General features: G+C 53.3%; 174 protein-coding genes, 2 other RNA genes, 2 CRISPR repeat arrays and 1 riboswitch. Of the genes, 62 read left to right on the forward strand and 114 right to left on the reverse strand.

Annotated elements, in window-relative coordinates:
• From HMPREF1153_RS01975 to HMPREF1153_RS01985, 3 genes are all read right to left on the reverse strand, one after another.
• On the reverse strand, positions 1–624 hold a 624-nt coding region (locus HMPREF1153_RS01975), incomplete at its 3' end, for an Rpn family recombination-promoting nuclease/putative transposase (RefSeq protein WP_009645263.1).
• 112 nt (positions 625–736) lie between these two features.
• Positions 737–2,068 (reverse strand): S-layer homology domain-containing protein, encoded by a 1,332-nt coding sequence (locus tag HMPREF1153_RS01980; protein ID WP_009645270.1) that lies wholly within the window; start codon positions 2,066–2,068, stop codon positions 737–739.
• Positions 2,069–2,456: 388 nt separating this feature from the next.
• The gene (locus HMPREF1153_RS01985) at positions 2,457–3,050 is read right to left on the reverse strand and encodes an N-acetylmuramoyl-L-alanine amidase family protein (protein ID WP_009645356.1); all 594 of its coding nucleotides are present in this window, start codon (positions 3,048–3,050) and stop codon (positions 2,457–2,459) included.
• 350 nt (positions 3,051–3,400) lie between these two features.
• Here HMPREF1153_RS01985 and HMPREF1153_RS01995 point away from each other — a divergent pair, with 350 nt between their 5' ends.
• Positions 3,401–4,795 (forward strand): methyl-accepting chemotaxis protein, encoded by a 1,395-nt coding sequence (locus HMPREF1153_RS01995; protein ID WP_009645335.1) that lies wholly within the window; start codon positions 3,401–3,403, stop codon positions 4,793–4,795.
• 71 nt (positions 4,796–4,866) lie between these two features.
• On the opposite strand, the gene HMPREF1153_RS02000 is transcribed toward HMPREF1153_RS01995, so the two are convergent.
• The 3 genes from HMPREF1153_RS02000 to HMPREF1153_RS02010 form a co-directional block, all read right to left on the reverse strand.
• Positions 4,867–6,219 (reverse strand): MFS transporter, encoded by a 1,353-nt coding sequence (locus tag HMPREF1153_RS02000; protein ID WP_009645264.1) that lies wholly within the window; start codon positions 6,217–6,219, stop codon positions 4,867–4,869.
• 227 nt (positions 6,220–6,446) lie between these two features.
• Positions 6,447–7,316 carry a zinc metalloprotease HtpX gene (gene htpX / locus HMPREF1153_RS02005; RefSeq protein ID WP_009645355.1) on the reverse strand — a complete coding sequence of 290 codons (870 nt, stop codon included), beginning with the start codon at positions 7,314–7,316 and terminating at the stop codon, positions 6,447–6,449.
• Between the two features lie 258 nt (positions 7,317–7,574).
• Positions 7,575–9,257: a carbon starvation CstA family protein gene (locus HMPREF1153_RS02010; RefSeq protein ID WP_009645274.1), complete on the reverse strand. Its 1,683-nt coding sequence runs from the start codon at positions 9,255–9,257 to the stop codon at positions 7,575–7,577.
• A 236-nt stretch (positions 9,258–9,493) separates the two neighbouring features.
• Between HMPREF1153_RS02010 and HMPREF1153_RS02015 the strand changes: the two genes are divergently transcribed.
• Positions 9,494–11,689, forward strand: a complete 2,196-nt coding sequence (locus HMPREF1153_RS02015; protein WP_009645351.1) for a PTS transporter subunit IIABC — start codon at positions 9,494–9,496, stop codon at positions 11,687–11,689.
• A gap of 174 nt (positions 11,690–11,863) precedes the next feature.
• On the opposite strand, the gene HMPREF1153_RS02020 is transcribed toward HMPREF1153_RS02015, so the two are convergent.
• The 9 genes from HMPREF1153_RS02020 to pyk all read right to left on the reverse strand — a co-directional run bounded on the left by HMPREF1153_RS02020 (position 11,864) and on the right by pyk (position 19,375).
• Entirely contained in the window at positions 11,864–12,292 is a 429-nt protein-coding gene (locus tag HMPREF1153_RS02020) for a MarR family winged helix-turn-helix transcriptional regulator (RefSeq protein ID WP_009645411.1), read from the reverse strand.
• Positions 12,293–12,622: 330 nt separating this feature from the next.
• Entirely contained in the window at positions 12,623–12,970 is a 348-nt protein-coding gene (locus tag HMPREF1153_RS02025) for a DUF2442 domain-containing protein (RefSeq protein ID WP_009645326.1), read from the reverse strand.
• 2 nt (positions 12,971–12,972) lie between these two features.
• Positions 12,973–13,239 carry a DUF4160 domain-containing protein gene (locus tag HMPREF1153_RS02030; protein ID WP_006193329.1) on the reverse strand — a complete coding sequence of 89 codons (267 nt, stop codon included), beginning with the start codon at positions 13,237–13,239 and terminating at the stop codon, positions 12,973–12,975.
• A 49-nt stretch (positions 13,240–13,288) separates the two neighbouring features.
• Positions 13,289–14,422: an L-threonylcarbamoyladenylate synthase gene (locus tag HMPREF1153_RS02035; protein ID WP_037369511.1), complete on the reverse strand. Its 1,134-nt coding sequence runs from the start codon at positions 14,420–14,422 to the stop codon at positions 13,289–13,291.
• A gap of 94 nt (positions 14,423–14,516) precedes the next feature.
• Positions 14,517–15,392, reverse strand: a complete 876-nt coding sequence (gene prmC, locus HMPREF1153_RS02040) for a peptide chain release factor N(5)-glutamine methyltransferase (protein ID WP_009645342.1) — start codon at positions 15,390–15,392, stop codon at positions 14,517–14,519.
• Entirely contained in the window at positions 15,392–16,459 is a 1,068-nt protein-coding gene (gene prfA, locus HMPREF1153_RS02045) for a peptide chain release factor 1 (protein ID WP_009645265.1), read from the reverse strand. The genes prmC and prfA overlap by 1 nt, the downstream gene beginning before the upstream one ends.
• Positions 16,460–16,471: 12 nt before the next feature.
• Positions 16,472–17,416 carry a DUF1385 domain-containing protein gene (locus HMPREF1153_RS02050; protein WP_198003312.1) on the reverse strand — a complete coding sequence of 315 codons (945 nt, stop codon included), beginning with the start codon at positions 17,414–17,416 and terminating at the stop codon, positions 16,472–16,474.
• A 129-nt stretch (positions 17,417–17,545) separates the two neighbouring features.
• Positions 17,546–17,746 (reverse strand): 50S ribosomal protein L31, encoded by a 201-nt coding sequence (gene rpmE, locus HMPREF1153_RS02055; protein WP_006193323.1) that lies wholly within the window; start codon positions 17,744–17,746, stop codon positions 17,546–17,548.
• Positions 17,747–17,956: 210 nt separating this feature from the next.
• Entirely contained in the window at positions 17,957–19,375 is a 1,419-nt protein-coding gene (pyk, locus tag HMPREF1153_RS02060; RefSeq protein ID WP_009645298.1) for a pyruvate kinase, read from the reverse strand.
• Between the two features lie 376 nt (positions 19,376–19,751).
• On the opposite strand from pyk, the gene HMPREF1153_RS02065 reads away from it, so the two are divergent.
• Together HMPREF1153_RS02065 and HMPREF1153_RS02070 are read left to right on the forward strand one after the other, a co-directional pair.
• Positions 19,752–20,288 (forward strand): nitroreductase, encoded by a 537-nt coding sequence (locus HMPREF1153_RS02065; RefSeq protein WP_009645395.1) that lies wholly within the window; start codon positions 19,752–19,754, stop codon positions 20,286–20,288.
• A gap of 90 nt (positions 20,289–20,378) precedes the next feature.
• The gene (locus HMPREF1153_RS02070; RefSeq protein WP_009645301.1) at positions 20,379–21,860 is read left to right on the forward strand and encodes an ArnT family glycosyltransferase; all 1,482 of its coding nucleotides are present in this window, start codon (positions 20,379–20,381) and stop codon (positions 21,858–21,860) included.
• A gap of 132 nt (positions 21,861–21,992) precedes the next feature.
• On the opposite strand, the gene deoC is transcribed toward HMPREF1153_RS02070, so the two are convergent.
• From deoC to pflB, 6 genes are all read right to left on the reverse strand, one after another.
• Positions 21,993–22,637 (reverse strand): deoxyribose-phosphate aldolase, encoded by a 645-nt coding sequence (gene deoC, locus HMPREF1153_RS02075; RefSeq protein ID WP_009645383.1) that lies wholly within the window; start codon positions 22,635–22,637, stop codon positions 21,993–21,995.
• Positions 22,638–22,854: 217 nt separating this feature from the next.
• A complete protein-coding gene (locus HMPREF1153_RS02080) occupies positions 22,855–23,406 on the reverse strand; it encodes a hypothetical protein (RefSeq protein ID WP_009645286.1) in 552 nt (183 codons plus the stop codon).
• 46 nt (positions 23,407–23,452) lie between these two features.
• A complete protein-coding gene (locus HMPREF1153_RS02085; RefSeq protein ID WP_009645377.1) occupies positions 23,453–24,334 on the reverse strand; it encodes a hypothetical protein in 882 nt (293 codons plus the stop codon).
• Between the two features lie 19 nt (positions 24,335–24,353).
• Positions 24,354–25,421, reverse strand: a complete 1,068-nt coding sequence (locus tag HMPREF1153_RS02090; protein ID WP_006192544.1) for a hypothetical protein — start codon at positions 25,419–25,421, stop codon at positions 24,354–24,356.
• 342 nt (positions 25,422–25,763) lie between these two features.
• Positions 25,764–26,525, reverse strand: a complete 762-nt coding sequence (gene pflA, locus HMPREF1153_RS02095) for a pyruvate formate-lyase-activating protein (RefSeq protein ID WP_037369514.1) — start codon at positions 26,523–26,525, stop codon at positions 25,764–25,766.
• On the reverse strand, positions 26,512–28,764 hold the full coding sequence (gene pflB, locus HMPREF1153_RS02100) for a formate C-acetyltransferase (RefSeq protein WP_009645281.1): 2,253 nt from the start codon (positions 28,762–28,764) through the stop codon (positions 26,512–26,514). Before pflB ends, pflA begins: the two co-directional genes overlap by 14 nt.
• Before the next feature lie 304 nt (positions 28,765–29,068).
• Here pflB and HMPREF1153_RS02105 point away from each other — a divergent pair, with 304 nt between their 5' ends.
• From HMPREF1153_RS02105 to HMPREF1153_RS02135, 7 genes are all read left to right on the forward strand, one after another.
• Positions 29,069–29,452 (forward strand): VOC family protein, encoded by a 384-nt coding sequence (locus HMPREF1153_RS02105; protein WP_009645312.1) that lies wholly within the window; start codon positions 29,069–29,071, stop codon positions 29,450–29,452.
• Between the two features lie 163 nt (positions 29,453–29,615).
• Positions 29,616–30,074, forward strand: a complete 459-nt coding sequence (locus tag HMPREF1153_RS02110) for an Hsp20/alpha crystallin family protein (protein WP_009645361.1) — start codon at positions 29,616–29,618, stop codon at positions 30,072–30,074.
• 194 nt (positions 30,075–30,268) lie between these two features.
• Positions 30,269–30,586: direct repeats of the CRISPR family, unit length 26 nt; unit sequence GTTTCAATACCGCAAGCGGTATGGAT.
• Between the two features lie 476 nt (positions 30,587–31,062).
• The gene (locus HMPREF1153_RS02115) at positions 31,063–32,868 is read left to right on the forward strand and encodes a TM1812 family CRISPR-associated protein (protein ID WP_009645372.1); all 1,806 of its coding nucleotides are present in this window, start codon (positions 31,063–31,065) and stop codon (positions 32,866–32,868) included.
• Positions 32,869–32,879: 11 nt separating this feature from the next.
• Positions 32,880–33,242, forward strand: a complete 363-nt coding sequence (locus HMPREF1153_RS02120; RefSeq protein WP_009645317.1) for a hypothetical protein — start codon at positions 32,880–32,882, stop codon at positions 33,240–33,242.
• A gap of 237 nt (positions 33,243–33,479) precedes the next feature.
• Positions 33,480–33,799: a CRISPR direct-repeat array (repeat unit 36 nt; unit sequence GTTTCAATACCGCAAGCGGTATGGATTGCATGCAAT).
• A 366-nt stretch (positions 33,800–34,165) separates the two neighbouring features.
• Positions 34,166–35,053, forward strand: coding sequence for an Rpn family recombination-promoting nuclease/putative transposase (locus tag HMPREF1153_RS02125; RefSeq protein WP_009645338.1), 888 nt, complete (start codon positions 34,166–34,168; stop codon positions 35,051–35,053).
• Between the two features lie 176 nt (positions 35,054–35,229).
• A complete protein-coding gene (locus HMPREF1153_RS02130) occupies positions 35,230–36,189 on the forward strand; it encodes an AAA family ATPase (RefSeq protein ID WP_037369517.1) in 960 nt (319 codons plus the stop codon).
• A 5-nt stretch (positions 36,190–36,194) separates the two neighbouring features.
• The gene (locus HMPREF1153_RS02135) at positions 36,195–38,693 is read left to right on the forward strand and encodes a S8 family peptidase (RefSeq protein WP_009645261.1); all 2,499 of its coding nucleotides are present in this window, start codon (positions 36,195–36,197) and stop codon (positions 38,691–38,693) included.
• Positions 38,694–39,013: 320 nt separating this feature from the next.
• Here the strand turns inward: HMPREF1153_RS02135 and HMPREF1153_RS02140 are convergent, their stop codons facing one another.
• The 20 genes from HMPREF1153_RS02140 to HMPREF1153_RS02220 all read right to left on the reverse strand — a co-directional run bounded on the left by HMPREF1153_RS02140 (position 39,014) and on the right by HMPREF1153_RS02220 (position 59,989).
• Positions 39,014–39,736, reverse strand: coding sequence for a pentapeptide repeat-containing protein (locus HMPREF1153_RS02140; protein WP_009645266.1), 723 nt, complete (start codon positions 39,734–39,736; stop codon positions 39,014–39,016).
• Positions 39,737–40,078: 342 nt separating this feature from the next.
• A complete protein-coding gene (locus HMPREF1153_RS13210) occupies positions 40,079–40,258 on the reverse strand; it encodes a P-loop NTPase fold protein (protein ID WP_083847458.1) in 180 nt (59 codons plus the stop codon).
• A 16-nt stretch (positions 40,259–40,274) separates the two neighbouring features.
• Positions 40,275–43,022, reverse strand: coding sequence for a phospholipase D-like domain-containing anti-phage protein (locus tag HMPREF1153_RS02145; protein ID WP_009645251.1), 2,748 nt, complete (start codon positions 43,020–43,022; stop codon positions 40,275–40,277).
• Between the two features lie 10 nt (positions 43,023–43,032).
• The gene (locus tag HMPREF1153_RS12060; RefSeq protein ID WP_009645339.1) at positions 43,033–43,908 is read right to left on the reverse strand and encodes a hypothetical protein; all 876 of its coding nucleotides are present in this window, start codon (positions 43,906–43,908) and stop codon (positions 43,033–43,035) included.
• Between the two features lie 39 nt (positions 43,909–43,947).
• On the reverse strand, positions 43,948–44,610 hold the full coding sequence (locus HMPREF1153_RS12065; protein WP_009645407.1) for a hypothetical protein: 663 nt from the start codon (positions 44,608–44,610) through the stop codon (positions 43,948–43,950).
• Positions 44,589–45,398: a hypothetical protein gene (locus HMPREF1153_RS12070; protein ID WP_156810530.1), complete on the reverse strand. Its 810-nt coding sequence runs from the start codon at positions 45,396–45,398 to the stop codon at positions 44,589–44,591. The genes HMPREF1153_RS12065 and HMPREF1153_RS12070 overlap by 22 nt, the downstream gene beginning before the upstream one ends.
• Positions 45,364–48,240: a DUF499 domain-containing protein gene (locus HMPREF1153_RS02155; protein WP_198003306.1), complete on the reverse strand. Its 2,877-nt coding sequence runs from the start codon at positions 48,238–48,240 to the stop codon at positions 45,364–45,366. The genes HMPREF1153_RS12070 and HMPREF1153_RS02155 overlap by 35 nt, the downstream gene beginning before the upstream one ends.
• A gap of 286 nt (positions 48,241–48,526) precedes the next feature.
• The gene (locus tag HMPREF1153_RS02160; RefSeq protein ID WP_009645330.1) at positions 48,527–49,948 is read right to left on the reverse strand and encodes an NADH-quinone oxidoreductase subunit N; all 1,422 of its coding nucleotides are present in this window, start codon (positions 49,946–49,948) and stop codon (positions 48,527–48,529) included.
• A 2-nt stretch (positions 49,949–49,950) separates the two neighbouring features.
• The gene (locus HMPREF1153_RS02165; RefSeq protein ID WP_009645360.1) at positions 49,951–51,477 is read right to left on the reverse strand and encodes a complex I subunit 4 family protein; all 1,527 of its coding nucleotides are present in this window, start codon (positions 51,475–51,477) and stop codon (positions 49,951–49,953) included.
• Positions 51,477–53,378, reverse strand: coding sequence for an NADH-quinone oxidoreductase subunit L (gene nuoL / locus HMPREF1153_RS02170; protein WP_037369520.1), 1,902 nt, complete (start codon positions 53,376–53,378; stop codon positions 51,477–51,479). The genes HMPREF1153_RS02165 and nuoL overlap by 1 nt, the downstream gene beginning before the upstream one ends.
• A gap of 11 nt (positions 53,379–53,389) precedes the next feature.
• The gene (gene nuoK / locus HMPREF1153_RS02175) at positions 53,390–53,701 is read right to left on the reverse strand and encodes an NADH-quinone oxidoreductase subunit NuoK (RefSeq protein ID WP_009645291.1); all 312 of its coding nucleotides are present in this window, start codon (positions 53,699–53,701) and stop codon (positions 53,390–53,392) included.
• Positions 53,698–54,201 carry an NADH-quinone oxidoreductase subunit J family protein gene (locus HMPREF1153_RS02180; RefSeq protein WP_009645280.1) on the reverse strand — a complete coding sequence of 168 codons (504 nt, stop codon included), beginning with the start codon at positions 54,199–54,201 and terminating at the stop codon, positions 53,698–53,700. Before HMPREF1153_RS02180 ends, nuoK begins: the two co-directional genes overlap by 4 nt.
• On the reverse strand, positions 54,194–54,613 hold the full coding sequence (locus tag HMPREF1153_RS02185; RefSeq protein ID WP_009645311.1) for a 4Fe-4S dicluster domain-containing protein: 420 nt from the start codon (positions 54,611–54,613) through the stop codon (positions 54,194–54,196). Before HMPREF1153_RS02185 ends, HMPREF1153_RS02180 begins: the two co-directional genes overlap by 8 nt.
• A 30-nt stretch (positions 54,614–54,643) precedes the next feature.
• Complete coding sequence (nuoH, locus tag HMPREF1153_RS02190; RefSeq protein ID WP_009645390.1) at positions 54,644–55,681, reverse strand: NADH-quinone oxidoreductase subunit NuoH; 1,038 nt, start codon at positions 55,679–55,681, stop codon at positions 54,644–54,646.
• 11 nt (positions 55,682–55,692) lie between these two features.
• Positions 55,693–56,790, reverse strand: coding sequence for an NADH-quinone oxidoreductase subunit D (locus HMPREF1153_RS02195; protein WP_009645320.1), 1,098 nt, complete (start codon positions 56,788–56,790; stop codon positions 55,693–55,695).
• The gene (locus HMPREF1153_RS02200; RefSeq protein WP_009645414.1) at positions 56,763–57,260 is read right to left on the reverse strand and encodes an NADH-quinone oxidoreductase subunit C; all 498 of its coding nucleotides are present in this window, start codon (positions 57,258–57,260) and stop codon (positions 56,763–56,765) included. Before HMPREF1153_RS02200 ends, HMPREF1153_RS02195 begins: the two co-directional genes overlap by 28 nt.
• The gene (locus HMPREF1153_RS02205; RefSeq protein ID WP_009645382.1) at positions 57,257–57,766 is read right to left on the reverse strand and encodes an NADH-quinone oxidoreductase subunit B; all 510 of its coding nucleotides are present in this window, start codon (positions 57,764–57,766) and stop codon (positions 57,257–57,259) included. Before HMPREF1153_RS02205 ends, HMPREF1153_RS02200 begins: the two co-directional genes overlap by 4 nt.
• A complete protein-coding gene (locus tag HMPREF1153_RS02210; RefSeq protein ID WP_009645273.1) occupies positions 57,757–58,110 on the reverse strand; it encodes an NADH-quinone oxidoreductase subunit A in 354 nt (117 codons plus the stop codon). The genes HMPREF1153_RS02205 and HMPREF1153_RS02210 overlap by 10 nt, the downstream gene beginning before the upstream one ends.
• 418 nt (positions 58,111–58,528) lie before the next feature.
• A complete protein-coding gene (locus HMPREF1153_RS02215) occupies positions 58,529–58,852 on the reverse strand; it encodes a hypothetical protein (protein ID WP_156810531.1) in 324 nt (107 codons plus the stop codon).
• A 57-nt stretch (positions 58,853–58,909) separates the two neighbouring features.
• Positions 58,910–59,989: a glycosyltransferase family 9 protein gene (locus tag HMPREF1153_RS02220; RefSeq protein WP_009645260.1), complete on the reverse strand. Its 1,080-nt coding sequence runs from the start codon at positions 59,987–59,989 to the stop codon at positions 58,910–58,912.
• Positions 59,990–60,367: 378 nt separating this feature from the next.
• On the opposite strand from HMPREF1153_RS02220, the gene HMPREF1153_RS02225 reads away from it, so the two are divergent.
• Together HMPREF1153_RS02225 and HMPREF1153_RS02230 are read left to right on the forward strand one after the other, a co-directional pair.
• A complete protein-coding gene (locus HMPREF1153_RS02225) occupies positions 60,368–63,643 on the forward strand; it encodes a DEAD/DEAH box helicase (protein ID WP_009645283.1) in 3,276 nt (1,091 codons plus the stop codon).
• Positions 63,644–63,714: 71 nt separating this feature from the next.
• Positions 63,715–64,875 carry a DNA polymerase IV gene (locus HMPREF1153_RS02230; protein ID WP_009645248.1) on the forward strand — a complete coding sequence of 387 codons (1,161 nt, stop codon included), beginning with the start codon at positions 63,715–63,717 and terminating at the stop codon, positions 64,873–64,875.
• A 223-nt stretch (positions 64,876–65,098) separates the two neighbouring features.
• Here the strand turns inward: HMPREF1153_RS02230 and ssrS are convergent.
• Together ssrS and HMPREF1153_RS02235 are read right to left on the reverse strand one after the other, a co-directional pair.
• A non-coding RNA gene (gene ssrS, locus HMPREF1153_RS12215) (6S RNA) lies at positions 65,099–65,277 on the reverse strand.
• 74 nt (positions 65,278–65,351) lie between these two features.
• Positions 65,352–65,705 carry a PTS glucitol/sorbitol transporter subunit IIA gene (locus HMPREF1153_RS02235; RefSeq protein ID WP_009645371.1) on the reverse strand — a complete coding sequence of 118 codons (354 nt, stop codon included), beginning with the start codon at positions 65,703–65,705 and terminating at the stop codon, positions 65,352–65,354.
• A gap of 218 nt (positions 65,706–65,923) precedes the next feature.
• On the opposite strand from HMPREF1153_RS02235, the gene HMPREF1153_RS02240 reads away from it, so the two are divergent.
• Positions 65,924–66,865, forward strand: a complete 942-nt coding sequence (locus HMPREF1153_RS02240) for an Rpn family recombination-promoting nuclease/putative transposase (RefSeq protein WP_009645292.1) — start codon at positions 65,924–65,926, stop codon at positions 66,863–66,865.
• A gap of 52 nt (positions 66,866–66,917) precedes the next feature.
• Here HMPREF1153_RS02240 and HMPREF1153_RS02245 read toward each other — a convergent pair whose 3' ends face one another.
• Positions 66,918–68,846 (reverse strand): aconitate hydratase, encoded by a 1,929-nt coding sequence (locus tag HMPREF1153_RS02245; RefSeq protein WP_037369525.1) that lies wholly within the window; start codon positions 68,844–68,846, stop codon positions 66,918–66,920.
• Positions 68,847–69,168: 322 nt separating this feature from the next.
• On the opposite strand from HMPREF1153_RS02245, the gene HMPREF1153_RS02250 reads away from it, so the two are divergent.
• Positions 69,169–70,509: a citrate synthase gene (locus HMPREF1153_RS02250; protein ID WP_009645299.1), complete on the forward strand. Its 1,341-nt coding sequence runs from the start codon at positions 69,169–69,171 to the stop codon at positions 70,507–70,509.
• Positions 70,510–71,511: an isocitrate/isopropylmalate dehydrogenase family protein gene (locus HMPREF1153_RS02255; protein WP_009645387.1), complete on the forward strand. Its 1,002-nt coding sequence runs from the start codon at positions 70,510–70,512 to the stop codon at positions 71,509–71,511. It begins immediately after the preceding gene.
• A gap of 118 nt (positions 71,512–71,629) precedes the next feature.
• On the opposite strand, the gene HMPREF1153_RS02260 is transcribed toward HMPREF1153_RS02255, so the two are convergent.
• The 4 genes from HMPREF1153_RS02260 to HMPREF1153_RS02275 form a co-directional block, all read right to left on the reverse strand.
• Positions 71,630–72,055 carry a Fur family transcriptional regulator gene (locus HMPREF1153_RS02260; RefSeq protein WP_009645384.1) on the reverse strand — a complete coding sequence of 142 codons (426 nt, stop codon included), beginning with the start codon at positions 72,053–72,055 and terminating at the stop codon, positions 71,630–71,632.
• Positions 72,056–72,328: 273 nt separating this feature from the next.
• Complete coding sequence (locus HMPREF1153_RS02265; protein ID WP_009645297.1) at positions 72,329–72,745, reverse strand: hypothetical protein; 417 nt, start codon at positions 72,743–72,745, stop codon at positions 72,329–72,331.
• Between the two features lie 113 nt (positions 72,746–72,858).
• Entirely contained in the window at positions 72,859–73,617 is a 759-nt protein-coding gene (locus HMPREF1153_RS02270) for a sulfite exporter TauE/SafE family protein (protein WP_009645304.1), read from the reverse strand.
• On the reverse strand, positions 73,614–75,443 hold the full coding sequence (locus tag HMPREF1153_RS02275) for a phosphoethanolamine transferase (RefSeq protein ID WP_009645393.1): 1,830 nt from the start codon (positions 75,441–75,443) through the stop codon (positions 73,614–73,616). Before HMPREF1153_RS02275 ends, HMPREF1153_RS02270 begins: the two co-directional genes overlap by 4 nt.
• Before the next feature lie 204 nt (positions 75,444–75,647).
• Between HMPREF1153_RS02275 and HMPREF1153_RS02280 the strand changes: the two genes are divergently transcribed.
• The 4 genes from HMPREF1153_RS02280 to HMPREF1153_RS02295 all read left to right on the forward strand — a co-directional run bounded on the left by HMPREF1153_RS02280 (position 75,648) and on the right by HMPREF1153_RS02295 (position 77,016).
• Complete coding sequence (locus tag HMPREF1153_RS02280; protein ID WP_083847459.1) at positions 75,648–76,073, forward strand: DUF4258 domain-containing protein; 426 nt, start codon at positions 75,648–75,650, stop codon at positions 76,071–76,073.
• A 1-nt stretch (position 76,074) separates the two neighbouring features.
• On the forward strand, positions 76,075–76,305 hold the full coding sequence (locus HMPREF1153_RS02285) for a type II toxin-antitoxin system MqsA family antitoxin (protein WP_009645255.1): 231 nt from the start codon (positions 76,075–76,077) through the stop codon (positions 76,303–76,305).
• A gap of 161 nt (positions 76,306–76,466) precedes the next feature.
• The gene (locus tag HMPREF1153_RS02290; RefSeq protein WP_009645354.1) at positions 76,467–76,736 is read left to right on the forward strand and encodes a type II toxin-antitoxin system RelB/DinJ family antitoxin; all 270 of its coding nucleotides are present in this window, start codon (positions 76,467–76,469) and stop codon (positions 76,734–76,736) included.
• 1 nt (position 76,737) lies between these two features.
• Complete coding sequence (locus HMPREF1153_RS02295; protein WP_009645333.1) at positions 76,738–77,016, forward strand: type II toxin-antitoxin system YafQ family toxin; 279 nt, start codon at positions 76,738–76,740, stop codon at positions 77,014–77,016.
• Positions 77,017–77,059: 43 nt separating this feature from the next.
• Here HMPREF1153_RS02295 and HMPREF1153_RS02300 read toward each other — a convergent pair whose 3' ends face one another.
• Positions 77,060–78,361 carry a purple acid phosphatase family protein gene (locus tag HMPREF1153_RS02300; protein WP_009645256.1) on the reverse strand — a complete coding sequence of 434 codons (1,302 nt, stop codon included), beginning with the start codon at positions 78,359–78,361 and terminating at the stop codon, positions 77,060–77,062.
• 260 nt (positions 78,362–78,621) lie between these two features.
• Here HMPREF1153_RS02300 and HMPREF1153_RS12220 point away from each other — a divergent pair, with 260 nt between their 5' ends.
• Positions 78,622–79,764, forward strand: a complete 1,143-nt coding sequence (locus HMPREF1153_RS12220; protein WP_009645404.1) for a DNA cytosine methyltransferase — start codon at positions 78,622–78,624, stop codon at positions 79,762–79,764.
• Here HMPREF1153_RS12220 and HMPREF1153_RS12625 read toward each other — a convergent pair.
• The 14 genes from HMPREF1153_RS12625 to HMPREF1153_RS02370 all read right to left on the reverse strand — a co-directional run bounded on the left by HMPREF1153_RS12625 (position 79,746) and on the right by HMPREF1153_RS02370 (position 106,529).
• Positions 79,746–80,726 carry an O-methyltransferase gene (locus HMPREF1153_RS12625; protein WP_009645259.1) on the reverse strand — a complete coding sequence of 327 codons (981 nt, stop codon included), beginning with the start codon at positions 80,724–80,726 and terminating at the stop codon, positions 79,746–79,748. The two genes, HMPREF1153_RS12220 and HMPREF1153_RS12625, sit on opposite strands and share 19 nt — an antisense overlap.
• Before the next feature lies 1 nt (position 80,727).
• Positions 80,728–82,158, reverse strand: coding sequence for an ATP-binding protein (locus HMPREF1153_RS02310; protein WP_009645409.1), 1,431 nt, complete (start codon positions 82,156–82,158; stop codon positions 80,728–80,730).
• Positions 82,159–82,435: 277 nt separating this feature from the next.
• The gene (locus tag HMPREF1153_RS02315; protein ID WP_009645306.1) at positions 82,436–83,584 is read right to left on the reverse strand and encodes a cysteine desulfurase family protein; all 1,149 of its coding nucleotides are present in this window, start codon (positions 83,582–83,584) and stop codon (positions 82,436–82,438) included.
• Complete coding sequence (dndE, locus tag HMPREF1153_RS02320; protein WP_009645245.1) at positions 83,581–83,964, reverse strand: DNA sulfur modification protein DndE; 384 nt, start codon at positions 83,962–83,964, stop codon at positions 83,581–83,583. The genes HMPREF1153_RS02315 and dndE overlap by 4 nt, the downstream gene beginning before the upstream one ends.
• Positions 83,954–85,903, reverse strand: coding sequence for a DNA sulfur modification protein DndD (gene dndD, locus HMPREF1153_RS02325; protein ID WP_009645334.1), 1,950 nt, complete (start codon positions 85,901–85,903; stop codon positions 83,954–83,956). The genes dndE and dndD overlap by 11 nt, the downstream gene beginning before the upstream one ends.
• Positions 85,900–87,414 (reverse strand): DNA phosphorothioation system sulfurtransferase DndC, encoded by a 1,515-nt coding sequence (dndC, locus tag HMPREF1153_RS02330; RefSeq protein WP_037369529.1) that lies wholly within the window; start codon positions 87,412–87,414, stop codon positions 85,900–85,902. Before dndC ends, dndD begins: the two co-directional genes overlap by 4 nt.
• Before the next feature lie 88 nt (positions 87,415–87,502).
• Entirely contained in the window at positions 87,503–88,159 is a 657-nt protein-coding gene (locus HMPREF1153_RS02335) for a hypothetical protein (protein ID WP_009645398.1), read from the reverse strand.
• On the reverse strand, positions 88,156–91,296 hold the full coding sequence (locus HMPREF1153_RS02340; RefSeq protein WP_009645323.1) for a hypothetical protein: 3,141 nt from the start codon (positions 91,294–91,296) through the stop codon (positions 88,156–88,158). The genes HMPREF1153_RS02335 and HMPREF1153_RS02340 overlap by 4 nt, the downstream gene beginning before the upstream one ends.
• Positions 91,297–91,306: 10 nt before the next feature.
• Entirely contained in the window at positions 91,307–92,086 is a 780-nt protein-coding gene (locus HMPREF1153_RS02345; protein WP_009645258.1) for a hypothetical protein, read from the reverse strand.
• An 8-nt stretch (positions 92,087–92,094) separates the two neighbouring features.
• Positions 92,095–94,560: a DEAD/DEAH box helicase gene (locus tag HMPREF1153_RS02350; protein ID WP_009645247.1), complete on the reverse strand. Its 2,466-nt coding sequence runs from the start codon at positions 94,558–94,560 to the stop codon at positions 92,095–92,097.
• Entirely contained in the window at positions 94,541–97,924 is a 3,384-nt protein-coding gene (locus tag HMPREF1153_RS02355) for an SNF2-related protein (protein WP_009645331.1), read from the reverse strand. Before HMPREF1153_RS02355 ends, HMPREF1153_RS02350 begins: the two co-directional genes overlap by 20 nt.
• Positions 97,875–100,598, reverse strand: a complete 2,724-nt coding sequence (locus HMPREF1153_RS02360) for a hypothetical protein (protein WP_009645309.1) — start codon at positions 100,596–100,598, stop codon at positions 97,875–97,877. Before HMPREF1153_RS02360 ends, HMPREF1153_RS02355 begins: the two co-directional genes overlap by 50 nt.
• Before the next feature lies 1 nt (position 100,599).
• Complete coding sequence (locus HMPREF1153_RS02365) at positions 100,600–103,713, reverse strand: UvrD-helicase domain-containing protein (protein WP_009645401.1); 3,114 nt, start codon at positions 103,711–103,713, stop codon at positions 100,600–100,602.
• A gap of 803 nt (positions 103,714–104,516) precedes the next feature.
• Complete coding sequence (locus tag HMPREF1153_RS02370) at positions 104,517–106,529, reverse strand: AIPR family protein (protein WP_009645275.1); 2,013 nt, start codon at positions 106,527–106,529, stop codon at positions 104,517–104,519.
• A gap of 375 nt (positions 106,530–106,904) precedes the next feature.
• Here HMPREF1153_RS02370 and HMPREF1153_RS12630 point away from each other — a divergent pair, with 375 nt between their 5' ends.
• Both HMPREF1153_RS12630 and HMPREF1153_RS12635 read left to right on the forward strand, forming a co-directional pair.
• Complete coding sequence (locus tag HMPREF1153_RS12630; protein ID WP_009645268.1) at positions 106,905–107,156, forward strand: hypothetical protein; 252 nt, start codon at positions 106,905–106,907, stop codon at positions 107,154–107,156.
• Positions 107,157–107,192: 36 nt separating this feature from the next.
• On the forward strand, positions 107,193–107,585 hold the full coding sequence (locus HMPREF1153_RS12635) for a transposase (RefSeq protein WP_071530749.1): 393 nt from the start codon (positions 107,193–107,195) through the stop codon (positions 107,583–107,585).
• 174 nt (positions 107,586–107,759) lie between these two features.
• Here HMPREF1153_RS12635 and HMPREF1153_RS02380 read toward each other — a convergent pair whose 3' ends face one another.
• The 28 genes from HMPREF1153_RS02380 to HMPREF1153_RS02515 form a co-directional block, all read right to left on the reverse strand.
• Complete coding sequence (locus tag HMPREF1153_RS02380; RefSeq protein WP_009645329.1) at positions 107,760–109,073, reverse strand: sugar phosphate nucleotidyltransferase; 1,314 nt, start codon at positions 109,071–109,073, stop codon at positions 107,760–107,762.
• A gap of 76 nt (positions 109,074–109,149) precedes the next feature.
• A complete protein-coding gene (locus HMPREF1153_RS02385; RefSeq protein ID WP_009645375.1) occupies positions 109,150–110,598 on the reverse strand; it encodes an oligosaccharide flippase family protein in 1,449 nt (482 codons plus the stop codon).
• The gene (locus HMPREF1153_RS12095) at positions 110,599–111,120 is read right to left on the reverse strand and encodes a hypothetical protein (RefSeq protein ID WP_050992501.1); all 522 of its coding nucleotides are present in this window, start codon (positions 111,118–111,120) and stop codon (positions 110,599–110,601) included. It lies immediately after the preceding gene.
• Positions 111,114–112,181, reverse strand: coding sequence for a glycosyltransferase family 10 domain-containing protein (locus HMPREF1153_RS12100; RefSeq protein ID WP_009645362.1), 1,068 nt, complete (start codon positions 112,179–112,181; stop codon positions 111,114–111,116). The genes HMPREF1153_RS12095 and HMPREF1153_RS12100 overlap by 7 nt, the downstream gene beginning before the upstream one ends.
• 29 nt (positions 112,182–112,210) lie before the next feature.
• Positions 112,211–113,659 carry an MBOAT family O-acyltransferase gene (locus HMPREF1153_RS02400; protein ID WP_009645349.1) on the reverse strand — a complete coding sequence of 483 codons (1,449 nt, stop codon included), beginning with the start codon at positions 113,657–113,659 and terminating at the stop codon, positions 112,211–112,213.
• Positions 113,660–113,662: 3 nt separating this feature from the next.
• On the reverse strand, positions 113,663–113,911 hold the full coding sequence (locus HMPREF1153_RS02405; RefSeq protein WP_009645400.1) for an acyl carrier protein: 249 nt from the start codon (positions 113,909–113,911) through the stop codon (positions 113,663–113,665).
• 31 nt (positions 113,912–113,942) lie between these two features.
• Positions 113,943–114,677, reverse strand: a complete 735-nt coding sequence (locus HMPREF1153_RS02410) for an SDR family NAD(P)-dependent oxidoreductase (protein WP_037369532.1) — start codon at positions 114,675–114,677, stop codon at positions 113,943–113,945.
• A complete protein-coding gene (locus HMPREF1153_RS02415; RefSeq protein WP_009645406.1) occupies positions 114,677–115,090 on the reverse strand; it encodes a MaoC family dehydratase in 414 nt (137 codons plus the stop codon). The genes HMPREF1153_RS02410 and HMPREF1153_RS02415 overlap by 1 nt, the downstream gene beginning before the upstream one ends.
• Positions 115,087–116,898, reverse strand: a complete 1,812-nt coding sequence (locus HMPREF1153_RS02420; protein WP_009645295.1) for an HAD-IIIC family phosphatase — start codon at positions 116,896–116,898, stop codon at positions 115,087–115,089. Before HMPREF1153_RS02420 ends, HMPREF1153_RS02415 begins: the two co-directional genes overlap by 4 nt.
• A 60-nt stretch (positions 116,899–116,958) precedes the next feature.
• Positions 116,959–117,948, reverse strand: a complete 990-nt coding sequence (locus HMPREF1153_RS02425) for a hypothetical protein (RefSeq protein WP_009645391.1) — start codon at positions 117,946–117,948, stop codon at positions 116,959–116,961.
• A 101-nt stretch (positions 117,949–118,049) separates the two neighbouring features.
• On the reverse strand, positions 118,050–119,135 hold the full coding sequence (locus tag HMPREF1153_RS02430) for a DegT/DnrJ/EryC1/StrS family aminotransferase (protein ID WP_009645303.1): 1,086 nt from the start codon (positions 119,133–119,135) through the stop codon (positions 118,050–118,052).
• Positions 119,136–119,241: 106 nt separating this feature from the next.
• Positions 119,242–119,802, reverse strand: coding sequence for an acyltransferase (locus tag HMPREF1153_RS02435; protein ID WP_009645373.1), 561 nt, complete (start codon positions 119,800–119,802; stop codon positions 119,242–119,244).
• 17 nt (positions 119,803–119,819) lie between these two features.
• Positions 119,820–120,227: a hypothetical protein gene (locus HMPREF1153_RS02440; RefSeq protein ID WP_009645412.1), complete on the reverse strand. Its 408-nt coding sequence runs from the start codon at positions 120,225–120,227 to the stop codon at positions 119,820–119,822.
• Positions 120,228–120,272: 45 nt separating this feature from the next.
• Complete coding sequence (locus tag HMPREF1153_RS02445; RefSeq protein WP_037369535.1) at positions 120,273–121,184, reverse strand: NAD-dependent epimerase/dehydratase family protein; 912 nt, start codon at positions 121,182–121,184, stop codon at positions 120,273–120,275.
• On the reverse strand, positions 121,181–122,209 hold the full coding sequence (gene gmd / locus HMPREF1153_RS02450) for a GDP-mannose 4,6-dehydratase (RefSeq protein WP_009645348.1): 1,029 nt from the start codon (positions 122,207–122,209) through the stop codon (positions 121,181–121,183). Before gmd ends, HMPREF1153_RS02445 begins: the two co-directional genes overlap by 4 nt.
• A gap of 25 nt (positions 122,210–122,234) precedes the next feature.
• Complete coding sequence (locus HMPREF1153_RS02455) at positions 122,235–123,149, reverse strand: alpha-1,2-fucosyltransferase (RefSeq protein ID WP_198003308.1); 915 nt, start codon at positions 123,147–123,149, stop codon at positions 122,235–122,237.
• Positions 123,150–123,196: 47 nt separating this feature from the next.
• Complete coding sequence (locus HMPREF1153_RS12105) at positions 123,197–124,171, reverse strand: glycosyltransferase (RefSeq protein ID WP_071530750.1); 975 nt, start codon at positions 124,169–124,171, stop codon at positions 123,197–123,199.
• A 75-nt stretch (positions 124,172–124,246) separates the two neighbouring features.
• Positions 124,247–125,314, reverse strand: a complete 1,068-nt coding sequence (locus tag HMPREF1153_RS02465; RefSeq protein ID WP_156810535.1) for a glycosyltransferase family 4 protein — start codon at positions 125,312–125,314, stop codon at positions 124,247–124,249.
• 44 nt (positions 125,315–125,358) lie between these two features.
• Positions 125,359–125,958 carry a hypothetical protein gene (locus HMPREF1153_RS12110; protein WP_050992503.1) on the reverse strand — a complete coding sequence of 200 codons (600 nt, stop codon included), beginning with the start codon at positions 125,956–125,958 and terminating at the stop codon, positions 125,359–125,361.
• Positions 125,948–127,270: an AAA family ATPase gene (locus tag HMPREF1153_RS02475; protein ID WP_009645394.1), complete on the reverse strand. Its 1,323-nt coding sequence runs from the start codon at positions 127,268–127,270 to the stop codon at positions 125,948–125,950. The genes HMPREF1153_RS12110 and HMPREF1153_RS02475 overlap by 11 nt, the downstream gene beginning before the upstream one ends.
• Before the next feature lie 41 nt (positions 127,271–127,311).
• Positions 127,312–128,259 (reverse strand): hypothetical protein, encoded by a 948-nt coding sequence (locus HMPREF1153_RS12115; protein ID WP_009645252.1) that lies wholly within the window; start codon positions 128,257–128,259, stop codon positions 127,312–127,314.
• Positions 128,260–128,295: 36 nt separating this feature from the next.
• A complete protein-coding gene (locus HMPREF1153_RS02485) occupies positions 128,296–129,660 on the reverse strand; it encodes an O-antigen ligase family protein (protein ID WP_198003310.1) in 1,365 nt (454 codons plus the stop codon).
• Between the two features lie 51 nt (positions 129,661–129,711).
• Positions 129,712–130,755, reverse strand: a complete 1,044-nt coding sequence (locus tag HMPREF1153_RS02490) for a glycosyltransferase family 2 protein (protein ID WP_009645296.1) — start codon at positions 130,753–130,755, stop codon at positions 129,712–129,714.
• Between the two features lie 4 nt (positions 130,756–130,759).
• The gene (locus HMPREF1153_RS02495) at positions 130,760–131,878 is read right to left on the reverse strand and encodes a glycosyltransferase family 4 protein (protein WP_009645276.1); all 1,119 of its coding nucleotides are present in this window, start codon (positions 131,876–131,878) and stop codon (positions 130,760–130,762) included.
• Positions 131,878–133,311 (reverse strand): undecaprenyl-phosphate galactose phosphotransferase WbaP, encoded by a 1,434-nt coding sequence (gene wbaP / locus HMPREF1153_RS02500; RefSeq protein WP_009645293.1) that lies wholly within the window; start codon positions 133,309–133,311, stop codon positions 131,878–131,880. The genes HMPREF1153_RS02495 and wbaP overlap by 1 nt, the downstream gene beginning before the upstream one ends.
• A gap of 59 nt (positions 133,312–133,370) precedes the next feature.
• Positions 133,371–134,717 (reverse strand): GumC family protein, encoded by a 1,347-nt coding sequence (locus HMPREF1153_RS02505; RefSeq protein ID WP_009645402.1) that lies wholly within the window; start codon positions 134,715–134,717, stop codon positions 133,371–133,373.
• Positions 134,718–134,743: 26 nt separating this feature from the next.
• Positions 134,744–135,577, reverse strand: coding sequence for a polysaccharide biosynthesis/export family protein (locus HMPREF1153_RS02510; protein ID WP_037369540.1), 834 nt, complete (start codon positions 135,575–135,577; stop codon positions 134,744–134,746).
• 145 nt (positions 135,578–135,722) lie between these two features.
• On the reverse strand, positions 135,723–136,829 hold the full coding sequence (locus HMPREF1153_RS02515) for a 4Fe-4S dicluster domain-containing protein (protein ID WP_232208167.1): 1,107 nt from the start codon (positions 136,827–136,829) through the stop codon (positions 135,723–135,725).
• Positions 136,830–136,927: 98 nt separating this feature from the next.
• Between HMPREF1153_RS02515 and HMPREF1153_RS02520 the strand changes: the two genes are divergently transcribed.
• On the forward strand, positions 136,928–137,458 hold the full coding sequence (locus HMPREF1153_RS02520) for a hypothetical protein (protein ID WP_037369543.1): 531 nt from the start codon (positions 136,928–136,930) through the stop codon (positions 137,456–137,458).
• A 158-nt stretch (positions 137,459–137,616) separates the two neighbouring features.
• Here HMPREF1153_RS02520 and HMPREF1153_RS12230 read toward each other — a convergent pair whose 3' ends face one another.
• Complete coding sequence (locus tag HMPREF1153_RS12230; protein WP_009645389.1) at positions 137,617–138,114, reverse strand: helix-turn-helix domain-containing protein; 498 nt, start codon at positions 138,112–138,114, stop codon at positions 137,617–137,619.
• 338 nt (positions 138,115–138,452) lie between these two features.
• Between HMPREF1153_RS12230 and HMPREF1153_RS02530 the strand changes: the two genes are divergently transcribed.
• From HMPREF1153_RS02530 to cobT, 6 genes are all read left to right on the forward strand, one after another.
• Complete coding sequence (locus HMPREF1153_RS02530; RefSeq protein WP_009645346.1) at positions 138,453–139,403, forward strand: hypothetical protein; 951 nt, start codon at positions 138,453–138,455, stop codon at positions 139,401–139,403.
• Between the two features lie 15 nt (positions 139,404–139,418).
• Positions 139,419–139,616, forward strand: coding sequence for a hypothetical protein (locus HMPREF1153_RS02535; RefSeq protein WP_006193304.1), 198 nt, complete (start codon positions 139,419–139,421; stop codon positions 139,614–139,616).
• A complete protein-coding gene (locus tag HMPREF1153_RS02540; RefSeq protein ID WP_006193303.1) occupies positions 139,609–139,842 on the forward strand; it encodes a DUF6290 family protein in 234 nt (77 codons plus the stop codon). The genes HMPREF1153_RS02535 and HMPREF1153_RS02540 overlap by 8 nt, the downstream gene beginning before the upstream one ends.
• Positions 139,835–140,098, forward strand: a complete 264-nt coding sequence (locus HMPREF1153_RS02545; protein WP_009645246.1) for a type II toxin-antitoxin system RelE family toxin — start codon at positions 139,835–139,837, stop codon at positions 140,096–140,098. Before HMPREF1153_RS02540 ends, HMPREF1153_RS02545 begins: the two co-directional genes overlap by 8 nt.
• 162 nt (positions 140,099–140,260) lie before the next feature.
• On the forward strand, positions 140,261–142,444 hold the full coding sequence (locus HMPREF1153_RS02550; protein WP_037369550.1) for a Tex family protein: 2,184 nt from the start codon (positions 140,261–140,263) through the stop codon (positions 142,442–142,444).
• A complete protein-coding gene (gene cobT / locus HMPREF1153_RS02555; RefSeq protein ID WP_009645358.1) occupies positions 142,441–144,480 on the forward strand; it encodes a nicotinate-nucleotide--dimethylbenzimidazole phosphoribosyltransferase in 2,040 nt (679 codons plus the stop codon). Before HMPREF1153_RS02550 ends, cobT begins: the two co-directional genes overlap by 4 nt.
• Before the next feature lie 371 nt (positions 144,481–144,851).
• Here cobT and HMPREF1153_RS02560 read toward each other — a convergent pair whose 3' ends face one another.
• Positions 144,852–145,124, reverse strand: a complete 273-nt coding sequence (locus HMPREF1153_RS02560) for a hypothetical protein (protein ID WP_009645262.1) — start codon at positions 145,122–145,124, stop codon at positions 144,852–144,854.
• A gap of 420 nt (positions 145,125–145,544) precedes the next feature.
• Here HMPREF1153_RS02560 and HMPREF1153_RS02565 point away from each other — a divergent pair, with 420 nt between their 5' ends.
• The 3 genes from HMPREF1153_RS02565 to HMPREF1153_RS02575 all read left to right on the forward strand — a co-directional run bounded on the left by HMPREF1153_RS02565 (position 145,545) and on the right by HMPREF1153_RS02575 (position 149,913).
• Positions 145,545–146,873, forward strand: coding sequence for an ATP-binding protein (locus tag HMPREF1153_RS02565; protein ID WP_009645269.1), 1,329 nt, complete (start codon positions 145,545–145,547; stop codon positions 146,871–146,873).
• 316 nt (positions 146,874–147,189) lie between these two features.
• On the forward strand, positions 147,190–148,575 hold the full coding sequence (locus tag HMPREF1153_RS02570; protein WP_009645332.1) for an FAD-binding oxidoreductase: 1,386 nt from the start codon (positions 147,190–147,192) through the stop codon (positions 148,573–148,575).
• Between the two features lie 3 nt (positions 148,576–148,578).
• Positions 148,579–149,913 (forward strand): (Fe-S)-binding protein, encoded by a 1,335-nt coding sequence (locus HMPREF1153_RS02575; protein ID WP_009645254.1) that lies wholly within the window; start codon positions 148,579–148,581, stop codon positions 149,911–149,913.
• A gap of 177 nt (positions 149,914–150,090) precedes the next feature.
• Here HMPREF1153_RS02575 and clpX read toward each other — a convergent pair whose 3' ends face one another.
• Entirely contained in the window at positions 150,091–151,383 is a 1,293-nt protein-coding gene (gene clpX / locus HMPREF1153_RS02580) for an ATP-dependent Clp protease ATP-binding subunit ClpX (protein ID WP_009645325.1), read from the reverse strand.
• Positions 151,384–151,608: 225 nt separating this feature from the next.
• On the opposite strand from clpX, the gene HMPREF1153_RS02585 reads away from it, so the two are divergent.
• The 4 genes from HMPREF1153_RS02585 to HMPREF1153_RS02600 all read left to right on the forward strand — a co-directional run bounded on the left by HMPREF1153_RS02585 (position 151,609) and on the right by HMPREF1153_RS02600 (position 153,483).
• A complete protein-coding gene (locus HMPREF1153_RS02585; RefSeq protein WP_009645308.1) occupies positions 151,609–151,833 on the forward strand; it encodes a hypothetical protein in 225 nt (74 codons plus the stop codon).
• A 60-nt stretch (positions 151,834–151,893) separates the two neighbouring features.
• Complete coding sequence (locus HMPREF1153_RS12990) at positions 151,894–152,037, forward strand: hypothetical protein (protein WP_009645336.1); 144 nt, start codon at positions 151,894–151,896, stop codon at positions 152,035–152,037.
• Positions 152,038–152,107: 70 nt separating this feature from the next.
• Entirely contained in the window at positions 152,108–153,031 is a 924-nt protein-coding gene (locus tag HMPREF1153_RS02595) for a HipA domain-containing protein (RefSeq protein WP_009645328.1), read from the forward strand.
• Positions 153,032–153,063: 32 nt separating this feature from the next.
• Positions 153,064–153,483: a hypothetical protein gene (locus HMPREF1153_RS02600; protein ID WP_009645341.1), complete on the forward strand. Its 420-nt coding sequence runs from the start codon at positions 153,064–153,066 to the stop codon at positions 153,481–153,483.
• Between the two features lie 329 nt (positions 153,484–153,812).
• Here the strand turns inward: HMPREF1153_RS02600 and HMPREF1153_RS02605 are convergent, their stop codons facing one another.
• The 3 genes from HMPREF1153_RS02605 to HMPREF1153_RS02615 all read right to left on the reverse strand — a co-directional run bounded on the left by HMPREF1153_RS02605 (position 153,813) and on the right by HMPREF1153_RS02615 (position 158,381).
• Positions 153,813–154,931 carry a 5-methyltetrahydropteroyltriglutamate--homocysteine S-methyltransferase gene (locus tag HMPREF1153_RS02605; RefSeq protein WP_009645284.1) on the reverse strand — a complete coding sequence of 373 codons (1,119 nt, stop codon included), beginning with the start codon at positions 154,929–154,931 and terminating at the stop codon, positions 153,813–153,815.
• Between the two features lie 135 nt (positions 154,932–155,066).
• Complete coding sequence (locus tag HMPREF1153_RS02610; protein WP_009645363.1) at positions 155,067–156,479, reverse strand: amino acid permease; 1,413 nt, start codon at positions 156,477–156,479, stop codon at positions 155,067–155,069.
• Positions 156,480–156,662: 183 nt separating this feature from the next.
• Positions 156,663–158,381 (reverse strand): sensor domain-containing diguanylate cyclase, encoded by a 1,719-nt coding sequence (locus HMPREF1153_RS02615; protein ID WP_232208168.1) that lies wholly within the window; start codon positions 158,379–158,381, stop codon positions 156,663–156,665.
• Positions 158,382–158,678: 297 nt separating this feature from the next.
• On the opposite strand from HMPREF1153_RS02615, the gene HMPREF1153_RS02620 reads away from it, so the two are divergent.
• From HMPREF1153_RS02620 to HMPREF1153_RS02630, 3 genes are all read left to right on the forward strand, one after another.
• Positions 158,679–159,392 (forward strand): hypothetical protein, encoded by a 714-nt coding sequence (locus tag HMPREF1153_RS02620; protein WP_009645344.1) that lies wholly within the window; start codon positions 158,679–158,681, stop codon positions 159,390–159,392.
• 86 nt (positions 159,393–159,478) lie between these two features.
• The gene (gene thiD / locus HMPREF1153_RS02625) at positions 159,479–160,270 is read left to right on the forward strand and encodes a bifunctional hydroxymethylpyrimidine kinase/phosphomethylpyrimidine kinase (protein ID WP_037369555.1); all 792 of its coding nucleotides are present in this window, start codon (positions 159,479–159,481) and stop codon (positions 160,268–160,270) included.
• Positions 160,271–160,311: 41 nt separating this feature from the next.
• Positions 160,312–161,151, forward strand: a complete 840-nt coding sequence (locus tag HMPREF1153_RS02630; protein ID WP_009645386.1) for a menaquinone biosynthesis protein — start codon at positions 160,312–160,314, stop codon at positions 161,149–161,151.
• Positions 161,152–161,305: 154 nt separating this feature from the next.
• Here HMPREF1153_RS02630 and HMPREF1153_RS02635 read toward each other — a convergent pair whose 3' ends face one another.
• From HMPREF1153_RS02635 to ffs, 7 genes are all read right to left on the reverse strand, one after another.
• Positions 161,306–162,622, reverse strand: coding sequence for a hypothetical protein (locus tag HMPREF1153_RS02635; RefSeq protein WP_009645366.1), 1,317 nt, complete (start codon positions 162,620–162,622; stop codon positions 161,306–161,308).
• Between the two features lie 65 nt (positions 162,623–162,687).
• Positions 162,688–163,860, reverse strand: coding sequence for an MFS transporter (locus HMPREF1153_RS02640; protein ID WP_009645352.1), 1,173 nt, complete (start codon positions 163,858–163,860; stop codon positions 162,688–162,690).
• Between the two features lie 81 nt (positions 163,861–163,941).
• On the reverse strand, positions 163,942–164,184 hold the full coding sequence (locus HMPREF1153_RS02645) for a pro-sigmaK processing inhibitor BofA family protein (protein ID WP_006192648.1): 243 nt from the start codon (positions 164,182–164,184) through the stop codon (positions 163,942–163,944).
• Between the two features lies 1 nt (position 164,185).
• A complete protein-coding gene (gene recR / locus HMPREF1153_RS02650) occupies positions 164,186–164,791 on the reverse strand; it encodes a recombination mediator RecR (protein ID WP_006192647.1) in 606 nt (201 codons plus the stop codon).
• Between the two features lies 1 nt (position 164,792).
• A complete protein-coding gene (locus HMPREF1153_RS02655) occupies positions 164,793–165,128 on the reverse strand; it encodes a YbaB/EbfC family nucleoid-associated protein (protein ID WP_006192646.1) in 336 nt (111 codons plus the stop codon).
• 74 nt (positions 165,129–165,202) lie between these two features.
• A complete protein-coding gene (gene dnaX, locus HMPREF1153_RS02660) occupies positions 165,203–167,161 on the reverse strand; it encodes a DNA polymerase III subunit gamma/tau (protein WP_037369557.1) in 1,959 nt (652 codons plus the stop codon).
• Between the two features lie 85 nt (positions 167,162–167,246).
• Positions 167,247–167,451, reverse strand: an RNA gene (gene ffs / locus HMPREF1153_RS12235) — signal recognition particle sRNA large type.
• Positions 167,452–167,593: 142 nt separating this feature from the next.
• Between ffs and HMPREF1153_RS12875 the strand changes: the two genes are divergently transcribed.
• The 8 genes from HMPREF1153_RS12875 (at position 167,594) to dhaM (ending at position 172,698) form a co-directional block, all read left to right on the forward strand.
• Positions 167,594–167,743, forward strand: coding sequence for a hypothetical protein (locus HMPREF1153_RS12875; protein ID WP_009645340.1), 150 nt, complete (start codon positions 167,594–167,596; stop codon positions 167,741–167,743).
• Entirely contained in the window at positions 167,740–167,898 is a 159-nt protein-coding gene (locus HMPREF1153_RS02665; RefSeq protein WP_009645410.1) for a hypothetical protein, read from the forward strand. Before HMPREF1153_RS12875 ends, HMPREF1153_RS02665 begins: the two co-directional genes overlap by 4 nt.
• A gap of 90 nt (positions 167,899–167,988) precedes the next feature.
• Positions 167,989–168,312, forward strand: coding sequence for a hypothetical protein (locus HMPREF1153_RS02670; RefSeq protein ID WP_009645289.1), 324 nt, complete (start codon positions 167,989–167,991; stop codon positions 168,310–168,312).
• Positions 168,313–168,327: 15 nt separating this feature from the next.
• Positions 168,328–168,987, forward strand: coding sequence for a D-sedoheptulose-7-phosphate isomerase (locus HMPREF1153_RS02675; protein WP_009645310.1), 660 nt, complete (start codon positions 168,328–168,330; stop codon positions 168,985–168,987).
• 81 nt (positions 168,988–169,068) lie between these two features.
• Entirely contained in the window at positions 169,069–170,580 is a 1,512-nt protein-coding gene (locus tag HMPREF1153_RS02680) for a phosphoglucomutase (protein ID WP_009645272.1), read from the forward strand.
• Between the two features lie 60 nt (positions 170,581–170,640).
• Positions 170,641–171,630 carry a dihydroxyacetone kinase subunit DhaK gene (gene dhaK / locus HMPREF1153_RS02685; protein WP_009645376.1) on the forward strand — a complete coding sequence of 330 codons (990 nt, stop codon included), beginning with the start codon at positions 170,641–170,643 and terminating at the stop codon, positions 171,628–171,630.
• Positions 171,631–171,677: 47 nt separating this feature from the next.
• Positions 171,678–172,298: a dihydroxyacetone kinase subunit DhaL gene (dhaL, locus tag HMPREF1153_RS02690; protein ID WP_009645315.1), complete on the forward strand. Its 621-nt coding sequence runs from the start codon at positions 171,678–171,680 to the stop codon at positions 172,296–172,298.
• A 13-nt stretch (positions 172,299–172,311) separates the two neighbouring features.
• Positions 172,312–172,698 (forward strand): dihydroxyacetone kinase phosphoryl donor subunit DhaM, encoded by a 387-nt coding sequence (gene dhaM, locus HMPREF1153_RS02695; protein WP_009645381.1) that lies wholly within the window; start codon positions 172,312–172,314, stop codon positions 172,696–172,698.
• A gap of 62 nt (positions 172,699–172,760) precedes the next feature.
• Here the strand turns inward: dhaM and HMPREF1153_RS02700 are convergent, their stop codons facing one another.
• From HMPREF1153_RS02700 to dnaA, 7 genes are all read right to left on the reverse strand, one after another.
• Positions 172,761–173,975, reverse strand: coding sequence for an ATP-binding protein (locus HMPREF1153_RS02700; RefSeq protein ID WP_009645305.1), 1,215 nt, complete (start codon positions 173,973–173,975; stop codon positions 172,761–172,763).
• Positions 173,976–174,073: 98 nt separating this feature from the next.
• Positions 174,074–176,146 (reverse strand): DNA topoisomerase (ATP-hydrolyzing) subunit B, encoded by a 2,073-nt coding sequence (gyrB, locus tag HMPREF1153_RS02705; RefSeq protein WP_009645347.1) that lies wholly within the window; start codon positions 176,144–176,146, stop codon positions 174,074–174,076.
• 34 nt (positions 176,147–176,180) lie between these two features.
• Positions 176,181–176,447, reverse strand: coding sequence for an extracellular matrix regulator RemB (gene remB, locus HMPREF1153_RS02710; RefSeq protein ID WP_009645271.1), 267 nt, complete (start codon positions 176,445–176,447; stop codon positions 176,181–176,183).
• Positions 176,425–177,420 (reverse strand): DUF721 domain-containing protein, encoded by a 996-nt coding sequence (locus tag HMPREF1153_RS02715; protein WP_009645369.1) that lies wholly within the window; start codon positions 177,418–177,420, stop codon positions 176,425–176,427. The genes remB and HMPREF1153_RS02715 overlap by 23 nt, the downstream gene beginning before the upstream one ends.
• Before the next feature lie 64 nt (positions 177,421–177,484).
• Entirely contained in the window at positions 177,485–178,594 is a 1,110-nt protein-coding gene (recF, locus tag HMPREF1153_RS02720) for a DNA replication/repair protein RecF (protein WP_009645413.1), read from the reverse strand.
• A gap of 6 nt (positions 178,595–178,600) precedes the next feature.
• Positions 178,601–179,713 (reverse strand): DNA polymerase III subunit beta, encoded by a 1,113-nt coding sequence (dnaN, locus tag HMPREF1153_RS02725; RefSeq protein ID WP_009645285.1) that lies wholly within the window; start codon positions 179,711–179,713, stop codon positions 178,601–178,603.
• A 290-nt stretch (positions 179,714–180,003) separates the two neighbouring features.
• Positions 180,004–181,470: a chromosomal replication initiator protein DnaA gene (gene dnaA / locus HMPREF1153_RS02730; protein WP_009645288.1), complete on the reverse strand. Its 1,467-nt coding sequence runs from the start codon at positions 181,468–181,470 to the stop codon at positions 180,004–180,006.
• Positions 181,471–182,003: 533 nt separating this feature from the next.
• Between dnaA and rpmH the strand changes: the two genes are divergently transcribed.
• The 9 genes from rpmH (at position 182,004) to HMPREF1153_RS02780 (ending at position 189,593) form a co-directional block, all read left to right on the forward strand.
• Positions 182,004–182,138 (forward strand): 50S ribosomal protein L34, encoded by a 135-nt coding sequence (gene rpmH, locus HMPREF1153_RS02740; RefSeq protein ID WP_006192627.1) that lies wholly within the window; start codon positions 182,004–182,006, stop codon positions 182,136–182,138.
• 77 nt (positions 182,139–182,215) lie between these two features.
• On the forward strand, positions 182,216–182,602 hold the full coding sequence (rnpA, locus tag HMPREF1153_RS02745) for a ribonuclease P protein component (RefSeq protein ID WP_009645415.1): 387 nt from the start codon (positions 182,216–182,218) through the stop codon (positions 182,600–182,602).
• Positions 182,599–182,808: a membrane protein insertion efficiency factor YidD gene (gene yidD / locus HMPREF1153_RS02750; RefSeq protein WP_009645307.1), complete on the forward strand. Its 210-nt coding sequence runs from the start codon at positions 182,599–182,601 to the stop codon at positions 182,806–182,808. Before rnpA ends, yidD begins: the two co-directional genes overlap by 4 nt.
• 20 nt (positions 182,809–182,828) lie before the next feature.
• Positions 182,829–183,497 (forward strand): YidC/Oxa1 family membrane protein insertase, encoded by a 669-nt coding sequence (locus HMPREF1153_RS02755; protein ID WP_009645370.1) that lies wholly within the window; start codon positions 182,829–182,831, stop codon positions 183,495–183,497.
• A gap of 1 nt (position 183,498) precedes the next feature.
• The gene (jag, locus tag HMPREF1153_RS02760) at positions 183,499–184,530 is read left to right on the forward strand and encodes an RNA-binding cell elongation regulator Jag/EloR (RefSeq protein ID WP_009645278.1); all 1,032 of its coding nucleotides are present in this window, start codon (positions 183,499–183,501) and stop codon (positions 184,528–184,530) included.
• 65 nt (positions 184,531–184,595) lie between these two features.
• Positions 184,596–185,975, forward strand: coding sequence for a tRNA uridine-5-carboxymethylaminomethyl(34) synthesis GTPase MnmE (mnmE, locus tag HMPREF1153_RS02765; protein ID WP_009645405.1), 1,380 nt, complete (start codon positions 184,596–184,598; stop codon positions 185,973–185,975).
• 11 nt (positions 185,976–185,986) lie between these two features.
• A complete protein-coding gene (gene mnmG, locus HMPREF1153_RS02770; protein ID WP_009645302.1) occupies positions 185,987–187,873 on the forward strand; it encodes a tRNA uridine-5-carboxymethylaminomethyl(34) synthesis enzyme MnmG in 1,887 nt (628 codons plus the stop codon).
• Positions 187,866–188,582 (forward strand): 16S rRNA (guanine(527)-N(7))-methyltransferase RsmG, encoded by a 717-nt coding sequence (gene rsmG, locus HMPREF1153_RS02775; protein WP_009645321.1) that lies wholly within the window; start codon positions 187,866–187,868, stop codon positions 188,580–188,582. The genes mnmG and rsmG overlap by 8 nt, the downstream gene beginning before the upstream one ends.
• 105 nt (positions 188,583–188,687) lie before the next feature.
• Complete coding sequence (locus HMPREF1153_RS02780; RefSeq protein WP_232208169.1) at positions 188,688–189,593, forward strand: head-tail adaptor protein; 906 nt, start codon at positions 188,688–188,690, stop codon at positions 189,591–189,593.
• Positions 189,594–189,753: 160 nt separating this feature from the next.
• Here the strand turns inward: HMPREF1153_RS02780 and HMPREF1153_RS02785 are convergent, their stop codons facing one another.
• Positions 189,754–190,926 carry a phosphoribosylaminoimidazolecarboxamide formyltransferase gene (locus tag HMPREF1153_RS02785; RefSeq protein WP_009645287.1) on the reverse strand — a complete coding sequence of 391 codons (1,173 nt, stop codon included), beginning with the start codon at positions 190,924–190,926 and terminating at the stop codon, positions 189,754–189,756.
• Between the two features lie 63 nt (positions 190,927–190,989).
• Positions 190,990–191,066, reverse strand: a riboswitch (ZMP/ZTP riboswitch).
• 134 nt (positions 191,067–191,200) lie between these two features.
• Between HMPREF1153_RS02785 and pfkA the strand changes: the two genes are divergently transcribed.
• Positions 191,201–192,163, forward strand: coding sequence for a 6-phosphofructokinase (gene pfkA / locus HMPREF1153_RS02790; protein WP_009645374.1), 963 nt, complete (start codon positions 191,201–191,203; stop codon positions 192,161–192,163).
• 144 nt (positions 192,164–192,307) lie between these two features.
• On the opposite strand, the gene HMPREF1153_RS02795 is transcribed toward pfkA, so the two are convergent.
• Together HMPREF1153_RS02795 and HMPREF1153_RS02800 are read right to left on the reverse strand one after the other, a co-directional pair.
• The gene (locus HMPREF1153_RS02795; RefSeq protein ID WP_009645314.1) at positions 192,308–194,680 is read right to left on the reverse strand and encodes a homocysteine S-methyltransferase family protein; all 2,373 of its coding nucleotides are present in this window, start codon (positions 194,678–194,680) and stop codon (positions 192,308–192,310) included.
• An 83-nt stretch (positions 194,681–194,763) separates the two neighbouring features.
• On the reverse strand, positions 194,764–195,456 hold the full coding sequence (locus HMPREF1153_RS02800) for a 5-methyltetrahydrofolate--homocysteine methyltransferase (protein WP_009645403.1): 693 nt from the start codon (positions 195,454–195,456) through the stop codon (positions 194,764–194,766).
• 109 nt (positions 195,457–195,565) lie between these two features.
• Between HMPREF1153_RS02800 and HMPREF1153_RS02805 the strand changes: the two genes are divergently transcribed.
• From HMPREF1153_RS02805 to HMPREF1153_RS02820, 4 genes are all read left to right on the forward strand, one after another.
• Positions 195,566–196,342 (forward strand): ParA family protein, encoded by a 777-nt coding sequence (locus HMPREF1153_RS02805; protein ID WP_009645327.1) that lies wholly within the window; start codon positions 195,566–195,568, stop codon positions 196,340–196,342.
• Positions 196,332–197,465 (forward strand): ParB/RepB/Spo0J family partition protein, encoded by a 1,134-nt coding sequence (locus tag HMPREF1153_RS02810; RefSeq protein WP_037369564.1) that lies wholly within the window; start codon positions 196,332–196,334, stop codon positions 197,463–197,465. Before HMPREF1153_RS02805 ends, HMPREF1153_RS02810 begins: the two co-directional genes overlap by 11 nt.
• A 107-nt stretch (positions 197,466–197,572) precedes the next feature.
• Positions 197,573–198,085: a DUF4446 family protein gene (locus tag HMPREF1153_RS02815; RefSeq protein ID WP_009645337.1), complete on the forward strand. Its 513-nt coding sequence runs from the start codon at positions 197,573–197,575 to the stop codon at positions 198,083–198,085.
• A 265-nt stretch (positions 198,086–198,350) separates the two neighbouring features.
• The gene (locus HMPREF1153_RS02820) at positions 198,351–199,385 is read left to right on the forward strand and encodes a M23 family metallopeptidase (RefSeq protein ID WP_009645282.1); all 1,035 of its coding nucleotides are present in this window, start codon (positions 198,351–198,353) and stop codon (positions 199,383–199,385) included.
• Positions 199,386–199,468 lie beyond the last annotated feature (83 nt).

Below are 199,468 nucleotides of genomic sequence, written 5' to 3' on the forward strand. Positions count from 1 at the left end.
GTAGCTCACCCTCTCTTCGTTCTCTTCCTTGATCCTCCGAATCTCCTCGTCGATGGCCCGCACGAGGGGATCGTTGCATACGATACCGTTCACATAGTCGAGAAATGCCTTGATGCTTTCATCCACATCGTTCAGCGTACCCTTGGCGTTCAAGAATATCTTCGCTGCGTCGTCGGATAACTCAAGTGTCTTGTCCTCCGCACAGAAGTTGCGGAAAGTGTAGATGTGCCGCCCTTTGCCGAAAGGGTCGAACGGGCAGATGAAAATGATGATGGTCTTGTTCAGGTCGTCATAATCAGCGCCCGTCTCCAGAAGGTCGGCATCGATCATCGACTGATAGTAGCGCGTGCGCTTGAAGAGGCTCTTGCCTTCCGGCATACGAACCTGCATTTCGATATTATAGACCGTATTCGCGTCGTCACGCACGTAAACGTCCATGCGGATGCCCTTGCCCTGATAGCGTGCATCCACGGATTTTTCTGTTTCTAAATAATGGATGTCCGCAATCTCCATGTGCAGGATGTTCTGCAGCAGGCTCAGGCATATACGCTTGACGCCCATGATGAGCTTGAACATGTAGTCGTCCTGAATCGTCAGCTCTTCCCACGGCTTGATACGATACATCGGCTTCATCTCCCGATCCATTCTCTATATTTTATATTATACCATGAGACTCGCATACAAAAAAGAGCCGCCGCACAGAATCCTGTGCAGCGGCTCCGCTGTTTGTTCCAGCTTAGAAGAAGTATTCGAGGCGGGCGAAACCTTTCTTCTCCCTGGTCTTGCCCTCAGGCTCTGCCGAGAAGATCTGATCGCCGTCAAAGTAGATGAGCGTGCCGACGATGTTCTTGGCGAAGGTGTATTCTGCACCGAGTTCCCAGCCCTTCGTGTTCCACATTGCACCGTCGAAGGTCGGCTTGATTACTGCAGCGCCGCCGAGGTAGCGGTATGCGAGGTGGAGTCCGAACGTACGCGGGTTCTCCGGCTCTGCCCCCTTGTATGCAAGCTCGATATTGTAGGCTTTCAGATGCTCGTCCTTGATTCCGGCAGATTCATCGCTCGTGTTCTTCCAATAGCCGCCCGAAAGAGCGACCGTGCTCTCGGGACGCCACTTCATGCCGAGACCCCAGAAGTTGCACGTCGCGTCCAGTCCAGCCATGTTATGGACGAAATCCTTGTTCCTCATGCGCACGTAGTCAGCGCCGACGTGAAACTTCTCCGACGGATTCCAGTTGAGGTTCACCATCTGCACGTTCGCCCAGCTCTTGCCGGTAAAGCCCTTCTCCCGTGCCTCTTTCACCTCGTCACCCCAAGCGGAATGTGCGAGGTCGTAGCGTCCCGCAAAAATCGTGCCCGAGAACGGCTGCTCCGCGCCGAAGGTCACGGCAGCGCCGGACAAATCGTCGTCGATGAGGACGCCCTGCTCCGTGAAGACGGGCATCTTGCCGGCATCGATGACCGTCGTACCATAAGTACCTTCGGCGTAGGCGCGCTCAAGCGACACATGGCTGTCATGGTCGTCATCCGACGAATCCGTACTGGGATTCCACATAGCGTCAAGGCGAGCCTTGACCTTCCAATGATCGTTGACCGTGGCCTCCGGCTCCAAGCGGAAGAGAATTTCATTGTTCGTCTTCGCGCCGCCCTCATACTTACCGATGAATTCCCCACCAGTTTTCTCGTAAGTGTACTGCAGTTCGCCCGTCCACTTGACGTTGTCGACGCGGTCTTCGAGGTTCGCGACGCGCACGCCGAGGTTGTTCAGCTCTTCGCTGAATTCAGCGGCGAGGCGGTCGATCATCGCCTTCTGCTGGGCGTTGACCTGGTCTTCCTTCGTCATAGCCTTGGCGACCATCTGCGCCATCTCATAGCGCGTGATCTCGTTCTGTCCGCGATACGTGCCGTCGCCGTAGCCCTCGATGACGCCGTCATCGGCGAGCTGTGCGACTGCGTCGTACGCCCAATGATCGGCAGGGACGTCGCTGAACGGGTTCGCCGCCGCAAAGGTCGTCGAGGCCGCGCCGACGACGAGTGCCGTCGTCAAGGCGGCTGTCAGAGACTTCTTCATGAAAAACTCCTCCTTTGAAATAGGGGAATCACTGATACATTCAGCTACCCATCTTCACACATCTGGGCAACCTCATTTTATCAGCGCTTCCTAGATGGAAATGAACTGTGGTCAGACCATCCAAGGGGGAGCTTCCGAGTATCCACGTTCCCTCAAGAATATCCCCGCTTGCAGTCTGCTCGTTGATAATGATAACATATCTTGCTGGGGAGGCAAGCAAAACATGAAAAAGATTCATATTCTATCCTGAAGTCCCAAACTATGTTGAAGATGCGACCGATGGAGCAGATTTTGGCAAGATGTGTGGCTGAGTACCCTTCCAATAAAATAATAGCAGCCCCCGACGCTGCTTTTTCAACGTCGGGGGCTGCTGCCGTGTGCCCTGTCCTCACTCGGAAATCGCGGACGCCCCGCTCTCCCCTGCCTGCATTTCCGTCTCGTAGTCCGTGACGCCCCGCGCGATGGCGCGTGCGAAAACGTCGGCCTTTTCCGTGAGCAGCTGCGCCTCGGGCAGATAGTCGATGAACGCCATCTCTACGAGGACGGCGGGCATCGCCGTCGCGTGCAGTACGATGAGTTCGGGGCGCTCCTTGACGCCGCGATCGGTCGTGCCGAGCGACGTCGTGATCTGCCAGCCGATGGCGCGCGCGAGTCTTTCCGCCCTCGTGCCGCGCTCATAGATGAGCGTCTCCGTGCCGTGCGCCTCGCCGTCCGCCGCGTTGCAGTGCAGGCTGATGAAGATATCGGCGCACCACTTGTTCGCCTCGTCCGTCACGGCGGCATTCCAGCGCTCAAGATGGCGGCTCTCCCAAGCGAGATTGTCGCTCTGCATGAGGAAGACCTCGATGCCGACAAGTTCCAAATAGAGCTTCACGTGCTCGCCGATGTCGGCGGCGACGTCGCACTCTCGGAGACCAAGTTCCGCATTGACGGCACCGCTGTCGTACAGAAGGTCGTGCCCCGGATTCAAAAATACACGCATCGTTCCCACTCCTTTTCTCATGTCATCTTTCGGCGCTTTTATCCGACGAAAGTATCTTCTTGCGTTTCGCGGTCATACATGCAGCAGAGAAGAAGGATATATCTCCCTCCTGCGCAAAAAGTTTCTTAGGTCTTTTCTTCGTATATAAGATGTAGAATCGTCCTACATATTCTTCCCTAAAGAACCTTTTCCAGAAATTGTTTTTTAACGATAGAGCAAGAAAGGAGAAGAATTGTGGCACGAGTCTTTGCTTATGGAAGCGCTGGCAGCACCAAGGCGATGGCTTGCATCCATCAGTGCTTCCCGAAGAAACCCGTCCGAGAAAATCGGAAGAGAAAGGTTGGTGCATCATGGGCTTCTTCCAGAAAGAGAAAGCCGCAGCCATGCCCGCCGCTGCACAATCCCAGGGAGCGGCGGACGACATTCGGAGATTGGAGCAATATCTGAAGACGCTTGCCTCGGGCAAGCTCGAAACCCCGCCGCCCCAGGTGAGGGACCCCTCCCTGCAGCCCTTGGCGGCAGCTCTGCAGGCTTTCGCCGCACAGCAGGAACAGCAGGCGCACGACATCACGCTGATGCTGAACAACAGCCTCGCAAGCCAGATCCATGCCTCCATCATGCTCAACAAGCTGTTCTTCAATTTGACGGACATCGCGAGCGGCGTGCAGGAAGTCATGAGCGTCATACGCACTCTGGCGGAGTCGATCAACGACATCGCCTCCATGTCGACCGAGATCGCCGATCAGACGAATTCGGGACAGACTACGATGAATGCAGCAGGCGAGACGATCATGGAAATGTCTGCCGGCAACAAGGTCGTCGGCGAGAGCATCAGCCTCATGGTGCAGCGCATGGAGAAGCTGACGAGTTCGACGGCGAACATCAACACGCTCGTGGCGACGGTCAACGGCATTTCCGAGCAGACGAACCTGCTCGCCCTCAACGCCTCCATCGAGGCGGCGCGCGCAGGCGAGCACGGGCGCGGCTTCGCCGTCGTCGCTGAAGAAGTCCGAAAGCTCGCCGTGCAGTCGAAGGAGTCAGTCGAGGAGATTCGCGCCCAGCTCACGTCGATCCAAAGCGAGGTCAAGAACCTCGGCGGGCAATTCGACTCGATGGACGAAACCTTCACGAAGAATTCGGAGAACATAGAGGCGACGGAGCAGCAGGCAGGCGCAATCCGCGACACCTTCACGGACATCAGTACGGCGATGGAAAAGCTCGCGCCGTTCGCAGAGCAGCAGTCGGCGTCTTTCGAGGAGATGACGGCGTCGCTGAATCAGGCGGTAGACAACATGCACACGGCGAAGAACGAGTCAAAAGAATGCAACACAGGGCTCTTCCATGTGCTCATGGAATCGAGCACCGTGCGCACGAACTTCCTCAAGAACGGCCTCTCGCTCACCTCGAATGAGCTCCTAGACCTCGCCAGGACCGACCATCTGATCTGGTTCGCGCGCATCAACCAGATGCTCCTCGGCAACCTGCAGCTCAACTCCGCCGACGTCATCAGCCATGAGACCTGCCGCCTCGGTCAATGGTATTCGGGCGAAGGGCGCACAAAGTACGGCGGCACGCCCGTATTTGAAAATCTCGACGCGTCGCATGCTCGTTTCCACAAGCTCTGCGCTGAGGCCATCGACGCCTACAACAGCCACAACGAATACAAGGTGCGAAGCCTCCTGCCGGAAATCGAAAGCGTTTCCGAAGAAGTCCTAGGCGCCTTGGATCAACTGAAGGCCATGTGACCGTATACAGAAAGAGCCGCCCTCTGAAAGCATTCTCGCTTCCAGAGGGCGGTTCTTCTATTTCCCGTAATTTACGCTTCGTCCTGCGGCTTCGCGTTCCAGACGAGGAGTGCGAGCAGCGTCGAGAGGAGCGCTGCGCCAACCCAGAATTCGGTGGCATAGCCGAAGTCGTAAATCTTCTCGCCGCCGACGGTCGTGATCGTCATGAGCTTGCCCGTGACGAACTCCTGGATCGCGGCGCCCGCGTAAGACAGGAGACCGATCATGCCCATCGCTGCACCCGTGACGCGCTTCGGCACGATGTCGACTGCCATGAGTCCGCCCATGTAGCAGACGAGCGCGCCCATCGTGAAGCCGTAGAAGGTCATGCAGAAGAGGTCGGTGTAGAACGACTGCGGCGCCCAGACGAAGCCCGCGATCGAGGCCGTGTAAAGAAGACCGTAGATGAGCGCTGGCATGTTGCGCTTCGAGTGGAAGAAGCGGTCGGAGATCCAGCCGCAGAGAAGTGCGCCGAAGATACCCGCGACCTGCATGTACGCCATGACGCCCGCCGCGCCCATGATGTCGTAGCCCTTGGCACTCGTCAGATAGACGACGCCCCAGCTCTCGACCGCGTAACGTGCGATGTAAACGCAGAGAGATGAGAGACCGAGAATCCAGACGGCGGGGTTCTTGACGACGGCGTTCCACTGCATCGAGCCGACGGAGCGCGTCTTTTCCTCATCGACCTGCGCCTGCGTCTTTTCACCGTAGAGAACGGCGCCATTCGGCAGGCCGCGCGTCTCGGGGCGGTCGCTCATGCCGAGGTAGATGAAGACGGTGCCGATGAGCGAGATGAGGCCGGCCGCGATGAAGCCCATCGACCAGCTATAGGCACTGACGATGGCCGCGATCGCGAAGTAGGCGAACGACGAGCCGAGGTTGTGGCTCGTGAACCAGACGCCGTAAAGCGTGCCGCGCATACGGTTGCTGAACCATTGGTTGAGCGAAACGATCGACGGCCCTGCGCCGTAGGACTGGAACCAGCCGTTGATGCCCCAGAGCACGGCGAGCGGCACGAACGAGTTCACGAGCCCCATCGCCGCCATTGTCACGGACGACATGAAGAGACCGAAGGCGAAGAACCGCTTGTTGTTCATGCGGTCAGCGAGGAAGCTGTTCGTGAACTTGCCAAGACCGTACGTTACGAAGAAGATCGAACCGATGATGCCGACCTGCGTGGGATCGACCGCGCCCGACGCCAGAAGAGGCTTCTTGATGACGGAATAGCTCTGACGGATGATGTAGTAGAAGGCGTAGCCGATCGTGATGGAAGCGAAGACGCGCCAACGCAGGCTGTAGAAGATGCTCTTCGCCTTCTCCGCATCCTGCATGGGCGGCGCATCCGGCGCCGTGAGGAAAAGTTTGTTGAGAAAAGCAAGCATGAATGAATCTCCTTTCTTGGAATCGAAATGTTCTTGCTCAGTATTATTTCATATAGAGAACGGGAAAAGTAGCGGAAAAAATCTGATTTTCTTGTAGGAATTCTGCTGACACAACAAAAAGCCCCCAAGGCTGCCGCCTTGAGGACTCTTCTTGTATCTGACATGGTATCGTTACAACTTTTCCGCTGCTTACAGCACAGCACATCCGGCTGACGGTAGGCAATCCGTCACCGCCCCAGAAGCCGCGCCTGCTCTTCGAGTCGGGCGACGCGCTCGGCGGTCGCGGGATGCGTGGAGAAGAGGTTCACGAAGGCCTGGCGCGAGCCGGCGAGCGGGTTGACGATGAAGAGATTGCTCGTCGCAGGCTGCGCCTCGGCCTCGCGCATCGGCGGCATGGACTGTACCGTGCCGGAGATCTTTTCGAGCGCCCGCGCGAGATAGCGCGGATTGCCGCAGATCTCGCCGCCCGACTTGTCGGCGTCGTACTCTCTAGAGCGCGAGATCGCGAGCTGAATGAGCGTCGCCGCGAGCGGTGCGACGAGGACGGCGAGAAGCGTGCCGACGATGCCGCCTGCGCCCTCGTCGTCGTCCGAGCGGCCGAAGATCGCGCTCCACTGCGCCATGTAGGCGAGCATGGAAATCGCGCTGCCCATGGCGGCGGCAATCGTCGAGATCAGGGTGTCGCGGTGCTTGATATGCGAAAGCTCATGCGCGAGCACGCCCGAAAGCTCTTCGCGGCTTAACATGCCGACGATGCCGCGTGTGACGGCGACGGCGGCGTGTGAAGGGCTGCGCCCCGTCGCAAAGGCGTTCGGCGTCATAGATTCGACCAGACAGACCTTCGGCATGGGCAGACCCGCGCGCGCGGCAAGATCTGCCACAAGATGATAAAGCTCGGGCGCTTCCCTCTCCGTCAGCGGGCGCGCGCCGTACATGCGGAGCACGATGCTGTCGCTGAACCAATAGGAGAAGAAATTCATCGCCAAAGAGATGACGAACATCATCATCGCGCCGCCCTTGCCGCCGATCACGCCGCCCAAGACGACGAGAAGGGTCATCATGAGCGCCATCAAGATCGTTGTTTTTATCGTATTCATAGAGAAGACTCTCCTTTCCCTATACGAAAAAGACCCCACCCCGGATACGGGACAAGGTCTCGCTTGCATATATATGCCGCGCACCGTGCGTCCGGCGGACGCCGCAGAATCGCGGCTGCTCCTCTGGAAAATATAGGAGGTGCTGATAAAATGAGGTCACCCAGATGTGTGAAGATAGGTGGCTGAATTTATCAGGGGTTCCCATAGGACTATTATAGCAGAGGAGCAGGATTCTGACAAGCTGTTTTCGTCAATCCGTCACATATCGGTACGCGCCTCATGCTCGGCTTTGCCCGTGACGAGTTCAGCGGCACAGTGCTTGACGACCAGAAGCGCGAGCGTCATGAGTGCGAGCGCGAGGAGGAGCTGCAGCCCGTCGACCAGGAAGACGAAACCGCCGTTCATAAGCTTGCCGATGATGCCATAGACGCTCATGACGAGCGCCGACATCGTGACGAGGAACATGAAGGTCATGGGGACGTAGAGCATCCAGCCCTTGCGTTCCGTCGTGCGAAGAAAGACGGCGATGGAGATGAGGACGAGGGACGCGAGCAGCTGGTTCGCCGCGCCGAAGAGCGGCCAGATGCTCATGTAGCCCGCGAGGCACAGCAGATAGCCGAGCGCGAGCGTGATTGCCGTCGCGACGTACTTGTTGCGCAGGATCTTCGCGGCGGCGCCTTCCGACTCACCCTCCGACGGTGCGAGAAGCTCCTGGAAGGACATGCGTCCGATGCGTGCGACGGAATCGATCGTCGTCATGGCGAGCGCCGAGACGCACATCGTCATGATGCAGGCGGCGACATGCTTCGGCAGGCCGAACTCCACGAAGAATCCCGAGACAGCGCCCGCGAAAATCTGGAACGGCGTGCCGTCCGGCAGATGCCCGCCCGTCGCCGCCGAGCAGACGATGACGAGGGCGACGACGCCGAGAAGCGATTCAACGAGCATTGCGCCGTAGCCGACGGGCAACATGTCGCGCTCGTTCTCGATGGATTTCGAGCTTGTGCCCGAAGAAACGAGGCTGTGGAAGCCCGAGACAGCGCCGCAGGCGATCGTGATGAAAAGGATTGGGAAGAGCGACTGTCCCTTGACCTCGAAGGCGACGAAGGCGGGCATCTCGATGACAGGATTGGCGATGAGCACGCCGAGGACAGCGCCCGCGACCATGCCGAGGAGCAGGAAGACGCTCAGGTAGTCACGCGGCTGCATCAAGAACCACATGGGCAGGACGGCGGCGATGAAGCAGTAGGCAAAGACGACGTAGCGCCAAACCGTCGCATCGAAATAGAGCGGATAAGAAATGCCGACGGCGAGCATGGCGACGATGAGCGCGATGGCGACAAAAAACTTCACTGCGCCCGATGGCTTCATGCGGCGGATGAAGAGTCCGAAGCCCATCGCCACGAAGATGTAGAGCATCGAGATCGAGGCCGCCGCTGCATTCGGTACGGCGAGGCTGCCGTCCTTGCCGAAGCCGTTGAACGTGTTCGCGACGATGTCGGCGAAGGCGGCGATGACGAGCAGCGTGAAGAGCCAGCAAAACAGCAGGAAGAGACGGCGCCCCGTCTTGCCGATGTACTGTTCGATGAGCATGCCCATCGAGCGCCCTTCGTTGCGCACCGACGCATAGAGCGCACTGAAATCCTGCACCGCGCCGAAGAAGACGCCGCCGACGAGCAGCCAGAGGAACGCCGGAAGCCAGCCGAACATGGCGGCGATGATGGGGCCCGTGACGGGGCCTGCGCCCGTGATGGAGGAAAATTGATGCGCAAAGACGGTGAAGCGCGAGGCAGGCGCGTAGTCCTGCCCATCCTCGAATCTCTGCGCCGGCGTCGCGGCGGTTTCGTCGATGCCCCACGTTTTCACGAGCCACCGTCCGTAGATAGTGTAGGCGGCGAGAAAGACAACGATGGCGCACCCGACAAGCATCAGTGCATTCATGATGAATCCTTCTTTCCTTAAAGATGAATGAATATGTATGAAGGATAATATAGCACGCTTTGCTCCATGTGTCAACTTGTAAACTTTCCCAGTAGATATCGAAATCAACGATTCTTCTTAACATTCCCACCTTTACAATCTTCTTCCCTTTGCGGTATAATCAAAACGTAATATTTCTTCTGTTGGGGAGGTATGGATGAATCCAGCAATTCCCCGGAAAGGAGGTTTTCGCTGTCATGAAAGACGAAATTTTCGGTGTGCTCCAACGCGTCGGACGCAGCTTCATGCTGCCCGTCGCCATCCTGCCGATCGCTGGCATACTCTTGGGGCTCGGCGCGTCGTTCACGAACGCCACGACCATCGAGACGTACGGACTTACCGCCGTACTCGGTGCAGGAACGCCGCTTCACGCGCTTCTCTCCATCATGGCGAGCGCGGGCAGCACGATCTTCGGCAATCTGCCGATCATCTTCGCCGTCGGCGTCGCCATCGGCATGGCGAAGGCGGAGAAGGAGGTCGCGGCGCTTTCTGCCATGATTGCCTTCTTCGTCATGCACACAGCGTGCAACGCCATGCTGAAAATCGGCGGCCAGATCCTTGCGGACGGAACGATCGCGCCCTCGGTGCTCGAAGGCACGATCGCGCCGAGCTGCGGTATCCTCTCGTTTCAGATGGGCGTCTTCGGCGGCATCATCGTCGGCATCGGCGTCGCGTGGCTGCACAACAAGTACCACAAGATCGTGCTGCCGAACGCGCTGTCGTTCTTCGGCGGCTCACGCTTCGTGCCCATCATCTCGACGATCGTCTTCCTCTTCGTCGGCATCGCCATGTACTTCGTCTGGCCGCTCGCCCAGCAGGGCATCTTCGCGCTCGGCGGCCTCGTGACGGGCACGGGCTACATCGGCACGCTGATCTTCGGCATCATCAAGCGCGCTCTGATCCCCTTTGGCCTGCACCACGTCTTCTATCTGCCGTTCTGGCAGACGGGCGTCGGCGGCTCGATGATGATCGACGGCCAGCTCGTCCAGGGCGGTCAGAACATCTTCTTCGCCCAGCTCGCTTCGCCCGATGTCACGCATTTCAGCTCGGATGCGACGCGCTACTTCTCGGGCGAGTTCATCTTCATGATCTTCGGCCTGCCGGGCGCGGCGCTCGCTATGTACCGCTGTGCGCGTCCCGAGAAGAAGAAGGTCGCGGGCGGCCTCTTGCTCTCGGCGGCTCTGACCTCGATGCTCACGGGCATCACCGAGCCGATCGAGTTCTCCTTCCTCTTCGTCGCACCCGCGCTCTTCGCCGTGCAGGTCGCGCTCGCAGGCGCCGCCTACATGATCGCGCACATCCTCAACATCGCCGTCGGCCTGACATTCTCGGGCGGTCTCCTCGACCTCTTCATCTTCGGCATCCTGCAGGGAGAGGCGAAGACGGGCTGGATGTACATCATCCCGGTCGGTGTCGTTTACTTCTTCCTCTACTACTTCATCTTCTCGTGGATGATCCGTCACTTCGACTTCAAGACGCCGGGCCGCGAGGACGACGACGAGGAGACGAAGCTCTACTCGAAGGCTGACTACCAGGCGCAGCAAGGCGCGGCGGGAGCAGCGTCCGGCGCGGGCGCATCCGATGCCAAGAGCGCGGCAATCGCGCGCGGCCTTGGCAGCAAGAGGAACATCACTTCCGTCGACTGCTGCGCGACGCGCCTTCGCTGCTCGGTCGCGGATTCCTCACTCGTCAACGAGAAGCTCTTAAAGGCGACGGGCGCCGTCGGCGTCATCGTCAAGGGCACGGGCGTGCAGGTCATCTATGGCCCGCAGGTCGCCGTCATCAAGTCGAATCTTGAGACGTACCTCGAAACAGCCCCCGACGTCGAGCCGGAAGCGATGGCCGCTGCAGAGCCGACGGAAAAAGCTTCTGCGACAAACGTGCCTGAGAAAAACACCTCGGCACAAGAGTCGGGCGCGCAGGAAGCGTCTGCCGGTGAAACTGCCGCACACACGCTCTTCACGCCTGTCGCAGGCACGGTGCATCCGATCGAGGAAGCGCCCGACGAGGCATTTGCGGGCAAGATGATGGGCGACGGCTACTTCGTCTACCCGACGGAAGAGACAGTCTACGCGCCCGAGGACGGCGAAGTCGTCTTCGTCTTCGACACGAAGCACGCGATCGGCATGAAGGCCGCTGACGGCACGGAATACCTGCTGCACATCGGCGTCGATACCGTCGCACTCGGCGGGCAGGGCTTCGAGGTCTTCGTCGAAGGCGGACAGAAGGTAAAGAAAGGCGACCGCCTCATGACCTTCGACGACGCCTACATCAAGGAACATGCAAAGTCCGACGCCTGCCTCGTCATCTTCACAGGACTCGGCGAAGGAAGAGCCGTAAGCCTCACGAAGACAGGCGCGGTCAAGGCGCTCGACGAGGTCGGCAGCTGCTGAGCCAAATCAAAGATTCACTGAAAGACAAATGGACGCCGAGCGCGCCCTTCCACGGGCGCGCTTGACATCCATGCACGAAAATCTATAATGGCAAAAGAAAGGTTGGAATCATACGCAAAATACACGAAAAGCCTCGAGGAATCGCATGCGATTCTTCGGGGCTTTTCAATGACATCAAACTTCCTGCGCTGCGGCGTTCTCTACGGTCTGCTTCAGCAATCTGTCGAATTGGCGGCACTCCTCCGGGGAGAAATCCTGCACTAAGATCTTGTACCAGTCGTCCATCGTCTTCTTCAGCGCCTTCTTCACGGTCTGCGCCTTCTCCGTCGTGCGCAGTACATAGGCGCGGCGATCCTTGTCGCTGACCGTGCGGCTCACATAGCCGGCATGGACGAGTCTCGCCACGGCGCGCGCCGCTGTCGTCTTGTCAATCTTCACCATGTGCGCCAAGGTTTCCTGATTGATCCCCTCATGGTCGAGAAGGTGCAGCAAGAACACATACTGCCCGTTTCCCAGACCATACTTCTTCAACTTCTCGTTAAAGTAACTCTGGCTGTACCGATAGATCAAAGCAATGATCGTTCCCATATCGCTTGGCTGCAAAACAGACCCTCCCCTGCAGTAGGATATAATGCCCATTTCTAAAATTCCACTTTTTCCACATCAGCGAAAAAGCGCTATTCCTAAGTAGTATTATACTACGGTTTTCCAAGAAAATCCACCTTGTCCCGCAAAATTTTACCATGAAGCCCCAAGAGGTCAAGCCGAAGGTGCAGACCGATTGGCTAGGCTTCTGTAAGGGCGGCGCACAATGTCCACAAAGTGGACGTTTGTGCGTGTAGTTTACGCTCCTCTAAAATTAGCGTGAAAGTCCAAGAAATCAAACCAAAGACACAGACAGATGGGGCAACTTTGCCTTTACTCCCTATAATTTCAGGTGTTTTCAGCATCCGTTTTCATCGCACAAGCATGATCTCCCGGGGTATGCGCGCGTTCCAACGGGTCGGGTACGACAGGAGACTCATAGAGGACGAACGGATCTATATCAATGCACTGCGCCGCATCGCGCGTCCCCGTGACATCCCATGCCGCCGTGCCGTTCATGACCGTCAGGGCGGTGGTGAAGAATGCGCGCTCTTTGAGGCGCGCGAAGACGCCGCCCTTCTGCACGAGCTTCGCCGCATCGTAGCGGCGCACGGTGCCGTCGTTGAAATACGCATAGATGACATATCCGTCGCCCGGCACGGCCTGCAGCACCTCGGGCATGAATCGGCTGTCCATGATTATCCCCTCCTCATCGGCGGTATGCGCTCCGGAGTTCTGCCGCTCTTTGCCAGTTCCCAATTCTGCATCAGTTCATCCTGATACATGACGCACCATGCGAGGACAAGTTTCAACTGCCTTCCGGGCAGGTAGCCGCGCAGGATATGGGCATTTTGAATGTCGATGGTCGCTTCATTTCCCGCATATTCTGCATGGATATGCGGTGGATTGTGATCTTCGTAATACATCGTGATGCGTATGCCAAAAAACAAGCTGATCTCGGGCACGATGTCCTACACCTCCTCATTCACTTGTCCCCATTATACCACACACCGTTCAAAAGCGGCGAATCCGATACCCTGCGGCCTTCTTGAGGCGGTTCATGATGGCGAGTCCCAAGCCGCTTTCGTCGAGCGCTTCGCCGAGGATGAAGTCAACCTTTTTTTCGTCGAAGGCGCGAAGGGCTTCGTAAAGATGCGCGGCGATGGCACGCACGTCTTTTCTCGCACCGAGACGCACGACAAAGTCTTCTTCCGCCTCGCCTGCAAGCGCCGCCGCTGTCTCATCCGTCACGATGAGGCCGACCGACTTGCCCGCCGCTTCGGCGAGCGCCGCGCGAAAGGCGGCGGGCAAGTCAGCGGGCGGGGCGGCGAGCAAGGTCAGCGGCGCTCGCGGCGCATAGTGCGTGTACTTCATGCCGGGCGCTCGCGGTGCGGCGGCGACCGTATGCACGTCAGCCGTCTCCCCTGCTTCCGCGCCGTTCGCCGCCGCAGGGCACACCGCGCTGACGCTCATCTGCGCCGCACGCTCCTGCGCGGCGAGTCCCGGGTCGAGCCGTACGTCGGCGACGACCTCTTCGAGCATTTCGCGCGTGATGGCGCCGGGACGCAGGATGACGGCAGCCTCGCCCGTCACATCGACGATCGTCGATTCGACGCCGAAGCGACACGGGCCGCCGTCGAGAATCAGCGGGATGCGCCCTGCGAGGTCTTCGAGCACCGCCTCCGCCGTCGTCGGACTCGGCCTGCCCGACGTGTTGGCGCTCGGCGCGGCCAGAGGAAAGCCCGTTGCACGAATCAGGGCGAGCGCGGCGTCATTCTCCGGCATGCGCACGCCGACCGTCGCGAGGCCGCCCGTGATGCGATCGGGCACAGCGGCGCGGCGGCGCAGCACCAAGGTCAGAGGCCCGGGCGCAAATGCCGCCAGAAGATGCTCCGCCATCTCGGGCACGTCGAGCGCCACTTCGTCGAGCATGGCGCGGTGCGCGATGTGCAGGATCAGCGGATTGTCCGAAGGCCGCCCCTTCGCCTCGTAGATCTTCGTGCAGGCGGCGGCGTCGAAGCCGTTCGCGCCGAGTCCGTAGACCGTCTCCGTCGGAAAGGCTACGACCTCGCCCGCACGAAGAAGATGCGCCGCCTCCTCGATGGCGGCTGCTGTCGGCGGCAGAACCTTTGTTGAAAACACAGACATTTCCTCCCCTGTCCGGCGAACCGCACACGCCCTCGCACCTTCCGGAAGCGGTGCGAAAATCACATGCAAAAAGCGCCGCTTGCGCGGCGCAGCCTCATTTTCTCCACAGCACGACGACGCGCTCGATGCCCGCGAGATCCGGCAAGATCTCGACATCGCCCCAAGGCTCTTTCGCCAAGGCGCGAATCTTCTGCGCCTGACCGATGCCCGCCTCCACGGCGAGGAAGCCACCCGCCAGCAAATGCTGCGGCGCCGCCTCGACAAGACGCGCGTAGAAGTCCATACCGTCCGCACCGCCCTTGAGCGCGGTCATCGGCTCATAGCTGCGCACTTCGGGCGCAAGGCGCTCGATGTCGGCGTCGGGGATGTAGGGCGGGTTCGAGAGGATCGCATCGTATGCCGCATGGGAAAGCGGCGCGAGAAGATCACCCTCATAAAAATGCACGCGCGCAGAGAGTCCCAGCCGCTCGGCGTTCTCTCTTGCGACGGCGAGCGCCGCGCCCGAGATGTCGACGGCATCCGCCGCGACGTCTTCCGAAGCGTACTTGAGCACCGAGAGCGCGATCGCGCCCGTCCCCGTGCCGATGTCAGCGAAACGCAGGGGCTTTCTCCCATTCTCTGCCAGCCGTCCCAATCTCTCGATGGCCGCTTCCACAAGGATCTCCGTATCGGGACGCGGAATCAGCGTCGCCCTCGACACGGCGAAATCCAGCCCCATGAACTCGCGCCTGCCCGTGATGTAGGCCGTCGGCACGCGCCGCGCACGCTCAGCGACCGCCTTGCGGAACGCCGCAAGCTCTTCCTTTTCCAGCGGCTCGTCAAAATGGACGTAGAGGTATATGCGCTCCTTTTTGAGCACATGCGAGAGAAGCACTTCGGCATCGAGGCGCGGCGTCTCGATGCCCTTTTCCGTGAAGTAGCCCTGTGTCCACGAGAGGATCGAGCCGATCGTCCAGACTTCGTGCGCCATCACTGGGCCTGCCTGAGCTTTTCCGCTTGATCCGCCGTGATCAGCGCGGCCAGAAGCTCATCCAAGTCCCCGTCGAGCACGGCCGCGAGCTTGTGCAGCGTCAGACCGATGCGGTGATCGGTCACGCGCCCCTGCGGGAAGTTGTAGGTGCGTATGCGCTCGCTGCGGTCGCCCGAGCCGACCTGACTCTTGCGGTCGGCGGCGACCGTCGCCGCCTGCTCCTCGCGCGCCGCCTCCAAGATGCGCGCACGCAGGACGCGCATGGCCTTTTCCTTGTTCTTGAGCTGCGACTTTTCGTCCTGGCACTGCACGACGATGCCCGTCGGCAGATGGGTGATGCGGATCGCCGTCTCCGTGCGGTTGACGTACTGGCCGCCCGCGCCCGAAGCGCAGTACGTATCGATGCGAAGGTCGGCGGGCGCGATCTCGACCTCAACTTCCTCGGCCTCAGGCAAAACCGCGACCGTCACGGCGGACGTGTGGATGCGCCCGCTCGACTCCGTGACGGGCACGCGCTGCACGCGGTGCGTGCCGCTCTCGTACTTCAAAAAGCTGTACGCGCCCGCGCCGTCGACGGAAAAGGAAATCTCCTTGAATCCGCCGATCTCCGTCGCGTTCTTGTCGATGACGTCGACGCGCCAGCCGCGCCGCTCGGCGTAGCGTGCGTACATGCGGAAGAGGTCGCCCGCGAAGAGCGCCGCTTCCTCGCCGCCTACGCCGCCCCGGATCTCGACGATGACGTTCTTCGCATCGTTCGGATCCTTGGGCAAAAGGAGGATCGGCAGCTCATGCTCCAGCGCCTCCAAGCGCGGGCGCAGTTCGGCGATCTCGTCCTCGGCGAGGCGGCGCATGTCCGCGTCGGGATTGTCGTCGAAGATCGCTTTCGCCTCAAGAAGCCCCTCGCGCACCTTCTTGTACTCGCGGTACTTCTCCACGACGGGAGCGAGCTGTGCGTGCTCGCGGCTCAGCTTTTGCCACTTCGGCATGTCGGCAAGCACCGCCGGATCGCTGATCAGCGACTCAAGCTCGCGATATTTTTCCTCTACGGCATGGAGCTTGTCCAGCACGTCGCATCTTCCTCACTTTCCCTCGCCCGCAGCAAAAGCAGCCGCAGGCGTTTCGTACACAGCCGTTTCCGAATCCGCCGTCTTGCGATAATCGGCGCTTCCCGCAGGAATCTTATCCTCGGGCAGCGCCGCCTTCAGCGACTCGATCGCAACTTCGAGCATCGAAGCGTCCGGCTCGCGCGTCGTCAGCCGCTGCAGCCAAAGTCCGGGCAGAGAGAGCGCGTGCACAAAAGTGTTCTTACTTCTGCCTGCCAGGCGGATCGCCTCGTAGGAGATCCCCGCGACGACGGGCAGCAGCACGATGCGGCTCACGATGCGCAGCCAGAGATCGGGCCAGCCAAGGAAGGCGAAAACGAAGATGGAGACGAGCATGACGATCAGGAGGAACGACGTGCCGCAGCGCGGATGGAAGCGCTCGAACTTCTGCGCGTTCTCCGCCGTCAGCGGAAGCCCCGCCTCGAAGCAGAAAATCGTCTTATGCTCCGCGCCGTGGTACTGGAATACGCGCTGAATGTCCTTCATGCGCGAGATGCCCCATATATAGGCGAGAAAGATGAAGAGGCGCAAGAAGCCCTCGGCGAGGTTCAAAAAGACGGGATCGTCCGACCACGCATGAAAGAGCTTCGCCGCTCCCGTCGGCAATGCGATGAAGAGCACGGCGGCGAGCACGAAGGCGACGGCAATCGTGCCCGCCAGCTCCTTGTCGGAGAGCTGCTCTTCCTCCTCGCCCGCCATCTTCGCCGACCACGAAAGTGAGCGGATGCCGATGACGAGGGACTCGACGAGCGCGACCGTGCCGCGCAGGAATGGCTTCTTAAAGACGGGGAAGCGGTCGGAGAAGGAGCGCACCTCCTTCGACTCGACGGAGATCCTGCCGTCGGGCGTGCGCACTGCCGTCGCCGAACGAGCGGGTCCGCGCATCATCACGCCCTCGATGACCGCCTGCCCGCCGACCATGAGTTTTTCGTCCAAAGAATTTCCTCCTCATATCCTGTTTCGCAGGCGAAACAGCAGCGGCTCGCCTGCGAAAAACTCTTTTGTATCACATAAAGAAGAGGCAGGGCATTTCTGCCCTGCCCCAGCACCTTACTGCTTGCCGTAGCGCTTGTTGAACTTCTCGATGCGTCCGCCGGCAGCGACATCGCGCTGACGACCCGTGAAGAACGGGTGGCACTTCGAGCAGACATCCACGCGCAGTTCCTTCTTCGTCGACCCGGTCTTGAACGTGTTGCCGCAGCCGCACGTCACCGTCGCCTCGAAGAATTCCGGATGAAGCCCTTCCTTCATTCCTATACACCTCACTTTTTCCCAGACGGGTAATGCATTCAAGCGAACTATGCGCTCGCTTGGTCCGACCTTCCCCCATCGCTGGGTCAAAGCCTTTTGCGGGCATACGCCCGCCGTTCCATCATTATAGCACAGCCTATCGTACGCCGCAAGCGAAAATCGCGAGAAACTTTCTCACGCGCAGGAGCGAAAGGCCGCTGTGGAACGCGGTTAAATCGTGTAGACGCGGATCGCGTTCGTATTGCCCTCTTCGGACTTGATGCCCGACGTGATGATCGTCAGATCGCCGCGCTCGACGCAGCCCTTTTCGACCGCCGCCGCCGTCGCGTTCGCGATCATCTCGCCCTCGTCAGGCCAGATGCCCGCCGCCTTGATGGGGTAGACGCCCCAGCGCAGATTGAGCTGGCGCATCGCCTTTGCATCGGGCGTGTAGGCGACGATGAGGGATTTCGGGCGGTAGTGCGAGATGATGCGCGCCGTATAGCCGCTGACCGTCGGCGTGATGATCGCGTCGGCGTCCAGCTCCATCGCCATCTGCACCGTCGCATGGGCGACCGCACGCGTGCGCGACTTGAGGTCTTCGAGACCCGTGCCCTGATACATCTTCTTATAATGCAGCGAGGACTCCGTGCGAAGCGCGATCGTCGCCATCGTCTGAACCGCTTCCGCCGGATAATCGCCGCTCGCCGTCTCGCCCGACAGCATGATGGCGTCCGTGCCGTCGAGGATCGCGTTCGCGACGTCCGAAGCCTCGGCGCGCGTCGGACGCGGATTCGTCGTCATCGATTCGAGCATCTGCGTCGCGACGATGACAGGCTTGCCCGCCTTGTTGCACTTCGCGATGATCTCCTTCTGAATCAGAGGCACATCCTCGGCCGGAATCTCGACACCGAGATCACCGCGCGCGACCATGATGCCGTCCGAGACCTCCAGGATCGAGTCGAAGTTCTTCACGCCCTCAAGGTTCTCGATCTTCGGGTAGATCTCCATCCTGCCGTTGTGCTCTTCGAGCAGCTTGCGGATCTCCTTCACGTCATCAGCGCGCTGGATGAACGACGCTGCGATGAAATCCATGTCCTGCTCGATGCCGAAGAGGATGTCATTCTTGTCCTGCTCCGAGATCGGCGGCAGCCCGAGGGGAACTCCCGGCGCCGCGACGCGCTTCCTCGTGCTCATCTTGCCCGAGTTCAAGATCGTCGTCACGATGTCCTTGCTCTGGATCTTCTCGACCTTCAGCTCGACGAGTCCGTCGGAAAGGAGCAGCTTGTCGCCGGGCTTGACCTCCGTGTAGAGCTTCTTGTGATTGACCGAGCACTTCGTCTCATCGCCCGGTGCGTCGTCGTACGTCAGCACGAACGGCTTTCCCGCTTCGAGCATGACCGAGCCGTCCTTGAATTCGCCGAGGCGCATCTCCGGCCCCTTCGTGTCGAGCAGCAGAGAGACGACGCGCCCCATCTTCTTCGCCGCCTCACGCACGCGGTTGATGCGCTTCAAATGCTCGTCATGCGTACCATGCGAAAAGTTGAAGCGCGCGACATTCATGCCGTTCTCAATGAGCTTCTCCACCATGCCCGGCGCATCCGTAGACGGCCCCTGCGTGCAAACGATCTTCGTCTTCTTGTTAAGCATACTTCATCCTCCATCCATGCATACAAGATATTTTCATGCTTTTATTGTACTACGAAATCTTACGTCCGACAAGCCCGATAGGGCGCAGGCGGATGTTAGATTTCGTTGTCCAGCTCTGCTGGGCTACGAATCCTTTTTCCCACGTCCGGCAAGCCCAAAGGGCGCAGGCGAATCTTAGAAATCGTTGTCCAGCTCTGCTGGGCTACGAATCCTTTTTCCCACGTCCGACAAGCCCTTTCCCTTAAAACTTCCCAAGAATTCCCTTTTCCACCCCCAATAGTCGCATAACATCGAAAACTATGTTATAATGACGCAAGAAAATCAAGACAATCATCCCAAAGAAGAATTATCATCCTGCAAGAAAAGAGGCACAACGATGAACGAAGTCATGGAAACGATCAAGAAGCGGCGCAGCGTGCGCGCTTTCCTGCCGACAATGCCACCCGCCGACATCGTGCGCGACATCGTCGAGGCGGGGCTGTATGCGCCGCGCAGCATGGGCAGCGAATCCGTGCGCACGATCGTCATCACGGACAAGGTCATGCGTGAAAAACTCGTTGAACTGAACTGTCAGATCGGCCATTGGAAGAAGGGCTTCGACCCCTTCTACGGTGCGCCTGTCATCCTGCTCGTCATCGCGGACAAAGACGATGTGAACTATTTGTGCAACGGCAGCATAGCCATCGCCACGATGATGCTCGCCGCCGAATCACTCGACATCCATACATGCTGGATTCACCGCGCCAAGGAAGAACTCGAACAGCCTCTCGGGCAGGAGATTCTCTCGCGCGCCGGCATATTCTTCCGCCCCGGCCAATACGTCGGCATCGGCCATCTCGCGCTCGGCTACGCCGCAGGCGACGTGTCCGATCCCGAGCCGCGCAACGAGAGCCGCATATCCTACATCAGTTAGGAATCGCAAACTAGACGGCCATCCCGGCACGATCCCCCAGCCTGCCGCAGGGAAAACATCCAAGACTCGCTGAATGGAGGAAATACGATCATGGTCAAACGTGAGAAGCAGGAATTCTTGCTCCTGCTCATCTTCGGGGCAATCATCTTGCTGGCAGCAAACGGCAGTCTCGCCGTCACCGATCCCGTCGAATCGAACTACGCGCTGACAGCGAAGGAGATGGTCGCCTCCGGCGACTACCTCTCACCGCGTATCTTCGGCAACTATTGGTACGACAAGCCCGCCTTCTTCTATTGGGAGATGATCGCCTCATGTCTCATCTTCGGCGTCAATGAGTTCGCGCTGCGCTTCCCGAGCGCCGTCATGGGGCTTTTGAGCCTCACGCTTCTCTACTTCTTTGCGCGCCGCCTCTACGGACATCGGACGGCCCTTCTTGCGGGCGGACTCTTCGCCAGCTCCGTCGGCTTCTGGTATGTCGGCAAGGCGATCATCACGGACATGACGCTCTTCTTCTTCATGAGTGCTACGCTCGTCTCGTTCTACCTCGGCTACGAATCAGGAAAACGTGTGCGCTACTACGCCGCCTTCTTCTTCGCAGGACTCGCTGTCCTCACGAAGGGGCCGATCGGCTTTTTGCTGCCGGGACTCCTGCTTGCCGTCTACCTCGTGCTCCGAAAGGATGCGAAGGAGCTTCTTCACCTTCACTGGGGCGGCGGCATGATTCTCTTCCTGCTCGTTGGAGGCAGTTGGTACTATGCCATGTACAGCCTGCACGGCGCAGTCTTCCTTGAGACGTTCTTCGGCACGCATAACTTCCTGCGCGCGACCGTCTCCGAACATCCTGGACAGAATGTTTGGTACTACTACATCCTCATCTTCCTCGCGAGTTTCTTCCCATGGTCCTTGCCGCTCGTCTGGTGTACGGCAAAAAAAATCTGGCAAGAGCGAGAAGCCGCCCTTCGCCGCGCCTTCGCGGAAAAGGACACACTCTTCCTGCTCGTCTGGGCGCTCGGCACGATTCTCGTCTATCAATGCATGGCAACGAAATATCCGACCTACACCTTCCCTTCGGTCTTCCCCATCGCCATCCTAGCGGCGCGCCTCCTCGGCGGTTTCGACAGGAAGCGCATGAGCATCTTCATCGTCGCCTTCGGGGTCTTCTATCTGACCCTCTTCGTCCTCGTCGCCGTTCCCATGTGCCGAGAGAGAGGCGGCGCCCCCGCCGCTGCTCTCGTGCACGATCTTCCCGCGCACATACCCGTCATGAGCTACCGCGAGCACACATACAGCGTCGGCTGCACGTTCTATTCGGACAAGACCATATATCTGTTGAAGACACGTGAAGATGTCGAGCGAAACGCACCAAAGCCAGGCACGTGGACGGCGACGAACATCATGCCCTTTTACGCCATCGAGGATCTTTCAGCACTCAGCGAATTCTACGTCCTGTGCCCGAGAGAAACACCTGTGAAAGAGGAGTTTGCCGCTTACGCTGACATCGACGAACGTAAGTTCACACTATGCGGCAGCAACGAGAAGGACGAGCTTTGGCATATATCGAACGTGAAATAGGCGCAGCTCTATAGCGCTTCCTACGGAAAAAAACAGCCCTGCGGCTCGCACCGCAGGGCTGTTTTTTACTCTAGCGAAAGGCGGCAATGCATGCCTGCCTGACAACGGCAGACCTCTGCCTCGTCTCTTTTCTTATCCCTCGACGATCTTCACGCCGCTCGACGTGCCGAGGCGCGTCGCTCCGGCGGCGAGCATCGCTTCGGCGTCTGCACGGCTTCGGATGCCCCCCGCCGCCTTGACGCCCATCGCCTCGCCCACGCTCTCGCGCATGAGTCTCACGTCAGCTGCCGTCGCGCCGCCTGCGGCAAATCCCGTCGACGTCTTGACGAAGTCCGCTCCCGCCTCCTTCGCGAGAAGGCACGCGCGGCGCTTCTCCTCGTCGGTCAGTAGGCACGTCTCGATGATGACCTTCGTCAGCGCCTTCCCTCTAGCCGCCCGGACGACGGCCTCGATGTCCGCCTTCACATAGGCGTCGTCGCCATCCTTGAGCCTGCCGACTGCGATGACCATGTCCACCTCGTCCGCGCCGTCCGCGACCGCCTGCTTCGTCTCGAACGCCTTGACTGCGGACGGCGTCGCCCCCTGCGGAAAGCCGATGACCGTGCACGTTTTTACACCTGTATCCCGAAGCGCCTCGGACACGTACGATACCCAGATCGGACTCACACAGACCGAAGCGAAATGATACGCCTTCGCCTCCTCGATGAGCTTCGTCACATCCGCCCTTTGCGCATCCGTCTTAAGCAGTGTATGGTCAATATACTTTGCCAACTCCATAAGCTTTCCTCTCTATACAAAATCTCCCACATCTAGAGTGTACCATGAAACCCCAAGAGGTCAAGCCAAAAGGCGCAGACCGATTGGCTAGGTTTCTGTAAGGGCGGCGCACAATGTCCACAAAGTGGACGTTTGTGCGTGTAGCTTACCATGAAACCCCAAGAGGTCAAGCCAAAAGGCGCAGACCGATTGGTTTTGCATAAAGGAATACCCTATCTCATGTCCACTTCTCGTGCAGCCAGATCGAACGGATGCCGGGGCTGTACTCCCGGCAGATGTAGAAGGCGAGCACGGCGTCTGCGCTGTCGTAGAAATAGCCGCAGACGGGCGGTGCGGTATGCCCGCATTCGGGCTTGGGGATATAGCCGTAGACAGCTTCCAAGTCCTCAATCGTGCTGTCCAGATGGATGCCGCTCGGCGTCTCGATCATCTTAGCCTCATCGGACGGCCTTTGGCTGTACTTGTTCACGTCGTTCACGCCGAGATGCACGCTGATGACGCGGCAGGCGTCACCTTCATCGCGGTACTGCACGACGAGGGAATCGCCGTAGTCACAAGCGAAGATGTGGACGGTCGTGCCGCCCCACTCCGTCACGCCGTCCGCGATATGATCGCCTTCGCCGTAGACGGCCTCGACCTCCTCTCTCGTATCGCCGAGACGGATGCCGCCGAGCTCCATCTCCTCATACGAGAGTCCGGCTGCACCGCCTACGGCGGGAATAAGGAGGAATGCGAGGAGCAGCGTGAAAAAGAATGCTCTGATTTTCATAGGGAAGCTCCTTTCTTATTGCCGCAGATCGGCTCGATGGCGCTGCCTACTTCGCCGCGTCCTTGACGTATGCGGGCGAGATCGAATCCTCTGCGGTAAATCCAGAAGCCGTTGTCAGCTGCCATGCGGAGAAGGCGAAGACGGCGAGCGCGAGGACGGCGAAGACGGTGGCGAGGATCAGCTTCTTGCCGCGCTCTCCCGCATCACTCTTCTGCCTGAGGATGAAGAAGAGGACGGCGAGCGCGAGGGAGACGATGGCGACTGCAGCGGTCAGCATGATGTGCGGCTTGTTCCACAGACGGAATTCCGCTTGGATGTGCTTGTCGCCGCCTGCAGTGAGCGTCGGAGCGAGATCCCAGCGCAGCGTCTTTCCGCCGTCTTCCGTGCGGTCCGCATTGTGCTTTTCGGGTGCTCCAGGAAGCGTCAGGCAGAACTCGTAATGGATCTGATCGAGGAAGCCCTTCATCATGGCGGCAGCCGCAGGATCGTCGCCATCGGCATCATTTCCTGTTTCACTAGGGCCTGCGTAGAGATCGAGTGCGTAGGCGTCGTAGAACCACGTCTTCTTTTGCTGGATGCCCGCCGCCTTGCCGTCACGGCGCGTGAAGAGGTCGCCGCCCTTTTCGGCGAGCGTCTTCATGTCGGGGTATTCCGAAGTGCTCTCGAAACCCGTCTTGTCGCCTTCGCTGATTTCTTTGACGACAGCGGCAGAGTCTTTCTTCTTCATCTCATTCGTCGCTTCGATGATCGCCTCCTTGAGGAAATCCGTGCCGAGAAGCCGCGTCTTCAAGGCGGCGGAGCCGTCGGCGCGGATCGTGAGGTTCGCCTCGCCCTTGAAGCATCCTGTCATGAAGACTGTAATGAGCAGGAGGCAGAGGACGGACACGAGCGTCCGCGCTCTTTCCCAAGCGAATTTTTTTGCTGACACGGAAGCGCCCCCTTCGTTATCAGAGGTCGATGCGGTAGATGTTCGCGTCCGTCTCGTGATCAATGAAGTAGATGTGGTTCTCATCATCGACTGCGGCACCAGCGGGCTCAATGTTTTTGCCGTCGATCTTCAGCTCGACGTCGCCGACATACTTGCCGTCCTTCTTGTTGAATACGCGCAGGAAGCCTCTATCGTAGAACACGACGTAGTCCTTCGTCGCGATGGATTGACGCTCGGAAATCTTGCGCTTTTCCGCCGAGTCGGGGATCCCTTCGTTGCACTCGAAGGTGCGGATCTTCTTGCCGTCCGGTCCGTACATGTGCAGAGGCTTGGTCCACTTTCCGCTGTCCCCGCCATGCGTGGCGAGCGTCGTGATGTAGAAGCCGTCTTTATCTGCGCAGGCGAGGAACGAATTTTTTTCTGCACTTGCATCCTTGGCATCTTGGAGTTTGGCAAACTCATCTTTCGGGAGCACGGACTTCATGTCTTTCGTGCCGTCCTTGGAGATCGTGCCGGCCATGATGCCGCTGTTTGATACAAAAGTGCCGCTCGTATAGGCGGTCTTCTCGCCGAAAATGGCGCGTATGACGGCCGCGTCCTTATTGCTAAAGTTCGATACGGCGTTGCCGTCATAGACGCCGATGTTGTCGTCCTTCTTGGTTATGAAATAGATGTTTGTGCCATCTGAAGTGATCGGCTCATTTTCTACATTGCCGAGATCTTCCACCGAGGTGATGGCGCCATTCTCGAGGTTCATTTTCTGCAGATGGAATTCCTTGCTTGCGGCGACGAAACTGATGCCGTATATGGCGTTCTTCGTCACGGCGAGGTTGGAATGGAAGCCTTGAAGCTTCTCGGGGAGCGCCGCACCCTTGTACTCGTAGAGCGGCACGTCCTTGTCGCCAAGCTTGAGCTGGGCGACGACTTCCTTCGGCGCGTCAGGGCCGAGGCTCTTGCTGCCGAGCATGCCGCCGCCCGAGCCGTCGGAGCCGCCTGAGCCCCCTGAACCACCGCAGCCCGTGAGGAGCGCGCCGCAAAGGAGCGCCGTGCTTACGACCGTGAGGAGTTTCTTCCAAGATGTCTTCATGCTCTTCTTCCCCTTTCTTTGTTAAACCTTGACGAATCCTAGTTTTTTTATATCTTTTCTACAAAGATAGCATAAAATCCTTTCGTACAATCTGCAGAAAATTTAAAAAAACAGGTAAAATATAGATAAGAATACGAAAAGAGAACTATATAAACTACACGCACAAACGTCCACTTTGTGGACAAAAGTGCGCCGCCCTTACATGAAAGAGCCAATCAGTCTGCGCCTACGGCTTGACTTCTTGGACGTTCATGGTAAATTATTAAAAATGCCAAAACGGGGGATTCGCTGCAAGCAAAACTCCCTGCCGCAGCAGCGAAAAGCTGCGGCGGCAGGGAGCGCCTACTTCTTTCGCCAGCCCTGATAGTCGGCGACGCCGAGGAATTCTTCGGCGCGTCGGATGTCATCGGTACGCGGCTCGCGCGTCTCGGGCAGCGGATAGGGGATATGGAGTTTTTCATACTTCGCTCGCGCCATGGCATGATAGGGCAGAACCTCGAAGCGCTCGATATTGCCGAGGCTTCGGGCGAAGCGTGCGAGGCGGTTGAGCGAAAGCGCGTCGTCCGTAAGGCCGGGCACGAGGACGTGGCGCAGCCATACAGGCTTCTTTTCTTTGGCCAGATAGCGTGCGAAGTCTAGGATATTCTCGTTTCGCCTGCCCGTGAGCGCTTCGTGCTTCTCGGGATCGATGTGCTTGATGTCGAGCAGCACGAGGTCGCTTGCGGCGACGGCGCGAAGGACGGCGTCGTCCGTGCGTGAGAAGGGTTCGCCCGCCGTGTCAAGGCAGGTGGAGACGCCCGCCTCTTTTGCGAGGCGGAAAAGTCCCGCGACGAAGTCCGCCTGCACGAGCGGCTCGCCGCCCGAGACGGTGATGCCGCCGCCGCCCTTCCAATAGGGGCGAAAGCGCAGCGCGGCGGCGAGCACGGCTTCGGCGCTCTTCTCCTCCGCCCCCGCAGCGCCCCATGTCTCGGGGTTGTGGCAGTAGAGGCAGCGCAGGCGGCAGCCCGCGAGAAAGACGATGTAGCGAAGGCCGGGGCCGTCGACCGAGCCAAAGCTCTCGACGGAGCAGATGCGGCCGAGCGGCACGCCGTCACATGGCCTCATGGAAGGTGCGTGCGATGACGTCCATCTGCTGCTCGCGCGTGAGGCTGATGAACTTCACGGCGTAGCCCGAGACGCGGATCGTGAAGTTCTGATATTCTTCCTTCTCGGGGTGGTCGACGGCGTCGAGCAGTTTCGCGCGGCCGAAGACGTTGACGTTGAGATGGTGCGCTCCCTGCGTGAAGTAGCCGTCGAGCACGCGCACGAGCTGATCGATGCGCTCCTCTTCCGTGTGTCCGAGCGATTCGGGCGTCATGCTCTGCGTGTTGGAGATGCCGTCGAGCGCCCATTCGTAGGGCAGCTTCGTGACGGAGTTCAAGGAGGCGAGCAGCCCCGACTTTTCCGCACCGTAGCTCGGATTTGCGCCGGGCGCGAGCGGCGTCCATGCCTTCCTTCCGTCGGGCATGGCGCCCGTGTACTTGCCGTAGACGACGTTCGAGGTGATCGTGAGGATCGAGGTCGTCGGCTCGGAATTGCGGTAGGTGTGGCGGGCGCGAACCTTCTCGATGAAGGTTTTGAGGAGCCAGCGCGCGATGTCGTCGGCGCGATCGTCGTCGTTGCCGTAGCGCGGGAAGTCGCCCTCGACCTCGTAGTCGACGACGTAGCCGCGCTCGCTGTAGACGGGACGCACGCGCGCATACTTGATGGCGGAGAGCGAGTCGACGACGTGCGAGAAGCCCGCGATGCCCGTCGCGAAGGTGCGGCGTACATCGGTGTCGATGAGCGCCATTTCCGCCGCTTCGTAATAATATTTGTCGTGCATGTACTGGATGAGGTTCAGCGCGTTCACATAGACGGAAGCGAGCCATTCCATCATGCGGCTGAACTTCGCCAGCACATCGTCGTAGTCAAGCACGTCCGCGCGCACGGGCGCGAAAGCCGGCGCGATCTGCTCGCCCGTCTTCTCGTCGATGCCGCCGTTGATGGCGTAGAGCAGGCACTTCGCGAGGTTGGCGCGCGCGCCGAAGAACTGCATTTCCTTGCCCGTCTGCGTGGCGGAGACGCAGCAGCAGATCGAATAGTCGTCACCCCACGCGGGCTTCATCACGTCGTCGTTCTCGTACTGGATGGAACTCGTGTCGATGGAGATCTTCGCCGCATAGCGCTTGAATGATTCAGGCAGAGCCTCGGAGTAGAGCACCGTGAGGTTCGGCTCGGGCGCAGGACCCATATTTTCAAGCGTGTGCAGGAAGCGGAAATCGTTCTTCGTGACCATGGAGCGCCCGTCCATGCCGATGCCCGCGACTTCGAGGGTCGCCCAGACGGGATCGCCCGAGAACAGCTCGTTGTAGCTCGTGATGCGCGCGAACTTCACCATGCGGAACTTCATGACGAGGTGGTCGATCAGCTCCTGCGCTTCAGCTTCCGTGAGCCTGCCTTCCTTCATGTCGCGCTCGATGTAGATGTCGAGGAAGGTCGAGATGCGCCCGACGCTCATCGCCGCGCCGTTCTGCGTCTTGATGGCGGCGAGGTAGCCGAAGTAGAGCCACTGTACGGCCTCCTGTGCCGTCCGCGCAGGACGCGAGATGTCAAAGCCGTAGATCGCCGCCATCTCCTTCATGCCGCCGAGCGCACGGATCTGCTCAGCCACTTCCTCGCGCAGGCGGATGACGTCGTCGGACATGACGCCGTCCGAACCGATTTCCGCATGGTCGGCCTTCTTCGCCCCGATGAGGCGGTCGATGCCGTAGAGCGCGACGCGGCGATAGTCGCCGACGATGCGCCCGCGGCCATAGGTGTCGGGCAGTCCCGTGATGATGTGGCTGTGGCGCGCGCGGCGAATCTCCGGCGTGTAGGCGTCGAAGACTGCCTGGTTGTGCGTCTTGTGGTACTTCGTGAAGATTTCGTGCAGACGCTCGCTCGGCTCGTATCCGTAGTTCCTGCACGACTCTTCCGCCATCTTGATGCCGCCGTAGGGCATGAAGGCACGCTTCAAGGGCTTGTCCGTCTGCAGGCCGACGATTCGTTCCAGATCTTTGAGCGATTCGTCGATATATCCCGCACCGTGCGAGGTCAGTCCCGAAACGATGTCCGTATCCATGTCGAGCACGCCGCCCTTCCGGCGCTCGGCACGCTGCAGCTCCTGCAGCTTCTGCCAGAGGCGGTTTGTCGCCTCCGTCGGCGCGGCGAGGAAATCTTCTGCGCCGTCATAGGGCGTGTAGTTCCTCTGCACGAAGTCGCGAACATTGATCTCCTCCTGCCAAAGTCCACCGTTGAATCCCTGCCACTCTGCCTTGGTCATTGGAAAACCTCCCGTCTGCGCTGCCCGCTTTCCTGCGGCAGCCGCATGTCCGTGTTACATCCTACATTTTAAGCATACTATAACGGGAATTTTCTCGCAAATACATTTTATACACAGTTGCATAAATTATGCTTATGCCTCTGGATACAAAAGAGCTTCATGGGACTCTCGGAGATACAGGATATTAGTGGACTTTCCAAGACTGAATCATTATGGCAAATGCAGGATGATAGATATTCCATTTGTCAGAAACCTATGGTAGAATAAATATGAATAATCTATCTGCTCGAAAGGAGAGTCTCGAATGACCATCAAGCACATCGACCACATCGTCATCACGACGCAGGATCTCGCACAATGCCTTGCCTTCTACGAAGGCGTGCTCGGCATGGAACATCGCGAAAGGGACGGCCGCCATGCGCTGCATTTCGGCAATGCGAAGTTCAACATCCATGTGCAAAAGGGCGAGTTTCAACCTGCCGCAAAGCATCCGACCTGCGGCAGTCTTGACCTCTGTCTGATTGCTGACGGCTCGATCGAGGACATCCAGCGCGAGTTTGAGGCGAAGGGCGCCCCCATCGAACTCGGCATCGTCGAGCGCACGGGAGCGCGGGGGCGCATCGACAGCATCTATCTGCGCGACCCCGACGGCAATCTCGTGGAAGTCAGCGTGTATCCACAAGGATGAGCGGCAAAAAAATTAAACTTTTTCTTTTTGACCTATTGACTTTTTGACTTTTATGTATATAATAAGAATCAGAAGGTGAGCAAAGAACACCTTCGGTAATGCAAACAATGAACGACGGCATAGAGAGCCGTGCCGCCGCATGAATTTCAAGGAGTTGATTGTTATGTTTGGACTGGTACCTTTTGCCGGACGTCATGATCTCGCGGAGCGCAGCAGCGCGAATCCGTTCGCACTCTTCGACGCGATGCGCGATTCTTTCTTCCGCGACGGCTTTCCCACCGCGAATTGGGGCGCTGCCGCCTTCAAGGTGGACGTCAAGGAGATGGACGATCATTACGAACTGACTGCCGATCTGCCGGGCATGAAGAAGGAAGACGTCGCTCTGCACTATGAAAACGGCTATCTGACCGTTGCCGCCTCGCACGACGAGTCGAAGGACGAGAAGGATGAGGCGGGCAATTACATCCGCCGTGAGCGTCACACGGGCGAGGTCAGCCGCTCGTTCTACATCGACGGCATCGACGAAGCGAATATCCACGCGGAGTTCAAGGACGGTGTACTGCAGGTGAAGCTGCCAAAAACAGCGGGCGAGCCTCAACGCAAGCAGATTGAGATCCACTGACGCGGAGATCTGATTCGGTTAGTGGCTGAACGTATGTCCTGAAGGTTTAGCGTAAGGGGCTGTTGCATGAGTCGAATTCGACTTATGCAATAGCCCCTCTTTTTTTACACCCGCCTCCGCCCTTTTGCTAGGGCGGAGGCTTTTTTATGCATGAAAAAAGCTGCCGCACATGATTTATGTGCGACAGCCCCTTTGTTTTAACACCGCAAGCGGTATGGATTGCATGCAATAGTACGATGCACACTACAACGTCACAACGGTCGAGTTTCAATACCGCAAGCGGTATGGATTGCATGCAATGGTGAAGGGAATTAAGTCGGACACGACCCAATACAGTTTCAATACCGCAAGCGGTATGGATCGCATGCAATTACGAAGTCCCGTTGTAAGGAACGTGATATTCCAGTTTCAATACCGCAAGCGGTATGGATCGCATGCAATTCGTACAAGTCGGGCCTATCGGTAGTCGCAATGACGTTTCAATACCGCAAGCGGTATGGATCGCATGCAATACCGTCCCTCACAGCCCTTGGGACAGCTGAACCCAGAAGCGGGTTTTCTAAACGGAGCGCCCTTTTGAACAGATCGCCGCAACCTCGCGGGATTTTTTTGTCGCCAAAATCGGCTGAAAACGTCCGCAAACCCTGTAATATCAAGGAAACTTTTGTCCACGGGAAAAATCTAAAACTCATGGCATTTTCCCCGAAATCCTTCCCTTCACTGTAACAAAGTATAGCATAGAAATATGTCCGCTGTCAACCGTGTACATGAGGGCGGTGAGAGTGCTTCGATGCGCAGGATGATGCAGCCGAAGCCACCAGCACTCCTTGTCCGGATGGCACGGCTTATAGTATAATATGACAAAGTGAGCCGTTCTATGAAGAAACCGCAGCATGCATACGGGGACTCTCTTTTGCGCGACATCTTCAACAACGCAGACAGACTGCTGGAAATACATTTGCGAGTGGCTTTTTGGGGGAAGGATTCGATGACGAAACAGGTTCATGTGATGGTGGCTTTCGTGAGTCAGTTGGCGAATAATCCGACGAACGTCGAATATCGGAGCGTCGATGGGAACGAGATATTTTCGTGCATGCAGACGAACGAGGCCGCCGTTTGTCAGCTGCAGTCTCTGCTGCGGGCAGAGGGCGGCTTGGCGAAGATCATTCTGATCGAGACAGATCAAGCGCGCGAGAAGGTGACGCGGAATTCGGCAGATTGGCTGGCACTGATGGAGAAATACGGTTCTGAGTCAATGTCTGCCGTGGAGCTTTTGAAGGCGCAGAGCGCGAGGAAGTACCCGGAGCTCGCGCAGGTGTTCGAGGACAGCGAATATTCGAAAATGGGCATCGAGGATTCGATGCGCAGCATTGCGGGCATCGCGGAGCGTGTTCGCACCTTTGCCGAGCGCGTGCACGAAGAAGAGCCTGAGGCAGAGCTCGTCCTTCATGCCGATATGACGGGCGGCTTTCGCTATGCGGCGATGATGCTGCTCGTCGTCATGCAGTTGTCGAAGTACATGGGCATCCGCATGGGGCATGTCGTATATTCGGATCTTGTTCGGGGCGGGGAGAGCCGCGTTCATCTGACGGATGGTATTCGCCGCATGTTCGACCTCGTCGCGGGTGCGGACGAGTTCCAGAAGTACGGCAGTGTACAGGCTCTGGAGGAGTATTTCAGCCGCAGTCCGCGTCACAGCGAGGATTTTTCCACGCTCTTTGCCGCCATGCGGCGCTTTTCCGACGCCATACGCATCTGCCGCACGAGCGTCATCGAAGACGAGATGACCGATCTCGCCGAGAAGATTCGCGCCTTTCGCCAGTCGAAACCCGCTTCCATCGAAGAGGAGATGTTCTCGCACATCCTCGGCGTCATCGAGGGAGAATACGGCTCTGTCATCAAGAATGCGTCGGGCGAGAAATCAGATCGTCGCCTCGACATCATCGCGTGGTGCGTGCAGAAGAAGTTCCTGCAGCAAGCAATGACACTTTGCACGGAGTGGATTCCGGCGATCTTGGTGGAGAAGAAAATCTGCTATACGGAGGATCTTCTAGTCATCCGTCACTGCCGCAGGAAGGGGGCATCCGCTTTCCAAGGGTGGCAGCAGCATTTCATCAATATCTACGGATCAGAGAAAAAAAAGGGAACGAAGAACGTGCCGGGCGTCTTTCCTCTGGGTGATCTGTTGCAGATGGTGCACTATATCCTAGAGCAAAAGGACAAGAGGCGGATCAATGATCTGCCGGAGGAGATGCAGCCCAAGCTAATCGCCTTTTTCACGGAGTATGAGAAGGATTACGAGAAGCGGCGCACGTTTGATCTGCGGCAAAACATACGATTGTGCATTCGCGATTTCGATGGAAAATATCCGATGCTGAAAAAGGCTCTCCGCATTTTGCCGAAGTCAGGGAAAGCGCCGCTTCCTTATGAAGCTCTTCCGCTGCGATTGAAAAGCCTATCAGAGGATGTGTTATTTGACCTTTTCTCCATTTCCCTGGAAGAAGCGGAAAAGTATGACGCGCAGTTCTTTACACAAAGCGACTTTGCAGCGTCGCGGCAGAAGAAGTGGAAAAAGCGAGAGAAGCAGTATCGCGAGATGCTTGCGGGCAAGCACGGTGCAGAGGTGATGCATACGACGAAGCCTGTGGATGAAGCGATAGAATTCTTGCGCGGATATTTCCAAATACGCGACGAGCGCAATTATTCCAATCATGCCGTCAAAGATGCTGCACAGGGAAATGAATCGCTGGAAAATTTCATCGCCGCCTACATCGAAAGGCTTAGAAACGCATAGGAGGAAGCTGCATGTTCATCAACCATACGAACCATGCCTCGGAGAAGTGGCCGACGGCGCAGAAAGAGGCGGCGCACGCCTGGGGCGAGATCGAGGATCTGCCGTTTCCCGACATCGGGGCGGATTGGGACGAGGAGCGCGTCGCGAAGATCGCTGTGGAGAATGCCGCGAAGATCTTGGCGGAGAAGCCTTGCGCCGTATTGTGTCAGGGCGAATTCACCTACGTCTACCATCTCGTGAACCTCCTGCGTGCGGCGGGCGTAACTGTCCTTGCGGCAACGAGCCGCAGGGAGGCGATCGAGGAGCAGGCGGAAGACGGTTCGGCACGCAAGATCAGCCGCTTCGTCTTCACGCGGTTTCGCGAGTATCGGTGAGCGTCCGGACGAGTCTTTGCCGCGAGGCCGGCCATGAGGAACGTCATGGAGGAAGAAGGATACAGCAAGCCCGGCGGGGCACAAGATCTGAGGCCGCCTTTCGAGGAAGCGCTGCTGCTGCTCGAAAGACATATACACTGCTAGGAAAACTGCATACATATACCGACAAAAGAAGCCCTGCGGCTCTGCCGCAGGGCTTCTTTTCATCCTCTTAGGGATTCTGCACGAATCTGTCCTTTTTCAATACCGCAAGCGGTATGGATTGCATGCAATGGAATTTATCAACAAACATACGGGGGACGGTATGACAGTTTCAATACCGCAAGCGGTATGGATTGCATGCAATAATCCTTCAGGATCACCCAGATTACTGGGTTGATTTGTTTCAATACCGCAAGCGGTATGGATTGCATGCAATTTAACGGGCAAGAGTTTTGTAACCAACTTGATTGTTTCAATACCGCAAGCGGTATGGATTGCATGCAATTTCGCAATGGGGAGCATATCAAATTATTTGTTTGGTTTCAATACCGCAAGCGGTATGGATTGCATGCAATACCGTCCCTCACAGCCCTTGGGACAGCTGAACCCAGAAGCGGGTTTTCTAAACGGAGCGCTCTTTTTGGCAAATCGCCGCAACCCCGCGGGATTTTTTTGTCGCCAAAATCGGCTGAAAACGTCCGCAAACCCTGTAATATCAAGGAAACTTTTGTCCACGGGAAAAATCTAAAACTCATGGCATTTTCCCCGAGAATCTCTTCCTTCACTGTAACAAAGTATAGCATGGAAATATGTCCGCTGTCAACCGTATGCATGAGGGCGGTGAGAGCGCTTCGATGCGCAGGATGATGCAACCGAAACCACCAGCACTCCTTGTCCGGATGGCGCGGCTTATAGTATAATATGATAAAGGGGGCAGTTCGATGAGGAAACCGCAGCGCGCATACAGGGATTCTCTTTTTCGCGACATCTTCAACAACGCAGACAGACTGCCGGAAATCTATGAGGCGCTTCTTGGCATTAAAACGACAGCCAGCGATATAACGCTCGCCACGATCAATGAAACGCTTTTTTCAGGCATCAAGAATGACGTAGGTTTCATCGTCGGCAGTCAACATGTTCTCCTGACCGAGCATCAAAGCACGATCAATGCGAACATGCCATTGAGAATGCTCATGTATCTGGCAGAAATCTATCGTCGCTATGTGGATGCCGATGCGGTCTATCGGAAAAGATTGATCCCCTTGCCTGCACCGAAGTTTTATGTATTCTATAATGGTGAGGCGGAAATGCCAGATATGTGGGTGTTGCGCTTGTCGGATGCTTTTGAAGGGTGCCAGGGAGATATAGAGCTTGCAGTCAAGGTTCTCAATATCAATGATAAGCGGAATCGTCCGATACTAGAAAAAAGCCATGCGCTCAGAAGCTACAGCGTTTTCGTCGCCAAGGTGCGAGAAAGTGTCAAGAGCGGAAATGCGCTCGAAGTCGCAATAAGCGAAGCCACGCGATACTGTATCGCGCATAATTATCTGGAAGATTATTTCCGTCAGAAGCAGGAGGAGGAGGTTTTCGATATGCTGAATTTTGCTTGGAATCAGGAACGCGCCTTAGAGATTCGCGCTGAAGAGGCGAGAGCAGAAGGCTTGTCGCAAGGTTTATCGCAAGGCCTGTCGCAAGGTGTGCTTGAAACGACGATTACAGCCATCCGCAACGTGATGCAAAGCATGGACTTCTCCGTGGAAAAAGCAATGGACGTGCTGCAGATTCCTGACGATGAGCGCGCCAAATATGCGATGCTGATCAAGGGATGAAGTGAAGGATGTCGTATGAGCAAGGGGCGTGACCTTATGCCCCGATCAAGGCATGAGAAAAAGGTTGTGCTGCGTCAAAGACGCAGGCACAGCCTCTTTCAAACAATGATTGATTTGATTGGAAAAACTAGTATGATATACAATAAATCATGCTGGTTTAAAGGGTGGTGATTTCCATGGCAACTGCCGATCAGGTAAAAAATCTTGTAAAAGCATATATAGCTCGCAATGACGATAGATTTAAAACGATTGTATTACAAATTGCAGCTCATGAAGCGAGATTGGGACACGATGGCGTTGCACGTGACTTAAAGTCACAAATCGACAAGCTCGGCAAGAGTGTCGCAAGCGTTGTTCAGCTCACGCCGCAGAATCCCATGCTGTTGTTATCGCTCCCAAAACATGATATATCCGAGCTGATCGTTTCCGATGAGATCACCGAAAAAATCCAGCGCATCCTGAACGAGTACCGCAACCGTTACAAACTTCACTCCTACGGATTGACGAACCGACGCAAAATCTTAATCGAAGGACAACCTGGTACAGGCAAGACCTTTACAGCAGCTGTCATTGCATCGAAGTTGTCTCTTCCTCTCTATACTGTGCAAATGGATAAGCTCGTCACAAAGTTTATGGGAGAAACCAGTGTAAAGCTGCGTCACATCTTCGATAGTATCAATTCACTGACCGGCGTATATTTTTTTGATGAATTTGACGCCATCGGAGCAGACAGAAGCCTTGATAATGAAGTTGGTGAAATGCGTCGAATCCTCAACTCGTTCCTTCAGTTCATTGATCAGGATGTTTCCGAAAGCATCATCATTGCCGCAACGAACAATCAACGGCTATTAGATCAGGCACTGTTCCGCCGCTTTGACGATGTACTCCATTACACCCTGCCGACAGAAAACGAAATCCGTCGTCTCTTGGAATACAAACTTATCAGTTACGACAAGCATTTCAAAATAACAAAGCCACTCTTAAAAGCTGCTGATGGTCTCAACCATGCGGAGATTGTCAAAATCTGTGACGATGCCATAAAAACCTCCATTCTAACGGATCAGCCTTTTACTGCAAAACAAATTGGTCATCTATTGCAGGAAAGAAAAACTGTCTATTCCTATAGGGAGGCGTGAGACAAATGGCTGTAGACAAAAAGAATATTTTTCTCTCCAATACTGCAGTACCATACCCCTATGCTTCCATATCCCGCCCGATAGGAAAAAACTACCCGCAAAGAGATCCGACTGCTCACGCAGCCTACATTCAACGAAAACTATCCGCATGCTATGCCGCTCACGCGCTTACACAGCGTCAAGCGGCAGCAATTCGATATAAGAACGGTCTTTATCTTGAGGTATCCGGCGCTGCCGGATGCGACTTGGCTTCGGAGGCATTGGAAAACCACAAACAGGGAATACGCCTCGTAAATATAAGCACGGATATGCAGACACAAACGGAAAAGGCAATCGTCTACATTCCGGAGGGAAAAGAATCCTATCTCGTCAAAAAAATTGAAAAATATGCTAACGAAAAAACAGCTAAAAACCATCCCAGGTATAATGATCTGGTCAGCAGTATCGAAGACATCAAATTAGCCCTGTTTGAATCCTTTTGGCTGGATGCCCCTGCTATGCGCCCAGATGAAGAACCGATCTGGTGCGAACTTTGGCTACGATTTGACGAACAAGATGATTCCATAAAAACGTGGCACAAGGTCGAAGAAGCCATCGTCTCAGTATGTCAGGATCTTAACATCCCAATCGACGAAAAGCACATCATATTCCCGGAACGAATCGTAAAACTCATATATGCAAACGCTTCCTCCTTAAAGGCACTCATTGACAACTGTTCTTTCGTCGCCGAGATACACCGAGCGCCCGAGCCCACATCCTTTTTTGATGAGCTACCAAATGCCGATCAAAAAGACTGGGCGGATGACCTGTTATCCCGTACAACATTTGAAAAGGGGAACGTTTCTGTATGCCTCTTAGATACCGGTTTGACGTGGGCACATCCATTATTAGAGCAGTCTACAAACATAAAACATATCCAAGCCGTTGACGCCGCTTGGGGAATCCACGATCATCGAGGACATGGTACAGAAATGGCCGGCGTTGCATTATACCATGATCTAAAGCGGGCATTGCTTTCAAGCGCTAAGCTTAAAGTATCTCATGAAATCGAATCTGTAAAAATACTGCCGCCTGCAGGCGAAAACAATCCCGAATTATATGGTGCTATAACGGCACAGGCAGCAGCTCTTGCCGAAATCGCCAACCCAAAAGCAAAACGCGTCATTTGTATGGCAGTGACAGCTCCTGCCTATAATACATTGGATGGCAGCCCTACCTCTTGGTCTGCTGCAATCGACAGCATTACATCCGGCGCCGAGGAAAATGGCGAGAAACGCCTCTTCGTAATCAGCGCAGGAAATGTAGACCCAAATGAATTCCGCTCGATTCCATATCCGGATGCAAACATATTGCACAACGTCGAGAGTCCAGGACAATCATGGAATGCAATCACTGTTGGGGCTTATTCCGACGACAGCAAAATCAGCGATCCTATAGATCCTATTTTTCGTGGATTCGCTCCGCTTGCAAACGGAGGTGCGCTGTCACCATATAGCGCAACATCTCCTGGCTGGAACAAAAAATGGCCCATAAAACCGGAGGTGCTATTTCATGGTGGAAATGTCGCTTCCAATGGCAGCGACTACAGCAACTATCCTGATCTTTCCTTGCTGACAACGAATTACCGTCCTCAAACAAAGCTGTTTTCAACAATTTGGGCAACAAGTGCCGCCACAGCCCAGGCCGCACATTTCTGCGCCAAGCTGCTCAACGAATACCCGGATATATGGCCGGAAACAGTGCGCGCTCTAATGATCCACTCTGCCGGTTGGACAGACGAAATGAAGAAGCAGTTTTGTTCTGAGGACACCAAAACAAAAGGCAGACGAAATCTTTTGCGTTGCTGCGGATATGGCATCCCAAATCTCCAAAAAGCAATCCAGTGCATGAGCAACAGCGTCAACATGGTCATTCAGGGAGAATTGCAGCCATTCGAAAAAACAGATCACCGTGTGAAGATGAAAGACATGCACCTGCACACACTGCCTTGGCCAAAAGAGGTCTTGCAGGCATTGGGTGAAGCGCCTGTTACATTAAAGCTGACACTGTCCTACTTTATCGAGCCGGGGCCCGGAGAAATCGGCTGGAAGGACAAATATCGCTATCCATCCTGCGGACTTCGTTTTGACGTGATCAATTCCAACGAAACAGAAGAAGACTTCAAGAAACGAATTAGCACAAAAATGCGTGGCAAAGATATAAATGACAGCGGCGATGGAACAAGCGGAAGTGAGCGCTGGTACTTGGGCACAAACAATCGAGATGTTGGTTCCGTTCACTCCGACTTTTGCGAATTGAGCGCCGCAGAGTTATCTGACTGCAACCTCATCGCAGTATATCCTGTGGTGGGATGGTGGAGAGAACGCGCTTACTTAAAACGTTACGATAAGAGTATCCGATATGCCCTTGTCGTTTCCCTATCAACGCCAAGAACCGATGTAGATTTATACACGCCCATTATCACACAGATTACTCCTGCCATCGAAACTCAAATTTCGACATGAGATCCTTCCATCTTTCAGATGCCATGGCAGTTTTCACTATTGAATGCCTAAACAACATGATGTGTTATATAACGCTCTACTGTGCCGATGATATCCCCCTTCCCTATTTAAAACCGCTCAAGGAAAAATATATGCTCGCTTAAAAAGCCTCACTACAGTTTTTTTAGAACCGTAGCGAGGCTTATTTTCGATTGAACACACCTTCCGACCTGAGGAATAACTGGGAAAAGCTTAATCATGCACAAGACAGAAAAAGACAAAACCGTTAAAACGTCTGATACCATAGGCAACACCTCCGCAAGTTTCAGTACAATCAACCCTCAATCAGTCCGTAGACCCATGTACTCTTGCTCGGGATTCCTCAGAAAAGGTGTGTAGGGCATCTTTATTTTATATGATTTTTCTATTTTTTTCAATACCATTTTAAGATAGCTCACTGTATAAAACTGAGTAGTAACATACTGCGGAAGTAGTGGTAAGTATCTAATCAATTCTTCTTCCGTATACTCTTTTTTTAAAACCATTACAGTCAAGGTGTTTATTCTCCCTTTTTTCATATGTAAGGTGTTTGAACGGAGAATGATATCATTTTTTCTTAATCGTTCAATCACTTCTCTTAATTCATACATAACGCACTCCTGTGCAGGTATAGATCCTAAGATTACGATACCGTCATTATCCACTGGAAAATTCTTTGCATTTTTCACTCCCACTCCAAGAAAATAGCAATTCTCGAACGATGCATTTTTGAAATTTGCCCGATCCAATACTGTGGCTACGAAAATACAGTCCTTAAAGCTCGCATCCTTAAAGACACTTCCTCGCAGATTAGTTCCTACAAAATCAACCCAATGAAACGTACATCCTGTGAAATTACAATACTTCATATGTGCGGCTCTTAGTGAAGTTCCAATGAATTTTGCATTCAGAAATGATGAGTGGTAAGACTTTGTTTTTTCAAAATCCTTATACATGAAATTACTATCATTCTTGTTTTTATTATTGTAACTAAAAATCGCTCTATTCTTTCCAACAAGCGACATCTAAAACTCTCCTTTCATCGGTCACTCGATATCAGAAGTTATCCTTTTTTCTTCTAAAATTGATGCTTTTTACAAGCCAAAGAACAGGCCTCCTCCCCGTCACTCCTCAAAACCTGCATCCCGTGCCCCCAGCGTGCGGGCCTTTTCAGAGACAGTGCGGATGGTCTCTGGGGAGAAGCCATCCGAGGTTTCGTCATGGACTTCGAGGGAGATGGTGACGCGCGCACCGTCCTCGCTGGTCAGGGGACTGATAATCTCTGATTTTGCATTGTCATAGCCTTGATAAATCCATGCATTGAATTCCAGAAAGATATACTCCGGCGCGTCAGAAGTGTTCTTCTTTTAAAGTTCATCCCCTAGCCTCTTGACCATAGAGGATTTTCCAGAGCCCCAGTTTCCCGATACGCGGATTGAGATAGGATTCTCGGCAGATTCAACAATCGATTCTGCAACCGTATGGGAAAGAACCAAAAAGTTCCGATAATCGCTCGTTGTCTCTATATCGTTCCACATCGGAATCATCCTCGTCTCAAAAACTTCACCAACCGCGCAGCAGCTGCGCCATTTTTTCCTTCTTATCCAGTACTTCGGCGCAGGTGTCCCAGTTCGCTGTCACGGGAGGAGTCGTCTCGTACTTGATTGCAAACGGATTCTGCTGCGGCAGCGCATTGATACGCTCCATCGCTCGCTCGACATGATCGGTCGCAATATCGATCCACACATCTTCCAATGTATCGGGGATCTGTCCGAACATATCATAAATATCATTCAGACGGCGCGACAACACCCGATGCACCTTATCCTCCACAGAGTCTTTGTAGCGCAAATTATAAATACATACGGAGTCACTGATCTGACCGATTCTTTGTATACGTCCTTTCCGCTGTTCCAATCGCGTCGGATTCCAAGGCAGGTCAAGATTGATCAGCGTCGAGAGCGTCTGCAGATTCAGCCCCTCGCTGGCAGCATCCGTACCAACCAAGACCTTGAGTTTACGCGTCTGAACCAGTGCCTTGATCTCATCCTTCGCCAACCTATGAAAGATCCCATCCGTATAATAGCCGGACTGATCGCCACCGGCATAAAGTCCGATCATCATTCCCGGCAGATCCTTGGAAAGATTTTCCGCCAGATAGCTTGCACTGTCAAAATACTGTGAAAAGATGATACACCCACGGTCTTTCCATGGCGTACGATCCTCATGAACCCCCTCAGTCAATATTGCATGCACCCGTTGATATTTTGGGTCTTGATCCCGGTTCATTGCCAGCATTTGCACAAGTTCACGTAAGATTTCCGTCTCCTCTGCCGTCAGCTGCTTCACCTCACCAGCGTTATCTTCCTCCTCATCGTTCTCAAAGACGGTATCAAATTCCTCCGCCAGAATCTGCTTGCCCGCCTCTGTCCATGCCAGCATTTTTTTCGCCGTGTTCTCCCCTGCAAGCATGGTGCTGCCAATACGCTTCAGCAGCAGCGTAGACATAAAGCCCCCGCCTTTTACCCGCCGTGACAGCAGCATACAAAACTCCTGTGCCTTTTCATATGCCTGCCGCAGATACCCCTCGAGCGGCAGGGCATCCTGATTGCTTTCTCCATATAGAATCACAGCGATCTTTTTCAGATACGGTTCTCCGGTTTTCTCGTTGATCGTAGATTCCAGATACGCCCTTGTCCTACGCACAATATGTCGAATATACGGATTGTAGTTGCGGATAAAGTCATCCGTTACATACAGATCCCATATCTTGCGCTGCGTAGCGAGCCGTGCTTGCGTATATACCTCCGGAGAGAGGACAAAGGCCTCATCGTCGATATCCAGGTCATTCCGCAGACGGGTGATCCTGCCGGACGAAGCCCTCGGCGGGAACGGATTTCGCATGATGTCCCACATGGCGGTTTCGCTGTCCGGAGGCTCTATTTTAGCACAGACCATATCCAGCATCCGCTGCGGATGCTTATGCCATTCACTGTGCCTGTTCCCCATAACTTTCTCATTGGGAAGACTCAGAGCATTAATCAGATCGAATGCCTCAATCGTATTCACCTGCACCGGAGTCGCCGTTGCAAGCAGGAGACTTCTGGTTCTACTGCTGATTTCATTGATGAATTTCAGCAGGAAGTTCGGATCGGCTCGGTGCTGATCTGCATCTTTGTTCGGATTGCGTCTCCGCGCCCTGTGCGCTTCATCGAGAATGACACAGTCAAAACGCCCCTGCAAAAGGAGTTCTGCGCTCTCTGTGCCGCGCGCTACAAGCCCCTGTGAAATAATCCCGACTCTGCGCGGACATTTCAAAATCGAACGGCTTTCGCTTGCCGGATAGAAATAACCGGTCTCATCCTGCCAGCCTTTTCCCGTCCATACAGCACTTGGCATATCCAGCAGGGACTTCATCTCATCCTGCCATTGGAAAAGCAATGTTTTCGGAACAATGATCAAGACGGGATCGTCGCCACACAACGCCATCAGTTTGGCGGACATCGCCAGTTGAATGGTCTTGCCGAGCCCCACCTGATCTGCCAAAAGGAAGCGGGCGCCGCTGCTACTCTGATGTTCTCGAAAAGCCAGCTCCACAAAATACTTCTGATGCTCCCAGAGACCAAACTCCTTGCGAAATACCGGCTCCTCCACTGCTGCTGCAGGAAGCCGATCCCCCGCATGCTCACGCCAATGATGAAGGGGAACAATGCGTCTCCTGGAAATGCGTTCGATATCCGCAAGAACGAAGTCGCAGAGATTAACCGCATAGGGATTCTGCCAGAAGAAGTCAAACTCAGACTGCACCCAGTCAACCGCCTCGGCAGAGTCGTCCTCCCAAATCATCTCATAGTTCAAGCAAAAAGCGCTCTTCGTCTCGTTGATGCTCCCAATAAAGCTGGTTTTGCTTCCGTTACCATAGGTAATGACGCCCGCCTTGCCGTGTACGAGTCCATAGATTTCATCCGGAATCACACGGATCTGCATCTTGCCGTCGGAAAGCAGACGATGCAGCCGCACAAGCCGCGAAATTCCTGCTTCCGAGGAATATTTTTCCTCCGGCTCACAGGAACACCACTCCTGCTTCATCTTCTGTGCATGACAGGCTGCCTCCACATCTTCTTTTGACAGCCCTGCATTACAGATGACGCGCACAGTTCCGCTGACCGCTTCCATCGCCTCCCCGGCGACCTCCAAAATGGATGAGCAGAAATAGCCCGCAATCCTGTCATAGCTCTTCGCGTGGAGCAGTCTTTTATTCAAGAATGCCTCATCCAACTTTTCATGTCTGGAAGAATACCGCTTTATCATAGCGCCTCCCTTATACGCCGTCATGCGTAACTGCGGACAGGAGCAGCTCTGCCATCTCGGCACTCTCCGTCCAATGGGGATGCATATTTCCGCGATCTCTGACATCCACAAAGAACGCGAGGATCTTACGGATCATCTCCCGCCGCCCCCAGTAATCGGGCAGTTCATTTTTCATAAACCCGAGCGCTTTCTGCGGACTCATCTCCTCTTTGATACCTACATAGATTCCATGAAAAATTGTTCGCATCACGGAGTTTTCAAAATCCGGTACATCCCTGATCGTGCGTCCCGCCATTTCAAAGGGGGTCTTCAGCCTTGCGGCATTCGCGCGCTCGCTCGCCATCATCCGGCTGTATCCGCTGATCGAGAATCCCCGGGCGAATTCCTGATAGGCGCTGAGCTGGTACTCCCCGCGTTTCTCGCTTTCAAGCCCCTTGATATAGAACTTCTCCGCGTTCGTCATCTCTCTCCACAGAACGGCAGGGAACGCAGACGGAATCACGCAGTCAAACGCTATCTTCTTTGCATGCTCGATCATACGTACAATTTTGCTGGCACGCGGATTGGATATCGCCTGATTCAGCTCATACTCCAAGTCCAGATCCTCAATGGAGGCATACGCGGTCAGCACCTTCAGCGAGGCGGCGTAGGCAGCAAGCACATAGTCGGGATCGGCAAAGTTCGGCTCCTCCTTATCGTCCAGCACCTGCATACCGGCAATCTGACGCCTGACCTCCGCTTGGATATCCGCATTGATCTCATCGAGAAATGCGATATCGTCTCCGGTCTGCTTGCGCAGCACCAGAAGAACGGTTCCCTTGATATAGTTACCATTCTTCAGTCCACTCGCATCCGTCTCCGTCGCGATATTCCAGGCGGCTGTCACCTTAAGCCCCGCCTTCCACATGATAACGGCAAGCTGCGCCTAGACCGCAGGATCGGAGTGAGTGAACATCACAACCTGCATCCCGTTCTCGCTCATATGCACAGTCATGTTCTCATAAATCTCGATCATCGTCCGGCTGAAGTGTGCATCGCCACGCACCGCAAGAACACGCTTGCTGTCGGCATACCAATCCGGAAAAGACTGCATGAGGGGCTTCCGATCCCACGCAAGGAAGAATTCTGACAGTTCATGATAGTTGACGGCATCGGCATACGGTGGATCCGTGATCCAGATATCGCACATCCTCTTAACGACACGTGCATCGCAGGGCGCAATCTGATATGTGCTCTCCTTGCAGTACGGTATGCCCTCGAAATTCAGGAAATATATCCCTTTCAGCAGAGTAAGCCCTTGTGCGCCGTGATTCCACATCGTATTGAATGCCTGGTTGTAAAAGGTCTGCGCCATGGACTCCCTGGCCTGTCCGACGCCCCAACTGCACAGCGCACTGTTCCAGTTGCAGCAGCGGTTCAGCCCCAATACCGAGGCAGCAAGCTCCATATCATCGCCCGCAAGCTCAAACGCCGCCTTTTGGAGCAATCCGTGCAGCAGCAGCTGTCTCGGGTTGAACAGCTGCTGCCAGTATTTCCAACCACGCTCACGTAAAAGTCTTGCAGTCTCTAAGCCTTCCTCAATCTCCATAGAAGGGATAAAGCCTTGTGCCTGCCATGCGGCAATGTGTTTTCCAGAAATGACGCAATCTTATCTTCGTTTCTGCGCTCGCGTTCGCCGGGCGACTGATAGTAGCGTTTTCCATCTTCCTTGACATAGCGCACAGCATACAGACGCTCCTGAAACGTATCCTTTTCCCGTGCCGTGAACTCCGATTTATCCCATATACGCAGGCCACTTTGCGCGTTGCCCTCATTGTCCACAGTATCATGCCGAATTGCTGATATCGGGGTTCTCCTTCCGCAGTGCGGGCAGAGTAAATTGTTATCAGCAATCGTTGCAGCCTCCTTTGCCGCTTTCATCTCTGCCGCAGAAACATTCATTGAGACATGGAAATGATAAGAAGCATTTGCCTTATCATCTGCCAGAGAAACGACGCTTTTGGAGCCGCCTCCCAAAATCCAGCCGGGAGCCATAGGGATGCGGTATCCACACTCTGGGCATACCGTCTCCATGCAGTACAGATATGCGTCGGCACGATCTCCTGCGTCATTATGTTCAACGCCGAGTGCAGCAATCTGCTGATCTGCCTGCTTATAAACGTCTGCCTGAAAAAGCTTTATGCGTTCCCGCTTCTGCTGATCCGTTCCCAAAAGATCCAGAGACATCTTTGAAAGTAGGGCTGCCACGAGGTTCAGATCACTCCCATAGGCGTCACATCCGATGCGGGCAGCTTCAAAGGGAATCGAGCCGCCGCCACAGAAACAATCCCCTACGACAACTTTATGCCCATATTTCTGCAAGGAGAGCTGCTTCACCAGCTCCTGCAGCGAACGGGCAGATGTACCTAGATGATGGTTGATACGCACGTTCCGTATCTTCGAACTTTCTCATCTTATGCCAGCGCAGGGTCAGCGGCTTAGTCTCATCAAGCTTCTGCTGCGTTCCTGCATCGGTTGAGGTATCCATGGAGATATCCTTTGTATCGATCAGCTGATCGTCATAAAAGGTTGCTGCGCGAACAAATTTACAGTCATCTGGCAGGATGATCTCACCGTTATAAATACCGCCGCTTGTTTTTGGATCGCTGCCGTCGGTGGAATAACGCACCTCATATGCGCTATGTGCAGCAAGCTCCATCACACGTCCATTGGGAGTCATGCGTTGCCCATATCTGATTGGAACGCGCCCTAGGAACTCTGTCACAGCGCCGGTCTTACGCTCCCCCGTCGGATCGATGCAGATAAATCGCAGGCTGACTTCCTTCGTAGTAAATACGTCCGCATCCACTTCGGTTGATGCCTCCGTGGGGTCGGCACCAATGTCATAGTAAACACGCCCGCCAACGCCATGGACGCGCAGCGTAAATTCCTGCCGGCCTTCATCATACCTTGTCTGAGATACGGTAACGCTGGTCGGGTCTTTCTCAAAAGGACCACGAACCAAATATCCACCGATTTCTCTCCATTTGTCTTTTTTTAGGCAATCGTCACGTAGGCTCCCCAGTTGATCCGGATGATACCACTGCCAGGATGTTTCGCTTGCTGCCCGACTGACAATCTGACTGTACGCCATTTCCTTCGTTGTGAAAAGACGAGACTCGCATTTCTTGCGCAGGGTCTCCATAAAGGAATCATCCTTCGAGAACGGCTCGTACTTCATGCCCTCTTTCAGGACTGCGATGATCTGTTCTTCTCCATCGAATTTATTGCCCTTGAACTCCAGCCTAAAATCCGAAGAAACAATACCGTTCTTTGTCGGATAATGCAGTGTAATAAAGGTCTCACGGATCGCGGAAAGAAGTGCCTGCAAAGTCTTGTCGCACTGTGTCTCCGCTTCCTTGTATTGCTGATCGGCCGCTGAAACGCCCTCGCTCTTCAGCGTGTCCAAGATGGACTGAATGGCTTTCAACTTCTTGCAGTTCAAATAGAGCTTATCCATAAAGCTTCGGTCGCCGGAGAGGAACATCACCCTGTTTTTATACGAGGATTCTCTGTAAAACTCCTCCAAATCCGGATGCAGTTTGTTCCCGATATACGGCTCAAAAACAACGAGAGAAATTTTGTTCTCGTCCAGTTCGATTTCATCAATCGCCGGCAGAACAAAGAGCTGCTCATAGCAAATTTTCATCCGAGGGGTAAAGTTTTCTGTCAGCAGTCGTTTCAATTCTTTGCGCGCATTCTCATTGGTATACGCATCCACAAGCGTATTCATTTCCGCTACCATGTTCTTAGTGTTTTGGAAATAGAGCCGCCCGCGGTTATCTGTTTTCATATACCAGCAGAGCGTTTTTAGCTCTTCCAGAGCTGTTTTCATGCTGCTGATATCAATATCGGGTGCGCTGATATAGCCCAATGCGTCCGCCTCTGTCAGCCCCAGTATACTGTGCGTCGCCGTAGAAAGGGATGAAACCAGCAGCATCTTGGCCATCTGCTGCGCATAGTCCGCCCCATCGCTGCGCTCCGCGTCAATGTTTTCGGCAACAGAAAGATGGTTCTGTGCGATGTCATGGCTGATGGCATCTTCCAGAGACGGCTTGATCTGGCGGAACATCGCCATCAGATTGGACTTGTTCAGATTTACGTCGTATACGTTAATGAGATAGGTATGATCCGCTTTTCCGCTTTCGTAAATCTCACGAACAATCTGCCGCATCAGCTTGATCAGCCCGCGGGTTTGCTGGAAGTTCTGATTCTCCTTAAATCGCGCATAGAGTTCCTTGATGGACGGATGAAATAGATAAGCATCCACAATTCCCTGATACACAGCTTCTCCGGTGTATGCGGTAAAGCCTAATTTCTTTGCAGTCGCAACAGCATCCTTATACGCCATTGCAATCCTATTTTTTTCGTAGTCAAAATCGGCCTTATCAGTGATCGCCTCAAACAAACGTTTACGAAGAATGGCGTAGATCTCATCGCTGTTCAAGGCGACCGGTGCAATCTCGATTGCAATGCGTTTTGCTTCCTGCTCGAGTTCTCTGAAGCTGGACTGCAAAAGCTCGCTGCCGGACTCGTACGCAGCCTTCAGATCGGAAAAGACAAGGCAGACGTCGTTCAGCTGCTCTTTGCCCAAGGCGCTGAACAAATTTGCCAACGCCGTCATCGTAACCTTGCTCAGATCGGAATTTCCAACCGTTATCGACTTCGCATTTTCCAGATAGGGTGGAAGCTCGTCGAGCAAGATCAAGGTCTTTTCGCCCTTTAGCAAATTAATCCATGCACTCTCACCCGGCGCCCGCAGAGGCGTATAGTATCCACTGAACACGTCCTTTTTCCCAAGCTGTTCGGCAATGCTGCCCCAGATACCGAAATCGGCATTTTCTCTGCCGGAAAAACTGACGACCTTAATGTTGCCAATTCCCGCATACGCATCTCCCAAGACCTTAACGCGCAGAGCTTCATCTCTCACCAGCAAAGCAAGTGCCAACATACTGTGCGTCTTTCCGCCCCCCATCGCCTGCGTTAGTTTGACGACGCCGGTATCCGATTCCCCTCGAAAGCGTTTGAAGGCAGCATCAAAGAGCATAGTCATTCCCTGCGTTTTAAAATTCTCCGCAAAGAATTTGTCTTGATCAATACGACCTTCCGCAAAATCGGAAAGGTTCAAAACATCATCCCGAACGCTGTCCGAAAAGACCGATGCGCGCGGTTTCAGCATATCCCGTATATTTTTCATTTCGTTCTTCCCCATCTCTTACAATATAGACGGCAGGATCGTATGGGACTCATCACCAGCGACGATATCCTTTGCTTACTATAACACAACAATGAGAATTATTGACGAGCTCCATTATGCACGGCAGAAAGTACCCCTCAAAAATACTTTAGCAGAGAATTAGACTCTAAAAGTCGCAACCTTTCTTGTAAATCAAAAGAAAGGAGTCCTCTGCCAGCAAAAAGAATCGTCGTCGACAGACCGAACGAAGAATATTTCCCGTCGTCTTTCAAAAGAACGTCGCCGCCACAAAATTCGTGAGGTTTGCCAGCGGCTCGGGATAGACGCCGAGGGCAAGCGTCAGGGCGACGCTCACGAGGACGCAGGCGCGAAGTGCGCCGGAAACCTTCACGGGGGCTTTCGGGCCTTCGCCGAGGTACATCGCCTTGACGACGAGCAGGTAGTAGTAGACAGAGATCATCGACATGATGAAGCCGACGAAGGCGAGCCACAGGCCGCCCTGATCGGCGACCGCCGTGAAGAGGTAGAGCTTCCCGGCGAAGCCCGCCGTCGGCGGGATGCCCGCCATCGAGAGCAGCGAGATCGTCATGACGGCGGCGAGGACGGGCGCAGTTCTCGCGAGTCCCGCGACGTTCGCCATGTCGGGCTTGCCGCGCTGCGCCTCGACGGCGGTCAGCACGGCGAAAGCGCCGATGTTCGCAAAGGCGTAGAGCGCGAGGTAGAAGAGCAGCGCCTTCATGCCCGCCGCATCCGCCGCGACGACGCCGACGAGCATGTAGCCGACCTGCGCGATAGAAGAATATGCGAGCATGCGCTTCACGTCGTCCTGCACGATCGCCATGACGTTGCCGCCGACCATCGAGACGGCGGCGAGAATGGCCAAAAGCGAGAGCCACATGCCGCCCAACGGAGGAAATACCGCCAAGACAAGGCGCAGGAGAACGGCGAAAGCCGCCGCCTTCGACCCCATGGCGAGGAGCGCGGCGACAGGCGCGGGCGCTCCCTCGTAGACGTCGGGCGCCCACATGTGGAACGGTATCATCGACAGCTTGAAGAAGATGCCGGCAAAGACGAGCGCCATGCCGACGATGCCGAGCGGCGTGAAGAGCTGCGGGCTGCTCACGACCGCCGCAAAGCGCAGGCTGCCCGCCGCGCCGTAGATGAAGCTGACGCCGAAGAAGAGGATCGCGGACGCTGCCGCGCCCAAGACGAGGTACTTGATCGCCGCCTCGCTCGAAAGCGCATCGCGCTGGCGGAGTCCGACGAACACATAGAAGGAGATCGTCATAAGCTCCAGCCCGATGTAAAGCGTGAGGAAGTCGTTCGCCGAAGCCATGACGCACATGCCGAGCACGGCGAAGACGAGGATCGCGTAGAACTCCGCACGAGAGCGCAGAAGCCTTTCGACATAGTCGCTCGAAAAGAGCACGACGAGCGCTGCGCTCAAAATGAAGAGCTGCTTGAAGAAGACGGCGTAATTGTCCACGACGTAAAGCCCCGCGTAGAAGGACGCCGCCTCGCCGCCCCGATAAAAGGAAAAGCCGTAGGCGAAGAGCGCGAGAAGGGCGACGACCGAGATCGCCGCGAGACTCGTGCGCGATTCCTTCTTCGGCAGCAGCACGCCCATCGCCAGGAAGAGCAGGGCGAGCGCAAGAAGACCAAGCTCCATGCCGATTGCTGAAAAATCCATGCTCAGTCCCCCCCTAAAAAGAAGCCGATCCGGCTCAACTGGTCAAGCATTGGCTGCAAAGGCTCCGTCCCCGTCGAAATCAGCCCCAGGAGGAGATGCGGGAACACGCCGAAGCCCACGAGAGCGACGCCCAAGAGCACGAGCGGCACAAGCTCCGCGCCGCGCATGTCGCGGTACGCGTCGAACTTCTTGTCCGCCGGGCCGAAGAGCACCTTGGCGAGAAGCCGCAGCACATAGAGCGCCGTGAAGATGATGCCGGCGATGGCGAGCACCGCGAGAATCGGGAACTCGGCGAATACGCCGACGAAGATCGTGAACTCCGGCACGAAGCCGATGAGTCCCGGCAGTCCCAGGGACGCCATGCCCGCGAGCATGAAACCCGTCGCAAGGCGCGGCATCTGGTAGGCAAGCCCCTTGAGATCATCAACCGTGCGAAGATGCGTCTTTTCATAGATGAAGCCGATCATCGCGAAGAAGAGCGCGCTCATCACGCCGTGCGCCACCATGTTGGCAACCGCGCCCGAGACGCTGACGACATTCAGTGCCGCGAAGCCCAAGAGCACATAGCCCATGTGCGACACCGACGAGTAGCCGACGACGTACTTCAAATCCTTCTGCACGAGTGCGATGTAAGCGGCGTAGAGCACGTTGCACATAGCGAGGAACGCGATCAAGGGCGCCCAGAACTTCGCGCCCAAAGGCAGCACGAGAAGCCCGATGCGGATGAGGCCGTAGCCGCCGATCTTCTTCAGAACGCCCGCATGGATCATCGACACCGCCGTCGGTGCGCCCGCGTAGCCGTCGGGCGACCAGCTGTGGAACGGGAACATGGAAAGCAGCGAGCCGAAGCCGATGAGGAGCAGGAGGAACGCGCCGATCTGGAAGCCCGGGCTGAAGTGTCCTCCTTGCGCCGCGAGCGCGAGCATCTGCATGTCGAACGTGCGGCTTCCTGCGGGGAACGCCGTGAGGTAGAGCCAGACGACGCCGACGAGCAAAAATGCCGAGCCGAGCAGCAGGTAGATCGTGAGCTTCATGCCCGCGTATTCCTTCGTCACGCGCTTCGTCGAGCCGAAGAGAATGACGAGAATGTAGATCGGGATGACGACGACCTCGTAGCACAAGAGGAAGATGAAGAGATCGTTGGCGACGAAGGTGCCCGTGACGCCTGCGATCAAGATGAGCAGCAGGATGAAGAACTCCTTCGAGCGCTCCTCGACATGCCACGAGGAAAAGACCGCCGACACGCCGATCAGCTCCGTCAAGAGGAGCAGCGGCAAGGAGATGCCGTCGACGCCGAGCGCGTAGGAAACGCCGAGATCGGTGATCCACGGCACGCGCTCCGTATACTGCATGCCGCCCGCCGCGAGGTCATAGCCGAAGTACGCCCAAACGGAAAGAGCGAACGAGAACGCCATGGCGGCAGCCGCCACGATGCGGATGGCGGAGCGCGACTCGCGGTTCAAGAAGCAAAGGAGAAGCGCCGCCGCCAAAGGCGTGAGCAGGATGACCGACAAAACGGGAAAGTCCATCAGAAGCCACCTCCCACGAAAGCTGTGCCGCCCGCACAGTAAACACCCAGAAGCGCGAGCAGGACAGCGCCGACGATGACGACCGTCGCATAGAACTGCGTCTGCCCCGTCTCAAAGAAGGAGAGGACGCCGCTCAAGAGGCGTACAAAAAGCGCGAGAAGGTTCACGATGCCGTCGACGATGTAGATGTCGATCCAGTAGAAGACCCTGCCGCAGCCGTCGACGAAGACCTTGCGAAGCCCCGCATAAATCTCGTCGATGTAGTATTTGTGATAGCTGAGCGTGTAGAAAATGCCGAGCCGTTCTGCGATTGCATCGGCAGAAACGGCCTTCTTCACATAGACGAGGTAGGCGATGGCGAGCGCGAGGAGCGTCAAAATGGTCGATACGCCGGCGACCGTCGGATCGATCGCGCCCTCGTGCGCGTACCCGAAGTAGACCCACGAGCCGAAGCCCCACGCATGCCCCAGAAAGCCGCTGACGACGGCGAGCGCCGCGAGGATGAGGAGCGGCAAGCGCATCCACCAGCCAGCTTCGTGCGCGTGGTACGCCGTGCCCGTGCGGCAGTCGCCGAGGAAGGCGACGAAGAGCAGCCGCGCCATGTAGAGCGCCGTCATGAAAGCTGTGACGGTCGCGAGGACGTAGAGCGGCGTCGAGACTTCCGCCGCCGCAAAGAGGATCTCATCCTTCGAGAAGAAGCCCGCGAAAGGCGGCAGTCCTGCGATCGCAAGAACGCCGATCGTCATCACGGCGAACGTCCACGGCATCTTCTTCCAAAGCCCGCCCATGCGGAAGATGTCCGCCTCGTCGGCGAGCGCGTGCATGACAGCGCCCGCCGAGAGGAACAGGAGCGCCTTGAAGAAGGCGTGCGTCATGAGATGGAACATCGAGGCCGTCAGTGAGCCGACGCCGAGCGCGAGCATCATGTAGCCGAGCTGGCTGACCGTCGAATAGGCGAGGATGCGCTTGATCTCGCGCTGCGTCAAGGCGATGCTCGCGGCGAAGATCGCCGTGAAACCGCCGACCCAGGCGATCAAATCCATGAGGAAGGGCGACGCCGCGAAGATGAAATAGGAACGCGCGACGAGGTAGACGCCCGCGACGACCATCGTCGCCGCATGAATGAGCGCGGAGACGGGCGTCGGGCCTTCCATCGCGTCGGGCAGCCAGACGTGCAGCGGGAATTGGCCCGATTTTCCAATCGGCCCGATGAAGATAAGGAAGCCCGCGACGGTCAAGAATACCGTGCCGAGCGTCAAGACCTCAAGCGGCACGAGCATGCGCAGGTTCAAAAAGTCGAGCGTGCCGAAGTGAATCTGCAAGAGCAGGATGCCGAGGAGCAGACCGAAGTCGCCGACGCGCGTCGTGATGAACGCCTTCTTCGCGGCCTCCCGCGCCGATACGCGCTGATAGTAGAAACCGATCAGAAGGTACGAACAGAGTCCGACGCCCTCCCAGAAGACGTAGAGCTGCAGGAAGTTCGACGCGAGCACGAGCCCGAGCATCGACGCGACAAAGAGCGAGATGAACGAGAAGAAGCGCCCCATGCCGGGATCGTCCTTCATGTAGCCGACGGAATAGATGGCGACGCAAAGCGATACCGTCGTGACGACGAAGAGCATCATCGCCGTGATGGGATCGACGAGGACGCCCATCTCCAGGACGAGGCTGCCGACCGTCATCCAAGCGGTCTTCGCGACATACGGCGCTTCTACCGTGATCGGCGTGGAGAGAACCTCGGCGATCACGCCGCCTGAGAGCGCGAAGCTCGCGGCGATTGCGGCCACGACGAGCGCCGCCGCAAGGCGCCCCAGGGCGCGCAGAAAGCCCGCGAGGACGAAGGCAATTCCCGGCAGGAGCGGTATGAGCCACGCATGGTGCAGGGCGAAAGAGGAAAACATCATGCCACCCCCTAGCCTTTCATGCGCTGCAGCGCATCGAGTGAAATCGTATGACTGTCATGGTAGATGCGGAACGCGAGCGCAAGCCCCACGGCGATTTCCGCCGCACCGACCATCAGAGAGAAGATGGCCAGAAGCTGCCCTTCGAGCGCATCGACCGGCAGGAAGCGATTGAAGGCGACGAGATTGAGATTCGCCGCGTTCAGCATCAGCTCGATGCTCATGAGCACGACGATGAGGTTTCTCTTTTGGATGAGGCCAAAGAGGCCGATGGAAAAGAGGATTGCCGCCAGTATGAGATAATGCAGGAGTCCTACGCTCATTGTCCTTCCTCCTTTGCCAAAACAATCGCGCCGACGAGAGCCGCCAGAAGGAGCGTCGCCGCCAGCTCGAACGTTATCGCATACTCGCCGAGCATGAGGTCGGCAAGCTTTTCAATCGAGTTGCCGACAGGCGCTTCCATGACCTCCGCGAACGGCGTCACATAGATGGCAGAGAATACAACGGCGAAGAAGAGAGCGGCGGCGACGGGCGCGGCGAACCATCGCGCATTGTCGGGACTCGTCTCCTCGCCCGGCGCATGGCGCGTGAGCATGACGCCCAAGACGATGAGCACGGCGACGCCGCCCGCGTAGATCATGAGCTGTGCCGCACCGAGGAAGTCCGCGCCGAGTTGGAAGTAGAGGCACGCGACGCCGATAAACGTGACGGTCAGGAGGAGCGCTGCATGGACGAGCTTCTTCGCGAGCACCACGCCGAGCGCGCCCGCGAGCGTGACGGCCGCCAAGAGATAAAAGGCGCCTGCATTCAGGAAATCACTCATGCGGCTCGCCCCCCTCCTTCTTTTTCTCCCTTTCTTCCGCCACCGCATCGTACTTCAAATCCTCCTTGAAGTACGTCGCAATCGCAAAATTCTTGTTCCAAGTAATCGCCTGCGTCGGGCAAACCTCGACGCATATCCCGCAATAGATGCAGCGTCCGATGTCATGCCAGTACTCCGCCATGTGGCGCTTCTTCGCCTCGTCCGTCACGATATGAAGGTCGAGCGCCTTGTTCGGACAGCTCGTCGCACATAGGCGGCACGAGATGCACTTTTCCGTCTCCATCGCCAGATGTCCGCCGCGAAAGCGCTCGGTCATCGGAATCTTTTCCTCGGGATAGGAAACGGTCTCTTTCTTGCCCCAGAAGTGACCCCATGTCACGTCGAGGCCCTTGATCAATCCTTTGCCCCACAAAGTTCCTCACTCCTTTCGCCGAAACGCTTCCTAAAACATCTGCCAGAGCATCATGCCGACGCCCGTCAAGAGGACGTTGAGCATCGCCGCAGGCAGGAGAAGCTTCCAGCCGAAGGCGATCTGATGGTCGATGCGAAAGCGCGGGAACGTCCAGCCGACCCATTGGAAGATGACGACCATGAGAACCGCCTTGAGGAAGAACCAGAAGATGCCCGGCAGAAAAGCCGGCCCCTGCCAGCCGCCCAAGAAGAGCGTCGTCACGAGAATCGCGATGGAAAGGAGATTCGCGAACTCCGCGAGGAAAAACAGCGCCCAGCGCATGCCGCTGTACTCCGTGAATGGGCCGGCGATGATCTCCGACTCGCCCTCAAGGATGTTGAACGGCGGACGATTGCTCTCAGCGATCATGCAGATGAAGACGATGAGGAACGCGAGCGGCTGTTTGAAGATGTACCAGCAGTCCGCCTGCGCCTCGACGATGCGGCTCATATCGAGAGAGCCCGTGAGCATGACGACGCCCATGAGCGCGAAGCCGAGCGGCAGTTCGTACGTCAGAAGCTGCGCGACGGCACGCATCGAGCCGATGAGGCCATACTTGCTGTTCGACGCGAAGCCGCCCATGAAGAACGGCAGAACCGCCTGCGCCGAGATGGCGAGCAGGAGGAACAGCCCGATGTTCACATCGGCGAAGACGACGCCCGCATCGAACGGATAGAAGGCGTAAATCAAGGCCGCCGGCACGAAGACGAGGATCGGCGACAGACTCCAGACGATGCGGTCGGCGCCGTCCGGCATGATGTCCTCCTTGCTGAGGAGCTTCATGGCGTCCGCCACGGGCTGCAGGAGTCCTCCCGGCCCCACGCGGTTCGGCCCAAAGCGCACCTGGATGAAGGCACAGACCTTGCGCTCGCCGAAGGTGAATACGAGAGCCGCCGTCATGACGATTGCAAGAAGGACGGCGATGCCGAGAAGCGTCATGACGACCTCGGCGAGGAAAGCGTCGCCGAGCGCCCCCGTCAGGAAGAGCCGCAGTTCGTTGATATAGGAATAGACGATGCCCGTTTCCATCTTTGCACCCCCTAGCAGTCGACCTCGCCCATCAGCGGGTCGAGCGTCGAATAGACGACAACGGAGTCGGCGATCAGCGTGCCGCGGCACAGGGAATCGAGCGCCTGCAAGTTCACGAAGGACGGCCGGCGGATATGTACGCGGTAAGGCTTCGCCGTGCCGTCGCTCACGATGTAGAAGCCCAGCTCGCCGCGCGTGTTCTCGACGCGGTGGTAGACCGATCCTTTCGGCGGGCGAAGATTCGGCGATACTTTCTTCTTGAACTCCCCTGCAGGCATATCCTTCAGCGCTTGGCGGATGATCTTCGCGCTCTCGCCCATCTCCTTGAGACGCACCTCATAGCGATCCCAGTCGTCGCCGATCGTGCCGACGGGCACCTCGAAGTCGAGATGGTCATAGACACAGTACGGTTCGACGCGGCGGATGTCGTAGGCGACGCCCGTCGCACGCAGGTTCGCACCCGACAGCGACAAGGACTTCGCCTCCTCCGCCGTCATGGGCGAGACGCCCTTCATGCGCGCATAGAAGATTTCGTTGCCCGTGATGAGATTGTCGTATTCTTCGAGCATTTCGGGCACATAGTCGAGAAATTCCAACGTCTTCTTGATGAATTCGTCCGTCGCATCATAGGAGACGCCGCCCAAGCGGATGTAGCTCGTCGACATGCGTGCACCGCAGAGGAGATCGAAGAGGTCGAGCACCTTCTCGCGGTCACGGAACGCATAGATGAAGGCCGTCGCCGCGCCGAGATCATTGAGAAGCGTGCCGATGAAGACGAGATGACTCGCGATGCGGTTCAATTCCGCCGCGATGACGCGCAGATACTCGGCGCGAAGCGGCACGCGGATGCCCGCGAGCTTCTCCACCGCCGTACACCATGCGAGGTTGTTGTTCATCGCCGAAACGTAGTCGAGCTTGTCCGTATAGGGCAGGCTCTGCGCATATGTGCGTGACTCCATGAGCTTTTCAATGCCGCGATGGATGTAGCCGACAATCGGCTTCGCGCGCTCGATGCGCTCGCCTGAAAGCTCGAGTTCGACCTGCAGCACGCCATGCGTGCTCGGGTGCTGCGGCCCCATGTTCAGGATGTAGGTGCTTTTTCCAGCCATACGAGCTTTCCTCCCTCCAATTTCGGCACAGGCGCGACGAAATCCTTGCGCAGAGGATGCGCGGGATAGTTGTCGGGCATGAGAATTCTTCGAAGATCGGGATGACCCAAGAACTCCACGCCCATGAGGTCGTAGACCTCGCGCTCCTCGAACTCTGCCCCCGGATACAGCAATGTCGCCGACTCGATGACGGGCGCGGCGCTGTCGAGCGCGACTTTCATCTCGAGTTTTACATTCTCTTCCATATTGTAGAGATGATAGACCATCTCGATATGATCTTTCCAGTCGACCGCCGTGAGATTGCCGAGGCGGTCGAAGCCCTCCCTCTCCTTGAGAGCGCGCAGTACGGTGGGAAAGTCCGCCGCCGTGACGATGAGCGCAGGCTCTTGCGCTTCCGCGTCGAACGTCGCTTTGGGGAAGATCTCGACAATCTTTGTCAGTCGCTCCTTGGAAAAATACCGCGTCCTCATCGCGCTTCACCTCCCGCTCGCTTCGCAAGATCGGGATGCTGAATCTTGTCGCGCAGCTTCATCATCGCGTCGATCAGCGCCTCAGGACGCGGCGGGCAGCCCGGCAGATAGATGTCTACAGGAAGCACTTCATCGAGGCACTTGACCGTCGAGTAGGTATCTGTGAAAGGCCCGCCATTAAGGTTGCAGTTGCCCATCGCGATGACGTACTTCGGCTCGGGCATCTCCTCGTAGAGACGGATGAGAGCCGGCGCCATCTTCCACGACAGCGTGCCCGCGACGATCAGGAGGTCGGCCTGGCGTGGACAGGCGCGGAAGACCTCGTAGCCAAAGCGCGCGAGGTCGAAGCGCGCCGCCGCCGTCGCCATCATCTCGATGCCGCAGCACGCAAGCCCCGAGGCCAGCGGCCAGATCGAGCGCGAGCGCGCCCACTTGAACACCGCATCGACCGAAGTCACGATCACATTCTCCCGGAGCGCGGCAGGAACGACGTCCACTACTTCCATGCGAGATCCCCCTTCCTCCATGCATACCAAAGACCAAGTGCCAAGATTCCAAGAAAGACAAACATTTCCAAAAATGCGAAAAGTCCGAGCCGATTGAACGACACCGCCCACGGATAGAGAAACACCGCCTCGACGTCGAAGAGGAGGAACGCGAGCGCGTAGCGGAAGTAGCCGACGTGGTACTGCACATCGCTCGATCCGACCGTATCGACGCCGCACTCATACGGCTTCTGCTTCTCCGGCGTCGGCTGGCGCGGCTGCAGGATGCGCGCGGGCGCGAGAACCAGGAAAGGAAAAATAAGCACCACGACGAAAAAGAGCCCGAGTCCGCCAAATTCTCCCATAGAAACTCCCCCTTTTTATTGATAAATATTGGTTATATCATAATGGCTCGTGATAACTATTAGTATAGGATTTATGAGGAATATTGTCAAGAGAAGCATTACGGCGATTCTTCCTTCGCCGTCTCTTTATCCTCTCCCTCCTGGCTGGCATAGCCAATTACATAAGAAAACGGCTCGATGGGAGGAACGACAGCAACGAGCCTGGGCACTAGCCCCTGTCTTATGAGAAAAGCCCCCGACTCCAACTCGGGGGCTTTTCATGTACCGATGGTGACACGACTTACATTTGCTACGTATAGACAGCATATTCACACCGCTATGCGCAAGATGCCTCACACGGCATGCAGATCTATTCTCTTTGCTTATCGTTTGACTTCCGCCCGCTTGAATACCCGCAACCATGCAGTACCCCATATATTCAAGCAGGGCTTTTGGCATGTTCCCTCATCTCCTTGCGCCAGTCATCCCATATAATGGATTCATTGTCCTGAAGAAATTTCTCTATGACGAGCAAATCATCTTCCGAAAAGCCAAAGGATTTCTCACAGGCGACATCGGGAAGCCGCCACTCGGAAAAAGCGTTGTCATCGTCCCCCCGCTCAACACGAATCGCAAGATTGTCCCCCCCGTCACGATCATCATATTGTTTCGTTATATAAAACGACCATGGCACTTCATTTTTATAGAGTCGGCTGTACAACATGAGGATTCTCCTTTCCGCATCACGCCAAATCTCTTCCAAAATTATATAAAAAATCTCTCTCGCATGCAAGGGAACGGCAATCAACGCCTTGCGCCTTCACACCTTATCCCGCCGCATCATCTCCAACACCTCGCCGAGCCTTTTCGCCACATCCTGCGCTTCGATCGCCTTCATGCAGGCGTTCGTGCCCGAGGGACAACGCGTCTTGCAGCACGGGGCGCACGGGTACGGCGACTCGATGAAGAAGTTGCGTCCGTGCAGAGGGCCGTAGATCGTCGGACGCGTCGGCCCCCAGAGGCTCAGCGTCGGCAGGCCGACGGCGGCGGCGATGTGCAGGGGACCAGTGTCGGGGCACAGGAGGAGCGTCGCTTCTTTCATCAGCGCCGCCGTCTCAAGGAGGCTCGTCTCACCTGCGACGGAGACAGCTTTGCCGCGCCATGATGCTTCAAGCGTCTTCCTCGCTTCCTCTATGACGGGGCGATCGGCGCCGCTTCCTAAAAAGACGATCTGCACATCTTCCGGAAGAGCAGCGAGCGCGGCGCAGAAGCGCTCGGGCGGCCACTCCTTGCTCTGCCACGTCGTGCAAAGGCTCACGAGCAAGATCGGGCGATCGGGCGCGATGGCGCGTGCGGCGAAAAAGGGCGCGGCGAATCCCGCGAGCGCAGCAGGAAGCTGAAGCGCGATGCGCGTTTCCTCATGCGCGAGGCCGAGCGGTGCAAGGGAAGCGAGGTAGCGGCGCACCTTGTGCGGCTCCGCCATCTTCGGCGCCTTCTCCGTCATGAGGAAGCCCGCGCCCTCGTGACGCTCGCGCACGCCAATGCGGCGCGGCGCACCCGAAAGACGCGCGAGAATGCCCGTCAAGAGGAGATCCTGCACGTCGAGCGCGATGTCAAAGCGGCGCGGCACGAGAAGCGCGCGAGCCTCACGGAGCAGGCGAAAAGCCTCCAGAAAGCGCCCGTGCGCCACGGCGCGGTCGAAGGGCCTTCTATCCCAGACGAGCAGCTCGTCGATCTCAGGGCATGCGGCGAGAAGTTCGTCGGCGGGAGGACTCGCGAGCCACGCGATATGCGCCGCAGGCAGCGCACGGCGAAGCGCACGCGCAACGGGCGTCGCATGAAGCACGTCGCCGATGGCGCTCAAGCGTATGATGAGGATGCGTGCGCGGGATAGATCCATGATGTTCCTCCTGCCTCGCTGAACATACGTTCAAAGAAGTCTGCGGCAAAGTTTACGGCGGCGATTGCGTCTGCTATAATGAAAAGATATGATAGGCCGCCCCAGCGGATGTACGGCGGCTTCCTTCCATTCTTCAATAAACCATTCTCGTTTTCTATATTACCATGAAACCCCAAGAGGTCAAGCCCAAAGGGCGCAGACCGATTGGCCAGGTTTCTGTAAGGGCGGCGCACTTTTGTCCACAAAGTGGACGTTTGTGCGTGTAGCTTACCATGAGGCCCCAAGAGGTCGAGCCGAAGGCGCAGACCGATTGGCCAGGCTTCTGTAAGGGCATGTAGCTTACCGTAGACGTGCGCCGTGCGCAAAGGAGAGATCGTCTTGCTCAAAGACTCTGCCATACATGAGCTGTCCAACGATATGTCATACCGCAAAGGCTGCCGCTACTTCAAGGACGGGCGCGTGGCGAAGCTCCTGCGCCGCCCCGGCACCTCCATCTACGTCGCGACCGTCGAAGGCTCGGAGGACTACGAGGTGCGCGTGCGCCTCGACAAGACGGGCGAGAAAATCGAGGCCTACGACTGCACATGCCCCGCTGCCGCCCTCTACGACGGCGCCTGCAAGCATGTCGTCGCACTCTTGAAGGTCATACAGGCAGGCCAGCTCGAAGAAGAAGGCGAGAGCGCCGCCACATCCGGGCCGTACCGAAAACCCACGGGACGCCTCTTCGACTGCTTCGCACGCGCCAAGAAGCACGCGCATCTGAACGCACCGAAGAAACTTCTGCCCGCCGCCCTTCGCGAGGCGCCCATCTTCCTTGAGCCGCACTTCTTCTTCGAGCGCCACTACGGCCGCTCCAACTGCTGGCTGGAGTTTCGCATCGGACGAGAGCGGCTCTACGTCATGCGCAGCATGCAGGAATTCATGCGCTCCTTCCTCGCTGGAACACCCATCGAATTCGGCAAGAAACTGACTGTCGATCCGCAGACAGCGGCTTTCGCGCCCGGCATCTCGACGATGCTCTGGCGCTTCCTGCTCGACCTCTGGAAGGATGAAGTGAGCAGCCTCTACTACGGCGGCGCATACGGCGCGCGCCTGAGCGGAACCATCTTCGAAGGCAAGGCGGTCAAGCTCACGCCGAGCGCACTCGTGCGCTTCCTCTCGCTCATGCAGGAAGCCAATGCCCCCTTTCAAGCAAGGACGGACATACACGAGGAGCGTACCGTCGAGATCGTCGAGGGAACACCCGCCCTCGAATTGGGACTTGCCGAGAGGTCGGGCAGCGGCCGCCTCATGATGATGACGGACGAGGTCTGCTATCTGGACGACGACGCGCACTTCCTGCTCGTCGAAGATACGATCTACCATGTACCGCCCTCCTTCTCCGCCGCCCTGCACCCGCTGCTCGAAGCCTTCGGCTCCTCGCGCTCGCTCTCCATCTCCGCGCAGGACATCCCCGCCTTCTTCAGCACAATCCTGCCCGAGATCGAGAAGGTCGCCGAAGTCGAGATCGCGCCCGCCTTCGCCGAACGCTACGAGATCATGCCGCTTTCCGCCGCCGTCTACCTCGACTACTACGGGGACGGCATCGCCGCGCGTCTCGAATTTCACTACGATGAAATGAAGTTCAACCCGCTCGCGGGCAAAGCGCCACAGGAAGCGCCTAGCGGCCGCCGCCTCATCCGCGATGCGGCGGGCGAGGCGGCGATCTTCGCCTTCTTCGACACCTATGACTTCCTGCCCAAGGATGGCCGCTTCGTGCAGAGTGACGAGGCGCAGAGCTTCCTCTTCCTCGACGAAGCCTTGCCCGAGCTTTCCAAGATCACCGACGTCTACTACGCCGACGCCTTCCACGAAAAGCCCGTGCGCCGCATGCCCTCCGTGACGATCGGCGTCTCGGTCAACGACGAAAACCTCCTCGATGTGACCTTTGACGCGGCGCATATCGACTTTGCCGAGCTCATCGGCGTGCTGCGCTCGTACCGCGAGAAGAGGGTCTACCACAGGCTCAAGGACGGCACCTTCGTGACGCTCGGCGACCAGCAGCTCGCAGGTCTCGCCGACTTCATCGAGAGCACCGGCATCAAGAAGGCGATCGACGTGCAGAACATCCGCCTGCCGCTTCGCCAAGCGCTCTACCTAGACGCGCTCGCCAAGGAGGACAAGAGCATCCGCCTCGCGCGAAGCAAGCGTTTCAAGAGCATCGTGCGCGACATCAAGAACCCCGTCGATGCCGACATCGAGCCGCCCGAAACGCTCAAGGGCGTGCTGCGCGACTACCAGCAGACGGGCTTCTCGTGGCTCTCGACGCTCGCCGCCTATCGCTTGGGCGGCATCCTCGCCGACGACATGGGACTCGGCAAGACCCTGCAGGTCATCGCCTTTTTGCTCGCGCACCGCGAGGAAGGGAGGCCGCCCGCCCTCGTCGTCGCGCCGACGTCTTTGATGTACAACTGGCTCGAAGAGATCGAAAAGTTCGCGCCCGAGCTCAAGGCTTCCATCGTCGCCGGCACAAAGGCGGAACGCGAGGCGGCTCTTTCGCCCGCTCTGAAGGACGCCGACGTCATCATCACGACGTACCACATGCTGCGCCGTGACATCGACCTCTACGAGAAGGAGCATTTCAGCCATATCTTCCTCGACGAGGCGCAGCAGATCAAGAACCCTGCGACCCAGGCAGCAAAGGCGGTAAAAAAGCTCCGGGCGGATGCCGCCTTCGCTCTGACAGGCACGCCGATCGAGAACAGTCTGACCGAACTGTGGTCGATCTTCGACTTCCTCATGCCCGGCTACCTCAAGAGCCGCAGGCATTTCCAATCGCAGTTCGAGACGCCCATCGTACGCGCCAAAGATCCGCACGCGAGCGCCGATCTCCTGCGCTACATCTCGCCTTTCATCCTGCGCCGCCTCAAGAAGGACGTGCTCGAAGAACTTCCCGACAAGGTCGAGCGCAAGATGACGAACGAGATGACGGACGAGCAGCGGAAGGTCTATCACGCATGGTTCGTGCAGGCGAAGAAGGAGTTCGCCGCCGAACTCAAGGCGCACGGCTTCGGCGAATCGCGCATCAAGATCCTCGCGATTCTCACGCGCCTTCGCCAGATCGCCTGCGATCCTGCGCTCTTCCTCGAAGATTACACGGGCGGCTCGGGCAAGCTCGACATGCTCGAAGAAGTCGTCGCCGACGCCGTCGCCGCCGGACACCGCATCCTCATCTTCTCGCAGTTCACGACGATGCTCAGCCACATCGCCGCGCGCCTCGGCGTCATGAATCTCAGCTATGCCTACCTCGACGGCTCGACGCCCGCCCTTGAGCGCATGCGCCGCGTGCGCGACTTCAACGCAGGCGCAGAGCCGCTCTTCCTCATCTCGCTCAAAGCGGGCGGCACGGGGCTGAACCTCACGGGCGCCGACATGGTCATACACTACGACCCGTGGTGGAATCCCGCCGTCGAAGATCAGGCGACCGACCGCGCCTACCGCATCGGTCAGAAAAACAACGTGCAGGTGCTGAAATTCATCACGAAGGACACGATCGAAGAAAAGATCTACGAATTGCAGGAAAAGAAGAAGGCGCTGATCGACCAGATGATCCAGCCCGGCGAGAACTTCCTCTCAAAGCTGTCGGAGGAGGAAATCACCGCCCTTTTCCAATAAAATGAATCGGGAAAGCCGAAAAGCCTCTCCGATTTCCCTTTTCCCGCACAACGCACAGGGAGGCGAATAAAATGCAGCGCACGATTCTTCACGTCGATATGGACGCCTTCTTCGCCGCCGTCGAGCAGCGTGAGCACCCCGAATACAGAGGAAAGCCCGTCATCGTCGGCGGGCTTTCTTCGCGCGGCGTCGTCGCGACCGCCTCCTACGAAGCGCGCCGAAGCGGCGTACACTCGGCCATGCCTATGGAGACGGCGCGCCGCCGCTGTCCCGACGGGATCTTCGTACAGGGAAACTACGCGCTCTATCGCGCCGTCTCCGCCGAAATCTTCGCCATCTTCTCGCGCTACTCGCCGCTCGTCGAGCCGCTTTCCATCGACGAAGCCTTCCTCGACGTCACGGGCATGGGGCTTCTCGCGCCCAGCCCGCGCGTCCTCGCCCAAAGACTCAAGGCGGAAATCCGCGAAAAAACCGCACTCGTCGCCTCCGTCGGCATCGCGCCGAACAAGTTCCTCGCCAAGCTCGCGAGCGACCTCGAAAAGCCCGACGGACTCGTCGAGATTCGCGCAGAAGACGCCGTCCGACGCATCGCACCGCTTCCCGTGCGCCGCCTCTGGGGCGTCGGCAGGCGCACGGAAGAAAAACTCCTCGCGCAGGGCATCAAGACCATCGGCGAGGTGCAAAAAGCCGACGAGAAGAAGCTCGCACGCAGCCTTGGCAGACGCGCGGCGCATGCCTTGAAGGAACTTTCCTTCGGGCGCGACGAGCGGCGCGTCGAGCCTGACCGCGAGGCGAAATCCATCGGCAAGGAAGTGACCTTCGAGCGCGACCTCGAAAGCGCTGAAGAAGCCGAGCGCGAGCTTCTCTCGCTCGCCGAAAAGGTCGGCTGGCGGCTGCGCCTCGCAGGCGTCGCCGCACGCACGATCCAGCTCAAGGTGCGCCGCGCCGACTTCACGACCTTCACGCGCAGCCGCACGCTCTTTGAGGCAACTGCGCACGACGAGCCGATCTTCCGGACGGCGCGCGACCTCTTCCGCGAGCTTGGCATCAAGAGCGGCATTCGCCTCCTCGGCGTCACGGGCGAAAACTTCGAGCCGAGCGCCCTGCCATCGCTCTTTCGCGACGAAAAAAAAGAGCGCCTCTACGGCGCAATCGACGCACTGAAAAAGCGCTTCGGTGAAAGCATCATCACCAAAGCGCCGCTCATCGACAAAAATCCGCAGAAAGAGTAGATGCCCGCACCAACGTCCGCTTCGCGGCCATTGTGCATCGCTCTTAGCAAAACCTCGCAAATTATCCTACACCTTCAGCTCGACCTCCTGGGGATTCGCGCTAAGCTACACAAAAAAGCATAGAGCCTGTAAAGCATCCGACTGGAAAGGCTGCTTTACAGACTCCACACAAGGCGAAAAGAGACCACCAGCCATTAAATCTTCTAGCGACCCCTTTTCAAAGCAGATGTCCAAAATGTCGTTTGCTTTATATGTCTAAAACCTGCGACTCGCAGGTGGGCATCTTGAGTCTTGTTTCTGCTATTCGCTCGAAGGCGATCCAGCATCCGCAAGCCTAGCCGGATTCCCTTAGAAAACTGTAGGTTAGACATAATGAAAAGCTCACGTGCACCTCAGGCAACTTCTGCTTTGAACATATCATAGCATAACCTTTTTCTCGGCGCAAGCCTTGACAAAGGAATTTCCTTTCATATTTCTCACTCGATCGTGATCTTGTCGCCCAAGTTGAGGCGCGGCGGCAGGCTGCCCTTGACGATGAGCTGTCCGGGCATCGAGCCTTCGGCGTTGATGACGATCGTGCAGTGGCCGTCCTTTCGAAGGTTCTCATTGACCGCCTCGCCAACGGAGACGACCTTGTACTTCCTCTTCGCCCCCATCGTCAGCGTGTCGCCGACCTTGACATCGTCCGTCAGCTCTCCCGCCGTATGCTCGACGACCATCTCCGTAAGGTTCGGGCGCACACCCTCGTCAAGCAAGATGATGCTTGAACTATTCTCCAAGAAGTTCGGCGCAAGGCTGCCGATATTCGTGATCGTGACGTCGTATTTCATGTCTCAGTCTCCTCCCAGCAACACGACTCTCTATCGTATTTCCAGTATATCACAAAATGCTGGGACTGACTAGGACTGCTGCTCGCCATTCGTTTTTCAGCTGCGCCGGATAAAGCAAACCATATTCTGTGCTAAATAATTCCCTGCCTTGCTCCGAAAAGATATGCTATAATATGAAAAAGAGCAACTGGCTCTCCACCTGAATGGAAGGAGGAAAAATGTCAAAGAAAGCACAGATTTTCCAAGCATTCGAGCAACAGCGCTTCGATCCGATGAACGATGTTGCTTTCAAATTTATCTTCGGCAAAGAGGAACGCAAGCAGATCACCATTGATTTTCTGAATGCCGTGCTGCAAGAATCGTTGGAGCATGAGATCCGTGAGATTACGTTTCGGCAAACGGAGATGCCGCCTGACGCCGATGGCGGAAAACTGTCGCGTCTGGACATTGCCTGCGAGCTTGATACGGGCGAACTGGTCGATGTAGAAGTACAGGTCATTAATTATAACGATATGCAGCGCCGCACGTTGTTCTACTGGGCGCGCTTGTACCTTCTTTCTCTTTCGCGCGGTGAAGGTTATCGCGTCCTGCGCCCTGCTATTACGATCAACCTCCTTGCATTTGAGCTGTTGCCGCAGTCGGAACCGGTAGCGATGTACAGTATCTACAATCCCAAAACAGGTGACCGGCTGAACAAGGACATGGAACTGCATTTTATAGAAATTCCAAAGTATATAAAAGCTCCGCAAAAAAAGATCGGCGAATTATCAAAAATGGAGCGTTGGCTTGCATACTTTGCAAACAAACTCACAGATCTGGAAAGGGAGGAATTGGCCATGAGCGAACCTGCAATCAAAGAAGCGATGGAAGCGGAAAAGCTTTTCCTGTGCAATCCGGACGAGTATCTTCGTTACGTCAATCGGCAAATGGCGATCATGGACTATCGTTCCAGTCTACAGGCTGCCGCCGAGGAAGGTGAGGCACGAGGCGAAGCACGGGGCGAAGCACGGGGCGAAGCGCGGGGGGAAGCGCGGGGCGAAAGCCGTGTCACGCGTCTCATGTCCCTGCTCCTTGAAGCAGGGAAAATCGAAGAAGCGCGCGAAGCGTCCAACAACGAAGCGGTAAGAAAACGCCTTTTTGAAAAATACCGCATTGAATAATGCTAAACGCAAAAACGTCCAAGAGTGCCTGCCTCTTGGACGTTTTTCTGCGTTACTGCTTGTTCTTGATATAGTTGAGCTTGCCGCCCGCTTTCAGCATCTCGATGTCGAGCGCCGAGAGCGCGTGGTGCGTGCTGAAGCTCCGCTTCTTCGTGCGGTTCTCCACGCGGACGGGCGCATCTGGCGCGAGCGCGGAGAAGTCGAGGAAGAGCACGTCGCCCTCGTCGATCGTCTCGTAGTCCGCCGCCTCGTCGAAGAGCAGCGGCACGATGCCGAAGTTCACGAGGTTCGCCGCGTGGATGCGCGCAAAGCTCTTGGCCAGAACCGCCTTGATTCCCAGATACATCGGCGCGAGCGCCGCGTGCTCACGGCTCGAACCCTGTCCGTAGTTCTCGCCCGCGACGATGATGCCGCCGCCCGCCTTCTGGCAATGCGCCTTGAATCCCTCCTGCACGTCGCGAAAGACGAACTCGGAAATCTTCTCGATGTTCGAGCGGTACGGCAGAACCTTCGCGCCCGCCGGCATGATGTGGTCGGTCGTGATATTGTCGCCGACCTTGATGACGACTTCCTTCTCGATCGCAGCTGCGAGCGGCGTGTTCTCGGGCAGCGGGCGGATGTTCGGCCCCTGCACGACCTCGACGCTCTCGGGATGCTCGCGCTCGGGCGCATAGATCATCGAGTCATCGACGAGGAACGCTTGCGGCTCAGCGGGCAGCTCAAAGTCGGCTTCGCGCGGATCGGTGATGACGCCTAAGACGGCGCTTGCCGCCGCCGTCTCAGGCGAGACGAGACAGACGTTCGCGCTGAGCGTGCCGCTCCTACCCTTGAAATTGCGGTTGAACGTGCGCAGCGACCACGCATTCGTCACGGGCGACTGCCCCATACCGATGCAGGGACCGCACGTGCACTCGAGGAGGCGCGCGCCCGCCGCGAGGATCTTGGCGAGGCCGCCCGCTTCCGCGACCATGGAGAGCACCTGGCGCGAGCCGGGCGACAAGACGAGCGAGACGTTCTGCGCGACGCGCTTGCCGTCCAAGATGGACGCCACCGTCATGATGTCGCGATACGACGAATTCGTGCAGCTGCCGATGGCGACCTGGTCAATCGGCTGCCCCGCGACCTCGCGCACCGTCTTGACGACGTCGGGCATGTGCGGCAAAGCGATCAACGGTTCGAGCGCCGCAAGGTCGATGTCATAACGCTCATCGTAGACCGCGCCCGCATCGGCAGCGAGTGCGCGGAACACATCTTCGCGCCCTTCGCGGCGCAAAAATTCGCGCGTCACCTCGTCGCTCGGAAAGACCGACGTCGTCGCGCCAAGCTCCGCGCCCATGTTCGTGATCGTCGCGCGCTCGGGCACGGAAAGCGTCCTCACGCCGTCGCCCGTATACTCGATGACCTTGCCGATGCCGCCCTTGACCGTGAGCATGGAAAGCACCTTCAAGATGATGTCCTTGGCGCTCACGCCCTTTTGAAGAGCGCCCGTCAGCCGCACCTCGACGACGCGCGGCATGTTCAGCATGAACGGCTCGCCCGCCATCGCGCACGCGACATCGAGACCGCCCGCGCCGATCGCAAGCATGCCGATGCCGCCGCCCGTCGGCGTGTGCGAATCGCTGCCGAGGAGCGTCGCGCCCGGCCTTCCGAAGCGCTCAAGGTGCACCTGATGACAGATGCCGTTGCCGGGGCGCGAGAAGAATACGCCGTGCTTCTTCGCGACCGTCTGCAGATACTTGTGATCGTCGGCGTTCTCGAAGCCGCTCTGCAAGGTGTTGTGGTCGACATAGCTGACGGAAAGCTCCGTCTTGACCTGATCGACGCCCATCGCCTCAAGCTGCAGGTACGCCATCGTGCCCGTCGCATCCTGCGTCAGCGTCTGGTCGATGCGTATGCCGATCGGCGCTCCCTTTTTCATCTCGCCCGTCACGAGATGCTCGTGCAGGATCTTTTCCGTCAATGTCAACGCTTTTGCCGTCATAAAGACACTCCCTTTGCCGCCGCCCCGCCGCAAGGTGCGCCACGCGCAAGCCTCGGCAAAGCCGCCTCCTTTTTCCACCTCGTGGGAAAGCGGCGGTCATGCGCCGCCTTCCCTTGGGAATCAGCGACGAATCCGACACTACCCTCCGTTAAGTTATCACAAAGCGGCGCAAGCGTCAACACTTCTATGCAAATTTTATTATAGGAGCAATAACCCATTTTATATATTTGAACTGCGTGCTATAATGCATTTGTGCTTTTCGGAAAGACCATTTCCGTGAGCATGGTCAATCCAAGCTGTTCATCTGAAAGGGGACATTGCCATGGACAAGGCAATCCATCTCGCGCAATTTTACGGCAAGTCGCAGAACTACACGACGATCGCCAAAGATCTCTTCAAAAAATACAACGTCAAGCGCGGCCTCAGAAACGAGGACAAGACGGGCGTCTTAATCGGCCTGACGCGCGTCGCCGACGTCGTCGGCTACAAGGTCGACGACGACGGCCACAAGGTCGACGCCGACGGCGAACTGTTCTATCGCGGCATCAACGTCATGGATCTCGTCAATTCCGCCGCCCGCTCTTCCTATCTCTACGAAGAAGCGTGCTTCCTGCTGCTCTTCGGCTACCTGCCGTCGGAAGACGACCTTCGGCGCTACTGTCAGAGCCTCAAGGAAGGCTACGAACTGCCCGAAGGCTTCCTCGAAACGCACCTGCTGCACCATCCGGGCAAGAACCTCATGAACCAGCTCCAGCAGTCGATCCTCGCGCTCTACAACTACGACCCCGACCCGGACGCGACCGACGTCTATCGGACGCTCATCAAGGGCGTCAACCTCATGGCGAAGCTGCCGTCCATCGCGTGCTACACCTACAACGCCAAGACGCACTACTTCGGCCGCGAGAGTCTCGTGCTGCACTATCCGCAGCAGGGCTTCTCGACCGCCGAAAACATCCTTTCCATGCTGCGCCTCGACGGCAAGTTCACGCCGGACGAAGCGCGTCTCTTGGACATCCTGCTCCTTTTGCACGCCGACCACGGCGGCGGCACGAACTCGACCTTTACAAACGTCGTCGTCTCCTCGACCGACACCGACCTCTACTCGGCAATCGCCAGCTCCATCGGCTCGCTGAAAGGCCCGCGCCACGGCGGCGCCAACGTGCGCGTCGCCAACATGATGGACAAGGTCATCGAAGCTGTCGGACTCGATGCCGACGACGCCGCCATCGAGCGCGTCATCGAGCGTCTGCTGAACAAGGAACTCGACAATCCCTCGGGACTCGTCTACGGCATCGGCCATGCCGTCTACACGCTGTCCGACCCGCGTGCCGAAGTCATCCGCGATCATATCGGCAGGCTCGCGGCGAAGAAGGGCGTCGAAAGAAAATTCGACTTCTTCGTGCGCTTTGAGCGCGTCGCCAAACGCTATCTGAGCGAGAAGAAAGGCGTGAGCATGTCGAGCAACATCGACTTCTACAGCGGCCTCGCCTACGAGATCCTCGGCATCCCGCGCGATCTCTTCACGCCGCTCTTCGTGCTCTCGCGCACGGCGGGCTGGATCGCGCACAACGTCGAGCACAAGCTCTACGACAACCGCATCGTGCGCCCCGCCGCCAAGTACGTCGGCACGATGGTAGACTATGTGCCGAGGGAGGAACGCTGAATGACGAAGAACACCATCACCGTATTCAAAGGCGACGGCATCGGCCCCGAAATCACGGACGCCGTCCTCGAAATCCTGGAAAAGGCGGGCGCAAACCTCGCATACGAAATCTTTAACGTCGGCGAAGCAGAGTACGAGCGAAACGGCGCACTGATTCCGGCAGCCGGACTCGCCTCCTTTGAAAAGACGCACGTCCTTTTGAAATCCCCCATCACGACGCCCGTCGGCAAGGGCTTCCGTTCGCTCAACGTCACGCTTCGCACGAAGTACGACCTCTATGCGAACATCCGCCCCGCGAAGTCAAACGAAGCCGTCAGAACGCCCTTCCCGCATGTCGACCTCATCACCTTCCGCGAGAACACGGAAGACCTCTATGTCGGCGTCGAGGAAGAAATCGACGAAAATACCATGCACGCGACGAAGATCATCACGCGCGAGAAGAGCGAGCGAATCTGCCGCGCCGCCTTCCGCTACGCCGAAGCGCATGGGCGAAAGAAGGTCACGTGCGTCCACAAGGCAAACATCATGAAGCTCTCGGACGGACTCTTCCGCTCCGTCTTCTACGAAGTCGCCAAGGAATTTCCTGCCATCGAAGCCGACGACAAGATGGTCGACGCCGTCTGCATGATGCTCGTCATGCACCCCGAAAACTTCGACATCATGGTCATGCCGAACCTCTACGGCGACATCGTGTCCGATCTCACGAGCGGACTCATCGGCGGCCTCGGCCTCCTGCCGTCGAGCAACATCGGCGATCGTTTGGCGATGTTCGAAGCCGTGCACGGCAGTGCGCCCGACATCGCGGGCAAAGGCATCGCGAACCCCACGGCGTTTCTGTGGTCCGCCTGCATGATGCTCGAACACCTCGACGACAACGAGACAGCCGCCCGCATCCGCCGCGCCGTCGACGCAACGCTCAAGGAAGCGAAGAGCCTGACCCCCGACCTCGGCGGCACGGCGACGACGCACGAATACACGAAAGCGATCGTTGAAAAGCTTTGAAGAGAAAAAGAGAAGCCGTTCCATGCATCAAAGCCGGCGCATGAACCGACGCCTCGTACAGAAAAACCGCAGCCATCCCGAAAGGGTGACTGCGGTTTTCTTTTTGGCTGCCCTATGCTCAATGCGCTGCCTTGCGGCAGGCGGGACACATGCCGTAGAAATACAGCTGCTTGCCCGAAACGGCGTAGCCCGTCTCGTTCTCCACCTGCTCGACTAGATCGCCCGTATCCGCCTTGTAGACATCGTCCACACGACCACAGCTCACGCAGCAGATATGCGGATGGCTCGTCGTGTTCGCATCGTAGCGGAAGCTCTCCTCTCCAACATTCAAGACCTGCACCAGACCGACCTTGCTCAGAATATCGAGCGTCTTGTAGACCGTCGCCAAGCTCATCGTCGGATACGTCGGCTGCAATTCGCCGTAGATCATATCCGCCGTCGGATGCGCCTTCGTATGACAGAGCACGTCGTAAACAGCAAGCCTCTGCGGCGTCACCTTGAACCCCTTCTCGCGCAGCAGCGTCGTCACTTCCTGCATCACCATGATGTTCTCCTCCTTGCACACAGGCACATCCGAGTGCGAACGCAAGAGCCGCCCGCGGAAAAGCCTCGTTCCTCAAAGACTGCTTTCTTAGATTCTTTTTTCTAACAATGAATCGTCGTTAAAAAGCAATCTCACTAAGTTTATTTTAGCGCAAGAAAGTGCTTTTGTCAATAATTTCATGCTTCTTGCAAATAAAAAGACTGTGCACAAGCCGACTTATGCACAGTCTCCGTCTCTCTTCCTGTCATATGAACACTCGAATCCCACAGGAAATCAATTCATCGTTTCCTTGCCGCCTGTCACCTGCAGCACCTTGAGCACCTCGCGGCGTGGCGCGAGGTCTACCGCCATCGCCGCCATTTCCAAGGCTTCCAGACGCGCGTTGATGTAGGCCGTACTGCGGCGCACCTCCTGCGTCATGCGGCACGCTTCCTGCGTCTCTTTTTCGAGTTCCGAAATCTGCCCGCTCGCCGCCTCGTAACGCGCATTGAACGCCTCGAAGCGTGCGTTCAGCTCGGCGAAGCGGCGGTCGAGCGCCGCGAAATGTGCATCGAACTCCGCCAGCTTCTCGTCGATCTCTGCCAGCTTTGCCTCGCCGCTCGCCAGGCGCTCGCTCACACGACGGACATTTTCATCCAAATTTTCTATATCGTGACGCGTCCATTCGCGCAAATTTGTGCTATCTTTCATTTCTTTCCCTCCGATGTTATTATACCACGACTTTTCTCCCTAGTCCAGAATATTTGGGGATGAAATAATAAAAAGCCGCTATTTTCCCTACGCGATGGAAAAACAGCGGTATTTCAACGGAAGAACAGCATGACGAAACCGCCGATCGTCGGCATTCCAACGATAGCAGCTTTCAATAAGGGGCGCGGCGCGAGGTGTGTGCATTTTGCTCCGACGAAAGCCCCAATCATCAGCCCGAGAAGCGTCTGCACGAAGATGTCGAGATCGAGCCGTCCGTTCATCATGTAGCCGAGACCGCCCGCCGCCGAAATCGGCAAAATGACCATCATACATGTGCCGATCGACTGCAGGAGCGGCACGCCGAAGACGCAGAGCAGCGTGAGCTGGATGAAGGCCGCCGCCCCGATGCCGAACGCACCCGACAGGAAGCCGTTGACGAAGCCGAGCGTCAGTCCGTAGACGACGAGTTTCCTGCCCGCAAGAAGCTCGCCGCGCACATGGAAGATGCGGTCGAGAAACTCGGCTCGATAGACCTTCATGTAGAGCGTGAATGCCGACAGGAGCAGCATCAGCGCCGTCAGAAAGCCAAGCTCCTCGGACGGCATCACGTTCGACACCTCCGCGCCCAAGAGTGCGCCGAGGACGCCGCCCGCGCCGAGCACAGCACCCGTCTTGACGACGACTTCGCCCTCGCGGAAATGGCTGATGGCGCCCGAGAGCATCGTGAAGAGCATCGAGGCGAGCGCGACGCCGAGCGCCGTATGGATCGGCACGCCGAAGCCGACGGTCAGGAGCGTGATGACGACGCCCGCGCCGCCCGCGCCGACGAAGCCGATGAGCGCCCCCAAGATCAGCATCGAGAAGAAAATCACTTTCCTTCCTCCACATCCTCCGTCAGCGCGTGCTGCCCGAGCATCGTCGTCAGATTGTCGCGCGTGAAGCGATAGGCGCTCGAAGAGAAGTCCTGCGTCGCATCGTAATGGTTCGACTGCGCATGCAAGATGCCGGCAACCGTGTCGTAAATCATGTCGTTCGTGAAGTACTGGCTCTCATGTCCCCTCAAGGCCTCCGCGACCGCAGGCTCCGCCGCCTGGCAGGCGGGCGACATGTATACGAACATCGGGATGCGCACCATGTGGAAGTTGAACACGTCGGGATTGTGCGAAATCACCAAGTCCTCGCCGTGATCGGAGAAGTAGACCATCGCCTGCAGGTTCAGATTGTCCCGCGCGTACTCGAAGATGCGCCGCAAATTGTCGTCCGTGTAGAGGATGCTGTTCGCATACGACTCAGCATTCGTTCCTGCGCCGCCCGCCGCATTGATCCAGCGCTCGAACGAGGCGGGATAGCGGTTGTTGTAGTAGATGTGGCTGCCCATGATGTGCAGCACGATGAAGTTGTTCTTCGAGCCGTCGATCTCGGTCAGATACTGCAGAAGATTCTCGTCGTACTTCTCCGTGAAGAGGTACGAGTCATCGACCCACTCCGCGCGGTCCGCCGTCTTCGCGACGAGCGTGATGGCGCTGTCGTACTGCCCGTAGCGCCCCTGGTTGCTGAACCAGTACGTATCGTAGCCCGCCTTCTTCGCCACATCGATGAGCGATGTCGAGTTGTAGAATTCCTTGTCGTTGTACTGGCTCTGTTCCGTCAGTGCACGCTGCAAGACAGGCACCGTCTGTGACCAGCACGAATAGGCGTGGCGGAAGACGACGAAATCGGGATCTTCCATGCGTGCGGCGAGCCACGGCGTATCATCGTAAGGGAACGTCGGCGTGTACGCCTTCATGAACGTGCGCGACGCCGATTCGCCGATGACGACGATCACCGTGCCCGGCGCCTTGGCGGCAAGCGTGTCCTCGGGCGTATCGAGCTTGAGTCCGGCGAAACGCTCGTCATAGTAGGCGCTGTACTCCTGCGTCTCGGCGACGTAGTCGGAAACCTCCTTCCAGCTCAGCGCGATCGACGTCTCCGGCAAGACAAAGAACGGAATGTAGACGCCGAGGACGCAGCCGAGCAGGAAGAGAGCCGCCCGCTTGCCCGCCGTCAGCGGATGTGCCGCCAGATGACGCGCTTGGCGCATGTTGCCTCGATAGCAAAGCCACAGGAAGGCGAGAAAAGCGATGACGATACCAATCAGTGCGGGGATGCCGAGCATCGCCTCAAGGAAATCAACGCTCTCGTCGGGATTCGTCAGATAGAGCGCCATGAGCGATGCAGGCGTCAGACAATGCTGATAAATCGAGAAGTAGACGATCTGCACGAAGGGAATCGCAAGGCACACGAAGTCGAGCGCGGCAAAGAGCGCGGCGACGGGGCGCAAGAGCTTCCCGTAGGAAAATGCCAGCGACTGCCAGGATGCGAGCAAGAGGAAGATTCCCGTACCGCACAGAAAGTCGAGTCGTATGAGCGAGACGTACCACGGCGTAGCGTACGACCACGAGTAAAGAAGCGGGAACGTCACGCACCACAAGATGCCCGCGAAAAGATGCGGCGCGTGATTCAGCGAAAAGAGCCGCTTTCGTGCGCCGTACTGGAAGAGTACGAGAGCGCCGATCACGGGCAGAAGCCACGGCAGATAATTGGCCGGCGTCATGTCCTCGCCGATATTGATGTAGAAAGAAACGAGCGCAAAATAAAAAACGAAAGCCGCTACGACATACTGCATGCCCTCGTTCTTCTCCTCTATGGAAAACCGCATGGAAAACCGCATCCTTTGTCTATGTTGTAATTTGGGAAAAGAGCCGCCGCACCGCATTGTCAAAGGTCGAAACGGACTCCCCCATGTTCTTCTAAGTATAGGGAAAGCCTCCGCTTTCGTCAAGAGGATTTTCCATAAGGACGTTTTTTGCTATAATGATAAAAAAGTCTTTTCTATCCACATAGATTTCCGCAGGAGACGCGTATGATTGACATAAAGAACCTTCGCAAACATTACGACGAGACCCCAAGAGGTCAAGCCCAAGGGGCGCAGACCGATTGGCTAGGTTTCTGTAAGGGCGACGCACTTTTGTCCACAAAGTGGACGTTTGTGCGTGTAGTTTACGATGAAGATGCCGTATTCATAACAGCACATGCGGCGGAACGCTTCAGGTTAAGGAACATCAAGGCAAAAGACATACGAACCGCCGTTGCGACAGGAGAGATCATTGAACAATACCCTTGTGATTATCCCTATCCAAGCTGTTTGATTCTAGGAGTTACGAAAGAAAACCGCTATATCCATGTGGTGATAAGCGACGAAGGAAGTGCCAGCCGAATCATAACGGCATACTTCCCCGATCCAGCGAAATGGAGCAACGATTACAAAACACGAAAGGAGGATATTTGAAATGAAATGCTTGCTTTGCAAGACCGGCACGATGAAAGAATCCACTGCAACATATTTCACCCAGCTTGAAAACTGCTATATCATCATCGAAAAAGTTCCCTGTTGGAAATGCGAACAATGCGGCGAAACACTTTATGCCGCCTCCGTGATGGAAAGAATCGACGACATCTTGGAAGGCTTGAAAAAAGTCGCCAGCAAAATCTTCATTATGGACTATACGAGCGCCGCATAAGCTGTACGGCCAAGAGCATCAATTCGCCACTTCCACGCGGTCGATCCTCGTGCCGTCGGGCAGGAAGCACTCGACGGCGAGCTGCGCATCCTTCGCTTCCAAGACGAGATAATTGTCCGTCTCGGGCTGCGGTGCGACATGAAAGAAAGGATGGTACTATCATGACGACTCTTCAAATCAACGTAGACGATGCCGTCAAGGAAGATGCCGATCGGCTGTTCTTCAGCCTCGGCCTTGACACGTCCACGGCCATACAGATCTTCCTCAAAGCCGCCATCGCACATGAGGGAATCCCCTTCCCCATCGCACGCCTGCACACCGGACTCCCTGCGGATCTGAAAGAAGCCATCGAGGACAGCCGCCAACGCCGCAACTTGCATGGTCCCTTCGATTCAGCCGATGAAGCCGTAGCATCCATGCTGGAGGATTAGCATGTACGAGATCGTCTATACGAATCGCATGAAAAGAGATGTCCGCCGCGTGAAAAAGCGAGGCAAAGACATCTCCAAGCTTATCAAGACATTGCAATTGCTGCAAAAAGGCTCGAACATGCCGGAGCAGTATCGAGATCATGCACTTGGCGGAAATCTGAAGGACTTCCGCGAATGTCATATCGAACCGGATTGGCTGCTGATATACCAAATTCATGAGGACATGCTCATTCTTTCAGCAACCGCCACAGGAACACATGCTGATTTATTCGGCGAATAAACCGCTTTCCTAGCCGCTTTTTCAGGTAACATGCTCTCGGCAATTATTTCACCACTTCCACGCGGTCGATCCTCGTGCCGTCGGGCAGGAAGCACTCGACGGCGAGCTGCGCATCCTTCGCTTCCAAGACGAGATAATTGTCCGTCTCGGGCTGCGGCGCGACTGCCTCATCGAGTGCATGGTCGATCCAGAGATTCGGGTAGCGCACATCGCCTGCGACGCCCGTCAGAATGTAGACGGGTCCTTTCGCCGAGCGGCGGAATGCCTCGATATGACCGCGATTGCGATAGGTGTGCAGATGCGCCGTAAGGACGAGATCGACGCCGAGCTTATCGAAAACGGGCATGAACGCTTCGCCTATGTCGGAAAATCCCTCCGTGCGTTCGGGGCGCTGATGAATGCGGTACTGCAGCACATCCTTGTGCAGGAGCGCGACTTTCCACTGCTTGCGGCTCTTTTCCATATCCTCAGGCAGCCACGAGAGCTGCTCCTCCAAAAGCCCCTGCTTGAAATCCGCCGTCTCGTCCATCTGCGTATTGAGCACAGCGAAATGGCACATCCCATAGTCAAACGAATAGTAATAGCGTGAGAACGCCTCACTACCGTTGTCCGGCACGGCGAACTCCTGCAAATATGCTTTTGGCAAACGTACTTGCCAATTCCTGTCGTATGTCTCATGATTTCCCATGACGGGCGCAAAAGGAATCTGCTCGATCATGGGCGCGACCGCCGAAAGCCACGCATCCCACTGCGTATGATCCTCGCCGTTATCGACGAGATCGCCCATGTTGACAAAAAAGCCTGCATTGGGGTTGCGCTGCCATGCTCCTTGCGCGACGTCTCGCCAGACCGAATAATCGCTCGACTGCGAATCGGGGAAGATCAGCGCCTTGAAGCCATCGCGCTCCGCCGGCGTCGTCAAAGGCCACCACTCGCTCGCCTCCTCGCCGTTCACCAACCGGTACTCGTAGGACTTGCCCGGCGTCAGTCCCTCAATGCCCGCCATATGCAGCACCGCCGCGCACCCGTCATCCGTGAAATCCTCGTTCGATGCCGCCGCGCGCTGCACCTCCTGCGCATCCACCTCGCGCCACTCAACAGCCGCCGCGCTCTCTACTGCCTCCGACTGCCACATGATCGTGCGCGAAACGGAAGGATCGCGCGTGATGATCTGACAGATGAAGTCCGCCTCGATTCTTTGCGGATTCGCAATCTTGTCGAGCCGCTTCACCGCCCGTCCGAGGACGTCGAATCTCCGCGCCAGAAAGCCACCACCCACGATGACCGCCGCACCGCCCGCAAACTTGAGGAATGTGCGGCGGTTGAATTGATGATCGTTTGCCATGTCGTTCCCCTTGAAACGTCGATATCTTTTTAGACATTCCTGTTACAATTTTAGTTTATCACAACAATATAAACTCATCGAAATGGGTACACCTTTGAACCTCTACACATCCTAAACACGATAAATGCCAAAAGGTCAAACAAACTTTATGTGGAAAATAATATTTGATTCGTGTTATACTGGGCACAGTACTGTATATATAGGCAGATTTGCAATATGCGATGCCTATTGATTCCATTCACTCGAAGGCGGTGTCTACAATGCCAAACGTGATTGACCTTTTTTCTGGCGCAGGCGGGTTAAGTCTTGGAGCCAGTCGAGCAGGTTTCACTGTCATATCTGCTGTCGAACTTGACCCGCATGCAATCGCTACACATAGAACTAACTTCCCGAATAGTCAACACATCCAACGAGATATCATGGAATTAACTGGAGAAACTCTATTAGCTCTTTCGGGAATTTCTGCAGAACATCTTGATGGCATTATCGGAGGACCACCATGCCAAGGCTTTAGCAATATAGGGCATAGAAATGTAAACGATATCCGGAATACGCTTTTTATAAAATATTTCGAATTGGTAAAGGAAGTGCATCCACCCTTTTTTGTCGCCGAAAATGTTCCCGGAATTATGAACTCTAAATACAATCAGATACGAAACGCTGCATTTGATCATGTTCACGATTATCATCTCCTACCCCCTATAAAAATCGATGCCAGTGAGTATGGCGCACCCACAAAAAGAACTCGCATGTTTTTTATAGGATTTCGCAAGAGTGCTCGAATAGAACCGTTTACAAAAGCTGATATTGAGCAAATGAAAGTATCCTCTAATCAAAGGACAACTGTACGCAAGGCGCTAGAGGGACTTCCTTCTAATATCCGATATCGCTTAAATGACACAGGGATAAGGAAAATCGCAAATGAGTATTACAATCGAGATTTAATGCATATTCAGTCAACATTTTTTTATGAACGAGTAATTGGAATGAGACCAATGAGCTTAGGTAATGCTGATTATATTCAAAATTATGAACATCATCATGAAGTAAACGGCTTCTTTCCTACAAAACATACGCAAATCGTTAAACAAAGATACGCCCGATTAAAATATGGGCAACAAGATCGAATTTCAAAAGCCACACGTTTAAATCCAGACGGATTTTGTCCAACCCTTCGAGCAGGAACAGGTCCTGAGAAAGGCAGCTATCAAGCCGTTCGTCCAATACATTACGCATATGCTCGTGTGATAACGCCACGTGAAGCCGCACGTCTACAAGGCTTTCCCGACTGGTTTAAACTTCCAGAAACGATTTGGCATAGCTTTAGACAAATCGGAAATAGTGTTTCTCCCATCGTTTCTGAACGTGTTTTACAAGCAATTTTTCAAAGGTTAACTTTATGAAAGTTGGGATAATATTTATAATAAGCTATATAACTATCTATAATACTGTTGTCTTGATTAGAAAAAACAAACGGAAAATCATCCAATAGTTGTTGTCGAATATCAGGATTCGGCAACAACTTATTTATTTCAGACAGTTCACGTACTGAGAGCGGAGGAATCACTATACGGCACGGAGAACGCCACGAAAAATTATTATGAGGGTAATTCCGTAAGATCTCTTTTATTATCGACTCATCCTCATGTTTTTCCAATACGATGCCAGTAAATGTCAGCATTTGTTGGCCATCTGCATAAACAGTTGAAAATAGAGGCAACATGAATTTAGAACGATATGGAGGTCTATCATCCAGTAACTGAGTTGTAATAGATTCTAAGATCTGCAAAAGAGCCAACGGATAATTCGTACGCGTCATATGTTCAGCATTGAGGCAATCAGGAAAATATGAATCCGGCACACGTTCTTTTAACGTCTTCAATCGCATAACTTGTATTTCATCCGGAAACTTTGATTTCCCTAAAGAATCTGGCTGAGCATTTAGAGTAATTCTAACAACGTCATTTGGATTAAGTCGGGGCAACAATGTTGCATAATCTGACAACTGTTCACCAAGTTCAGATGGTGCAACAAAATCTAACCAGAAAATATTATGGTCATCATCATCAAGAATCAAATCAGATAAATAATCTGTGCTACCAACATTCTTTATCTCAATACAATTATACGGACAATTGAACCTAGCTCGCTGAAATTCTATCGGATCCTTTTCTAACGAGATCATTTTAGAAATATTCAGTGTTTCATGTAATAATCTGAAGTCATCAAACAAATACGAGCCAAAGCCTGTATAACAATAATCCCCTATCGAAAGTTTCCCATTTAATCCAATTAGTGTTTGAAGAAACAAACTGCGGTCAATACTTTTATTTGGGCGCAAATGATAAAACGGTTGGTTTGGCACATCACTCACCTTCTCCATTCTTGGCTTTAGCTAACACAATATCAAAACACCTCTCACCAACCTGAGATGGAGAGATCTGATGTGTGCGATCTTTGTAAAAATACTCAACAATATCAAGGATATCCTCTAAATCTTTGCTAAACCGTATGATCCTATAGGGTTTAGCGTTGGACGGTTTAGGAAGACTAGGATTAAAAACCAGACCACCGCGATTTTGACGAAACTGTACTGATACAACTTCTTCAACCTCTTTTTGAGTTCCGATCAACTTTTCAACAGATATACTTTTCGCCGCAGCAGAGTACGCTCGTTCTTTTTCAGTTTGCCCTTTCCATTTATTTGTATAATCTGTGAACATTTTTAAGCCTTGACGCATTCGATCTTTTACAACTGCATAAATAGCAGATGAAGTATCAACACCTCGTTTTGTAGTTGTCATTGGCAAATTCTTGGGACTATTGCTTTCAAAAATCACTATACCTCGAATTCCAACAAACTGTGTATGATATTGGGGAATCCCCGCCTCTCCCCACCCCGTGAGATGTGATTTATCATTATACACTACAACTCTATCATTGCACACGATGGTCCATCCAGCCTCAGAAGAATATCTTTTCAACTCATTTTCATCATCAATATCTGCCAGAGAAGGTGGCGGTGCATAGAATCCTACAGCCAAACTCACACTTACATCTCCAAAAATCTGCTTGTATAAAAAAGGTTTTATTGCTACGCTCTCCGAGGTCGACGCTATTAAAAGTTGAATTGGAAGAGCTGAAACTGGCCTGTCATTAATTTTAATACTAAATCCCTTTTGAATTATAAAACTATAACTTTGCTTGATAGACTTAATAAGCCTATCAATAAAATTATTCATTTTATCTTCAGTATTCCAATTTTCGACAACACCCTTATTAATATTCTCAATTTCTATACGAGTGCCACCAGCCTTAAGCTCTTCTGCGTTGCTCATCTCATCAATAGAAAAATCCCATTCATCCTCCAAGTCAACCCAGTTTTGAGGTATTGTTACTTTATATAAGACACCATTATTGCGAGTAATAACAGAAGCAGATCTTCCAATCTTAAAAATGGCGCGTTTCATACCAATCCCATATATTCCCACGGTAGGAAGATCATCGCTCTTTTCAGAAGATCTTCCCATTCGAAAAGCATACTTTTCTGCAATCTCTAAAGGAATGCCACCGCAGTTATCCTCAACGACAAAACGTCTTTCATCGATAGTAATATGCGAATAATATCCAGAGTAGTAATTCATATCACTTCTCTTGTCAATATCCTTTTTTTGCCGCACCACACCATCAAGGCAATTATCCAATAAATCCAAAATTGCATCGCTAAGCTCAATATCTCGCGTAAGCATACCAACAAAAAATTCTTTTGTTGGCGCACCGTTTGCTTTTTTCGCCATAAATATACCTCCCTTAGAATAACAGTCTTAGGTCAGGAACGTCCCTATTTAGAAATTAGCTCCATTGTTCATTTTAGTTTACCATTTCAACCATTGCGAAATCAATCAAAATAAAAATTACAATTACTAGAAGTATAGCCATTAGAGTTAACAACCCGAACGCTATTGACTTAAATTTTATCTAATCATATTGTAACATTAATTTGATAAACAGTCTATCATCTCCATAAAAATCATAAGCATGTTTCTCATAGAAAACATTCCCCCCATGCCCCTACTACGCCAGCCTTTTCGCCGCTGTCAACAGTTTGGCGAAATCTGTCTTGAGCTGCTTCATGTCCGTCTCCGCGCCCCAGCTGAGGCGGATGGAGCTTTCGATCTGTTCCGCGGGGACGCCCATGGCGGCCAGAACGTAGCTCGGAGCGTAGCTTTTTGACGTGCATGCCGAGCCGTTGGAGATAGCGCAGTCGTCCCTTGCGGCGATCATCAGCGCCTCCGCGGAGACGCCGTGCAAAGAGAGGTTGAGCGTACTCGGCAAAGAGAATTCTGCATCGCCGTTGACCGAGTACGCAAGCCCTGCTTCATCGATCATCTGCAGCAGCATCGCCTTGATCTGCTGCAGTTTTCTGCTGTCCTCTTTGTATCGCATGGCGGCAAGCTCACAGGCCTTGCCGCAGCCTGCCGCGAGAGCTGCGGGAATCGTGCCCGGACGAATGCCGCGCTCCTGCTCGCCGCCGTAGAGGATCGCCTTTACGGGAGGCAGCTTATAGTCGCGCTTTTTGAGCACGAGCACACCGACGCCCTGCGGACCGCGCATTTTGTGCGCGCTGAAAGAGAGCATGCGGTATTTCAGCCGCCGCAGTTCATCGACGAGCTTGCCGCAGCTTTGCGTAGCATCCACATGAAAGAGAATCTCCCTCTTTTCCAACTCCGCGCCCAGTTCTTCCACGGGCTGGATAACTCCCGTTTCGTTGTTGACATGCATGAGGCTGACGAGCAAGGTGTCTGCTCGCAGCTTTTCCATGATCTTCTTTTTCGCCACGCGGCCGGACGGCTCGGGTGCGACGATGTCCACAACGAAGCCCCGCCGCCCCATCGCCTTCACCGTCTCCAGAACCGCCTTATGCTCGATGGCGGACGTGATGATATGGCGCTTGCCGCTCTGCTCGGCATATGCCGCAAGGCCTTGGATTGCGATATTGCTGCTTTCCGTCGCGCCGCTCGTGAAGAACACCTCGGCAGAAGTCACGCCCAAGAGCGCCGCCACCTGTTTCCTCGCATGTTCCACAACGGCTCGCACAGCCTCGCCGTAAGCATGCGTGCGGCTGTCTGCGTTGCCGATCTGATTTCGGTATACTTCCATCATCGTCTCTACGACCTCGGGCGCGATCGGTGCGGAGGCGTTCCAGTCCAAATAGATGCTCATGATTTCTTCACCGCCAGTGCCAATAAGTCATCCATGCTCTTGATGAAGCCCGTGCCCGAGAGATATGCGATGCCGCGCTCAAGGTGCAGGCGAAAATACTTCGCCGCCGTTTCATCATCCGCCTCAATCTCCATGCGCATGCACCACGCCTTGATCAAAGCCTCATAGATCTCGTAATATTCGCCGCCGAACGTGTACCACGACATTTCCAGATTGCTGTCTGCGGCAAGTGGAAGATCCGCGGGCACGTTTTTTTCTGCAAGCGAATAGAGAAGCGCCCAGCGACAGAGAATATTCCAATTTTTGATGCCCGTCTTGCCTTTCAAGCGGGAGAGCTGGTCCTTCGCCTGCTGAGAGAGGCGCACTTGTTTAATGATCATCGTCGCAGAAATATCCTTTCAAAATCGTCGTGCTCTTCGTCGCCTCATCGTAGTGCAGCGTAAATTCATCGCCGACCGAATCCTTCAGCATTGCGTAATAATCTTCATCGATCTCCGCATCTGTCGACAGGATGATCGTCTGACTTCCCGCCTGCGGGAAATATGTCGTGACGAGCGACGTCCGATGCATGGAGTCGAGACGCGCGAGCGGCGTATCGATGATCACGGGGAGCTTCTTCTTCGAGCAGATGGCCAACGCCCAGAGGACAGCGATCACCATCAGCTGCTTTTCGCCCGCCGACAACGAGTCCTTCGCCACCTTTTCGCCTCGATCGTCCAGGTAGGCAAGTTCCAAGGTATCCGCATCCATGACGATCCGCTCGATCATGTTCTTCTTGTTCGCCAGCTTCTTGTAGCATTCTGTGACGGTATCGCCGAGCACGCCAATTTTTCGCCGCTGCAGCTCGACGGTAAATTCTTCCGTCAGGCGCAGTGCCATGTTGGCGTATTTCCTCATGCGCTGCCGATCGTCGCGCAGCTCCGCATCGTGCAGATAGGCTTCCGCCTGCCTTCGATATTCGGCATCGGCGGCATGAAGCGCCGCGCGCAAAGCAGCCGTTTCCTGCTCCTTTGCCGTCCGATCGATCTTCAGCTGCACGAGCGCGGATTCCTCCTCCTTGATGCGGCTGAACAACGCGCCGAGAGTTTTTTCATCGAGATCCACAGCGAGATGGCGCTCCGTCTCGTCGAGTTTTTTCTGCAGCAACGCCTTTTCGCCCAGCAGCCGCCGCGCCGTTTCCACACTCTCGGCAAGCAGATGATCGAGCAGCGCATTGAGTTGGAACAGCGCATGATCCGACACTTGGTAAAGCGGTTCCGACGCCGTTCGCTCCGTCTCTTCGCGGACGTACGCCAAGAAATCGGCGTTCGCCTGCCGTGCGCCTTCGTGCTTGGCGGCATATCCTTCGAGCAGCCCTTCCATCATGCCGAGCGCCTGCTTCATGATCAAATCATCGTGCTCATCCTCCGACTGCAGCTTGACTTCGCTGATGAGATCACGCACCAAGGCGAACGGCAATTCTCCAGCGGCACATTCCGCCAGCGCGCCCTTGTTGCGCTCGATTTTTGCCAAAAGATCCGCGCGGCGCTGCATGAGGCTCTGCCGCTCCTGCGCCGCCGCGCCGCCCTTGATCTCATATTGGCGGTGCAGTTCATCGATCGCCGCCTGCCGCTCTTCTGTCTGCATCTCTAGGCGTGCGCCCGCTGCCTCCAGCTCGGTCAGCTGCACCGCCAGGCGCTCCTTTTCCTGCCGCAGATCCTCCAAGCCGGCAGATGCGTCTTCCTTTTTTCCGCCGCGCGCCAGGCGCCGCACGATGCGCGAGAGATCGCCTTTCAAACCGTCGAGAACGCCGATCCCCAGCATGGAGCGCACGGAGTCCTTCATCTGCACATTGTTTTCATCAAGCGCCAATTCGGCGATTTTTTCCCCGTCAAAAAAGAAAAAGCGTGCCAGCGCCGACGGGAGAATATTTTCCACAAACATCGCCCAATTTGCCGTCAAAAATTCGCTGTACGCGCCGTTTTCCCAAACGGTGATCGTCTCTCCGTCTCCTTTGGCTGCGGTCCAAGCACGACGAATCCGATATTCACTCTGCTCGCTCTCATCCATGAGGAATGTCAGCTCCACCGAGGCACGCTTCTCGCCGCTGCTATTGTTCACATAGGCGCGCAGGTACTTCCCATACGATCTGTGCGCACTCTCTTTATAAGCGATGGAATTCGCGCCGTAAAGCGCCAAGAGGATCGCTTCGAGAAAAGTCGTCTTGCCGTGGCCGTTCATGCCGCCGATCAAGACGATGGGGCGCGTATGCGAAAAAGAGAAGGTGTTTTCCCCGGCATAGACGCCAAAATTCTGCAGCGTGAGCTTCTTGATGATCATCGGCTTTCATCCTCAATATCCAAAGGTTCTTGCGAACGGTCGGGCAAGGCGGCATCCAAAAACGCTTCGTTATATTCTGCGCCCAATTCCTTTTTTCGTCTCATGCGTTCTGTATAATACCGCACTGCATCGGCTTCGTCCTTGTAGAAGGAGCGCCCGATCGCGGCCTCCATCGCCTCGAGGAGCCCCTTGCGCGCACCGATCCCCGAGGCGCGGTTCTCGAGATCGACAAGCGTATACATCATTTCAAAGGCCAGCTCTTCCCCGCCGTACATGCGCGTGCAGACCCCCGCCAAAACATCCCACTCGTCCTTGGCGAAATTATCCAAGGGCAGCCATGTCGGATCGCAGAATGGCTCTTCCATCACATCTTCATAAATCGTCGGAACGGAATCGATAAATTCATGCTTTTCCAGAACCCAGATGCGGCGAATCGCCTGCAGCTCTTCGTGATGAATCAGCTCAAGATCGCGAAACTCCTCCGGTCCCGTTTCTCGAATTTTCTTCTGAATCTCCAACAGGCGGCGCAGCCAACGTTCGCGGACCTCCCTTTTGTACGGCCCGTGAAAGAGCTGTCCATGACTGCCTTGCAGGTGTCCGCGCATGCGTCGGAAGCTGCGGCGCTCGCGATCGTGCGCCAGATCGCCGAATTCATTTCGAAATTCCAGCAGCGGCAGCATCCATTCCTTCTCCTCGTCGTTGGCGATCATCGCTTCCATCGACTTGTCGCTCTCGACCATGGTGCAAACCCAGCAGCCGAAACGGCTCTTGCCGCACGACGGCAAACTCTCATCGAGCATCAGAGGACATTCGTTGTCCGCCGTCGCCCCGCGATACATGGTCAAAAGATCCTGATTGGAATAGCCCCAAGGATTCTTGTACTGCATCAGAAACATCCAGACATCATCATTCGACCATGCTTCCAACGGAGAAAACACCAGCTCATTGGCCAGTGTCGGATTGGGACTCAAAAGCTCGCGAACCCTCTTCTTCTCAAGATTCGTCATCGTGCGATGGCGGCGCGCGCTCTCCGTCTTGCGCGTTCCCAGGACGAGAATGATCTCGCCGTGCTCAGCGAGTTTCTTCTTGATAAAGTCGTTCACGGGACGGATCTTCAGCCGATCCGTGCACCAGCGATACTTCATGCGTGGGAACGGGTAACCCCTGCCGAGAAGATTCACCCAAAATGTATGATCGTAGTCGGGCACGAGTCGCGTCGGAATGAACGGCAGCTGACGCGCTGCCGCGGCCTCGCACATCGCTGCAAGCGACCTCTCCACCCACTTGGAGACGACCGGCGACTCCACCAGAGTATCGGTATTCATGATATGCACGGACTTCTTCCTCTTCTCCAAGGGGAGAGCCTCGAGCGCCAGCCAGACGAGCTGCACGACGGCAGTGCTGTCCTTGCCGCCCGAATAGCCGATCATCCAAGGGATGTCATCGGACAAATAGAGCTCTTGGATCGTCGCCATCATGGAGGCGATCTTGTCCTTCGTTACATTTCCCATAATCGTCGTATCCCGCTCCTATATTCCTCTGAACCCATATCTTTCGAGTATATGGTCTCTCCATGCAAAAGTCAAATCGTACCTTCGATCAGCGAGGGAGAAACGACAGTCGAATCTTCTTTTCCAGCCCTTCCTTGCGAAGCCAGGCCACGACTCCCTCGCTGAGATCGGCCGCCGTAGCTTTGCCCGAGGTCATCTTCGTCAGAAACTCCACCGTCTCCTCTTCCATCTCCAAGCTCTGGATCAAATCAGCGGCACGCTTCATTGCCGCTTTCAAACCTATGAATACCTTCGTCTCTGCAGACCAGTCTTTCGCTGTCTGAATCTCTTCCATACAGCGATCTGTCTTTTCTTCGTCGATTCCTCGAATGACGCGCAGCGTGTTCCATGTACCCGCCGTATAACTGCGGAAATATGCCGACCACGCCTTTTTCATCTGTCCGTGAAGCGCATCATAGCGGCGTTTCGCTTTTTCCACGCTTTCCTGCACAGCGTACCCAGTACTCACGGCAACCTCAAGCTCATCGAGCAGCGTCAGGCAGTCTGTCCGAAGCTCCTCCGAAACGGGAAATTCCAGCGTATCGCGAACACACGCCAAGGAGTCAGAAAATCTTTCCGCCGCCTCGACCACGGCACGGTACTTCTGATCGAGAGCCGCCTGCTGCTTTTGGTTCGCCCGTCGCTCTTCCCTCTGGCGCAGGGCTTTCATATCTTTCATTTTTTGATCGAGCACATCGAAGATCATGCCTGCGCCTCCTTCGTGAAGCAGAAACGGCCCTCCTCAAGCTTCTGCAGTTCCATCTCATAGCGAGCGGCCGAATGCTCCTCAGAATCTTCTCCGCCCAATGCCGCCCGCCGCTTCGCCATCTCGGCGTCGATTTTTTTGAAGTCGGCTTCCAATCGCTCGAACAAGTCGAGCAAAGGCTTCAAGTCCGTCAGAGGATCGCCCGAAAACGCCAGGAGCACCGCCAACGGATCTTTCTCTTCCAACGCACCGCCGACATCACTCAGCGCCTTGGCGATCTGCTTTGCCCCTTTCTTCACCGGATCGGTCGAAAAGAACGCCACGGAAAACTGTGTGCGATTGGCCTCGTCGTAGAAGGCTTTGACGCGTTCCGCCAGCATCAGAAGATCGTCCTCTTCCATCGCCTCGCCGTCATCGAGCTCATCCGTCCCCCAAAAGGCGCGAATCTTTTCCATCATGTCCCGCGCCTTCTCCTGCTCGGCATCGGCGACCTTGCCGACGCGCTCAACGATCTTTTTCAAATGGTCGAACACATCGCGCCTGCGCTTGACGGGATCTTGCATCTCGAAGGCCGTCTCCGGCACAGAGAGCCTGTTCGACTTAACTTTGCGCAGCGTGCGCGCCAGATTCGGCTCATCCAGAACGATCACGGAACCGCCGTCGCCCTGCGTGATGTTGAAATATTGACGAACCGTTTTCCTGTTTGTCTCGTCGGCGCCTTTTTGCGAGAGCAGCGCACAAAGGGCGCTCCACTCCCGCACATGGCTGTCTGCCGCCGCTTTCTTCTCCTTCTTCTCAAAGAGATGACGCACCGTCAGATTCTTCAAGCTCTTCTCGCGAAACTCGCCGCCAAGAATCTGCCGGTAGATTTCAGCGGCGATGGCGGCTTCGATATAGGAGGCGTCTGCATCCGCGTTTTCACGCACGGCTTTGAGCAGAGCGCTTTTTATGCGCGAAGTCCACGAAGTGATGAAGTACGCGTCCAAATCCGACTCGGGATAAGCCCAGCTCTGCCCGCCATATTCGCGCCAACGCAAAAAGGCCGCGATAATGTGCATGGACTCGCGGCTGGCAGGCATCGTATAAAGCCCTTGCGTGCGCTCCCTCGTTTGATTCTCAAAATCCACGAGGGGCGCACTGGAATCCTGGATCTTCCCCATCTGATCGAGGGAAATCCCCTCCGCCTGCCACGGAATTGCCGACAGCAAATATTTGGCGATGTCGTCGCGGGCAGCGCGCAGAGCGCCGCTCGTGCCGCCTGTTGAGGAAACGTCAATCGCCTGTCCTTCGACCCATTTGCTCAAGACCGCGACAGCCCTTTCGACCTTTTCCACCCTTCCTGCAGAAACGACGGGCGGCTCAACGGGCGTTTCTGCCAGGCTCGCCGCCAGGCTTTTCCCAGCTACCGATGCGTGAGCGGCGGCAGCGGCAGGAGCGGCGGCCGCTGCAGTCTTGGGCGCTTCGACTTCGGACAGGCGCAGAGGCGGCATGGCAAGCTCTTCGAGGATGTCGCTTCGGACGCCCGCCTGATAGACGACGCCGTCTTTCGTGAATTGATCGGGCGTGCCGTCTCCCCAGATGCTTAAAAAGCGCCGGACTCGCGCCGCCTCCTGCTCGTCTCGAATCTGCGACTCGATGCGGTAGCTCAGCGTCGTATTCGTCCGCACAAGCGGCCATTGGATGCTGGGGAATTTTTCCTTATGGCTTAAAATATCATTGACCACAGGCTCGATCACATCGCGGATGATGTAGCGCGGCGTCTGCTGATTCTGCTTCAGGGCGTGCTGATAGAGATAACGAATGCTGTTTTTCGTAAACGGATAGAGGCACAGCTTCTTGTCAAACTCGATCGGCACAAACTCCCAATTCTTTCCCTCTTTCACCGTATGCACGGGATAGTCCGCAGGCTCGGCTGCATTTTCCAGCCAGTTGGCGATCCGAGATTCGGGCACGGACATCGCGTTGAGGTAGCGTCCGACGAATTCAAACAGCCCCGCTTCATCGAAAGCGTCACTCGGAATGTAGACGTACTGCGTGATGCGATCCTTATGATTGTCGCGGAAGTTGTGCTGCAGGTAGTTGCCCGTCGTGCCGATGATCGACGAGATGCGGCAGAGCTTCTCCCCCTCATTCATGCCCGTATGCTCAACGATCAGGGCGTCGAGCAGCGCATCGTCGACGCCCGTAAAAGATGTGACGTCCTCGATGAAGAGCGTCAGACTCTTGCCGAGCCGAAACAACTCCCTGCGTATGTCGCGGAAGATATCGCGAAAATCGCCGGCAGCAATGCCTGCACAGCGCTGAACGACGTCATTGACAAACTGGTTCAGATAGGCGGCAACCTTTTTCGCCTCTTCCCTGCCGTCCTCATCCGCCATCAAGGCGCGCACCATCTTCATCGCCTTGGGATCGACGCCGGCGCGCTCGATCTGATCACTGAGTTCTGCCGAAATGAAGAAATCCTCCGCGGTGAACTGCGCGATCGTATCCCTGTCCACGAGGGAATTTTCGGCGATCTTCGAATAAATGCGCTCGATCGGGCCGTCCGCCGCTTCCAGGCGCACGCGCACCACCTCGTTGTTCAAAAAGGCGATCAGACGCTTCCTCTCGATATTTTTCAGATGAATCGAGCGATCTTCCTCGTCGTGTTCCACCTCGTTCAGAACTTCATGGTACAGCCGCCCTTTGAGCTTGTTCTCATCCTCATAGGCCGCCGCTTTCAGCAAACGGTCATAGGCGTCCTTGTTGGCGATCTCCTGCACCTCAGGCATATCTAGGAGCTGCCGGATCGTGCCTTTCAGCGTGTTGTCGCTCCTGCGAATGAAAAGCACGACCTCCTGCGCGGGCTTGTTGTGCCGATACTTGGCTTCAAACCAACGAATCAGATGCGATTTTCCCGTGCCGCTTTGCCCGTATACAGCGATGAATTGATGCTTGTTCTCTTTGTTGAGAATAATCGCCTTGTATATTTCCTCTTCAGAGTACTCCTTGCCGTCAGACGGCGTTATATCGAACTTATTCATCAGACGAAGGCGTTTGACGGCAACATGGGTCGCTAAAAAATCGCCCTGGGAATATGTGATCGAGTCCGGCTTCACGACAGAGGCAAGCCGCTCTCTCGCAATCGTTAAATCCACAACCTGCCTCCTATTCGAGAATCGTGACGTTCGTGACCGTAGTCTCAACGTCATGCGCCTTCAGCGGGTACAAGCTCCAGATGTCCTGCTGATCGAGAATGTGCTCCATGCGAATGAAGCCGGCATCGTGCAGCGTGCGCAGCCCGTTGGAAACGCCGTAGCTGAGCTGTCGGTTCGACAGATCAGCATCAATGACAATTCTGGCGCGCGGCAGAATCTTTTCGATAAATTCACCAAAGGAATACGCATGATGCTTTTCAAAATCCGTGCCGTCCATGAGATCGTGCAGAAAAACATCGGCATTGGGCACGAGGAACATCCCATGCAAATACCCAAAGCCGAGGTATACGATCCAAAAGCGCCATGCACGCATCGCTTTGGCGTCGAGCGGACGGCCGACCTCTTCTTCGAGCGAAGGCGCAAGATTGGCGACATTCTGCTCCCCGTGCAGCACGTTTGCCCCCCGCGCATAGTAGGCCTTCGTGACCCGATAGAACTGCCCGTCAGCAAACTCTTCCAGCCTGCCGTTGACATATCGCCGCATGTCCGCCATCGAGCGCACGGCCGAAGGGGATGCGGCAAGCTCGACATTCTGATCCGTGACGCTGATCAGTCCCAACTCCTCCGCCGCCTCTCGGTAATCTGCAAAATACGATGTCGACTGCTGCAGGTAGTCAGGCTCCATCTTATTTTTCAGCTCTTGCACTGTCAGCGGCTTTTTCTCGACGATCTTGCACAGCGTGTACACGCGCTCGGGGATAGCGGGCGTCTTCATCTTTTCTCGAAACATGTGACCTCCTAAAGAATGGCGCTCACAGGCAGTACAGCACCGTCCACAAGATCGGCAAAAGACTTGTCCTGTCCTTCAAAATACGTATTCTCTTGCAAAATATGGACGAGTTTGATTTCCTGACGCTCGCTCAGATATTGGGCGACGTATTGCAGCAAGTTCCATACATCCTTCGCGGAGCCGCCGTACTCGACGGCAATGATGCCGGAAAGGTAGTAGTATGCTTTCTTCTTGATCAACTCCTGCAAATCCTTCTTGTAAAGAATCATGAAGTGCGTCGGCGCGTTGATTTTCTCCAAGACGGTCTCCGACAGGGCGTCATCGCAGGAAATATAGGCTGCAAGCCGATAGCGGCAAAGAGCTTCCATGAGAGCCGCCCGCTCCTCCGGCCTCGGGATCGTGATGATGCTCTTCGCTCCGGCAAACAAAGTGAGCTGATCTGCAGCAAATGTTTTCGTCGGCAGCTGCACGGGAACTTTGAGCGGGTAGTCCAAAAAATCAGCGTCACATACCTCGTCATGTGCATCACAGCCGGCACAGAACTCCGAAACTCTGTCGTATGTCTCGTAAAACATCTCTGACCAACAGTCGCGCCCGCAATTTTTTATCGCCGTTCGCATCGAGCCGAAAGCCTTGACGTAATACGCCCACTCCTGTTCACGATAGCCGCCGATCCGCTCCGTCTGCTCTTCCTCATCCGCACGGAGCGCGTCATCCGTGATCTCAACGACAAATACATACTTCGACGAATCGGGAATCACCTCACGGATTTTAATCAGTCCGCATCGGCGCAGAAATAAGAGCACATAGATATTCCAATTCCGATCAGCGTCGGAAGTCGGCGCATCATCGAAAACATCACGGTCGGCATAGCTCGGAGAAATCGACGTGTCGAGATAGACGAGATTGTTCATGCGCCTCGAATGAGGATTTTTATACATGCTGTTCCAGCGTCCGACAATCTTTTCCGTCGTCATGACCCTCTTGGAAATGCGCTGGAAGGCCGCCTGTACATCATCATCCGTGCACAGCATGATGCTCAGGCACGGCAAGCCGTCGCGCCCGCCGCGCCCCAGCTCCTGGTAATAGGCATTGGCATTGGGCGGAACGTACAGATGAAGCACCGTCCGCACATCGCCCTTGTCAACGCCGACGCCGAAGGCGGATGTCGCCGCCATGACGGAAAACTGATCGTCTGCCCAGGCATCGATCCGTTCCTTTCGCACAGCGCCCGTCGTCTCGCCCGTGAAGGTCTCGACATTGCGGATCCCATGTGCGCGGAGGAAGTCAGCGACGTCTTCCGCCTCAACGGGCCTTGCCGTATAGACGATCATGGGATGCGGCATTTTTTGCACGAGTTCGAGCATCTTTCGCTGCTTGTCGGCAAACGATTTCGCCTTGACGAGCATATAGCGCGGCTCATGGCGCAAAGCATCGCAGCGTATTTCCAGCCATTTCTCGCCGCCTTCGGAGAAAAAGTCTTTGAGAACGCTGCAGCAAGGCTCATCAAACGTCGCGGAAAGAAGAACCGTCCGAATGCCGGGATTGCTCGCCAGAAGCCTCCTGCGCCACGATTCCAGACACTGATAATCGACGCGGAAGGACGCGCCCCAGTCGACGACGATATGCGCCTCATCGATCACAAGGTTTCTTAAGTAGCGCGCGGCATTCGCCTTCTTGACCGCCTCGGCGAAGCCTTCGTTCTTGAGCAGCGCTTCCGGCGAGATGAAGAGCATCTTCGCCGTCTTCTTCTCGATCGCCTGTAAGATCGGCACGATGGTGACGCCGCTGCTGTAAAAGAAGATCTCTTCATCAACATGGGCAGACTGTACAATCTTTTTCGCCGTGCGCACTTGGTCGATCGCCAAAGACACCGTCGGTACAACGACGATGGTCAAGCCCTCTCTTTGATACGCCAGCGTCTGCGTGATGAGGCTCTTGCCGCCGCCCGTCGGCAGGGATATGAGCGCCGCATAGCCGTCCGGTAGATGGAGCGCCCCATATACGGCAAGCTTCTGCGCCACGGATTTGAAGCGGCGAAAGCCCGTGAGCCTGCGAATCAAGGGATCCGTATGCAGGGAAAAACCGCCAGAGGACGTCCTGTGCGATGCCGGCTGTGCCAAGAACACGGTTTCCGCGAACATGCGATTGACATAGTCGGGAAACTGCGCGACGGCATGCCACCTGCCGTCCGAAGCGTCCTGCACAAGCCCATAGTCATTGTCCTCGGGAATCGGAACGTCATCCACGCGGATCTTCCCCTGCATCGAAAGAAGATAGTTGCGCAGAGCCAGCAGGAAATCATCCCTGTCGTCCTGCCGTCGGTCAGGCGCAAAGCTCTTCAAAAGCCGCTTCGCCGCATGGAGCAGAAAACGTTCGTGCGCATCCGCCGCAGCGGCAAAATCCAAGATCGGCGGATCGCCTGCCCCGTTCAAATACCGCTCGACAGCTTCATTAAGCTTCGCCTTGTCCATCGCTTTTCTTCACCATCCAAACAAAAGCCGCGGATTCAAGGATAATCCGCGGTTTGCTCATGGCCTCCCACAAGATCTCCTGCTCCTTTTTCAAGGCCTCCATCGCCGCATCATCCGCACCGTAAAAGGCGCGTTCCGCCGCCCTGGCGGACAACGCGCGCTCCATTTCTTCGCGTACCCCTCGCAGGTTGGATCTGCGCTTGAACTGATGCAACGCTTTCTCATAGGCTGCTTTATATCCATGCCGGACAATTTTCCGCCATCGCTCCTCAGGATACTTGCGCTTGAACCAGGCAATATTCGCCTTGTCGGCAATTTCCTCCTTGAGATAGCCACAGCCGCCCCCTCTCTGGCCGAGGTGGATCGTCTCCTTCTTGTTCCATCCCGCGCGAATGATGCGCATGTATTCCCGAACGACATCGTCTTCGGCAAGATCATCGGGATTTTCCAAGTCGACGGATACGACAACCTGCTTTGACATCAAGTAGTTTCGATAAGCCCCCAGAGCATACGGCGACAGTCCATGTGCGAGAAGATGCGCTTCATTGGGCGCCATCGACCAAGTGAAAACCAGCCCCGTCCAATGCAGATCGGCATGCACGGCAAAAGCGCTGGCTCGCCCCTTGCAGGAATGCATGGCATTCTTCACGATACAGTCAAAAATCTCATCGCCGGGAGCGAAGAAGTGCAGATAGTCGTTCTCGATCGCCTGTTTTCGGCTGAACGTCCCGCGAATGGCTCGCCTCTCTGAACGAATTTCCCGACTCTTTTCATACGCCGTCTGAACGCTTTGAAGGAAACGGTTCTGCTCCGAGGCCAGGTATTCATTCCATCGCGGCGGAATCAGCTGCGAATTCATCGCCGATTTGGGCGAAAACGACTCCGCCCGATAGGTGAAGACGCCGTCTTCGCCGCCGAAACCGTGAAAGCCTGCCAGACTCGCCCACTTCGTCATGGTCACGGCGAAAAGCTCGTTTTCATTCTGCGCATAATAATCGATCAAGCGCCGCAATTCCTTATACATCGGGCGAAACAGGAAGCCGGCGGCATCATAATTCTGTTCCTTGCGCACGGCTTCCCGCATACGCTCCGCCGATGCAATGATCTTCGGTACGGCAGAAAAAAGACCGTAGGCAAAATCCTTCCGAACCGCGGAGATAATCTCCTCGTTGATGTCCTTCATGATGATTTCCATGCCGCTCAAAGACTGCGTGAAAACCTTCAGCCCCTTGCTCCAAAAATCAAAGAGCGCCGCCTCGAACGACTCTTCCGTATGGATGACGAAGGACGTGACCACCGGCCTTGCCAAGTCGCGCTCCAAACGATCCAGACGCCCGATGCGCTGCTCGATGCGGCTGACATCCCACGGAAGGTCGATGTGGACGAGGCAATCCGCGCATTGGAAATTCCGCCCCTCGCCGCCGGTGGAATCGCAAAGCATCATGCGGCATGCGGCTTCATTCTGAAAGCGATAGGCGTTCAGCTCGATCTCTTCTGGAGCCATCTCTTTCCCGAAGAAACTGATCTCTTCTGCTGGAAACACAGAGGACAACGCCTTTTGATAGGCAGCAAAAGTCGTCGGCTCGTCGGTGAAGAGGACGATCTTCTGATCGTAAAGCTCGTCATAGAGAAGATTCATGACCGACGCCATGCGCGTGCAGTAATCCTCTTCATATGCCTGCGGATCGTCGAGAATCGCCGGCAGATTCGCCAGAATATGCTCCTCCTCCTTTACCCATTGCGCCGCATGTTCCATCAAGCGGGCATCCGGTTCAATCCCACACGTTTCCAGACGCTCAAGCTCTGCGCGAAACGCCCACGACGAGCTGAAGAACGCGCTCAAAAGCGGGCGAAGTACGCCCTCTATGTCGAGGTCTGCAGCCTGCTCCGTCATCCATTCGGTGATGATCCCATAGCAAATCGCCTCGTAGGTGTTTCGATCCTTGTCTAGCGCATAGGAAACTTCCTGCAATTCGCGCGTGGGCAAGAGGCGCGTACCGTCGTCGCTCTCCTCGAGGATTTTTCGGCGACTGCGGATGACGTTGCTCTCGACCTGGTAGTTGCCGCAAATATAGGAGATGACGACCTTCATCGCATAGACGCCGAGATCCTCTGCGGAAAAATCCACCTTTTTCAACAGAAGAGAAAGCTTATCGTCCCCCAATTCATCACAAATCGCCTCCAAATCCGCGAAAATTTCCTCGAACAGTTCCTCACAATCTTCAAGCGCATGTGGATCCTCTCCGTCATCTTCCACCGCCCGAATCTCGTCCTCATAGTCGCCCAGATCATCCAAAAGCAAGGCCGTCTTTTGAATGATCTTCCCCTGCTTGCCCACGAGAGCGCGAAAGTGCTCCAAATCGCACGCATCGTATTTGCTTGGCAGCAGAAGGCGCAGCAAGTCGAGATACTCTTCCTCGCGCTGCTGCACGGGAGTCGCGCTCAGAAGCAAGATATTTTCCGCTGCACGGCTGATCCCATGCAAGAGCCGCGCAAGATGCTTGTCGGCAAGACAGCGATGCACTTCATCTACGACGACGAAATCCCACGCCGCATCGGCATCCGTCTCCTTCAGCTCCGAGAAAGACTGCAAAACCACACGGTTGTCATCTTTGCCAAGACCCACATCGATATTGAACTTCAGCAACATTTCCGTCTTCCATTGTTCCTTCAGCGGATCCGGAACGAGGAGCAAAACGTTCTTTTTAGCGGAATCCTTCATATAAATTTTCAAGATGGAAAGCGCTTCGATCGTCTTACCCATGCCGACTTCATCGGCGAGCATATACCTGCACGGGCGCTCCTGCAGGCAACGCATGATCGTATTGACCTGATGCGGCAAAAGATAGATCTTCGCCCCCGCCAGCTCCTTGAAACCGCAGATGGAATTGTCCAAAACATTCATGCTGCGCGAAACTACGGCATGACCGAAGAACCAACAGGGATTTTGAAATTCATAGCGCGAGAGCTGGCTCACCGGTCTGACCCTGCCGTGCGTAAACGGAACGACGATGTCCTTTTCCGACACGCGAAGCACTTCCTTATCCGCTTCCGTCTGCACATAGTACGCATAAAAGCCGTCGTCAAGCTTCTGTCCCGAAAGAATCGTGCAGACCTTCCTCTTGTATACGACTTCCGAGCCGATAAACAGTCCGCAATGCTCCACCGAATCCAACGGGAATTCGATCAATCCCTTGGGTACATTTTCAAAGAACAGAGACCAGCCGAACGGATCATGAATTTTCACCGTAACCGTATGTTTGAAATCATCCACCTTCGTGATCTGACCGCACACGAATACACGCGGATCCGTTTCACTTTCCAGATCTGCGGGGCATCTCACATACATCTTTTCCTGCAGCATAGGCGATTCCCTCACTTCTCCATCCCTCCGCATGGGCGGTGCAAATCTCCTGATTGGCACAGTATCTGCACCATAGATGGGGACTTTTCCAAAACTTCTTCTGCAGGGCGGCCTCGTTCAAGCTCTCGGCGATCTTATCGTCGGACACCTCGTCGAACTTGCCGCGCAGAATATCATTTTGAGAATTTTTTCCATCGGTCAGCTTCTTATGGATGAACAATTCTCGAATCATCATGTACTGCCGCATCTTCGCTGTGATCTGCGGAAAAACCTTCGCCTCCTTGCCGTTCGACATGCGGCCCTTGACCTTGCGCATAATGTCCATGCGGTTCATATTGGAAACAAAGGGGAAGTACGGTCTAAGCTCCTCAAACGTTTCATGCAAATACTCGACGAGGGCGGTTTCACTGCGCACCAGACCCGCCAGTTTCTCCATCGCCTGGTTTTCCAGTATGACCTCGAAATATTTCAACAGCAGGAACGGCTCCTTATATACCGTCGTGCCCTCGATGATCGACTCCAACAAAAATTTATATTTGCATATCCTGTAACGGAAGTAATCGTACTTGTCGTACTTTTTCAAGGGCATGCCCATCGTCTGAATCGCCGACACGTCCTCGACCCACGCATGTCTGCGGCTGTCCTCGAAAGTGCGCTTCTTCGCGCCGAGAATCTTCAGCAGGTAGTACGGCTCGCGCTCCTTTTCGCCCGTGCGCCGGACGTAGCTGAGCTTGAACCCGGCACGATTGAACGCCAGTCCGTAGAGCAGCGCATACCGTTTGTAATTCTTATACTCGCTGCGCGCCTTCACATAGACCTGATGCTTCCAATCGACAGGATCCTGCGCCGCCTCAAAGAAGGAATCGGTCAGCGGCCACGGAAATTTCGCCCGCCCCGCCGCAGCGAGATCCTCATCCGTCAGACAGGCAAAGTGATATATGGTCGGCTCGCCGTTCGTCTTGTCGTTGAGACTGCGCAAAATGTCGCCGTCGATCTGCTCGAAATTGCGCACGATCCACTGTGCGCTTTGCACGGGATTCGCTTCCTGCACGAGGTAGATCGACATCGTCGCCTTGAGACAGGCAAACGAAGCGGACTCCTCAATGTCCTCGACCTCATCGAGACGCACAAGCACGCGGCGGAGGATGCCGTTGAACTCCTCGTCCAAAACATGCGCATCGAGCACATCCTGCTGCAAATACGCCTTGAGCTTCTTATAGAAGCTGCTGAAATTATGCGGCTGCCTTTCAAAATCCTCATAGAAATACGCCGCCAATTCCGTCAGCTCCGCCAGCGCTTTTCCGAGCCGGTCGATTTCATCGGGGGCGACATTGTAGTATGCGAGATGGCTCACATATTCCTTTTTCTTCGCATCCGTCATGTATCGCTTATTCTTCCGCAGCCGACGCAAACGCGAAAGCATCTCTTCGATCGAAGCGCATCCTTCAAACAAGGCGGCCATCCTGCCCCAGATCGTCGACAGCTGTCCTGCATGCTCCTCTTTGAGGATTCCCGCATCAAGACATTCCCGGACGTCTCGCGCATCACGAACCACCATCTTGTTTGACGCAATATCCCACATATTCGCTATAGCGACGAAGAAGCGTCCCAGAGGATAGTGGAGGAACTGACGCTCGCCGAACTGTTCGGGGAAATAGATCTTCAAGATCTCATTGGCAGAGCTGTCGGCGGCATAAATCTGCTCGCGCATCATCGCCATCGGATTCGCAGGATTTACGCGTGCAGCACTTTCAAAGACATCGGCGACGTATCCCGCGAACTCCGTCATATTGTCAAACTCAAGGATTTCAAAGGGCGCGGTCTGCACCGGAGCTGAGGCGTCGCCCTCGACCAGCCGCCCGATCTTGTCTGCCAGAAGATTGCCTTCGCGGCTGATCGGATCTTGCCCGATCGACCGAAACGCTTCGCCGCCGAAGTTCGTCATCGGGCAGTCGAACGACGTATAAATATCAATCCACGTCTGATAAATATTTTGATACTGCTGCTGATAGTTGAAGAGCAGAATGATCTTCTTATGCTTTGCGGCCGCTTCAATCGCGCGCAGCATGATCGGCGTAAATTGATGAACGCCATGAATGACGATACGATCCAACGCGATGCGGCTGCAGTCAAGCGTTTGGTGAGCTGCCTCCTGCATCGTGTGCAAGAGCGCCTCGTCCATTTCCGCCTCGTCGACATCGCTCGAAAAGGCGAAGCTCTGCCCGCGTTCTGCCGACGACAGCCTAAAAAGCTCGACGACGATCTTCTGCGCCGGCGTAAGCGCCTCCTCGCGAAGCTCTGCGGCGTCGATGCCAAGCTCCACCATCGTGCGGATGCTTTCGAGCACCTCGTCGCGATTTGCGAGGAGCGCCGCCCGCATCTGCTCCTGTTCCTCCGCCCCTGCAGCGGGGAGTGCGCACTCGGCGATCCAACGGTCGATCGCGGCGTGCTGCTTGATTCGACAAGCCGTGCTCTGCCAGTAGGGGAACAGCGCCTCAACGAAATTCCTCACCGTGGTCACTCGCCCTTGGACAAAGTCTTCCCGATACAGATATTTTAGCCCGTTCACCAGCGTCTGCGCCGCACAAAAGTAGGGACACGCCTTGATCTCGTCCCAATACGGCTCTTCCTTCAATCTGTACGGATCGCTGTACGTATATATGACAATTGACATCTCATACCTCCAGCAAATCACTCCAAGTGACAGAAGTATTGCGGTTCGGACGATAGATCCACACGCAGCTGCGAATCGCCCGTGTCAAGGCGACATAGAGGATGCGCGATTCCTCGGCAATTTGCTCGCGCGTCTCCATGCTCTCATCATAATGAGAGTTACGAACTTCGATCCCGCTATCGAACGAGACAGTATACGCCAATTTGCCGTCGGAATAATGTGCATCAAGCCCGCCCTTGCTCAAGCCTCCCATGTCCGCATCCGTATAGGGAAGCACGACCATGCCATACTCAAGCCCCTTCGCCTTGTGCACCGTCGTACAGATGAGCTGAATCCCCTCGTCATCAAAGTCGATGTCGCGCGCCGGCTGCTTCTGCTCGGTCAAGATCGAGACCTTCAAATACTCCGTCATCTGATGAAGCGTCAGCGCATCCGCGCGAGAAAATCGAATGATGCGTTCGAGCAGATACTCGTAGTTCGCCATATAGTACCTTTGCTCGGCCTGTTCCGAGCTGTACTTCTTCCATGGCTGCAGCGCTTCGTACAAGTGACGAAGGACAAAAAGAATCGGCTGTGCATGCGCCTCATTGACAACCTCTTGCCACGTCTTTTCCATGTGAATCGTAAAAAACTCATCCAGAATGCGCCGCAAATCGGCAAGACAGGCGGCAGACTCCATGCCGCGATACTTCTGATAATCGAGCCGCAGCCATGTATAATTCGACTCGATGAAGTTGACCAGATGAACGGGATTCGCGCTGTTTTCCAGAGCGAGCAGCAGCTTGTAGAGGTCCAGCGTCGATTCCAGCTGATAGAGCTCGCCGCCGGACTTCGTATGAAGCTCGACGCCCCTTTTCTTCGCCGCATCCGTCAGCTTCTCCACCTGCCAATTGCTTCTGACCAGGACGGCAATCGTGCGCTCAGCCTTGGAAAGCGGCTGCTGACGCCGCTCCTCGCGCTCCTTTATGAGAGAGGCCGCGATCTCCTCCTGCGCACGCAGAACATCGATAACCGTATCGAAAAACGCCGCCCTCGACGGACACGGAACCGATCCAAACAAATCCTCTTCGGCAACACCCGTCTCCACACTGCCGAAAAGGCGATCAGCCTCCTCACGATAGGGAAGATACTGCTGCTTGCCCATGCGGCAAAAGATTTCATGAAGCCGCTCCAACAGCCGCCAGTCGCTTCGATAATTGCGCGTGAGCGAATATGATGCCCAGACCATGCGCACATCGCTCATCAGCTGCTTGAAGGCACTGAGACGCGCCCCGCGGAAGCGATAAATGCTCTGCTTCAAATCGCCCACGACGAACAAGTGGCAGTCCGCGTCCACCTTCTTTTGCAGCTTGCGGAAGACCTGAATCTGAACGTCGTCCGTATCTTGAAACTCATCGATGAACAAATATCGGCTCTTGAGCGAGCGGAGCTTCTCCGGGCACTCATCCAACACCTGCTGCAAGAGGATCAGACATTCGGTCAAATCCAGCGCATTGGCGGCATGCATTTCCTGCCCATAGATTTCTTCCGCCAAGACCACGACCTTTTCGATCAAATCGTTGAAATACGAGATCGGCTGATCGTCCACGACGCCCATTTGTGACCGCTTGAGCCGCTTTAAGTCAACACTTTTCGCCAACAGGCGATCCGCCATGCTCATGAGCTTCTTCTTCAGCTCATAGAGCGGCACGGGAATCTCCTGCAGAAAATTCGGATTTTCCTCTTCCATCTTTGCGAGAAAATCGTTCAAACAATCGTCGTAAATTTTCCCGCGCAAATGCGCATCCGATGCAATGCGAAAATTCGTCCCCAGACCTGTATAGAGCGCCTCCCCGCGCAAAATGTCAAGAGCAAAGCGATGGATCGTAGAAATATGAGCATGATCCACCTCCTCGACCAGCCGCAAAAAGCGCGGCTGCTTCGTCAAGACGAAGGAATGGACAAACATCTGCTTCAGCCGCGCCTTCATATTGTTCGCCGCATCGTTGGTGAAGGTCACCATCGCAATCTCTTCTGCGAGATTCGTCACAGCAGCCGTCTTCTTGCCGCACAAAAAAGCGACGCGGGAAACCATGGAAAACGTCTTTCCTGTTCCCGCGCCTGCCTCAACCAAGATATGCGCATTTGCCGGTGCATGTTCGATCTGATACTGCTGCGCATTGAAGAACGTAACAGCCGACAACTTCTCTAAAAGCTCCCGCTCCGCCGCCCCCTCATCAATCACAACATCCGCCGCCGCAATCTCTATGAGATTCTCAACGAAATAGACCTCGAGGTTGAACGTGCGAAAAGAATCCGCCCCCACAACAAGCCCATGCGCATAGCCGATCTGCAAGCCGTTCGCACTCGGCTCAATATTGCGCCGCTTGAAGCCCGCATCGAAAGCGGCGGCAAGCTGCTCATACACCGTGCGGTCGCCCAAAAAGACAATGCGTTTGCTCCCTGCGAAATACTCCGATATGATTCGATCCATCTCAGCCTGCCCAAGCACCCCGAGATGGATCGAAAGAATCGAATACGGCTGAGCAGCCACCTCCGCTGGTCGGGCAGTCTCCGGCAGATTCGGCTCCCAATCCCGCCGCAGCCGCAGAAGAAACTCCGCCGAAAACTCCGCATGAGGAACATGACGCAGCGAATCATACGCCCCATGTATTTTCCCGAGCAATGTCTCGCGGCTCTCCAAGTCCTCCTTAAAAATCGTAAACGTCTCTTCCGAAACAACATCCAAACGCGCAAAAAGATACTCCGTCCTGCTGATGAACGGATAGCACACCATATCAAACACACAGGGACTGCTGTTATACTTCTCGCTGATTTTATTCAACAGGGCAAAGCGATAGGCACGCGCCTGCTTCTTCGGTGACCTCTGCGGCGCATCAAGCCCCTCCACGAGAATTCGATCAACACCTTCGACAAGCACCTTGTCCGCCAGCCACCCCTTGACCTCGATGACCAAAATGCCGACACCCTCGATCAACAAGCAAAAATCAAACTCGCGCCCGTTGACCTCACGGTTATTGTAAACCACAACAGAATCCGGCAGCAGCCGCTCCAAACTCTCCCAGACTCTCACTTCCCCGCGAAAGGAAGGCCTCGCATCGATCATCTTCGCCATGGCTGTTCTCCTAACCCTTTGCGTATATCAGGATATCCATACTCTTCTCCAAATTAGACGGATGGCTGTCTTTCTGATGGAAAACACATCAAAGTCGGCTAACCTCTATGCAGTCTAGGCCATTAAATAATTCTCATATATTAGAGTATAACAGGTGTCTTGTTAACAGGCAAGACGCCCCCCTGATGACAACGTTCGGAATATAAAGCCTTCCTACTCGGCTACAAGATGCAATTCGCCAATATAGCGACGGTTAGCAAGCAAATTAAAAGGGACTCGCGACATCTACCATCTGCACTGCTTAGAAAACGGCATTGCGGCGATCCATGATCACATAGCCACTTTTCATTGACCTTCACATTGTCTTCCGTCAAATATTCCAAAAACCTTTCCAGTGGCACAGCTCAAGCCTTCAACTCCTTAGCGAAAGTGCCTTCTTTCGGACTTGCATTCTTGGGGCAACTGCGCTTTTTCAAGACTTCCCGTGACCTTTTTCTATGCCTCGCGCCATGTAGCGCGACACCTCATTAACGGCTTCCAGTAGCCACTGAACAATGTGGAGCGGGCGTTGCGGAAAGATTCTCGAAGCGTGGGGTTAAATCTAAGTCCAAAATTTTACTTTCCCCACCATATCATCCTTGAGAACGAGGAGCAAACAAGAATACAAACAGACTGCTTAGCGAATGTTTTCCCAAAGAGCAAGACATTACCAACATACCAAATGCATACATTTAGGAGACGTTTAATAGTCAAATCAACGGCTACGCGTAAATCCTAGGATAAAGAACTCCGTATGAGGTCTATTATTCAAAGACGTTGTATGTGGCATGATAATTCGCCGGGCTAATAAATACATCAACAGCTCGTTTAGTCTTTTTCCCTTCTGGATTGGATTCGATTACCTTAAAAGTAACTGTTTTGTGATTTATTTGACCTAGCTTTATGTGCGGATTATCTGCTTGATGTAGAAAAATATCTCCCTCACCTCTTACCATTTCAATAAACCCATAATCTTTACCATTCCTATCCTTTCTTATAAAACTTACAACGCCTAAACTATAATCTGAACTTCGACGTAGAGAATTCTTTTCCGAACATTGAACAAGCAATTCCTTGAATTCTTTAACATCCTTTATTCCATCAACACTCCTTCCTAATTTTTTCCATTCGTTTTTTGTATATTCGAAAAGTTGTATGGCACGTTCAAAAATACATTTATTATCATATATGTCTTTCATGATTTTTTTGCAATATTTCTCACATTCATTTTCTTTATGTGGGCAATTCAAAGCAACCTGAAGATAAGAAACCATAAGAATATGATATTCGAACGCTTTGTATTTACTATATAGCCAATGATTTTCATACATGAATTCCCTCAGCTCATACTCTAAGAAGGCCACCGTGTAATATTTCCATAACGACTCTTCTTTTTTAAAAACAGTATTTTGGAACTTCTGTAATAATTTAACCTCATGATGATAAGCTTGATCAGGAGATTTTAAAAACACACCTACATATCCTTTCAATAAATTCTTTAAGCTAAATTTTTGTTTCTGTTTGATATCAGTCCTACTTGCATATTGTTTTGCTCTTCTTTCATAATAAAACTTAATACCAAGTAAATTATCAACCGCAGGAAAAAAATCTTCTAAATCCTTATGATAAGTCTTCATCGCCTCAAAAGCTTCATTATATACAATATTCTGCTTATTAGTTCCTCGAACAATTTGGGCTATTAGTTGCTCATTCTTTGTAGCAATAATCTTTACACTAATAGGAACCCGCGCTAGATTCCTTCCTTTCTGCCCCATACGATATATAACATTACTTGTCTGACAACCATTGACAATTTGTGGATTAATCAAGGTTAACCTTCTGTTATTTTCTTTATATTCATCACAAACAATGGTAATTCCATTATTAAGTAACGCAAAGGTCTCTGGTTGAGTTTCAATAGTTTTTTCAATCTCCTTATTAATACTTGTCTCACCTTGGTAATCACGAACATTATCATCGAACAAATTAACCCGTAACAAACCATCTTCGGTAGACAAAAACCGATTAAAACTATCTGCACTACAAGCTACTAAACAAGAATTATCTACACCATCAACACTATCCAACGTCATCTTGCTAGAAGTTTCGATGACTCCAGTATATTCATTCTCATTCATATCACATATATCTTTTAATCTACGGCTACCAATGATAGAAATAGCATCTTCCACTCGGTCATAACGTTGAATATCATTGACAATCGTAAAAAATTGTGCGTCAGCATCTTTCACATGTTCATGATTTTCTTCTTCATTTAACATTACATAATAAAGACGAAATGTTGGATTATTTTCCCAATCTAAACGCTCGTCAGATAGTATCCTTTTTTTTAATTCGAGGAACGTCTTGATTTTATTATTCGTTGGTTGTAATTGCTTATCCGATAAAAATGCAGCGACTCCAGTTAGAAATTTTTGGTATGAACCAATATCAAATCTTAATTGGAATTTAGATTGTATAAAAATAAATTCCACATTGATTCGTCTGCTTTGCAACAAATCATCTAAATGTTCGGCCTGTTCCAGCAGTGCTCCATTTATTTTTATTGCTATCCCATCTATTCCCATATCATTGGATTGCCCTACTGATACAAACGATAAAAGTTCTGTACTTCCTTGAAATGCTCGATAATCATGTTCATGCAATATGTTGTAATTAACAAAATATTCGAATGCCTCTTCTTCAGATTTTTCTTCCAATGAAAACTTTTGGATAAACTTTTTCAATTGACTCTTTATAACAGGCTTCAAATTCATAATAACAACTCCTCCTCGTATAATATATTTTGTAAGCAAGACAACATCGCCTTGCCTACGAAAAAACCTTCAAAAACAGAGTCCCCTGATGTTACAATACTCCTTAAAAAATTGGACCAATAATGTTACGTCTTACTCCTCCAGCAGCGCCACAAGGCGACTGCTCTGAAAGTTTGCCGCCTGCCTTGATCGTCAAATGCCGCTTACACAGGTGTTAGTAAGAACGATTTCGTTAACGCCTTTGTCCTTGCAGATTTCGCCCGCGTCGGCAGAATTACCAACAAGCCTTAGCATGGAAGCCATTTCCTTGCTCTGCAACGACTGACGCAGCATCGTCTGCACTTGGCCAAGTCTTTAAGGAAGGAAAAGGCGTATATGCTCTCGAACATCTTCCTGAAGTTCAGCGAGTTCTCTTTGCTCGACGACGAGCAGCAACCCTTTTCCGATCGGTTCGTCAAAACGGCGCCTTCTGTCTTGACGAATTTCCTTTCTACGGAGGAAATCGTGGATATGCCGCTCGATGCACTCATCCGCCACATTTGCGAAAAGGGACGCAACCATTTCGAAGACCCCGAAGCGACGACTTCCCTCTACAGCAGCGATCAAGGTGGTCAACAAAGCGATTAAGAAGACGCTCAAGGAGTTTGACCCTGCGGCTTACCAATGCTCGCTCTCCATACCGGGCATAGATCCCGTCATGGCTGCCGAAATCCTTTCGGAAATCGTTGGATCGATGCGTTCAAATCGCAGGAGTCTTTGGCGAAATACACCAGCCTTATCTGGCGTGAAAATCAATCCGGCAATTACCGTGCCGATGATACACCGATATCCAAGGCGGAAAACACGCATCTGCGTTATTACCTCCTTGAGGCATCGAGCCATGTCAAGAACCATTACCAAGAATTCGCTACATTTTACCAGAAGAAATATGCTGAAGTGAAAACGCATCAACACAAATGCGCACTCACTCTTACCATTCAAAAATTCATCCAGCCGATTTTGGAATCGCTAGTTAAGCATCAGCTCTACTCTTCAAATAGAGTAATACAAGCTTAATATAACGAACATATTTTCCCTTTCTCGGATCTCTGAAAGAACTTGTGTTAAGTGTGTCCTTTTTCTGGCAACCTGTATGAATTTATTGCAAAAGGGGGCTTGACATATTACCATATCCTAAGCCTTTAATTCTATGGAGCAGTTTCTTTTTCCTGCATAGCACACACCACTCCGTCACCTTCCCCACACAATCTTATCCTCCGCATCGATATCCTCACCTGTCTGAATCTCCATCACCTTCAGCAGCGTCTCCGCGCGTATCGTATGGAACGATCCCCTCGGAATACGCACTGTCTGCCCCTCAGCAACAGCGAACTCATTGCCATCAAGCTTCACCCAGCCGCGCCCCTCGATCACTGTCCACGTTTCATCGCGGCGCTCGTGCAAATGATAGGTGAGTGCGCGTCCCGGACTTAGTGTAATCTTGATGGTCAAACTCTCCGTCTCCGCATCGACGATCTGAAACTCGCCCCATGACTTTTCCGTATACATCACCGGCGTATGAAGTCGCTCTGCATAGGGTTTCATTGCGCTCGATCGCTCCTTGTCCGAAACGAGGATACCTTCCGGACTTGCTGCCACCACAACATCCTTCAGTCCCATGCAAAGGATGGGTATCGGCAATGTATTCACGACATGAGCATTCCTGCAAGTCTCATCCATCGTGACGCGACCAATCGTATGCTCCGGCATCACTTCGGCGAGCGTGTTCCATGTGCCTATGTCAAGCCAAGTGCCACTGTAACGCTGAACTGCAATATTTTTCTCTTTCTCGACCACAGCATAATCAAAGCTGATCTTGGAAAGCTCCTCATAGCGATTGAAAAGATCCTCGTAATCCGTATAGTCCAGCAACTCACGAGCCTGATCAAGCGCATAGCCAAGCTTGAACGCGAAAACGCCGCTGTTCCACAACGCGCCCTGCTCAATATATTCTGCAGCTTTTTCCTTATCCGGCTTCTCTTTGAACGACTGCACCATGCTCTGCGGCTCTTGCGAAACAGGCATGATATAGCCATACTTCTCGCTCGGATATGTCGGCTCGATTCCCATCAAGACAAGATTCGCAGAACCTTCTCTTTCCGCTTCCTGAAGCAACTGCACAACGGCACGAAAATATCCCTCGTCGACATAAGGATCAGCAGGGCAGATTGCCACAGCCTCATCAAGAGGAATACCGCGCACTTCATGCAGATAGGCAGAAACCAAAGCAATCGCCGGAAACGTATCGCGACGGCACGGTTCAATGGAGATATGCACGCCAGAACCAAGCTGGCGACGAATCAACGAGACTTGCTCGCGACCCGTCGCAACAGTGATGGGCGTATCCGGCGCAACGCACTGCACTTGGCGGCAAACACGCTGAATCATCGATTCCAGCGTCCCATCCTCACGCCGCAAAATACGAAGAAATTGCTTGGAATAAAGATCATTAGAAAGCGGCCACAAACGCTTTCCTGCCCCGCCGGAAAGTAAGACAATCTGCATATCGCACCTCATTTTTCCTCATAAATCTCTTCATGTAAAACATAAGCCACTATCCCATATCTATTGCAGCGATTCTTTAACCAATGCGCTCCCTAATCTTATCGACAAGAAGATTTACCTCTTCGTATACGCGGAAACGACATACGAAATAGATAAACAACACAACGATTCCCACCTTAAATCCCATAGCTATCCAGAATGCTGAAACCACTTTATCGACAGACACTTGTATGAAAAAAGCTACAAGTGTGCTGCTGGTAAAAAGAATGGCTTTAACCCCCTCATAATTAATATAAACAGCTCTTTGGGACGAAACAAATTGCATAGACAATAAGAGCATATAGCTCACCAACGAAGCAACTACTGCACCGAGTCCTCCCATAAAAGGAACAAAAAGATACGTCATCCCCAAACTAACAATTCCGCAACAAAAAGAGAATAACATTATAAGGCGTAACCGTTCCCGAACAAGATTAACGGTTCCTACATGTTGTGATAAACCAAAAACTAGTATCGCCCAAAAAGAAATTTGTGCAACAAGCATGCCTTCTGTGTATTGTTCGTGAATAAAAAGTCGAAATACGATCTCAAGAGTGAGATTCGCCAGTAATAATAAAAATGCACCACACAGCAGATATATGTTGAAGTATTTCTTCATACTATGGGTGAATCCTTCCAGATCTTCGGCAAAAAGTTTGAATAATATAGGATTGACCGCAGTTAAAAAAGGATTTACAAAGAACAGATTGAATGCATCTCCAAAACGTGTCCCCATCGTATAGATCCCTACATCGGCCATCGTAGATACCTGCGCTAGGACATAGCGACCCGAATAGGTAATGAGGTAAGAAATGGCAAATCCAGCAACTATTGGGCCACTCAGACGGACAAGATCGCTAACTAGTCCATGAGGTAAATCGATGCGAAAAGTTTTACAAGAATGGATATGTACAGCTACAAGTATCACTGCCATGGCAACATTTCCATACAAAGTTCCATCAATAAATCCCGAAAAGCCTCGATTCAAAACAACCAAAAAAAACAATAAAAACCCAATGGATATAACTGTATAAAGTGTGTTAAACAGGAAAAACTTCTTAGGTTGAATGCGAATCTTAAATAAAGCTAATATAAAGTCTATTAAAAAAGCTCCATATGCGGCACATACCAACTTCATATAATCCGATAGAGGAACATCAAGTAAAAAAAATTGCTCTAAAATCGAATATGCAAAAAAAACAACGATGCCAACGCATACGAACAGTAAAAAAGTAGCGATAAAAGAGAAGTTTAGTAAATTTTCCCGCAACTCACCTTTAACTTTATAATATTTCAAAGAAACAGATGCCGTCAGTCCCATTCCGATGAATAAGCTCAAGGCGGGAAGCAACATCCATACCATACCTACTTTTCCAAAGTCAGATACGGATAACAGATAGCTATAATATGGTATCAAAAAAAATCTAATAGTCGAGTTGAGTGCTTGGCCTCCCGCATAAATTCCAAAGCTCTTAAATATATTCATTTATTCCCCGACCTCATTCATGTTAATCATCACATCATCTTCGATAATGACAGGGCGAGTTTTTATCAAGGCTGTATTGTCCCGCTCACTCAGGGGAATTCTTGTATCCATGACATGCATCGATGAATCTAGGATCGTACAATTAGCACCAATCCCAACATTATCACCAATCTTAACCAACTCGAATGCACATATAGTTCCGCCACTCATTCCAACGTTTTTCCCTATTTTTATCTGAGCATTTGGTTGCAAAGTACGCAAAATAACTCGATGTGAAAGCCCCATTGCATTGAAATATTGATCCGACACTAGTGTGGAATTTTCCCCAATACAGATTTTAGAACCATCCGCCATACTAATACAAGGTCTTCCAATAAATTGCACCGTAGGTTCTATATAAAGGTTTTTATGTTTATATCTCAGTGTTAAATAAACTCTTATCCCCCTGTTTCTAAGTTCTTGCATTCCTCGACAAATTTCCCAAATTCCAGTTTTCAACTGTCGGAACATGAGATTCAGCAAGAAAATCCCCTCCTCACCACGCGTTCCTTAAAAGCGTTGCATTTTTTTAGCATGATATACCATAGTAGTCGCGAAGCAGCTTTTACTCTTCCCCCCCCTGCGCTAGGCGCAGATAACATATGTATCTGTTCACTTAAATTCTGAGCAAAATACTCTCCCGAAAACCTATGAAAATCTTTCGTCTGTAAATAGGCTTCCATTGCCTCGATTCGTCGATTATATTCATCTTCACGCATGTTCTCTAAATATAAACAAAGATCATCATACGAGGAAAAGTCACGTCGATCAACAAAACAGCTCCTCGGGACATATTCTTCTATATTATCTGTCCCAAGATAAATGGGGATACATTTGGCAAAAAAACAATCAAAGATTTTTTCACTTACCATACCATTGACATTTTTCATATTGTCATAACACAGGCTAAATTTATAGTTGCATAGAGTTTCCTGCTTGTTATCTACTGTTCCCCGATATGATGGATATTCATTGACATCCCAACCAACACCGTAGAGATCGAACTGGTTCGGACAATGATCTTCAAAATAATGGATCGCCTTAATACGCTCTGTATAGAGTTCATCTGGATGGATGCTATGCTTATTGCCTGAAATATTAGCTATAAGCTTTTTCTGGGAAAATATTTTTCCCTCAATCGGAGGTTGACTAGCAACGGGTGGGTAAAATTTAAAGAACCCTTCCTTTTTTACCAAATCATCATCCCAAGTCATGACATTCCCCAAGAAATCACGTACTGTCTCCAATACAAAATGTTCATGCATTGAATCAACAACCGGCGGCTCATAAGAAATATAAGCACTTTTTTTTTGCATAGATACAGCATCCCACATCTTTTTATAATCGTGAGCAAAGAAAAGAACAACATCTGCCTTTTGAAGTGGGATAATGTCATACGTGGAGACATTATATTCTTGTTCCAATGTCTGCTTTAATATACGATATGGTTCATACACATTATCACGACCGACAACACCTTCTCCAAAAAATTTATTTTGTAATTGATTGGAATAAAAGGGGATTACACTGATATTTTTCTTCATAACCCTCTCCCTATATCGAATACACTCGGTTAAAACTGGAAATATAGGAACTCAGTCACATCCGAGAGATGAATGATTCCATAAACAAAGATACCAGCGAGAGCAAACGCCCATTTATAGTTGGGTTGTAATCTCTTGATAATATCATTCGAACTGGGGCAAAAAGCCACTAACAATAAGACAACAAGTGTTTTTCTAGGCACATCATATTCAGAAAGAGCCATCAAGTTGGTATCAAAATGCCCATTCATGAAGTTGGCCACCACTTGCGGTAAAAGAACTCCATTTCCACCAATCATTGCATACAAGACTTGAAGTGCAACCATAACAGATTCCGCACGGAAAAAGACAAACGCGACCAGCACCAAGCCAAGCGTCAAAATATATCCAAGCGGCTTCCACATCCAGAGATGGTACCTCTTCCATGTATGATTGAGGACGAGACCCAGTCCGTGCAGCGAACCAAAAATAATATAATTCCATCCGGCACCATGCCAAATTCCTGCAATAAACATCGATGCAAATGTAGCCGCCATCGCCTTACCAAATGTGATTTTCTGACACGCCATCACCATGGGTGTATAGAGATAGTTCGTGATGGTCGTCGTCAGCGATATATGCCAGCGCTGCCAAAAGTTAATAATGCCATAGGCGCGGTACGGCGCATCAAAGTTAATCGGTATGTTAATATTCATCATTCGAGCAATACCAACCGCCATATCGCTGTACCCAGAAAAATCAAAATACAGCTGCATCATGTAACAGATGGCAATCGTCCAACCATCCACCAAAGTGAGTTGCTCCGGATGAGCAAAGCCTTTCGCCACAACGGCAACAAAACTGTCTGCAATCAACACTTTCTTTGCAAGACCAATAATAAAGAGACTTAGTCCGCGCCCCATATTATCCCAATCCACACGGCGCAAAGAAGAGTCCTTAAACTGCTTCATCATCGGACGATGATAGAGAATCGGTCCAGCCAAAAGATGCGGAAAAAACGATACAAACAATGCATAATGAATGAGTTTACGCTCTTTTGCCACACCTTCATAACAGTCTACGAGGTAGACCATCTGTGTAATCGTAAAGAAACTGATGCCAAGCGGAAGAATAATATGTAACAGCGAAAAGTGTGCCCCCAGATAATTCAAATTTTCAAGAAAGAAATCCGTATACTTAAAGAAGCCAAGTAGCGCTGCATTAAAGACAATTCCCAATAAGAACACTATCTTGGCATTTCTCTTTTGTTTTTCCTTGCGGTAACGGATGATATAGCCGCTGACCATGTAATTGAAGCCTATACTCAGTAAAAGCAACGGCAGATACTTAATATCCCAATAGGAATAAAAGAACAGACTAAGTCCAACAAGCCATATATTTGCCCATTCCGAAGTTTTCTCCCGACTACCGAGGAAGAAATATCCTCCTACGGCAATCGGAAGAAACAGGAACAGGAACTCATAAGAGTTAAAAAGCACTGCTTACTTCTCCCCTATCTTTTCCTGAATGAGGTCAATCATTTCACCAACATTCTTCAAGTCCTGCAGTTCGCCAAAGGCAAATTTAATATCAAACTGCTTTTCAATGGCAACAACCAGACGGATATGCGACAGCGAGTCCCAATCCTCGATCTGCTCCGCATTGCTCTCATTGGTGATGACGATATCCTCATCATCGAAAACGTCCTGAAAAATCGGCTGGAGATCGTGCAAGATTTCTTCTTTGGTCATAATTCATCTACTCCTTTGATTATTGAAAGATTTAGAATCCATCGCCACCTGTCACCGGAATATTAACTCCTGTGATAAAGGTATTCGTATCTGAAAACAGATATTCAATCACTCCTGCAACATCCTCTGGCATCACATTTCGCTTAGCAGGATTATTGGCAGCGCTCTGTTGAACAACTTGCTCATGCATTTTCTGCAAGAATTTCGTTTCCATCATCGAGGGAGACACCATATTGACTTGAATATTCTTCGGAGCGTATTCAGCTGCAAGCGTTTTTCCAAGTCCCATAAGAGCATATTTCGCCATGACGTAACTTGACAAGTATTTCGGCGGCACATTAATCGTGCACGAGGAAAGACCGATCACAATCTTTCCCTGCTTTGCCTTAGCCATCTGTTTGATAAACGCCTGTAAAACAACGATCAACGCTCTGCATTGAACATTCAACTGCCCCTCTGCATCACTCCATGCGATTTCCGTAAATCGCTGATTCTCAATCGGTACAGCAGGAACATGGAGGACATGTGTCGGAACAAAGCCATCTTCTTTGAGGACATTTGCAAAACTCTCCGTACTCGCTGCATCACGGAAGTTAGCTTGTACCAACCTCATCTGTGCAGGAATTTCTCGCGCTATTTTTTCTAGCTTTTCCATATTGTGAAAATACTGGGCGACGATCTCATCATCTTCCCGCCAACTATGGCTCTGCAGGAATGCACAGCAAAGATCAGCCGAGGCTCCAAGCAATAAATATCGGTTTCCCATCAAAGCACCCCCGCTTCAATTCTCGCCTTGGAAACTTTTTTCCCGTCCTGATTACGAATGACCGCCTTGACAACAATTTGCCGCACACTGTCATTTTTCTCCGTAATCTTACCCTCTATGGTGAGAATATCCCCAATAAATACGGGATGCAGAAAGTCGCTGTGCACGCTTTGCAACAAACAGCGCTCTCCTGGAAGATATTCTCCTGCCAGACAGCTGTAGAGCGATGCAGTCAGCATCCCATAGACGACACGATCTGGAAACCCATGCGCCCGTGCAAAATCCGCACTCACATGAAGCGGATTATTATCACCAGAAACAGCACAAAACTGCTGCATCATATCAGCTGTGACCTCACGCGTAAATTCGGCACACTGTCCCACAAAAAGTTCTTCGTAGATAGAACAATTCATCCAGAGACCTCCTTCAACGCAATGAACCGTCCCTGTTTCTCATATCCTTCGAGGTTCATCTTCCAGACAGTATTATCTCCATCCTGCATAACTTTCTCAAATCCGAACTTCGCGTAGAGCTCTGCAACCATCTTATTCTTTGCCGTTTTATAATAGTAACCCATCAGCTCCTTACAATTATCAGCCATAGCACGCTCTACAAGGACATCAAGCATCATCTGTTCCATGCCTCTTTTCAAAACGCGACAGCTCATCAACCAAAGGCGAATATGCAGTACGTTACCGATTTTTTCACCGATCACCACAGAAACCAGACCATTATCGCCAAATTTATCCGTTAGTCGCCCATATAGGGTGATATATTGCGGCTCAGCCGCCATCTGCGCGATGTCCGCACGCGTATAGCGACGAGTCGTCAGATTGAACTGATTGGATTTATTCGTGAGCTGGGCGATGCGGTCAAAGTATATCGGCTGAAACGCATCAATCTCTGCATACATATCAAGCGATTGCAGGAAATCATCATAGCTCTCCATCGCTCCCGCCAGTGCTTTTCGCTGTTTATTTTCCATATAGGATGCATTGCGCTTCCGATCATCCTCAGAAATCGCCACTGGCTCAAAATAGCCAGCCCCCTCCAGTGCCCGAATGTAAGAAAAAACATCCACAGGATCAACTTCTGGTACTGCCACTTCTGGCATCGTATCGCGCACAATCTGTCGCTCTGCAGGGTTGTCATCAATAAACACGAGGCTGTCTGTTCCAATGTTGATTTCCTCGGCAATCGCTCTGATATTTCGGTTTTTCGGCTCCCAATTCGCATGGAACGAAACAAAATCATCCACATGAAGCACACTGTCCGGGTGATCAAATCCTGTCTTGGCAACTTCCTCCTCATTTTTGGAGCAAATCGCCAAGATAACGCCACGCTCTTTCAGATCTAAGACATATTGCTGAAATGCAGTATATGCTTCAGCCGTCGGTGTTTCGTGCCCAATCTCAATATTCTCCATGCCATCATCACCAATGATGCCGCCCCAAAGCGTATTATCGAGATCCAAAACGAGACACTTTTTATTTTTCCCCAGAACCCCTTTGATGATTTTAGCCAAGCCGAGAGAAACCTCAGGAATCACATCATAACTCATCGCAAGTTTATAAGCATAATACTGGAAACGGTCATGCCATTTGGAGAGCCCAATGCGTGCCGCAAGCCCATGCAGATCGTGCAGGTAGAAATTATCATGCATCGCAGCATAGTCAGCAAAGCTTCGGTTAAGCTGCTCAATAAATCGCGTCATGCCATAGGATTCGACTACATCCAAATTGCCAAGCCCCGTCTCGTAGGAAAGCTCCATATTGTTCTGTATAATGATTGCAGCGGGATACTGCGCAGTGAGTTTCTCCCAAATCTGTGTAAAGCGCTTCATCTCTGCATCATGTTTGTCTCGAACCGCATCGTTACTATCACCAAGCACGGGTCGTGCCAAAATATTTACCACACTCGTAAATACAACAATAATCTCTGGCTGAAACGCCTCCATTTCTGGGTTTCCAAAAACGGCATCCTCATAGTACTTGTTGTATTCAGATTGATAGAACTGCGGTCGAATTCCTGCCTCTAAGAGAAAGAGTTCTAAAACATTCTTGATGTCATCGGTCGTCGAGCCACAAAGGATAGCAATCCGCTTATCAATATATCCCACACACTTTCGCGCCAGCAATTCCCGTCGGATGCTCTTTTGCTTTCGTATCAGAAGATTATTGTCGTACGGATAGGTAAATATTTTCTGTAAATCAGTTTGCATACAACCGCCTCCTTTAAGAAATCACATCATTATACAGCGCTGATCCATTATCGCAGAGCCTTAGTAAGAGTTTAATTCATTTTCCAAATCACAAATATGTTCTTCTATATTGTCCTTCGTCACCCAAACGCCAAATCCACGAGGGAAACTCTCTTCCATTCCAAAGATACGATCAACAATCTTATCCCCTACATTCGGCCGATAATGAGCTGTATCATAATAGTTATGGTTATCTACCGCGATCTCATTCAACCCACTAAAATCATAATATCCTGTAATCTCGGCCAGTCTTCGTTTAAACTCATTAAACTCATCAAGATCAATCTCTAAGTAGTTCACTCTACTCATCGGATTGATAAATACAATCAAATCAATCCCATTCTCATCAGCCAAATCCTTGATCTCCTGTATTTCATGCATTGCCTCATCCATTCGATTGCCGGAGCCTCGCGTTGAAACATAGCGGAGGTTATCTGCATATTTCTGGGGATCCTTCTCTATCTCTTTCTCTGTTATATAGTGAAAAGGCCTTCCCGTACCGTAAATATCAAACATCGTCCCCCTAGTTTTCGTCGAGACAATCGATGGCTTTTGCAATAAGAGCCATACATACTGCTCCCAATCATATTCCTTATAGGGTCTACGCAAAAAATTCTTCTCATTCACTTTGGGATCTCCCCAATAAGATACATTATCTACGCCAAGAAGGATCTGCCGTATCTCAACCCCTCCTGCAATGAGTTGTTTCATATCATTCAGCCACTCATAGGGAAGACCAGCAGCGTATGTCATATTATAATAAGTATTCCCATTATGAATACGCGTGAGATCTATGCTTCCCACACGAGATGGTCCAAAACAAAACGCATTGTACTTTTTGGGGTTTTGCAGCAAAAACTTCATTTTAACGTAATGTTCCGGTGCTCCCAATTTCGGTGTCGAGTAATCACCCCTAAAAAATCCATAATCGTCAACTATGTAATTATATCCCATCAAGGTCAACAATAAACACGCTGTAATAAAAACAAGTCTTTTCACATACTGTTTCACAGATATTCTCCCCAAAAGTATTTGAATTCTTCAGCATGTAAAGTTCCTGCCGCACTCCTTCACATAAAATACGGCAGGATCTCCATAAACGAATCGAGGGCTCAAGAAAAATATGCTTTAATGTGCACACAGACTTCCATAATTTCCTCATCTGTCAATTGTGCCGCAGACGGAAGCCAAAGCCCTTTGCGTGAAATCTCTTCCGTCACAGGGTAGCTTCCCTCATAGCCATAGGCAGGTTCTGCATGAAGCGGCGGATAGAAATCACGCGATCCGACGCCATGCTCCTTCAGATAGTTTTTCAATCCTTCGCGATCCTCTACGAGGATATCGATGAACCACGGCGTCGTATTGTCATAGTTCGTCGGCACAAACTCAATTTGCTTGACATCAGCAAGCAGTTTTTCATACAGCTTGCCAATCTCCTTCTTGCGTTCGACACGATATGCAAGCTTCTTCATCTGCTCCAAACCGACAACAGCTTGCAAATCCGTGAACTTAAAGTTCCATCCCTTGATGAGATAATGATCCATGCCGCCCTGCGAGCGACCAAAATCGCGAATCTTCTTGATACGATCGAAAAGCTCCGCATCGTCTGTTATCAGTGCACCGCCCTGCCCTGTCGTAATGACTTTCGGCGCACTGAACGAAAAGCTGCCAATATGACCAAAAAGCCCGAGATGCTTTCCATTGACACGCGAACCAAGGGATTGTGCAGCATCTTCAATCAGCCAAAGCCCTTTTTCCTTGCAAAACACTGCAAACTGCTCGATCTCTTCCGGATAACGTCCATTGATGGTCACGAGTATGACGGCCTTCGTCTTCGGTGTGATTGCCGCCTTCATCTTCTCAAAGTCCATGCAGAGATTCCGACGATCAATGTCAACGAAGACAGCCTTCGCACCGATCAGCTCCGCAGAGTTCGGTGTCGCAACCATCGTATAATCAGGGACGATAACTTCGTCATCCTTCTGCACGCCGCAAGCCATCAATGCGATTGAAAGACTTACCGTACCATTTGCAACTACGGAGCAATGTTTTGCCCCTGTATATTCGGCGATGCGGTCTTCAAATTCGCGCGTCTTGCGAAACTCCGTCACCCAGCCACCGGATTTCATATACTCATGTACGGCATTCGCTTCTGCCTCATCAAACCACGGCTCCATCTGATTAATAAACTTATCCATTTGTATTCTCCTATAAAACGTCTTTACATTAAAACTTATATACGGCTGTGTTAATTAAAAATCAGCTATCAAACACAAACGTAACATCCTCAGATCATCAAGGATATTAGGATTCCCTATTGCTTTCTAGAAATTCTTGCTCCTTCGCCAAGATTTCTTCACGATTCCTCGGCACCATCGCCCTTGCCGGATTTCCCAGATGCAAATACCATTCTTTTGTCGATCTATTTATTAACGATAATGCTCCAACTGCCGATCCTTCAGAAAGGATAACATTCGGTAAAATCACAGTGTTTGATCCAACAATCACGTGGTTTTTTATGACAACTTTAGCTACTTGACATTTCGGTCTGAAACTAATAGGAATTGTTGCATTCCCAAAACCTTCCAAGAAGTCGTCCGATCCGCAAACAATACGGCAGCCCGCAGCAATACCGCAATAATCACCGACTTCAAAGTACGCGGCCTTCCCACCAATAACAGAACAGGAAGGCGATATATGGCAATAGTTTCCGATTTTCACACTGGTCGTAAAGTAGCAGAAATCATCAATGATGACGTTGTCGCCGATTTCCACCTCACTTGGGTAGCGGAAATATACATTGCGCCCAATCTGAACGTTCTTGCCAATCTTCTTGAATTTATATTCCAAATCCGTATACGGCATAGCTGTACCTCCAAAGATCAGATACGAACCCGATCCGTCTCAGCACCAAGATAGGGGCCGTTCTTAATCTCCACGACCTGTGTTCCGTCTTCCAATATTTTATAACCATGCGCACCATTGAGCAAGACCAAAATTTCGCCCTGTTTGACGACAAAGCTTTCCAGCAAAGTATGTGCTTCATCCTCATCGAAAATATTTGCTTGAATCGAACCTTTTTGAATGACGAGCACCTCTTGTGTGCGTTCAACCGTACGCTCTACAAGATTATGCTGATGTGCGAGCAAATCCTTGCCTGCTTCGTAGCGCCATGTTCCAACTTGAATGAAGTCCGCGTCATCCGAGAAGAAGCCCAGACCATCCTGAATATCGTCCGCTGTGATATGCTTCGCCAAAATCTTCCCACTTGGGGACTGTACCATTTTCATGCATATACCTCATTTCTACAAAACCGTACAAACACAGACTATTTTTCAGCAATTTTCAAGATACCACTGCACTGTCTCACGAATCCCCGCTCGGAAATCTTTCTCCGGACTCCAACCAAGGAGGGCACGCCCCTTGCTGCCGTCCACTGTCTTATACGGAGCTCCATCCGGCTTCGAGGGATCGAGTTTCAGTTCGCCCGCATAGCCGACATCCTCTTGGATGAGTTTCGCCATATCGATGATGGAAATTCCCTTACCTACACCGATATTCACCGGCTGCTCCGAATGCGGCGCATCAAGCCCGCGAACCATCGCTTCTGCACCATCATCAACGTAGAGCCATTCACGTACGGGCTCTCCCGAACCCCACACAATAACCTCAGGAAGGTTCTCTCGCTTTGCCTTGACAATCTTCATGACGAGAGCGCCGAGCGCATGAGACCGCTCCTCCTCAAAGTGATCTTCCGGACCATACATATTGGAAAGAATCAGATTAAGTGAGTCAAGGCCATACTGTTTCTCGTATGCCCAGGCACCGACCCATGAGGTCTTGCGTGCATGACCATAGACCATCACTGATTCATGAAGCTCGCCTTCCCAGAACTCACTCTCCTTGAAGAACGTGGCGCGTGCCGGATAGGCACAATTCGAAATGGGATTGACCAAGCGTCCGACGGAAAACTCCCTGCACGCCTCCAAGAGATTGATCGTCATCAGGAGATTGTTGCGGAAAAGCTCGGCAGGATGCTTATAGCCGAACTGAATACCGCCGACATAAGCTGCACAGTTGATGACCTTTTCCGGCTTCACTTCTTTAAATAGCTTTTGAACGGCAGAGAACTCTCTCAGATCTGTCCCCAGCGAAAGCGATGTCGGGTGAAAAACTAAACCGCGTGCTTCCAATTTTTTAGCCACTCGTTTTCCAAGGAAACCCGTTGCACCTGTCAATAAAATCATTTGTGATCACCACCATAATTATCAAATTTCATATCGTAATCTATCATGATCTCCACAAGACGTTCGAAGCTCGTCTTGTTCGTCCATCCAAGCTTCTCTTTCGCTTTGGCCGGGTCGCCCCATAGGAACTCGACCTCGGCAGGACGGAAATACTTCGGATCTACCTCAACAAGAAGTCGATTCGTCTTGCGGTCATATGCCTTTTCCTCAACACCATCTCCTTCCCATGCGAGATCCACACCGATATGACGGAAAGCCAGTTCCGTAAACTCTCGTACCGTATGCGTTTCACCCGTCGCAATGACAAAATCATCCGGCTTATCCTGCTGCAGCATCAGCCACATCGCCTCGACATAATCCTTTGCATACCCCCAATCACGCTTCGCGTCCAAATTGCCAAGAGAAAGCTTATCTTGTCTCCCCTGTGCAATGCGAGCGACGGCACGCGTGATCTTCTTCGTCACAAAAGTCTCGCCACGCCGTGGAGATTCATGGTTGAACAAGATGCCATTGCACGCATACAGATCGTAGGCTTCTCTAAAGTTCACCGTAATCCAATATGCATACAACTTTGCTGCGCCATACGGGCTTTTCGGATAGAACGGCGTCTTCTCACTCTGCGGTGCCGTCTCGGGGAGCCCTCCGAAGAGTTCACTGGTCGATGCCTGATAAAAGCGCGTATTGCTGCGCATTTCTCGAATCGTATCAAGCAGCCGAAGAGTCCCCAGTCCGTCGACATCTGCTGTAAATTCCGGCACATCGAAAGACACCTGCACATGAGACTGTGCCGCCAAATTATAAATTTCATCTGGCTGAATCCTTTCCATCAGACGATTGAGATTGGAAGAATCAATCATATCGCCATGATACGTGTGAATATCCTTCATCAAGTGATCTATACGAGCCGTATTGAACACACTCGCACGGCGGACAATGCCATGTACCTCATATCCTTTTTCCAACAGGAATTCCGCAAGATAGGAGCCATCTTGCCCCGTAAGCCCTGTAATAAATGCTTTTTTCATCTTCGTCCTCCACTCATCCAAATTTTTATAACTTCACCCATTGTTCGGGAACAATATCCGCATAATTAAAACTTCCATTGCACCATTTCTTCGGAGCAACCACAATCTTATTCGGATTGTGGTTCAGCCATGCACCCCACCAACTAAAGGAACTGTTTGCAATGATATTGTGTTGACATTGCGTCATCAGATACATATCCTCGTACCCTTTGGACTTATGACCAATCTCCCTTTCATTAGTTTGGATATTATCATCAATATAGCAAACTTCATAGGGAAGCGGCAGATTTTCCTTCGCCCAAGGAATGTCATCCGAGAAAATAAAGAAGACAGGCGTCTTCACTCGCTCCGAGATATATCTCGCTGCATCAATATAGTACTGCATGGTGAAAGAGAGAAAAATTTCACCGAGTGCCGGATTCTGCGCATAGTCACCCCGTCGGATATGCAGACTAACTGCATCAGACTTTCTGATCTTCTCTACAATCGGACGTCTTTCCTCGATGGATTGGCGAACCTCTTCACGAAAAGTAAAATCCTTTCGTATCTCCTGGATAAAGTCAGAGAAATATTTTTCGCTCTGCCAGTATCCCATATAAAAGTATACGGAACGCCGTATTTCCATAATCTGCGGATGCCAGCCCATCCCTCCCTCTTCGAGAACCCTGCGCCATGAAAAGGGCATTCTCCGATTGACTGCACGATATATTTTAGCAGAAAACTTTCCCGACGGTAAAAATTTTTGCACCTCATTCGAAGTAGAAAATTTTTCATCGAAGGAAAAGATCCCCAATCCATAGATGTCATCTGCTGACAATTTTTTCTCCATCTGACGAATCCATGATAAATCCAGTTTTAGAATTTCTCCAGCACGGCGTGCCACGGAACTTGCCATGGCGTACTGGAACATCTGATTCCCCAGACCCCCAACCAAACGCATTAGTATCATAACACTATTTCTTCACCCAACTTCTCCTATGGCAAGAACTATCTAATGTAAGATAGAATCACCTTGACAAATAACCTTGCAAGCAATTTGGGATGACGAAAGGCATCCTTCTTATCCATACAGAAGAGTACCTGCACACCCAACTTGGTATACTCAAACAAAAAATAAAACTTGGCAAGAGAAACCATTATCTCAAATTTCTTTTGATCATACACTTTTCGTTCACGGTTTACCTCCAAGAGCATATCGAATACATGAAGAGCATCTTTTAATTCACTGCTTCTACATATCTCTTTCAAAAGAGGCTGCACATCCATCTCTTCCAATCCGAACTGCACAAGATTTCGTGCAACAATTTGATGCGTCAGCTGTTTCTGGCGTCTGCCATGGACACTTGATATATGGAATTTTCCCACACGATAGCGCAACAAGACCTTCGGAATATTATAGAACACGCACCCTTCCCATGCCATACGACTCCACAGATCATAATCTTCAGCATATAAAAAGGCCTCATCATAAAAAAGATTTTTTTCAAGTATAGTGGAGCGCCGTATCATTATTGCTGGATGTGCAAAAGAGCAAAAAAACATCTGTGCCAACTTTATATCATTATGTTCTATCGGATATGATGCCACATAATTAATCCCACGTCCAATCGTACGAAAAAACGTGCCACAGATATCCACATCAGGATGAGCTTCTAGGAATCCGACTTGCTCCTCAAAACGCCTAGGAAGACTGATGTCATCCGAGTCCATGCGTGCCACATATTTTCCTCTCGCCATTCGTATACCATCATTGAGAGGCGGCACGAGTTTTCGATTTCCTTTTCCCCAGACAACGCGTATGCGTGGATCAGTATAGGACCGTATAATTTTCAAACTATCATCTGTAGAACCATCATCTAAAATAATCAATTCAAAATTCGAATATGTTTGTGCCAGTATACTTTCAATAGCTGCACCGATAAAATTTTGTTGATTATATACGGGCATAATAACAGAAATCATTGGTTCTTGTGACAAATCTAACTCCCCATTTTCAATTCATTATAAGCAGGATATAGCTATATTAACCTATAAAAATCATCCTAAAATACATTTCTCAAAGGCACTACATGCCTTTTCTATTTCAAATTCTTGTATTTTTTCATATCCGTTACTTGCAATTTTCTCCTTATATGCAGAATCCCTCAAAAACATAATAATGTGACAAGCTAACTGCTTCGGATCTTGAGGAGGCGATAACAATGCTGTCTCATTATGAATAGCGAAATCTCTACATCCTCCGCTATCCGTTGCCACAACAGCACATCCGCAAGCCATCGCTTCTGCTATACTTAACCCAAACCCCTCTGTATGACTCGCATTGACAAATATCGAGTTCTGGTTATATAACTCTACAAGCACCTCACGCTTGGGATTACATACATACCGAATCCATGAAGGAAGATTTTGCGGGAAGGATTCAACGCCAAAAAAAGTCACCTTTATATCGGGAATTTGTTCTCGCACGAGAACCAACGCTTCTATACCATCTTGTGCTCCTTTTTCAAATTGTCGATTATACATCATCAAAATACTATTAGGCATTCGTTCATGATTTAGATGCCTAATAAAAAAATTTTTTAAGTCAAGACCATTATGAACAACAACACACGGATTCCCACCAACAGTTTCCACTTTTTCCTTGAGGAATGTACTTATGACTATATTGGTCATCCCCTCCAGGCGGTACGAATTAAAAACATTTTCACAGTCTTCCCCTCCCCATATTTCATATCCCTGTATCAGATAAAATTTTTTTCTCGCCCGAAGCCTATGCGCAATATATGCCGTCCCCCATGCAGTCGCAATCAGGCACTCACAGGGTTCTATCTGGCGCAAATCATGACATAATTTCATCTGAACAGGGTTGGAAAATTTATACCAATCGAAGTGAATACTTCCACTTAGCTTAAAGTAGATATACTTTAGCAAAGATGGTCTTTTGCTACGAGAAAAAGGCATATTCACCACATGATAAATTGTCACATCATGATTTCTTGCTAAATAGTTTGCATAGTCATATACGACCTTGTATCCCCCAACGACATGAGGATATGGGCGAGGTAGAATAAATACGATTTTCATATAAACATCATCGCCACACAATCACTTCCTTAAACAAACTTTGCGAACAGAAACGTTTCCATTGTTTACACTAATAGCGAGTCTGAAAACTTCTTCTTATCATAAGTGAGAACGTCACGAAAATATAACCCCTTGAATGCTGCCCGCAAACCAAACACATCCGCATTCCTATTGGATATATTATCTGCTATACTCACCATGATTTTACGTTGACTAGGGCTATCCTGAACTTCGTCTTGTTCGAGATTTTTAATCTCAGACGGTTGGCTTTGATTCTTGCCGCCTGGATGATCTTCCTCATCATATACGAAAATATAAGTCATACATCGACGCGTATCTGATATATGTAGTTTGGTTATATCACAAAAAAGTAAGAGACTCTCGTAAATCTTCTTCCAAACTTCATATATTCTCCTTTGTGACATGAACCCATCTTTGAACTCAATAAAGTACACGTTATCCCCCACTTGAAGCAAAGCATCCGTTGAGGAAGGATGCATACTGACTGAATAATCAGCAACGTATGCATCCTTCACATCATCAAAGCAAACAACCTTCTTCTGAGACATCGTCATATAAATTCCCCCAGTTTCATTCTTCGATGTCTCCTGCAATGTTTTTTTATGTTTTGAAAATATCTCTATCTGATCAAAGTTAACTATCATGATACTGCTCCGCTTTCAAAATCTCAAATGGACGAAGTAATTTATTGTAGACCAATTCTGTCGCTCTCGTGACATTCTTGAGTTCTGCGCGTCCGTCCACATTCTCCGCCAGATAGTATCTGCACCGATCCGCAATCCTATGTTTTGCCGAATATACCTCAATTGCATGGAGGAAGTAAGGGCTGTGCGTTGTCAGCAGAATGTGCATATCATACTCTTTCTGAAGCAAGACAATCACTTCTGCAAAGAGAATCTGCCATTCTGGATGCAGATGCACCTCTGGTTCATCCATAATGAGCACACCCTTCATCTCCAGACTCTCATTTTGAAGAAGCTGCTTTATAAGAAGGAACGCCTTCATTCCAGTGGAGAGATTTGCCAAATTGAGTTCGACACCCGCTTTCCCTACATAACGAAATGAAGCACGGACATCCCCCCCCAGTTCTATTTCACCATCACAGGCCTCTGAAAGCTTACGCAAGATTTTATCCATGCGCCGATCTGCAAGAATCTCTCCCATAACTTGGTCGGCACCGCTTTTTTTCTTTTTATTGCGCAGACATCCCAGTAAATGCTCCTTATGATCTGCTACTCCAATGCGCCTCAGTTCGAACGAAGATCGTCTAAGGAAATGGAATTCATCCTCAATAAGAGAAAGTGAATCCATAGCAAATGGACTTTCTATATATATCGCCTGCGTCTGCAAAGAACGCAAATCAGATATTTGGATTACTTGATGATTCTTTATAATTGCCTCCATTTCATCCTCGCGTATGGATAACTTAAGTCTCGCACTCTCTTCATCGACGAAAGGCAAACAATTGACTTCATTGGAAAATTCTCGCTTTAACCACTGCGATAGGATTCTCTGATATATTTCCTTCTGTGAAATGCTTCGTATTCGCTTGACTTCCTCTCCAATCTTATGCACATCGTCGTCAGAAATGTCAACGACTTTAGCCTCGCCAGGGGTAAAAACACGTATATTTTTCTCTAATATTTTTCTAAATTCCGGATATTCTTCCAATGTAGGATATTCGATTGGTTTACTTTCCAGCCACAACTGAATCCTTCTTGCATCACTTCTTACAAGATATTCACCAGGCAGTACTCTGGCAATTGCAGTTCTCAGCCTGTCTCTTCTAGCCTCTTCAATCTGTTCATCAAGGTGATAAAAGCTGTTAAAGATGCAATACAACGCCTTTCCAACTGTACTTTTCCCAGTATTATTCTCTCCCGCAATCACAGTGATACCCTTGAGTTCAATATCGGCCTTTTTAATTTTCCCAATACGTTCAACACAAAAACGCATAATTCTATCTCCTCCGTACTGAGGTTCTGAGCATCAAATATCTATCGAATGAAATTCTTTACCCAGCCTGTATACTCATACTTCTGAACGATACTCTCGGAAACAGGCTGATACGGTCGCGCTACAAACGCCGCAAAGTCTTCAGAACGATCTTTCCCAATGATGAAGATATTATTTTCTGAATAAAAATCATAAGTCACAATATCACGATAGTTCGTGATCAACTTCTTTTGATAGAACATAGCCTCCAAGGGACGCCACGTCAATCCTCCCTGGCCATTCTGGACAAGATCGACCAAAATAGATGCTCGCTGCAACCTATGCACCATTTCCACATAAGGCAAATTTCGCTTAAGCAGGGTAAGTCCTTCCGCCTGCGGATAATGAACACCCGCATCTGGTCGGAGAAATATACGATGTGACAAATGACAAGCCTCTGCAAGAGCGACGATTCCGTTTAACAAAGGAAACCGTTTCTTATCCTGTCCACAGAAAAACAGATCATATTCAGGTGAAACTTTCTCAATAGGGAATCGAATTGCTACCTGATTGTTATAGAAAAGACCATACCTTTCACAATCCCCCCGATCAAATGACCAGATTTCAAAACTGTAACGCTCTCGTAGCGGCAATAGAGAAAGAAATTCTTTATATGGCGAATAGAGCATAACCTTTTCTTTTTTTGCAACCGTATTCCACTGCCAATAGATGATGCGGCAATGCAAATTCCTCTCGCGGATGTAGGCAATAAGCTCTGGCGCCCCCATACACTCATACAGGAGAATGATATCATATTTCGAAAAATCCTCATCCTTACAGGCATACCAGATTCTCTGATACGGCACACGAAAGCTTACGCATAAGCGACGAATCACTTTAAGAATGGTAGTTGAATATTCTTTATATGAAAACACAACGTCTTTCATCGAATCTGGAATGATATCTATTGTATAATCTTGTTTATATCCAATAATCAACATTCTTTCCATGATGCTTCACCTGACCAGCAAAGAGAAGAAATCCATTCATCTCTTCGTTATTCCACACTTGTCTGATAATCCCTCTTTCTTTTTGAAACTTTCTTGTTGAAGCCTTCTTGTTTCTGCTAGTATAACTGCAGCAACAAAGATATTAGTGATGCTTATGTCCGAAGTATTAAAAAGAATTGCTGCTTGTCCTAAAAACATAATCAAATAAACTTTCAAGTAATCATATTCAATGCCAACCGCCAGAGCTCTCCATCCTTCTCTCCATACGCTCCACAAGACTCCAATCCAAGCCAAAGCTCCGAAAAATCCCACTTCTGCTAGTAGCCGTACATAGTAGTTGAAGGCTGGCGGCCAAGCAGCCCTCCCACTATAATTTGTACTCCAATCTACAATTTCGATACTCATATATGCCCAGTCTGGATAATAGTTCGCTGCATAAAAGGCAAATTGGTCATATCCAACACCAAAAAAAATATGATCTTGGAAAATCCCCATGGCTGCCATCGTTGCTCCAAAACGAGCCATATTCGACATATTAGAAAATACGATATCGTTAGATAAAAGTGTAGCAAACATCTCTACGACCCGCTCACTTCCTCCTATTGCATCTCCAACAAGATTTCCCCCACCTCCCAATATTAGAAAAAGCATCAAGCAAAACATGCAAAGTTTTTCCCATCGGATTTCCCTGCGAAAAAAAAAGCAAAAGCCAAAGAATTCTATCAAAATAATGAAATAACCTGTCCGTGAGTATGTTGCAAACAGTAAAACAAAGAAAAGAACCAACGATAAAGCATAAAACAAAATGTGTTTGCTTTTGATTAATTTAAATAACAGAAGTGGAAAAATAACGACCAAATATACACTATATTGAGAAGGTTCACTGGCAAAAGATTGAATTCTGAAAGGTTGCCGGAAAAGTTCCCCACGATACAGCGAATCTATCCCAGACAGGACTTCCGTTGCGGCATTATTGCCAAGGATTGATATAAATTCTACAACTCCGCAACCCGCCGATAAGAAGAAGGAAATCAAAAGAAAAAAAGAGATCCGTTCCCTAGCGTTCTTTTCTGATAGATATATATTATACATATACAGTAAAGAAATAAATTCTACACTCCACAAACCCATAGATAACAGATATCGCTCAATACCTTGCACTCCCTGCCATACAGATCGAAACATTGAAGGAAGATTGACGGCTCCCGAGATAAAATAAAATATTACAAAAACCATAATAAACCAAAGAACTCGCTGAGACGGAATTTCTATACGCCGACGTCGAATAAGCCAAAAAAAACTTCCAATCAAAGCGAACAAAAATAAACCTGAACCTAATGGGTAAAATATTTTTTTCGTAATAGCGATAGTACCAATAAACGGCATCAAGATGATTCCCAAATAAAAAAGTCTACTTTCTATTCGCATACTCCAATTCATTCCTTTGTGAAATCATTTTAAATAGGCCTTTAAACGATCTGCACACAAAAAAAGCAATAATACTGCGAAGGATTGCTTATGCTGACACAATCTCCATATAAATCTCCATTTTCTATTAAACTTGCTAAAATTAATATCAGAAAACCGTTGCTGTATCTCCATGCTACAAAGCAAATTCCTCATATCTATATATTTTTGGCAAAAGCTACGTGAGGATCGTACAATATTAATCCCCAATACAAAAAAACCAAGCAATTTACGATTCGACAAGGCCTGCGAATAGGTATCATCTAGCATATATTCTTGAATCAAGCGACTCAAGTGGAGATAAACGTTTCGTTGCGTCGAAAGCATATTGCCATCATATGTCACAGTAATAGCGTTCTCATTCATTTTATTATAATGATAAAATGTGGATGATATATAGAAAAATGATTCCATTCTTAGAAACAGCTCTGCATTGAAAGCCAAATCCTCAGCCGGACCAATAAACGTTTTAGGCAAAAATTGCATACCTTTTACAAACTTTGAATAATATATCTTACCACAAGCCATATTCAAATCATCCATATTTTGCGGATAATTAACACTCTCACCCAACGGACCAAATATTTTTTGGGAAATATCTTTCTTTTTTATATTACAGCTCACTTTTCCCAATATGAAATTAACCTTACTGCAATTCTTAAATTCACGAATATAGGGAAACAAAACACAATCCACGCCTTGCCTCTGTATCTCTTTTACGCATAACGAAATACAATCAAGATCCAGCCAATCATCAGGATCAAAGAACATCAAAAGCTCACCTGTAACATAGCGCAATCCATGATTCCGAGCCGAAGACAACCCACCATTCTTTTTATGATAGACCTGTATTCTAGAATCCATCTCGGCAAATTGCTCACAAATCTCTCCAGACCCATCGGTTGAACCATCGTCAACGACAATGATTTCAATGTTCTTATATGTCTGATTCATTATGGACGAAAACGACTTTTCCATAAACGGTTTCACATTATAAACAGGTATTATAATGCTCACTTTAATTTCCACAACTTCAGCTCCTTGATATTTTTCCGTTAATGTAAGTCTTCATATTCTCTATAAAAACCTCGATCGAAAATCTCTCTGCATTTTTTCTACAAAATCGTGGAAGAAATTTCGCTACAGAATTTTCAAAGCAGGATACAGCATCTACTATTGCATCTTTCTCCTGCGTATAAAAAAATATCCCCGTCTGCTCTTCACATTCCTGCCCACAGATTGTTTCCAACGCTCCACCCTTACCGTAAGCAATCACAGGAGTTCCACACGCCTGCGCTTCGACAGGTGTAATTCCAAAATCTTCCTCCGCAGCAAAAACAAAGGCTTTTGCCTTTTGCATTTTTTCTTTAAGTACAGCAAATGGTTGATATCCCATCAAGGTAATATTGCCTTTCGCAATTTCTTTTATTTTTCCATATTCAGGCCCATCACCAATAACTAACAGTTTTTTATCCGGCATTCCATTGAATGCTTCAACTATGAGTTTTACTTTCTTATAGGGAACCATCCGTGATGCGGTCAAATAAAAGTCCTCTTTTTTCTCACAAAGTTCATAAGCTTCGATATCTACCGGAGGATAAACGACTGCAGCATCCCTGCCATAGACTTTCTTGATGCGTCTTGCAATGAATTTAGAATTCGCAATGAAATGATCCACCCCATTCGCCGTGCGATAATCCCATAGGCGCATATAATGAAGAATTACCTTTGCCATCCACCCCTTTATTCCTCGCGTCAAATTCGCTTCCTGCAAATATTGATGCTGCAAATCCCATGCGTAACGAATAGGGGAGTGAACATACGAAATGTGTAATTGATCTGGACCCGTAAGAACCCCCTTTGCCACTGCATGAGAACTGGAAATAACTAAATCATACGGGCTGACATCCAGTTGCTCAATAGCAAGTGGCATCAGTGGCAAATATGAGCGATATTTCTTTTTTGCACACGGAAGATGTTGAATAAAGCTAGTCTGTGTCGATTTATTCATAATAAAAGCACGTTGTTCTTCCGGCAGAAAGTCAACAAGGCAAAACAAATCGGCATCCGGATAGATTTTCAGAATCTGTTCCAGAACCCTCTCCGCTCCAGCGTAAACAACAAGCCAATCGCACACTATGGCAACTCGCATCAATATGCCCCTTTTCCTGTAAAAACAATCTTCGCCGTCTTGAACAGATACATCAAATCCAACCAGATCGACCAATTCCTCACATACCACGTATCCATAGCGACACGTCCTGCAAAGCTCACATCATTTCGTCCGCTAGTCTGCCAAAAGCCCGTAATTCCTGGGACAGTGAGTGTAATTGTCGGAAGATATTCTCCCATATCTTCCTTCTCACGCGGAAGATATGGGCGTGGCCCCACCAGACTCATATCGCCCTTGATGACATTTAAAATCTGAGGAAGTTCATCCAAGCTATACTTACGAATCCATTTACCAATCCTTGTAACGCGCGGATCATAATCACGCAGTTTAGCAAACGTATCCCACTCTCTCTTTGCTTCAGGATATCTTGCAAGATACTCTTCTAAAATCCTCTGAGAGTCAAGATGCATGGAGCGAAATTTATAACAAGTAAACGTCTTCCCTCTTTTCCCAATACGTTGCGCATTAAAGAATACCGATCCTTTTGAATCAAGTTTGATACATAGAGAAATCGCAGCAATGATAGGAATAATCGGGATACACAATATGCTCCCAACAATAACGTCAAAAAAGCGCTTGATCAGCTTATTCCTTCGCCTAGCGAGATTATTGCGCAACGAAAGCAGCATAATCTGTTCGTTGAATAGAGTCTGCGCTTCTACATTGTAAAGAGGAACTCCGACAAGGTCAGGCACAAAGATGATATCTCTTACATAAGGCTGTATACCTTCCAAAAGACGCTTAAGTCGGTTCTTCTCCATCCCAGGAACCGTAATCACAACAGTCTTGACCCCAGACTCGTGTATAATTTCTGATGCTTTTTCTAAAGTTCCAAGCAAAAGAAACTTCCGAGGCAACTCATCTGAAACAGGCGCATCATCGAGAATTCCGACCACTCTATAGCGATAACCCAAATCCTGTTCAAAAGAACGCAATACCTGCTCTGCGGTTTTCCCTGCACCGATTAAAATGATGGGTCTTGTCAGCATATTTGTCATCTTAAGAATCTTCAACCATACATAGCGAACGGCATATACGTTGAACAACACCAGACAGGCAAATAGGACGACATAAAGTCTCGATGCCAAAAGACTCGCCTGCATGAAATAAAGCACGATGATGCATGTAACAAGCGCATAAAGAACTGCGTAGAAAATCTGCCGCACCGTCTCAAGGATTGGCTGCATCTTCGTATAGGTCTGCGCCATGCCAAGGAACGCAATAAAAAGCAAAGGGATCCAGAAGAATACATAGGCATTTGCAATATGATAAGAATCCCCTACAAAGAGACCATAGAGATCATGCAGGCCAAAAGCAACCTTCTCTGCAAGCAAAATGGCGATATAGTCAAAAATCACAAAAAGAAGAGGGGCGCATATTCGTCGAACAGTTGCTGGCAATTGATATTGCATACTTGTCGACCCCCTCTTCATTTCTATCAGCAGATTGCCACGTAAGCCTCCACTTAAAACTATGCCGTCCGTCTATACATGAACAGTCCATATCCCATAGATAGAAGCACGCCGATTACAAAGCCGATCGCAGTAATCAATTTCTTTCGCGGTGCGACAGGCTTATCCACATCTGGCAGGTTCGCCGGATCGACAATCTGGATATCCATGCTGTCCATCGCCTCTTGAATCTTGCTCTGCTCGCTCTGCTTAACAAGATTCAGGTAAACTTCTCCCTTAATCTTCACATCGCGTTCAAGTGCCATATATTCCAAAACGTCATTGGGCATATCCCCAATATTTTTTTCCTTTTTGCTGCGAAGTTCCTTGAGTTCACTCGCCTCAGCCTCTGCGACAGAAGCTTTAACGGCCGCCAAAGCATACCTTTTCAAAAGCTCTGACTGCGTCGGATTGAGCGTCGCGGCATTTGAGTCAACACTCGCGGCAACCTCTGCATTGAGACTTCCCTGCAGTTGCTGCAATTCGCTCTTCGCCTTCTGCACGTCTGGATGCTTGTCGGTATAGCGCTGCTCAAGACCCACGAGTTCCACCTGCTTCGCAACAATCTGATCTCGGATTTTCTGTACGACCGTGTTATCAGAAATATTATATGCTCTGCTCCTCATCTTCTGTTCCGAAAGTTTCGCTTCGGCCGCATCAAATTCTGCTTGTGCGGACTTCTGCTGCACCTCGGCTTCACTGATCGCCTTGTCAAAGACAGCCAGTTGTTCAATCGCTGCCTTGACCTGTTCATCGGGGCTGTATATCTTATGCTCCTTGCTGAAGGCTGCCAGCTTCTGCTCGGCCTCTTCCGACTCCTGCTTGCTTTCCGCAATGCGCTTGTCAAGGAACTTCACAAGCAAGGACTGCGTCTCCTGGTTCATGTCTGTCTGCATGAGGAGAAAGTTGTCAACGACAGCTTGCGAGATCATCTGTGCCTCTTCTGGATTTTTCCCTCGCGCAGTAACCTCAATAAGATTCGTTCCCTTGGTGTTTTTAATATCAAGATAGTTTTTTGCAAAAGCTTTCGCATCCGGCTTCTTGCCATCTTCAAAAGACATGCTGTCAATAATAGGTTCAAGTACCGTACGCGTCTTCATCAACTCTATGTAATTCATCGTCGGCGACGACACAGATCCGCTACCTACCCCCAGCATCGCCATCGCGGCGGCAGCGCCTGAAACATCAATCTTACTGGAGTTTCGCGTCTGCACCAGCGTGGTAGACTCATACTCCTTCGGTAACACAAAAGCAATCATTACCGCCACCGCCGTGCACACGAACACGAGCGTTGTCATGACCTTCCAACGCGCAGCCATGATACGAAAAAGCTTCGAGAGATCAATCGCGTCCTCATTTTGTTCCATTGCAGTTTCTCTCCTAGTCCACGAATTTAGTCCGTCAAAGATTTATACAGCGCCCACACGTTGATATACGGCAAAATATCTTCTTGGAATTTGACGCCATTTGTCGCCGGCACATAGACGATATCTCCATCTTCAAGGAAAACATTTTGTGTAATGTCATGCTTCTTCACATAGGCCTTCATATTTAACATACGGTAATACATCACATTATCGCGCACGCGGATAACTTGGATGCGCGTGCTGCGCCCGTGATCCGTCCAACTGCCGGCGCTTGCCAGGGCAGCATAGGCATTCATATTGTCAGCATCCATCTCCTGAATGCCGGGCTTTTCCACGTCACCCATGACGTAGACCTTGCGCTTTCCATATTCCGTGACGAAGATAGAGATATCAGGGATGCGCATGTACTCACCGAAGGCTTCCAGAAGCGCTTCCTTCGCCTCATCCAGCGTCATGCCTTCCAGCTTGACACTGCCGACATAAGGAAGCTGCACGCAGCCGTCGACACCAACTGGAATCTCTTCAATATTTATATCTTCCGTGAAGCCGATGGGCAAAATGCGCATCGTATCCCCTTTGAAAAGTCGATAGTTTTGCACTGTCGACGGACGCCCAAGGGAAGCAATCTCGAATTCTTCCGGCGCCTCAATGTAGCTTGGAGTTACCGCCGTCTCTTTTGTCTTTTCATCCTTCGATGCAGTCGTGCGTTGCGCATATGACTGCGTAGGAGCAGATTTCACAGCGACAGGCGCAGCCGAAGCCGCTTCCGCTGCAGCGTCTTGCGCCGACGACGCGGCGAACGCAGCGCTGCTGCTGAGCGCGAGCGCCGCAGTCAAAGCGAGCAGGTTGCGTTTTTTCATAGACCGACACTCCTTCACGATGATTTCATATATTTCGTTTAGAATACCATACCTCAGGCGCAGTGTCAAAATCAATTCGCTCTTTGTGCCGATGACTCTTGCCAAACGCGAAAAGGATACTTCTACGCATGACAAAATCTTGCCTTCATCCCTCCATGCAAGCGCGGCAGATCGCACTCGCGCCGATCGGCTGAAACGGTGTGCCGCAGGATTTGCAGCGCGGCAGCGGGATGCGCCAGCGCTTGGCGGTGGGAGAAGCGGCGAGGCGCAAGGCGCTCTTCGGGCAGCGTGCGGTGCAGAGTCCGCAAGCGGTGCAGAGCTGCGGCGTGAAAGCGAGCACGAAGGCCTCACCCTCGACACTTGCCTGCAGCGCTCCGTGCGGACACAGGCGGGCACAGAAGCCGCAGGCATTGCAGCCGCTGTAGAGCGCGAGGTCAGCATGCACGGCAGCGGGCTGTGCGCCATGAGCGAATGCCCAGGCGGGAGCGGAGAACGGAGTGAGTGCAGGGAACATGGAGTCTTGCCCCATTCCCGCTGCATCCGGCGGCAAAACGTCACCCGCCTCTGCCGATGCTGTGCCCGCATGCGTCGCACTTGCAGTGCCGCACGCCATACGCTCGGCAAACCCAACGTCGTGCTCCCCTGCTGCACTCCCCCCCGCACCGCCTGCCGCATCTCCCTGACCGAACTTCTCCTTCGCCACATCGCGAAAGCGGCGGAAAAAATCGCGGCGGCTGTACTCGCGTGCGGCAGGCTCAGCATCAAGCAAGCGAAGCGGCGCTCGCCCCGCCGCCGCGAGGGCCGCATCGACGGCGGCAGCCTCGCGTGCGAGGTGCGCGTGAACGGCAGGCAGGCACGCGCGGCAAGCGCCAATGTCGAGCTGCACTTCCCTCTGCGAAGCAATCGCCCAGAGAATGCCGCGCGTGAGAAAGCCGAGACACGGAAGAGCGGAATCCGGCGCGCTTTTCGCGCATGCGAGGCGCACGCTTGGCGCATCAGCAGCCACGACAGCCGTCAGCTTCGCCGCATAGTCAAGCCGCGTCTCGACGGCGGCGGCCGGACAGACGGCCGTGCAGAGGCCGCAGTCGATACAGAGATCGGGATGCGGCACGCCCCAGCGGAACGCGCCGACGGGACAGACATCCTCGCACGCGCGGCACGGCGGCTGCAGGCGCCCCTTGATACACCTTGCCACCGCCAAGCGAATCTTTTCCAATCGGACGCGCCCCTTTCCAGAAATTTTCTTTTCCATTATAGCAGGATGCAGAGGATTTTTCGAGGACTCCTGCACGCATCGCAAAGATTGACGGCATGATATAGACGCAATATAATATAGGAGGAGGGAGGAAAATGTTGCAGATTATAGCGTGCTATTGGTATTTGAAACGTACAAAACATATGGCTTTTGATGTCCTAACGTCTCTCATATTAGTTAGCAGTTTGCTTTATTTTAGCCGTCCTGAAAGTTTTTTGATGAATATTAAATCTTTAACAAAGGCTTGCCTTCCAGTGTTGACATTCCAAGCTACATTGAATGCATCGAGTCTTATTTATTTTGCAAATTCCAATTCTGTACTTATTAAACTCTTGAAGAGTAGGCGGATAATGAAGTCTGCACGTAAAACTAGATATCGTCAAATGGATCAGATATATGCATATTTTGCATGGGCAGTCCTGATACAATTTATATTTTTGCTTTATGCCTTGTTTTTGTTGTTTATTCAAGAATGGACACCGATACTTGCTGTTATTTCTATTTGGCTTATATGTTTATCTATCATTTTGGCTTTTGGTATGTTTTATTCGAGTATTTTGTGTATTCGAAATATCGGCATTTTATTTACCTTTCTTATTTGGAAAGATGAAAGCGAAAGTGTTTAGAGACAGTCTATGAGAATGCAATAAAATAAGAGGCATCGTCAGAGTGTGTGAGTAAGATATACTTATTGGGCTGCTCTATATTCTCATGGAAAATGAGCATCAATAGTAGGACGCTGGAACATGATCATATCAATCAGATTGTCGATATTTCTAAACCTTTATGTGCTCGTACAACCCCTGCTCGTGCATGGTTTATGACGACCATTATGTGAATTTATCTCCTTCCTTGCAGCTGATCTCCTCAGCGTCGATGCCGGATATGGAGAGGCGATAGAAACGCTGGATGAAATTCGTTTCGCCCTGCCGCAAACTGCATCGGGGGAGATTTTATCCTCCAATACAACTTTTTCTATATGTCGCAGAAAGTTGGATGCGGCATCCACCTTATATGGTTTGCGGCAGACTTTGCGATGTTCCTCATAGATGAGTTGCCCCGTGTAAGCGAAATATTCACGGCGTTTGGTGAGATCGGAGTTCATCTGCTCTACTGTACCTCGTTTAAGCTCCTCATAGAGGGTAGAACGGACGATGCCGACCTTTTGGGCGATTCGCATCTTCGGCAGCCCCTCTTTCAAGAGCGCCTGTATTTCACCTCTTTGATAAGCGGTTAGATGTTTGAAGTTTCGCGTAGTTGTGGTAGAATGTTTCCTGGACATGCAGGATCCTCCTTTCGGTGTAGGTTTCTGTCAAAACATTTTACCACAGCTGCTCCCGCCTGCCCTTTTTAGGTATCCGATTTCATTTTACAACTAAATCTTCGCTAAAGACGCTTACAATTTGAACGCATCTATCCAGCCGATTTCCAAAAGGTTCGAGAGAATGTACAGCCTCTTCCTCGATCAAGGACTTGTCCAAGCGCAGACGGTGTCGCGTCAATCGTTGCAGAGCAAGACACCGTAACACGGAAGGAGGCTCTGTTTTAAAAGGGTTTTATGTAGGCAAGGAAAGTTGTCTTGCTTATATAACATATTCTACGAGGAGGAAAACCGATAGTATGGTTGATTATAAGGCGAAGACAAAAAATCGGAATTTTTATGTATACTATACTGAGCTGGTTTTAGAGAATGCTGATAAGGAGAGGAGAACTACCAATTGGTCAGACAAACGATGTAAAGATGTGCAAATGCTTATTTCGCTTATAGTAGAGTTGGATATAAAAAAACGTACCAAACGTGGCGACGAAAATAATCCTTGGACAATGGCTTTAGAAAATATGCAAAATGATAATATAATTTCAAACTTTTTAGAAGGTTACTTTATCAGTACAGAAAATGGAATTCATACATATTTGCTTGATCGTGAATCTCTTGAGAGATTGTCAAATCCCAAAGAGTTAACACAAAATGAAACTATGCAAACAGCTTTTTCTCTCCGCTTTAAAGACGGTATGTTTATCCTTGGTGAGTATCAGGGTAATATTGCAAGCGCAAGAAGGATTGCTGAATATTTTAATTATTTTTTGATGTATTTCAAGGAAACCGGAATGCTTGTAACGGATATTGCGGAAATTCGGTTTCATCATAAAATAGATCAAGGATTTATAGATAAAATTAACGGGTTTGAACGGGTTAACTCTGTAGAGATTGGCTTGGAAATGCTTATACCGAACCAGCCCCGACAAGATGCTTTTTCAACACTTGCAAATGAAGTATCTGACGCAAATATTGGACGCATTGTTCTAACTCTGATGAAAAAGGATAAGAACGGAATCTGCTCTGCTAAAATCAAAGATTGGCTTATAAAATGTTGTGATAATTGGTCTGTTAATCGAGGCAAGTTGAAAGGAAAAGCTTGTCCAGGATATCAGTCAGAAGTTAGTCTTACTGGAATTAATGTCAAGAAAAAGTGCGCCCTTCCAGTTGGAACCGATGGAGAAGTATTTTTAACAGCCTTATATGAGGTTATGGAAAAAATGAACGAAGAGATAGAACTATTGGTGTTTTAGCGGGAGGGAGCGATTATGAAAAAAAGAAGAGCGCACAGCCCGATACGCATGAACCTTTCAGATGCTGAATATCAGATGATTGACCGACTGGCAAAAAAATATGATTGTTCTCATGCCGAACTTGTTCGCCGCTTCATCTTTCAGAGACTGGAAGATGAATTCAGCATAAAAGTAGAAGGGCCACGGACGAAAGGGATGGGGTATCATGGGTAAAGTTTTGAACCTGCATTTTACCGACGGAGAACTAAAAGCTCTCGAAGCCATCTCCCCGCTCTATGCGGCAGGGCTGTCATCGGCAACATTGAAAAATCTCATATATGACAGGCTAGAAGATGAGTACGACATGGAAATCATACGCGAGTATGAAAAGGATCTCAAAAACGGCACGCTTGAGACGACGCCTTTCAGCGAAGTCTTAGAGGGGCTGAAAAGTGTATAGACTGATAACGACCAAGAAGTTTGACAAGACGCTTCAAAAACTGGACAACAGCACGCGCAATCGCATAATCCAGTGGATGAAAAGCAATCTGGTCGATTGCGAAAATCCTCGCATCTACGGGAAGGCTCTCACTGGAAACCTCGGAAAGTATTGGAGGTATCGCGTCGCGGACTTCCGATTGATTGCAGAAATCCGTGACAACGAGCTGATCGTCATCGCAGTCGAAATCGGTCATAGAAGCAAGATATACAAGTGATACGAAGGCACTGGAAGCACAGTGCCTTTTTTGTCGCCATTCAGAAGGCGGGAGCAGGTGCAAAATCCGTTCCGTGGATATTACGACAAGAAGAAAAAGCATCCAAGGGAAACTTGTGCTATAATTTTAGGAAGCAATTTTCAAAAGACAAGAGGTATTCCCATGAAAGAAGAAAACATCGGCGCGGCTATTGCGCGCGCTTTGGGCATCCGGGCGAAGCAGGCGGAGGCGACGATCGCGCTCCTCGACGAGGGAAACACCGTGCCCTTCATCTCGCGCTACCGCAAGGAGGCGACGGGCGAACTCGACGAAGAGCAGGTGCGCTCCGTCGAGAGCGAGCTTTCGCGCCTCAGAAATCTCGTGAAGCGCCAGCAGGAGATCGAAAAGAGCATCGAGGAGCAGGGAAAGCTCACGCCCGAGATCAAGGAAGCGCTCGACCGGGCGCTGAAGATGCAGGAGCTGGAAGACATCTACCTGCCCTTCAAGCAGAAGCGGCGCACGCGTGCGGGCGTCGCGCGGGAAAAGGGGCTTGAGCCGCTGGCGCTCGCGATTCTCGCACAGGAAGAGAAAAGCGGCACGGTGGAAGAATACGCCGCGCAGTTCATCGATGCGGAGAAGGGCGTAGAGACGGCAGAGGACGCGCTCTCCGGCGCGATGGACATCGTCGCCGAGACCGTTTCCGAGGGCGCTGCGCTGCGCCAGAAGATGCGCAAGGAGCTTTGGCAGCGGGCAGAACTCGTGACTGCGCTCGACGAAGAAGCCGAGGACGCGCAGACCTTCCTCATGTATCAGGACTACAAGGAGCCGCTTCGCACGCTGCCCTCGCATCGCATCCTCGCCGTCAACCGCGGCGAGAAGAAGGGCTGCCTCAAGGTCACGCTCCAATGTGACCACGAAAAACTTGCGGCGGAAATCTTCGACGGGCTGGCAAAGGGCGATTCCATCTTCCGCGAATCGCTGAAGGCAGCGATCGAGGACGGCTATAAACGTTTGCTCTTCCCCGCCATGGAGCGCGAGCTTCGCGCTCTTCTGACAGAAAACGCCGAAAAACAGGCGATCCATGTCTTCGGTGCAAACCTCAAGCAGCTCCTCTTGGAAGCGCCGCTCGCCGGCCACACGGTCATGGGACTCGATCCCGGCTACCGCACGGGCTGCAAGATGGCCGTCGTCAGTCCCACGGGGCAAGTCGTCGACCACGGCGTTCTCTACCTCACGATGAGCGAAGAGCGCCGCGCCGAAGCGGCAAAAAAGGTGCTCGCGCTCATCAAGAAGCACGGCGTGACGCTCATCTCCATCGGCAACGGCACGGCTTCCTACGAAACGGAAGAATTCACGGCGAATCTCATTCGCGAGAACAAATTGCCCGTTCACTACCTGATCACGAACGAAGCGGGCGCATCCGTCTACTCGGCCTCGAAGCTCGCGAAAGAGGAGCTTCCCGAATACGACGTGACGATTCGCGGCGCCGTCTCCATCGCGCGGCGCGTGCAGGATCCCCTCGCCGAACTCGTGAAGATCGACCCGCAGGCCATCGGCGTCGGCCAGTACCAGCACGATGTGAACCAAAAGGAGCTTGCCGCCGCGCTCGACGCCGTCGTAGAGTCCGCCGTCAACCATGTCGGCGTGAACCTCAACACGGCTTCGGCGACTCTTCTCTCGCACATCGCGGGCGTCACGAAGGCGATCGCGAAGAACATCGTCGACTGGCGCGACGAAAACGGCGTTTTCGCCAACCGCCGCCAGCTCCTCAAGGTGCCGCGCCTTGGCCCTGCCGCCTTCACGCAGTGCGCGGGCTTTTTGCGCATCGCAGGCGGCAAAAGCCCCCTCGACAACACGCCCGTCCATCCTGAATCCTACGCGCTCGCCGAAAAGCTGCTCGACCGCCTGGGCTTCTCGCTTGACGACCTCGGCGACAAGAAGGCTCTCGATACGCTCGGCGCAAAGCTCCGCCTCGCCGATGCCGAAACGCTTGCCAAGGAACTCGCGGCAGGCGCTCCGACCATGCGCGACATCATCGACGCGCTCAAGAAGCCGGGGCGCGACCCGCGCGAGGACTTGCCCGCACCCCTGACGCGCCAGTCCATCGTCAAGCTCTCCGACATCAAGGTAGGCGCCGTCATGCGCGGCACGGTGCGCAACATCACGGACTTCGGCGTATTCGTCGACATCGGCATCAAGACGGCGGGGCTCATCCACATCTCAGAACTCAGCAAGAAGCGCGTCAAGCATCCGCTCGACGTCGTATCCGTCGGCGACATCGTAAACGTCATGGTCATCAAGGTCGACGAAGAGCGCGGGCGCATCGGCCTCTCCTTGAAGCAGGTGCCGAAGGAGGCAGCGATATGAAGCGAACTGTCGCCCCCCTAGGAGGCGATCTGCGCCGGACGGACGACGCCGGCCTCGTGCACGATACCATTCGCGCCATCGAGCCGCCCGATGATAGAGCAGACGAACATCTGCAGTGCGCCCTGCAGGAAAAGCTGCCGCAAGGCGTCGGTCTCGGCGCACTCGCCGCCCTCCTCGACCGCTATATGTGCGCGACGAAGAGTACATGGGAGCATCTCGAAAAGCCGAAGAAATGCACACTGATCTGCTGCGCCGATCACGGCGTCGCCGAAATGCAGGTCAGCGCCTATCCGCCCGAGACGACGGCGCAGATGACAGCGAACTACCTGCTCGCCAAGGGCGCAGTCGCCAATGCGCTCGCAAACTTCGCCCGAAGCGATCTTCATGTCGCCGACCTTGGCATCAAGGCGCCTTTGCCGCCGCTCCCTTCGCTCATTGACCGCAAGATCGCGCACGGCACGAAGAACTCCGCCAAGGGAGCCGCCATGACGCGCGAGGAAGCGCTCCGCTCGCTCGCCGTCGGCATCCGCCTCGCCGAGGACTTCACCGCCGAAGGCTGCCGCTGCTTCCTGCCGGGCGAAATGGGCATATCGAATACGACGGCGAGCGCAGCGATCGCCGCCTGCCTGTGCCGTCTTACGCCCGAGCAGGCGACGGGGCGCGGCACGAACATCTCCGACGAACGCCTGAAAAAGAAGATCGAGGTCGTGCGCCAAATCCTCGCCGTCAACCGCCCCGACGCGAGCGACGGCATCGACGTGCTGCAGAAGGTCGGCGGCTTCGAGCTTGGCTGCATCGCAGGACTCATTCTCGGTGCGGCGAGAAAAAGAGCCGTCGTCATCCTCGACGGCTTCAACACGGGCGCGGCAGCCTTGATCGCCGAGGCGCTCGCGCCCGCAGTCACGGGCTACCTTCTGCCCTCGCACCTCGCGGCAGAACCTGCGCACGCCGCTATTCTCAAGAAGCTCGGCCTCACACCTTATATGGACATGCGCTTTCGCCTCGGCGAAGCGACGGGATCGTCCATCGTCGCTGACTTTCTCGATGCCGCGATCGAAGCTGCAAAAAGCCTCTTCGCAGAAGATGCGGCGGCAAGCGACGGCAAGGAAGCGCACGTCTGGAGGCGAAAAGCTGCGGCGGATGCGGCGCAAGCAGAAGATGCGCAGGACGAGATGAAGGCGATGTCGTATCGCTGCCTGTCGAAAAGCATGTCCGATGACGCGGATGATGCGCTCGACGACCTCGCTCTGCCTTCGTTCCCCGCGCTCGACACTATCGCCATGACCGCCTGCCAAAAGCGCATTGACAGTCTCGCCAAGCCCATCTACAGCCTCGGACGGCTCGAAGAACTGGCCGTGCGCCTCGCAGGCGTCACGGGCGAGGCGCGGCCGCCGCTCGGTGCGCGGCGAGCGCTGCTCATCTTCGCAGCAAAAGAACCTTCCGCGCGGCAGAAGCGGCTCATATCCGCCTTCGCCGCGCACGCCGAAGTGCCCGTGACGCTCGCGCTGCTCAACCAAGACAGCAAGCCTGCCGAAGCCTTCGCCTTCGGGCAGAAGATCGCGCGGGAGCTTGCCGCAGACAGCTCGCTCCTCGGGCTCGCGCTTGCCGCAGAGACGGATGAGATGGCACGCGAGAAGGCTGCACGCTGTGACGAGGCATTCCGCCCGGCAAAGGAGGACGCCACACTCCTCGGCCTGCTGCAGAATCTTTCGCCCGCACTCCAAAGAGAAGCCGCCGCCCTCCTCGGCGCTCTCTGCGCCGCCGCCCAAAGCCGCTGCCTCGTCCTCCTCGACGATTCCGCGACGGAAAGCGTCGCGCACCTCGCCGAAACCCTCGCGCCCACGCTCAAGCCTTACCTCCTGCACGTTCAGTCCGACTATCTCGCGCTCGCCCTTCCTGCAAGCTGCGGCGTCGCGGCCTCGCTCGGCATGCGTCTCATCGATGCCGCACTCCACATGGAAAACGACATGAAGACCTTCGCCGAAACCGCCGTCGCCGTCGCTGCGGACGGTCCCGGAAAAGGACGGCAAAGCTGACTTTGACAAGTGCTCTTGCACACAGACAACCGAATATGCTATACTATAGATGGCAAGCTACACGCACAAACGTCCACTTTGTGGACATTGTGCGCCGCCCTTAATGAAAGTTACCCAATCAGCCTGCGCCTTCGGCTTGGCTTCTTGGACTTTCATAGTAAACGTTATTATGGTCAAAACCAGTACACGAAAAACCCCCAAGTTGCACTCTTGGGGGTTTTTCTATTCCCTTATTAAAATATAGCATACCTCAGCAGATTGTTCCATAACGCCCACAAAATCGCAGGCGCTTGATTTTGTAGGCAAGCCGGCATGTGATTCATCAGCAAGCCTTATACAGCAAATCCTTATGGATGAATCGACCCTTCTGCCTAAAACAGATGAAGATGGCGCAGGAGAACCGTGATGAAGCAGAGGACGGCGAGGAAGAACATGAAATATTCGATGCACTTCACGGGATACGCGTAATGCAGCGGAATCTCCACGACCTTCGGGACGTTCTCCGCAAGAAGCGAGATGGCGACGGAAGTATAGAGGATCGTGTTCGCCATGCGTGTCGTCTTGTATGTCGACAGCGCCATGAGGATGAGGCAGACGGCAAAGGCGATGAGAAAGTACGCAATCTTGTCGCCATGATGACGCATGACACCACCTCCTCTTCATTTCAATCCAGCTTGTTTCATGATAGCTTCAAGCGTGCCCGTCTTGACTTACTGTCCATCATGACGCGCGGGGGGAACGTTTCAACTCCGAATCCTTCATACTGCTTCCTTGGTCAAGTCAACAATAAATATATACCATGCGCCTCTATTTGTAAATGCAGAAATATGAGGGACACACAGAGGAGATTTCGACAGAATACCTTCCGAATTCGTCTTCGCATACAGCTGGATCAATAGAGAATCGTCTATTTTGTATGAAACATATAAAATAAATTTGTCTATTTTGCATAGATTTGTTAAAATAAATTTATCTATTTTGATGTAGTAGCAAAAAATCGGCTGTAGGCAGGAACAATCACCTTGTTCAGTCCGGACGGACGAGCACTGGAAAGGAGCATCCTTATGTTTCAGCGCAAGATCTATGAAAAGATCAAAAAATGGAAAACGGAGCAGGATGGTCGTACTGCTCTGCTTGTCGAGGGGCAACGGCGTGTCGGCAAGTCAACGGTTGTCGAGGAATTCGGCAAACAGGAATACGAAAGCTATATCCTCCTTGACTTTTCGACTTGCTCACAAGAGATCCGCGATCTGTTTCGGGATACTTCTGACCTCGATTACTTCTTCCTGCAGTTGCAGCTCCTAACTGGCGTTCACCTTGTCGAACGCAGTTCCTTGATCATCTTTGATGAGGTGCAGCTCTTTCCCCTTGCCAGACAAGCAATCAAATCTCTTGTTAAAGACCACCGTTATGACTATATAGAAACAGGCTCCTTGATCTCCATTCGAAAAAATGTCAAGGATATCCTGATTCCGAGTGAAGAGCAGCGCGTCCTCATGCATCCGATGGACTTCGAAGAATTCCTCTGGACATTGGGCGATCAGGCGACAATTCCCTCGCTTAAAATTTTACTGCAGAAACAGCGGCCCGCAGGGGACGGCGCACATCGACGGCTCATGCGCCTCCTTCGCCTGTACATGTTGATCGGCGGAATGCCGCAGGCCGTCGCCGCCTACTTGGAAAGCAATGATCTCGAAACCGTCGATCAAGTCAAACGCGATATTTTGCGCCTTTATGAGGACGACTTTTATAAAATCGATGCGACGGGGCGTTTGTCTCAGTTGTTCGACGCAATTCCCGCACAGCTGAACAAGAACAGTTCGCGCTATGTAGTCTCAAATATCCTTCCCCATATGCGCCCTGGAAATTCCCTGAACCTGATCGCAGAACTGATCGATTCCCGAGCAGTTTTGGCAGCATATCATACGAGCCTGCCTTCCGCTGAAATGGCTTCCTATAAAGATTTGACCCGTTTCAAGCTTTTCCTTTCCGATACGGGGCTTTTCACCACGCTGATGTTCAAAAACAAAAACTTCACCGAGAATGAGCTTTACCGAAAATTGCTCAGCGACAAACTTTCAGCGAATCTCGGATACCTATATGAGAATATGGCAGCTCAAATGCTGACGGCCAACGGCTATGGATTATACTATCATACCTTTCCCAACCCATCGCGAACAGCGAATTACGAGGTCGATTTTCTCATCGCACAAGGCAATAAAATCTGCCCGGTCGAGGTGAAATCCTCCGGCTATAAGAGCCATGCTTCGTTGGATGCGTTCTGCCAAAAATATTCCGCGCAAATCGCCAAGAAATATCTGATTTATACGAAAGATCTGCAGAAAGATCACGATGTCTTTCTCCTGCCCATGTATATGACGCCGCTCCTCTAGGAAGCAGCGATGGGACATGTACGACAGGCCGCAAGCCCAATATCCACAGGGATTACGACCTGTGGCATAGAAAGCTACACGCACAAACGTCCACTTCATGGATATTATGCGCCGCCCTTATATGAAAAAATAATCATTCTCTTTCCTTTGAGCTTGACCTCTTGGATTCTCACAGAAAAACCATCGGAATTATCGAAAAAAGTCGCAATTTTCCATTGACAAATACGAAAAATGTGCGATACTTAGATTATAGGAAGTTTATCTCCTTATAGTTTTTATCTATGATTAACACCATCATGAAAGAGGTGCACACTAAATGGAAAAGCAGCAGCTGGTAGAAGAAATGACGAAAATCGTCGGCGCGGATAATGTTCAGTCGAAAGAAGAGGAACTTTACTCCTACGCCTATGATGCTACGCCAGGCCACATCTACATGCCGGACGTCGTCGTCAGCCCCGGCACGACGGAGGAAGTCTCGAAGGTCTTGAAGTTCGCGAACGAGCACAAGATCCCCGTCTACACGCGCGGTTCCGGCACGAATCTCTCGGCGGGCACGGCGCCTTTGAAGGGCGGCATCGTCCTCTCGATGCTCCGCTTCAATAAGATCATCGACGTCGATCTCGAAAACCTCATTGCCGAGGTCGAGGCGGGCGTCGTCGTGCAGGACATCAACGACCATATCGCACAGTTCGGCCTCATCTACCCTCCCGATCCGGGCACGGTCAAGACGGCTAGCCTCGGCGGCACGATCGCGGAGAACTCGGGCGGTCTGCGCGGCCTCAAGTACGGCATCACGAAGAACTATGTGCAGGGCCTTGAAGTCGTCCTCGCGAACGGCGATGTGCTGCATACGGGCGGCAAGAACGTCAAGGACGTCTCGGGCTACGACATGACGAAGCTCTTCACGGGTTCGGAAGGCACGCTCGGCGTCGTCACGAAGGCTCTCTTGAAGCTCGTTCCCGCGCCGGAGAAGACGAAGAGCATGGTCGCGATCTTCGATACGATCGAGGATGCGGGACGCGCCGTCTCGGGCATCATCGCAGCGAAGATCATCCCTGCGACGCTCGAAATCCTTGACAACGCGACAATCCGCACGGTCGAGGACTTCATGCACGTCGGCCTGCCGACGGACGCTGACGCGATCCTCCTCATCGAGGTCGACGGTCATCCTGTGGTCGTCGAGGACGAGGCGGACAAGGTCATGAAGGTTCTGAAGGAAAACAACGCACGCGAGGTCACGCTTGCCCGCGACGCGAAGCACAAGGAACAGCTCTGGACGGCTCGCCGCATGGCGCTTCCGTGCCTTGCGAAGCTGCGTCCGACGACGTTCGTCGAAGATGCGACCGTGCCGAGAAGCAAGATTCCGGCATTCCTCGCCATCGTCAAGAAGGCGGCAAAGGATCACAACGTCACGATCGGCACGTTCGGTCATGCAGGCGACGGCAACATGCACCCGACGATCGTCTGCGACCTGCGCGACGAGGAGGAGACGAAGCGCGTCCACGAGGCGATGGACGACATCTTCCGCGGTGCGGTCGAGCTCGGCGGCACGCTCTCGGGCGAGCACGGCATCGGCCTCGGCAAGCTGCCCTGGATGGAGCTGCAGCACGGCAAGGAAGGCATGGAGGCCATGCGCCAGATCAAGCGCGCACTCGACCCAAATCTCATTCTGAACCCGGGCAAATTGATTGGAGAGTGCTGACCTATGGCTGAAGAAACGAAAAAGTTTACGGCGGCAGACCTAAACAAGCAGGACACATCGCTCCTCGCGGACATCGAGGACGCGTTGGCGAACTGCATGAAATGCGGCAACTGCCAAGCCGTCTGTCCGATCTACCGCGAGACGAAAAAAGAGCAGATGGTCGCGCGCGGCAAGATCTCTCTGATGCAGGGATATCTTTCGGGCAAGATTCCCATCTCGGCGGAATTTGACCACATCATGGCGATGTGCCTGAACTGCAAGAGCTGCGCGGCGAACTGTCCGTGCGGCGTCGCGGCTGACGAGCTGATCCTGCGCGGCAGGAACGCCGCTGTCAAGGCGCGCGGCCTGCACCCGATCAAGAAGAATGTCTTCCGTCTCCTGCAGAACCGCCCACTCTTCGATGCAGCGCTGAAGCTCGGCGGCATGTTCGGCTGGATGTCCTTCAAGGAAGTGCCTGGCAAGAATGCTGTGAAGTCGCGTCTGCCTATGCCGGGCATGGATCCGAACCGCGCGACCCCGCCCTTGGCCTCGCGCCCACTGCGCAGCCAATATCCCGAGGTCATCAAGGTGGCGAACCCCAAGTTCCGCGTCGCCTTCTTCACGGGCTGCACGATCAACTACATGTACACGGACATGGGCGATGCCGTCATCGACGTTCTCAAGGCGAACGACATCGAGGTCGTTCTGCCGTCCAAGCAACACTGCTGCGGCACGCCGATTCATGTATCGGGCGCCTTCGACCTCGCGAACCAGCTCGCACGCAATACGATCCGCGTCTTCGAAGCTCTCGACGTCGACTACATCGTCGGCGCCTGTGGCTCTTGCGTAGAGGCCTTGAAACACTATCCCGAATGGCTCAAGGACGATCCCGAATGGCGTCCTCGTGCCGAGAAGATGGCGGCGAAAGTGCGGGAGATCAGCGAACTGCTCATTGAGAAAGGCTTCCGCACGGACAACCTCTCGCCCGTCAACAAGAAGGTCACGATGCACGATCCGTGCCACATGGTTCGCGGCCTTGGCATCACGGAACAGCCGCGCGAAGTCTTGAAGGCCATTCCAGGCTTGGAGTTCGTTGAGATGAAAGAGCATGACCGCTGCTGCGGCTCCGGCGGCTCCTTCTGCATGGCGCACTATGAGATGAGCCGTGAGATCAACGACCGCAAGTGCAACAACATCAAGGCGACGGGCGCAGACCTCGTGGCAACGAGCTGCCCGAGCTGCCGCATGCACATCACGGACGGCGTCGTCCAAAACAACATGCCGCAGGTCGTCTACCACCCGATCCAGATTCTCGCCGAATCGTATCGCGGCGCAAAAAAGCGCACGGAAATCGCATAAGCATAAGAAGAATCCCCCCAAGGTGGTGACTTGGGGGGATTTTCGCGTACATGTTATGGAAGTTGCTCTTTCATTCCTGCCATGTTCAGTATAGCATACTCATTATATGTGTGCAAGCGATTCAAGATGGCTAAATTTCTCAACCTCGATAAGTTCAACGAGGAAAAAACTCATCGTCTATCCAATCACTTCGATCTTCGGCTCTTTTCCTTCTTCCAGACATCCCTTCGTGATCGTCACGCGGCGCTTTTCGTCAGATTTGGGGATCTCGAACATCACATCGAGCATCGTGTCCTCGATGATGCCCTTGAGGCTTCTCGCGCCCGTCTTCCGCTCAATCGCCTTCTTGGCGACGGCACGGAGGGCGTCTTCTTCGAAGATCAGCTCGACATTGTCCATCGCGAGCAACTTTTCATACTGCTTGACGGGCGCATCCTTCGGCTCGGTCAGAATGCGCAGGAGGTCGTCCTCGGAGAGCGTTTCAAGCGTGCAGATGACGGGCAGACGTCCGATGATCTCAGGAATGATGCCGTACTGCATGAGGTCTTCGGGGCGCACCTTGTGAATGAGCTCGTCGAAGCGTTTCGCCGCATCCTTCTCCTTGCCCTCGACTTCCGCGCCGAAGCCGATGCCCGCCGCGTTCTTCTTGAGACGCTTGGCTATGACGTCCTCGATGCCGACGAAGGCACCACCGACGATGAAGAGGATATTCTTCGTATCGACCTTGATCGTCGGCGCTTCGGGGTGCTTTCTCTGACCGCGCGCCGTGAACTCGACGACAGAGCCTTCGAGCATCTTGAGGAGCGCCTGCTGTACGCCCTCGTGCCCGGGATCGGCGGTGATCGAGTTGTTCGCTCCCGACTTTCGCGCAATCTTGTCGAACTCGTCGAGATAGATGATGCCGTGTTCCGCCTTCTCGATATCCTTTTCCGCCGCATAGTAGAGGTTGCGAACGGCGACCTCGACATCCGCGCCGACGAAGCCCGCTTCCGTGAGGCTCGACGCGTCCGTCACGGCAAACGGAATATCGAGGAGGCGCGACAGGTGCGACAAAAGCGCCGTCTTGCCGCAGCCCGAGGGGCCGAGCATGATGACGTTCGACTTCTCGATGTCCGTGCCGTCCTCGTTCATGTAGCCGTATTTCATGCGTTTGTAATGGTTGTAGACGGCGACGGAGAGGATCTTCTTCGCACGGTCCTGATTGATGATGTACTCGTCGAGATACGCCTTGATGATATGCGGCTTGTTCTTCTTCAGGATCTCGTCGAGCTGACTGGCGAAGTCGAGCTTCTCCTTCTCGACGCTCGCCGCCTCGTGCTCCTCGATGAAATTGTATATGTCCTTGACGCAGTCCTTGCAGATGGCAAATCCCGTGTTCGGGTCAAAGATCGGCATATCGTACTGATCGTGCACCGTGACTTTGCGCTTGCAGAAGCTGCAGGTATGCTTGATCGGTTCTTGTCCAGACATGATGATTCTCCCTTCACGTAAAAGAAGCGCGGACAGATTCAGCGCTTCCTAAAAAGTGTCTTCCTCATTATCAACGATATGAAGATTTTTTTCAAGGGGAAACTTTGCGTCAATTTATTTTACAACTTCCCGATTCGTGCCGTTCAAATGATGCTGCTGTTTTGTTGCTCGTTGTCTGTGGTATAATAAGAAAAAAGAGAAGTACGCGAAGAAAGGAGCGGCAAAATGGAGCAGCGAATCAAATACAATCCGAAGGATTACGTCGACTATCTGGAAGAAAGCATGACGCTTTTCGCCGAAGCGATGCAGGCGGGAGACGTATTCCTCATGGAACACGCATGGCGACGCATGTACAACGACACGAAACAGGCGATGAAGGAAGGAATGCTGTCTCCCAAAGACCGCGATGATATACTTTTCTATTACGACGATTTGATTCCGAATGCTTGATATTCTATATAGAATGGCATACGAATCACTCGGACGATTCGGCGAAATGAGGGATTCATCATGGAAGCAGTCTATAAGTACAATCCGCAAGATTACGAAGAACTTCTTCGCGACTATATGGAAGAGTTTTATCGAGCGCATGAGGAAAAGAATGATATAGGAATGATTGTTGCGATGCACCATCTTTATTCTGAAACAAAATAGGCCATGAAGGAAGGCGATATTTCATCAGGCACACGGGAGGAAATGTTGACATATTTCGGAGGGTTGATAGATGGTTGATCTGACACATGCGAAGTGGCGTCCTAATCGTTATGGTGGCTCTGAAAAAAAGAGGACACTTCTTTTTGACGGAAAAATCTATATGGTTAAATTTCCCGAACCGCCACGTTCTAAGAAAACCTCTGTCAGCTATATAGGCAATCAGTTTTCGGAGCATATCGGCTGCCAAATATTTCAAGCTTTGCAGATTCCGGCACAAAATACATTCTTGGCAAAATATTGTGAGCCTGTGACTGGAAAAGAAAAAATCGTCGTTGTTTGCGAAGATTTTTGTCAGAATGGTAATCGTCTTTTAGAGTTCAGTAAGATTGGGCATCATGATACAGGAAGCGACAAAACATATACGACAACGATTGAAGATGTTTACGAAATTATCGAGCGCTTTGATTTTCCAGTAAATAAATTCGCTATAAAAAAACATTTTTGGAATATGTTTGTCGTTGATGCCTTGCTTGGCAATCCAGATCGCCATCTGGATAACTGGGGACTCTTGGAAGATTCAGCAGGTAGAATAAAGCCTGCGCCTGTATATGACTGTGGCTCATCGTTATCTCCATTATCATCGGACGAGCGAAAGGATTTACTACTTAAAGATGAAAATTTGATGAAGATAGAAGAGTATAACTTGTGCTCTGTCTATCGCCATCAAGGAAAGCGAATCTTCTACCATGAAATCTTGAAAACGCCTCCGGCTGACCTGCATCGGTCGATTTTGGAGATCGTCCCAAGAATCAAGTTCGCCGCGCCTCGCATCGATGCACTGATTGATGCGACGGAGGAAATGACCGATATTTCCAAAACTTACATGAAGAAATCCCTCGCCATGCGCCTGAATCAGATGCTGCTTCCGGCATTAAAGAAAGCGCAGGAGCGGCAGGCTAGCGAGGATGCGGAAAGTCGCGGTTTCAGCCGCTGAAACGACCGACAGGAGAAGAAAGGAGCCATCCGATGAGCCGCATATACACCTACAACGACTACCTGCGCGATCTCCTGAAGGATGCGCCCTGCATCCTTGCCTACGATACGGCTGCGGACTATCTGGGGCTTTCCAATGGGAGCAGCTTTCATGAAGCTGCCCATATCTATGTGCAGTCGCCCTTGCACATAGATGGAACAAGAGAGCATTTCGTACCTTCTTTTGATACAGTGGAACATGAAATGCGCAACGGACTTCTCTGTACGACCGTCAATCAAACCATCAACGATCTCCTGCGTGCTGACGGCGACAATCAGGTCATACAGGAAAGCTTGGCCGACGTATACTTTTCCAATGGAGAATCTTTTGATTCCTTACAGATTGAGGAAGAGCTTCTCCCGCGTTTTGAGAAGTACAAGATTTGGGCAATGGAATACTATGATGAAGCATGAAGCATGAATGAAAATGAAGCTCTTATGATGAAGGTTATGGCAGAACTTGCAATCGCCAAAGCGCCTATTATCTTCAAAGGCGCAATGAATCTGGCCTTGGCTCTTCAAGAATAGACGCCAATCCATAAGATTTTGTAAATTTTGTCGACTATAATTGACAAAATTTGATAATACGGATGTTCTGTTCATTATAGATAAACAAAAAAGCGACGCCTTTTCAATACCCGGCTGGCTGACGAAAGTCAACTGCAGGCGAGAGACGTCGCTTTTTATCTTCATATCATCTTTATAGAAACAACATCAAGCGAAATGCATCGAGCCGAGACCCCTTACTGCCAGACCTCTTCGGCGATCTCGCGGATCAGGCGCAGTTTTTTCCACTGATCGTCCTCCGTCAGGATATTGCCCTCTTCCGTCGAAGAGAAGCCGCACTGCGGGCTAAGGCAGAGCTGATCGAGCGGCACGAACTTTGCCGCCTCTTCGATGCGCTTCTTTATGTCGTCCTTGTTCTCAAGATCCGCCGTCTTGGACGTCACGAGGCCGAGCACGACGCGCTGATCCTTGATGTGCTTCAGGGGTTCGAAGCCGCCGGCACGGTCGGAATCGTATTCGAGGAAGAAGCCGTCGACATGGCAGCCGCCGAAGAGGATTTCGGCGACAGGCTCGTAACCGCCCGAGGAGAACCATGTTGAGCGGAAGTTGCCGCGGCAGATGTGCATCGTGATCGTCATGTCCGCAGGCTTCGCTTCCAGCACGCGATTGATCATCGTCACATAGGCGCGCTCGATCTTGTCGAGATCGAAACCGCGCGCCTCGTATGCCTTGCGCTTCTCGAGGTCGCAGAACTCGCCCCACGACGTATCGTCGAGCTGGAGATAGCGGCAACCTGCCTCGTAGAAGGCACGAACGGCCTTCTGATAAGCGAGCGCAATGTCCTCGAAAAGACGCGCTTCGTCCTCATAGCGCTCGATCGGCACATAGTCCGTCGCACGCACACAGCAGATGAGATGCAGCATGCTCGGCGAAGGGATCGTCATCTTCGCGAGCGTGTCGCCCGCAAGAGACTGCAGATAGCAGAAGTGCTCGATAAACGGATGATTGCCGAAATCCACCTTGTCCACGATCTTCACCGTCGCCGCCTTCGGCTGTGCTCCCTTGAACGTCACGGACCAATGCTCTGCTCCGACTTCTTCGATGCCCTCCAAGGCGGCGAGAAAGTCGAGATGCCAGTAGCGACGGCGGAATTCGCCGTCCGTCACCGCCTTGAGTCCGACTTCCTTCTCCTTCGCCACGAGATCGCGGATCGCCGCATCCTCAGCTTCTTTCAGCTCCTCTGCCGCAGCTTTTCCAGCAGCGAATGCCTCGCGCTTTTCTTTCAGCGCTTCAGGGCGTAGGAAACTGCCCACGATATCGTAACGGAACGGCGGTCGATTTTTTGCATTTGCCATAAGAAATCCTCCTTCTAATTTCCCAGTGATGTTTCCATCATAATACCTTTATTATAGAAAATCAATAGGATTTATATATTTAGCAACCTTCTCCTTATTCCTGTAAGAGCAAGTCCGCCCATTTTGCAAGGCGGTTTACCGCTTTTCTGCCCTTGCCGCTTCCTCCGCCGCGCGGCGGCCGATGACGCTGTGGGCGCGGCTGTAGCCGAAGTAGACGCAAAGACCGAAGAGAATCCAGAAGCCGAAGCGGTGCCAAGTGGCGAGCGGCAGATTTGCCATGAGGTAGCCGCACGAGAGGACGGCGAGCGGCGCGATGAGCCAGACGGCGGGGCATTTGAAATTGCGCTTGAGGTCAGGCTCGGTCTTTCGGAGCACCATGACGCCGATGGAGGCGATGAGGAAGGCGGAGAGCGTGCCGATGTTCGCCATCTCTGCAATCATGCCGATGGGGAAGACGCCCGCGATGACGGAGACGAAGATCGCGCCGAGGATCGTCACGCGGTACGGCGTATGAAAGCGGCGGTGGATCTTGCAGACGTTCGCCGGCACCATGCCATCGCGGCTCATCGCAAAGAAGATGCGCGACTGGCCGTAGAGGAGCACGAGCAGCACCGTCGTGATGCCGCAGATCGCGCCGACGGCTACAATAGCGGAGCCGACGTTGTAGCCGATGTGGCGCAGCGCGAAGGCGACAGGCTCCGCCGTGTCGAGCATCGAATACGGCACGACGCCCGTGAGGACGGCGGCGACGACGGCATAGAGCAGCGTACAGATAAAGAGCGATCCGATGATGCCAACGGGCAGATCCCTTGCGGCGTTGCGGCACTCTTCCGCCGTCGTCGCGACGGCATCGAAGCCGATGTAGGCGAAGAAGACGATGGCCGCGCCCGAGACGACGCCGCTATAGCCGAACGGCAAAAACGGCTCCCAATTCGTGGCGTCGACATGCGGTGCAGCGAGCACGAGGAAGAGGAAGATCGCAGCGAGCTTGACGAAGACAAGGATGCGGTTGAGCTTAACGCTCTCCTTCGTACCGCGCACGAGGAGAAACGACAAAAAGAGCGTGATGAGGACGGCGGGCAGGTTGAAGATGCCGCCTTCTGCTGGCGCGACGACGAGTTCATGCGGCAGCACGAGTCCCGCCGAGGCGAAGAGGCCGACAACGTAGCCCGACCAGCCGACGGCGACGGCGCTCGACGTCACCGTGTATTCGAGAATGAGATTCCAGCCGACGATGAAGGCGATGAACTCACCTAAGGACGCATAGGCGTAGGTGTAAGCACTTCCCGAAGCGGGCACGATGGAGGCAAACTCCGCGTAGGCGAGACCCGCGAGCGCACACGTGAGCCCCGAGAGGATGAACGAAAGCGGCACGGCAGGCCCTGCGTACTTGGCGGCAGCGACGCCCGTGAGCACGAAGATGCCCGTGCCGATGACAGCGCCGATGCCGAGCATCAGGAGGTCGACGGCGGCGAGGTTTTTGAGCATGCCCGAGGCCGCAGCCGCAGCCTGCAGCTCGTCGATGCTTTTCCTGCGAAAGAGATCCATGATATTTTTCTTCCCTTGCAAAGAATTTGAGCGCTGAAAAATTTATTCGCAGCACCCAGAAGTGGTATGGAAGATATTATACAGCGAAAAACGTCCGCTGTCACGAAAACTGGACAACAAAAACTCCCCAGACAATCAATCTGGGGAGCCGCATATCCGATATGATGTCGACTGCGATGGATTTCAGCGAAAGGTGACCTTGTTCTTGCCCGCCGTTCGCTTCGATTCGTAGAGAGCCGCATCGGCGCGCTGAAAGACGCTTTCCGGCGTATCGTGCGCACTTGAGAGCGTCACGCCGATGCTCAAGCCGACGGATCTTTTGTCGGGCATCAAGAGAGAGAGCGAAGATGCACCGCGATGGATTCGCTCGACCACGCGCTCAGCTGCTGCACGGTTGGCATGCGTCAGGATGACGAAGAACTCGTCTCCGCCCCAGCGCGACACGATGTCCACGCTGCGCACCGACGAGCGCAGGATGTCGGCGAGCGCCACGAGCGCCTCATCGCCCATGGCATGGCCAAAGGTATCGTTGATGCCCTTGAAGTCGTCCATGTCAAGCATCATGACGGCAAACGGAATATCCGAGGCGAGCGCATCGTGCAGGATGTCCTTGAAAGAGCGCTCCATAGCGCGACGGTTCATCAGACCCGTGAGGGCATCGCGCTCGGCGAGGACGACGAGCTTGCTGTGCGCCGACTCCCACTCTTTCGTCATGGCGTCAACGAAGTGTACGAGGTGGGCAATGATCGAAGTCTGCTCGCCGAACTGCGGCGACACAGGCTTGTAGATCGACGTTTCTTTCGGCTCGCCCTCGCGGAAGCCGACGCTGACCATCATGAGGTTCGTCTTCATGAACTTGCCCCTGCTGCGGAAAAACTCCGCGTAGGAATAGAATCCATGCGTGGGCACGGCACGCGAGATAGCAGCATATTCGTAAATATTATTCTTCTGCAGCATGACGTAATGCCCCATGCAGTTGACGATGAAGACGGCTTCGGGTGAGAATTCGCAAAGTTCCGCATGCGTCCTCTGCGCTTCGCTGATGATGGCGATGGGATCGCCCGACGCGATGCGCAGACGCTCTCCCTCTCGAAGGTCGGCGCTGACATAGACGCAGCCGTCAGCATGAATGTCCATGAGGCGGCGTGCCAGCGTCGCGCCGTTTCGCTTCAGGCACATGGGGAAGGTCTCGACGCTCGCAAGCGATTCCCAGCAATGGCGTATGCCGAGATAGTGGGAGAAGAATTCACTCGCGGGCTTTTCGTCGAGTTCGACGATCGTGCGCTCATCTGCCATGCGCGTAATCTGCACTTCAGGGCCGAAGGGCTTCCAGCCGAATGAAATCTGTGCCTTGGCGTGAAGCTCCTCGCCGACAAAGACGACGGCAAGAAAGCCGCGCGACATCCTGTGTCCCGCGAGATCGATGACAATGCGTCTCTCGTCCATCTGATCGGAAAGAAGGCCGCCGAAGAGCACGATCTCCTCATCCACATCCGAAAGGGCGTCCAGAAGATTCATGATGCCCGGCACCTGCGCCGCGAAGAACAGACCGACAGCCTTCGTCGCTTTTTCCTGCGAGATCGTCTGAACAAGTCCCTTCGCCGCAGCCGATATGTCGGACTGCTCATCGAACGCCAGGGGAATGACACGTGAAGAGGAGAAAAAAGTAAAGGTGACGACGGCGCTCGCCGCATCGGGCAAATCGTCCTCGCCGCTCCACATCTTGCCTTTGGCAAAGCCGCATTCCGCCGCAAGCCCCACGACTTTCGCCTGAGGGAAAATTTTCCTTGTCGCTCGTTTGAAATCCTCCATCGTATGAACGGAAAGTTCCGAGGCGAAAAGCGTCACGAGAAGATCGGAAATGTGCGCCATGGAGGCGACAACATCCTTTGCCTCCTGCAAACACAGAGCAAGATCCTCTTCCTTATAAAGTAAGAAGGAGAATTGCTTCAAGGCGTATCATTCCTTTCTTTTCGATAAAAATCAAAGAGCACTTTGTTCCAAAAATCACAGATGCTATATAGATTCAGCAAATTTGCGATATGAAATTACACAAGTATCATATAATTCCATAGACCTATTGTCAAGTATGCACGGGATAAACTGCACAATTTTTTTGTGCAAATGAAGCGGATTCCGTGTATAATAGAAAGAATCAACAAGTCAAGGAAAATCACCTTGTGAAAAGGAGTCAGCAGCGTGAGAATTGTCCGCTATGCGATCTTGTTCTGCGTGCTCGTCGCCCTCTTTACGGGTGCGATGCTCTATTACAGCAGCACGCACCGCGATGAAACGCAGTCAGTGCTCGCACTCCTCGAAGAGGAAACGCTTTCGCCTGAAGAAAGAGAGCAGGAAGCGGCGCAGCGCGAAGCACGCGAGGCAGAACGTCTTGCCGAAGAGGCGCGAAGAAAAGAGCGTGAGGCTCGCATCGAAAAGCTCAAGGAGGGCATGGAACGCGTAGACTCGGGAGCATATACGTGGTACAGGTATCCAGAGGAAAAGAAGCTCACAGGAGGTCTCTACGTCCAGCCGCTCCTCGGGCACAATCGGGACTCGACGTTTCGCTGCAACATCCTTTACTACTATTCGATGCACGAAAGCAGCATGCGCGGCTGGATCTTCGGCGACCATTTCGCCATCGAGGCGGACGGAGAGCGACGCACTTGGGAGATCGAGGAAAAGAAACGACGCGACCATCTCGACAAGGACGTCGAGTTTCTGACGGAACGCTCCCAGATCGCCTTGGGCGAAGAGGGGTCTTTTATCCTTCGCCGTGCGTCAAATGCCCGCACAGCGCGTTTCATCTACTGGTCGAAGGCGGAGGGAAAATCCATCAGCCATACGCTGACGAGCGAGGAGAAGCGACGCCTCAGGAACATGATCGCCCTATACGATTTGTGGCAAGAACCTTAATCTTTATGGTATACTATAGATATATAGTAATATGAGTATCTTTGGAAGACTCCATCCATTCGGTCTTCCTTTGGGAGGAATGCAGCATGAAGGACATCCGAAAGGTTCTGACGATCGCAGGCTCGGATCCGAGCGGCGGCGCAGGCATACAGGCGGACATCAAGACCATCACGGCACACAAGATGTACGCGATGAATATCTCGACGGCACTCACTGTACAGAATACGACGGGAATCCGCGATACCTTCGTCATTCCTCCAGACTTCATCGCGGCGCAGCTTGACGCCCTCTACGATGACATCCGTCCCGACGCCGTCAAGGTCGGCATGGTGGCAAACGACGCAATCGTGCGTACGATCGCCGATAAACTGAGGGAAAAGGACGCGAAGAACATCGTGCTCGATCCCGTCATCGCCTCGACGAGCGGCTGCGATCTGATCACGAGCGACACGCTCTTCGCGATGGTCGACGAGCTTCTGCCGCTCGTCGACATCGTCACGCCGAATTTGCCCGAGGCTGCAGCCATCACGGGCGTCGCCATCACCGACGAAGATTCCATGCTCAAGGCCGCCAAAGTCCTGACCGAGAGGTTTCCGATCGCCGTGCTCATCAAGGGCGGCCACCTCGTAGAGAGCGCCGACGATCTGCTCTATGCAGACGGCAAGGCGCGTTGGTACAAGCAGACGCGCATCGACAACGAGAATACGCATGGCACGGGCTGTGCGCTCTCGACTGCAATCGCCTGCGGCCTTGCAGAGGGAAAACCCCTGACCATCGCCGTTGAGGACGCCAAGGCGTACATCACGGGCGCCATCCGCGCAGGACTCGATATTGGCAAAGGGCGCGGTCCTTTGCTTCACATGTGGGAGTATATGTAAGGAAGCGCTGAATCTTTTCATTCTTCCGAAAGGAGACGTTTATGGCAGAGCCAAGGGTCGGGCACATCCATTTTCTCAATATCCTGCCTCTCACCTGGAGCTTCGCGCACGGTGGAAATCGAGGGCTGCACCTCGTGCCGGGCGTGCCAGCGGAACTGAACCGCGAACTTCTGGCGGGCAGACTCGATGTGAGCGGCATATCATCCATCATCTATGCACAGGGCGACGAAAGCCTTGTGATCCTGCCCGACATCTGCGTGCGCACGGACAAGGAGGTCACGAGCATCCTCCTCGTGACGAAAAAGCCTCTGGAAGAAATCAAGGATGACCGCATCATCCTCACGGCGAAATCCGCGACGAGCCACTGCCTCTTGAAGATCATCCTCAAGGAAGGATACGACGCAAGCCCCAACTACTATGTGCACCACATCGTGCCGCAGAATCCTGTGCCCGACGACGCGGCAGGCTCGCTCTTCATCGGCGACGATGCACTCTGGCTCTACCACCACCGCCGCGAAGACCTCCACTACTACGATCTCGGCGCCGAGTGGCACAAGCTCACGGGACTCGGCATGGTCTATTCTCTTTGGACAGCGAACCGCACCTTCGCGAGGGAATCGCCCGAAAAGCTGCAGCTCGTCTACGAGCGTCTCGTCCGAGGCATGGCGGAAGGAGTCGCGAACAAGTACGCAACGATCGAATCCGTGCGTGAAGAGAAGGACTTCACCTTCCAGCAGCTTGAAGAATACCTGCAGGTCATCCGTTGGGATTTGAAGGACGAGCATCTTGAAGGTCTGGAATTGTTCTATCGAAAGGCGCATGAATGGAACCTCATCAACCATGTGCCAAAGCTCTGCTTCGCCGATGTAAAGAGAATATAAACTACGCGCACTTAATGAAAGTTACCCAATCAGTTTGCGCCCTTCGGGCTTGACTTCTTGGACTTTCATAGTAAAATCACATACATGGGAAAAGGCTGTGCATAAGTCTATGGCTTCGACTTTTGCACAGCCTTTTCCTTTTTTGTAGATTACATCACTTCGGCTTGTTGACGATCTCGTCGATCTTCCAGACCGAACCGTGTCTGGTGAGAACGGCTCTGCCGTTGAAATAGCGCGTGCCGCCGGGGTTGTCGACTGCACGCAGCGTATAGGTCACGGCGACACGATCCTGCGTGGCGCTCTGCACTTCGACGTTGAGCGGCGTGCTGCTGACCGTCGTATTGAAGCCCGGCGCCCATCCCTCGTAGGTCATTTGCGACTGCATCTCAGAACCCAATGTATTGTAAGCGGCGCGCAGATTGCGATTCGTGATATTGCGATGAAAGTTTTCGAATGTCCGAACAGCATCCTGAGAACCAGAGGACGCGGGCGCAGGATTCGGAGCGGCCGGCGTCTGTGCCTTCGTCTTGGCAGAAGAAGAATTCGACAGGGCGCCCTTCTTCGCCTTGGACAATGCCTGATCGTTCGCGGAAGAGCCGAGTGCATCCTGCAGCTGATTGATAGAAGACTTGGCGGCCGTTGCAGATACGATGTCCTGATCCTTCAGCGCAGGCAGATTCGTGACGGAATAGAGAGAAAATCCGCCAATGCCCAGAAGCGCGAGGAGGGCGATGAGTCCCAATCCGAAGACACTAAATTGAAGCGCCGATCCCTTGCGGCAGAAAAAGCCGCCGATCAAGCAGCCCAAGAAAACAAGCGTGAGTACGACAGCGATGCCAATCGTGATGTAGATATGCGTCATATTCCAGATGCGAAACGTCGCCTGTATGGACTTGTCGCCTCCATTCATCAAGGCAGAAGCGAGATCCCAGACCAAGGTCGTACCGCCGTCCGTTACCTTGTCTGCGTTGTGACTCTCCGCCGCATAGGGAAGCGACAGGGAAACGTCGGCACGCACGGAAGAGAGCATCGCCTGCATCATGGCGCGCTCATCCTGATCCATATTTGCCTGCGTGTCCTTCTTTCCTTCAAAGAGCACATCGACCGCATAGGTGTCGTAGAGCCAGCCCTTCTTTTGCTGCACGCCCTTCGCCTTGCCCTCGACGGTCTTGAACATATTGCCGTCGGCCTTCGCCATCTCGTCGATCGTCTTGTAATGCGTCGTTTCCTCGATCCCAGACATATTGCCGTCCTGAACGTCCTTGAGCGAAGCGTTCGGATGATTCTTCTTTGCCGATTCACGCGCCTCTTGGATCTGCTCCGCAAGAAGAGGCACGCCGACCATCGTGTTTTTTATATCCACACTGCCATCCTTGTGGATGGCGGTATCGCTGCTGATGCGAAAGCAGCCGCTCGCCATGACGGAGATGACGAGGAAAAGAAGAATGAAAAATTTCTTTTTGTGAAACATGACGCGCCTCCTTTATATTGACGAAATATCCTAAATCTTTGTATTCGTCACAAAAGGAAAAAATCCTATCGTCTCCTGCGCCAAATCGTATAGAAGAGGACGGCGAGGACGAGGACGGCAGGGCAGAGGAGGCCGTAGAGCGCCGCATAGCCGAAGCGGGCGGCGACGAGTCCCAAGGTCGCGGCAGAAAGGCCGACGCTGATGTCGAGCGCCCAGAAGTAGGTCGCCGTCGCAAGTCCCGCGCGCTCGGGCGCGACGCTCGCGACGGCGAGCGTCTGCAAGGCGGGGCTTGCAGCGCCGAAGCCCGCGCCTAAAATCGCGGCGGAAGCGAGAAAGGCCGCAGACGACTCGGCTGCGGCAAAGCACAGGAAACCGAGGAAGAAGAGGAGAAGTCCCGGATAAACCGTATAGTCGGCACCGCGCTGATCGAAGATGCGGCCGATGAAGGGGCGCGTCACGACGATGATGAGCGCGAATATGGCAAAGAAGGCGCTGACGTCCTCTTCCATGCCGAGCGTGCGCGCATAGAGCGGGATGAAGGTCAGGACGCCGCCGTAAGCGAAGAACATGAGTCCGCCAATGAGAGCCGCAGGAAGCGCCTGCCGCTCGACGAGGGAGAATCCCCGGCCTTTTTTCTCTTTTGGCACAACGATCTCATCGGGAAGCTTCCTGCGGTTTGCGAGCCAGAGCGTGAAAAGGGCGCTCCCCGCAAGGAAGACGAAGAGTGCCATCATGCCGAAGGAGCGTATGATGAGGAGGCCTGTAAGAGGCCCGACGACCATCGCGAGATTCGTCGAGAGCGCGAAGTAGCCGATGCCCGTTCCCTTCTTCGCCGCGGGAAGGACGAGCGCCGCCAAGGTGGCCGCCGCCGTCGTGCCGAGCGCAAATTCGATGCCCTGCAGAAGCCGCAGCGTGTAGATCGCTTCTTCCGTATGCGCGAAGCAGAAGGCGAGCATGATGGCGAAGAAGGCGAGCGTCGCGCCAAGGAGCAGTCTGCCCTTGTGCAGGCTGTCGATGAGCCGGCCGGCAAACGGGCGTGAGGAGACGGCGCCGATCTGGAAGAAGGTCATGGCAAGCCCCGCTTCCAGCTCGCCTCCCTTCATCTCGTTCATGATGTAGATGGGCAGTCCGACGATGAGGATGTACTGCGCCATGAGGTGAAAAAAGTTCGTGGCGCTCATGCCGATGAATTCCGCCGTCCAGAGCGTTTCCACATTCCTTGCTTTTTCTTCGTTCAATATCTTGCCTTCTTCATTGTTTCAAGATGTTTAGAAAACACGAATACACCCAGAAGCGCCGTCTGCCCAATGTACTTTTTCTTACAAATAGCTCCACGCGAGCACCATGAGCACGCCGGGGACGCCGAAGATTCCTGCAGCGAGCGACGTGAAGATGTTGATCGTCACATGAAAGCCCAGAAGTTTGACGATGGAGAGCAGCACCGCGCCGACAACGCTGTTGACGATGAATTTCTTCAAAAGGCGCAAGGGCAAGTCTAGGAGCTTCGCCGCAATAGAAAGAAGCAGAATGCCGACGGCGAGCGACGCGATGATTTCGAGCATATTAGATTTCCTTTCTGTTTTCGAGCGCCTTGGCGAGCGTGACTTCGTCAGCGTATTCGAGATCGCCGCCGATGGGCAGGCCGTGCGCGATGCGCGTGACCTTGAGTCCTGCGGGCTTCAAAAGCCGCGCGAGGTACATCGCCGTGGCCTCGCCCTCGACCGTGGGATTCGTCGCCATAATGATCTCCTGCACCTCAGCGCCCGCCTCTCCTTCCAGCCGATGCAGAAGCTCCTTCACGCGAAGGTTCTCAGGGCCTACGCCCGAGAGCGGCGAAAGCGAGCCGTGCAGCACATGGTAAAGACCCTTGTAGTCCTTCATGCGCTCGACGGCGGCGACATCCTGCGGCTGCTCGACGACGCAGATCTTCGAGCGGTCGCGCTTTTCCGATGCGCAGATCGCACAAGGATCCTGGTCTGAGAGGTTGCAGCAGACGCTGCAAAAGCCGATCTTCTCCCGCGCTTCGACGATCGCCTCAGCGAGCGCCCGCGCCTTCGCTGCATCCATGTCGAGGACATGATAAGCAAGACGCACTGCCGTCTTGGAGCCAATGCCCGGCAGTGCGCGAAAGTGTTCAATGAGTTTTGCCAGCGGTGCGATGTACTGCATCTCAGAACATGCCCGGAGGAAGACCGAGGCCGCCCGTGAGCTTGCCCATCTCGCCCGCCATCATGTCGTCGACCTTCTTGACCGACTCGTTGAAGGCGGCCGAGAGGAGATCCTGCAGCATCTCGACATCCTCGGGATCGACGGCGGCGGGATCGATATGAAGCGACTGCACTTCCTTCTCGCCATTCATGACGATCTTGACGGCGCCGCCGCCCGCCGACACCTCGACGGTCTTCTTCTTCAGCTCCTCCTGCATCTTCTTCATGTCATTTTGAAGCTTCTGCACCTTCTTCATCATGCCCTGCATATTGCCCATGTTTCCCATTCCACCAAACATTGCGTTTCTCCTTTCAAAAGCAGGCGCTTCGCCTGCGCTTTTCCTTCGATTATAGCCGCAAAGCGGCTCTTAGGTCAACTGTTTTCCTCCGGCGGCGGCGCATCGCCATCATCCGGCGGCGGCACGTCATCTGGCACCGGCGCATCATCGAGCGGCGGCGCGTCCTCGCCTTCTGCCGTCTCGGCCACGGACTTGGCGACTGCCTTGCCGCTCGCGGCGAGGGCGGCGATGCGCTGCTCTTCGGGCAGGTCGACGAGATGTCCGCCGAGGAGCGAAACGGCATTTTGCAGACGACTTCGCTCTTCGGGCGAAAGCTCGTTCTCGTCGATCTCCAGAGGTTTCGGCGAAAGCCCTCGCGGCTCGATCTCATCAAGCGCCGCCAACGGCGGCTTTTTCTTCGGCGCAGGAGGTGGTGCGGCAGGCGGCGAGTCTTGCGCTTCGCACGAGATTGCAAGCGGTGTGCCTGCGATCTCGGCGAGCAATTCTTCGATGATCTTTCGGTAGTCGTCGCGCATTGTGCGCCGCGCGAGCAAAGGACTTGAAAAATGCAGGCGAAACGTGCCCGCGCCGCTTCCTGCGAAAGAGGCACCCTTGAGACACGCAAGAACGGAGATGCGCTGCTTCTCCTGCAGGCGGGAGAGAAGTTCGGCGTAGATCTTCTCGCCCTCGGGATTCGGCGTGGCCTGTGCGGCAGGAGCGGAAGAGGCAAGCGGTGCGCTATTGCGTGCCGGCGTGCCGGAAGAAGCCGCTTCGTTCGTGCGACTTGCCGCCCGTGCTCTCGCAGTTGGAAGAGGAGATGCTGCAGGCGCGGCTGTTCTCGCAGGCTGCGCCGAAAGCTGCGCCTTGAGGGCGGCAAGCTCCGCCTCAAGGCGGGCGACGCGCGCCGCTTCAGCGGGGGAGGACGCTGCGGGGCGGGTTGGTGCTGGTGCACCTTCTGCGCCATCTTCCACATTCTCACGGCAGAGCGAAAGCAACGCGACCTCAAGCGTGATGCGCGGCTGCGGCGTCCAGCGAAGCTCCGCCATCGCTTCGTGCAGACGCGCGATCATCGCCATGATCTGCGCCTGCGTGAAAAGCGCTTTCTGCTCTTCGAGCGCAGCTCCGGTGTCGTCCGCGAGATTGAGCGCTGCAAGAGCGCCCGCCGCCTCGTAGATCATGAGGCTGCGCAGATGAAGCGTCAATTCCGCCAAAAGCTGCATCGGATCTTTGCCGAGCGCGAGAAGCTCCGCGATCGTTTCCAAGACCTCGCCCTTCGCGCGCTCGCCGATCGACTTCGTCAGGCGATAGATCGGCTCATGTCCGATGAGGCCGAGATTCTCCTCGACACATGCCGCCGTCAATGTATCGCCGTCCAAGCTCGCGCACTGGTCAAGCAGCGACAGCGCGTCCCTCATGCCGCCGTCCGCCTGCCGCGCGATGAGGCGAAGCGCTTCCTTCTCGCACGGAATCTTCATCTCCTGTGCCACATAGGCGAGCCTCGCTTCGATCTCCTCGACCGTGATGCGCCGAAAGTCGAAGCGCTGGCAGCGCGACTGGATCGTTGCCGGCACCTTGTGCGGCTCTGTCGTCGCGAGGATGAAGACGACATGGGCGGGCGGCTCTTCGAGCGTCTTCAAAAGCGCATTGAATGCCTCCGTCGTCAGCATGTGCACTTCGTCGATGATGTAGACCTTGTAGCGCCCTTCGGCGGGCGTGAACTTCACCTTCTCGCGCAAGTCGCGCATCTCGTCGATGCCGCGGTTCGACGCCGCGTCAATCTCGAAGACGTCGAGCGCCGTGCCGTCGGCGATCTTCGTGCAATTTTTGCAGACGCCGCAAGGCTCGGGCGTCGGCCCCTTCTCACAATTCAGCGACTTCGCGAGGATCTTCGCCGTGCTCGTCTTTCCCGTGCCGCGCGGGCCGGAAAAGAGATAGGCATGGGCGATGCGTCCTGCGGAAATCGCATGGGAAAGCGTCCTCGATACGGCCGTCTGCCCCACGAGATCCTTGAAACTTCCCGGCCGCCATTGGCGGTAGAGCGCGATGTACGCCATATCTTCCCTCCTTGAACGCATAGAAAACTGCAAACGAATCCATAGAAAAAAGCTGCCGCACCAAGCCGAAACTCCGCACAGCAGCAAATACTCCTTTTCCACTTCGGGGCGCGACTCCCAGGCGCCCTCGCGGCACATGAAGCGGTTCGCTTACCGCTGCTTCCTTCCGGACCTGACGGGGTTCACGAGACTCCATTGCGCAAGACCAAGGCGCCGCGCTCCGAACTGGAAAAGGCTTCTCAAAAGAGCAGCATAGAAAACGCCCATTGCGTTCTTTGATTGTAGCATAGACAGGCAGAAGCCGTCAACCGCTGTTCATATCCGATTGGCCCTGCGTCCTTACAAAAACCTAGCCAATCAGCCTGTGCCCTTTGGGCTTGACCTCTTGGGGTTTCACGAGTAGAATATGAAGTATAAAGGTGGCTGGTCAAAATGAATAAAGCGGATTTTGATGAGATGGATCCGGAGACTCAGGAAATCCTCGACAGGCTCTCCCCTGCGCCCGAAAAGCTGCAGGAAGAGGGCTGGGATAGTCGTGCCCAACAACAGATGATGTTGGAAGAAAACGGACACAACGCATGAGTCTGACGGATGAGACGCGGCAAAAACTGCAGAAGCAGATCGACGCCCTCAAGAAGCGCATGCTCTATGATGCGAACGATCTCGACTATGAGACGCATCTTTTTCTGGTTCGTACCCTGCAAAAGGTGCTTGACCGGAAAAAATTCAAGCCTTGAGGCTCTCTTGAAGTCTGTCTTTTACAGTTTTTGCTTATGCAAGGGATGCGCATTGATATTTCAGCGCTCCCTAGAAAAGAAGAGAGAATCATGAATTTTATTCCTTCCCGAAAAAAAATCATTGCTGCACTCATGATGGGAGCTTTTGCCGGCGGCATGGCTCCTATCTTTGTTGCGGGCGCAAACACAGCATATATTTCCACTGCCTCCGTCGCACACGCAGCGTCTTGCCCTACGCCGACGAAGCGCTATCAGGAGGCGGCACGAGACGACAATGGGGACAAGGCGGCAGACGCGACAGAAAGCGTGAGCGACAATATCTTCAAGGCAGCTTGGAGAATCGCCCTGCTCGTCGCCGCCGTTTTCCTTGCACGAATCGGCTGGAAGCATTTCCACAAGAAGAAAAACGCATAGAGGAGGGGGATAAATATGGCCAAAGAAACGACACTCGCCACGATCGACCATCTGATCGAGCGCTATCCTGTGCTCGCTCCCATGGAAGAGCCGCTGAAAGCCGCTGTCGAAACGATTATCAACTGCTACAGAAAAGGCGGCAAACTGCTCATCTGCGGCAACGGCGGCAGCGCAGCCGACGCCGAGCACATCACGGGAGAGCTGATGAAGGGCTTCCTGCTGCCGCGCCACCTGGGCGAGGAAAAGAGGCAGAAGCTCATGGACGCCTGCCCCGAAGATGCGGCGTACCTCATCGAGAACCTGCAGGAAGCCCTGCCCGCTCTTTCCCTCGTCAACCAAATTGCCCTCGGCACGGCGTTTGCCAACGATCAGGCGCCCGATCTCGTCTTCGCCCAGCAGGTATTCGGTCTTGGCAGGGAGGGCGACGTCCTTCTCGCCATCAGCACGTCGGGCAATTCGCAGAATGTTCTCTATGCCGCACAGGTCGCACGCGCTTTCGGCATCTCCGTCATCTCTCTGACGGGCATGGGCGGCGGCAAACTGCGTGCTCTGACCGACATTCTCCTCGCCGTTCCCGACAAAGAAACGTACCGCATACAGGAACTTCATCTGCCGATTTATCATGCTCTTTGCATAGCGGCCGAAGAAGAATTTTTTGGTACGAATGATAAATGACAGAATAAAAAACGCAAATTATTCAAAAAATATGGTATAATATACCCTGAAGAAAATGGAATGCACCATGGGGGGATTGCCATGATTGCGGAAAAACAATGGATGAAATTGCAGAACGGCAGCGACGTGCGCGGCGTTGCCGTATCCGGCGTCGCCGACGAGCCCGTCAATCTGACGGAAGAGGCCGCAGGCCGCATCGCGAACGGCTTCGTAGATTTCCTTGAAGAGAAGATCGGCAGGAAAGCGCAGGAAATGACGATCGCCGTCGGACACGACTCGCGCATTTCCGCTCCCTGCCTGAAGCGTGCCATACTCGCCGCTCTTCTTTCCCGCGGCGTCCGAGCGCTCGACTGCGGCCTTTCTTCCACGCCCGCGATGTTCATGTCCATCCTCTTCGATGAGACAAGGGCCGACGGCTCCATCATGATCACGGCGAGCCATCTGCCCTACAACCGAAACGGCATGAAGTTCTTCACAAAAAATGGCGGACTCGAAGCGAGCGACATCAAGCAGGTTCTTTCCTACGCCTCGAAGAATCCCTTGGTTCAAGGAGACGAAAAAGAAGCTGAGAAGTTTGACCTCATCTCCGTTTATGCCGCTCATCTGCAGAAGAAGATTCGCGAGGGGCTTTCCGCTGCGCCCGAGGAGAAGCCTCTTGCCGGAATGCGCATCGCAGTCGACGCCGGCAACGGCAGCGGCGGCTTCTTTGCCACGAAGGTGCTCGCCCCGCTGGGAGCAGACACTACGGGCAGCCGCTACTTAGAGCCGGACGGCATGTTCCCGAACCATATTCCGAACCCCGAGAACCGCGAAGCGATGGCCGCCATTAAGGAAGCCGTCCTCGAAAACCATGCCGATCTCGGCCTGATCTTTGATACCGATGTCGACCGCATGAGCGCCGTCCTGCCCACGGGCGAAGAAATCAACCGCAATGCGCTCATCGCCATGATGGCGGCCATCCTAGCGCCCGACTATCCGAAGTCGACGATCGTCACGGACTCGATCACTTCCGACGAGCTGACCGACTTTTTGGAAAACGAGCTTCACCTCCATCACCATCGCTTCAAGCGCGGCTACAAGAACGTCATCAACGAATGTATGCGCCTCAACGAAGAAGGAACGGTATCACCGCTTGCCATCGAGACCTCGGGGCATGGCGCACTTTCCGAGAACTACTATCTCGACGACGGCGCGTACCTCGCCGTGAAACTCCTCATCGCAGCAGCCAAAGCGAAGAGAGATGGGCGCACGCTTCACTCGCTCATTGAAAAGCTCGCGCACCCGTTGGAAGCGCGCGAATATCGCTTGAAGATCGTAGGAGTCGAAGATGCCCGCAGCTATGCGGCGGATGTGCTTGAGGCCGTCACACAACGTGCCAAGGAGAACGGCATCAAGATGGCCGAACCATCCTACGAAGGCGTGCGTCTCGTATTCCCCAACGGCTGGGCGCTCCTGCGCATGTCGCTGCACGACCCGAACATGCCGCTGAACATCGAGAGCCGAAAAAAGGGTGGCGTTCGCGTCATCGCCGAAAAGGTCAGAAGCTTGCTTGACGGCTTTGATTCGCTTGATTGCAGTGCATTTCAAAGATGATCGATACGAACCATATCGGCTTTGCAATATAGGATGACAAAAGAGAAAGGCGGTACATCGATGAAAAAGCTCATCAACAAGGTGGACGATGTCGAGCGCGAGATGATCGAAGGCCTCGCCAAGGCAGCACCGAAAAAGCTCCGGAAGCTAGACGAAGGAAACATCATCGTACGCACACCGAAAAAGGAAGGCAAGGTCGCGCTCGTCTCCGGCGGCGGCAGCGGTCATGAGCCGGCGCATGGCGGCTACGTCGGCAGCGGCATGCTCGACTGCGCCGTGGCAGGATCCGTATTCACCTCGCCGACGCCCGATCAGATTTATGAGGGAATCAAGGCCATCGCCACCGAGGCGGGAGTCCTCGCGATCGTCAAGAATTATACGGGCGATGTTCTGAACTTCGAAATGGCGATTGACATGGCGAAGGATGAAGGTGTCAACGCCGACTACGTCATCGTCAACGACGATGTCGCCGTCAAGGACAGCCTCTATACGACAGGCAGGCGCGGCGTCGCCGGGACGATCTTTGTCCATAAGATCGCAGGGGCTCGTGCCGAAGAGGGCGCCTCCCTCACCGAAGTCAAAGCGTGTGCCGAAAATGTCATCAAGAACGTCCGCTCGATGGGCATGGCGATCGCCCCGTGCACCGTTCCCGCTGCCGGAAAGCACGGCTTTACGCTCGCAGAAGACGAAGTTGAGATCGGCATCGGCATCCATGGTGAGCCGGGCACGAGCCGTGAGAAGATGCTCTCGGCCAACGAAGCGGCGAAAAGACTCCTTGATCCCATCCTTGCCGACCTTGACTACTCCGGCAAGGAGGTCGTCGTCCTCGTCAACGGCATGGGTGCAACCCCCTTGATGGAACTTTACATCATCAACAACTTCGTGCAGGATTACTTGAAGGAAAAGGGCGTCAAGATATACGACACGATGGTCGGCAACTATATGACAGCCATTGAGATGGCGGGATTCTCCCTGACGCTCCTGCGTCTTGACGAGGACATGAAGCGCCTCTACGACGCCAAAGCCGATACGCTTGCCTGGAAAAAATAAACTGGAAACAACTCTTTGAAACGGAACAAAGAATGAAGGGGCAATGTATGGATACGAAAAAGCTGCTGGAAATCATGAAAGCGATCTCCGAAAAAATCGAAGCGGAAAAGGATGTCCTGACCGAGCTCGACAGCGCCATCGGCGATGGAGATCATGGCATCAATATGGCGCGCGGCGCAAAAACCGTGATGGAAAAACTTCCTTCGCTCATCGGAAAGGACAGCGGCGCCATATTCAAGGGCATCGGCATGGCCATCGTATCGAGTGTCGGCGGAGCTTCAGGCCCCCTCTACGGCACGGCTTTCATGAAGGCGGGCGATGCGCTCAAGGGAAAGATGGATCTTTCCGCCGAAGACTTTCTCACAGCATTTTCCGCCTCCGTCGCGGGCATAAAGATGCGCGGTAAATCGACCATCGGGGAGAAGACCATGCTCGACGCCCTTTGCCCTGCCGAACGTGCCATGCGTGAAGCCATAGAAGCGAAGAAGACACTCAAGGAAGCCTTGGAAGCCGCCGCCGTCGCCGCCGAAAAGGGCGCGGAGCGCACGAAGGATCTCGTCGCCACCAAGGGACGCGCGAGTTACCTCGGCGAGCGCAGTCTCGGCCACAGAGATCCGGGCGCTGTATCTTCCTCCTTCATGCTGCGTGCTATGGCAGACGCCATGTAAGGGGGCGAGCATCATGTTCAGCATCGTCGTTGTTTCCCACAGCAAAAAACTTGCGGAAGGCGTCGCCGAAGTCGCCAAAATGATGGCACGCGATGTAACGATCGTCGCCGCCGGCGGCACGGAGGACGGCAGCCTCGGCACAAGCTATGAGAAGATCGCCGCCGCCATCGACAAGTCCTATACGGACGACGGCGTCGCCCTCTTCATGGATATGGGAAGCGCCGTCATGACGGCGGAAATGGTTCTCGAATCCATGTCAGACCGCCGTCTGAAGCTCATCGACGCCCCACTCGTCGAGGGCGTCGTCCTCGCCGCCGTCGAAGCTGCTTCAGGAACCGCGCTCGAAAACTTGGCGGGAAAGATGCAGCAGGCGAGAGATATGCACAAGATCGAGATATAGGGAAGAGTTATCCAGCAAATAGGGCTGTGCCGACGTCGTGGGGATGTCGGCACAGCCCTATTTCAGTCCTCTTCCAATAACCAGCGCAGGACATTCCTCTTCTTTATGCCGTCGTAATCCGCCGTCGCATTCACTTCGTCCAAGGTCAGAAGATATTTGGGGTAATTATCCTTGATCGAGCGCAAGGATTTCAGCTCACGTTCCAAGACCTCCGGCTGCTGGGTCGATTCTGCCACTTGGATGTAGACATGACCTTTTTCATTCTGCGCTACGAAGTCGACTTCGCCGCTCGGCAGAGCACCGACGTAGACGCGATAACCACGCCGCAGAAGCTCCAAATAGACGATATTTTCCAGTACATGCCCCGTATCCTGCCCCTTCCTGCCGATGAGGAAAAAGCGCATGGCAACGTCGACCACATAGTATTTTGAATTGATGCGCAGCACTTCCTTGCCGACAAGGTTAAAGCGATCAGCTTGATAGACGAGAAGTCCGTCCTGCAAGCCCTGCAAGTATCGCTCCACCGTCTTGGCGTCGATCTTTCTTCCCGCACTCGTCATAGAATCCGCTATCTTCTTGGGAGAAAGCAGGCTTCCTACATGAAGGAAGAGATACTTCGTAACGCTTTCGAGCATCTTGGCGTCAGCAATGCGCAGACGCGCCACGATATCTTTCAAAAGAATCGTGCTGTATATGCCTTGCATGTACTCGTTGATATCCTTCTCTCGTCCGTCAAGCTGCATGGCATAGGGAAAGGAACTTTCTCTCGTATACTTTTCGTACAGCTCCCGCAGACTGAACCTTTCTTGCAGCATCTCGCGGCTGCAGAATTCACGAAAGGACAAAGGAAGCATACGAAGTTCCACATAGCGGCCGGAAAGCAAGGTTGCCAGATCGCTCGACATGAAATAAGCGTTCGATCCCGTGATATAGATATCCACTTTTTCCTTGATGAAGAGACTGTCCACGGCCTTTTCAAACTGCGGCACATGTTGTATCTCATCGAGAAAGACGTAATTCCACTTTCCCGGCACGAGCCTTTCGCATACATAGCGGTACAGAGCATGATACTCTTGCAGGTCTTCAAATTCCAGATTCTCGAAGTTGATGACATGAATCTGCTCTTCTGTCACGCCGTCTTGCAGCAAATGATGCTGGTAGAGGGAAAACAACGTGGATTTACCGCAGCGGCGCACACCCGATACCACCTTGATGATCGGACGCTCACGATTGCGCTGCAGGAAATCCATATAAGATGCACGCTCGATCAGTTTCATGATATTCTCCTTGTGATAATAAAAAACGGAATCTATTCCTTCTTTATCATTATATCATAATTTCAGAGGAATAGATTCCGTTTTTTCTCTATACACTCTTAAATATCGAGATTTCTCACGTGCTTGGCGTGCTCTTCGATAAACTGGCGGCGCGGCTCCACCTTGTCGCCCATGAGGATCGTGAAAAGCTCGTCGGCTTCTTCAGCGTCCTCCATGCGCACTTGGAGCATCGTCCTGCCTTCGGGATCCATCGTCGTTTCCCAAAGTTGCTCGGGATTCATCTCGCCGAGGCCCTTGTAGCGCTGCACGGTCGCGTTGTCCCTGCCGACTTCGTTGAGCTTCTGCGCCAGCTCGTCGTCGCTGTAGGTGTACCAGTGCTTCTTGCCCTTGCGAATCTGGTAGAGCGGCGGCTGCGCGATGTAGACGTGGCCGCGCTCAATGAGCGGCTTCATGTAGCGGTAGAAGAAGGTCAGGAGGAGCGTGCGGATATGCGATCCGTCGACGTCGGCATCGGTCATGATGATGATCTTGCCGTAGCGACGTTTCGCGATGTCAAAGTCGTCGCTGATGCCCGTGCCAAAGGCCGTGATCATCGTGCGGATCTCGGCATTGGCGAAGATCTTATCAAGACGCGCCTTCTCGACGTTCAGGATCTTGCCGCGCAAGGGCAGGATTGCCTGGAAGCGGCGGTCACGTCCCTGCTTCGCCGAGCCGCCGGCGCTGTCGCCCTCGACGAGGTAGATTTCCGCCTGCTCGGGATCTTTGATCGAGCAGTCCGCGAGCTTTCCGGGCAGGCTCGACACTTCGAGCGCATTCTTGCGCCTTGTCAGCTCACGCGCCTTTCGCGCGGCTTCCCTCGCGCGAGATGCCATGATCGCCTTCTCGATGACCTTCTTCGTGATGGCGGGATTTTCCTCGAAATACTCGGTCAGTCCCTCGGTCACGATGGAATCGACAATGCCGCGCACCTCGGAATTGCCGAGCTTCGTCTTCGTCTGCCCCTCAAACTGCGGCTCATGTATCTTGAGACTGATGACGCAGGTCAAGCCTTCTCTGACGTCCTCACCCGAGAGATTGCCGTCCTTGTCCTTCAATATCCCCTGCTTTCGCGCGAAGTCGTTCGCCGCCCGCGTCAGAGCGATCTTGAAGCCCGCGAGATGTGTGCCGCCTTCCTCAGTGTTGATATTGTTGACAAAGCTGTAGATATTCTCCATGTAGCTGTCGTTGTACTGCATGGCGATTTCCACAACGGTATCATCCTTGATACCATTGAAGTAGATCGGCGTCGGATGAATGACTTCCTTCTTGCGGTTCAGATGCTCAACGAAGGAGCGAATGCCGCCCTCATAGAAGTACGACTCCTCGCGCCCCTCGCCGCGCTTGTCCATGAGACGGATCGTGATGCCCTGATTCAGAAAAGCCAGCTCGCGCAGACGATGCTTCAAGGTGTCAAAACTGTACTGCGTCACCGTGAAGATCTCAGGGTCGGGGACGAAGTGAACCTTCGTTCCCGTCTTTTCCGTCTCGCCGATGACCGTCAAAGGAGCGGCTGTCACGCCCTGCTCGAAACGTATGCTGTGGATCTTGCCGTCGCGCTTGACTTCGACGTCCATCGACGTGGAGAGCGCATTGACGACAGAGACGCCGACACCGTGCAGGCCGCCCGACACCTTGTATCCTTCGCCGCCGAACTTGCCGCCCGCGTGCAGGACGGTCAGGACGACCTCGACCGCAGGCTTGCCGCTCTCGTGCATGTCAACGGGGATGCCTCGCCCATTGTCGACAACGGTGATGCTGTTGTCCTTTTCAATCGTCACGTCAATATGGTCGCAATAGCCGGCCAGAGCCTCATCGATCGAGTTGTCGACTACCTCGTAGACGAGATGATGCAGGCCGCGCTCCGACGTGCTGCCGATGTACATGCCCGGGCGCTTTCTTACGGCTTCCAGGCCTTCCAAAATCTGAATCTGATTGGCGCCGTAGTCGCCGTCAACCGCCGTGACGTCAGCGCTGTCCATATCCTTGTGGATTTCGACGTTTTCCAAATCAAGGTCATCGTCGCGCACTTCCTCGGCAAACTTCGCCGCTTGCTCTTCGCGCAGCTTCTCCTCGGCCGCATCCTGCTCGGCGCGGTCGAGTGCTTTTTGGAGCGCATCCTTCTCTTTTTCCATCTCTATATTGTCCCTCCATCATTCCTCAAAACATCTATGCCTGCACTGCAAAATCATGCAGGTTCACTCCATAAGCGGGTGATTGTATACGCCTTTTCAAGGACTGCGCGGAAATCACCGAGAAATAAAGCCCTTCATCCGTAACGATGACGGAACGCGGCTCTTTTCTCATCGCGGCACTCTTCGCAATATCCTTCTTCCAGAGAGAATTCCCGGACGCCTCTCGATATATCTCTATATCAAGAATCGCCAATATGCTGGAAACGGCAACCAAGCTGTCATCGCCTAGGTGCAGATACATGGAATCCCTCCCCGCTCTTCGCTCCCCTTTTTGCCGTCTTTTTCATGACCTCCGAACGCTTTGGGAAGGGACGGAACACCGTTCCTTCTGCCATCTCGCGGCGAAGATCGTAAAGCGTGCGGCGCACGATGTCTTCCGTGAGCTGCTCCGGCCGCAGCGAGCGGTAGAGCATGACGAGCGTCTTCGCCTCCAGACTCTCCCAATCGCCGAATTCGATGCGGCGGGCGAGCTCCTGCACGAGACGCGTACGCTCGGAAGCGACCATGGCGGGCGTGCAGCGAAGATGATCTTTGATATCTGCATAGCGCGCCCACGGAAGATCGAGCAAATGGCGGCGGATCGAGCGTCGTCTTTCGCGCCGCTCCCTGCAGGTGCAGGAAGGGCACATCCCTTCGCCGGAAAACAGCTTGCCGCATTGAGGACAAGGCTTCTCACCGAGCACACGCAGCGCTTTCTCACGCTTCTTTCGCCTCAGAGAAATATGACGAAGTTTCCTTCGCAGACGTTCCTCGCCGACGAGAGAAACGCTTTTTTCGCACGCTTCCTGCTCCTCCTCGGTCAATGTCATCTCCCGCAGAGCCTTTCGGTATGCTTCCTGCTCGTCGGCTTCTTCTGCCTGCACACGCCCCGAAGCCTGAAAGAGGGCGACGTCGTCTTTTTTCCATGAAAAGGCGAGTTCCTTCACCATCTCGAAACCTGCGAAGGTATTGAAGCGCGCGAGTATCGTCATCTGCATGAGCGTGATCTCGTTGCGCCAGGCGGGCACAGAGGCATGGAGCAAGAGCTTTTCGCCTTCTATGCCAATCGGCTGGACGTGCGCGGCGATGCCTTCACCGACGATTTCCGGCCAACGCGCGAGGACGAAGCGCTCCTGATAGGTGCGCTCGATCTTCTTGCCCAGCGCATGGATGCTTTTTGGTATCACCTGATTGATTTTTTCCATGCCGGGATTGCGGCGATAGGAGCGTTTCATGGTCTGCCTTTCCCAAAAGTAAGGATTTTTTCTGATACCATATGGAAATATATTCTATACAATATCAAAAAAATATCTTTCCTGCTCGCACATGGAAGATATTTCCCATAAATTTTTCCGGCAGATATGCGGCATCCGTCGCCGTGAGCAAGGTCTGTATATGCTCTCTGCCGATGAAGCCCAGGAGTTTCTCCCTGCGCGTGCCATCCAGCTCGCTCATGACGTCATCGAGCAGAAGCACTGGATATTCTCCCGTCTCTGAGCGAAGAAACTCCAATTCGGAAAGCTTCAGGGCGAGGACGCCCGTGCGCTGCTGCCCCTGTGAACCGAAAGAGCGAAGGTTGACGCCGTTCACTTCAAGCCGGATATCATCCCTCTGCGGGCCGACGCTCGTCGAGCCGCGCAGGACGTCAAGATCCAAGGACTCCTCCAACTTCTTATTATACCATGGAACAAGCTCCTCTGTCACGCAAGGCGGCTCTTCCTCTGCACCGCAAAGCTCATACGAAAGGGAAAGATTCTCTTTCCCTGCAGAAATACGCCTTTGCATGAGGTTTGCCAGCATGTTGAGCTTTTTGACGGCGAGAAAACGCTTCTCGACGATATGCGCGGCACTTTTGGCAAGCTGCTCATCCCAGAGGGAAAGCATTTCCTTTCCCGCACGGCGCTCCCGAATCTTCTTCAACAGGCTGTTCCTTTGCGTGAGAATCCGCGTATACTGCATCAGTTCATGGCCGTAGGCGGGGCTTGCCTGGGAGATTTCCCCGTCGAGGAAGCGTCTTCTCTCAGCGGGCGCCCCCTTGATCAGAAAGAGATCCTCGGGGGAGAAGAGGACGGCATTGAATACGCCGAAAAGCTCCTTCGTTTTGATCGGCTCGCCATTCTTGCGGATGGAACGGCGTCTGCCGCGTTGAAATTGAAATTCCAGCGTATTTTCCACGTCAAGACGCTCAAAAAGAAGCTCAATTTTCGCTGCAGGAGCATCCCAAGCGATGAGATCGGCATCTGCATTCGTTCGATGCGAACGACCGATCGCCGCATAGTAAAGAGCCTCCGCAATATTCGTCTTTCCCTGCGCGTTTTCGCCAAGAAAGACGTTGATATTGGGAGACAGACTGAGGTCAAGCTCTTCATAGTTGCGAAAACATTTCAGACGGAGGCTCTTTGCTTTCATCACACATCAATTCTGCGTGCGCACAGGCGTAACGATATAAACGAAAGTGGGATTGTCCTCCTCGCGCACAGCTGCCGCCTGCAGGCTTTGATTCAAGAGAAAACGAAAGTTTTTGCTATTGATGTTCTTCAAAACGTCAGTGACATATTTCGCATTGAAGGCGATATTGACATCAGGGCCATCGATGGAAGCAGCGACGATTTCATCGGCCTTTCCTATATCAGGGCTGTTCGACGAGATATGAACTTGATTTCCGCCAAATTCCAGGCGAATGATATTGTAGTCGGCGGAGCGCGAGATCAAGGATACGCGGTCGACAGCGGCAAGGAAGTCTTCCGTGTCGAGCGTTACCGTCGTAGCGAAGTTTTTCGGTATGACGCTGTCATAATTTGGGAATTGCCCTTCGATCAGACGGGACATCAATACGACGTTCTCGAACTGGAAGCTCGCTTGGTTCGACGAGCAGCAGACGTCAACCTCGATGGGCATGTCGGAATTCAAGGCGCGCAAAAGCTCATTGAGTATTTTTGCGGGAATGATGATATGAAGATCGCCCGAAAGGTTTGCAATCACCTCTTTTTTTACAGAGAGACGATGCGTGTTCGTCGCCGCCATCTTCAGAGTTTCTCCGTTGATTTCCATCTGGCAGCCGGTAAAGACAGGACGCGCTTCATCTGTCGAGCAGGCGAAGACCGTCTTCTTGATGATATCTCGAAGCACGTTGTCCTGAATTTTGAAACGGATGCCGTCTTCCAGACGCTTTACCGTCGGAAAGTCATTGGCCGGCATGGAAAGAAGTGTGAAGTTGGAAGCAGCCGATTGGATCTTGCTGATGTTTTCGTCGATTTCTTGGGAGATTGTGACGGTTTCTCCAGGCAGGCGTCGAATGACCTCCTGCATGTAGCGTCCCGATAGGACAAGTTTTCCCTCCTGTTCCACTTCGGAAGGGATGATGCTGATGATGCCCATTTCATTGTCTGTGGCATGAAGTTCCACTTGATTGTTTGTGGCCTCCATATATATGCCTGAGAGAATCGGTGTCTGAGGTTTGTTGGCAATGGCTTTGGAAACGAGTTGAATCGCTTGAGCGAGTTCATTCTTATGGCAGGTGAATTTCATGGGGTTCTCCTTTTTGATGAGTCGTTTTTGTGGGATGCACCTTATTGACTTATAGTACAAGAATATAGAAAAGCATAGCCGTAATAGTAGTAGGGGCTGTGGAAATGTGGAAAAGGCTTCTGCTGCTTTTGATACCAATGGAGAAGCCTTGTGGGAAAGATGTTGATAAGGCGTACTGGAATATCCACATTTCCACAGGGGAAAACGAAGATGGAAATTGTGCACATATTGGACACAGGATTTCACGGTGCTTTTCCACAGGGTTATGCACGGACGTGACAGAGAATGGTTCAGAGGCTTTCGATGCGTTGCATTAGCTGCTCGATCGTGCGGTCAAGTTTGCTGTCCTCTTTTCGTTCTTTGCCGATTTTTTCGCAGGCATGTATGACCGTCGTGTGGTCGCGCCCGCCGAAGGAATTGCCAATTTGCGGCAGGGAGTTTCCCGTCAGCTCGCGGCACAGGTACATGGCAATCTGGCGCGGCATGGCGAGGTTTCTCGTCCGCTTCTTGCCGTGCAGGTCATCGAGACGCAGCTTGAAGTAGGAAGCGACGACTTCCTGGATGAGTTCCATGGTCACTTCGCGCGTCTTTTCCTCTGGGAAGATATTGGCGAGAGCCTCGTTGACAAGGGACGTCGTGACGGGTTGCTGTGTCAGTGAGGCGTAGGCGACGACCCTCGTCAATGCGCCTTCCAGCTCGCGGATGTTGTTGTCGATGCGGTTGGCGATGGAGAACATCACGTCGTTCGGCACGTCGAGGTGCTCAAGTGCGGCTTTCTTTCGGAGAATCGCTATGCGCGTTTCGAGATCGGGCGCCTGAATGTCCGTGATGAGACCCCATTCAAAGCGTGAGCGCAGACGATCTTCAAGCGTTTGAATCTCGCGCGGATGACGGTCACTCGACAGGATGATGTGTTTGTTGGCGTCGTGCAGCGTGTTGAACGTATGGAAGAATTCTTCCTGCGTGTGCTCCTTCTTCGAGAGGAATTGGATGTCGTCGACGAGCAGAACGTCGATATTGCGGTATTTTTGGCGGAAGGATTCGGGATTGCCGTCTCGGATGGAGTTGATGAGTTCATTCGTGAACTTTTCGCTCGAAATGTAGAGGACGCGCATCTGGGGAAATTTTTCGAGGATCTTGTGTCCGATGGCGTGCATGAGATGTGTCTTGCCGAGTCCTACGCCGCCGTACATGAAGAAGGGGTTGTATACTCTGCCCGGCGATTCGGCGACGGCGAGCGCAGCCGCATGGGCGAAGCGGTTGGAATTGCCCGTGACGAAGGTGTCGAAGGTGTAGTGCGAGTTCAAGGACGAGGCGTCGCCGGGAGCAATCATGCCCGGCGTTTCATAGGCGCGGCTGCCGTCTTCTTTTTTTGGCTCTGTATTTTGTGACGAAACGGGAATTTTTTTTGTATCCTTGACTTCCTGCGGGGAAGAATTCGTGTCCGTTTCCGTCAGAAGCGTTTCCTGAACAGGAGGAGAATTTGGGGCAGGTTCGATGTTGAGGTTTTTGATTTCGATCTTGAGTTTTTTCTTTGCAATATCGAGTACGGCGTCTTCCAGAAAAGGAATGTAACGTTTTACAATCCATTCTCTGGCGAGCGATGTCGGTGCGCCGAGCACGAGAGTGGTGTCGGAAAGGGAAAGTGGCTTTACGGGGCGCAGCCAGTCGTTGAGAGCAAGTTCCGTCAATGAGCGCTGTTCGAGAACTTTCTGCAGGATTTGCTCCCAAATCGCCTGCAGTTCGAATTGTTCCATGGATCTGTCCTTTCTTGTCAACAAATTTCATGCACATGTGTATAATTTGCGTGCATTTTATCCACATTTTTATTCACATACTGTGGATAAAATGTAAAAAAAGAGGGACGGCGCACGCAGGGGAAATGGCAGGAACGACGTGCAATCAGGCGGAAAAAATATTTCCCTTTATATAATGAAGGAAATGGATAAAAACTCTTGTGGAAATATCTCCTCTGCCTGTGGATAATGTGCATATCTCTGTGTATAAATGGTCAATTGGCTATGAATATCTTAGCAGACTGCAAAAGAGTTATCAACAGGCAATTCGTTCCTAAAAAGAGGAAAGGCTCGTTTATCCACAAGAAGGACAGGAAAATGCACGGCTTCTCCGCGCAAACCATGGAAAATCCTTGACACTCGATTGTCTCTGGGCTATAATTTAGCGTAGTTAAAAGCGATAGTAGGGGCATTTTGTGCTCTTTTGCATTTTGACTGAATGAATCGCTCGATGTATCGACGATTTATAGAATTCTTTTGGGAGGTGGATCTGAATGAAGATGACGTATCAGCCGAATAACCATTGGCGCAAGAAGACGCATGGTTTCCGCGAGCGTATGAAGACGAAAGGCGGCCGTCTCGTCCTGAAGAGAAGGCGCGCAAAGGGCAGAAAGAAATTGTCTGCATAAGCACTCGCTAGGTCACTCCGGTGACCTTTTTTCATGAAATGACAAAGCATTTTGATTTTTAATGAAAGGGTTCTTGCATGTTGGGTCTGCCTAGAAGCCGCATCTTGAAAAAGAGGAAGGATTTTCAGGCTGTTTATTCCCGCGGAAAATCGTATTCAAACAGATTTCTCGTGCTTTATGTCTTTCGTTCGCATGGACTCCAAGGAAAAGTCGGTTTTGCCGCAGGCAAGAAGCTCGGCAATGCCGTGAAGCGCAATCGGGTCAAGAGATTGCTCCGCGAGTCTTATCGTCTGCATCAGGTTGAAATCGAGGAGGGTTTTTCCCTCCTGCTCGTGGGCAGGAAGGCGGCTCTCGACATCAAATGCCAGGACTTGGAAAAAGCTTTCCTCGCTTTGGGAAGGAAAGCCGGAATCATGGCAGGAGACAAAGAGGTTTCTAAAAGAGAGAGAAGGCGCGGCAGATGAAAGTCGTGATTCTGCTGCTCATTCGCTTTTATCGCGGCTTTCTTTCTCCTTTGAAGCCGCCTTCGTGCCGCTATATTCCGACATGCTCGGAGTATGCAATGATTGCTGTTGAAAAATATGGGGCGGCAAAGGGCAGTTTCCTTGCCATCAAGAGGATCCTGCGCTGCCATCCTTTTCATAAGGGTGGCTACGACCCTGTACCATAGGAAAATTAGGATGTGGTGATTTGGAGTTTTTATCGTCGCTGTTTCATCCCGTCATTGCGGTGATTCAGTTCATGTTGGAAAATCTGTATGCGTTTACAGGTCTTTTCGGTTTTGAAAATTATGGGATTGCCATCATTTTGCTGACGATCCTCATCAAGGTATGCCTCTATCCTCTGACGGTCAAGCAGGTTCGCTCGATGAAGGGCATGCAGGAACTGCAGCCGAAGATGAAGAAGCTGCAGGAAAAGTATAAGGACAATCCGCAGATGATGCAGCAGAAGATCGGCGAGCTGTATAAAGAAGCCGGCGTAAATCCTCTCGCGGGATGCCTGCCGCTCCTCATACAGATGCCGATTCTCATGGGCATGTTTTATGCGCTGCAGGGCTACGCGTATTCGGGGACGCCGTCCTTTCTGTGGCTCGCGTCGCTTTCCGAGCCCGATCCGCACTATATATTGCCGGTGCTTTCCGCACTTTCGACGTGGTTCGTGCAGAAACAGACTTCGACGGAAACGAATCAACAGATGAAGATCATGATGATCGTCATGCCGATCTTCATCGGCTGGATCAGCTTGAATTTCGCTTCGGGACTTGTTCTCTATTGGGTGACGATGAACCTCGTGCAGATCGTGCAGCAGTGGTGGATGTACCGAAACGAGGACGTCACGGGAAAGAAAGGAGTTGCCTGATATGGCGGATTTCGTGGAAAGAACCGGAAAGACGGTGGAAGAAGCGATTGAAGCTGCACTCTTCGCCCTGCGTCTCCCGAAAGATCGCTGCACGGTGGAGGTCATCGAGGAGCCGTCGAACGGCTTCTTTGGTCTGATTGGAAAGCGTGCGGCGAAAGTGCGCGTGACGGCGAAGGAAGAGCCTTTGCCGCAGCCGCAGGAAACTTTGCCGCAAAAAAAGCGGGAAGAAGTTCTTGAGGAGCGCCGTGAGGAACGGGAAGAAGAGCGTGCGGAGGAAAAGGAAGAGGCGCCTGTTTTGACGAAGGAGTCGTCCGAGGCCCCCGAAAGTGCGCCCGCCGTCTCTCATGATACGACGCCGGGCAGGCAGGAAACCATTGTGGATCGCGGTTTTTCCTACTCTCCTCCGAGGGAGAATCGTTCTTACTCTGAGCCGCGCCGCGAGCGGTTCTCTTCGGGCAGACGTTCCTACGCATCCGATTCAGTTGCCGGGCGCTTTCGTGAGGAGAAGGTTCGCAATTTCTTGAGTCCTGCAGATGCTGCAGTGCCGATCAAAAAGGCGGAGGATTTCCTGCAGCAGATTTTTCGAGCAATGGATCTTGAAGTCGCCATCGAGAGAAAGGATCGGCCTCATTCGATCGAGCTGAATCTCTCGGGGCACAATCTCGGCATACTCATCGGCAAGCACGGGCAGACGCTCGATGCTTTGCAGTATCTCGTCAATCTCGCGGCCAACCAGGGATTGACGGAGGAGCGCGTGCGCATCATCCTCGATATTGAAGATTACCGCGAGCGCCGCGAGGAGACGCTTTACCGTCTGGCAGCGCGCTTGGCGGAGCGCTGCTGCCGCACGAACCAGCGCGTCGTCTTGGAGCCGATGAACCGCCATGAGCGCAAGATCATTCACCTTGCACTGCAGGAGAATCATCGCGTTTTGACTTACAGCGCGGGCGATGAGCCTTTTCGCAAGGTCGTCATTGAGCCGAAGCATCGCGTTTCGCGTATGGACGGCTCTATGCGTGAAGAGGATTATTGATTGGATTGAAATCGGGCTGTTGCAGCGAGCGACAGCCTTTTTCTTTCCTTGCAGGGGGGAACGAATTGCAGCAGGCAGATACGATCAGCGCCATTGCGACAGCGGCCGGGGAAGGCGGCGTCGGCATCGTGCGTCTTTCCGGCGCCTCTGCCATAGAGACGGCTTCGCGCATGTTTTGCGCTGCAGGCGGCAGGAAGCTCGCCGACGCAGGAGCGCGGGATCTTCTCTACGGTACAGTCGTGCGAGAGGATGGACGCCTCGTCGATGAGGCTCTTTGCCTCGTCATGCGTGCGCCCCATTCTTATACGAAGGAAGACGTCGTGGAATTGCAATGCCACGGCGGATTTGTTTCCCTGCGCGAGGTTCTGGCATTGACGTATCGTCACGGAGCGCGGGCTGCGGAACGAGGCGAGTTCACAAAACGCGCCTTTTTGAACGGCAGGCTTGATCTGGCCGAGGCGCAGGCCGTCATGGACGTGGTGCAGGCGAAGACGGAAAAGGGGCTGGAAATGGCGGCGGGGCATCTGGCCGGTCATTTCTCGGAGCGCATACGCTCGATGCGAGAGGATATTTTGGCTCTCCTTGCCCATTTGGAAGCCGTCATTGATTTTCCCGAGGAGGGCGTCGATGAAATTGTCGTAGAGGAGGCGCGGGAAAAGGTGTCGGCTCTCCATGCATCGCTGCGCCGCATCGTGCAGACGGCGCATACGGGACGCATCCTGCGCGACGGCTTGGAAACGGCGATTGTCGGAAAACCGAATGTAGGCAAGTCGAGCCTCTTGAATGCCCTGCTGCGCGAAGATCGCGCCATCGTCACCGACGTTCCTGGAACGACGCGTGATACCATTGAGGAGTATGTCGATATTGGCGGCGTGCCTTTGCGGATCATCGACACGGCAGGCATACGGGCGACGGAGGATGCCGTCGAGCGCATCGGCGTGGAGAAGGCGCGTGCGCATGTGAAAAGCGCCGCGCTCGTGCTCGCTCTCTTTGACGGTTCTCGGCCTCTGGAGGTGGAGGATGAGGAGATTCTCGCCTTGCTTGAGGGAAAGGATGCGCTCATCATCGTGACGAAGAGCGATCTGCCGCGCGTTCTTGATACCGAACGGCTGCAAAACTTGGCACATCTTCCTCTGATTGAAATCACGACGAAGGAGGAGGAAGGGATTTCTCCTTTGGCGGCCGCTATTTTGGAAAAGGTTTATGACGGTGAGGAAAGGTTGGGGGAAGGCTCGTTCGTCGCCGACCTGCGCACGAAGAATCTTTTGGAAGCGGCGGCAGATCATCTTACCGCCGCGATTTCCACGATGGATCAGGGACTGGGGCTCGATTTCATCTCCATCGATCTGCGCTCTTCTTTGGAAAAACTCGGGGAGATCACGGGGGAAACGGTGGGAGATGACGTATTGGATGAAATATTTTCACGCTTCTGCGTCGGCAAGTGAGGTGGCTTTCTTTGTTTATTGCCGGTGAATATGATATCATCGTCCTCGGTGCGGGGCACGCTGGCGTCGAAGCGGCGCTCGCTGCAGCGAATCTCGGCTGCCGCACGCTTCTGGCGACGCTTTCCTTGGACAATATCGCACTCATGCCCTGCAATCCTTCGATCGGCGGTCCCGCAAAGAGTCATCTCGTGCGCGAGATCGACGCGCTTGGCGGCGCTATGGCGATCAATGCCGACGAGGCAGCTCTGCAGTATCGTCTTTTGAATACGGGAAAAGGCCCTGCTGTCCATGCTTTGCGCGCGCAGGAGGACAAGAAAGCCTATCAGTTTCGCATGAAGGAGCGCTGCGAGCAGCAGGAGGGACTGGAAGTCCGGCAGCTTCTGGCAGAAAAGATCCTCATCGAGGATAAAGAGGCGAGAGGTATAGTGGCAGAGACGGGGGAAGCGTATCTCGCGCGTGCTGTCATTCTCGCGACGGGCACATATCTCAAAGGGCGCATCGTCATCGGTGAGCATACGACGAGCGGCGGGCCGAATGGACAGAGAGCCGCAGGGGAATTGTCGCGCTCTCTTAGAGAGAATGGTATCAAGATCATGCGCTTTAAGACGGGGACGCCTGCGCGTCTTGATGCACGTTCCCTAGACTATGCGAAGATGCAGCTGCAGCCCGGGGACGAGGGGGCGCAGAGCTTTTCCTTCATGACGGAGGAAAGGACGCGCGAGCAGCTTCCATGCTATCTGACGTATACGAACGAGAAGACGCATGAGATCATTCGTGCGAACATCGATCGGGCGCCGATGGCGAATGGTATCATCGAGGGGATCGGCCCGCGCTATTGTCCGTCCATCGAGTCGAAGATCCTCCGCTTCCCCGACAAGGATCGCCACCAGCTCTTCTTGGAGCCGGAAGGATGGCATACAGAGGAAGTCTATGTGCAAGGCATGTCGACGAGCCTTCCCGTCGATGTGCAGGAGGCTTTCCTGCACACGATTCCGGGCTTGGAGAAGGCGCGCATCATGCGCCCGGGCTACGCGATCGAGTATGACTGCATCGATCCGCTGCAGCTTCTGCCGAGTCTCATGTTCAAGAAGATTCGCGGACTCTTCTCGGCAGGACAGTCGAACGGCACTTCGGGCTATGAGGAAGCGGCAGCGCAGGGTTTGATGGCGGGCATCAACGCCGTGCATTATATCCGCGGCAAAGCTCCTTTTGTCTTGAGTCGCGCGGAGGCCTATATCGGCGTTCTCATCGACGATCTCGTGACGAAGGGAACGGAGGAGCCGTACCGCATGATGACGTCTCGCGCCGAATATCGCCTGCTGCTTCGCCAGGACAATGCCGATTTGCGCCTGACGGAAAAGGGACGCGCCATCGGTCTTGTCAAAGAGGATCGATGGCAGAAGTTCCTGAAGAAGAAGAATGGTATCATCGAGGCGAGGAAGACGCTTGAGAATACCGTCCTTCATCCATCGGTTGAAAATCTTGCTCGTCTTGAATCGGCGGGACTTGCGCCCATACGCACGTCAACGTCGCTTGCCGATTTTTTGCGCCGTCCGGAGATGGATTATGCGAAGTTGGCTTCGCTCTTCGGTTTGGAGCGCCTTGCGCCCGAGGTCGAGGAGCAGCTGGAAATCGCCATTCGCTATGAAGGGTACATCAAGAAGCAGCAGGAACAGGTCGAGCGCTTGGAACATCTGGAGTCTCGTCGCCTGCCCGTCGATCTCGACTACGCTCTCGTGCCGAGCCTAAGGGACGAGGCGCGAGAGAAGCTCGCTGCCGTCCGTCCGCTTTCCGTGGGACAGGCGAGCCGCATATCGGGCGTGTCGCCTGCGGATATATCGGTCTTATTGATCTGGCTGGAGCAGGAGCGCCGCAGGAGGAGAGAAGACGATGTTTGAGCAGGAGTTGGAAAGAGCGTCTGCTCGCTACGGACTGCCGCTCGACGCAAAGCAGATCGAAAAGTTCGGCATCTACTATCGTTTGCTCATCGAATGGAACGCGAAGATGAACCTCACGGCGATTACTGAACCGCGGGAAGTCGCCGTCAAGCACATCGTTGATTCCCTGACGGCGCTTCGAGGCATCGAGGAAAGGGATTCCCTGCGTCTGATCGATGTCGGCACGGGCGCGGGATTTCCCGGCATTCCTCTGAAGATAGTTCGTCCCGATTTGCAGCTGACGCTTCTCGATTCCTTGAAGAAGCGCGTGCATTTTCTCGAAACCGTTGTCGAGGCGCTGGGCTTGGAAGGCGCAGAGTGCCTGCATGGACGCGCGGAGGAAGCGGCGCGTCAAAGCGCTTTGCGCGAGCGCTTCGACATCGCCGTCTCTCGCGCCGTGGCGCGTCTGCCCGTCCTTGCCGAGTATCTTCTGCCCTTCGTGCGCATCGGCGGCACGGCGATCGCCCTCAAGGGGCTTCACTCGGAAGAGGAAGCAAAAGAGGCGGAAAGAGCCGTCAAGATTCTCGGCGGGAGGGCGATAGAGTCGATTCCCGTCGCCTTGCCCGACCTTTCGGACAAGCGTGCAGTTCTCGTCATAAAGAAGGAGAGGACTACGCCGAAAGCGTATCCGCGCAAGGCAGGCAAGCCGGCGAAAGAACCATTGCTTTGAGTTGCCGTTAAAGATACACAGGAAAAAAGACGATATAAGAGGAGAAGGATTCTGAAAGGATGGTGCTCTAAGGTGTGGAAGAAGAAGGTGGCAGCTGCTCTAAGCATGACTTTTTTAGCAGGCAGTCTGACGTTTGGATCGACAGCTTCGGCATATATCATCAATGTCGGCATGGAGGATCTTGCCGCACAAGAAAAAGCAGCAGATTCCGGTGAGAAGCAGGAAAAGAAGGCGGAAAATGCCAAGGAGAATGGCAATGCGAAGGATGAAAAGAAGAAAGAGGTAAAGGACTTCCAGGAGAAGAAGGCGGAAACCTCCGTAAAAAAGGAGGATAAAAAAGCAGAGAACAGCGACACTAAGAAAACCATAGAAGAAGCGGCTAAAGCATCGGTGACACCCGTTCCACAGAAGAGGGAGGAAGAGCAGAAGCCGCTTGTCTCGAACAAGAAGAAAGAGGAGACGAAACCGTCCGTACAGAAGAAAGCCGATGAATCAAAAGTTCCTTTGCAGGGAAAAAAGATGGAAGCGCCGGTGCAGGCAAACAAGGACGCTGTCAAGATGAAGAACAAGAAGAGTAAGGAGAAGGATCGCTTCCAGGAAATCTTCCGCGACGAATCGTTCATTTACTATATGGACACGCGAAGCGTGCGCAATGTTCCTATCCCGAACCGTCAGGATCGCATGATCGACGTCTGGGTGAAGCTCAAGCCGAACAGTTTCTCCGATGAGGAGGATGCCAAGGCGGGGAAGTACTATTTGGAGCATTATTACCTCAATCCAAAGAGCAAGCAGATTCAGTTCCTCTGCGAGTTAGAGGTCACAGGCAGGCCGTCGAACGCCATCAAGGAGCGTCCTTACAGCTCGCAGAATTGGGAAAATCTCGTGCCGGGCAGTGTCGAAGATGACATATACCATGCTGTTGTGAAAAAGGCGAAAAGCTCTTCGAGCATCGGCGGTGTAGCGATTCCTTCTGCGTCGGATGTTCTTGATATGCTGAATATTGGACTGTGAGCTTTGTGGTATTAATATAGACTTATCCACAAAATACGCTATGAATTGGTTCGTATGTGGATAAAAATGTGGATAAGTTGCGTAAAATTCCATAGATGGCATAAGAAAAGGCTGTTGCATCATGCAGCAGCCTTTTCGCATACTTTGGTTCGTATTGGTATCAATGATGGAAGAGACGAATGTGCGTCATCGCCATGAACATGCCGTATTTATCTGCCGTCTCAATGACATTGTCATCGCGAATTGATCCGCCGCTCTGGGCGACGTAGGTAACGCCGCTCTTATGTGCGCGTTCGATGTTGTCACCGAAGGGGAAGAAAGCGTCCGAACCGAGTGCGACGCCCGTTGCCGTCTTGAGCCACTTGGCTTTTTCATCGGACAGGAATACAGGAGGTTTCTCCGTAAAGATGCGTTTCCATTCATCCGTTCCGAGGAGATCCATGCACTCGTCGGACAAGTAGACGTCGATGGCATTGTCGCGGTCGGGGCGGCGCACATCGCTTTTGAAGGGAAGGGAGAGAGCCTGTGGGCTCTGTCTCAGATACCAAATATCGGCCTTGTTTCCTGCGAGGCGCGTGCAATGGACGCGTGACTGTTGGCCGGCGCCGATACCAATTGCCTGCCCATCCTTGGCATAGCAAACGGAGTTGGACTGGGTGTACTTCAAGGTGATGAGGGAGAGCAGAAGGTCACGTTTGGCTTCTTCGGGCAGATCCTTATTTTTCGTGACGACGTCCTTCAGGCAGTCTTCGGTGATGGCGACATCGTTGCGCTTTTGCTCGAAGGTCACGCCGAAGACGGTCTTCGTTTCCTTTTCTGCAGGAACGTAGGAAGGATCCATCTGTATGACGAGGTAGCTTCCCTTGCGCTTCGTCTTGAGAATCTCCAAGGCGGCTTCGGAATAGGCGGGCGCGATGATGCCGTCGGAAACCTCGCGCTGCAGGAAGGAAGCTGTCTGGGCGTCGCATGGGTCGGAGAGAGCGACGAAATCGCCGTACGACGACATGCGGTCAGCGCCGCGCGCACGGATGTAGGCGGTCGCAACGGGAGACAATTCGATCCCTTCGACAAAGTATGCTTGCTTCAGTGCATCGGACAGGGGAACGGCGACGGCGGCGCCTGCAGGGCTCACATGCTTGAAGGATGCCGCTGCAGGAAGGCCGGTCGCTTCCTTGAGTTCCTGCACGAGCTGCCAGCTGTTCATGGCATCGAGCAGATTGATGTAGCCGGGCTTTCCGTTTAAGACCTTGAACGGAAGTTCGCCGTTTTCCATATAAACACGAGAGGGTTTCTGGTTCGGATTGCAGCCGTATTTCAATTCGAGTTCTTTCATCAGATTCTCTCCTTTGTATGAGTTGTTGTGCAATCAAAAAAGACCGTGGGCATAGTGAGCCATTGCGGCTGCCCAGACGGTCGGCTTTTCCTGCTGCACTCCCTTGTGGTCATCCACTTCCGTCAGTTATGCAGCTCATTTTCAATGTATCATTCCTTTTCTTTTTTGTCAAGTACGTTTATTTCCTAGCTCTAATGTGGTATGATGTAGAAAAGGTTTCACTTTGATTGAGGAAGCGAGGCTTCTTCGTCATGGGTATGGGAGGGATTTTACGATGTTGAATTGTATCGGCGTTTTGACGAGCGGCGGCGACAGCCCCGGCATGAATGCGACGACTCGCGCCGTCGTGCGCACGGCGCTCTTTGAAGGTGCAGAAGTGTGGGGTATACATAACGGGTATCGCGGCATCTTGGACGGTGAGATGTTCAAGATGGAACGAAAGGATGTTGGTGACATCATCCAGCGCGGCGGCACGTTCCTCGGCACGGCTCGCTGCCATCGTTTCATGACGCCCGAGGGTCGTGCAGAGGCGTATGAGAAGCTCAAGGCGAGGGGCATCGAAGGACTCGTCATCATCGGCGGCGACGGCAGTCTGCGCGGCGCGTCGCTCTTGAGCGAAGAACACGGCATTCCCATCGTGGGGCTGCCGGGGACGATTGACAATGATGTCTGGGGTACAGACTATACGATCGGCAGCGATACGGCGGCGAATACGATCATTGATGCCATCAACAAGCTGCGCGATACGGCTTCGGCGCATCGACGCGTCGTTGTCCTTGAGGTCATGGGCCGGCATTGCGGTTGGCTCGCGCTGATGAGCGGTATTTCGGGCGGTGCTGAGTACATCCTCGTGCCCGAAGAGGATTTTGATCTTGAAGAAATCAGCAACGAGATCAAGGAAGCTTATAAGAAGGGCAAGCGTTACATCCTCGTCGTCGTCGCCGAGGGTGCAGGAAGCGGCATAGAGGTCGGCAACTTTATCGCCGAGCACACGGATATTGAGACGCGCGTTTCGGTTCTCGGTCATATTCAGCGCGGCGGTACGCCGTCCGTCATCGACCGCGTGAAGGCGAGCCAGCTTGGCGAGAAGGCGGCTCTGGCGATTCTCTCGGGTCTTTCTAACGTCGTCTTCGGCTTTCATCGCGGCAACGTCGTCGCCATCGACTTGCACGATGCCGTGACGAACAAGAAGAAGCTCGATCCCGAATACATGCGCCTTGCCAAGGTTTTGGCATAAATACAAAAGAAGAAGCCTCCTTTGTGGGAGGCTTCTTCTTTTGTATTTGATGTTTCACGTGAAACATCGATTTCGTTGCCTTTGATTGTTCAGGAATATCGTGCTTTTTCCATAGCTGCATGTTTCACGTGAAACATGCTCGTTCTATTCGCCGACGAAGTCCTTGGCAATTTGGACCGCGCTTACACCGTCGTTGGCATAGGCGTCAGCGCCAGCGCTCGTGGCATAGTCTTCGGTCACGGCGGCGCCGCCGACGATGACTCTCGCCTCTGAACCGGCTTCACGCAGTTTCTTGATGACCTTGTCGATCTGCGTCATGGTCGTTGTCATCAAGGCACTCAGACCTACGATGTCGGCTTCCTTTTCGAGTGCCGTGCGCACAATGGTATCAGCGTCGACATCCTTGCCGAGGTCGATGAGCTTAAAGCCGCTGTTCGAGAGGAGCGCGGAGACGATATTTTTGCCAAGATCATGCACATCGCCCTTGACCGTTGCCATGACGACCGTTCCTTTGTCCGCCTCCTGCTGTGCGGGCAGAAGTTCCTTGATTTTCTGGAAGGAAGCGCGCATCGCTTCGGCAGACAGAAGAACTTGCGGCAGGAAGACGCGTCCTGCTCCGAAGTCGATGCCGATGTCGTTCATGGCGGCCGTCAGAGCCTTCTCTGTGATTTCATTCGAAGAATGACCTTCGCGTATCGCCCGCTCGGTCAGCATGGCGATGCTCTCAGAAGCGCCGTCGATGACCGCTTGCTTGATGGCAGCGAGAACATCGCCTTCCATGGGCTTGGCCTCGGCTGCCTTCTTTGGCGTCTTGAGGTTCACTTCGTTGCGGCTGAAGTCGATGCCGCGCGGATCTTTTCCCAAGAGCGCTGCGCTCGCCATCAGGGCTTCCTGCATCTTCTCGTCATAGGGATTCATGATCGGCGCGTCGAGTCCTGCGGCAAGGCACATGGCGAAGAAGGTGCTGTTGATCAGAGGACGGTTCGGCAGTCCGAAAGAGATGTTGGAAAGCCCCATCGTTGCCGGATAGCCGAAATGCTTGCGGTAGAGGCGCAAGGTATTCAATACTTCGAGGCAGGCATTCTGATCGGCCGATATGGTCATGACGAGGGCGTCGAGCAGGAAGTCCCCATCTTTGAGACCATTCTTCTTCGCCTCTTTGATGATACCGTTGATGACATTGATACGATCTTCCGCTGTCTTCGGCACGCCGTCCTCTGTGATGGGCAGGCAGAGGATGGCCGCGCCGTACTTTTTCGCCAATGGAAGGAACTCTTCGATGCGCTCTTTTTCGGCGCTGACGGAATTGATGAGAGCGCGTCCCGGATATGCTCGGAGTCCGGCTTCCAATGTTTTGGTATCACTGGTATCAATAGCGAGAGGTGCATCGGTGATTTGGGATACCTCGCGAATGGCATCGTGCATTGCCTTGACTTGATCGATGCCGCCGACGCCCATGTTGACATCGAGAAGGCGCGCTCCCGCACGCACCTGATCGATGGCCTCGCGCTTGACAGAGAAGAGCGAACCATTCTTGATTTCTTCGGCGAGTTTCTTGCGTCCCGTCGGATTGATGCGCTCGCCGATCAGCGTGGTCGCGAGATCTTTGTCGATGATGACGGTCTTGCTGCGGCTCGTCAGACGCAGGCGATTGTCCGGGCTCTTGCGCTCGGTGAGAGGCAAGTCCTTGACAGCAGCGGCGAGTGCCTTGATATGCGCGGGCGTCGTGCCGCAGCAGCCACCGAGGTACGTTGCACCGGCAGCGACGAGTTTTGCGCCCCACGAGGCGAACTCCTCAGGCCCCATGGGGAAGATGGTTCTGCCGTTTTCCAATCGCGGCATACCGGCGTTGGGCAGCACGCTGATGGGAACGGAGCAGTTCTCTGCCAGAGTCTTGACGATGGGGACGAGCTCCTTGGGGCCGAGCGAGCAGTTCACGCCGATGATGTCGGCACCGAGCGCTTCTAAGGTGATGGCGGCCGTCTGCGGATCGGTGCCCGTGACGGTGCGCCCGTCCTCGCTGTAAGAGAGCTGGCAGATGATGGGAAGGCTTGTCGCATCTTTTGCCGCCAGAAGGCCTGCACGCATTTCCTGTATGTCAATGCACGTTTCAAAAAGCAGATAGTCGGCGCCCGCATCGGCAAGCGTCTTCGCCTGCTCATAAAAGGATTGGTAGGCGTCCTCGAATTCGAGATCGCCGAGAGGGACGATGAAGCGCCCCGTAGGCCCCAACGAGCCGACGATCTTGGCGCGCCCTTTGGAAGCTTCGCGTGCGATCTTTACGGCCGCTTCATTGATTTCCTTCACGCGGTCTTCCAGACCGTAGTGGTCGAGCTTCAAAGCGGAAGCGCCGAAGGTGTTCGTCTCGATCATCGTCGCGCCGGCTTCGATATAGGATTCGTGGATCTTTTGCACGACATCGGGCTGTTCGAGATTCATGAGCTCGGGGCAGCCGCCGGGCTTCAAGCCTCCTTCCTGCAGCATCGTTCCCATCGCGCCGTCAAAAATATGGATCATCAATATCCTCCTTGGTTTGGTATCATAGGTTTTCGCCCTGTTTAATGTTTGGTATCAACAAGATGTTGTCCCTGCTATATGCTTCAGTTCTTGCTTTCGCCGACAGGAACTTTTCTCGAAGGGCAGTCGAATTTATCGCAGGCAGCGCAGCCGTTCGGCGTATGCGCTTCCTTCTCTTTTTGCTGCGGTACGAGGCCGATGATGGCAGTGATGGATTTGCGCGGTACGAGCATGGAGGCGTCGCTGAGGTGTACGCCGATTTTCTCACTTTCGGCGAGACGTACCATTTCGGGCTGCTGATCGAGCGGCCAATCGCCGTAGCCGGGGCTGAAACGCCAGCGCATCGTATAGCCTTCCTTCGCAACCTTTGGTTCGATGGCTTTTTCCATCGCGTCGGCTACCTGCTCGACAGCTGCCGTGGCGGCGGCATCGAGAATGACGGAGTAGGCGTAGCGTCCATCGGCGAAGTATTTCGTCACATGCTCCTCGATGGCATCGCCGACGCTCGCTGACAGTACGATGACCTTCTGTGCTTTGGCGAGATGCTTGCCGATGAGATTCCCTTTCATGGTGAAGGGCGGATCGGCGAGTACCGTCTGTGTGGCTGCATCATAGTCGTACATTTGCCATATACCGCGCGGCTCGGCAAGAAGACGCGCTTCCAAGCAGGCTTCTTCGATGAGTTTTTCATCGAAATCCTTGGCCTTGTTCAGTCCTGCATAGCGACGCGTTTCCTTTGCATCAATATCAAGCAAAACGCTATTGTAAACGGGCATAAGATTCCTTCTTCCTAGCTAATGTTTCACGTGAAACATCGAAGTTATTCATGGGGCAGAATACTTCCCCCCATCAGTATATCATGCTATAATAGGAAAAGAAAAGATTATGGAGGAAAAGAATGTGGCGAAAATCATAGCAGTCGCCAATCAAAAGGGCGGCGTAGGAAAGACGACGACATCGGTAAACTTGAGCGCCGGTCTTGCCATACTCGGCAAACGTGTACTGCTCATTGACTCCGATCCGCAGGGGAATGCGACGAGCGGATTTGGTATCAATAAGTCGGATTTAACGATTACGATATATCAAGTGTTGATTGACAACCTTGCCATAGAGAAGGCAGTTCTTCATACGGGTTACGAGGTCGATCTTCTGCCGGCCAATATCGAACTGGCGGGGGCGGAGATCGAGCTTGTTGCTGCCATCTCACGCGAGAATCGTCTGAAGCGATCGGTCGATGCCGTGCGCGATCAGTATGACTTCATTTTGATCGACTGCCCGCCTTCCTTGGGGCTCTTGACTCTCAATGCCTTGACAGCAGCAGATACCGTTTTGATGCCGATTCAATGCGAATTTTATGCTCTGGAGGGCTTGGCGCAGCTGATGAATACGATGACATTGGTTCAGACCAATCTGAATCCTGCCTTGGAAGTAGAGGGCGTTCTTCTGACGATGTTCGATTCAAGAACCAATCTTTCGGTTCAAGTCGCTGAAGAGGTGCGCACGCATTTCGGCAGCAAGGTGTATCGGACGGTCATACCGCGCACCGTGCGCTTGAGCGAGGCGCCGTCCTATGGGCAGCCCGTCATTTCCTATGACAGAAACTGCAAAGGAGCCATCGTCTATATGGATCTGGCAAAGGAGGTCATAGAGCGTGACAGCTAGGAAGCATCAGGCATTGGGCAAGGGGCTTGGTGCACTCTTTCCCACAGAATTGAAAACGCCCGAAGCATCGCAGAAAGAATCCCCGCAATTATCTGATACCAATGCTGAGGAAAATAAGCGCATGGAAGCTCCTCAGGAAGCGGAAAAAGAACGTGCAGAAAACTCGAATCCGCAAGGAAACGAGGGAGCGAGTCAAGTTGCCATAGAAGATGATGAAGCGATTGATGTGATACCAAAAGAGATGAATGGTATCGCTGTGCAGCAAATTCCCTTGCATGAGATACAAGCCAATCGGTATCAACCCCGTCATGAGTTTGATGAGAGCGCTCTGGAAGAGTTGAAGGAATCCATCGTGCAGCATGGCGTGCTGCAGCCGATTCTCGTGCGACAGCTTCCGGCAGGAAAGGGATATGAGCTTGTTGCGGGCGAGCGTCGCTTTCGCGCTTCAAGACTGGCCGGTCTTGAAACGGTGCCGGCTCTTGTCCGTCCTTTGAGCGATGCGGCAAGTACGGAGATTGCGTTGATTGAAAATTTGCAGCGCGAGGATCTCAATGCGATTGAAGAGGCCAACGCCTACCGCAATCTTTTGCAGAATTTCGGGCTTACGCAGGAAGCTTTGGCGGAGCGCGTGGGAAGAAGCCGTTCCCATATTACGAATATGATGCGCCTCTTGAAGCTCGACGCGCATGTGCAGGAATACTTGGCAAACGGCAGTTTGAGCATGGGGCAGGCAAGGCCGCTCGTCGTCCTGACGGACGCTGCGTTGCAGCGGGAGGCGGCAGACATCATCATGGCGCGCGAATGTTCGGCACGTCAGGCCGAAGAGCTTGTGAAGCGTCTGCAGAAAAGAGCGGAAGAAACCGCCGAAGCGAAGGAAGCAGAGTCGCCCGGGGAGACAGCAAAGATCTTCCTGCAGGAAGCGGAAGACAAGCTCAAGATGTTTTTCGGCACGCAGGTGCGCATTCGTTCGCAAGGCAAGAAGAATCGCATAGAGATCGATTTTTCCTCGGAAGAAGACTTGAATCGCATCCTTGATTCTTTGTTGGAGAAGAAGAGCCGGCTGCTGGAGGACAAGAAAGCGGCCTTGCGTCAGTTTTCTGCAGGAGAAAGATTCACGGTCTGAGGCATCATGTTTCACGTGAAACATCTTTTGTTTGGCGTGGCAAAAGCTACAGAAACGATGGGAGAGACGTGCAGCCTCTCCGTGCGGATAGAGGAGAAATGATTGGGATGAATACAAAACAACTGGCGGAACTCTTGGGCAACAACGAGACGTTCCTGGTGATTTTTCTTTTGGTTTTAGTCATTGTACTTTTGTTTTTGGTCATTTATCAGATTTACAGCGTATCGCGCATGAAGAGCCGCTACCAGGAAATGATGCGGGGGGTCGAGGGTGCGAATCTTGAAAGTATGCTGCTCGCGCATATCAAGGAAATGAAGGGAGTCGCTGAGCAAAGCCGAAAGCTCAAGGAGGAAAATAGGCGCTTGGATGCACTTTTGCAGACGGCTACGACGCGCATTGGTATCGTGCGTTTCAGCGCTTTTGCCGATATGGGAAGCGATCTCAGCTATGCCGTTGCCATGTTGGATTCGCACAACAACGGCGTGATTTTTTCCAGTATCTTCGCTCGTGAGGACTCGCGCAGCTACGTCAAGCCCATCGAGGCGGGACGCTCGAGTTACAAGCTCACGCGTGAGGAGGCGGAAGCGCTCGAAAAGGCGATGAGCGTGCGGCCGGAGTAGCGATAGCGCAGAATGGAAGTTTTACCATGAAGCCCCAAGAGGTCAAGCTGAAGGCGCAGACCGATTGGCTAGGCTTCTGTAAGGCGTGAGGACATATGTACAGCGTGCCGCCTTGATGAAACTGTCGCAGGAAACGGGTGTGAAGCAACGCATGCCGCTTCGCATGACGGCTGAACATATGTCCTGAAAGTTTACCATGAAAGTCCAAGAAGTCAAGCCCAGAGGGCGCAGACTGATTGGTTCTTTCATGTAAGGGCGGCGCACAATGTCCACAAAGTGGACGTTTGTGCGTGTAGTTTGTTCAATGGAAGAGGGGTCTTCCGTGCAGTTTGGAGATGGGCTTTTGCATAAGGAAAATGGGTTCACCATCAAGATTGTGCCCGATGTTTCTGATACCATTCATACGATACATCTTTCAGCAAAGATGGCGAAGATTGGTATCATCTCTTTCGTCGTCGTTTTGCTGATTTCCTGTGTGACGCTGTCCTATTCGCTCTATACGACATTTTTCGTCAAGGGCGATGACGCCGAACTGGAAAAGATGCGTCAGATCAGCAATATGCAGCAGGAGCAGCTTTTGCAGCTTTCCAAGAAAGCGGATGGCCTGCAGCAGGAATTGGATGAATTGACACAGATGGAAAACGACTTGCGTCGCATGTCGGGGACAGTTGCAGCGCCCGATACGGCGGGAGCGCCTGCAGATGGAGCGGATGCTGCAGCAGGGGCACAGGACGGGCAGGGCGGACCAATTACAAAGCTGCAGGCGGAAAATGTCGATGCGGCGCTTGAAAATATCGAGAAACGCGTGGCTGTTCGCCGTGCCAGCCTGCAGCAGCTCAAGCAGGTTTTGGAGGCGCAGCAGCAGGAAATGGCCGCGCTTCTCCCTTATGGAAATACGCCCTATGCCTTGACCGGCATCTCCGTCACGATTCCTTCCATCTGGCCTGCGCGCGGCGAGGTCAGTTCGCCCTTTGGTTTGCGTTGGAATGGTTCGGACTTCCACCCGGGCATTGACATCGCCAACGACTTCGGCACGCCGATCGTAGCGACAGCCGACGGCGTGGTGACAGACGCCGGCTGGAATGCCGGCGGCTATGGCAACAAGGTCGACATCGATCATGGAAATGGTATCATGACGCGTTACGGACACGCGCAGTCCATCGTCGTGCGCACAGGTCAGCATGTGCGGCGCGGCCAGATCATCGCCTATATGGGCAGCACGGGATTTTCTACAGGGCCGCATGTGCATTATGAAGTCCGCATCCACGGTGAACCTGTGAATCCGGCGCCGTATCTATAGAGGGCATTGCAGTGAGCGTATTCATTTTTGTATCAAGACAGTTTATATCTGTGGCGATACCAAACATAGAGGGATTATTTAAG

This window comes from Selenomonas sp. CM52 (assembly GCF_000292955.1).
In the GTDB taxonomy this organism is placed as follows: Bacteria; Bacillota; Negativicutes; order Selenomonadales; family Selenomonadaceae; genus Selenomonas.

Coding starts and splice junctions, on each gene's coding strand:
- HMPREF1153_RS01980 (WP_009645270.1), bottom strand. CDS start 2,068: ATGAAGAAGTCTCTGACAGCCGCCTTGACGACGGCACTCGTCGTCGGC.
- HMPREF1153_RS01985 (WP_009645356.1), bottom strand. CDS start 3,050: ATGCGTGTATTTTTGAATCCGGGGCACGACCTTCTGTACGACAGCGGT.
- HMPREF1153_RS01995 (WP_009645335.1), top strand. CDS start 3,401: ATGGGCTTCTTCCAGAAAGAGAAAGCCGCAGCCATGCCCGCCGCTGCA.
- HMPREF1153_RS02000 (WP_009645264.1), bottom strand. CDS start 6,219: ATGCTTGCTTTTCTCAACAAACTTTTCCTCACGGCGCCGGATGCGCCG.
- htpX (WP_009645355.1), bottom strand. CDS start 7,316: ATGAATACGATAAAAACAACGATCTTGATGGCGCTCATGATGACCCTT.
- HMPREF1153_RS02010 (WP_009645274.1), bottom strand. CDS start 9,257: ATGAATGCACTGATGCTTGTCGGGTGCGCCATCGTTGTCTTTCTCGCC.
- HMPREF1153_RS02015 (WP_009645351.1), top strand. CDS start 9,494: ATGAAAGACGAAATTTTCGGTGTGCTCCAACGCGTCGGACGCAGCTTC.
- HMPREF1153_RS02025 (WP_009645326.1), bottom strand. CDS start 12,970: ATGGACAGCCGATTCATGCCCGAGGTGCTGCAGGCCGTGCCGGGCGAC.
- HMPREF1153_RS02035 (WP_037369511.1), bottom strand. CDS start 14,422: ATGTCTGTGTTTTCAACAAAGGTTCTGCCGCCGACAGCAGCCGCCATC.
- prmC (WP_009645342.1), bottom strand. CDS start 15,392: ATGGCGCACGAAGTCTGGACGATCGGCTCGATCCTCTCGTGGACACAG.
- HMPREF1153_RS02050 (WP_198003312.1), bottom strand. CDS start 17,416: ATGGTCGGCGGGCAGGCGGTCATCGAGGGCGTGATGATGCGCGGACCC.
- rpmE (WP_006193323.1), bottom strand. CDS start 17,746: ATGAAGGAAGGGCTTCATCCGGAATTCTTCGAGGCGACGGTGACGTGC.
- pyk (WP_009645298.1), bottom strand. CDS start 19,375: ATGCTTAACAAGAAGACGAAGATCGTTTGCACGCAGGGGCCGTCTACG.
- HMPREF1153_RS02065 (WP_009645395.1), top strand. CDS start 19,752: ATGAACGAAGTCATGGAAACGATCAAGAAGCGGCGCAGCGTGCGCGCT.
- HMPREF1153_RS02070 (WP_009645301.1), top strand. CDS start 20,379: ATGGTCAAACGTGAGAAGCAGGAATTCTTGCTCCTGCTCATCTTCGGG.
- deoC (WP_009645383.1), bottom strand. CDS start 22,637: ATGGAGTTGGCAAAGTATATTGACCATACACTGCTTAAGACGGATGCG.
- HMPREF1153_RS02080 (WP_009645286.1), bottom strand. CDS start 23,406: ATGAAAATCAGAGCATTCTTTTTCACGCTGCTCCTCGCATTCCTCCTT.
- HMPREF1153_RS02090 (WP_006192544.1), bottom strand. CDS start 25,421: ATGAAGACATCTTGGAAGAAACTCCTCACGGTCGTAAGCACGGCGCTC.
- pflA (WP_037369514.1), bottom strand. CDS start 26,525: ATGAGGCCATGTGACGGCGTGCCGCTCGGCCGCATCTGCTCCGTCGAG.
- pflB (WP_009645281.1), bottom strand. CDS start 28,764: ATGACCAAGGCAGAGTGGCAGGGATTCAACGGTGGACTTTGGCAGGAG.
- HMPREF1153_RS02105 (WP_009645312.1), top strand. CDS start 29,069: ATGACCATCAAGCACATCGACCACATCGTCATCACGACGCAGGATCTC.
- HMPREF1153_RS02110 (WP_009645361.1), top strand. CDS start 29,616: ATGTTTGGACTGGTACCTTTTGCCGGACGTCATGATCTCGCGGAGCGC.
- HMPREF1153_RS02115 (WP_009645372.1), top strand. CDS start 31,063: ATGACGAAACAGGTTCATGTGATGGTGGCTTTCGTGAGTCAGTTGGCG.
- HMPREF1153_RS02120 (WP_009645317.1), top strand. CDS start 32,880: ATGTTCATCAACCATACGAACCATGCCTCGGAGAAGTGGCCGACGGCG.
- HMPREF1153_RS02125 (WP_009645338.1), top strand. CDS start 34,166: ATGAGGAAACCGCAGCGCGCATACAGGGATTCTCTTTTTCGCGACATC.
- HMPREF1153_RS02130 (WP_037369517.1), top strand. CDS start 35,230: ATGGCAACTGCCGATCAGGTAAAAAATCTTGTAAAAGCATATATAGCT.
- HMPREF1153_RS02135 (WP_009645261.1), top strand. CDS start 36,195: ATGGCTGTAGACAAAAAGAATATTTTTCTCTCCAATACTGCAGTACCA.
- HMPREF1153_RS02140 (WP_009645266.1), bottom strand. CDS start 39,736: ATGTCGCTTGTTGGAAAGAATAGAGCGATTTTTAGTTACAATAATAAA.
- HMPREF1153_RS13210 (WP_083847458.1), bottom strand. CDS start 40,258: ATGATTCCGATGTGGAACGATATAGAGACAACGAGCGATTATCGGAAC.
- HMPREF1153_RS02145 (WP_009645251.1), bottom strand. CDS start 43,022: ATGATAAAGCGGTATTCTTCCAGACATGAAAAGTTGGATGAGGCATTC.
- HMPREF1153_RS12065 (WP_009645407.1), bottom strand. CDS start 44,610: ATGGAGATTGAGGAAGGCTTAGAGACTGCAAGACTTTTACGTGAGCGT.
- HMPREF1153_RS02155 (WP_198003306.1), bottom strand. CDS start 48,240: ATGCTGAAACCGCGCGCATCGGTCTTTTCGGACAGCGTTCGGGATGAT.
- HMPREF1153_RS02160 (WP_009645330.1), bottom strand. CDS start 49,948: ATGGATTTTTCAGCAATCGGCATGGAGCTTGGTCTTCTTGCGCTCGCC.
- HMPREF1153_RS02165 (WP_009645360.1), bottom strand. CDS start 51,477: ATGGACTTTCCCGTTTTGTCGGTCATCCTGCTCACGCCTTTGGCGGCG.
- nuoL (WP_037369520.1), bottom strand. CDS start 53,378: ATGTTTTCCTCTTTCGCCCTGCACCATGCGTGGCTCATACCGCTCCTG.
- nuoK (WP_009645291.1), bottom strand. CDS start 53,701: ATGAGCGTAGGACTCCTGCATTATCTCATACTGGCGGCAATCCTCTTT.
- HMPREF1153_RS02180 (WP_009645280.1), bottom strand. CDS start 54,201: ATGAGTGATTTCCTGAATGCAGGCGCCTTTTATCTCTTGGCGGCCGTC.
- nuoH (WP_009645390.1), bottom strand. CDS start 55,681: ATGGAAACGGGCATCGTCTATTCCTATATCAACGAACTGCGGCTCTTC.
- HMPREF1153_RS02195 (WP_009645320.1), bottom strand. CDS start 56,790: ATGGCTGGAAAAAGCACCTACATCCTGAACATGGGGCCGCAGCACCCG.
- HMPREF1153_RS02200 (WP_009645414.1), bottom strand. CDS start 57,260: ATGAGGACGCGGTATTTTTCCAAGGAGCGACTGACAAAGATTGTCGAG.
- HMPREF1153_RS02205 (WP_009645382.1), bottom strand. CDS start 57,766: ATGGAAGTAGTGGACGTCGTTCCTGCCGCGCTCCGGGAGAATGTGATC.
- HMPREF1153_RS02210 (WP_009645273.1), bottom strand. CDS start 58,110: ATGGGAGAATTTGGCGGACTCGGGCTCTTTTTCGTCGTGGTGCTTATT.
- HMPREF1153_RS02220 (WP_009645260.1), bottom strand. CDS start 59,989: ATGGATCTATCCCGCGCACGCATCCTCATCATACGCTTGAGCGCCATC.
- HMPREF1153_RS02230 (WP_009645248.1), top strand. CDS start 63,715: ATGCAGCGCACGATTCTTCACGTCGATATGGACGCCTTCTTCGCCGCC.
- HMPREF1153_RS02235 (WP_009645371.1), bottom strand. CDS start 65,705: ATGAAATACGACGTCACGATCACGAATATCGGCAGCCTTGCGCCGAAC.
- HMPREF1153_RS02240 (WP_009645292.1), top strand. CDS start 65,924: ATGTCAAAGAAAGCACAGATTTTCCAAGCATTCGAGCAACAGCGCTTC.
- HMPREF1153_RS02245 (WP_037369525.1), bottom strand. CDS start 68,846: ATGACGGCAAAAGCGTTGACATTGACGGAAAAGATCCTGCACGAGCAT.
- HMPREF1153_RS02250 (WP_009645299.1), top strand. CDS start 69,169: ATGGACAAGGCAATCCATCTCGCGCAATTTTACGGCAAGTCGCAGAAC.
- HMPREF1153_RS02255 (WP_009645387.1), top strand. CDS start 70,510: ATGACGAAGAACACCATCACCGTATTCAAAGGCGACGGCATCGGCCCC.
- HMPREF1153_RS02260 (WP_009645384.1), bottom strand. CDS start 72,055: ATGGTGATGCAGGAAGTGACGACGCTGCTGCGCGAGAAGGGGTTCAAG.
- HMPREF1153_RS02265 (WP_009645297.1), bottom strand. CDS start 72,745: ATGAAAGATAGCACAAATTTGCGCGAATGGACGCGTCACGATATAGAA.
- HMPREF1153_RS02275 (WP_009645393.1), bottom strand. CDS start 75,443: ATGCGGTTTTCCATAGAGGAGAAGAACGAGGGCATGCAGTATGTCGTA.
- HMPREF1153_RS02280 (WP_083847459.1), top strand. CDS start 75,648: ATGATTGACATAAAGAACCTTCGCAAACATTACGACGAGACCCCAAGA.
- HMPREF1153_RS02285 (WP_009645255.1), top strand. CDS start 76,075: ATGAAATGCTTGCTTTGCAAGACCGGCACGATGAAAGAATCCACTGCA.
- HMPREF1153_RS02290 (WP_009645354.1), top strand. CDS start 76,467: ATGACGACTCTTCAAATCAACGTAGACGATGCCGTCAAGGAAGATGCC.
- HMPREF1153_RS02295 (WP_009645333.1), top strand. CDS start 76,738: ATGTACGAGATCGTCTATACGAATCGCATGAAAAGAGATGTCCGCCGC.
- HMPREF1153_RS02300 (WP_009645256.1), bottom strand. CDS start 78,361: ATGGCAAACGATCATCAATTCAACCGCCGCACATTCCTCAAGTTTGCG.
- HMPREF1153_RS12220 (WP_009645404.1), top strand. CDS start 78,622: ATGCCAAACGTGATTGACCTTTTTTCTGGCGCAGGCGGGTTAAGTCTT.
- HMPREF1153_RS02310 (WP_009645409.1), bottom strand. CDS start 82,158: ATGGCGAAAAAAGCAAACGGTGCGCCAACAAAAGAATTTTTTGTTGGT.
- HMPREF1153_RS02315 (WP_009645306.1), bottom strand. CDS start 83,584: ATGAGCATCTATTTGGACTGGAACGCCTCCGCACCGATCGCGCCCGAG.
- dndE (WP_009645245.1), bottom strand. CDS start 83,964: ATGATCATTAAACAAGTGCGCCTCTCTCAGCAGGCGAAGGACCAGCTC.
- dndD (WP_009645334.1), bottom strand. CDS start 85,903: ATGATCATCAAGAAGCTCACGCTGCAGAATTTTGGCGTCTATGCCGGG.
- dndC (WP_037369529.1), bottom strand. CDS start 87,414: ATGGGAAATGTAACGAAGGACAAGATCGCCTCCATGATGGCGACGATC.
- HMPREF1153_RS02335 (WP_009645398.1), bottom strand. CDS start 88,159: ATGATCTTCGATGTGCTCGATCAAAAAATGAAAGATATGAAAGCCCTG.
- HMPREF1153_RS02345 (WP_009645258.1), bottom strand. CDS start 92,086: ATGTTTCGAGAAAAGATGAAGACGCCCGCTATCCCCGAGCGCGTGTAC.
- HMPREF1153_RS02350 (WP_009645247.1), bottom strand. CDS start 94,560: ATGGACAAGGCGAAGCTTAATGAAGCTGTCGAGCGGTATTTGAACGGG.
- HMPREF1153_RS02355 (WP_009645331.1), bottom strand. CDS start 97,924: ATGCTGCAGGAAAAGATGTATGTGAGATGCCCCGCAGATCTGGAAAGT.
- HMPREF1153_RS02360 (WP_009645309.1), bottom strand. CDS start 100,598: ATGTCAATTGTCATATATACGTACAGCGATCCGTACAGATTGAAGGAA.
- HMPREF1153_RS02365 (WP_009645401.1), bottom strand. CDS start 103,713: ATGGCGAAGATGATCGATGCGAGGCCTTCCTTTCGCGGGGAAGTGAGA.
- HMPREF1153_RS02370 (WP_009645275.1), bottom strand. CDS start 106,529: ATGAATTTGAAGCCTGTTATAAAGAGTCAATTGAAAAAGTTTATCCAA.
- HMPREF1153_RS12630 (WP_009645268.1), top strand. CDS start 106,905: ATGCTCTCGAACATCTTCCTGAAGTTCAGCGAGTTCTCTTTGCTCGAC.
- HMPREF1153_RS12635 (WP_071530749.1), top strand. CDS start 107,193: ATGCTCGCTCTCCATACCGGGCATAGATCCCGTCATGGCTGCCGAAAT.
- HMPREF1153_RS02380 (WP_009645329.1), bottom strand. CDS start 109,073: ATGCAGATTGTCTTACTTTCCGGCGGGGCAGGAAAGCGTTTGTGGCCG.
- HMPREF1153_RS02385 (WP_009645375.1), bottom strand. CDS start 110,598: ATGAATATATTTAAGAGCTTTGGAATTTATGCGGGAGGCCAAGCACTC.
- HMPREF1153_RS12100 (WP_009645362.1), bottom strand. CDS start 112,181: ATGAAGAAAAATATCAGTGTAATCCCCTTTTATTCCAATCAATTACAA.
- HMPREF1153_RS02405 (WP_009645400.1), bottom strand. CDS start 113,911: ATGACCAAAGAAGAAATCTTGCACGATCTCCAGCCGATTTTTCAGGAC.
- HMPREF1153_RS02410 (WP_037369532.1), bottom strand. CDS start 114,677: ATGGGAAACCGATATTTATTGCTTGGAGCCTCGGCTGATCTTTGCTGT.
- HMPREF1153_RS02415 (WP_009645406.1), bottom strand. CDS start 115,090: ATGAATTGTTCTATCTACGAAGAACTTTTTGTGGGACAGTGTGCCGAA.
- HMPREF1153_RS02420 (WP_009645295.1), bottom strand. CDS start 116,898: ATGCAAACTGATTTACAGAAAATATTTACCTATCCGTACGACAATAAT.
- HMPREF1153_RS02430 (WP_009645303.1), bottom strand. CDS start 119,135: ATGGATAAGTTTATTAATCAGATGGAGCCGTGGTTTGATGAGGCAGAA.
- HMPREF1153_RS02435 (WP_009645373.1), bottom strand. CDS start 119,802: ATGCCGTATACGGATTTGGAATATAAATTCAAGAAGATTGGCAAGAAC.
- HMPREF1153_RS02440 (WP_009645412.1), bottom strand. CDS start 120,227: ATGAAAATGGTACAGTCCCCAAGTGGGAAGATTTTGGCGAAGCATATC.
- HMPREF1153_RS02445 (WP_037369535.1), bottom strand. CDS start 121,184: ATGATTTTATTGACAGGTGCAACGGGTTTCCTTGGAAAACGAGTGGCT.
- gmd (WP_009645348.1), bottom strand. CDS start 122,209: ATGAAAAAAGCATTTATTACAGGGCTTACGGGGCAAGATGGCTCCTAT.
- HMPREF1153_RS02455 (WP_198003308.1), bottom strand. CDS start 123,149: ATGCGTTTGGTTGGGGGTCTGGGGAATCAGATGTTCCAGTACGCCATG.
- HMPREF1153_RS12105 (WP_071530750.1), bottom strand. CDS start 124,171: ATGATTTCTGTTATTATGCCCGTATATAATCAACAAAATTTTATCGGT.
- HMPREF1153_RS12110 (WP_050992503.1), bottom strand. CDS start 125,958: ATGATAGTTAACTTTGATCAGATAGAGATATTTTCAAAACATAAAAAA.
- HMPREF1153_RS02475 (WP_009645394.1), bottom strand. CDS start 127,270: ATGCGTTTTTGTGTTGAACGTATTGGGAAAATTAAAAAGGCCGATATT.
- HMPREF1153_RS12115 (WP_009645252.1), bottom strand. CDS start 128,259: ATGGAAAGAATGTTGATTATTGGATATAAACAAGATTATACAATAGAT.
- HMPREF1153_RS02495 (WP_009645276.1), bottom strand. CDS start 131,878: ATGCGAGTTGCCATAGTGTGCGATTGGCTTGTTGTTTACGCTGGAGCG.
- wbaP (WP_009645293.1), bottom strand. CDS start 133,311: ATGCAATATCAATTGCCAGCAACTGTTCGACGAATATGCGCCCCTCTT.
- HMPREF1153_RS02505 (WP_009645402.1), bottom strand. CDS start 134,717: ATGGAACAAAATGAGGACGCGATTGATCTCTCGAAGCTTTTTCGTATC.
- HMPREF1153_RS02510 (WP_037369540.1), bottom strand. CDS start 135,577: ATGAAAAAACGCAACCTGCTCGCTTTGACTGCGGCGCTCGCGCTCAGC.
- HMPREF1153_RS02515 (WP_232208167.1), bottom strand. CDS start 136,829: ATGGAAAAGAAAATTTCTGGAAAGGGGCGCGTCCGATTGGAAAAGATT.
- HMPREF1153_RS02520 (WP_037369543.1), top strand. CDS start 136,928: ATGTTGCAGATTATAGCGTGCTATTGGTATTTGAAACGTACAAAACAT.
- HMPREF1153_RS12230 (WP_009645389.1), bottom strand. CDS start 138,114: ATGTCCAGGAAACATTCTACCACAACTACGCGAAACTTCAAACATCTA.
- HMPREF1153_RS02530 (WP_009645346.1), top strand. CDS start 138,453: ATGGTTGATTATAAGGCGAAGACAAAAAATCGGAATTTTTATGTATAC.
- HMPREF1153_RS02535 (WP_006193304.1), top strand. CDS start 139,419: ATGAAAAAAAGAAGAGCGCACAGCCCGATACGCATGAACCTTTCAGAT.
- HMPREF1153_RS02540 (WP_006193303.1), top strand. CDS start 139,609: ATGGGTAAAGTTTTGAACCTGCATTTTACCGACGGAGAACTAAAAGCT.
- HMPREF1153_RS02550 (WP_037369550.1), top strand. CDS start 140,261: ATGAAAGAAGAAAACATCGGCGCGGCTATTGCGCGCGCTTTGGGCATC.
- cobT (WP_009645358.1), top strand. CDS start 142,441: ATGAAGCGAACTGTCGCCCCCCTAGGAGGCGATCTGCGCCGGACGGAC.
- HMPREF1153_RS02560 (WP_009645262.1), bottom strand. CDS start 145,124: ATGCGTCATCATGGCGACAAGATTGCGTACTTTCTCATCGCCTTTGCC.
- HMPREF1153_RS02565 (WP_009645269.1), top strand. CDS start 145,545: ATGTTTCAGCGCAAGATCTATGAAAAGATCAAAAAATGGAAAACGGAG.
- HMPREF1153_RS02570 (WP_009645332.1), top strand. CDS start 147,190: ATGGAAAAGCAGCAGCTGGTAGAAGAAATGACGAAAATCGTCGGCGCG.
- HMPREF1153_RS02575 (WP_009645254.1), top strand. CDS start 148,579: ATGGCTGAAGAAACGAAAAAGTTTACGGCGGCAGACCTAAACAAGCAG.
- clpX (WP_009645325.1), bottom strand. CDS start 151,383: ATGTCTGGACAAGAACCGATCAAGCATACCTGCAGCTTCTGCAAGCGC.
- HMPREF1153_RS02585 (WP_009645308.1), top strand. CDS start 151,609: ATGGAGCAGCGAATCAAATACAATCCGAAGGATTACGTCGACTATCTG.
- HMPREF1153_RS12990 (WP_009645336.1), top strand. CDS start 151,894: ATGGAAGCAGTCTATAAGTACAATCCGCAAGATTACGAAGAACTTCTT.
- HMPREF1153_RS02595 (WP_009645328.1), top strand. CDS start 152,108: ATGGTTGATCTGACACATGCGAAGTGGCGTCCTAATCGTTATGGTGGC.
- HMPREF1153_RS02600 (WP_009645341.1), top strand. CDS start 153,064: ATGAGCCGCATATACACCTACAACGACTACCTGCGCGATCTCCTGAAG.
- HMPREF1153_RS02605 (WP_009645284.1), bottom strand. CDS start 154,931: ATGGCAAATGCAAAAAATCGACCGCCGTTCCGTTACGATATCGTGGGC.
- HMPREF1153_RS02610 (WP_009645363.1), bottom strand. CDS start 156,479: ATGGATCTCTTTCGCAGGAAAAGCATCGACGAGCTGCAGGCTGCGGCT.
- thiD (WP_037369555.1), top strand. CDS start 159,479: ATGAAGGACATCCGAAAGGTTCTGACGATCGCAGGCTCGGATCCGAGC.
- HMPREF1153_RS02630 (WP_009645386.1), top strand. CDS start 160,312: ATGGCAGAGCCAAGGGTCGGGCACATCCATTTTCTCAATATCCTGCCT.
- HMPREF1153_RS02635 (WP_009645366.1), bottom strand. CDS start 162,622: ATGTTTCACAAAAAGAAATTTTTCATTCTTCTTTTCCTCGTCATCTCC.
- HMPREF1153_RS02645 (WP_006192648.1), bottom strand. CDS start 164,184: ATGCTCGAAATCATCGCGTCGCTCGCCGTCGGCATTCTGCTTCTTTCT.
- recR (WP_006192647.1), bottom strand. CDS start 164,791: ATGCAGTACATCGCACCGCTGGCAAAACTCATTGAACACTTTCGCGCA.
- HMPREF1153_RS02655 (WP_006192646.1), bottom strand. CDS start 165,128: ATGTTTGGTGGAATGGGAAACATGGGCAATATGCAGGGCATGATGAAG.
- dnaX (WP_037369557.1), bottom strand. CDS start 167,161: ATGGCGTACATCGCGCTCTACCGCCAATGGCGGCCGGGAAGTTTCAAG.
- HMPREF1153_RS12875 (WP_009645340.1), top strand. CDS start 167,594: ATGAATAAAGCGGATTTTGATGAGATGGATCCGGAGACTCAGGAAATC.
- HMPREF1153_RS02665 (WP_009645410.1), top strand. CDS start 167,740: ATGAGTCTGACGGATGAGACGCGGCAAAAACTGCAGAAGCAGATCGAC.
- HMPREF1153_RS02670 (WP_009645289.1), top strand. CDS start 167,989: ATGAATTTTATTCCTTCCCGAAAAAAAATCATTGCTGCACTCATGATG.
- HMPREF1153_RS02675 (WP_009645310.1), top strand. CDS start 168,328: ATGGCCAAAGAAACGACACTCGCCACGATCGACCATCTGATCGAGCGC.
- HMPREF1153_RS02680 (WP_009645272.1), top strand. CDS start 169,069: ATGATTGCGGAAAAACAATGGATGAAATTGCAGAACGGCAGCGACGTG.
- dhaK (WP_009645376.1), top strand. CDS start 170,641: ATGAAAAAGCTCATCAACAAGGTGGACGATGTCGAGCGCGAGATGATC.
- dhaL (WP_009645315.1), top strand. CDS start 171,678: ATGGATACGAAAAAGCTGCTGGAAATCATGAAAGCGATCTCCGAAAAA.
- dhaM (WP_009645381.1), top strand. CDS start 172,312: ATGTTCAGCATCGTCGTTGTTTCCCACAGCAAAAAACTTGCGGAAGGC.
- HMPREF1153_RS02700 (WP_009645305.1), bottom strand. CDS start 173,975: ATGAAACTGATCGAGCGTGCATCTTATATGGATTTCCTGCAGCGCAAT.
- gyrB (WP_009645347.1), bottom strand. CDS start 176,146: ATGGAAAAAGAGAAGGATGCGCTCCAAAAAGCACTCGACCGCGCCGAG.
- remB (WP_009645271.1), bottom strand. CDS start 176,447: ATGTATCTGCACCTAGGCGATGACAGCTTGGTTGCCGTTTCCAGCATA.
- HMPREF1153_RS02715 (WP_009645369.1), bottom strand. CDS start 177,420: ATGAAACGCTCCTATCGCCGCAATCCCGGCATGGAAAAAATCAATCAG.
- recF (WP_009645413.1), bottom strand. CDS start 178,594: ATGAAAGCAAAGAGCCTCCGTCTGAAATGTTTTCGCAACTATGAAGAG.
- dnaN (WP_009645285.1), bottom strand. CDS start 179,713: ATGAAATTCACCTGCCATAAGAATGAACTCGCTCAAGCGATTCAACTC.
- dnaA (WP_009645288.1), bottom strand. CDS start 181,470: ATGGAACAATTCGAACTGCAGGCGATTTGGGAGCAAATCCTGCAGAAA.
- rpmH (WP_006192627.1), top strand. CDS start 182,004: ATGAAGATGACGTATCAGCCGAATAACCATTGGCGCAAGAAGACGCAT.
- rnpA (WP_009645415.1), top strand. CDS start 182,216: ATGTTGGGTCTGCCTAGAAGCCGCATCTTGAAAAAGAGGAAGGATTTT.
- yidD (WP_009645307.1), top strand. CDS start 182,599: ATGAAAGTCGTGATTCTGCTGCTCATTCGCTTTTATCGCGGCTTTCTT.
- jag (WP_009645278.1), top strand. CDS start 183,499: ATGGCGGATTTCGTGGAAAGAACCGGAAAGACGGTGGAAGAAGCGATT.
- rsmG (WP_009645321.1), top strand. CDS start 187,866: ATGTTTGAGCAGGAGTTGGAAAGAGCGTCTGCTCGCTACGGACTGCCG.
- HMPREF1153_RS02780 (WP_232208169.1), top strand. CDS start 188,688: ATGACTTTTTTAGCAGGCAGTCTGACGTTTGGATCGACAGCTTCGGCA.
- HMPREF1153_RS02785 (WP_009645287.1), bottom strand. CDS start 190,926: ATGAAAGAACTCGAATTGAAATACGGCTGCAATCCGAACCAGAAACCC.
- pfkA (WP_009645374.1), top strand. CDS start 191,201: ATGTTGAATTGTATCGGCGTTTTGACGAGCGGCGGCGACAGCCCCGGC.
- HMPREF1153_RS02795 (WP_009645314.1), bottom strand. CDS start 194,680: ATGATCCATATTTTTGACGGCGCGATGGGAACGATGCTGCAGGAAGGA.
- HMPREF1153_RS02800 (WP_009645403.1), bottom strand. CDS start 195,456: ATGCCCGTTTACAATAGCGTTTTGCTTGATATTGATGCAAAGGAAACG.
- HMPREF1153_RS02805 (WP_009645327.1), top strand. CDS start 195,566: ATGGAGGAAAAGAATGTGGCGAAAATCATAGCAGTCGCCAATCAAAAG.
- HMPREF1153_RS02815 (WP_009645337.1), top strand. CDS start 197,573: ATGAATACAAAACAACTGGCGGAACTCTTGGGCAACAACGAGACGTTC.
- HMPREF1153_RS02820 (WP_009645282.1), top strand. CDS start 198,351: ATGTCCACAAAGTGGACGTTTGTGCGTGTAGTTTGTTCAATGGAAGAG.